At 46.7% G+C, this 230,686-nt stretch carries 178 protein-coding genes, 4 tRNA genes, 3 rRNA genes, 3 pseudogenes and 1 riboswitch (2 of these 189 cut by a window edge); of the genes and pseudogenes, 105 read left to right on the forward strand and 83 right to left on the reverse strand.

The window, feature by feature from the left end; translation table 11 throughout:
* A protein-coding gene (locus TY03_RS07550; protein ID WP_042368687.1) for a DUF4435 domain-containing protein crosses the window boundary here: on the reverse strand, window positions 1-512 show its 5' portion. 490 nt of this gene lie to the left of the window's left edge; the window shows 512 of its 1,002 coding nt (coding positions 1-512); it begins with the start codon at window positions 510-512; its stop codon lies off the left edge, out of view.
* Window positions 513-527: 15 nt separating this feature from the next.
* Window positions 528-1,364 carry an AAA family ATPase gene (locus tag TY03_RS07555; protein ID WP_042368688.1) on the reverse strand — a complete coding sequence of 279 codons (837 nt, stop codon included), beginning with the start codon at window positions 1,362-1,364 and terminating at the stop codon, window positions 528-530.
* A gap of 90 nt (window positions 1,365-1,454) precedes the next feature.
* Here TY03_RS07555 and TY03_RS07560 point away from each other — a divergent pair, with 90 nt between their 5' ends.
* Entirely contained in the window at window positions 1,455-2,366 is a 912-nt protein-coding gene (locus tag TY03_RS07560; protein WP_042368690.1) for a DMT family transporter, read from the forward strand.
* Between the two features lie 43 nt (window positions 2,367-2,409).
* Here TY03_RS07560 and meaB read toward each other — a convergent pair whose 3' ends face one another.
* Window positions 2,410-3,501: a methylmalonyl Co-A mutase-associated GTPase MeaB gene (gene meaB, locus TY03_RS07565; protein WP_042368692.1), complete on the reverse strand. Its 1,092-nt coding sequence runs from the start codon at window positions 3,499-3,501 to the stop codon at window positions 2,410-2,412.
* Window positions 3,502-3,553: 52 nt separating this feature from the next.
* Window positions 3,554-4,627 carry a DUF1573 domain-containing protein gene (locus TY03_RS07570; protein ID WP_042368694.1) on the reverse strand — a complete coding sequence of 358 codons (1,074 nt, stop codon included), beginning with the start codon at window positions 4,625-4,627 and terminating at the stop codon, window positions 3,554-3,556.
* A gap of 359 nt (window positions 4,628-4,986) precedes the next feature.
* Between TY03_RS07570 and TY03_RS07575 the strand changes: the two genes are divergently transcribed.
* On the forward strand, window positions 4,987-6,222 hold the full coding sequence (locus TY03_RS07575) for a site-specific integrase (RefSeq protein WP_004291422.1): 1,236 nt from the start codon (window positions 4,987-4,989) through the stop codon (window positions 6,220-6,222).
* Window positions 6,223-6,233: 11 nt separating this feature from the next.
* A complete protein-coding gene (locus TY03_RS07580; protein ID WP_004291423.1) occupies window positions 6,234-6,596 on the forward strand; it encodes a hypothetical protein in 363 nt (120 codons plus the stop codon).
* 77 nt (window positions 6,597-6,673) lie between these two features.
* Here TY03_RS07580 and TY03_RS07585 read toward each other — a convergent pair whose 3' ends face one another.
* Together TY03_RS07585 and TY03_RS07590 are read right to left on the reverse strand one after the other, a co-directional pair.
* Window positions 6,674-6,979 (reverse strand): helix-turn-helix domain-containing protein, encoded by a 306-nt coding sequence (locus TY03_RS07585; RefSeq protein ID WP_004291424.1) that lies wholly within the window; start codon window positions 6,977-6,979, stop codon window positions 6,674-6,676.
* Between the two features lie 31 nt (window positions 6,980-7,010).
* Window positions 7,011-7,310 carry a helix-turn-helix domain-containing protein gene (locus TY03_RS07590; protein ID WP_004291426.1) on the reverse strand — a complete coding sequence of 100 codons (300 nt, stop codon included), beginning with the start codon at window positions 7,308-7,310 and terminating at the stop codon, window positions 7,011-7,013.
* Between the two features lie 138 nt (window positions 7,311-7,448).
* Here TY03_RS07590 and TY03_RS07595 point away from each other — a divergent pair, with 138 nt between their 5' ends.
* From TY03_RS07595 to TY03_RS07655, 13 genes are all read left to right on the forward strand, one after another.
* Window positions 7,449-7,874 (forward strand): helix-turn-helix domain-containing protein, encoded by a 426-nt coding sequence (locus TY03_RS07595; protein ID WP_004291432.1) that lies wholly within the window; start codon window positions 7,449-7,451, stop codon window positions 7,872-7,874.
* 3 nt (window positions 7,875-7,877) lie between these two features.
* On the forward strand, window positions 7,878-8,228 hold the full coding sequence (locus TY03_RS07600) for a helix-turn-helix domain-containing protein (RefSeq protein WP_004291454.1): 351 nt from the start codon (window positions 7,878-7,880) through the stop codon (window positions 8,226-8,228).
* Window positions 8,229-8,248: 20 nt separating this feature from the next.
* Window positions 8,249-9,820 carry a DUF3945 domain-containing protein gene (locus tag TY03_RS07605; protein ID WP_004291455.1) on the forward strand — a complete coding sequence of 524 codons (1,572 nt, stop codon included), beginning with the start codon at window positions 8,249-8,251 and terminating at the stop codon, window positions 9,818-9,820.
* A 60-nt stretch (window positions 9,821-9,880) separates the two neighbouring features.
* On the forward strand, window positions 9,881-11,968 hold the full coding sequence (gene topB, locus TY03_RS07610; RefSeq protein ID WP_004291456.1) for a type IA DNA topoisomerase: 2,088 nt from the start codon (window positions 9,881-9,883) through the stop codon (window positions 11,966-11,968).
* A gap of 162 nt (window positions 11,969-12,130) precedes the next feature.
* Complete coding sequence (locus tag TY03_RS07615) at window positions 12,131-12,583, forward strand: DUF1896 domain-containing protein (protein WP_004304266.1); 453 nt, start codon at window positions 12,131-12,133, stop codon at window positions 12,581-12,583.
* Entirely contained in the window at window positions 12,573-18,389 is a 5,817-nt protein-coding gene (locus TY03_RS07620) for an N-6 DNA methylase (RefSeq protein WP_004291462.1), read from the forward strand. Before TY03_RS07615 ends, TY03_RS07620 begins: the two co-directional genes overlap by 11 nt.
* Window positions 18,390-19,046: 657 nt before the next feature.
* Entirely contained in the window at window positions 19,047-20,972 is a 1,926-nt protein-coding gene (gene tet(Q), locus TY03_RS07625) for a tetracycline resistance ribosomal protection protein Tet(Q) (RefSeq protein ID WP_004291466.1), read from the forward strand.
* The gene (locus TY03_RS07630; RefSeq protein WP_004291467.1) at window positions 20,972-23,290 is read left to right on the forward strand and encodes a hybrid sensor histidine kinase/response regulator; all 2,319 of its coding nucleotides are present in this window, start codon (window positions 20,972-20,974) and stop codon (window positions 23,288-23,290) included. Before tet(Q) ends, TY03_RS07630 begins: the two co-directional genes overlap by 1 nt.
* Window positions 23,283-24,605, forward strand: a complete 1,323-nt coding sequence (locus tag TY03_RS07635) for a sigma-54-dependent transcriptional regulator (protein WP_004291471.1) — start codon at window positions 23,283-23,285, stop codon at window positions 24,603-24,605. Before TY03_RS07630 ends, TY03_RS07635 begins: the two co-directional genes overlap by 8 nt.
* 279 nt (window positions 24,606-24,884) lie before the next feature.
* On the forward strand, window positions 24,885-25,307 hold the full coding sequence (locus TY03_RS07640) for a dihydrofolate reductase family protein (RefSeq protein WP_004291474.1): 423 nt from the start codon (window positions 24,885-24,887) through the stop codon (window positions 25,305-25,307).
* Between the two features lie 238 nt (window positions 25,308-25,545).
* The gene (locus TY03_RS07645; RefSeq protein WP_004304269.1) at window positions 25,546-26,151 is read left to right on the forward strand and encodes an RteC domain-containing protein; all 606 of its coding nucleotides are present in this window, start codon (window positions 25,546-25,548) and stop codon (window positions 26,149-26,151) included.
* A gap of 301 nt (window positions 26,152-26,452) precedes the next feature.
* Window positions 26,453-27,583 (forward strand): ATP-binding protein, encoded by a 1,131-nt coding sequence (locus TY03_RS07650; RefSeq protein ID WP_004291480.1) that lies wholly within the window; start codon window positions 26,453-26,455, stop codon window positions 27,581-27,583.
* A gap of 16 nt (window positions 27,584-27,599) precedes the next feature.
* Window positions 27,600-30,854 (forward strand): P-loop NTPase fold protein, encoded by a 3,255-nt coding sequence (locus tag TY03_RS07655; RefSeq protein WP_004291481.1) that lies wholly within the window; start codon window positions 27,600-27,602, stop codon window positions 30,852-30,854.
* A 131-nt stretch (window positions 30,855-30,985) separates the two neighbouring features.
* On the opposite strand, the gene mobC is transcribed toward TY03_RS07655, so the two are convergent.
* The 4 genes from mobC to TY03_RS22850 form a co-directional block, all read right to left on the reverse strand.
* On the reverse strand, window positions 30,986-33,004 hold the full coding sequence (gene mobC / locus TY03_RS07660) for a conjugal transfer protein MobC (RefSeq protein ID WP_004291482.1): 2,019 nt from the start codon (window positions 33,002-33,004) through the stop codon (window positions 30,986-30,988).
* 30 nt (window positions 33,005-33,034) lie between these two features.
* On the reverse strand, window positions 33,035-34,282 hold the full coding sequence (mobB, locus tag TY03_RS07665) for a conjugal transfer protein MobB (RefSeq protein ID WP_004291483.1): 1,248 nt from the start codon (window positions 34,280-34,282) through the stop codon (window positions 33,035-33,037).
* Window positions 34,261-34,689 (reverse strand): conjugal transfer protein MobA, encoded by a 429-nt coding sequence (gene mobA, locus TY03_RS07670; RefSeq protein ID WP_004291488.1) that lies wholly within the window; start codon window positions 34,687-34,689, stop codon window positions 34,261-34,263. The genes mobB and mobA overlap by 22 nt, the downstream gene beginning before the upstream one ends.
* A gap of 381 nt (window positions 34,690-35,070) precedes the next feature.
* A complete protein-coding gene (locus TY03_RS22850) occupies window positions 35,071-35,235 on the reverse strand; it encodes a hypothetical protein (protein WP_196029218.1) in 165 nt (54 codons plus the stop codon).
* Here TY03_RS22850 and TY03_RS07675 point away from each other — a divergent pair.
* The 19 genes from TY03_RS07675 (at window position 35,234) to TY03_RS23105 (ending at window position 49,439) form a co-directional block, all read left to right on the forward strand.
* On the forward strand, window positions 35,234-36,160 hold the full coding sequence (locus TY03_RS07675) for a ParA family protein (protein ID WP_005783105.1): 927 nt from the start codon (window positions 35,234-35,236) through the stop codon (window positions 36,158-36,160). The two genes, TY03_RS22850 and TY03_RS07675, sit on opposite strands and share 2 nt — an antisense overlap.
* A gap of 2 nt (window positions 36,161-36,162) precedes the next feature.
* Entirely contained in the window at window positions 36,163-36,603 is a 441-nt protein-coding gene (locus TY03_RS07680) for a DUF3408 domain-containing protein (protein WP_004291503.1), read from the forward strand.
* A gap of 2 nt (window positions 36,604-36,605) precedes the next feature.
* The gene (locus TY03_RS07685) at window positions 36,606-36,959 is read left to right on the forward strand and encodes a DUF3408 domain-containing protein (protein ID WP_004291505.1); all 354 of its coding nucleotides are present in this window, start codon (window positions 36,606-36,608) and stop codon (window positions 36,957-36,959) included.
* A 16-nt stretch (window positions 36,960-36,975) separates the two neighbouring features.
* Window positions 36,976-37,704, forward strand: a complete 729-nt coding sequence (locus tag TY03_RS07690) for a hypothetical protein (RefSeq protein ID WP_004304280.1) — start codon at window positions 36,976-36,978, stop codon at window positions 37,702-37,704.
* Window positions 37,705-37,905: 201 nt separating this feature from the next.
* Window positions 37,906-38,223 carry a DUF4134 domain-containing protein gene (locus TY03_RS07695; RefSeq protein ID WP_002560983.1) on the forward strand — a complete coding sequence of 106 codons (318 nt, stop codon included), beginning with the start codon at window positions 37,906-37,908 and terminating at the stop codon, window positions 38,221-38,223.
* Window positions 38,224-38,233: 10 nt separating this feature from the next.
* Window positions 38,234-38,566: a DUF4133 domain-containing protein gene (locus tag TY03_RS07700; RefSeq protein ID WP_004291514.1), complete on the forward strand. Its 333-nt coding sequence runs from the start codon at window positions 38,234-38,236 to the stop codon at window positions 38,564-38,566.
* Entirely contained in the window at window positions 38,563-41,067 is a 2,505-nt protein-coding gene (locus TY03_RS07705) for a TraG family conjugative transposon ATPase (RefSeq protein ID WP_004291515.1), read from the forward strand. Before TY03_RS07700 ends, TY03_RS07705 begins: the two co-directional genes overlap by 4 nt.
* Window positions 41,068-41,107: 40 nt before the next feature.
* On the forward strand, window positions 41,108-41,488 hold the full coding sequence (locus TY03_RS07710; RefSeq protein WP_004291516.1) for a DUF3876 domain-containing protein: 381 nt from the start codon (window positions 41,108-41,110) through the stop codon (window positions 41,486-41,488).
* Between the two features lie 23 nt (window positions 41,489-41,511).
* A complete protein-coding gene (locus TY03_RS07715) occupies window positions 41,512-42,141 on the forward strand; it encodes a DUF4141 domain-containing protein (RefSeq protein WP_004304283.1) in 630 nt (209 codons plus the stop codon).
* 3 nt (window positions 42,142-42,144) lie between these two features.
* Window positions 42,145-43,149 (forward strand): conjugative transposon protein TraJ, encoded by a 1,005-nt coding sequence (traJ, locus tag TY03_RS07720; RefSeq protein WP_004291518.1) that lies wholly within the window; start codon window positions 42,145-42,147, stop codon window positions 43,147-43,149.
* A gap of 31 nt (window positions 43,150-43,180) precedes the next feature.
* Window positions 43,181-43,804, forward strand: a complete 624-nt coding sequence (traK, locus tag TY03_RS07725; RefSeq protein ID WP_004291519.1) for a conjugative transposon protein TraK — start codon at window positions 43,181-43,183, stop codon at window positions 43,802-43,804.
* Window positions 43,805-43,831: 27 nt separating this feature from the next.
* A complete protein-coding gene (locus TY03_RS07730; protein WP_018697145.1) occupies window positions 43,832-44,119 on the forward strand; it encodes a TraL conjugative transposon family protein in 288 nt (95 codons plus the stop codon).
* Entirely contained in the window at window positions 44,100-45,452 is a 1,353-nt protein-coding gene (gene traM / locus TY03_RS07735) for a conjugative transposon protein TraM (RefSeq protein WP_004291521.1), read from the forward strand. Before TY03_RS07730 ends, traM begins: the two co-directional genes overlap by 20 nt.
* 34 nt (window positions 45,453-45,486) lie before the next feature.
* The gene (gene traN, locus TY03_RS07740) at window positions 45,487-46,473 is read left to right on the forward strand and encodes a conjugative transposon protein TraN (RefSeq protein WP_004291522.1); all 987 of its coding nucleotides are present in this window, start codon (window positions 45,487-45,489) and stop codon (window positions 46,471-46,473) included.
* Window positions 46,474-46,475: 2 nt separating this feature from the next.
* Window positions 46,476-47,051: a conjugal transfer protein TraO gene (locus TY03_RS07745; protein ID WP_004291523.1), complete on the forward strand. Its 576-nt coding sequence runs from the start codon at window positions 46,476-46,478 to the stop codon at window positions 47,049-47,051.
* Window positions 47,052-47,058: 7 nt separating this feature from the next.
* Window positions 47,059-47,961, forward strand: coding sequence for a toprim domain-containing protein (locus TY03_RS07750; RefSeq protein WP_004291524.1), 903 nt, complete (start codon window positions 47,059-47,061; stop codon window positions 47,959-47,961).
* Window positions 47,958-48,461 carry a DUF3872 domain-containing protein gene (locus tag TY03_RS07755; RefSeq protein WP_004291525.1) on the forward strand — a complete coding sequence of 168 codons (504 nt, stop codon included), beginning with the start codon at window positions 47,958-47,960 and terminating at the stop codon, window positions 48,459-48,461. The genes TY03_RS07750 and TY03_RS07755 overlap by 4 nt, the downstream gene beginning before the upstream one ends.
* A complete protein-coding gene (locus tag TY03_RS07760; protein ID WP_004291526.1) occupies window positions 48,458-48,985 on the forward strand; it encodes a glycoside hydrolase family protein in 528 nt (175 codons plus the stop codon). The genes TY03_RS07755 and TY03_RS07760 overlap by 4 nt, the downstream gene beginning before the upstream one ends.
* 64 nt (window positions 48,986-49,049) lie before the next feature.
* Window positions 49,050-49,439, forward strand: a complete 390-nt coding sequence (locus TY03_RS23105) for a hypothetical protein (RefSeq protein WP_004291527.1) — start codon at window positions 49,050-49,052, stop codon at window positions 49,437-49,439.
* A 33-nt stretch (window positions 49,440-49,472) separates the two neighbouring features.
* Here TY03_RS23105 and TY03_RS07770 read toward each other — a convergent pair whose 3' ends face one another.
* From TY03_RS07770 to TY03_RS07845, 17 genes are all read right to left on the reverse strand, one after another.
* The gene (locus tag TY03_RS07770) at window positions 49,473-49,781 is read right to left on the reverse strand and encodes a hypothetical protein (protein WP_004304290.1); all 309 of its coding nucleotides are present in this window, start codon (window positions 49,779-49,781) and stop codon (window positions 49,473-49,475) included.
* A 53-nt stretch (window positions 49,782-49,834) separates the two neighbouring features.
* Complete coding sequence (locus tag TY03_RS07775; protein ID WP_004291529.1) at window positions 49,835-50,080, reverse strand: DUF6956 domain-containing protein; 246 nt, start codon at window positions 50,078-50,080, stop codon at window positions 49,835-49,837.
* Window positions 50,077-50,310 (reverse strand): DUF3873 domain-containing protein, encoded by a 234-nt coding sequence (locus tag TY03_RS21800; protein ID WP_004304291.1) that lies wholly within the window; start codon window positions 50,308-50,310, stop codon window positions 50,077-50,079. The genes TY03_RS07775 and TY03_RS21800 overlap by 4 nt, the downstream gene beginning before the upstream one ends.
* 19 nt (window positions 50,311-50,329) lie before the next feature.
* Window positions 50,330-50,587 carry a hypothetical protein gene (locus TY03_RS07780; RefSeq protein WP_004291531.1) on the reverse strand — a complete coding sequence of 86 codons (258 nt, stop codon included), beginning with the start codon at window positions 50,585-50,587 and terminating at the stop codon, window positions 50,330-50,332.
* A 24-nt stretch (window positions 50,588-50,611) separates the two neighbouring features.
* On the reverse strand, window positions 50,612-51,943 hold the full coding sequence (locus tag TY03_RS07785; protein ID WP_004291532.1) for a PcfJ domain-containing protein: 1,332 nt from the start codon (window positions 51,941-51,943) through the stop codon (window positions 50,612-50,614).
* The gene (locus tag TY03_RS07790; RefSeq protein WP_004291533.1) at window positions 51,940-52,356 is read right to left on the reverse strand and encodes a PcfK-like family protein; all 417 of its coding nucleotides are present in this window, start codon (window positions 52,354-52,356) and stop codon (window positions 51,940-51,942) included. The genes TY03_RS07785 and TY03_RS07790 overlap by 4 nt, the downstream gene beginning before the upstream one ends.
* Window positions 52,357-52,369: 13 nt before the next feature.
* Window positions 52,370-52,591 (reverse strand): hypothetical protein, encoded by a 222-nt coding sequence (locus TY03_RS07795; protein ID WP_004291534.1) that lies wholly within the window; start codon window positions 52,589-52,591, stop codon window positions 52,370-52,372.
* An 11-nt stretch (window positions 52,592-52,602) separates the two neighbouring features.
* Window positions 52,603-52,818, reverse strand: coding sequence for a hypothetical protein (locus TY03_RS07800; protein ID WP_004291535.1), 216 nt, complete (start codon window positions 52,816-52,818; stop codon window positions 52,603-52,605).
* Between the two features lie 161 nt (window positions 52,819-52,979).
* Window positions 52,980-53,366: a hypothetical protein gene (locus TY03_RS22345; RefSeq protein WP_009126113.1), complete on the reverse strand. Its 387-nt coding sequence runs from the start codon at window positions 53,364-53,366 to the stop codon at window positions 52,980-52,982.
* Between the two features lie 526 nt (window positions 53,367-53,892).
* Window positions 53,893-59,646, reverse strand: a complete 5,754-nt coding sequence (locus TY03_RS07810; protein ID WP_042368714.1) for an alpha-2-macroglobulin family protein — start codon at window positions 59,644-59,646, stop codon at window positions 53,893-53,895.
* A gap of 114 nt (window positions 59,647-59,760) precedes the next feature.
* Window positions 59,761-60,339, reverse strand: coding sequence for a hypothetical protein (locus TY03_RS07815; protein ID WP_042368716.1), 579 nt, complete (start codon window positions 60,337-60,339; stop codon window positions 59,761-59,763).
* A gap of 269 nt (window positions 60,340-60,608) precedes the next feature.
* A complete protein-coding gene (locus TY03_RS07820; RefSeq protein ID WP_042368718.1) occupies window positions 60,609-61,022 on the reverse strand; it encodes a DUF2141 domain-containing protein in 414 nt (137 codons plus the stop codon).
* A gap of 26 nt (window positions 61,023-61,048) precedes the next feature.
* Window positions 61,049-62,938, reverse strand: coding sequence for a TonB-dependent receptor plug domain-containing protein (locus tag TY03_RS07825; RefSeq protein WP_042368719.1), 1,890 nt, complete (start codon window positions 62,936-62,938; stop codon window positions 61,049-61,051).
* Between the two features lie 137 nt (window positions 62,939-63,075).
* The gene (locus TY03_RS07830) at window positions 63,076-63,960 is read right to left on the reverse strand and encodes a LytR/AlgR family response regulator transcription factor (RefSeq protein ID WP_042368720.1); all 885 of its coding nucleotides are present in this window, start codon (window positions 63,958-63,960) and stop codon (window positions 63,076-63,078) included.
* A gap of 7 nt (window positions 63,961-63,967) precedes the next feature.
* Window positions 63,968-65,425, reverse strand: a complete 1,458-nt coding sequence (locus TY03_RS07835; RefSeq protein ID WP_042368721.1) for an aminoacyl-histidine dipeptidase — start codon at window positions 65,423-65,425, stop codon at window positions 63,968-63,970.
* Between the two features lie 378 nt (window positions 65,426-65,803).
* Window positions 65,804-68,047, reverse strand: a complete 2,244-nt coding sequence (locus TY03_RS07840) for a glycosyl hydrolase family 95 catalytic domain-containing protein (RefSeq protein ID WP_052332425.1) — start codon at window positions 68,045-68,047, stop codon at window positions 65,804-65,806.
* Window positions 68,048-68,148: 101 nt separating this feature from the next.
* Entirely contained in the window at window positions 68,149-72,198 is a 4,050-nt protein-coding gene (locus TY03_RS07845; RefSeq protein ID WP_042368723.1) for a hybrid sensor histidine kinase/response regulator transcription factor, read from the reverse strand.
* A 272-nt stretch (window positions 72,199-72,470) separates the two neighbouring features.
* Between TY03_RS07845 and TY03_RS07850 the strand changes: the two genes are divergently transcribed.
* From TY03_RS07850 to TY03_RS07860, 3 genes and pseudogenes are all read left to right on the forward strand, one after another.
* Window positions 72,471-74,945 (forward strand): polysaccharide lyase family 8 super-sandwich domain-containing protein, encoded by a 2,475-nt coding sequence (locus TY03_RS07850; RefSeq protein ID WP_042368725.1) that lies wholly within the window; start codon window positions 72,471-72,473, stop codon window positions 74,943-74,945.
* A gap of 209 nt (window positions 74,946-75,154) precedes the next feature.
* Window positions 75,155-76,828: a DUF4955 domain-containing protein gene (locus TY03_RS07855; RefSeq protein ID WP_081713070.1), complete on the forward strand. Its 1,674-nt coding sequence runs from the start codon at window positions 75,155-75,157 to the stop codon at window positions 76,826-76,828.
* 364 nt (window positions 76,829-77,192) lie between these two features.
* Window positions 77,193-77,909: pseudogene (locus TY03_RS07860) on the forward strand (transposase).
* 820 nt (window positions 77,910-78,729) lie between these two features.
* On the opposite strand, the gene TY03_RS07865 reads toward TY03_RS07860, so the two are convergent.
* The gene (locus TY03_RS07865; RefSeq protein WP_042369306.1) at window positions 78,730-79,725 is read right to left on the reverse strand and encodes a lysylphosphatidylglycerol synthase transmembrane domain-containing protein; all 996 of its coding nucleotides are present in this window, start codon (window positions 79,723-79,725) and stop codon (window positions 78,730-78,732) included.
* 69 nt (window positions 79,726-79,794) lie between these two features.
* On the opposite strand from TY03_RS07865, the gene rsmA reads away from it, so the two are divergent.
* The 3 genes from rsmA to TY03_RS07880 all read left to right on the forward strand — a co-directional run bounded on the left by rsmA (window position 79,795) and on the right by TY03_RS07880 (window position 83,928).
* Window positions 79,795-80,610 carry a 16S rRNA (adenine(1518)-N(6)/adenine(1519)-N(6))-dimethyltransferase RsmA gene (gene rsmA, locus TY03_RS07870; RefSeq protein ID WP_042368728.1) on the forward strand — a complete coding sequence of 272 codons (816 nt, stop codon included), beginning with the start codon at window positions 79,795-79,797 and terminating at the stop codon, window positions 80,608-80,610.
* A 40-nt stretch (window positions 80,611-80,650) separates the two neighbouring features.
* Window positions 80,651-81,991, forward strand: a complete 1,341-nt coding sequence (gene mgtE / locus TY03_RS07875) for a magnesium transporter (RefSeq protein ID WP_042368729.1) — start codon at window positions 80,651-80,653, stop codon at window positions 81,989-81,991.
* Between the two features lie 86 nt (window positions 81,992-82,077).
* Window positions 82,078-83,928: a DUF349 domain-containing protein gene (locus TY03_RS07880; RefSeq protein ID WP_042368730.1), complete on the forward strand. Its 1,851-nt coding sequence runs from the start codon at window positions 82,078-82,080 to the stop codon at window positions 83,926-83,928.
* Between the two features lie 80 nt (window positions 83,929-84,008).
* Here TY03_RS07880 and TY03_RS07885 read toward each other — a convergent pair whose 3' ends face one another.
* Together TY03_RS07885 and TY03_RS07890 are read right to left on the reverse strand one after the other, a co-directional pair.
* Complete coding sequence (locus tag TY03_RS07885) at window positions 84,009-85,157, reverse strand: Gfo/Idh/MocA family protein (protein WP_042368731.1); 1,149 nt, start codon at window positions 85,155-85,157, stop codon at window positions 84,009-84,011.
* A 122-nt stretch (window positions 85,158-85,279) separates the two neighbouring features.
* Window positions 85,280-85,350 (reverse strand) — tRNA-Gln (locus TY03_RS07890).
* A 277-nt stretch (window positions 85,351-85,627) separates the two neighbouring features.
* Between TY03_RS07890 and rsfS the strand changes: the two genes are divergently transcribed.
* Genes rsfS through TY03_RS07905 form a run of 3 tightly spaced genes read left to right on the forward strand, consistent with a single transcriptional unit; the run spans window position 85,628 to window position 88,898 of the window.
* The gene (gene rsfS, locus TY03_RS07895; RefSeq protein ID WP_042368732.1) at window positions 85,628-85,987 is read left to right on the forward strand and encodes a ribosome silencing factor; all 360 of its coding nucleotides are present in this window, start codon (window positions 85,628-85,630) and stop codon (window positions 85,985-85,987) included.
* A 9-nt stretch (window positions 85,988-85,996) separates the two neighbouring features.
* Window positions 85,997-88,033, forward strand: coding sequence for an ATP-dependent zinc metalloprotease FtsH (gene ftsH, locus TY03_RS07900; RefSeq protein WP_042368733.1), 2,037 nt, complete (start codon window positions 85,997-85,999; stop codon window positions 88,031-88,033).
* Between the two features lie 25 nt (window positions 88,034-88,058).
* Window positions 88,059-88,898, forward strand: coding sequence for a phosphatidate cytidylyltransferase (locus TY03_RS07905; RefSeq protein ID WP_042368735.1), 840 nt, complete (start codon window positions 88,059-88,061; stop codon window positions 88,896-88,898).
* A 94-nt stretch (window positions 88,899-88,992) separates the two neighbouring features.
* Here the strand turns inward: TY03_RS07905 and TY03_RS07910 are convergent, their stop codons facing one another.
* The 3 genes from TY03_RS07910 to surE all read right to left on the reverse strand — a co-directional run bounded on the left by TY03_RS07910 (window position 88,993) and on the right by surE (window position 92,002).
* Complete coding sequence (locus TY03_RS07910) at window positions 88,993-89,736, reverse strand: NigD1/NigD2 family lipoprotein (protein ID WP_042368737.1); 744 nt, start codon at window positions 89,734-89,736, stop codon at window positions 88,993-88,995.
* A gap of 345 nt (window positions 89,737-90,081) precedes the next feature.
* Window positions 90,082-91,218, reverse strand: coding sequence for a lipid-A-disaccharide synthase (lpxB, locus tag TY03_RS07915; RefSeq protein WP_042368739.1), 1,137 nt, complete (start codon window positions 91,216-91,218; stop codon window positions 90,082-90,084).
* A gap of 16 nt (window positions 91,219-91,234) precedes the next feature.
* A complete protein-coding gene (gene surE, locus TY03_RS07920; RefSeq protein ID WP_042368741.1) occupies window positions 91,235-92,002 on the reverse strand; it encodes a 5'/3'-nucleotidase SurE in 768 nt (255 codons plus the stop codon).
* Window positions 92,003-92,343: 341 nt separating this feature from the next.
* On the opposite strand from surE, the gene TY03_RS07925 reads away from it, so the two are divergent.
* The 5 genes from TY03_RS07925 to TY03_RS07945 all read left to right on the forward strand — a co-directional run bounded on the left by TY03_RS07925 (window position 92,344) and on the right by TY03_RS07945 (window position 98,547).
* Window positions 92,344-93,111 (forward strand): ParA family protein, encoded by a 768-nt coding sequence (locus tag TY03_RS07925; RefSeq protein WP_042368743.1) that lies wholly within the window; start codon window positions 92,344-92,346, stop codon window positions 93,109-93,111.
* A gap of 8 nt (window positions 93,112-93,119) precedes the next feature.
* Window positions 93,120-94,010 (forward strand): ParB/RepB/Spo0J family partition protein, encoded by an 891-nt coding sequence (locus TY03_RS07930; RefSeq protein ID WP_042368744.1) that lies wholly within the window; start codon window positions 93,120-93,122, stop codon window positions 94,008-94,010.
* Between the two features lie 8 nt (window positions 94,011-94,018).
* Window positions 94,019-94,903 carry a DUF5683 domain-containing protein gene (locus tag TY03_RS07935; RefSeq protein ID WP_042368745.1) on the forward strand — a complete coding sequence of 295 codons (885 nt, stop codon included), beginning with the start codon at window positions 94,019-94,021 and terminating at the stop codon, window positions 94,901-94,903.
* Between the two features lie 21 nt (window positions 94,904-94,924).
* Entirely contained in the window at window positions 94,925-96,232 is a 1,308-nt protein-coding gene (locus TY03_RS07940; RefSeq protein ID WP_042368746.1) for a lytic transglycosylase domain-containing protein, read from the forward strand.
* Window positions 96,233-96,303: 71 nt separating this feature from the next.
* Window positions 96,304-98,547, forward strand: coding sequence for a RelA/SpoT family protein (locus TY03_RS07945; protein WP_042368747.1), 2,244 nt, complete (start codon window positions 96,304-96,306; stop codon window positions 98,545-98,547).
* 31 nt (window positions 98,548-98,578) lie between these two features.
* On the opposite strand, the gene TY03_RS07950 is transcribed toward TY03_RS07945, so the two are convergent.
* Both TY03_RS07950 and TY03_RS07955 read right to left on the reverse strand, forming a co-directional pair.
* Entirely contained in the window at window positions 98,579-98,908 is a 330-nt protein-coding gene (locus tag TY03_RS07950; protein WP_042368748.1) for a MerR family transcriptional regulator, read from the reverse strand.
* A gap of 20 nt (window positions 98,909-98,928) precedes the next feature.
* Complete coding sequence (locus TY03_RS07955) at window positions 98,929-99,897, reverse strand: M23 family metallopeptidase (protein ID WP_042368749.1); 969 nt, start codon at window positions 99,895-99,897, stop codon at window positions 98,929-98,931.
* A 108-nt stretch (window positions 99,898-100,005) separates the two neighbouring features.
* Between TY03_RS07955 and alaS the strand changes: the two genes are divergently transcribed.
* The 12 genes from alaS to TY03_RS08015 all read left to right on the forward strand — a co-directional run bounded on the left by alaS (window position 100,006) and on the right by TY03_RS08015 (window position 122,913).
* Window positions 100,006-102,624, forward strand: a complete 2,619-nt coding sequence (gene alaS, locus TY03_RS07960) for an alanine--tRNA ligase (protein WP_042368751.1) — start codon at window positions 100,006-100,008, stop codon at window positions 102,622-102,624.
* Between the two features lie 338 nt (window positions 102,625-102,962).
* Complete coding sequence (locus TY03_RS07965) at window positions 102,963-105,182, forward strand: GH92 family glycosyl hydrolase (protein ID WP_042368753.1); 2,220 nt, start codon at window positions 102,963-102,965, stop codon at window positions 105,180-105,182.
* 23 nt (window positions 105,183-105,205) lie between these two features.
* The gene (locus TY03_RS07970; protein ID WP_042368754.1) at window positions 105,206-105,760 is read left to right on the forward strand and encodes an RNA polymerase sigma-70 factor; all 555 of its coding nucleotides are present in this window, start codon (window positions 105,206-105,208) and stop codon (window positions 105,758-105,760) included.
* Window positions 105,761-105,810: 50 nt separating this feature from the next.
* Window positions 105,811-106,803 carry a FecR family protein gene (locus TY03_RS07975; protein WP_042368756.1) on the forward strand — a complete coding sequence of 331 codons (993 nt, stop codon included), beginning with the start codon at window positions 105,811-105,813 and terminating at the stop codon, window positions 106,801-106,803.
* Between the two features lie 37 nt (window positions 106,804-106,840).
* Window positions 106,841-109,093 carry a GH92 family glycosyl hydrolase gene (locus tag TY03_RS07980; protein ID WP_042368758.1) on the forward strand — a complete coding sequence of 751 codons (2,253 nt, stop codon included), beginning with the start codon at window positions 106,841-106,843 and terminating at the stop codon, window positions 109,091-109,093.
* A gap of 15 nt (window positions 109,094-109,108) precedes the next feature.
* The gene (locus tag TY03_RS07985) at window positions 109,109-111,385 is read left to right on the forward strand and encodes a GH92 family glycosyl hydrolase (RefSeq protein ID WP_042368760.1); all 2,277 of its coding nucleotides are present in this window, start codon (window positions 109,109-109,111) and stop codon (window positions 111,383-111,385) included.
* A 229-nt stretch (window positions 111,386-111,614) separates the two neighbouring features.
* Window positions 111,615-114,971 (forward strand): TonB-dependent receptor, encoded by a 3,357-nt coding sequence (locus tag TY03_RS07990; RefSeq protein WP_042369309.1) that lies wholly within the window; start codon window positions 111,615-111,617, stop codon window positions 114,969-114,971.
* Window positions 114,972-114,982: 11 nt separating this feature from the next.
* Entirely contained in the window at window positions 114,983-116,572 is a 1,590-nt protein-coding gene (locus TY03_RS07995; protein ID WP_042368762.1) for a RagB/SusD family nutrient uptake outer membrane protein, read from the forward strand.
* Between the two features lie 18 nt (window positions 116,573-116,590).
* A complete protein-coding gene (locus tag TY03_RS08000; RefSeq protein WP_042368764.1) occupies window positions 116,591-117,637 on the forward strand; it encodes a glycoside hydrolase family 18 in 1,047 nt (348 codons plus the stop codon).
* 7 nt (window positions 117,638-117,644) lie between these two features.
* Window positions 117,645-118,808: a DUF1735 and LamG domain-containing protein gene (locus TY03_RS08005; RefSeq protein WP_042368766.1), complete on the forward strand. Its 1,164-nt coding sequence runs from the start codon at window positions 117,645-117,647 to the stop codon at window positions 118,806-118,808.
* Window positions 118,809-118,840: 32 nt separating this feature from the next.
* Entirely contained in the window at window positions 118,841-120,790 is a 1,950-nt protein-coding gene (locus tag TY03_RS08010; protein ID WP_052332427.1) for a BT_3987 domain-containing protein, read from the forward strand.
* Window positions 120,791-120,900: 110 nt separating this feature from the next.
* Window positions 120,901-122,913, forward strand: coding sequence for a glycoside hydrolase family 97 protein (locus TY03_RS08015; protein ID WP_042369313.1), 2,013 nt, complete (start codon window positions 120,901-120,903; stop codon window positions 122,911-122,913).
* Window positions 122,914-123,004: 91 nt separating this feature from the next.
* On the opposite strand, the gene TY03_RS08020 is transcribed toward TY03_RS08015, so the two are convergent.
* Window positions 123,005-123,826, reverse strand: a complete 822-nt coding sequence (locus tag TY03_RS08020) for a hypothetical protein (RefSeq protein WP_042368767.1) — start codon at window positions 123,824-123,826, stop codon at window positions 123,005-123,007.
* A gap of 473 nt (window positions 123,827-124,299) precedes the next feature.
* A complete protein-coding gene (locus TY03_RS08025; RefSeq protein ID WP_042368770.1) occupies window positions 124,300-125,718 on the reverse strand; it encodes an ATP-dependent DNA helicase in 1,419 nt (472 codons plus the stop codon).
* A gap of 95 nt (window positions 125,719-125,813) precedes the next feature.
* Here TY03_RS08025 and TY03_RS08030 point away from each other — a divergent pair, with 95 nt between their 5' ends.
* Genes TY03_RS08030 through TY03_RS08040 form a run of 3 tightly spaced genes read left to right on the forward strand, consistent with a single transcriptional unit; the run spans window position 125,814 to window position 127,833 of the window.
* On the forward strand, window positions 125,814-126,500 hold the full coding sequence (locus tag TY03_RS08030) for a hypothetical protein (RefSeq protein WP_042368772.1): 687 nt from the start codon (window positions 125,814-125,816) through the stop codon (window positions 126,498-126,500).
* Window positions 126,501-126,514: 14 nt separating this feature from the next.
* On the forward strand, window positions 126,515-127,309 hold the full coding sequence (locus tag TY03_RS08035) for a DUF3822 family protein (RefSeq protein WP_148335626.1): 795 nt from the start codon (window positions 126,515-126,517) through the stop codon (window positions 127,307-127,309).
* Window positions 127,300-127,833 (forward strand): RsmD family RNA methyltransferase, encoded by a 534-nt coding sequence (locus tag TY03_RS08040; protein WP_042368774.1) that lies wholly within the window; start codon window positions 127,300-127,302, stop codon window positions 127,831-127,833. Before TY03_RS08035 ends, TY03_RS08040 begins: the two co-directional genes overlap by 10 nt.
* 31 nt (window positions 127,834-127,864) lie before the next feature.
* Here TY03_RS08040 and cls read toward each other — a convergent pair whose 3' ends face one another.
* The 7 genes from cls to TY03_RS08075 form a co-directional block, all read right to left on the reverse strand.
* Window positions 127,865-129,304, reverse strand: coding sequence for a cardiolipin synthase (cls, locus tag TY03_RS08045; RefSeq protein ID WP_042368777.1), 1,440 nt, complete (start codon window positions 129,302-129,304; stop codon window positions 127,865-127,867).
* A gap of 124 nt (window positions 129,305-129,428) precedes the next feature.
* A complete protein-coding gene (locus TY03_RS08050; protein WP_042369318.1) occupies window positions 129,429-132,341 on the reverse strand; it encodes a TonB-dependent receptor in 2,913 nt (970 codons plus the stop codon).
* 74 nt (window positions 132,342-132,415) lie between these two features.
* Window positions 132,416-132,820, reverse strand: a complete 405-nt coding sequence (locus TY03_RS08055) for a hypothetical protein (RefSeq protein ID WP_042368779.1) — start codon at window positions 132,818-132,820, stop codon at window positions 132,416-132,418.
* 104 nt (window positions 132,821-132,924) lie between these two features.
* Window positions 132,925-133,212, reverse strand: a complete 288-nt coding sequence (locus TY03_RS08060; protein WP_042368781.1) for a hypothetical protein — start codon at window positions 133,210-133,212, stop codon at window positions 132,925-132,927.
* Between the two features lie 371 nt (window positions 133,213-133,583).
* A complete protein-coding gene (locus tag TY03_RS08065; RefSeq protein WP_042368783.1) occupies window positions 133,584-134,678 on the reverse strand; it encodes an OmpA family protein in 1,095 nt (364 codons plus the stop codon).
* 24 nt (window positions 134,679-134,702) lie between these two features.
* On the reverse strand, window positions 134,703-135,173 hold the full coding sequence (locus TY03_RS08070) for a hypothetical protein (RefSeq protein WP_042368785.1): 471 nt from the start codon (window positions 135,171-135,173) through the stop codon (window positions 134,703-134,705).
* A 94-nt stretch (window positions 135,174-135,267) separates the two neighbouring features.
* Window positions 135,268-138,438, reverse strand: a complete 3,171-nt coding sequence (locus TY03_RS08075; RefSeq protein ID WP_042368788.1) for a hypothetical protein — start codon at window positions 138,436-138,438, stop codon at window positions 135,268-135,270.
* A gap of 522 nt (window positions 138,439-138,960) precedes the next feature.
* Here TY03_RS08075 and TY03_RS08080 point away from each other — a divergent pair.
* The 10 genes from TY03_RS08080 (at window position 138,961) to TY03_RS08125 (ending at window position 146,095) form a co-directional block, all read left to right on the forward strand.
* Window positions 138,961-139,329, forward strand: a complete 369-nt coding sequence (locus TY03_RS08080) for a helix-turn-helix domain-containing protein (RefSeq protein ID WP_042368790.1) — start codon at window positions 138,961-138,963, stop codon at window positions 139,327-139,329.
* Between the two features lie 134 nt (window positions 139,330-139,463).
* Window positions 139,464-140,525, forward strand: coding sequence for a 3-dehydroquinate synthase (gene aroB / locus TY03_RS08085; RefSeq protein ID WP_042368792.1), 1,062 nt, complete (start codon window positions 139,464-139,466; stop codon window positions 140,523-140,525).
* A 98-nt stretch (window positions 140,526-140,623) separates the two neighbouring features.
* Window positions 140,624-140,697, forward strand: a tRNA-Pro gene (locus TY03_RS08090).
* 243 nt (window positions 140,698-140,940) lie between these two features.
* Window positions 140,941-141,711 (forward strand): ion transporter, encoded by a 771-nt coding sequence (locus TY03_RS08095; RefSeq protein ID WP_230201924.1) that lies wholly within the window; start codon window positions 140,941-140,943, stop codon window positions 141,709-141,711.
* A 39-nt stretch (window positions 141,712-141,750) separates the two neighbouring features.
* A complete protein-coding gene (locus TY03_RS08100; RefSeq protein ID WP_042368794.1) occupies window positions 141,751-142,989 on the forward strand; it encodes a 3-phosphoshikimate 1-carboxyvinyltransferase in 1,239 nt (412 codons plus the stop codon).
* A 104-nt stretch (window positions 142,990-143,093) separates the two neighbouring features.
* Window positions 143,094-143,906, forward strand: a complete 813-nt coding sequence (locus TY03_RS08105) for a hypothetical protein (RefSeq protein ID WP_042368795.1) — start codon at window positions 143,094-143,096, stop codon at window positions 143,904-143,906.
* A 277-nt stretch (window positions 143,907-144,183) separates the two neighbouring features.
* On the forward strand, window positions 144,184-144,606 hold the full coding sequence (locus tag TY03_RS08110; RefSeq protein WP_042368797.1) for a hypothetical protein: 423 nt from the start codon (window positions 144,184-144,186) through the stop codon (window positions 144,604-144,606).
* Between the two features lie 21 nt (window positions 144,607-144,627).
* A complete protein-coding gene (locus TY03_RS08115; RefSeq protein ID WP_042368799.1) occupies window positions 144,628-145,419 on the forward strand; it encodes a metal ABC transporter permease in 792 nt (263 codons plus the stop codon).
* 44 nt (window positions 145,420-145,463) lie between these two features.
* Entirely contained in the window at window positions 145,464-145,877 is a 414-nt protein-coding gene (tsaE, locus tag TY03_RS08120) for a tRNA (adenosine(37)-N6)-threonylcarbamoyltransferase complex ATPase subunit type 1 TsaE (protein ID WP_042368801.1), read from the forward strand.
* Window positions 145,874-146,095, forward strand: coding sequence for an immunity 17 family protein (locus tag TY03_RS08125; RefSeq protein WP_042368803.1), 222 nt, complete (start codon window positions 145,874-145,876; stop codon window positions 146,093-146,095). Before tsaE ends, TY03_RS08125 begins: the two co-directional genes overlap by 4 nt.
* A 246-nt stretch (window positions 146,096-146,341) precedes the next feature.
* Here the strand turns inward: TY03_RS08125 and TY03_RS08130 are convergent, their stop codons facing one another.
* Window positions 146,342-146,911: a cob(I)yrinic acid a,c-diamide adenosyltransferase gene (locus tag TY03_RS08130; protein ID WP_042368805.1), complete on the reverse strand. Its 570-nt coding sequence runs from the start codon at window positions 146,909-146,911 to the stop codon at window positions 146,342-146,344.
* Between the two features lie 25 nt (window positions 146,912-146,936).
* A pseudogene (locus TY03_RS08135) lies at window positions 146,937-148,255 on the reverse strand (cobyrinate a,c-diamide synthase).
* Between the two features lie 66 nt (window positions 148,256-148,321).
* A riboswitch (cobalamin riboswitch) is annotated at window positions 148,322-148,560 on the forward strand.
* Between the two features lie 58 nt (window positions 148,561-148,618).
* Between TY03_RS08135 and TY03_RS08140 the strand changes: the two are divergent.
* The 8 genes from TY03_RS08140 (at window position 148,619) to cbiD (ending at window position 161,875) form a co-directional block, all read left to right on the forward strand.
* On the forward strand, window positions 148,619-150,673 hold the full coding sequence (locus TY03_RS08140; protein ID WP_042368807.1) for a TonB-dependent receptor plug domain-containing protein: 2,055 nt from the start codon (window positions 148,619-148,621) through the stop codon (window positions 150,671-150,673).
* A 5-nt stretch (window positions 150,674-150,678) separates the two neighbouring features.
* Complete coding sequence (locus tag TY03_RS08145) at window positions 150,679-151,593, forward strand: sirohydrochlorin cobaltochelatase (RefSeq protein WP_042368808.1); 915 nt, start codon at window positions 150,679-150,681, stop codon at window positions 151,591-151,593.
* A gap of 19 nt (window positions 151,594-151,612) precedes the next feature.
* Window positions 151,613-153,994 (forward strand): TonB-dependent receptor, encoded by a 2,382-nt coding sequence (locus TY03_RS08150; protein WP_042368810.1) that lies wholly within the window; start codon window positions 151,613-151,615, stop codon window positions 153,992-153,994.
* 4 nt (window positions 153,995-153,998) lie between these two features.
* Window positions 153,999-155,468 carry a PepSY-associated TM helix domain-containing protein gene (locus tag TY03_RS08155; protein WP_042369322.1) on the forward strand — a complete coding sequence of 490 codons (1,470 nt, stop codon included), beginning with the start codon at window positions 153,999-154,001 and terminating at the stop codon, window positions 155,466-155,468.
* A gap of 79 nt (window positions 155,469-155,547) precedes the next feature.
* The gene (gene cobJ, locus TY03_RS08160) at window positions 155,548-156,957 is read left to right on the forward strand and encodes a precorrin-3B C(17)-methyltransferase (protein ID WP_042368813.1); all 1,410 of its coding nucleotides are present in this window, start codon (window positions 155,548-155,550) and stop codon (window positions 156,955-156,957) included.
* On the forward strand, window positions 156,950-158,161 hold the full coding sequence (locus TY03_RS08165; protein WP_042368815.1) for a bifunctional cobalt-precorrin-7 (C(5))-methyltransferase/cobalt-precorrin-6B (C(15))-methyltransferase: 1,212 nt from the start codon (window positions 156,950-156,952) through the stop codon (window positions 158,159-158,161). The genes cobJ and TY03_RS08165 overlap by 8 nt, the downstream gene beginning before the upstream one ends.
* A 3-nt stretch (window positions 158,162-158,164) precedes the next feature.
* Window positions 158,165-159,967, forward strand: a complete 1,803-nt coding sequence (gene cobM / locus TY03_RS08170; protein WP_042368817.1) for a precorrin-4 C(11)-methyltransferase — start codon at window positions 158,165-158,167, stop codon at window positions 159,965-159,967.
* Window positions 159,968-159,982: 15 nt separating this feature from the next.
* Complete coding sequence (cbiD, locus tag TY03_RS08175; protein ID WP_042368819.1) at window positions 159,983-161,875, forward strand: cobalt-precorrin-5B (C(1))-methyltransferase CbiD; 1,893 nt, start codon at window positions 159,983-159,985, stop codon at window positions 161,873-161,875.
* 14 nt (window positions 161,876-161,889) lie between these two features.
* On the opposite strand, the gene TY03_RS08180 is transcribed toward cbiD, so the two are convergent.
* The 3 genes from TY03_RS08180 to TY03_RS08190 are packed head-to-tail and all read right to left on the reverse strand — an operon-like array spanning window position 161,890 to window position 165,094.
* Window positions 161,890-162,903, reverse strand: a complete 1,014-nt coding sequence (locus TY03_RS08180) for an ABC transporter ATP-binding protein (protein WP_042369323.1) — start codon at window positions 162,901-162,903, stop codon at window positions 161,890-161,892.
* Between the two features lie 3 nt (window positions 162,904-162,906).
* Complete coding sequence (locus tag TY03_RS08185) at window positions 162,907-163,944, reverse strand: iron ABC transporter permease (RefSeq protein ID WP_042368821.1); 1,038 nt, start codon at window positions 163,942-163,944, stop codon at window positions 162,907-162,909.
* Window position 163,945: 1 nt separating this feature from the next.
* Complete coding sequence (locus tag TY03_RS08190; RefSeq protein ID WP_042368823.1) at window positions 163,946-165,094, reverse strand: ABC transporter substrate-binding protein; 1,149 nt, start codon at window positions 165,092-165,094, stop codon at window positions 163,946-163,948.
* A gap of 102 nt (window positions 165,095-165,196) precedes the next feature.
* Here TY03_RS08190 and TY03_RS08195 point away from each other — a divergent pair, with 102 nt between their 5' ends.
* The 8 genes from TY03_RS08195 (at window position 165,197) to TY03_RS08230 (ending at window position 174,421) form a co-directional block, all read left to right on the forward strand.
* Window positions 165,197-165,895, forward strand: a complete 699-nt coding sequence (locus TY03_RS08195; protein ID WP_042368824.1) for a precorrin-2 C(20)-methyltransferase — start codon at window positions 165,197-165,199, stop codon at window positions 165,893-165,895.
* Between the two features lie 328 nt (window positions 165,896-166,223).
* Entirely contained in the window at window positions 166,224-167,651 is a 1,428-nt protein-coding gene (locus tag TY03_RS08200) for a leucine-rich repeat domain-containing protein (protein WP_042369325.1), read from the forward strand.
* Between the two features lie 108 nt (window positions 167,652-167,759).
* Entirely contained in the window at window positions 167,760-168,257 is a 498-nt protein-coding gene (locus tag TY03_RS08205) for a calycin-like domain-containing protein (RefSeq protein WP_042368825.1), read from the forward strand.
* Between the two features lie 8 nt (window positions 168,258-168,265).
* Window positions 168,266-168,904 carry a DUF4903 family protein gene (locus tag TY03_RS08210; protein WP_042368826.1) on the forward strand — a complete coding sequence of 213 codons (639 nt, stop codon included), beginning with the start codon at window positions 168,266-168,268 and terminating at the stop codon, window positions 168,902-168,904.
* A gap of 54 nt (window positions 168,905-168,958) precedes the next feature.
* Window positions 168,959-171,325, forward strand: coding sequence for a TonB-dependent receptor (locus TY03_RS08215; protein ID WP_042368827.1), 2,367 nt, complete (start codon window positions 168,959-168,961; stop codon window positions 171,323-171,325).
* A 2-nt stretch (window positions 171,326-171,327) separates the two neighbouring features.
* Complete coding sequence (locus TY03_RS08220) at window positions 171,328-172,041, forward strand: HmuY family protein (protein WP_042369327.1); 714 nt, start codon at window positions 171,328-171,330, stop codon at window positions 172,039-172,041.
* Between the two features lie 25 nt (window positions 172,042-172,066).
* Window positions 172,067-172,927 (forward strand): hypothetical protein, encoded by an 861-nt coding sequence (locus TY03_RS08225; RefSeq protein ID WP_052332445.1) that lies wholly within the window; start codon window positions 172,067-172,069, stop codon window positions 172,925-172,927.
* 3 nt (window positions 172,928-172,930) lie between these two features.
* Complete coding sequence (locus tag TY03_RS08230; protein ID WP_042368831.1) at window positions 172,931-174,421, forward strand: PepSY domain-containing protein; 1,491 nt, start codon at window positions 172,931-172,933, stop codon at window positions 174,419-174,421.
* Here the strand turns inward: TY03_RS08230 and TY03_RS08235 are convergent.
* The 6 genes from TY03_RS08235 to TY03_RS08260 are packed head-to-tail and all read right to left on the reverse strand — an operon-like array spanning window position 174,418 to window position 180,500.
* Window positions 174,418-175,716, reverse strand: coding sequence for a DUF58 domain-containing protein (locus TY03_RS08235; protein WP_042368832.1), 1,299 nt, complete (start codon window positions 175,714-175,716; stop codon window positions 174,418-174,420). The genes TY03_RS08230 and TY03_RS08235 overlap by 4 nt on opposite strands.
* 26 nt (window positions 175,717-175,742) lie before the next feature.
* Window positions 175,743-176,705 carry an AAA family ATPase gene (locus TY03_RS08240; RefSeq protein WP_042368833.1) on the reverse strand — a complete coding sequence of 321 codons (963 nt, stop codon included), beginning with the start codon at window positions 176,703-176,705 and terminating at the stop codon, window positions 175,743-175,745.
* Window positions 176,706-176,717: 12 nt separating this feature from the next.
* Window positions 176,718-177,962, reverse strand: a complete 1,245-nt coding sequence (locus TY03_RS08245; RefSeq protein ID WP_042368834.1) for a DUF4350 domain-containing protein — start codon at window positions 177,960-177,962, stop codon at window positions 176,718-176,720.
* Window positions 177,959-178,609, reverse strand: a complete 651-nt coding sequence (locus TY03_RS08250) for a DUF4129 domain-containing protein (protein ID WP_042368835.1) — start codon at window positions 178,607-178,609, stop codon at window positions 177,959-177,961. Before TY03_RS08250 ends, TY03_RS08245 begins: the two co-directional genes overlap by 4 nt.
* A gap of 12 nt (window positions 178,610-178,621) precedes the next feature.
* The gene (locus tag TY03_RS08255) at window positions 178,622-179,557 is read right to left on the reverse strand and encodes a hypothetical protein (protein WP_042368836.1); all 936 of its coding nucleotides are present in this window, start codon (window positions 179,555-179,557) and stop codon (window positions 178,622-178,624) included.
* The gene (locus tag TY03_RS08260; RefSeq protein WP_042368837.1) at window positions 179,532-180,500 is read right to left on the reverse strand and encodes a stage II sporulation protein M; all 969 of its coding nucleotides are present in this window, start codon (window positions 180,498-180,500) and stop codon (window positions 179,532-179,534) included. Before TY03_RS08260 ends, TY03_RS08255 begins: the two co-directional genes overlap by 26 nt.
* 99 nt (window positions 180,501-180,599) lie before the next feature.
* Here TY03_RS08260 and TY03_RS08265 point away from each other — a divergent pair, with 99 nt between their 5' ends.
* From TY03_RS08265 to TY03_RS22355, 4 genes are all read left to right on the forward strand, one after another.
* A complete protein-coding gene (locus TY03_RS08265; protein WP_042368839.1) occupies window positions 180,600-181,343 on the forward strand; it encodes an RDD family protein in 744 nt (247 codons plus the stop codon).
* Window positions 181,344-181,935: 592 nt separating this feature from the next.
* Window positions 181,936-182,148, forward strand: coding sequence for a hypothetical protein (locus TY03_RS22350; protein ID WP_148335601.1), 213 nt, complete (start codon window positions 181,936-181,938; stop codon window positions 182,146-182,148).
* A 342-nt stretch (window positions 182,149-182,490) separates the two neighbouring features.
* On the forward strand, window positions 182,491-183,246 hold the full coding sequence (locus TY03_RS08275) for a DNA-binding domain-containing protein (RefSeq protein WP_042368842.1): 756 nt from the start codon (window positions 182,491-182,493) through the stop codon (window positions 183,244-183,246).
* Window positions 183,239-183,565: a hypothetical protein gene (locus TY03_RS22355; protein ID WP_148335602.1), complete on the forward strand. Its 327-nt coding sequence runs from the start codon at window positions 183,239-183,241 to the stop codon at window positions 183,563-183,565. The genes TY03_RS08275 and TY03_RS22355 overlap by 8 nt, the downstream gene beginning before the upstream one ends.
* Here the strand turns inward: TY03_RS22355 and TY03_RS08280 are convergent.
* Genes TY03_RS08280 through dnaE form a run of 3 tightly spaced genes read right to left on the reverse strand, consistent with a single transcriptional unit; the run spans window position 183,520 to window position 188,046 of the window.
* Complete coding sequence (locus TY03_RS08280) at window positions 183,520-183,855, reverse strand: hypothetical protein (RefSeq protein WP_042368844.1); 336 nt, start codon at window positions 183,853-183,855, stop codon at window positions 183,520-183,522. The genes TY03_RS22355 and TY03_RS08280 overlap by 46 nt on opposite strands.
* A gap of 39 nt (window positions 183,856-183,894) precedes the next feature.
* The gene (gene trxA / locus TY03_RS08285; RefSeq protein ID WP_042368846.1) at window positions 183,895-184,209 is read right to left on the reverse strand and encodes a thioredoxin; all 315 of its coding nucleotides are present in this window, start codon (window positions 184,207-184,209) and stop codon (window positions 183,895-183,897) included.
* 42 nt (window positions 184,210-184,251) lie between these two features.
* Entirely contained in the window at window positions 184,252-188,046 is a 3,795-nt protein-coding gene (gene dnaE / locus TY03_RS08290; protein ID WP_042368848.1) for a DNA polymerase III subunit alpha, read from the reverse strand.
* 161 nt (window positions 188,047-188,207) lie between these two features.
* On the opposite strand from dnaE, the gene TY03_RS08295 reads away from it, so the two are divergent.
* The 3 genes from TY03_RS08295 to TY03_RS08305 all read left to right on the forward strand — a co-directional run bounded on the left by TY03_RS08295 (window position 188,208) and on the right by TY03_RS08305 (window position 189,964).
* Window positions 188,208-188,894 carry a phosphatidylserine decarboxylase family protein gene (locus TY03_RS08295; protein WP_042368850.1) on the forward strand — a complete coding sequence of 229 codons (687 nt, stop codon included), beginning with the start codon at window positions 188,208-188,210 and terminating at the stop codon, window positions 188,892-188,894.
* 15 nt (window positions 188,895-188,909) lie between these two features.
* Entirely contained in the window at window positions 188,910-189,614 is a 705-nt protein-coding gene (gene pssA / locus TY03_RS08300; RefSeq protein WP_042368851.1) for a CDP-diacylglycerol--serine O-phosphatidyltransferase, read from the forward strand.
* Between the two features lie 62 nt (window positions 189,615-189,676).
* Window positions 189,677-189,964, forward strand: a complete 288-nt coding sequence (locus TY03_RS08305; RefSeq protein WP_042368853.1) for a DUF4834 family protein — start codon at window positions 189,677-189,679, stop codon at window positions 189,962-189,964.
* Between the two features lie 6 nt (window positions 189,965-189,970).
* Here TY03_RS08305 and TY03_RS08310 read toward each other — a convergent pair whose 3' ends face one another.
* Both TY03_RS08310 and TY03_RS08315 read right to left on the reverse strand, forming a co-directional pair.
* Window positions 189,971-190,408, reverse strand: a complete 438-nt coding sequence (locus TY03_RS08310) for a nucleoside deaminase (protein ID WP_042368856.1) — start codon at window positions 190,406-190,408, stop codon at window positions 189,971-189,973.
* A gap of 22 nt (window positions 190,409-190,430) precedes the next feature.
* Entirely contained in the window at window positions 190,431-190,664 is a 234-nt protein-coding gene (locus tag TY03_RS08315; RefSeq protein ID WP_042368857.1) for a hypothetical protein, read from the reverse strand.
* A 70-nt stretch (window positions 190,665-190,734) separates the two neighbouring features.
* Here TY03_RS08315 and TY03_RS08320 point away from each other — a divergent pair, with 70 nt between their 5' ends.
* The 3 genes from TY03_RS08320 to TY03_RS08330 are packed head-to-tail and all read left to right on the forward strand — an operon-like array spanning window position 190,735 to window position 192,211.
* Window positions 190,735-191,100 carry a YraN family protein gene (locus TY03_RS08320; protein WP_042368860.1) on the forward strand — a complete coding sequence of 122 codons (366 nt, stop codon included), beginning with the start codon at window positions 190,735-190,737 and terminating at the stop codon, window positions 191,098-191,100.
* A 12-nt stretch (window positions 191,101-191,112) separates the two neighbouring features.
* Window positions 191,113-191,469 carry an MmcQ/YjbR family DNA-binding protein gene (locus TY03_RS08325; protein ID WP_042368861.1) on the forward strand — a complete coding sequence of 119 codons (357 nt, stop codon included), beginning with the start codon at window positions 191,113-191,115 and terminating at the stop codon, window positions 191,467-191,469.
* The gene (locus tag TY03_RS08330; protein WP_042368863.1) at window positions 191,453-192,211 is read left to right on the forward strand and encodes a biotin--[acetyl-CoA-carboxylase] ligase; all 759 of its coding nucleotides are present in this window, start codon (window positions 191,453-191,455) and stop codon (window positions 192,209-192,211) included. The genes TY03_RS08325 and TY03_RS08330 overlap by 17 nt, the downstream gene beginning before the upstream one ends.
* Window positions 192,212-192,762: 551 nt before the next feature.
* On the opposite strand, the gene rrf is transcribed toward TY03_RS08330, so the two are convergent.
* The 11 genes and pseudogenes from rrf to TY03_RS08385 all read right to left on the reverse strand — a co-directional run bounded on the left by rrf (window position 192,763) and on the right by TY03_RS08385 (window position 204,396).
* Window positions 192,763-192,873: ribosomal RNA gene (rrf, locus tag TY03_RS08335) — 5S ribosomal RNA — on the reverse strand.
* A gap of 533 nt (window positions 192,874-193,406) precedes the next feature.
* Window positions 193,407-196,275, reverse strand: a 23S ribosomal RNA gene (locus TY03_RS08340).
* Window positions 196,276-196,461: 186 nt separating this feature from the next.
* Window positions 196,462-196,535: transfer RNA gene (locus TY03_RS08345), tRNA-Ala, on the reverse strand.
* 14 nt (window positions 196,536-196,549) lie between these two features.
* Window positions 196,550-196,623: transfer RNA gene (locus TY03_RS08350), tRNA-Ile, on the reverse strand.
* A gap of 148 nt (window positions 196,624-196,771) precedes the next feature.
* Window positions 196,772-198,290, reverse strand: a 16S ribosomal RNA gene (locus tag TY03_RS08355).
* Together the 16S, 23S and 5S rRNA genes with 2 tRNA genes alongside form the textbook arrangement of a ribosomal RNA operon.
* Window positions 198,291-199,041: 751 nt before the next feature.
* A pseudogene (locus TY03_RS08360) lies at window positions 199,042-199,678 on the reverse strand (malate dehydrogenase); the annotation flags it as partial.
* Entirely contained in the window at window positions 199,660-201,021 is a 1,362-nt protein-coding gene (locus TY03_RS08365; protein WP_042368864.1) for a hypothetical protein, read from the reverse strand. The gene TY03_RS08365 and the pseudogene TY03_RS08360, both read right to left, overlap by 19 nt.
* Window positions 201,018-201,659, reverse strand: coding sequence for a hypothetical protein (locus TY03_RS08370; RefSeq protein WP_042368865.1), 642 nt, complete (start codon window positions 201,657-201,659; stop codon window positions 201,018-201,020). Before TY03_RS08370 ends, TY03_RS08365 begins: the two co-directional genes overlap by 4 nt.
* Before the next feature lie 2 nt (window positions 201,660-201,661).
* Complete coding sequence (locus TY03_RS08375; protein ID WP_042368866.1) at window positions 201,662-202,132, reverse strand: hypothetical protein; 471 nt, start codon at window positions 202,130-202,132, stop codon at window positions 201,662-201,664.
* Window positions 202,133-202,203: 71 nt separating this feature from the next.
* Window positions 202,204-203,577 (reverse strand): SU10 major capsid protein, encoded by a 1,374-nt coding sequence (locus TY03_RS08380; RefSeq protein WP_042368867.1) that lies wholly within the window; start codon window positions 203,575-203,577, stop codon window positions 202,204-202,206.
* A 27-nt stretch (window positions 203,578-203,604) separates the two neighbouring features.
* Window positions 203,605-204,396, reverse strand: a complete 792-nt coding sequence (locus tag TY03_RS08385; RefSeq protein ID WP_042368868.1) for a hypothetical protein — start codon at window positions 204,394-204,396, stop codon at window positions 203,605-203,607.
* A gap of 144 nt (window positions 204,397-204,540) precedes the next feature.
* On the opposite strand from TY03_RS08385, the gene TY03_RS08390 reads away from it, so the two are divergent.
* Genes TY03_RS08390 through TY03_RS08405 form a run of 4 tightly spaced genes read left to right on the forward strand, consistent with a single transcriptional unit; the run spans window position 204,541 to window position 207,932 of the window.
* The gene (locus TY03_RS08390) at window positions 204,541-204,987 is read left to right on the forward strand and encodes a hypothetical protein (RefSeq protein WP_042368869.1); all 447 of its coding nucleotides are present in this window, start codon (window positions 204,541-204,543) and stop codon (window positions 204,985-204,987) included.
* Complete coding sequence (locus TY03_RS23215) at window positions 204,945-205,439, forward strand: rhomboid family intramembrane serine protease (protein ID WP_074434146.1); 495 nt, start codon at window positions 204,945-204,947, stop codon at window positions 205,437-205,439. Before TY03_RS08390 ends, TY03_RS23215 begins: the two co-directional genes overlap by 43 nt.
* Window positions 205,417-207,483 carry a terminase gene (locus TY03_RS08400; protein WP_042368873.1) on the forward strand — a complete coding sequence of 689 codons (2,067 nt, stop codon included), beginning with the start codon at window positions 205,417-205,419 and terminating at the stop codon, window positions 207,481-207,483. Before TY03_RS23215 ends, TY03_RS08400 begins: the two co-directional genes overlap by 23 nt.
* Window positions 207,484-207,494: 11 nt before the next feature.
* Window positions 207,495-207,932: a hypothetical protein gene (locus TY03_RS08405; RefSeq protein ID WP_052332428.1), complete on the forward strand. Its 438-nt coding sequence runs from the start codon at window positions 207,495-207,497 to the stop codon at window positions 207,930-207,932.
* A 46-nt stretch (window positions 207,933-207,978) separates the two neighbouring features.
* Here TY03_RS08405 and TY03_RS08410 read toward each other — a convergent pair whose 3' ends face one another.
* The 4 genes from TY03_RS08410 to TY03_RS08425 all read right to left on the reverse strand — a co-directional run bounded on the left by TY03_RS08410 (window position 207,979) and on the right by TY03_RS08425 (window position 222,495).
* The gene (locus TY03_RS08410; RefSeq protein ID WP_042368874.1) at window positions 207,979-209,925 is read right to left on the reverse strand and encodes a portal protein; all 1,947 of its coding nucleotides are present in this window, start codon (window positions 209,923-209,925) and stop codon (window positions 207,979-207,981) included.
* A gap of 112 nt (window positions 209,926-210,037) precedes the next feature.
* Entirely contained in the window at window positions 210,038-220,696 is a 10,659-nt protein-coding gene (locus TY03_RS08415; RefSeq protein WP_042368877.1) for an LPD38 domain-containing protein, read from the reverse strand.
* Between the two features lie 18 nt (window positions 220,697-220,714).
* Window positions 220,715-221,974: a hypothetical protein gene (locus TY03_RS08420; RefSeq protein ID WP_042368878.1), complete on the reverse strand. Its 1,260-nt coding sequence runs from the start codon at window positions 221,972-221,974 to the stop codon at window positions 220,715-220,717.
* Entirely contained in the window at window positions 221,971-222,495 is a 525-nt protein-coding gene (locus tag TY03_RS08425; protein ID WP_042368880.1) for a hypothetical protein, read from the reverse strand. Before TY03_RS08425 ends, TY03_RS08420 begins: the two co-directional genes overlap by 4 nt.
* Before the next feature lie 124 nt (window positions 222,496-222,619).
* On the opposite strand from TY03_RS08425, the gene TY03_RS08430 reads away from it, so the two are divergent.
* Complete coding sequence (locus TY03_RS08430) at window positions 222,620-222,907, forward strand: hypothetical protein (protein ID WP_148335603.1); 288 nt, start codon at window positions 222,620-222,622, stop codon at window positions 222,905-222,907.
* A gap of 121 nt (window positions 222,908-223,028) precedes the next feature.
* Here TY03_RS08430 and TY03_RS08435 read toward each other — a convergent pair whose 3' ends face one another.
* The 8 genes from TY03_RS08435 to pheT form a co-directional block, all read right to left on the reverse strand.
* Window positions 223,029-224,336: a tyrosine-type recombinase/integrase gene (locus TY03_RS08435; protein WP_042369332.1), complete on the reverse strand. Its 1,308-nt coding sequence runs from the start codon at window positions 224,334-224,336 to the stop codon at window positions 223,029-223,031.
* Between the two features lie 331 nt (window positions 224,337-224,667).
* Window positions 224,668-225,126 (reverse strand): C-GCAxxG-C-C family protein, encoded by a 459-nt coding sequence (locus tag TY03_RS08440; protein WP_042368884.1) that lies wholly within the window; start codon window positions 225,124-225,126, stop codon window positions 224,668-224,670.
* Window positions 225,127-225,138: 12 nt separating this feature from the next.
* Window positions 225,139-225,912, reverse strand: a complete 774-nt coding sequence (locus TY03_RS08445; RefSeq protein ID WP_042368886.1) for an exodeoxyribonuclease III — start codon at window positions 225,910-225,912, stop codon at window positions 225,139-225,141.
* Window positions 225,909-226,505, reverse strand: a complete 597-nt coding sequence (locus tag TY03_RS08450) for a methylated-DNA--[protein]-cysteine S-methyltransferase (protein ID WP_230201925.1) — start codon at window positions 226,503-226,505, stop codon at window positions 225,909-225,911. The genes TY03_RS08445 and TY03_RS08450 overlap by 4 nt, the downstream gene beginning before the upstream one ends.
* A 12-nt stretch (window positions 226,506-226,517) precedes the next feature.
* Window positions 226,518-227,771, reverse strand: coding sequence for an Nramp family divalent metal transporter (locus TY03_RS08455; RefSeq protein ID WP_042368887.1), 1,254 nt, complete (start codon window positions 227,769-227,771; stop codon window positions 226,518-226,520).
* A 226-nt stretch (window positions 227,772-227,997) separates the two neighbouring features.
* Entirely contained in the window at window positions 227,998-228,243 is a 246-nt protein-coding gene (locus TY03_RS08460; protein WP_042368889.1) for a TIGR03905 family TSCPD domain-containing protein, read from the reverse strand.
* On the reverse strand, window positions 228,243-228,974 hold the full coding sequence (locus tag TY03_RS08465; protein WP_042368891.1) for a YebC/PmpR family DNA-binding transcriptional regulator: 732 nt from the start codon (window positions 228,972-228,974) through the stop codon (window positions 228,243-228,245). The genes TY03_RS08460 and TY03_RS08465 overlap by 1 nt, the downstream gene beginning before the upstream one ends.
* 37 nt (window positions 228,975-229,011) lie before the next feature.
* A protein-coding gene (gene pheT, locus TY03_RS08470; protein WP_042368893.1) for a phenylalanine--tRNA ligase subunit beta crosses the window boundary here: on the reverse strand, window positions 229,012-230,686 show its 3' portion. 788 nt of this gene lie beyond the right edge of the window; the window shows 1,675 of its 2,463 coding nt (coding positions 789-2,463); the start codon falls outside the window, past its right edge; its stop codon occupies window positions 229,012-229,014.

Here is a 230,686-nt window from a genome sequence, read left to right on the forward strand (position 1 = left end):
AACCAGATGTTCCACAAAAAAAGTGGGTAGGCTATCTGCGAATAGCGGGTCATGAAGGCTCTGAAGTCAATCAGTTGCCGATCATTCAACGTCGATTGAACACAAACCTCATGCAAACTATCGGCATAGCAATGATGATTTTCAATGGCATAAGCATACGTTTGAAAGATGTAACGGTTTGCATTGATTTTATGTGAAAGAGCGGTAACTCCCTGTAATAAAAAGTCGTAATCACTATCTACACAAGCAATCAGGCTCTTCCCCAGTTCGGCTACGTTGAGCGTATTCATAAGCACCATCTTCTTTCCTTTGGACAACGTAGTAGACGAGGGCAGCATCACCTGAAAATAACATTCATCATTTTCGAACTCTTCGAGCAGCGAACGCCAAAAGGCAATATCGTCGTAACTCTCCACATAAGCCACAATTCGTCGGCGAGCCTTCTTGGGGTAAAGCCTTTGAGCCGCATGAAAATAAGAAGAGGTAATATTGTCGCGAAGTTGAACTGCCATAGTATACGTAATTACTTAATGATTACCCGCAATCGGGGTGGCGATATCGCTTACTTCGGTCACTGCATCCAGCCAACCTTCCATGATAACGGCAGGTGAATGGGTGGATAGGATAATCTGAACATTCGGATTCAACTCGCGGATCATGGCTATTAGTTTCTGTTGCCATTCGATGTGAAGCGATGCCTCGGGTTCGTCCATAAAGAGCACGCAGTGGGCATTGTCTTGCACCAGCGCAGTGAGTAGAATGATCAACATCTGCTTCTCACCCGAAGAGAGTTTGTAAGGAAACAGCAGCTCATCATCCTGATAAAAGGCTATATCGTTTCGCTTGCGGTCGATCCGTTTACGGGTATAGCTGAATAGCTCATCGATCAAATCCTGAAATATACGTTTGGGTTTAGACAATGAGGCAGCCTGCTCTTGATCGGCTGCATTGCCACTGCCCAGGAGCTCAATCATCCGGTTACCGATATTGACTTGATAGTCGAGATACCGGCGTTGCAACAGATAGAGTTGCCAATCGAGTTCCGACTTCACATTCTTATCGGCCATACGGGCTGTAAAGTCGCCCATTATCAGGGGGCGATCGTAACTACGAATCACATCGTAGCAAATAGAAGTTGCATGCGGGTTGTTGAAGAAGAGATGCACGCCATTCTTTACATTGCTCGTTATCTCGCCCGATATTTCATCCAGGTAGTTTACAGACCGATTTAAAATCGTTGTTTTACCTACTCCGTTGATACCCGAAAGAATGTTCACATCGGGACGTAGATCCCAAGCGATATTGTATCGCTCCCACAATCCTTTGATTTCAATGCGCTTGATGTAATTGGCTTGTTGCTTCATAAGACTAATGCTTTAGATTAAGGCAAATATATGCATTTCCAACGACAAATTGGTTACCTTTGCCGGAGTTTTCAATCAAGGAATAGAAAGATGGGTAATGATAAGAATGTAAAGGGACATTTGCTCGCCCTTACAGCCAATGTTATGTGGGGATTGATGGCTCCAATCGGTAAATCAGCGCTTCAGGAGTTTTCGGCCATGTCGCTTACTACCTTCCGCATGGTGGGGGCAGCCATTGCTTTTTGGTTGTTGTCGCTTTTTTGCAAACACGAACAGGTAAGCAGACGGGATATGTTGCGCATTGCTTGTGCATCGCTCTTTGCACTGGTTTTCAATCAGGGCGTTTTTATCTTCGGTCTTTCGCTCACCTCTCCGATCGATGCATCGATTGTAACCACCACCTTGCCTATCATCACTATGATTGTAGCGGCACTCTACCTAAAAGAGCCTATTACGAATAAAAAGATATTGGGGATTGTAGTCGGAGCAATCGGTGCGCTGACACTGATTCTGAGCAGCCAAACATCGGGTGCCGGAAGCGATGGGCTTTGGGGCGACTTGCTTTGCTTGGCAGCACAACTCAGCTTCTCTATCTACCTAACCGTATTCAAAGGACTTACGCAGCAATACTCGGCAGTCACCATCAATAAGTGGATGTTTGTATTTGCGTCCATGTGTTACCTGCCGTTTACCTATCACGACATAGCGGTGATTGATTGGAGTACCATCTCCACACCGGCTATCTGGCAAGTATTGTATGTGGTACTGGGGGGTAGCTTCGTTGCTTATATCTGTATCATGACGGCTCAACGGTTGCTTCGACCAACGGTGGTGAGTATGTATAACTATATGCAGCCCATCATCTCGTCGATAGCGGCAGTGATTATGGGAGTAGGCACATTCGGTTGGCAGAAAGGCATTGCCATTGCACTTGTATTTATGGGTGTATGGATTGTGACACAAAGCAAGGCGAAAGCCGATATGGAAAAGGCAAAAAAATAGAACGCAGTATCTTTCGCCTGCGTTCTACTTAGTAATTGATTCTTTATTTTTTCAATGCTTCAAAGTAAGCATCCAGTAGCTTTTTGGCGGCTACAAAAGAGGTTAGGTTGCGGTCAAGCACCTGTTGTTCTCTTTCGCCCAGCATCTTTTCAATCATCGGATTGTGATAGAAGCTATCGCGAAGATGTTCGTTGATGGTTTCGTACATCCAGTATTTGCTTTGTTCGTTGCGACGGAAATCGAAATAGCCGTTTGCCTTAACAAAGTCGATGTATTGATAAACCATGTCCCAAATCTCTTTAACTCCCGTATTGTAGAACCCCGAATAAGTGAGCACCTGCGGAGTCCATCCCGACTCGGGTGCGGGAAACAGGTGCAACGCATTGCGAAATTGCGAAGCAGCCAGTTTGGCTTTATCGATGTTATTGCCGTCGGCTTTATTGATCACAATACCATCGGCCATCTCCATGATGCCTCGTTTGATGCCTTGCAGCTCATCGCCCGTTCCGGCCAGTTGAATGAGGAGAAAGAAATCGACCATCGAATGTACGGCAGTTTCACTTTGCCCCACTCCTACAGTTTCAACAAATATCTTATCAAAACCGGCAGCTTCGCAAAGCACAATCGTTTCGCGTGTTTTACGAGCTACACCGCCCAATGAACCTGCCGACGGACTGGGACGAATAAAGGAGTCGGGATGTACCGAGAGTTTCTCCATGCGAGTTTTATCGCCCAGAATACTACCTTTGCTCCGCTCACTGCTGGGGTCAATGGCCAATACAGCCAACTTTCCACCTTGCTGGAGCACATGCAATCCGAATACATCGATCGATGTACTCTTACCCGCACCGGGGACGCCGCTGATACCGATACGCACGGAGTTGCCTGCATAGGGCAAACATTTTTCAATGACCTCCTGTGCGATAACCTGATGTTCGGTTCTCACACTCTCTACCAGCGTCACAGCTCTACTCAGTGTGGTTACATCGCCCTTAATAATTCCTTCCACGTAATCGCCTACAGACAGATGACGTTTCTTAGTACGCTTCAGGTAAGGATTAACGGACGAGGGCTGCTCGATACCTTTATTCACTATCAGCCCTTTATACTCTTCGCTATTTTCGGGATGTACCATGATTAATTAAGAATTTAAAATGAAGACTTAAGAATGAACAGATCACACCCGCTTATCTCTTGAGGTTGATCTCTACCTTCGGATGCATCGGGTCGTTTGTAATCATCAGAATACGTAAATGACGTTTCTTCTTAGCCACCTCGTGCTTATGAATCGTTACACGTAGCTTCGTGCTTTCGCCGGGCTGCAACACTGTCTTCTTCAAACTGACTCCCACAGCCGGATTAAACACTTGAAGCTTGCTGATCTGCAAAGGAGAGCGACCGGTATTACTGATCACAATATCTTGCGATGCCTTACTTCTCTTTGCCAGACGCGAACTGAAGTTAATGTTCGTTTCGGACAAACGGATGGCAGGTGCATTCATTTTATCCTGCTCGCTCATCTTTGAGAAGTCGGGAAGCAATACGGCCGAAACCGGAATCTCGTTCTCATCGCTCACCTTATCACCGGCAAAACGTGCCAGGTAAACAGAGGCTTGTGTGAGTCCCAAATCGGTCAGTCCGTTAGAGTCGAGAGTTAGCTTGACCGTTCCTTTTTTACCTTTGAGCAGTACTTCGGGGGTCTTCTCCATTTTCAGATAAGGGGGCAAGTGCATCAATACCGGTTCGTAAGGGCGATCTGAGAGATTGACCACACTGAACGTAATCGAAGGCTGCTCGCCGCGATGAACTTCGGGGAAAGCAATTTCGGTTAAGTCGGTACGAATGTTACCGATCACATGCGGATGGGTTTTGGTGAAGTCTTTGACCTCTTGCACTACCTCGCCGGCAAATTTAAGATACACCAACTCGGGTTGTGCATTGCTGTAGATACCGATTGTTTTCTCGAAACGCCCCAATGCTTTGGCATCAAACGAGGCAGTTATCGCTCCCTTTGCACCGGGTGCAATGGGTGTTTTCGTCCAAGAAGCTACCGAACAGGCACACGAGGTGGTTACGTTGGTTAGCACCAACGGTTTATCACCTGTATTCGTAATGGTATACTCTACCGTAACCGGACGTTTCCATTCTATCTGCCCAAAATTGTGAGTTTCTTTGTTTGACGAGATACGAGGCTGTGCCAAAGCCATTACTGCACCCACAAAGGTAAAAGCAAACAGAGCGAGAATACGATTATATTTCATGTAGTTAGTTTCGTTTTATTGTTTAGAGAGGCAAAGTTACTACAAAAAAGTGAAATGCGGAAAGATATAGTGATAGAATTGAGTTACAAGGGTTTTGGTTGAAGTGGCGATAATCCGTGAAGCCATTACAATCCCTGCCGAAGCCAAATCCTGACGCCGCTACGTTACTTGTTCGTAACCATGCCCGAAAATGCGACAAACGGGTACGAATAGCGAAACAAGGCTCTAAGGAATAGTGAGTTATCCATAACTCATGCGAAAAATCAGGTTACGGAAAAAGATTGCGCCGTTCCTCCCCGTTTTGCGTACCAACACCGGACTCTTCACCAACTAATTTTGAAACCCAAAAATTAAGGACAATGAAGAGTACATTTTCAGTAATCTACTACCTCAAGCGTCAGGTAGTGAAAAAGGACGGGACAGTTCCCGTCATGGGACGCATCACGGTGGACGGCAGCCAGACACAGTTCAGCTGCAAACTGACTGTCGATCCGAAACTGTGGGACACCAAAGGTGGACGTGTCACGGGCAGAAGCACGGCGGCACTCGAAACGAACCGTATGCTTGACAAGATGCGGGTACGCATCAACAGGCATTATCAGGAAATCATGGAGCGTGACAACTTCGTCACGGCGGAGAAGGTGAAGAACGCCTTTCTCGGACTGGAACACCGCTACCACACGCTGATGCAGGTGTTCCGCCAGCACAACGAGGACTACGAGAAGCAGGTGGAGGCAGGCATGAAAGCCAAAGGCACGCTGCTGAAGTACCGCACCGTTTACAAGCACATGCAAGAGTTCCTCGACATCCGCTACCATGTGAAGGACATCGCCCTAAAAGAGCTTACCCCGGCTTTCATCTCCGACTTCGAGATGTTCCTGCGCACGGACAAGCACTGCTGCACCAATACCGTGTGGCTGTACGTCTGCCCGTTACGGACGATGGTATTCATCGCCATCAACAACGAGTGGCTGACGCGCGACCCGTTCCGCGAGTATGAAATCAAGAAGGAGGAAACAACACGCAGTTTCCTGACCAAAGATGAGATCCGCCTGCTGATGGAGGGGAAACTGAAAAACGCCAAACAGGAATTGTACCGCGACCTCTACCTGTTCTGCGCCTTCACGGGGCTGTCGTTCGCGGATATGCGCAACCTTACGGAAGAGAATATCCGCACCTACTTCGACGAACACGAGTGGATAAACATCAACCGCCAGAAAACGGGCGTGGTGTCCAACATCCGCCTGCTCGACATCGCCAACCGCATAATCGGCAAATACCGGGGACTGTGCGGGGACGGCAGGATATTTCCCGTTCCGCATTATAACACGTGCCTTGCCGGTATCCGTGCCGTCGCCAAGCGTTGCGGCATCACCAAGCATATCACGTGGCATCAGAGCCGCCACACGGCAGCCACGACGATATTCCTCTCCAACGGTGTTCCCATCGAAACGGTCAGCTCCATGCTCGGACACAAGAGCATAAAGACGACGCAGATTTACGCAAAGATAACCAAAGAGAAGCTCAATCAGGACATGGAGAACCTTGCCGCAAGATTGAACGGCGTCGAGGAATTTGCAGGTTGCACCATCTAAAAAGAAAAGCCATGAAACGTGACACAATCATCATCGAGGACAAGGCAGTCAGCGTAACCGGTAACGACGTGTGGATGACCGCCACCGAAATAGCCGGATTGTTCCATACGACCGTCCCGGCAGTGAACGCCGCCATCAGAGCCGTCCGCAAGTCGGACGTGCTGAACGACTACGAGGTGTGCCGCTACATGCAGCTTGAAAACGGGCTGCACGCGGACGTGTACGCCCTTGAAATCATCATCCCGGTCGCTTTCAGGGTGAATACCTACAACACCCACCTGTTCCGCACATGGCTGGTGGGAAAGGCACTCTCACAAGAGAAACGGCAGACATACGTGATGTTCATACAGAACGGAAAAGCCGGGTATTGCTGATTGCACATACCCCATAAGACAAGTAAACGGGTAGCACCACAAAAGGTGTCACCCGTTTACTTTTTCATGAAACCGCCTCACTCCAGCGGCTTGCGGTAGTTCGCTTCCAGTACCCCGCGCAGCCCCGTTTCCGGGTAAAGCACCTTCCCTCCCAAAAGTATGAAGGGCAACACGCGGTTGTTGCGGTATTCCTGCAAGGTGCGCCGGCTCACACGGAGCAGTTCCGACACCTCGCCGTCCGTCAGGTAACGTTCCCCGTCCAGCGGAGGACGGTAGCTTTCCAGAAATGCGGACAGCCATTTCGAGCCTTTGCGCATATCCTGCACCACAGAGGCTATCGGCTCGTCTTCCATCGTAAAAACATCGTTGTTCTCGTTCATCATAACTTCGGATTCAGTGGGTGAATAAATCAAATCATCTGCCGTGCGGATAGAGCGTGCCGACAAGCGGTATCAGCCGCTTCACCTCCTCTGGCTTGTAATAGAACCTGCGGTTTATCTGCGAGTAGCCGATAAGCCGCCTGTCACGCAGCGTCTGCAACGTGCGCGGGCTTATTCTCAACTGCCCGCAGACCTCCTCGCCCGTGAGCCATCTTTCCATGCGCCCCGTGTCGCTTTTGCGCCTCAGGGCGGCGACCTTCTCCGAGAGTGCGCCGAATGCCGCCACCATCATCTCGAAAGTCTTTTTCTCGATAGATACTATTTCCATATTCATGTCATTTAGAGTTTGCCGCAAAGGTAACGAAACGGCATACAAGACGTATCGTTTTCCGCTGAAAGGCTGCCTGTTGCGCCGTTTGACCGGGTTACGGAGCCATCTTCCGCAAAAATCTTACGTGAGTCACGTAGTGAGTTGTTAAAGCCCCTTTTGTTTATTGCCGAATTTTGTCGCAGAAACAAAAAGAAAGGACTGAACATGAAAGTGATAACAATGGAAAGTTCCGCCTACAAGGAGATGATGGCGCAGATTGCGAACATCGCAGGGTACATCCGCGAGGCAAGGGACGAGAAGAAACGGAAGCGGGAAACCGAAGACAAGCTGCTTGACACGGCACAGGCGGCGAAGATGCTCAACGTGAGCAAGCGCACCATGCAGCGTATGCGCACCGACCACCGTATCGAGTATGTGGTGGTACGCGGAAGCTGCCGCTACCGCCTTTCCGAGATACTGCGGCTATTGGAGGACAACACAGTAAGGAACGAGGAAGGGACAATAGACACCCTGTTCCACAACCACACGCTGCGCACGGGCGGCAAACCAAAAGGAAGGAGGACATAGGTCATGGAACTGCTCACACGAAACAACTTCGAGGGCTGGATGCAGAAGCTGATGGAACGGCTCGACCGTCAGGACGAACTGCTGCTGGCGATGAAGGCTGAGGGGAAACAGCCCACTATCACGGAAAGCATCCGCCTTTTCGACAATCAGGATTTGTGCATGTTGCTCCAGATAAGCAAACGCACCCTCCAACGCTACCGCAGCGTAGGCGCATTGCCCTACAAGACGCTGGGCAAGAAGACCTATTACAGCGAGGAGGACGTGCTGACATTCCTTTCCAACCATATCAAGGACTTCAAAAAGGAAGATATAGCCTTCTACAAGGCTCGTATCCATAATTTCTTTCATAAATAACCCATTAAAACATTTTTCAGATGGCAAAGAAAAAAGACGAAAAGGACGTGCTGGTAGTCCGTGACGAGAAGACAGGCGAGATCAGCGTGGTAGCCGGGCTGAACGCGGACGGCACACCCAAGCGCACCCCCGCAAAAGCGGAGAACGCGCAGAGTTTCCTGCAATTCGACCGACATGGCGACGTGCTGGACAACTTCTTCAAGAACTTCTTCCGGCAGTGCAAGGAACCCAGCCGCTTCGGTTTCTACCGCATTGCGGCAGACCAAGCTGAAAATCTCTTAGAGGTGATGAAGCAACTGCTGAAAGACCCCGAAGCGAACAAGGAGCTGCTCGCCCCTCACAAGGTGGACACCTCCGACTATGAGAAGAAGGTGCAGGAAGAGATGGCAGCACAACAGACAGAGAAACAAGAACCTCAAAAACAGGAGAACATGGAACAACGGAAAGAACAGCAACAGGACAAATCCGAACAGATGCAGGGCAAACGTGGCTACCAGCCCATCGACGAGAGTAAAATCAACTGGCAGGAGCTGGAGGACAGATGGGGCGTAAAGCGGGACAACCTTGAAAAGTCCGGCGACCTTACGAAGATGCTCAACTATGGCAAGTCCGACTTGGTAAAGGTCAAACCGACCTTCGGCGGCGAATCATTCGAGCTGGACGCCCGCCTCTCCTTCAAGAAGGACGGTGAGGGAAACATCAGCCTCGTGCCGCACTTCATCCGCAAGGAGCAGAAGCTGGATGAGTACAAGGAACACAAATTCTCCGACAATGACCGGAAGAACCTCCGCGAAACGGGCAATCTCGGTAGGGTCGTGGACATTGTGGACAGGGAAACGGGCGAGATCATCCCCTCCTACATCAGCATCGACCGCAAGACGAATGAAATCACGGACATTCCGGCAAGCAGGGTGCGCATCCCGGAGCGCATCGGCAAGACGGAAATCACCACGCAGGAGCGGGACATGCTCCGCGCCGGACTGCCCGTACGCGACAAGCTCATCGAGCGCAACGACGGCAGAAAGTTCGTCACCACCCTGCAAGTGAACGTGGAGCAGCGCGGCGTGGAGTTCGTGCCGGGAACCGGCAAGTCGCCCCGTACCGCACAGACACAGGAAACCAAAGGCGACACATCGAAAAGTCAGGCGCAGGGCGGGGAAAATGCCGCACAGACCAAGAAGGAGCAACGCCGCAACACGTGGACGAACGAGGACGGCAGCATCCGCCCCATCAGCAAATGGAGCGGCGTGAGCTTCACCGACCAGCAGAAAGCCGACTATGTGGCGGGTAAAGCCGTGAAGCTGGAGAACGTGACCGACAAGCAGGGCTTCCATGCCACGATGTATATCAAGTTCAACCCGGAGAAGGGACGCCCGTACCGCTACGACACGAACCCTGACAATGCACAGCAGGTTGCTCCGTCCAACGAGAGCCGCACGCAGGTGGCGGTGAACAACGATGGCAAGACCAACGAGGCTACAAAGAATCTGAGAGAGCCGTTGCAGAAAGGTCAGACCAACCCGAAGGACGCCCGCCAGCAACAGCAGCAGGAGAAGCCGCAGAAGAAAACGGGCAAGGGCATGAAAATGTAATCCCGTGTCCGCCACTGAATCCAAAATAAAATCCAAAGTATCAACAAAAAAGAAGAAGACATGAAGACAATCATTGCAGAAAAGCCCTCCGTGGCACGTGAAATCGCCCGCATCGTGGGCGCGACAAAGAGAGAGGAAGGATATTTCGAGGGAGGCGGTTATGCCGTGACATGGGCATTCGGACACCTCGTTCAGCTTGCCATGCCCGACGGCTACGGCGTGCGCGGATTTGTCCGTGACAACCTCCCGATTATTCCCGACACATTCACGCTCGTCCCCCGTCAGGTCAGGACGGAGAAAGGTTACAAGCCCGACAGCGGCGTGGTGTCGCAGATAAAAGTCATCAAAAGACTGTTCGACACAAGCGAACATATCATCGTGGCGACCGATGCCGGACGCGAGGGAGAGCTTATCTTCCGCTACCTCTACCACTATACGGGTTGCACCACTCCTTTCGTGCGCCTGTGGATCAGCTCTCTCACCGACAAAGCTATCCGCGAGGGACTGCGGAAACTCGAAGACGGCAGCAAATACGACAACCTCTACCTCGCCGCCAAAGCGCGGAGCGAATCCGACTGGCTCGTGGGCATCAACGGCACACAGGCGTTATCCATCGCCGCCGGACACGGCACGTATTCCGTGGGGCGGGTGCAGACACCAACGTTGGCTATGGTATGTGAACGCTACTGGGAGAACCGCCGCTTTACGTCCGAAGCATTCTGGCAGCTCCATATCGCAACGGACGGTTGCGACGGCGAAGTCGTGAAATTCTCATCCTCCGAGAAATGGAAAGAGAAAGAACCGGCGATGGAACTATATAATAAGGTAAAGGCGGCAGGTTGCGCCACTGTCACGAAAGCCGAGCGCAAGGAGAAGACGGAGGAAACTCCCTTGCTCTACGACCTGACCACGCTCCAGAAAGAAGCCAACGCCAAGCACGGCTTCACGGCGGAACAGACGCTTGAAATCGCGCAGAAACTCTACGAAAAGAAGTTGATAACCTATCCGAGAACGGGAAGCCGCTACATCCCCGAAGACGTGTTTGCCGAAATTCCCAAACTGCTCGCTTTCATCGGCACACAGCCCGAATGGAAAGACAAGGTGCGGGCAAAAGCCGCCCCGACACGCCGCAGCGTGGACGACGGCAAGGTGACAGACCACCATGCCCTGCTCGTCACGGGTGAGAAACCGCTCTTCCTCTCCAAAGAGGACAATACCATCTATCAGATGATTGCCGGGCGCATGGTCGAGGCATTCTCTGAGAAATGCGTCAAGGATGTGACCACTGTCACGGCGGAATGTGCCGGAGTGGAGTTTACCGTAAAAGGCAGCGTCGTGAAGCAAACCGGATGGCGTGCCGTCTATGGCGAGGAAAAAGAGGAAATTACCATCCCCGGCTGGCAGGAAGGCGACACGCTGACACCGAAAGGCTCGTCCATTACCGAAGGAAAGACCAAACCCAAGCCGCTGCATACCGAAGCCACCCTGCTCTCGGCAATGGAAACGGCGGGCAAGGAAATTGAGGACGACGCACTGCGGCAGGCGATGAAGGACTGTGGCATCGGTACTCCCGCCACACGCGCCTCCATCATCGAAACGCTTTTCAAGCGCGGTTACATGGAACGCTGCAAGAAGTCGCTTGTTCCCACCGAAAAAGGACTTGCCCTCAATTCCGTCGTCAAGACGATGCGCATCGCCGATGTTGCCATGACGGGCGAATGGGAAAAGGAGCTGGCGCGTATCGAGCGCGGGGAACTGTCCGACGACACCTTCCGCAAGGAGATAGAGGCGTACACACGTGAGATAACCTCCGAACTGATCTCGTGCGACAAGCTCTTCGGCAGCCGTGACTCCGGCTGCGCGTGTCCCAAGTGTGGCACGGGCAGGATGCGGTTCTACGGCAAGGTGGTACGCTGCGACAACACGGAGTGCGGACTGCCCGTGTTCCGGCTGAAAGCGGGACGCACCCTGTCCGACGATGAAATCAAAGACCTGCTCACCGAAGGGCATACCAAGCTGCTCAAAGGGTTCAAGAGCAAACAGGGCAAGAGTTTCGATGCTGTTGTCGCCTTTGACGGGGAATATAACACGACTTTTGTGTTCCCGGAGGCTAAAAAGGACAAGAAATTTTCAGGACGGAAGAAATAGTATTAACTTTGCCACTTGTTCAGAGTAATGAATTGTTCTTCGATACCGGATTACACTCATACTTTGGATTTAGTGGTGGCACTCGGAGGGATACCGAGTGCCTTTTTCTTCCTTTTTCCAACCGATTATCCCGTTAATTATCAATCCGCTAAATCCAAAGTAATGAACAACAAGAAGAAAAACGAGGGTCAGACCGACTTTTCCTATTACGGTCTGTACCTGCTGGACTATCTCCGCACGAACAAGTTTGAACAGGCTGACGACACCGCTTTCATACGGGAACGGGCCGACCGTGCCGCCGAAACGTATGAGAGGGCACGGCTTGAAGGCTATCCCGCCGATGGTGCGCAGGAACTGGCGATGGACACGCTGCTGCGCGGGCTGCATTATTCCCGTTACGCCATCCTCCGCGAAGTCGTGGAAAACGAGTTTGCCGATGAAGTGCCGGAAGAGAAGCGTGAAGCCTTTGTCCTGAAACTGCTGCCGCTTGTCGGCAACGTGTTCTCCGTCTATGACCTCTCGGATGACAATTTCGCCCTGTCTTCCGATTACGACCTGCTCTACACGGAGCTGACGGGAGCAACCGTCCTTTACTTAGACGAATATGGCGTTTAACCGCAAACAGAAACTGCGGGACAACATCGAGGCGATACGGACGGCATTCATCCTTGACAGGGAAAATAGGACAGCGACAACCGAAGAGCGTGCCATACTTCAAAGGTACTGCGGTTTCGGCGGTCTGAAATGTATCCTCAACCCTGCAAAGGAACTGACGGATGCCGTCCGGTGGGCGAAATCCGACCTCGAACTGTTCGCCCCGACGGTGGAGCTGCACAGGCTTATCCGTGAGAACAGCAAGGACGAAACAGAGTACAAGCGGTTTGTGGATTCGCTGAAAGCGTCCGTGCTGACCGCTTTCTACACCCCCAAAGAGATAACCGACACCATCGCGGACGTGCTGGCAGATTACAGCGTCCGCCCCGCCCGTATGCTCGAACCGTCGGCAGGTGTCGGCGTGTTCGTGGATTCCATGCTGCGGCACAGCCCCAATGCGGATGTGATGGCTTTCGAGAAGGATCTGCTCACGGGTACAATCTTGAGGCATCTCTATCCCGACCAGAAAATGCGCACCTGCGGTTTTGAGAAAATCGAAAGACCGTTCAACAATTATTTCGACTTGGCGGTGTCCAACATTCCGTTCGGTGACATTGCCGTGTTCGACGCGGAGTTTCAGCGGAGCGACTCTTTCGGCAGACGCTCCGCCCAGAAAACCATCCACAACTATTTCTTTCTCAAAGGACTGGATGCCGTGCGTGACGGCGGTATCGTGGCGTTCATCACCTCGCAAGGGGTATTGAATAGCACCAAGACCTCCGTGCGTAACGAGCTGTTCAGTCAGGCCAATCTGGTATCCGCGATACGCCTGCCCAACAACCTGTTCACGGACAACGCGGGCACGGAGGTGGGCAGTGACCTGATTGTCCTGCAAAAGAACCTCAGCAAGAAGGAAATGTCGCAGGACGAGCGGCTGATGACCGTGATACAGACGGACACGAAAACCGCCCTGACCGACAACGCCTATTTCATCCACCACCCGGAACGCATCGTGCATACGATGGCGAAACTTGACACAGACCCCTACGGGAAGCCCGCTATGGTTTATCTGCACGAGGGCAAGGCAGCAGGCATCGCCGGGGATTTGCGCCGTATGCTCGACGAGGATTTCCATTACAGGCTTGCCATGCGCTTGTATTCGGGTTCAATCCGGCAGGCAGGAACGGAAGAAAAAGTTGCCGTTCAAAATAAAGTAGAGCGTCCTGCCATAAAATTGGAAACAGTATCCTCGGCGCAGACGGTGGAAACTCCGACAGAAAAGCCGCAACCCGCAGATGAAAAGCCGGAGATAGAACCGCGCCCGCAATATTCCGCAGGCGTGCAGCTCACCCTGCTTGACCTCTGGGGGATGACGGAAGAGGTCAGCCAACCGAAAACCTCCAAAAAGAAAAAGACGGTGAAAAAGGCAGTTACGGCAAAGTCCACTCCGCCCAAACCGAAAGTCACGGTTACACCGACAGCTCCAACTGCAAAACCCGCAATGGAGAATAAGGAGGTGAAAGCGGAGAACACCGCCAAGCCTGCCGACCCGGACGACATCTATGCCACACTGGACTGGGATACCAATCCTCCCATCAACGGTTTCTATGAAATGATGATGGGTTTGACGCCGGAGCGTAGGAAAGAACTTCGGGAACTGGCAAGGCAGCATAACGAGAAACAAGTGGCGGAAAAGACGGAAGTGAAAGCCGTGCCGGAAACTTCCCGTGAGCAGCCACGACAGGAGGAAACACAGCCGGAGGCAGTCGCCGCACCTGCCGTTACAGATACCCCATCGGAAGCGGTGGGGACTTTCCTTTTCCCCGACATCGAAGCGGAAAAGCCGAAGGAGGAAGTCGTGGACCTTTCTCCGCGTGCCTACCACCGCACGCCGGAGATGCACCTGCGCGAAGGGTCGCTGGTGGCTGACCGGGGGCGTCATAACATCGGCTACCTGAAAGACATCACGCCATACGGGGCGACATTCCAGCCGCTCGACCTGAAAGGATACCAGAAGGAAAAGGCGTTGTTGTATGTGTCGCTGCGTGACGCCTACGAGCGTCTGTACCGTTATGAATCGCTCCGGCGCGAGGCAAATGTTCCGTGGCGAGAGCATCTGAATACCTGTTACGATGAGTTTGTCATGCGCTACGGCAACCTCAACGCCAAGCAGAACGTGAAGTTAGTGATGATGGATGCGGGCGGGCGCGACATCCTTTCGCTGGAACGGATGGAAAACGGAAAGTTCGTCAAGGCGGACATCTTCGAGCATCCTGTTTCCTTCGCGGTGGAGAGCCATGCCAACGTAGGCTCTCCCGAAGAAGCCCTGTCTGCGTCGCTCAACAAATATGGTACGGTCAATCTCGACTATATGCGGGAGATAACCGACAGCACGGCGGAGGATTTGCTCACTGCCCTGCAAGGGCGCATCTACTACAATCCGCTCGTGACCGGTTACGAAATCAAAGACCGTTTCATCGCCGGAAATGTCATAGAGAAAGCGGAACGCATAGAGGCATGGATGGGTGACAATCCCGAAAATGAGCGTATGCCGGAGGTGAAGCAGGCGTTGGAGGCTCTGAAAGATGCCGAGCCGCAGCGCATCGCCTTCGAGGATCTGGACTTCAATTTCGGGGAACGCTGGATTCCGACGGGTGTCTATGCCGCCTACATGAGCCGGCTGTTCGACACGGAGGTGAAAATCGCCTATTCCGCAAGCATGGACGAGTTTTCGGTGGTGTGCGGCTACCGCACCATGAAAATCACGGACGAGTTTCTGGTGAAGGGGTATTACCGGAACTATGACGGTATGCACCTCCTAAAACACGCCCTGCACAACACCTGCCCTGACATGATGAAGTCCATCGGCAAGGACGAGCATGGCAACGACATCAAGATGCGCGACAGCGAGGGAATACAACTCGCCAACGCCAAGATTGACGAGATACGAAACGGCTTCTCCGAATGGCTCGAAGAGCAGTCGCCGCAGTTCAAGGAGCGGCTTGTGACGATGTATAACCGCAAGTTCAACTGTTTCGTGCGCCCGCGCTACGACGGCTCCCATCAGACCTTTCCCGACCTCAACCTGAAAGGGCTGGCAAGCCGGGGTATCAAGAGCGTCTATCCCTCACAGATGGATTGCGTCTGGATGTTGAAACAGAACGGCGGCGGAATTTGCGACCACGAGGTGGGAACCGGTAAGACGCTGATAATGTGCATCGCCGCGCATGAGATGAAGCGTCTGAATTTGGCACACAAGCCGATGATTATCGGGCTGAAAGCCAACGTTGCGGAGATTGCAGCCACCTATCAGGCGGCATATCCCAACGCACGTATTCTGTACGCTTCGGAGAAGGACTTTTCGACCGCCAACCGTGTGCGCTTCTTCAATAATATAAAGAACAACGACTACGATTGCGTCATCATGTCGCACGACCAGTTCGGCAAGATACCGCAGTCGCCGGAATTGCAGCAGCGCATCCTGCAAGCAGAGCTTGACACGGTGGAGGAAAACCTCGAAGTGCTACGGCAGCAGGGAAAGAACGTGTCGCGGGCGATGCTGAAAGGATTGGAGAAGCGCAAGCACAACCTTGAAGCGAAGCTGGAGAAGGTGGAACACGCCATAAAGTCACGCACGGACGACGTGGTGGATTTCAAGCAGATGGGCATCGACCACATCTTCATAGATGAGAGCCACCAGTTCAAGAATCTGACTTTCAACACGCGCCACGACCGTGTGGCGGGATTGGGAAACAGCGAGGGAAGCCAGAAGGCACTTAACATGCTCTTTGCCATACGCACCATACAGGAGCGCACAGGAAAAGACTTGGGTGCGACCTTCCTCTCCGGCACGACTATCAGCAACTCACTGACTGAATTGTACCTGCTGTTCAAGTACCTGCGCCCGAAGGAGCTGGAACGGCAGGACATAAGGTGTTTCGACGCTTGGGCGGCGATATTTGCCAAGAAGACGACGGATTTTGAATTTAACGTGACGAACAATGTGGTCCAGAAGGAGCGTTTCCGCTACTTCATCAAAGTGCCGGAGCTTGCCGCCTTCTATAATGAAATCACGGACTACCGCACGGCGGAGGATGTGGGCGTTGACCGTCCTGCCAAGAACGAGATACTGCACCATATACCGCCCACGCCGGAACAGGAGGACTTCATACAGAAACTGATGCAGTTCGCCAAGACGGGCGATGCCACCTTGTTGGGCAGGCTGCCGCTTTCGGAAACGGAAGAAAAGGCGAAGATGCTCATCGCCACGGACTATGCCCGGAAAATGGCACTCGACATGCGCATGATAGACCCGAATTACGAAGATCATCCCGACAACAAAGCGAGTCACTGTGCCAAGATGATCGCGGAGTATTATCAAAAATACGACGCCCAGAAAGGCACGCAGTTCGTTTTCTCTGATTTGGGGACATACCAGCCGGGCGACGGGTGGAACGTCTATTCGGAAATCAAGCGCAAACTGACGGAGGACTACGGTATACCGCCAAGCGAGGTGCGCTTCATTCAGGAGTGCAAGACCGACAAGGCGCGGAAGGCGGTGATAGACGCCATGAACGCCGGGACGGTGCGTGTGCTGTTCGGCTCTACCTCTATGCTCGGAACGGGTGTGAACGCCCAGAAACGGTGTGTGGCTATCCATCATCTCGATACGCCGTGGCGACCGTCCGACTTGCAACAGCGTGACGGACGCGGAGTTAGGGCAGGTAATGAGATTGCCAAACATTTCGCCGGGAACAACGTGGATGTAATCATCTACGCGGTGGAGAAGTCACTGGACAGCTACAAGTTCAACCTCCTGCACTGCAAGCAGACTTTCATAAGCCAGCTCAAAAGCGGTGCGATGGGTGCGCGTACCATCGACGAGGGGGCAATGGACGAAAAATCGGGCATGAATTTCTCGGAATACATGGCGTTGCTCTCCGGCAATACCGACCTGTTGGACAAGGCGAAACTGGAAAAGCGGATCGCATCGCTCGAAGGGGAACGCAAGTCGTTCAACAAGGGCAAGCGTGATTCGGAGTTCAAGCTGGAGTCAAAGACCGGCGAGTTGCGCAACAACACGGCTTTCATAGATGCCATGACGGAGGACTGGAACCGCTTCCTGTCGGTGGTGCAGACCGACAAGGAGGGCAACCGCCTTAATATAATAAAGGTGGACGGAGTGGATTCCGCCGATGAGAAGGTCATCGGAAAGCGTTTGCAGGAGATAGCCAAGAATGCCACGACCGGAGGGTTGTACACGCAGGTCGGTGAACTTTACGGTTTTCCGATAAAGGTGGTGAGCGAAAGGATACTCAAAGAGGGATTGGAGTTCACCGACAACCGCTTCGTGGTCGAGGGGAACTACAAGTACACCTACAACAACGGGCATCTGGCGATGGCTGACCCGTTGGCCGCCGCCCGCAACTTCCTCAACGCGATGGAGAGGATACCCTCCATCATCGACCAGTACAAGGCGAAGAACGAGGTGCTGGAGATGGAGATACCGCAGTTACAGGAGATAGCGGGTAAGGTGTGGAAGAAGGAGGACGAGCTGAAGCAGTTGAAGTCCGAACTTGCCGCCCTTGACCGAAAAATTCAGCTGGAGCTTGCGCCACCCACGCCCGAAGTCGCAGAAAAGGAGAATGAAGGGCAACAGCTCAAGCCGGAAGCGGAAGATGTGAGGAACAGGCAGGCGCAATATCCCGAAAATGCACCGCCGCAGATACGCAGTCCGGCGGATAGTATCGTTGCCAACCATGTCATAATCGGGCGTCCGGGACTGTATGCCAAGGAGGAAACCCGGTCCAAAGGATTGAAAATATAACCTAAGGAATTTTATCTGAAGTATTAATAAGGGCTATCCCAAAAGGTCTAAAAGTAAATTTTATCCTTTCTGCAAGTATCTATAGGATGGCAACTGCATTTTTTTCTTTTTGGGCAGCCCTTATTAAAATTTATTCTTATTTTAGGTTATATACATTCATGTCCATTTATGTAAAAAATTCCTGCTGACCTTGTTTATGTCTTGTCAGTCACCATTTGCAAAACCATATTTGACCCTCAAAGAGGCTGAATTTGATAAGTAACTTGCTACATACTCATAATAAGGAGCTAAATAGAACACGAATGGGAAATACACAAATGCTAAACTAAAGAAGATATTGGCCAAAATAAACGCTATACCGAGAGAGAAACTTGATTTTTCAACTTCCTAAAACGGTGTTGTTCAAACATTTCTACTTATTTGTACTTGCCAGTTGAACCTACGCTTCCCTAATAAAATGTCTATGGTAAAAAGTTAAAAAATCCTCCCACTTTTGTTAGATATATTTTTTTGTGTAATTTTGTAATCGTTATGCGGCAGTAATAATATACATATTAATACGAGTTAGTAATCCTGTAGTTCTCATATGCTACGAGGAGGTATTAAAAGGTGCGTTTCGACAATGCATCTACTGTAGTATATTATTGCTTAATCCAAATGAATATTATAAATTTAGGAATTCTTGCTCACATTGATGCAGGAAAAACTTCCGTAACCGAGAATCTGCTGTTTGCCAGTGGAGCAACGGAAAAGTGCGGCCGTGTGGATAATGGTGACACCATAACGGACTCTATGGATATAGAGAAACGTAGAGGAATTACTGTCCGGGCTTCTACGACATCTATTATCTGGAATGGAGTGAAATGCAATATCATTGACACTCCGGGACACATGGATTTTATTGCGGAAGTGGAGCGGACATTCAAAATGCTTGATGGAGCAGTCCTCATCTTATCCGCAAAGGAAGGCATACAAGCGCAGACAAAGTTGCTGTTCAGTACTTTACAAAAGCTGCAAATCCCGACAATTATATTTATCAATAAGATTGACCGTGCCGGTGTGAATTTGGAGCGTTTGTATATGGATATAAAAACAAATCTGTCGCAAGATGTCCTGTTTATGCAAACTGTTGTCGATGGATCGGTTTATCCGGTTTGCTCCCAAACATATATAAAGGAAGAATACAAAGAATTTGTATGCAACCATGACGACGATATATTAGAACGATATTTGGCGGATAGCGAAATTTCACCGGCTGATTATTGGAATACGATAATCGCTCTTGTGGCAAAAGCCAAAGTCTATCCGGTGCTACATGGATCAGCAATGTTCAATATCGGTATCAATGAGTTGTTGGACGCCATTTCTTCTTTTATACTTCCTCCGGCATCAGTCTCAAACAGACTTTCAGCTTATCTCTATAAGATAGAGCATGACCCCAAAGGGCATAAAAGAAGTTTTCTTAAAATAATTGACGGAAGTCTGAGACTTCGAGACGTTGTAAGAATCAACGATTCGGAAAAATTCATCAAGATTAAAAATCTAAAGACTATTTATCAGGGCAGAGAGATAAATGTTGATGAAGTGGGTGCCAATGATATCGCGATTGTAGAAGATATAGAAGATTTTCGAATCGGAGATTATTTAGGTGCTAAACCTTGTTTGATTCAAGGATTATCTCATCAGCATCCCGCTCTCAAATCCTCCGTCCGGCCAAATAAGCCCGAAGAGAGAAGCAAGGTGATATCCGCTCTGAATACATTGTGGATTGAAGACCCGTCTTTGTCCTTTTCCATAAACTCATATAGTGATGAATTGGAAATCTCGTTATATGGTTTGACCCAAAAGGAAATCATACAGACATTGCTGGAAGAACGATTTTCCGTAAAGGTCCATTTTGATGAGATCAAGACTATCTACAAAGAACGACCTATAAAAAAGGTCAATAAGATTATTCAGATCGAAGTACCACCCAACCCTTACTGGGCCACAATAGGGCTGACTCTTGAACCCTTACCGTTAGGGGCAGGGTTGCAAATCGAAAGTGACATCTCCTATGGTTATCTGAACCATTCTTTTCAAAATGCCGTTTTTGAAGGGATTCGTATGTCTTGCCAATCTGGTTTACATGGATGGGAAGTGACAGATCTGAAAGTAACTTTTACTCAAGCCGAGTATTATAGCCCGGTAAGTACACCTGCTGATTTCAGACAGCTGACCCCTTATGTCTTCAGGCTGGCTTTGCAACAGTCAGGTGTGGACATTCTCGAACCGATGCTCTGTTTTGAGTTGCAGATACCCCAAGTAGCGAGTTCCAAAGCTATTACAGATTTGCAAAAACTGATGTCTGAGATTGAAGACATCAGTTGTAATAATGAGTGGTGTCATATTAAAGGGAAAGTTCCATTAAATACAAGTAAAGACTATGCCTCAGAAGTAAGTTCGTACACTAAGGGCTTAGGCATTTTTATGGTTAAGCCATGTGGGTATCAAATAACAAAAGACGGTTATTCTGATAATATCCGCATGAACGAAAAAGATAAACTTTTATTCATGTTCCAAAAATCAATGTCATTAAAATAATGGAGCGGTCAGGAAATTTCTATAAGGCAATACGGTTGGGATATATACTTATCTCCATTCTTATCGGATGTATGGCATATAATAGCCTCTATGAATGGCAGGAGATAGAAGCATTAGAACTTGGCAATAAAAAAATAGACGAGCTCCGAAAAGAAATAAACAATATCAATATTCAAATGATAAAATTTTCTCTATTGGGTGAAACAATACTGGAATGGAACGATAAAGATATCGAGCATTACCATGCACGGCGTATGGCAATGGACAGTATGCTCTGCCGTTTCAAGGCCACCTATCCAGCAGAGCGCATCGATAGTGTGCGCAGTCTTTTAGAGGATAAGGAACGACAGATGTTCCAGATAGTCCGGTTAATGGATGAACAACAATCTATTAACAAGAAGATAGCCAATCAAATTCCGGTTATTGTACAGAAAAGTGTGCAGGAACAGTCCAAAAAGCCAAAACGAAAAGGTTTCTTAGGCATATTCGGCAAAAAAAAGGAAGTAACTCCAGCAGTATCAACCACTATCCTTCATTCGGTCAATAGAAACGTAATCAGCGAACAGAAAGTGCAGGATCGCCAATTGTCGGAACAAGCCGACAGCCTTGCAGCTCGTAATGCAGAACTTAACAGACAACTGCAAGAATTGATTTGCCAAATAGAAGAAAAGGTACAAACCGAACTGCAAAGCCGGGAAAACGAAATAGTTGCCATGCGTGAAAAGTCATTTATGCAAGTAGGCGGTTTAATGGGATTCGTTCTTCTATTGTTGTTAATTTCCTACATCATCATACATCGTGATGCAAAAAGCATTAAACAATACAAGCACAAGACAACTGATTTGATAAGGCAACTGGAACAATCCGTACAACGGAACGAGGCACTGATAACGTCAAGGAAGAAGGCGGTACATACTATCACCCATGAACTGCGCACACCGCTGACAGCAATAACAGGCTATGCCGGACTGATACGGAAAGAACAGTGTGAGGATAAGTCCGGGCAGTATATCCAAAACATACTGCAATCCTCCGACCGTATGCGGGATATGCTTAACACTTTGCTTGACTTCTTCCGCCTGGACAACGGCAAGGAACAGCCCCGTCTGTCACCCTGCCGGATTTCAGCAATCACGCACACACTTGAAACGGAGTTCATGCCTGTTGCCGTGAACAAAGGGCTGTCCTTGTCCGTGAAGACTGGACACGATGCCATTGTATTGACCGACAAAGAGCGAATAATACAAATCGGGAATAACCTGCTGTCAAACGCTGTCAAGTTCACAGAAGAAGGCGGTGTTTCTTTGATTACTGAATATGATAATGGAGTTCTGACACTGGTCGTTGAAGATACAGGTACAGGCATGACAGAAGAGGAACAGAAACAAGCGTTCGGTGCGTTTGAACGTCTATCAAATGCCGCCGCAAAGGAGGGTTTCGGGCTTGGGCTTGCCATAATGCGTAATATTGTGTCGATGCTTGGCGGAACAATCCGTTTAGACAGCAAGAAAGGGAAAGGCAGTCGTTTCACAGTTGAAATTTCTATGCAGGAAGCTGAAGAACAGCTTGGATATACAAGCAATACACCTGTTTATCATAACAATAAATTCCATGATGTTGTCGCCATTGACAATGATGAGGTATTACTTCTGATGCTGAAAGAGATGTATTCCCAAGAAGGAATACACTGCGACACTTGCACCGATGCTGCGGCACTGATGGAAATGATACGCCAGAAAGAATACAGCCTGTTGCTGACAGACTTGAATATGCCCGATATAAACGGTTTCGAATTGCTGGAACTGTTGCGTTCGTCCAACGTGGGCAATTCACCAACAATCCCGGTGGTTGTGGCAACCGCTTCGGGCAGTTGTAACAAAGGGGAACTATTGGCAAAAGGCTTTGCCGGATGCCTGTTCAAACCGTTCTCCATATCGGAACTGATGGAGGTTTCCGACAGGTGTGCCATAAAAGCGACACCGGACGGGAAACCGGACTTTTCCGCCTTATTGTCCTATGGCAATGAAGCCGTCATGCTGGAAAAGTTGATAACTGAAACAGAAAAGGAAATGCAGGCGGTACGGGATGCAGCAAAAGAAAAAGACCTGCAAAAGCTGGATTCCCTGATCCACCACCTGCGCAGTTCGTGGGAGGTGCTCCGTGCCGACCAACCGCTGAATGTACTTTACGGATTGCTTCGTGGCGATGCTCTCCCGGATGGTGAAGCGTTAAGCCATGCCGTGACTGCCGTGCTGGATAAGGGAGTGGAAATAATACGGTTGGCAGAAGAGGAAAGGAGAAAATACGAAGATGAATAAGACAAAAATAATTGTGGTGGAAGACAACATCGTGTATTGCGAATATGTCTGCAATATGCTGTCACGGGAGGGCTACCGCAATATGAAGGCTTACCACCTCTCAACCGCGAAGAAACATCTGCAACAGGCAACAGATAATGATATCGTGGTTGCCGACCTGCGTCTGCCTGACGGCAGTGGCATAGACCTTTTGTGCTGGATGCGAAAGGAGGGAAAGATGCAGCCCTTCATCATTATGACCGACTACGCCGAAGTTAATACCGCCGTGGAAAGCATGAAACTCGGCTCGATAGACTATATTCCCAAACAGCTTGTGGAGGATAAACTTGTCCCCCTGATCCGTTCCATACTGAAAGAACGTCAGGCAGGACAACGCCGTATGCCTATATTCGCCCGTGAAGGTTCCGCCTTTCAGAAAATCATGCACCGCATAAGGCTGGTAGCCGCCACCGATATGAGCGTGATGATATTTGGTGAGAACGGCACGGGCAAGGAGCATATTGCCCACCTGTTGCATGACAAGAGCAAACGTGCAGGCAAGCCATTTGTGGCGGTGGACTGCGGTTCACTCTCCAAAGAGCTTGCACCGTCGGCTTTCTTCGGACACGTCAAAGGTGCATTTACAGGTGCGGACAATGCCAAGAAAGGATATTTCCATGAGGCGGAAGGCGGCACGTTGTTTCTGGACGAGGTAGGAAACCTCGCGTTGGAAACCCAACAGATGTTGCTCCGTGCCATACAGGAGAGGCGGTATCGCCCGGTCGGAGACAAGGCAGACCGGAATTTCAATGTCCGCATCATCGCTGCTACCAATGAAGATTTGGAGGTATCGGTGAATGAAAAGCGTTTTCGGCAGGATCTTCTGTACCGCCTGCACGACTTCGGGATAACCGTTCCTCCGTTGCGTGACTGTCAAGAAGACATTATGCCGCTGGCAGAGTTCTTCCGTGATATGGCAAACAGAGAGCTGGAGTGTAGCGTGAGCGGGTTCAGTTCCGAAGCACGTAAAGCGTTGCTGACACACGCATGGCCGGGCAACGTGCGGGAACTTCGGCAGAAAGTTATGGGTGCTGTATTGCAGGCGCAGGAAGGTGTTGTCATGAAAGAGCATCTGGAACTTGCCGTGACGAAACCGACCTCTACTGTCAGCTTCGCCTTGCGCAATGACGCGGAGGATAAGGAGCGGATATTGCGTGCGTTGAAACAGGCAAACGGCAACCGGAGTGTCGCCGCAGAACTGCTCGGCATAGGCAGGACAACACTATACAGCAAACTTGAAGAGTATGGACTTAAATATAAATTCAAGCAATCATAGCCCGTAATTCACTGAATTTGGCTATCTTTGCATAACATTTGAGAAAAACGGCGATTGGCAGGAGCTTTTCGCCGCCAACATATAGGATAAGACCGCAAGGCGTTTCAAGCGAAAATCTGGTAAATTGGAACTACGGAGACGATTGCGTGATGCTTATGCTATGCTTACGCATAGCGTGCATTCACGTACTCTCCGTAAAGGCTTTACCAGAGCCATCGCTTGAAGGTAGTGTGAATTGCACGCTACTTTTTTACCCTTGCCTAACGAAAGGAAACGATTATGGGTAAAGTTCAGATTCTCGCCGTACTGACGATGGACGGATGTCTTTCTTCAGAGTTATATGATAAAGCACATCAGGATTTGTGCCTTGACCGTTGCGGTCTTGATGAAATCAGGAAGAAAGCCTTTTACCGTGTGACACCGGACTATTCCATTTCAATGCTGCACGAATGGAGAAAAGACTGCACAAACATCCGTTACCTCGCGGAAGCCACACCGGACACGGCAGACTATATAAACGGACTGCTGCGGATGCACGCTGTGGATGAAATCATACTATACACCGTTCCTTTCATATCCGGAAGCGGACGACATTTTTTTAAGTCGGCTCTGCCAGAGCAACACTGGACGCTTTCCTCTTTGAAAAGCTATCCCAACGGTGTATGTCGCATTATCTATATCCTTGATAAAAAAGCAAGATAGCCAAAATGTGCGGCAAGCATACATTTCTATTTTCAGGAATAGAATAAATGTTCCGATTACAAACAATTTAAGTCGGAGATAATTTGTCCTTGTGAAAAAATACTGAATTTTATACCTCTGAAATCCAGCACTTTGTAAAATTGAGTGTTGGATTTTTTATTTTCTGCCGCGTTTTTTGCCAATTATATTCATGTGCGCACGCAGAAAACAAAGTGTAATTTTCAAAATTGACAGAACCATGAATTATTTCTTGCTGGCGGAAACCGACTTTTTCCGCCTGATAAACGAAGCCGGCGACTGCAATATGGAAACGGCATACACGGCTTTCGCCACCCAAGTGATCGAACTGTGCAACGGCGGCATGGACATGAACCTTACCGTCATCGCGCTTGCCTACATCGAAATCGAGTTGCAGCACCATCCCGTACGTAATCTGTCAGAAGAAAAAAGAGAGATTGCCGCCTACGTCAGCAAGGCTCTGTCTTTCGTAAGAAAGATGCAGAAATTCCTTGCCACGCCCCAAGTGCCACCACTAATATCCGCCAACAACGCAACAGAAACCACCGCCAGCCTTCTTCAATGGACGGGCAATGCCATCGACCTCGTGGAACTTATCTACGGCATAGACGTGATGGGCTGCATCAACAACGGCAATATGCCGCTCAAACAGCTCGCCCCACTTCTCTATAAGATATTCGGGGTTGATTCTAAAGACTGCTACCGCTTCTACACTGATATCAAACGCCGGAAGAACGAAAGCCGCACCTATTTCATTGACAGGATGCAGGAAAAACTGAACGAGAGAATGTTGCGTGATGAGGAGTTGGAGCGGATGAGAAAATAAAAAAATATCCATTACATATGAGAAGACAGGAATACTCGTATCCTGTCTTTTTATTTTCATTTAATTATATATTAATTAGCACAATATATGTGAGTTTTTCATTCCTATAAGGACAAATTTCAGAAACGTATGTCTGGTAAATTATTGAGTCATCATAGTATGAACATATATCATTACTAAAAACAATGAAACAACTTCCATAAGATTGTGGTTGTAAAAATCGCCATTTAATAGCCCGTTTTTTTTGTAAAATTCGCCAATTAAAAAAATATGATTATCTTTGCATTATATTTTATAAGGTATGGAAACAGTAAATAGAATACTTCAAGAGAAGATTACAGCACGAATCGCGCCCAATAAAGCAGTACTGATTTTTGGTGCTCGCCGTGTTGGTAAAACGGTAATGATGCGTAAAATTGTGGACAACTATTCAGGTAGGACGATGATGCTCAACGGCGAAGACTACGACACATTAGCACTATTGGAGAATCGCTCAATAGCCAATTATCGGCATTTATTGGATGGTATTGATTTGCTGGCTATTGATGAGGCACAGAACATACCACAAATCGGTAGTATTCTGAAGTTGATAGTTGATGAAATACCGGGAATAAGTGTCTTGGCAAGTGGTTCTTCGTCATTCGATTTGCTGAATAAGACTGGTGAACCGTTGGTCGGCCGCAGTACGCAATTTCTCCTTACACCATTCTCGCAACGGGAAATCGCACAGACGGAAACGGCACTTGAAACCCGCCAGAACCTCGAAGCGCGCTTGATTTACGGTTCCTATCCCGAAGTAGTAATGATGGAGAACTATGAACGTAAAACAGACTACCTACGTGATATTGTCGGTGCATACCTGCTTAAAGATATCTTAGCAATTGACGGCTTAAAAAATTCGAGCAAGATGCGCGATCTACTGCGATTGATAGCTTTTCAGTTGGGCAGCGAAGTTTCTTACGAAGAGTTAGGTAAACAACTCGGCATGAGCAAGACGACCGTTGAAAAATACCTCGACCTATTGGAAAAGGTCTTCGTTATCTATCGTCTGGGGGCTTATTCGCGTAACCTACGCAAGGAGGTTACAAAAGCTGGCAAGTGGTACTTCTACGACAACGGCATTCGCAATGCCATTATCGGGGCTTTCTCACCGCTGGCCATTCGGCAGGATGTCGGTGCGCTGTGGGAGAACTACATCATCGGAGAGCGGCGCAAAGCGAACTTCAATGAGGGACTGCACAGGGAGTTCTATTTCTGGCGCACCTACGACAAACAGGAAATCGACCTGATTGAGGAGAGTGCCGACAGTCTTACCGCCTTGGAGTTCAAGTGGGGAAATAAAATGCCGGCCGCACCGAAAGCCTTCCAAGAAGCCTATCCCTATGCCGAGTTTCATGTGGTAAATCGGGAGAATTATTTGGAGTTCGTATAATCAATAAATTACGTATATGGAAACAAAACTACAATCCAAACAGCAATATCCGCGGTTTATCCAAAATAAACCGTGTGGTATTGACAAATTCGATGGAGGTTCGCAAGAAAGGTTGGCAAAAACTATTGCTCGCCATTTTTGTCAGAATGATTCATTGGATGAGGAATGTACTTTACCTCGAATTATCGGCATCGAAGGTATTTGGGGATCTGGAAAATCCAACGTGGTTAAAATGTTGGAACGTGAATTATCAGACGACTATTACTTTTTTGAGTATGACGCATGGGGACATCAAGAGGACTTGCAACGCCGCTCTATATTGGAATTGCTTACAAGCAAACTTATTGATGATGGTATCCTATCTGGAAATGCAACAATAAAAGTCAAAGGTGGAGGTACGAAAACCGTATCATGGTCTGAAAAGCTGAAATATTTATTAGCCCGTAAAACGGAGACCGTAACCGAAAAATATCCCCTTATCAGTAATGGTATGGTTGCGGCATTTTTGGTTGCAGTTTTAACTCCGATATTTACATTTATTGCGTATGCAGTAAAACCTACACCCACAACATGGTGGTTTTCTTTATTGTCTATTATCATAGCTGCACTGCCAGTTCTTATTGCATTGTGCGTTTGGAAATGGGCATATAGCAAAGATCATAAATATGGATGGAGTTATATGTTAGCTATTTATCAAGATAAAGTCGAAAAGGACGTTTGCTATGAGACTTTGAGCGAAGACGAACCAACGGTTTACGAGTTCAAAACATGGATGCAAGACATTTCTGATTTTATCAAGGAAAAAGGACAACGTAAATTAGTCCTTGTTTTTGACAACATGGATCGTCTCCCCGCTGAAAAAGTAAAAGAATTATGGTCTTCTATCCATACGTTCTTCGCCGATAGCGGTTTTGAAAATGTTTGGGCTGTTATTCCTTTCGATGAAACACATTTAGCTTGTGCATTCGGAGATGAGACCGACGAACAAACGAAACAACTGACCAAGTATTTTATCAATAAAACTTTCCCTATTGTTTATCGTGTTGCTCCTCCTGTTATTACCGACTATCGAAGTATATTCAACAAACTGTTTGTTGAAGCATTTGGAGAAACAGAAAATGAAGCGAAAGAAACTATAAATCGGATATTCAGATTGGTAAATCCTAATGCCAATGTTAGGGAAATTATATCATATATCAATGAGATGGTCGCTCTTAAACAAGAGTGGTGTAACGAAATTTTGATGATAAACATAGCATTGTTCTGTTTGAAGAAGACGGATATTCTGGCAAATCCAGTAGAACAAATATTGTCCGGCGACTATCTGAATGGCATTCAAACAATAATTAACAATGATCTGCAAACACAACGCGAAATTGCAGCTTTGGTATATGGTGTCGATGTTGAAGATGCTCGACAAATTCCATTGAAAAAATATATTGAAGGCTGCATCAACGGAGAAGAAGACCACGACATAAATCAATATGCAGAGACTAATAAACAATTTGACACTGTATTAGAAGAAGTTATACAATGTATGGACAATGCGCTTATCGATAAGATTATACATTGTTTGCATAAATTAACTCGAAAGAGCGATGTTATTCTGCGTGTATGGCAAAGAATAGCACAATTGAAATTAAAAGAATCCATAGAGAAGCAGGTGTTCCCTGTCGAATACCAAGAACTGCTGTTGCATTTAGACACGGAAAGCCAAAACCATGTGATTGCTCAATTATATAAGAAGATAGTTCGGTTCAATGACTTCAATGGCGGCGACTATTTCAAAACGTTAGATGCAATAGACAGGTTTATTGCGCAAAATAAGTTGGCGTGCGATTTTACGTCATTGATTGAAGCAAAAACAGTCAAGCCAAATACATTTATCGATTATATTCAAGCTGCAAATGCAACAGATGCTGCCTATCGGGATAACGCGACAACTAAAGCATATAAATATTATCAAGTAGCAACAAATTCGGAGGCGCTCGATAATTATTTGGCAAACTTACTACCCGATAATTTCGACCATGCAGATATTGTAAAAACGTTAAAAGATAATTCTACCTATACGTTTCCAACGCTTTTGCAAGCGATCACGAATTGCATTGATGAACAGAATGTAAATAAAGATAATATAGGGGCTATATTTACAACCTATCGTTTATTGGCATCTGACGAAGAAAGACCTTTACCTGTAACGTTAGATTCAACCTACATAAATCAGTTGCATTCTGAATTAGAAACTGATGGCCGAAACATTAAAGAGTCTGGATATTACGATTTAGTCGCCATGCAATTGGCACATGGTCATTCCGTTTCCTTAATAGAGGGTGGAGATATAAAATATGTTGCAGAACTCATGGACTATTATGTGGATCATGGAGACTTATTAGTAAATAGTGTGGGATGGAATATACCGCTATTAAATGAAACACTACAATACATGGTAAATCATAAACTTGGCTATAAATTATTGCTCTCAGACATATTGCCCCAATTTGAAGATATTAAGAACAGAATAGGTGTAACGGATGAGGTATTTATCGAGCATTTAGCAGAGTGGAATACCGATTTGGATAAGTATATCACTAAGAACAATATTAAAGATGTAATTCCTGACGCATCTTTTTACGATTTGACCACTAAAATAAGCAATGTCCTGACCGATCATATCAATAAAATAGCGTTCGAAGCGTTGTCTGAAATAAGTGTTGATACATTATACGCCCAAAGAACAGCACATACATCATATTATTGGTTTGTCGCAATAAAACATTTACTGGCTAAAATCAAATCCTTGCCAGATAACTTGACTGAATTTGGCAAAAAGATTCTGATGGATATTGCTTCTGGAACTCAAAGTTTGAATCCTTTCCCTAATTGTTTCAAGAATATAGTTGAAAGATTGGATAAACGAAAAATTAAATCGACAGTTACCGATATAAGAAATGATTTCTGCATCGGTAAAAAGACTATCAATGCAATAAAGTTTCAATTTTTCGAAACATGGCTTAGATCGCATGGTAATTTGAAAAGTCAAGCTGGAGACGTTATTGATAAAATAGTGAAACCTGTAATTTCCGATGGGGCATGCCGTTCATTGATTCTGCAAAACAAAGATTTTTATATGGATTTAATAAATACAGCAGGGGATGATGCTTATGAATTGAAAAAGAGTCTCCGAAACCTCATACAAAAAGATTCAGATCCGCAATTGGTTAAATTTGTCAATTCGATAGATTCAGTACCTGAGGTTGAAACCGCGTAAGTATTTGTCTAACAAGTCCGAATTTTACGATTTTACCCGTCAGAACTGAAGTGCCCCCCAAAAAAATTGTATCCAACTTTTGGGGGTCACTTCAAACTTCGATAGGGATAATTTTCAATTTTGGGGACTTGTTAGACAGTCTCATTATCTGGTAGCAGTTTACACAGCACCGGATCGTTTTTGATACGCTCCAGTTCCTCCTGCACAATCTGCTTCACCTCTTCCTTGATGCGCCGGTAGTTCGCCTGCACCGTTTCCTTCATGCGGTCGTTGCCGTCCTCGTCCGTGAAGTTTGTAATGACGGGAATTTTCTTGTAGGCACTTTCTTCCCGTTTCACCTTTTCGGCATCCACCACAATCTCGCAATGAAAAATCTTCTGCTCGATACGCTCGTTGAAGTTGTCGGATACAGAACCGACAAACATTCCCTGCGTAAGCCCGGAAATCTTACTCGGTGGAATGAGCGCGTCCATCTGCGTGTTGATGGAGGTGGAAACATCCTGCCGGTTGATGGAGATGGACTGCCGTTTCTGCAACACCTTACCGAACCGCTCGGAGAGCGTCTTGGCTGTTTCCCCCACCACCTGACCGGAGAAAATATTGCCGACAGTGTTCATCACCACTTTCGCCTCTTTGTCCCCGTAGTCACGCACTAACTGGCTGAAATCCTGAAAGCCCAGACACACGGCAACCTTGTTGCTTCGGGCGGTAGCTATAAGATTGTCCAACCCTTTGAAGTATATTGTGGGCAACTCGTCGATGATGACCGATGACTTCAGCATCCCCTTCTTGTTGATGAGCTTCACGATACGGGAATTATACAGACCGAGTGCCGCACCGTAGATATTCTGACGGTCGGGATTGTTACCCACGCAGAGGATTTTCGGCTCTTCGGGATTGTTGATGTCCAGCGTAAACTCGCTGTCTGACATCACCCAGTAGAGCTGCGGTGAAATCATCCTCGAAAGCGGGATTTTTGCCGACGCTATCTGACCCATGAGCTGCTCCGCAGCCCCTCCAAGCCACGCATCCATGAACGGCGAAAGGTAGTTCTCCAGCTCCGGATAAGAGGTCAGTATCGGAAATATATCCTCGTAACGGCGGTTCAGAAACTCGATAGCATGGGGAAACGTGCAAAACTTCCCGTTCTGATAGATTTTGAGATACCAGATAATACTGGCAAACAGAATGATAGGTGACTCCACGAAGAAGTCGCCCTGCTTTTGCACCCACGTTTTATTGAGGTTGAGCATTATTGTGTAGGCACTCTCATAGGCATCCGTAATATCTTCCATAAAATCCGGGTGAATGGGATTGCACCGATGAGAGCGTCGCGGGTCGTCGAAGTTGATCACATAGAACTTCGGCTTTACCTTGTAGCCGTCCGGGTGGTTCAGCAAATGGTTGTAGGCAATAGTAGATAGGTCGGGATACTTGAAATCGTAGATGTATTGACTAAAGCCCTTTTCAATCTGTTGCTTGATAAAATTGTTTACCACGGCATAGGACTTGCCGCTGCCCGGCGTACCCAACACGATGGACGCACGGAAGGGATTAACTACATTGATCCAACCGTTGTTCCAGCGTTTCCTGTAATAGAAACGTGTCGGCAGATTGACCGAATACTCGCTTTCGATAAGCCTCGTTTCCTGCATGAAACTCTCGTTCTCGTTGTTGAAAACATCCTCCATCAAATTGTGTTTCAACAGGCGGCTCATCCACAGACCACCCATCAACAGGCAGACATAGCCCGTTCCAATGGTAAGGACATACAGTCCCGTCACCGCTTCAAGCGGCAGCGGCAGGGGCAGCAACCACCAGTTCAGGAAAAACAGCACGAACCCGACGGCAAATGCTGTCCAGATTCTCCCCCAAGTGATTTTCTCACCCTTGACACCCTTCGTACCCAGACAGGACAAGGCAAGCAAAAGGACGGAAAACAGCTTCGTGTAGAGAATGGAATGGAACAGCCCCGCCGTGCGGTCGAAGTTCAGAAGGATTTTGTCCACCACGCCGATGTTCACGCCCCACAGCCGGATGGCTTCGTAGCAGAACCAGTACACGTTCATGACCACTAAAATGATACTCACGGCACGCAGAAAATCCATGATTTTCGCCAATGCCCTCAAATCGTCTTCTTGTTGTGACATACATTGATTTTTTAATTGTTGATACTCTGATTACATACCCAAGCCCTTGCGTTTTTTCTTCTTTTTGCGCTTCATCGCCCGGATGAAAGCCTCTTCCTCGGCATCTACCGCCGGACCTTCGGGAGTGAGCAAGCCCATACCGCCCGATATATCTTCACTGTCGTAGGCGGTCTGCCCGTGTGCCTTGTCCGCAGCATCCACAGGGATGGATAGCGGTATCGGCGGTTGTCCGGCGTATGGCAGGGTGAAGTGTTCCTGCAAGGCATTCGCCGAAAGCTCCTTACCCATGCGCGAACCGTTCAGCACGCATCCCGTGCGGTGGTCGATGAAGGTAGCCCCATAGATGCGCCCTTCCTCTGTGTAGCGCAGTACGGTGTCGATGCCCTTCTCTTTGAGTTGGGATACAAATTTGTCCTTGTCATAAGTGCCTTGCAGCACGGAAAGGACGGTGCGTTTCGTCATGTCTGCCAGTTTCCTATCCTTGATTTCCGATTTGGAACGGACAAACTTCTTCTGTACGGCTTCATAGCCTGCGGACTTCCCGAAAAGCGAGGATTTGAACGGGTTGCCCACCTTGTTACCCTTGTCGTCCGTGACGGAATAGACCAGCCCGTGATACTCCCGTCCGCGCACGTTGCCCCTCGCTTCCTCCACCGTCATATTATATAAGGAAAGGAGCGCACGGTATTCGCCCATCGTCTGGAAACGGTACTGCCCATTCAGAGCCTTCACGGTGTTGCCTACCTGCTTCTTCACATCACCTGCCGATGCGGCCACCTTGCGCAACGGATTATCCAATCTCTGATTTTTACGTTCTGCCGGATGCAATCCGTACTTCTGTTCCAGTTCCCTGCGGATACGGTCGCTGCGGCGGTAGAGAAAATCCCGGTTGAGCCTTTTCCCGTTCTCGTCCACGTTGACCGTCACGATGTGCAGGTGGTGGCGGTCGATGTCCTCGTGCTTGAATACAAGATAAGGCTGGTTTCCGAAACCGAGTTTTTCCAGATACTCGCGGGCGATATTCTGCAACTCAATATCGGTCAGCACATCCTCCGGGTGCGGGTTGAGAGAGATATGCACCACCGGCTTCTCGATCTTCATCTGCGGTGGCAGGAAGGTGAGAAAACCCTCCATCGCCTTGCCTATGTCCACCGTTCCCGAACCGTCATTGTAGATGCGGTTGGTGGTGAGAAGCCGCCCCTGCGCCTCGTTAATCTTCTCCCCGTTGTAGGCAATCGCGCCGTACAACGAACTTCCTACACTGATTTTTGCGACCATTTTGCCTCCATTTCCCTTGAAAGTTCCACAATCCGGCGGCTCAGTTTCACGAGTTCGACGGTGTGTTGCTCTAATTTGTAGAGCAACGCCATCGCCTTTTTCTCTGAAAAATGCAGCCTCAGTTCCTTCACGACTTGGTTGTAATTCGTACCCACGGCACGGAATTGTGCATGAAAATCCGACAGTTTGGTGTAATAGTCCACCAACGTCTTGTCCACCTTCAGCACCTTGAACGGTTGCCCGAAGAAGTGCGCTTTGAGGAAAACAGACCGTGCATAGACACCCGATTTTCCGAACATGGCGAGGAAACGGTTGTGTTCCTCCTCGTTGAAACGGACGGTGTACCGGTACACCGCCGGATCAAGTTTGGGATTTCTCCCTGATTTGCTTTTCCTTTTCTCTTTCATATTACTTTGGATTTAGCGGATTGACGGCATAAGCCGCCGCTTCGGATTACAGCACCGCAGTTCTGAAAGGCTTCCCGACTTCGGAGGGAAAGCCCGCCCCCTGCAAGGGCAAGTGCTTTTCGTGGCTGCTCAAAATATTTTGAGCGGCTGAAAAGACATCTTGCTATGTTCAGGTGAACATAAAAATCCGTCAGGGGACGGATTGGGAAAATACCTTTCAGGACTCCGGGCCGCGCGTCATCGGCGAACCCTGCTGTCCGGGTGCAAAGTTACGCCCTTAAAGCGGTATCGGACAGATGCTTGACCCGGTCAATGACTGCCAACCGGCGCAACGTGCCGCCACTTGCCGGAGAAGTGATACAGGTTCCAAAATATACTTGTTTATTTGCAGCATGATTCAAGAAACGAACGATTTGAAGATATGATAAACGGAACATTCAAATACCCGGAAATCCGCTTCTTCGGATACTTGCCGAAACGGATACCCGAACCGTCGGAAACCCGGTTCTCCGACAATTCGGTGACGTATGGATTCAATGACTTCATGACGCAATGTCGTCAATCACCATTTGTCCGACGCACCGCTTCACCACAGAACCGGATACGCGACGACCCGCCTGCGTGTGTAGTCACGGAAGCGGATGGTGCGACAGCCAAATCCGTATGGAAACAGAAAAACAAATCATCAACAATTAAAATAAATGGAACTATGAGTAAGGAAATCTTCGTTGCATTCGCAACACAGAAAGGTGGCATCGGCAAATCCACTGTCACGGCACTTGCCGCCAGCTACCTGCACAACGTGAAAGGCTACAATGTCGCCGTCGTGGACTGCGACGACCCGCAGCACAGCATCCACGGGCTGCGCGAACACGAAATGGGGCTTATCGACAGCAGCACCTACTTCAAGGCTCTCGCTTGCGACCATTTCCGCCGGATCAAAAAGAACGCCTACACCATCGTCAAAAGCAATGCGGTGAACGCCCTCGACGATGCCGAGAGGATGATTGCCACTGAGGACGTGAAACCCGACGTGGTGTTCTTCGACATGCCCGGCACACTCCGAAGCAACGGCGTGATAAAGACGCTCTCGCAGATGGACTACATTTTCACTCCGCTGAGTGCCGACCGCTTTGTCGTGGAGAGTACCCTGAAATTCGTCACGATGTTCCGCGACAGGCTGATGACTACCGGACAGGCGAAAACAAAGGGGCTGCATCTGTTCTGGACGATGGTGGACGGCAGGGAGAGGAACGACTTGTACGGCATCTACGAGGAAGTGATAGCCGAAATGGGCTTTCCGGTACTTTCCACCCGCTTGCCCGACAGCAAGAAGTTCCGCCGTGACCTTTCGGAAGAGCGCAAGAGCGTTTTCCGCTCCACCATCTTCCCGATGGACACGGCACTGCTGAAAGGGAGTGGCATCCGGGAGTTTTCCGAAGAGATAAGCGACATCATCAGACCGCAGTGAGCATGGGCAGCAGGAAAGTGAACACGGAAGGCATCGACGAGGAACTGCTGTTAGCCTCCATCGGGCGGCGCACACAGGACGGGACACTGCGCCCCGCACAGGAAGTACCCGCAGCTGCACCGACCGAAGAGGACACCGCCGCACCGGAACCATCTCCTGTGCAACCCGTAACACGGGAAAAAGCGCAGAGGGAAAGTGGACGCCGGAAAAGGCAGGACGAGGACTACAACGAGCTATTCCTGCGCCGCAACGAGATAAAGACCCGCCAATGTGTCTATATCAGCCGTGACGTCCACGGCAAGATCCTCAGAATCGTGAACGACATCGCCGGAGGGGAAATCTCAGTAGGCGGATATGTGGATACCGTGCTGCGCCAGCATCTGGAACAGCACAAGGAGAGAATCAACGAACTGTACAAGAAACAACGTGAAGATCTGATTTGAAAATGGAAAAAGAAATGACACCGAATGAAAAAAGACCACAGCAAGACTGCGGAGGTATGTTTACCCAAGTGCAGGCGAGTGTGGAAATACTGTCGCCTGTCCCGGTAAGCGGCAAATGCAGTGAGAAGGACTATGAACGCCTGTTCATCCGCGACCCGGAAGTAAAGGCACGTGAGGGGAAGATGGCGTATGTGCGCCCGGAGTACCACGAGCGTATCATGCGTATCACCCGTGTAATCGGGCATGACCGGCTTACGCTGTCCGCTTACATCGACCATGTGCTGACGCACCACTTCAACCAGTGCGAAGATGCGATAAAGAGCCTTTATGCCCGAAATTACAATTCAGTATTCTAACCAAAAACGGAAGGATATGAATTACACAATCAGCATGACAGACATTCTGCTGGCGGTATCGGTCGGCTGCAACCTCTGGTTCCTGTTCCTGCTCCTTTACGAGCGCATCATGGACACGCGGATTGTCCGCTTCTTCAAGGGCATTGTCGGATTATGGCGGTCACTGGACGGGAATGAGGCTAAACGCATAGCGGCACACGAGGAAGTCCCTGCGGAAAAGGCGGACATCATCGGCAAGAGCCGTTTCAGGATGGCATCCACCCGGACAACCGCTGCCATACCGACGCAAGAAGCCGCCACTATTGAAAAAGGCATTGAGCTGTCGGAGGAAGAGGCTACTTTTGACGACGGAAAAACGGGAAACGCATCCCGCCCGGCACAAGTCCCGGAGGAAAAACTCGATGAGACCTTCACGAGCATACCGCCGGAGGAACTGGGATACGGGGACGACGAACCGGAAGAGGACGCCTCGGACACGCCACGGGCTTCGGGCAGCAGCTTTGACGAGATTGACGACGCCTGCAAGACCGCCAAAAACCCGGACGCGACACAGGCGGAACGTGAAAAGGCGGCTAAGGTGTTCACCGACATGGAGGGCACGGAGTTGTACGAGAAAATGATGGAAGGCTCTTCGGAGATAGGCATCCGCATCAAGGGGCTTATCGAGATTCGGCTGAAGAAATCTGAAAAGGAGTTCGTCGTGCCGGACAACATCGAGGAGTTCGACATTCGCAACTATGTATGACAACAATAAAAGAAATGAACATGAAAGAATGACATCAACCCACGCGGCGAGGAAACGCAAGGCGCATCCCCATCCGCAACGGACACGCCCACGTCCGTGGAAACAAACGGGCATCCACTAAAACCAAAGTAAAGAAACAAAGTATCAACCGCCCGACAAAGGACCATCCACCCTTTTGACGGCAAAAAACAAGAACAGTTTATGAACAAGAACATCTTGAAAAACAGAAAAGCAATCCTCTCCGCGGCACTTGTCATCGCCGCAACCGCCTCCGCTTTCGCGCAGGGAAACGGCATCGCGGGCATCAACGAAGCCACCTCTATGGTGAGTTCTTATTTCGACCCCGGAACTAAACTGATATACGCCATCGGTGCAGTCGTCGGGCTTATCGGGGGCGTAAAAGTGTACGGCAAGTTTTCATCGGGCGACCCCGACACCAGCAAGACAGCCGCCTCGTGGTTCGGCGCGTGCATCTTCCTGATTGTTGCCGCCACCATCCTGCGCTCATTCTTCCTTTAATAAATAATGTATGGCTGAATACCCAATCAACAAGGGTATCGGCCGTCCGGTAGAGTTCAAGGGCTTGAAGGCACAGTACCTCTTCATCTTCTGCGGAGGTCTGCTGGCTCTCTTCGTCCTGTTCGTCATCCTCTACATGGTCGGTATCGACCAGTGGATATGTATCGGCTTCGGCGCGGCATCGTCCTCCCTCCTTGTATGGCAGACCTTCGCGCTGAACGCCCGGTACGGTGAACACGGGCTGATGAAATTAGGAGCGGCACGGAGCCATCCCCGATACCTTATCAACCGGCGGCGGATAACCCGTCTGTTCAAACGACAACGAAAGGAAGAAAGACAATGAGGAATACATCGAAAATGACAACACTGGAAAACAGGTTCCCACTTTTAGCGGTGGAGCATGGCTGCATCATCTCAAAGGACGCCGACATCACGGTGGCTTTCGAGGTGGAACTACCGGAACTTTACACCGTGACGGGTGCGGAGTACGAGGCGATACACAGTTGCTGGTGCAAGGCTATCAAGGTGCTGCCGGACTACTCCGTCGTCCACAAACAGGACTGGTTCATCAAGGAACGCTACAAACCGGAGCTTCAGAAGGACGACATGAGCTTTTTAAGCCGCTCTTTCGAGCGTCACTTCAACGAGCGTCCGTACCTGAAACACACCTGCTACCTCTACCTGACCAAGACAACAAAGGAGCGTAACCGGATGCAGAGCAATTTCAGCACGCTGTGCCGGGGACATATCATCCCGAAGGAGCTGGACAGGGAAACCACGACCAAGTTCTTGGAAGCCTGCGAACAGTTCGAGCGCATCATGAACGACAGCGGGCTTGTCAGGCTGCGCCGCCTCTCCACCGATGAGATTGTGGGTACTGAGGGAAAGACGGGACTTATTGAACGCTACTTCTCGCTCATGCCGGAAGGTGACACCACCTTGCAGGACATCGAGCTTTCGGCAAGGGAGATGCGCATCGGCGACAACCGCCTGTGTCTGCACACCCTCTCCGACGCGGAAGACCTGCCGGGCAAGGTGGCTACCGACACCCGTTACGAGAAGCTCTCCACCGACCGGAGTGACTGCCGACTGTCATTCGCCTCCCCGGTGGGGCTTCTGCTCTCCTGCAACCATATCTACAACCAGTATGTGCTGATAGACAACAGTGAGGAAACCTTGCAGAAGTTCGAGAAGTCCGCCCGTAACATGCAGTCGCTATCTCGCTATTCAAGGAGCAACAGCATCAACCGCGAGTGGATAGACCAATACCTGAACGAAGCCCATTCCTACGGACTGACCTCGGTACGGGCACACTTCAACGTCATGGCGTGGAGCGACGATGCGGAGGAACTGAAGCATATCAAGAACGACGTGGGCAGCCAGTTGGCAAGCATGGAATGCGTGCCGCGCCACAACACCATCGACTGCCCGACACTCTACTGGGCGGCGATACCCGGCAATGCGGCGGACTTCCCGGCGGAAGAGAGTTTCCACACCTTCATCGAACAGGCGGTGTGCCTGTTCACAGAGGAAACCAACTACCGCAGCTCGCTCTCGCCCTTCGGCATCAAGATGGTGGACAGGCTCACGGGAAAACCGCTGCACCTTGACATCTCCGACCTGCCCATGAAGCGAGGTATCACGACCAACCGCAACAAGTTCGTGCTGGGTCCTTCGGGCAGCGGCAAGTCTTTCTTCATGAACCACCTCGTGCGCCAATATTATGAGCAAGGCGCACATGTGGTATTGGTGGACACGGGAAACTCCTATCAGGGCTTGTGCGGCATGATCCGACGCAAGACAGGCGGAGCGGACGGTGTGTATTTCACCTACACGGAAGATAAGCCCATCAGCTTCAACCCGTTCTACACCGACGATTACATCTTCGACGTGGAGAAGAAGGACAGCATCAAGACCCTGTTGCTGACGCTCTGGAAGTCGGAGGACGACAAGGTGACAAAGACGGAGAGCGGCGAGCTGGGCAGTGCCGTGAGTGCCTATATTGAGCGCATCCAATCCGACCGTAGCATCGTGCCGTCGTTCAACACCTTCTACGAGTATATGCGTGACGACTACCGCAAGGAACTGGCACAGCGTGACATCAAGGTGGAGAAGTCCGACTTCAACATCGACAACATGCTCACCACCATGCGGCAGTATTACCGGGGCGGGCGTTACGATTTCCTGCTCAACTCCACGGAGAACATCGACCTGCTCGGCAAGCGGTTCATCGTCTTCGAGATAGATTCGATTAAAGAAAACCGCGAACTGTTCCCCGTCGTGACCATCATCATCATGGAAGCCTTCATCAACAAGATGCGGCGGCTGAAAGGCGTGCGGAAACAGCTTATCGTGGAAGAGGCTTGGAAGGCCCTCTCATCGGCGAACATGGCTGAATATCTGCGCTATATGTATAAGACGGTCAGAAAATATTACGGCGAGGCAATCGTGGTGACGCAGGAGGTGGACGACATTATCAGTTCTCCGGTGGTCAAAGAGAGCATTATCAACAACTCGGATTGTAAAATCCTGCTTGACCAAAGGAAATATATGAACAAGTTCGACCAGATACAGGCGTTGCTCGGACTGACGGAAAAGGAGAAGTCGCAGATACTCTCCATCAACATGGCGAACAACCCTTCACGGCTCTACAAGGAGGTGTGGATAGGCTTGGGCGGCACGCAGTCGGCGGTCTATGCCACGGAGGTCAGCGCGGAAGAGTATCTGGCGTACACCACCGAGGAAACGGAAAAAGTGGAGGTTTACCGTCTGGCGGAGAAGCTGGGCGACGACATCGAAGCCGCCATCCGGCAGCTTGCCGAAAGGCGGAGAAACAAGGAATAACTAAAAAACAGAATGTATCAACCAAAAAAGAAAAACGCGTATGAATTTACCAAAAGTGAAAATGCTGCAAGTCAGCAAGTGCCTTATCGGATTGGCGGTCATGATGCTGCAATCCTGCGACGTGGCCGACAACCGCCGCGACATGCTGTGCGGGAACTGGGAGAGCGTGGAGGGAAAACCTGACGTGCTTATCTACAAGGAGGGCGAAGCCTACAAAGTGACGGTGTTCCGTCGTAGCGGTCTGCGCCGCAAGCTCAAGCCGGAAACCTATCTCTTGCAGGAGGAGAACGGCAACCTGTTCATGAACACCGGCTTCCGCATCGACGTGTCCTACAACGAGGCCACGGATGTGCTGACTTTCTCGCCAAACGGGGACTATGTGCGGGTGAAGCCGCAGCCGGGACATCCGACCGAAGAATAACAACCACTAAAATCCAAAGTAACATGAGAACAAGAATAACAATGATTATCTGCCTGTGCCTGCTTTTCGCGGGCAGGGCAAGCGCACAGTGGGTCGTAAGCGATCCGGGCAATCTAGCGCAGGGCATCATCAATGCCTCCAAAAACATCATCCATACCTCCAAGACCGCCACGAACATGGTGAGCAACTTTCAGGAGACGGTGAAAATCTATCAGCAGGGCAAGAAGTATTACGATGCCCTCAAATCGGTGAACAATCTGGTCAAGGACGCCCGCAAGGTGCAGCAGACCATCCTGATGGTGGGCGACATCACAGACATCTATGTGAACAGTTTCCAACGGATGCTCCGTGACGGGAATTTCAGACCCGAAGAGCTTTCCGCAATCGCTTTCGGCTACACGAAACTGCTGGAGGAAAGCAACGAAGTGTTGACGGAACTCAGGAACGTGGTGAACATCACCACGCTCTCCATGACCGACAAGGAGCGCATGGACGTGGTGGAACGCTGCCACTCGAAGATGAAGCGTTACCGCAACCTCGTGAGCTACTACACGAACAAGAACATCTCCGTGAGTTACCTGCGTGCGAAAAAGAAGAACGACCTCGACCGCATCATGGGGCTGTACGGGAACATGAACGAAAGATACTGGTAGCCTATGAAGTTCGACAACCTTCATCAGATTTTACGTTCACTTTATGAGCAGATGATGCCGCTGTGTGGGGACATGGCTGGTGTGGCGAAAGGCATCGCCGGGCTGGGTGCGCTGTTCTACGTCGCCTACCGGGTATGGCAGTCGCTGGCGAGAGCTGAACCGATAGACGTATTCCCGATGCTCCGTCCTTTTGCCATCGGTCTGTGCATCATGTTCTTCCCGACTGTGGTGCTGGGCACGATAAACAGCATCCTCTCACCCGTCGTACAGGGCACGGCAAAGATGCTGGAGGCGGAAACGCTGGACATGAACCGATACCGGGAGCAGAAGGACAAACTGGAATACGAGGCGATGGTACGCAACCCCGAAACCGCCTACCTCGTGTCCAACGAGGAATTTGACAAGCAACTGGAGGAACTCGGCTGGTCGCCCTCCGACATGGTGACGATGGCGGGAATGTATATCGACCGGGGAATGTACAACATGAAGAAGAGCATCCGCGACTTCTTCCGCGAGATACTCGAACTGCTGTTCCAAGCCGCCGCCCTCGTGATAGACACCGTCCGCACCTTCTTTCTCGTGGTGCTGGCGATTCTCGGTCCGATAGCCTTCGCCCTGTCGGTATGGGACGGTTTCCAAAACACGCTCACGCAGTGGATATGCCGCTATATACAGGTCTATCTGTGGCTACCGGTATCGGACATGTTCAGCACCATACTGGCGAAGATACAGGTTCTGATGCTGCAAAACGACATCGAGCGGATGCAGGCAGACCCGAACTTCTCGCTGGATTCGAGCGACGGGGTGTATATCGTATTCCTCTGCATCGGCATCATCGGCTACTTTACCATTCCCACCGTTGCGGGCTGGATTATCCAAGCCGGAGGCATGGGCGGTTACGGTCGCAACGTGAACCAGATGGCGGGACGAGCCGGAAGCATGGCGGGCAGCGTGGCGGGTGCAGCCGCAGGAAACGCAGTCGGACGTGTCGGCAAATTGCTGAAATAATCAATGTGCAATCATAAATTGGAAAATATAAATGGAATTCAAATCACTTAGAAACATCGAATCGTCGTTCAGGCAGATACGCCTGTTCGGTATCGTCTTCCTCTCGCTGTGCGCCGTGGTGACGGTGTGGAGCGTGTGGAACTCCTACCGTTTCGCAGAGAAGCAACGGGAGAAAATCTATGTGCTGGACAACGGCAAGAGCCTGATGCTCGCCTTGTCTCAGGATTTGTCGCAGAACCGCCCGGCGGAGGCACGGGAACATGTGCGCCGTTTCCACGAGATGTTCTTCACGCTATCACCTGAAAAAAGCGCGATTGAACACAACGTGAAACGTGCCTTGCTGCTGGCGGACAAGAGCGTGTACCACTATTATTCGGACTTCGCGGAGAAGGGGTACTACAACCGCATCATCGCCGGGAACATCAACCAAGTGCTGAAGGTGGACAGCGTGGTGTGCGACTTCAACGCCTATCCCTACCGTGCCGTGACCTACGCCACACAGAAAATCATCCGGCAGAGCAACGTCACCGAGCGCAGCCTCGTGACCACCTGCCGCCTGCTGAACGCATCGCGGTCGGATGACAACCCGAACGGTTTTACCATCGAGGGTTTCACCATCATTGAGAACAAGGATTTACAGACTATCAAACGGTAACAGGACATGAAAAGTATCAGAAAATCAATGTGGGGCATGTATTGGAAACTCCACGACAAACGGAAACGCTTGGCGGCAAGTCTCAAAGGGTATCTGGACGGCTTGCCGCCGGAAACACGCCGCCGCATCGTGCTGGGGATGTTCGCCGCCTTCGCGGTGCTTGCCCTTTACACCTTCGGCAGAGCCGTCTATGACATCGGCAGGAACGACGGCTCACATATGGAAACGGGACACGCCGGACGGGTGGAACTGCCGACCCCGGCGGAAACAGGCAATCACTTAACACCTTATTTATATGGAACAGACAAAGAATGAACCGACGAAAGAGAACAAAGCTGCTCCCGAAACGGGGAAACCGAAAAAGGAGCGCGAACCGCTGACAGAGGCGCAACGGCTGAAACGGCAGAAGATGATCGTGCTGCCCGCTATGGTGTTGGTGTTCATCGGGGCGATGTGGCTGATATTCGCCCCGTCCTCCGGCAAGGAGCAACCGCCGGGAACGGACGGATACAACACCGAGATGCCCGACGCTGACAAGGCGAACCGGCAGATTATCGGCGACAAGCTGAAAGCCTACGAGCATGGGGAGATGGAAGAGCGTCAGGAGAGCCGCAACCGTGCCATCGGGCAGCTGGGCGACATGTTCGACCGCGAGATAGCGGGAACGGAGAACGGAGTGGACTTCGACCTCGCCAATCCGGGCGGCAAGGAAGAAAGGGCAAAGCCAGCCACGCCGCAGACCATCCAGTCCTCCGCAGCCGCCTACCGTGACCTGAACGCCACGCTCGGAAACTTCTACGACCAGCCGAAAAACGACAATGCGGAGATGGACGAATTGTTGGAGCGCATCGCATCGCTGGAGTCGGAACTGGAAAGCGAGAGGGGCAAGGCTTCCTCTATGGACGAGCAGGTGGCTCTTATGGAGAAGTCCTACGAGCTGGCGGCAAAGTACATGGGCGGTCAGAACGGAGGACAGCCATCGGCGGAACAGAGGGCAGAGCCAACTACCGTGCAGAAAGGGAAGAAGAACAAGGCAATGCCTATCAGACAGGTGGAGCATCAAGTAGTTTCTTCACTCTCACAGCCTATGAGTAACGCGGAGTTTGTCGCCGCCTTATCGCAGGAACGCAACCGGGGTTTCAACACGGCTGTCGGCACGGCGGAGGTATTGGACAGGAACACCATACCGGCGTGCGTGCATGGGGCGCAGAGCGTGACGGACGGGCAGACGGTAAGGCTGCGCCTGCTGGAGCCTATGGCGGTGGCAGGCAGGACAATACCCCGGGGTGCGGTGGTGGTCGGCACGGGCAAGATACAGGGTGAGCGGCTCGACATCGAGATTACCTCGCTGGAATACGACGGCACGATTATCCCCGTGGAGCTTGCGGTCTATGACACGGACGGACAGCCCGGCATCTTCATCCCGAACTCGATGGAGATGAACGCCGTCCGGGAGGTCGCCGCCAACATGGGCGGCTCGCTGGGAAGCAGCATCAACATCTCCACCAATGCCGGGGCGCAGCTCGCCTCCGACTTGGGCAAGGGGCTGATACAAGGCACGAGCCAGTACATCGCCAAAAAGATGCGAACCGTCAAGGTGCATCTGAAAGCCGGGTACAGGGTCATGCTTTACCAAGAAAAATATTGAAAACAATAAAAATTACCACTAAAATCCAAAAGTAATGAGAAAAGTAATCATCATGTTTGCCCTCGCTATGGGCATCATAACTGCCAACGCGCAGGAGAATGTAACCGTTGAAACGACCAACGGAAGTGAACAACCGACCTTGACGAAGGAGGTCTATCCGCAGAAGGAGGCGGACGGCGACCTATATCACGGGCTGTCACGCAAGCTGACCTTCGACCGCATGATACCGCCGCACGGTCTGGAAGTGACCTACGACAAGACCGTCCACGTCATTTTTCCGGCGGAGGTGCGCTATGTCGATTTAGGCTCGCCCGACCTGATTGCCGGGAAAGCCGACGGAGCGGAGAACATCATCCGTGTGAAGGCTACCGTAAGGAATTTTCCCAACGAAACGAATATGTCCGTCATCACGGAGGACGGCAGTTTCTACACCTTCAACGTGAAGTACGCCGCCGAACCGCTGTTGCTCAACGTGGAGATGTGCGACTTCATCCATGACGGCAGCACGGTGAACCGCCCGAACAACGCGCAGGAAATCTATCTGAAAGAGCTGGGCAGCGAAAGCCCGATGCTGGTGCGCCTTATCATGAAGTCCATCCACAAACAGAACAAGCGCGAGGTGAAGCATATCGGCTGCAAGCGTTTCGGCATCCAATACCTGTTGAAAGGCATCTACACGCACAACGGCTTGCTTTATTTCCACACGGAGATAAAGAACCAGAGCAACGTGCCTTTCGATGTGGACTACATCACTTGGAAAATCGTGGACAAGAAGGTTGCGAAGCGTACTGCCGTGCAGGAGCAGATTATTCTGCCGCTCCGCGCGCAGAACTACGCCACCCTCGTGCCGGGCAAAAAGAGCGAGCGCACGGTCTTCACGATGGCGAAGTTCACCATCCCCGATGACAAGTGCCTCGTGGTGGAATTGAACGAGAAGAACGGCGGCCGTCACCAGTCCTTCGTGATTGAGAACGAGGATTTGGTACGCGCGGGTACCATCAACGAACTTCAAGTACGCTGACCATGAGAAAGTACATCGCAATAATCATCGCGTCGCTTGCCCTTTTTACAGGGCAGGCGCACGCCCAGCGGTGTCTGCCGAAGATGCAGGGCATCGAGGTGAGGGCGGACATGGCGGACGGCTTCAATCTCGGCGGCAAGGACGGCGGGTACAGCTTCGGGGCGGCTCTCTCCACCTACACGAAGAAGGGGAACAAGTGGGTGTTCGGTGGCGAATACCTGTTGAAGAACAATCCCTACAAGGACACCAAGATACCCGTGGCGCAGTTCACGGCGGAGGGCGGCTATTACTTCAAGATACTGTCGGACGCCCGAAAGATTGTTTTCGTCTATGCCGGGGCTTCGGCTCTCGCCGGATATGAGGCGGTAAATTGGGGGAAGAAGGTGCTGCATGACGGCTCCACGCTGCACGACCGGGACGCCTTCATCTACGGCGGTGCGCTGACGCTCGATGTGGAGTGTTACGTGGCAGACCGTATCGCCCTGCTTGCCAACCTGCGGGAGCGTTGCCTTTGGGGTGGCGACACACGGAAGTTCCACACGCAGTTCGGGGTCGGTATCAAGTTCATCATCAACTGACACGGGCATGGAAAGGACGGAAATAGATGCTGTCAGAAGGATGCCGCTTGCGGATTTTCTCGCACGGCTGGGGCATGAGCCTGTCAGAAGGAGCGGTAACGAGCTGTGGTATCTTGCCCCGTACAGGGGCGAGCGCACATCCTCTTTCCGTGTGAACGTGGCGAAACAGCTCTGGTACGACTTCGGTTTGGGCAAGGGCGGCGACATCTTCACGCTTGCCGGGGAGTTTCTGCAAAGCGATGACTTCATGAAGCAAGCGAAGTTCATAGCGGAAGCCGCCAATATGACGGTTGCCGGATGGGAAAAGCCCGTCTATCTCTCGAAGCCGACCGAATCCGTTTTTGAGGATGTGGAGGTCGCTCCGCTGCTCCGCTCACTGCTGACGGAGTATTTAGAGGAACGGGGCATCCCTTACGCCATCGCATCCCGTCACTGCTGCCGCTTGAACTACGGTGTGCGTGGGAAACGGTATTTTGCCGTTGGCTTTCCGAACATGGCAGGTGGCTATGAAGTCAGAAGCCGATATTTCAAGGGTTGCATACCTCCGAAGTCTGTATCACTGGTAAAGGCGAATGACATCCCGGCTGACGAGTGCCTCGTGTTCGAGGGCTTCATGGACTTTCTCTCTGCCGTGACGCTTGGTGTAACCGGTAACGCTGACTGTCTTGTGCTGAACTCAGTCGCCAACGTGGAGAAGGCGGCGGGATTGCTGGACGGATACGGGCGCATCGGCTGCTTCCTCGACCGTGACGAAGCCGGACGGCGGACGCTTGCCGCACTTACCATGCGATACGGGGAACGTGTCACCGACCGTTCCTCCCTCTATGACGGTTGCAAGGACTTGAACGAGTACCTGCAACTGACAACGAAAAAACAGAAAAACAACCATCTAAAAATCGAAGAACAATGAACATACTGAACAACAGAAACAAGAGAACATCAATATTCAAGGCAGTGGCGTTATGCCTGATAGCCGCCATGTCATTCACCCTCGTGTCATGTGACGATGACATGGACATCCAGCAGTCCTATCCCTTCACGGTGGAGGTCATGCCCGTGCCGAACAAGGTAGTAAAGGGGCAGACAGTGGAAATCCGCTGTGAACTGAAAAAGGAGGGCGACTTTTCGGGTACGCTCTATACCATCCGCTATTTCCAGTTCGAGGGGGAAGGCTCGCTCAAAATGGATAACGGCATCACCTTCCTGCCTAACGACCGCTACCTGCTGGAGAACGAAAAATTCCGCCTGTACTACACGGCGGCGGGTGATGAGGCGCATAATTTCATCGTGGTGGTGGAGGATAACTTTAGCAACTCCTACGAACTGGAATTTGACTTCAACAACAGGAATGTAAAGGACGACGATCTTACCATCGTTCCCATCGGCAACTTCAGCCCCTTGTTGAAATGATGCGTGTATTCATGACAATGCTCTGTTCACTTCTGACGGTCTGTTCTGTGTCCGCGCAGATCAGCCGCCAAGAGGGAACGGACGGGCAGGCGGCAATCTACCGACTGCCGCTTATGGAACGTGCTTTTTTATGCTGCCGCTACTTTGAAGGCTGGCACTCAGAAAAACACTACCCATACGTCGGTTGGGGTCACAAACTTTTGCCAAACGAGAAGTATTCGGCACGAACCATGACAAAACGGGATGCGGATGAACTTTTGCGGAAAGACCTGCGCAAATTTGTCGCCATGTTCCGTAAATTCGGGGTTGATTCGATTTTGCTTGGCACGTTAGCTTACAATGTGGGACCGGCGAAGCTGTTAGGCAGCAAAACAATCCCCAAAAGCACCTTAATCAAGAAGCTGGAAGCTGGTGACAGGAACATCTACCGTGAGTATATAGCCTTCTGCAACTACAAAGGAAAACGCCACGCCATGCTGCTCAAACGGAGAAAGGCGGAGTTTGCGCTGTTGTATATCCCATAAAAGGACTGACAAAACTGGCAAAAGACGTGCCATATTTAACTTGGCACGTCTTTTGCTCTATCACTTGATAGATTATCGTAGGATTTTCTCGTTAATTGACATCGTTGAGCCATTTTTGCCTATCGGTTTCCAAATAACACTTCAAGTTGTAAGTGTTGTGAGAGCAATACAAAACATAGTTATTAACCATAAAAAGTATAGCGAAATTATGAAGAAAGTATTTAGGAAAATTCAGAAAGGAACAACAAAAATGATTGAACGTATCAAATCGTTGGGGGAAATGGAGACGAAGCAGAAATGTGTAGTTCAACGGTTCGAGATTATCATTCCCCTCCACCAAAAAATAACGACCCAATATATAGCCTCCGCAAGTTTTACTTGCGGATTTTTTAGTTATCGCAGATTGGACAAAGGTTTCTTTGCTACTTTCTTTGTCCGCCATCATGCTCACTGAAAGAAAGTAGGGCGGCTCTCGCCGCCCCGCCACTCAAAAGCGTGTGTAAAGTCCCGTCACCATCGTGAACATTTCCTCCAGCATATCAAAATAGATACCCTCGTGTACGGCAATGTCCTTTGTCTTGCACTCAAAGGTCTTTTTGCTGAACGTCCTGCGGTAGAAGCGCATATTGTAGAGGTCTGCCCCTTCGTCATAGATGATGTCAAGGCGGTTGGCACTTGTTTTGTTCCTTGCAAGGCTCATCCGTAAGCCGTTGCCCATATCTATGAAATCACGGCTACCTGTCATGGCGGTGAAGCGTTTTCCGCCTATCTGCTGTAATATCGTCTTGGCTATCATATCTTTTGTTTTTAGGGTTTTAAGTATTGGCGGTGCGGACACCGCCATCCCGTTCAAAATTCTCGCATTTCGGAAATGGGGGTCTGCCGTTGTAGCCACTCTTTCACACATTCCATATTGTACTCGCTCGTGATGACTGCCGTATGGCTGTCGGTGGCGGTGAAACGTGTGCTTTCGTAATCATCTATCCACCCCTTGAGGGTGTCCGTTCCCCACGCTCCGGTATCGTCAAAGATACCGTCCAATGCCGTGATAGGTTCGCTGAACTTGACTATCAGCGTTTGATAGGTCGTGTTCATAGTCTGTCCTCCTTTCCCTTCTTTGCGTTCAGCCACTTGTCCCGTGCGGCTCGGCACTCGTCCAACGTGGGTTTGACACAAGAGAACAATTCTCTGTCTATGGGGTGGCGGTAGTCGTACTGCACAAGTGTCCGCCTGCGTCTTCCGATACCCGATTGGAAACGCTCGTATTTCTCCGTACCTGCTTCCGCGCAGGTGCTTACTCCGTTGATGGTCATTCGTGTTGTCATAATGTTGCTTTTTAGATGGTTAAAAATGTACTGACAGAACTCTGTTCTTCATCACCATTTCGGGGTTGCTTGTGTAGCGTTGGTGCAGGTAGAAATGGTGTGAGCCGAAGCCGTAAAGGAAAAACTTGTCAAGTTCGTGCTTCTCGGCAAACTCCTTTACGCTCTTTCTCAATTCCCCCTCACTCGTTGTGAGAGTGAGGAGGTTCACAAATTCAAGGAACATCGTGGGGATTGCATCATCCCACACACAAATCATACTTTCAATTCTTACTTCCATATCAATGTTGTTTTAGGGGTTATGCTATGCCGCTTTCATCCGCTCACGGATAAGGTTGGCGTTCTTGTTCACAAGGTCTATGATGCGCTCGTGATATTCGGTGTCCTGGTTGTGCTTGCCGTGGCACTGCACCACTTCGAGGGTTCGCAAGTCCACCTCTACGGTTTCAATAATCTCATCGCCAATCCTTGCCGATAGTATGAGGGTGTCGGCTTTCTTGTAGTATCCACTGCCAAACACGCAGATGCCCTGCGTCTTGCCCTCGTTGTAATACTCGTCTATGCTTTCAAGCACCTTGACGATTATTTCCTCGTCCGTGATTACCAAGCCGAAGAATTTGGATTTGTTGGCGATGAAATCCTCCGCATCTTTCTTTCGTTGGAGTTGTCGCTGTTGCTCACGCTCACGCCTTTCAATCTCCCAACGGCGTTGCTCTGCGGCTCTTTCCTTCTCGTGTATGGCTTCAATTTTTCGGGTTGCGTTGTCGTGTGCCGCCATGAAATCTTCGGGACAGATGTTCTTCGGGTTACGGAGGTCTTGACCGAGTTTTTTGAGCATACGCAGATAGTCGCACCACATTGAGAGGTTGTCTATCTGATACTTGTGACGCTTGGCAATCAGATATGATGCCCAACATTCATCGGCAGTACGGGTATTGAAAAGAAAGTGTTTCATGACCTCAATCTCACCGCCTTTCATAAGGGTTTCAATTCTTGGGTCTGAAAGCAAGGCTTTGAAAAGACGCACGGGGGAGATGCCGTGGAAATCGCCCTTGAAGCCGTTACGTCTGAGTTGGGGCAATATCCTCATCTTTGGATATGCACAGCTTCTTGCCACCACATCATCGTATAGGCTGTTGTGCGGTCTTACCTCCATATCGCTGCCTAATGCCCACACATCGCAATAGCAGAAAAGGAAGCCACGGAGCAACGCCATGTCCGTAACCTTGCCGTCGGGTGAAATCCAACGCTGCACGACCTCGTGGCAGTAGAAACGCATCGGTTCGCCTTTCCTGCTCTCGCATCTGACCTGCGCCACGCGGATTACCTGATACCCTTTGCAGGTGGTTATCACGCTGAAATTCTGCGTTTCCTTGTAGATGCGTCTGCGTGTGTCCTGCACTTTGAGTTCGGCATGGCATTTGGGGCAGGTGCAGCCTTCAAGGGTGTCGCATAGTCCGCTGTCGCTGTGCCACTCGTGACCGCAGTCGGAACAGGTGATGTTCCCTTTCTTGGTGCGGTAGCCGATATGCTCAACGCAGTGGCGGTATGCCCAATCTATTTGTGTCGCTGATATGGGGCGAAGGTTGGCGGAAAGTCTTGCCACCTCTTTCTGTATCTTGGTCTTCGGTTTCATAAGCCTAAATCAAATAATGAGGGTTGGGGTTGGTTTTCTTTTCTCGCTGACGGTCTGTGGCGGTTCTGCAACTTGCGGAGTTCCTCCTCTTGGTATTTGCGGACAGCGTTCTGACGTGCCTCCGCCTTTTCCTCTGCCGTGAGTTTCACAACGTGGTTCACAACCACTTGGCAGTCCATCGGTTTGCCCACCTCTATCTCGTTTTCCTCATAGTAGTGGATGGCTTGCCCGAATATCTCTCCGTCCGTGAAACCGTTGCAACCGCTTTTCTGCACATAGTTCAGAATGTGGGTCACGCACTCGTCCATGTTCTTGGCAGGGTTGCGGTACTTCTTTGCAAATAGCGCATCTTCCTCCGCACGCTGTTCCAAGTACATATATATCGTTCTCTTGAAATGGTCTGTTCCTTTCATATCGCTGTCATTTTTAGATTATCTGTTTCAGTATCTCTCTCCAATAGGTCGGCTCTACCTCGCTGAGAAGGAAGTCCATGAAATCCCTCCGTGCGTCCTTGTTCAGTTCGTGGTACAATCTTCGGAAAGTTTCAAAATTGCCGTTGATGTACGTTTCCACCATATACACGAAGATGTTGTCCACCTCGTAATATCTGCACTGCTGCGCTGCCGTCTTGCTGTTTCTTTTTGCCATGTCGGTAAGGGTTAAAGGGTGAATAACCAAAGGATGAAGCCAAAGAAGGCAATGGTGGAAAGGATAGCCACGATTACACCTATCGCCACTCGGAACACTCCGTTTACAATCTCTCTGATGATGCCCCAAAGGATGCCGAACACCCCGAAGGCGGTGCGCATCATCAAGCCGCATATCGCCAACCCGATGTGTTGCGCCATTTGTCTGAAATTTGCCGTTGCCGTCATATCTTCGCTGTTTTTGATTTTTTTGTTTTTAATGCGGATTCAAGAGCTGAGGGAGTTGAGTTTCAAACTATCTTATCTGCCTCTCGTTTATCCGACATTTTTTTTATGCGTCTTTCTGTCGCATCGGTCGTTTTCGTTTCGGGTGCTTGAAAAGGTAGGGATTAGGGAATGCAAGGTTTTTCGGTCAAAATACTACCCGCAGGGCTGGAGATTTTTACCGAAAACAGGAGGCTTGACCTTGCTTTCCCGTCCAATCCCGGAATTACCTTTGCGCCCAGAACGAAAATGACTGACTGATGCGGCTTACTGAAAGGCGCAAAATGGAGGTAAACGAAAACAGAGGCAGATTGTGTAGAAAAAAACTTCAGGGGAAAATCCGTAAAAAAAAGAATCACCAAAAGGAAAAAGACATCACCGGAAGCGTGAAAAGGGCAAACCACAACAAAGGAAGTATGATTGTTTCCGATCCGACGGAACTTGTTCAGCCGGGTGGCAACAATCATTCTTCCCGGTTTGTCCGGCTGTGTGTGGGCGCCTGTTTCATTCATGGGGCAGGCTGACACACTCTGCATTCACTTTCCGCTTCCGGCAAAAGAGACAGCGAAAAAAGAAAAATCATTTGAAAACCCGTAAAAGCACCTCTTGGCATAGGCGCAAAAGAAAGGGGCATTGCTTCATCTGTCTAAACATCGTTTAGGCGTGAGGCAATGCCCTTTTCTCCAGCTATGCGGTAGTCGGCACACGTTTGTTCCAAACTCGTTTTGGGCAATGGTGTGCCGACGGACAATACCGCTTTTACGGAAAATTCTTATGAATGAGGGGATAAAAAACGGGAGTTTATATCAAAATCTCGAATTAAATAGCTACTTTTGCATACGAAGAGTTCTTTGAAGGTTACGCAACGCGCAGAAGGATAATGCAGTAGATAACTAACTAAATCGTAACCTATTACTATCAAGAGCAATTAACCTACGCTCATTTCCAATAAATTACACTCTTTTCGTAACTTCTCCAAGCAAAGATACGAATTTACGCTAAGTTTTGGGCACGTATCGGATGGATAGTGCCCAAAAATTACTTCACGATTATTTGCATCCCCCGCGAATGAGCCACAAACTCAGGGGCATAAGCACTCTGAATCGTAGCCAGACCGGTTTCGTACGTGCCAGCCCTACTAACACGATAGCCCGATTCGAGCACATATACTCCTTTATTCAATTCGTCAAAAAAGAAGTTGGTCGAAGCGTCTTTGCTATCCATATAATATCCCAACCCGTTGGACCATTGGTAGCCCGACAGACTAAGAACAGGTTCCATACAGGCAGCGAACTGATCTTTCAACTGAACAAACTGCATTGTGCGATCCAAACGGATGGTAAGGCGGGATACCACCTTATCGCCAATAGCCAAAGGCATACCCGGAGTAAGAGGCTCCAGTTGACGAACCTTATTCGTCACTCTCTCTACATAAAGTTTCTTCTCTACGGCCAACTCTCCACCTTGTTCACCGACCCGATCGATCGCTTCCAAATACTGTCCGTATACCGCGCCCCAAGCGATGCCGCTGCTGTTCTTCTCCACAGTAATGCGTCGGGCATCGACTACCTTGGAATCGGTAAATGTCTTTTTAATATAATCCAGTCCCGGAATGGCTCCTTGCGAAGCATTCGTTTCCATGACCTGACCGCCAATCGTTATACGTACATTGCCCTGATCGGCAAGCAGATTCACTCCGGTACTGAGCAGACCATACACCGCATCGACCGTAGCTACCGGCGAGCTCCACTGTTGTGTCTGCTTCTGTCTGAGCAACCATATTTTCATTCCTTCGACTACGGCCGGGTCTTTGCTTACCTGTTCGAAAGCCTCCATAACTGCCACATGGGCGGGAATCTGAAGATCGTTCCAACGGGTAGGCACACCCGAACGGGCAAATGAAAGTCCCTGATCGGGCATAGGCACCAAGTGTTCTTTGAGAGAAGCCATAAAGGCATTAGCCTGCTTCGATTGCCCGGATTGCTTCAAGATAACCGCTGCCATCGCTTTATCGCGCATGTTAATGGTAGATAACATAGCAGGCAGTTGCCCCAAGAAATAGCGGTAAGCCTCTCTGTTATCCTCGGGAACCGACTCGTTAGACAGGGCTATGAGATAGAGATACTTCAACGTAGTCGCAGACAATCCTGTCTGTTTTCCTCCTTGCTCCTCAGCCTTGCGAATCGCTTTATACTCCTCCAATGCTTGGCGATGCAGGTAGCCGAAAGCCGATTGCTGCATCGCTTGTGCCTGCGCATCGAGGGGTTGCCCCGTAAGCATAGCTAAACGCACATTCGTTTCGACCACAAAATCGGTTATGAAGATGCTTCCTCTCATGCCTTTGTACCAAGACCAAGAGCCATCGGCCAACTGCAATTCTTTGAGTTTGGCCAGTGCGGTAAAGTTGTTGTTGCGAATATTATTGAGATCGAACAAGGTACCGATACGCTCTTGTTGTTGCTGTTCGGTCTGTGCCTGCATCACCCACGGTGATTCGGCCAACAGAATATTCTTCACCTCCTGATTCTTTTGGAGGTTGCTCAGGAAAGTCTCTTTCGTACCTCCGCTACGCTTCCAGTTCTCGAACAGTGTACGAATGCGGGGCTGACTGTTCATGATATAAGAAGCCAGTGTATTGGCGTAGTGCATCGATGCCCAGTCAATGGCGTTATCGCTTTGCGGTTGAGCAAGCGATGGAAGTGCCTGTACGGCATACCAAGCAGGATTGCCTGTGAACTCGACAGTCAGTCGGCGGTTCGTAGCCGAAGAGCTGTGACGGTTAAACAGGCTGTCAAGACCGAAGGTTCGCTTCTCTTTTCCATTCATTACCATCGGCACGGTTTCAGTTAGATTCACCTTATTGCTCAATACGGGTATCAACTGCTGTTCGCCATCGCTAAACGTACCTCCATCGGCTACCATACGGCAACCCAGCAAATCGTATGCATTGCTAACGGTAAAACCGAAGGTTACCGAAGTCGTCTTTCCGGCTTCAACGGCAAAGGGTTGTTTGAGTGTACGAATCACCTTATCCGTCATCGGATCGAAAAGAATAAAGGTGGTTACACCATTCATATTCTTTCCGGTGAGGTTTGCAATGGAGGCTGCCACCGTTGTTTGGTCGCCTACACGAACAAAGCGAGGCAGATTGGGCGTAATCATAAACTCTTTGCTGGTAGTAGCCTCAGCATTGAGCATGCCCGTAAGCATTCCTTTTGTATGGGCATAACCGCGGAAGTTCCAGCGGGTCAAGCTCTGAGGCATGGTGAAGGAGAAAGCAATCTCTCCTTGCTCATTGGTGCGCAACTGCGGATAGAAGAAGGCCGTTTCGGCAAAGTTCGTGCGCAGCTCGTTATCGGCCTCAGGTAGTGTTTGATCGACTGTACCGGCCGGGCTTTCTTCGATTACATCGGCATAAGCCTCTCGTTCAGACATCACGCCGGAGAGCTTACCGGCAAGTGGCAGATCGGCATTTCCTTTCATCAGCGAGGCTCCACGTACTACAACCTGATTATCCATGCTCGAACAAGCAAAAATCACAGACTCATCCAATCTTTGTTCAGGCAGAGCGAAACGGTCATAAATCAGTTCGGGCACAGTAAAGGTTTTCATCGGAAAGTCATAATAGAATTGATTATCGCGTGCATATCCTTCCATCCACCGAACCGAAGGCAATGGCAGATAATAATAGAGTTGCAGTGACTGCCGCTGGCTCCATATCTTATCGAGCGAAGCATCATACATGGTAGCCAGCATCTCGGCTGCTGCCGGCAATGCCTGTGGAGTACGAATGGTCAGTTTCCACTCCTCCTGTCCACCGGGGCGGAGTTTATCGCGGAATACATCCCATTTCAAGGTTAGATTTTTATCCGCCAAACGTCGACGCAATTCTACTTGCCGACGGTATACCTCTTGATCTTTTACAAAACAGAAACTGATGGTCAAGCCGTCTCCGTAAGATTCGAGATAAGGATAATCAAAACGGACAATCGAGTCAGACAACTGTAAAACCCTGCTTTCCAACTGCTTATTTCCGCAAAACACATCGGCCATTACATAGACATTCTTCATCGAAGTACCAAAGTAGAACAGTGCCGGATGTGCATCATCAAACGAAGTATTGGGGGCATAGAACCACTCTGCCGTATCTACCGCCGGTCGTGTATCGTGTGCCGAGAAGAGTACGATGCGGGTCTTGAAAGTCACCTCCCGTCCTTGCTCATCGTTTGCAGTGAGCACCAATTGATAGGCTCCCGAAGGCAATTGTTTCCAGTCGGGAAGCAAGCATTCCTTGTTCGATGTAAAGGTTCCCGTATAGACAGCCTGTTGAGCTACCTGAGCATCGTCCAGGTTCGACTCTTTGTCTAACTGACGGGACAAGTAAGGATAGAGTTTCACCGTACCTTGCGCGGCTATCGGTTGTTCGTTGAGGTTTATTGCCCGAAACGTAGCCGCAATGGTATCGTCTTTGCATACATTGCCTTGCAAGGTTGTGCTGAGAATCAGCGACCGATTGCCAACAGGCAGGTTGTACGAAGCTGTTTGTGTTTCACCGGCCAGGTTCGTCACTGTGGCATCGATACGGAACAGGTAATAGCCGTTCTCCATCTCCTTCGACCCCTCCAACGATACAGGAATACTGAAAGTACCCTCCTCGTTGAGCGATACAGTGCCCGAAGCCATCAGATCGCCTCCCGAATACGGCATTCGCCAACCAAAGCGCAGGTTACGCGTTACGGTATACTGTACCGGAAGATTTTGTAGGGAAACTCCACTAAAGGTCTTCGCCTGTCCCTTTACCTCTACCCGATCGCCCAAACGATACGATTGAGCAGTCTGATCGAACGTAATATCAAAGGTAGGGCGTTTGTAATCTTCGACCCGAACGGTAGTCTCTCCCACCGATGTGCGTAAGGTAAACAACCCGTTAAGACAAGCCGCAGGAAGAGTAAAATTGGCCGTAAACGAACCAAAGTCATTGGTGCGCAACTCTTGTTTGGCTACCTCTTGTGCATTGGCATCGAGCAGTGTCAATGTATAGTTTGCTCCGGCCACTACCTGAGCCGTATCTAAAGACTGATCGTACGCAATGCCTTTTACATAGATCGTCTGTCCGGGACGATACAAGGAACGGTCGGTCAATAACTTTAACTGGCTGACCGATCTACGATCCGTCCGATAAAAATATCCTCCGCGGTAAATAGACTGCAAGGCCATCGCCGTATCTTGTCCTTTGCGAGCTTTCAACTGACGGTATTCATTGTTCCATGGCAATACGGCCTTTCCCCGCTCGTCGGTAGTAATCAGATTGAGCTGTTGTCCGTCCTCCGAATAAAGGGTGATGATGGCATCGGCAATCGGATATCCCGTTTGCATATCGAGTGCTACCATCTCGTATTGGCTATTGGGTAAGCTGCGGGTGAGCACGTTGAAACGCGTCACATGCAGAAACTTCTCTTCGGCTTTCACCGTTTTGGCATCGGGGATAATCTGAAGCAGATAGAGCCCTTCGGCAGGTGTAGGTAAGGTGAAGAGTGTATCGGCCATTTGGTAGTTATCGGGACGAAGCAGTTCGATAGCCTGTTCCGATACTTTCTGACAATGTTTGCGATAGAAGTTAGCATCGATTCCACGAGCCAGTTTAGGCATCTCGGGCAAGTTCACCCGAAAGAGGTTCACCCGGAAGCCGGAAAGGTTTTTGTGACTTACGTTCAGCTTCATGGTACTGCCGGGATAAACGGTTTGTTCGACACGTACACTCAGAGCCGGGTTCAGTATTTCCTGCCGCAGATTCTTAACGGCACCGATACGTGTATAACCGGGATAGAGCCGGATGGTTTCATCGCAGATTTGCAATGCTGTCGTAGCCAGATTTTCGCTGTAAGCATAGCGAGCACGTGCCAGAAATACTTCGGCACAAATATCCTTCGACTTGAATTCACTGATCAACTTATTTAGTTCGGCCAGATAAGGGTCTTGGGTCAGCCCCATCATCCCTTTCGGAGCTTGATAAGAGCGAAAGGAGGGATCGGTTTCCCGACGCCAGTCGAGATAATCAAGCATCGTCAGTACATACCCGTCCATGTGGTTGGCTGTGCTATCGGCTTTGAGCATGGAGCGATAGATATCGTCGATCCGAGCCTTTATCAATGAGTCTTGAGCAATCGAAGCAACTCTTCGCAGCGATTCGATAGCCCGGCTTGCCAACAGTTGATACATATTATGGTGGTAGTACTCGCCACTCGCCTTGCCGAGTTCGACAAATGGAACATAGTCGGCTGTCGAACATTCGAGCAAAAGAGCCGAGGGCTGCAACGAGGCAGCACTGTATTTCAGAATCCGGTCAATAAACTGATTGGCACTCCATTGGGCAATATCGGTCGAAGGCTCCTCGCCAACCACATCGGTACGTTGACGGAGCTGCCAACTATGAGAAGCACCATACTGGGCATAGATACCTGCGATAAGAGAGTTCAGTACTGCCTGCTCAGTTGGTTTATCAGACGTTGCTGCCCATCGCTGCAAGCCCTTCAAGCCTACATAAAAACTATCCGGAACCAATATTTCACGGTAATTCATTCGCCAGGTATAGGCCTTAAGCATTTGTGGAGAGTTCTTTTCCGCTTCGGCTTTCCGATAAATTTCATCGGTCAACCGAATAATAGTTGCCGGTAGGCTGTTCTTCTCCTCTTGTGCCACCTGCTTCCATAACTTGTCATACGACTGCGCTCCTGCTGTCGATACCATGCCCAAAAGCAACATAGCTATAAACCAAATCTGCTTCACTTTCATATTTCCTAAGTTTAAGTCGTTCGTATAGAATAACAAAGAAAGGAAATAAAGTTTAAAGTAGAATGTTTTTTCAGTATAAAAAAACCTATTTTACGTAGAGAAGCCAAAGTCGCATCAAAAAATAAGCCCTAGACCCAACGAGATCGAACTTCTTGTATTATCATTTCGGGATGGAAGCATCGCATCTTCTATCATAACATACGAAGGAACATTTTGAAACTGCTTCCAATTATATCCAACCTGAAAGTTAAGCCCGAAATGCCGACGAAACATTTTCTTATAACCAACACCTAAATCCCACATGGCTCCCTTATAGGTCTCTTGTTTGCCCACTATGGCATATCCCACATTCGTATAAGTATAAAAATTGGTATGCTTCTTTAAAGGTGAATAATGTGCACTGGCAAATAAAGGAAATGTATTGTAGCCGGGATTTTCATATCTATCCGCCCCCATCCCTATACCGGCAGAAATCTGTTTTGTAATATTATACAATACTGACAGGTGAATGGAGTTACCATACATTTTACTCTCTTTCCTTGAAATGTTATAGGGCTTATGGATTTCATATAAACCCAGTCTGTAGTGATAATCTAAAAAAATATTTACTTTAGATTGTGCTTGAGAATGGAGTGCAGATGAAAATACAATGATAAAAGAAGTAAGAGTCATTTTTAACCAAAATCGTTTCATAGATAAATTGTTTTAATTTTATAAATAAAAAGTAATTCCTGCCATATCTGGCAGGAACTCATTGAAGTAGTGTTCTTGTGCCTATTATAGCATAAAGAAATCTTCAGTTCTAAGGGCTGATGCAAAAGTAAACAAGACGATGTATAAAACGAGTATTATACAGTGTACAAAACAAACATACAACCACCTGTAAAACAATTGAATATAAAAATAATCCATGTACAAATCTATATTATATTAATTTAGAATGTTTTTTCAGTATAAAAAACCTATTTCAAGTGAATAATCATCGTTACATCCTCCTTTAGGGCAAAAGAACACTTGTCATAAGCAGGTGCACCCATCACTCCTTCGGCATCATTACTAAATCCGAACTTCTCCAACGGTCGGCCAAAAGCACCGGTATCGAGTTTTCCATTTCCGTTTTCATCATGAAAAAGAGAAATGGCATAAACGCCCGGCTGCAACCCCTTGCAAGGAATAACCATCGCTGTATCCTTCGCCGCTACCCGAAAAGCAGCAACAGGCTGTTTCATAAACAGCTCCTGCTTGTTGTAAACAGCCACATAAATATACCCTTTGGCCGACTCAATATCTTTGACTTCCAATGTCAGGTTTTGAGAGAAGGCATACACAGAGGAAAACATACACACGAGGAAAATCATTTTGCTTTCATAATTCATTGTTTTTAGTTATCAAAAAATGGTTTTTAGAAATTGGATACATCATAAGCAACCTTTTTGCCCAAGGTTATAAAGAGCCCCAGATAGAAGGAGTGGTCTTTGGGGGGCCTTACAGACCGCCCGTCGATACGACCGAATTCATTCTTACGCCCCAAGATGTTTGAAGCCGAGGCATGCAGTATCACCTTTTTGCTGAACAGATAAGTAATGCCCAGGTCAAGACTGTTGTACGGTTTTGCTTCATCATTCATCAACCCTGCACGATCGGGGTTATGAAACGGACGTCCGCTGGCAAAACAGTTGGTAAGTCCGATAATCGTATGCAACCGCGGAATAGCGTACTTCAACACCAGCGACGCATTGTGTCGAGTAGCATAGGACGGGGTAGTCAGTTCGGTATATTCCCGGTATTTCCGCAGTGAACGGTTGAAGGAATAAGCCAACTGATACTCCAAGTTTCGCCACAAGGTAACATCGCGAAAAAAGAGATCAATGCCTTTACTGCTTCCATAACCATCGGAGGTAAGCAGAGGAACAGACAGCGCCAGCCGATCGTACCGTTTATCATATAGTTCTACTTTATAGAAGCGTCCACTGTGTTCGTATTGTACCCCTATATTGTATTGCCAACAGGTTTCGGATAGCAAGCCGGATTGTTTCAACAGATACCTGTTTTCGGGCAGTTGCGTATAGCGACCTACCGTAGCCGAGAAAAGCAACTCGCTCCATTGATAACTGATGGCCAGGCGGGGCGAAACGTTCATCTGCCTGTTCAAGCCCGTATATTCCGCCCGAACAGACACTTCTGTCTTCAACGCCTCTACCGGATAGAGGGTTGCGCTCAGAAAAGCAGCTGTAACCGACGGATGCATCACCTGGGTATCATCAACCGTCTGGTATTGATATCTGCTTTCGTAACCACGAAGAAAGGATTCGATACCCATATCTACCCGTATGAAAGGGTTAAAGCGGCGAAAGAGCTTTGTTTTAAGGTGCCACTCCTGCTGCTGCTCGCTCCATTGATCAGCATCGGTAACCGCACCACCTATCTGTTGATGATAAAAAGAGTAGGCTGCTCCGGCAAACCAATTCCATCCCGAAAGGGTACGACGCCGAAAGGTGCTATTCAGATAGATATTATTCTCGCCCAGCTCAAAGAGGCGAGGAGACACCTCTCCGGTACGATGCGAGAAGCCCGTGCGATCATAACCGATATAGTATTTGAAAACAGTCCGTTCATCGGGTGTATAACGGAACTGTGCAGCAGTAGAGAAGCGTTCGTAAGGTTTTACAAAGTCTACCCGCCCGGGAAACAAACGGTTGTAAGGGCTTAGGTTCTGATAGTCGAGATGTAGGGAGAGAGAACCCGTATCAAAGGATCGCGTTCCTCCTCCTCCCAAACCAACGGTCGAAAGGTTCATACCGATCTTATTGAACGGGCTTGTATCTTTCGTCTCTAACGGTAGCACTGCTGATAGAGCCTGCCCATACTCCTGCGACGCACCACCGGTAGCCAGATTCACTCCGCTAAACATAAACGTAGAGTAACGCCCCCGGGCAGGTACATCGGTACCGGTAGTAGTATAAGGGTTGAGCACATGCATCCCGTCGATATAGGTCTGCGTTTCGGAACTGCTCCCACCGCGCACTAGCAACCGCCCACTTTCTCCCTCAACCTGTGTGCCGGGCAAGGTTTGCAATGCTTGATAGAGATTACCGTTCGCTCCACCGATCGTAACCAGATCGAGCGGTTGCATATCGCTCCACCGGCTGTTGGCACGAGGTGTTTTAGCTGCTTTCACCACAATCTCTTTCAATGCTACACTATCGGTATAGAGTTTCAGAAATACGGTATCGTTTTGCGCCGGTGCAATAACCGGAAGAAGAAGAAAAAAATAAAGAAGAAAACCTTTCATATCGGCATGGGATTGATGTTTATGCCGACAAACATAATGGAAAGGTTTCGGACAGAAAAATATCCGTGACAGACTGCCCGGATATGTGACAAACCGCCCGAAGGGTGTGACGAACGGCACTGTTTTGTGACGAACAGCTATCTTTCGTGCATACTTTCGATACGCCCTTTAATCTCTTTGGCGTAGGCTCTCGACACAGGTATCTCTGTTGTGCAGCCCTGTAAGCTAAGGCGATATCCCTGCGAGTTTCCGCTGACTTTGGTCACTGCATGGATATTGACCAAAAACGCACGATGACATTTTACCACAAACGAACAGGCTTCAACCGCTTCTTCGGCCTGTTTCATGGTGGCACGCAGCAAACGCTGCTCCATTTTATCCTGCTTGCGGTAAATCACTTTGATGTAGTTGCCCTCTGCTTCAATGCAGACCAGTTGGCAAGCCTGAAGTTCGAGCACCTCTTTCGTACTTCCTTGCAGTAGTATCTGTTCTGTTTCTTGACACGACTCGGGTTGGACAACAGCACTTCGGCTATCTTGCAAATGGCGGTTCATCTCCACAGCCTCTGCCAGATGCGAGGCCAACAAACGGTTGCGGTTGATTAGCATGAAGAGAGTAACAGGAAAAAGTCCCACAATCGTAGTGACCAATAAAAAGATAAGTAAGAGCTCCCACTGCCAATGGAACCCGAAAATAAGGTTTGAATACAGCCAATTGCCTATTCCGATACATAGGAAGAGAAACAAATTATTCGCCAGATGCCTACCTACCGTCCACTTGTCTTCGTTATAGAACCGAGGAAACAGAACGGGAAACAGGTAAACGGGAATGCACTGAAACAGTGCTGTTACGCCCATATAGCCCAGCAATATCCAAAGTTTGTGATGCTCAATTTGATGGATACCAAACGGTTGCAGCAGCAACAAGATCAGGAACACAAGTACAGACGAAGCCCATACCCCCTCTCTTCTGTGGTAGAAGAGGGGATATGGACTGCGTAAGTAGGTACCTATTTTATTCATTCTTGCCTTACTTGAGCGGCGTCTGCTCCAGTGTAGCTACCAAGAAGTCATAGAACTTCTGCACGGTAGGAATCAACGCACGCTCGTCGGGTGAATGGGGTGAACGCAAGGTAGGACCGAAAGAGATCATATCCAACCCGGGGATGATCGCACCGATGATGCCACACTCCAATCCGGCATGAATCACTTTCACAGCCGGCTCTACCCCGAATTGCTTCTGGTAAGAGGCTTTCATAGCGTGGAGGATGGGCGAGTTTACATTGGGTTGCCAACCGGAATAACCGCCGGTCATAGCCACCTTCATGCCTGCCATAGAGAAGCAGCATTCGAGGCTGGTGGTGAGGTACTCCTTCATGCTGTCTGAAGAACTACGCGCCAATATCTTGACTTCGGCTTTGCCGCCACCGATGGTTATAATGGCCAGGTTGGACGATGTTTCTACCGTATCGGGTACGGTCGGAATCATACGGGTTACCCCATTCTGACAGGCAAAGATGGCATCGATCAAATTGTCTTGTATCTCCTCGGGCACTTGTCCGGCAGGTATCTCCACCCGTTCGGCCAGTACGCTGATGGGTGTTTCGATAGCCGAATACTCCTCATTGAAGAGTTCGTTGCAGTAGCTTATCAGTCCCATCAACTCTTCTTCGTTCTCGGCAGGAATAGTTACCACAGCCGATGCTTCGCGGGGAATCGCATTGCGCATGTTGCCACCTGCCCAGCACGACAAACGAGCTTCGTAAGTAGCCACTGCTTCGCGAACAATGCGAACCAACAGTTTATTAGCATTGGCACGACCTTCATTGATCTCCAAACCGGAGTGTCCGCCACGCAACCCTTTCACGGTTACTTTGATGGCGATATCACCCTCTTCGGGTGCTACCTCTTTGTATTCGAGCGAAGCCGTTACATCCATACCACCGGCACAACCGATGTAGAGTTCGCCTTCGTCTTCCGAGTCGAGGTTCAACAGAATCTCTCCCTTTACTGTTCCGGGCTTCAACCCGAAAGCACCGAACATACCGGTCTCTTCATCTTTCGTGATCAGTGCTTCGAGCGGTCCGTGCTTTAAATCGTTGGCCTCGAGCACAGCCATGATAGCGGCTACACCCAGTCCGTTGTCGGCTCCCAAGGTGGTTCCTTTGGCTTTGAGCCATTCGCCGTCAACGTATGTTTCTATCGGATCATTAACAAAATCGTGTACAGTATCGTTGTTCTTCTGTGGCACCATGTCCATGTGTGCTTGCAGAATAACTCCTTTGCGGTTCTCCATGCCTGGAGTGGCAGGTTTGCGGATGATGACATTGCCTGCTTCGTCGACCAATGTTTCCAGACCAAGACCTTTGCCAAAGTTAACCAGAAAGTTTGTAATCTTTTCCATGTGTCCCGACGGACGTGGAATCTGAGTGAGTGAATAAAAATGTTTCCACACATTCTGTGGAGCTAAAGAGAGGATTGTGCTCATAACAGATAATTTTAATGATTTATAGGGTTCAATATTATATTTATGAGTGTCAAAGCTACTAAAAAAGAATGGGATAGAAAGAATAAATGAAGAAGAAAAAAAAGATACGACGCACTTTAGCTACAAATCAACATAAAAAAGATTTGTGCGATATCACCCTCTTTGTGAAAGCACTGCTTTCAATTTATTTCCCCTTTGACATTCTCCATTGATAACTTAAAAAACGATACAACTTGTTATTTTTCAGTAGTTAATATTGTATCTTTCGCCTTGAATCAATCAATATCATTCTGAAAAGATTGGGAGAATACTCCTCAAAACACACTATCCTGATGGGATGTGATACTCTACAAAGTAAAACTGACAAGCTGAATTTGTTTATAATAACTGAATTGTTTCTTCCTTATTCATCTTTTTTTCTATGATTTCTCCGGTAATGGGGTGAATTACCTTCAGCATGCCACCTTGCTCGGAGCGAATTTTAATACTTTTCACTTTTCCGTCTTTATAAACAGCGCTTACCAAAAAGGCTCCCATAGCTCTCATCTTATTAAAAGATACGTTTTTCCAACTTTCGGGAATAGCCGGAAAAACGCGAATGACACCTGTATGACTTTGTAGCAACATCTCTTGTATAGCGGAAGCGTAAGCAAAATTACCCTCTAAAGTAAATGGTCGATAAGTAAAAGAAGAATAATTTTTCTTCAGTTGATCTCCGTTGAGATGAAAACTATTGGGTGAACAGAAAGCTTTCGTAAAGATATGAAGCGCACGAGCGGCAGCATCACCATCAAAGACTCTAGCTTTCATATTAGCAAGCCATGTATATGAATATCCTGTCCAAAACTCCGAACCTAGTTCTTCGATATGATGAATAGAACGTTTAATAAGTCGTTCGATATCTTTACCCTGCGATACGTCCAATAGTCCTAGAGGATGAAAGCCTAGCATATGAGAGAAGTGACGATGCGAAATGGATAACGGATAATTGGGCGCAATGGTTAGTCCGTTACTACCGATTGCAAGATCGGGCCATTCGGTCAATTGCTTTTGCCAACGTGCCGCATCTTCCGCATAACCTAGTGTTGCAGCCATTTCTGCAGCTATAGTATAGGTGAATCTAATGGAGGCAAGATCATAGTTGGTGGTTTCCTGAAACCATGATTCCAGACTATTATCATTGATTTCGGGTGAGGTAGACAAAGGCAATTTGCGCTTTCCGTCTGGTCTTCGTACTGAAATATTTTCGAAGTATCGGGCTACTTCTTTCACCCATGGATACGCTTTGTCTCTGAGGAAGATGGAGTCGGCAGAGTATTTCCATTGAAGATAAAAATGTTGGGTAAGCCATCCGCTAGTAGAGGGTTGATGTGAGTAGGGACTCCACCCGCCGATTGCTTTTCCTTCCAATGTGGCAACACATGGAATATTTAGCCCTTCTACTCCAAAGAATCGGCGAGTGAACTGCTCCCCATTTTCCTTGATTTTACAAAGCCAGTCGGTGAATACAGATGATTCTTCAAGATGATTTGACGAATAACCCGGCCAATAACTGAGTTGCGTATTCAAATCACTATGAAAGTCACCACGCCATGGAGGAGTTTGTCCGTTGTCTGCTGTCCAGACTGCTTGCAGACAGATGGGTGGTGCATTCTTTCTAGAAGATGCTCCGAACTTATACATTTCCAAATACCATTGGTTTTCGAGAATTGAATCAGGGAGCTGTATTTCACATTGAGACCAGTATTGACTCCACCAGCTAGAATGCTCTTTCAGCGCCGTCCGAAAGTCTTTATTATAAGTCTTCATTAGTTCTGCTGCCGGTTTGGATTCGCTATACCAAGTACCCACTGTAGTCAAGCAGTAAACACCTTCCAGCGTTTGCGAATCAGGATATTGCCATTGTAGGGTGACCTCATACGACACTTCCCCGTAGGCTTTCTGACGGTAAATGAGATTATTTTTCTTTCGAATGATTTCTCCATTTTTATAGCCAAGGCGTGTTAGCATATTCGTGCGGTTTTTATCTAGATGCTCAATGATCCTACCATCTTCTTCAAAGCGAGGCGTTTGTAGTGATATAGACAAGGTATCAGGTAAATTTTCAAAGCGGAAATGTCCGACCTTATCAGTAGCTCCGGTGAAAAAGTGTCCAATAGTCCCCCCTTCCCATGCAATAGTACAAACCGCCGTATGTACGTCCAACTTCACACTTTTCACTTTACCTAGCCGGGTAGTGATGAATTCCAATGCTCCCGCCGGAATCTTAGTAGGAGCTATGTCTTTTCGAGTACGTGCATCAATGAGAGCATGTACTTTAGACACGTCTTTCCGGTCTATTACCTCATCGCAAATAAATGAATATGAATAAGAAGGAGAATTGAACTCTTCTACCGGGCGCAGATCCCAAAGATCGGCACGATCAAAAGCGAGTCGGAGTTTTCCTTCTTTCTCCCAAATAAGGGTTCCCATGATGCCATTTCCTAGAGGAATTCCTTCATCCCATACTTGAGGCAGATTTTTGAATTGAAGTCCATGAAAACGTGTTGGTTGAGCATATATCCGCATGGTACACAAAACAAGCAGCACCATATACAAAGATAAACATAGTCTTTTTCTCATAATACTATTATATTTAATTTCAATTATTGGGAACAAAGAAAAATAATCTTAACCAGAATACAGTGCATATAAAGTACAAAATCGTGTCTTTTGCGTACATGCTATTCTTTTGGTTTTTCCTCCTCATTTGCATAATCGCATGGAGATCCTCGTCTATATGCTTGTGGCACCAAATGATATTTTTCTTTGAAACATTTGCTGAATTGGCGCGGAGAAGAAAATCCAGACCGATCTGAGATTTCGGACACATTTAGTTCGGGAGCCTCTTTTAACATGATAGCTGCCCGTTTTAATCGAACGGTCAATATAAAATCGTATGGAGTCTGTCCGGAAATTGCTTTCAATTTTACGAATAGCTTGGTACGTGCCACACCCATTTCCTTTGCCAGAATATCGACGTTGAAATACACATCCCCCATGTGTTTTTCAATTACTCTCATCGCTTCGTCAATAAACTTTTTGTCAAGTCCATTGGTCGCTAGAATTTGGTGGGTTGACATCGGTTGCTTACTAAACTTTTCTTGCAGCATAATGCGATTGTTGACTAAATTGTTACAACGAGAAGTTAGAATATTTACATTAAACGGTTTAGTAATATAATCGTCCGCACCCAACCTTAATCCTTCCAAATTATATTCGATAGCGGTTCTTGCCGTAAGCAGTACCACAGGAATATGGCAAGTATCCATATTCTCCTTAATCAGTTTACAAAGTTCTGTTCCCGACATTTCCGGCATCACAACATCACTTAGCACGATATCGGGTTGTTCAAATTGTGCTTTTTCCCATGCCTCATTACCATCCGAAGCAGTGATAATCTGATAAAACACATCAAATATGTCAACAAGCATCTCTCGCAAATCCTCATTATCTTCCACAATCAGCATTTTTGCAGTCTTGTTATTTTCCATTTTTTCGCTATTTATTATTTCTTGTTCCATTATCAATTGTAGTTGAGTTTCAGAAACAGCACGATGTTCTTCTATCATTAATTGAGATTCGTTTGTCTGTTCATTGATTTGTTCCGAAGTAAAATGCTCTTTACCCAGTTTCAGGTGAATGCTGAATACAGTCGTTTCTCTCGGGTCGCTATATACTTCGATGCTCCCATGATGCAGTTCTATAATACCCTTGGTTAATGCCAATCCGATACCGCTTCCCACATACGAGAAAGAGCCAAGCTGTTCCGTTTGATAAAAACGAGTAAAGATATAATCAATATCTTTGGAGGGTATGCCTATTCCATTGTCTGTTACTTCAATAATCACTTCCCGATTACTTTTTCGTACGAACACAGTGATCGTACCGCCTTCCTGAGTATATTTGAAAGCATTGGAGAGCAAATTATTCATCACTTTCTGCATCTGCTTGGTGTCGTACCAAACGTTCACGACATCGCTACTTTTTTGAAAGTTGAATGTGATTTGTCGTTGTGCAGCGTACTCCTGAAACAATAGACAGTTTTCTGAGATAAAATCAATTATATTGTGTTCACTGACTTTGATCGTCATAAACCCCTGTTCCTGCTTGCGAAAATCGAGCAATTCTGTTATTAACTCCCGAAGTTGCAAACTGTGCTTATACACTCCTAACACTCTATTATAGATTAATGGCGCGAATGAACGAACCTGAAGCAGCATTTCCACCTGTCCAATAATGAGCGTCAATGGAGTACGGAACTCATGGGAGATATTTGTAAAGAAGCGTAATTTGGCTTGATTCATTCTCTCAATATCTTCAGCCTGTTTTTTCTCATATTTGAGAGATTCTTGTAGCTTGATACGACTCTTATAGGTGCGTATCAGACAGTAGAGTAGCCCTCCTGCGATGCTTAAATATAAAAAATAAGCCCAATTAGTGCGATATGCTGGAGGTAACACTTCGATTTCCAGTCGACTTTCAGGAACGAACAGGTTGTTTGTGGCACGTACAATAAGCGTATATATCCCCGGATTCAAATTAGTATAAGTGATGGTATTTTGTCCACGCATACTGGTCCACCTATCCGAGAAACCTTTTAGGCAATATTCTATATCATCCTTATATGAGGGCATATAGTTTAACACAGCATACTCAATGCTCAACATAGACTGACCCGAAGAAAGGACAAGTTTCGGAGTATCTGCCAGCGTTTGAGTCAGTATATTGCTTTTATCATTCTCAAATATTTCTTCACCGTTAACTATCAATCGGAAGGGATATATAGAATATTTTTGAGGAATACCGTTAATCTCTTCTTCTCGGAAAGAGATCATACCATCGATTCCTCCGACAAATATTTCTCCACTCTTAGCTCTATACAAAGATCGTTCATTAGGAGTAGACAGTGGCACGCCGTTTTTCTTATTATAGTTCGTAAATATTCGCGTCGGATAATCGAGTATGGAGAAACCTACATCCGTGGTGAACAGCAGTTTATCAGGCGACAGTTCACACATATCATATATACAATTACTTTCAAGTCCATTTCGTTGTTCATCAAAATTCTCGAAATCATCCGTTTCATATCGATATAGATCAACTCCGCTTTCATTGGTACAGAACCACAAGCGCTTCTGACTATCTTCGTATATACGACTAATGCTATTACTACTAACACTTTGCCCTAAAGCATGGTTGTGCTTATATTTTTTCAATTTTCGAGTATCAAAATCATATGCATAGATTCCTTGTCCATTTCCGCTAAGCCAAAGCACTCCGCGATGATCCAAGCAAAGGGTGGACATAAAATTCATGTTATCCATTTCATTCTGAAACATCAGTTGACTTTTACCATTGTTGGGATTGAACTGACAGACCCCACCATGTGTAGCAAGAAGCAAGTGATCTTTATACGGAATAATATCTCGAATCGTATTAGAAGGGAGCGATTCTTCTTCCCCTTCCTTCATTCGATAATGAGTAATTTTTTCGGTAAAAACATCCAATTTATTCAGTCCCCCTGTGTGTGTACCAATCCATAGACACTTTCTCTGTTTGTCGTAATAGATCGACTTCACATTGTCATGCGAAAGACTATTTGAACTATCGGAATGTTTATACCATTTGAAGGTTCCGTTTGTCATGTTCCATCTATTCACTCCTCCCCCTTCTGTACATATCCACAATTGATTTTGATCATCCTCCGTGATACATCCGACAATGGAAGAACTGAGCCCACTGCTTTCCACCCTCGATGTCTGAAAATGCTGGTATATCTGTCTTTTCGGGTTGAAATAATTAATGCCTCCAAAATAGGTCCCTACCCAAATAGTCCCTTGTCTATCACATAGCAGGCTCCAAATAGATGAATGAGTTAAGCCTTTTTCTTTTTCTAACATCCGATACCTCGTGAAACGTTGCGTTGACGGATTGAAACAATTCAATCCGTTGAACGTACCAACCCATATATTCCCTTCCATATCTTCGCAAAAGCAACGTCCGAAATCAGAACTTATACTAAAAGAATCGTTGACCGAATGCCTAAAGTTTGTTATTTCATTTCCATCTATCCGATAGATGCCGGTATCCCATGTACCCACCCAGAACTTACCGGTCGAATCTTTAAATATATTTGTAATATTTTCATTTTTAATGAGATGTGAGAGTCTTTTTGACTTATCCAATTTGAATAGACCCTGTTTTTCTGTTCCAAATAGCGTAAAATCATCGCAGGCATAGATGGCAGATATGTTGGACTGAATATCCGGAGAAGAATAAAATAAATCAAATAGTTTTCCGTTATGGCGATAAAGGTTATGATCCAATCCGACATACAATTGTTGATGGTAAAACATGGATCGCGTATTCCCTCGAATAAGTGTTGCAAATTGTTTCCTTGAGAAGTCGAAAGTAGAAATTCCTTTGGGGGTCATGATGTAGAGTTCATCTTTCTCATTGCCTATTATTTCTTTGGCGCTATTGTAGATGATACTATTCGAATCATTTTTCCGATATTTAAAGACGGTAAAGCTATTTCCGTTGTATAGATTGACACCGTTACGCGTGGCAATCCAGATAAAGCCCTTACTGTCTTGATAGAGCCCCATCACTGAGTTATTCGACAATCCCTCCTCCGATGTCAGATGATTGAATATAATTTCTTGTGCGCTTCCTGTAACCAAACTAAGCAGAAGAAAACAAATATAAGATAGAATATAATTGATTTTCATAAATGTCTTAAGGTAGATATGGTTCAATATGACAAATATACATATTTTTCAGTACATCCTGCCTATCGACAAGTGCTTATTAAGTACATAATAAGTGTCATTATCGTACATTTAATCTTAATTTAGTTGTTTGGACAAATCTTACACATCTTTTGAATTAACAGAGTACCCGCTATTTTTATTCGTGGCTATCTTTGTCGTGTGATTTCTCAAAAAGAATATTCTTGAATTTAATAGTTACGATATAATAGATAAGTAAACGATATACGATTATGAAGAAAATATATATAAGCTTGATTGCCTTACTACTGGTAGCCTTGTGTCAATCTGGTAGTGCCCAGGAGAAAGAGATACAATATGCTCTAGACAACTATCAGCGCTACTACACCGACGGACAGAAGGTAAAAGGAGCAGATAAAGAAAAGGCTTTACGCGAGTTGCGTGAGTATTACGCGACTAATGCCTATCGTCTCCACCAACTAAACGCCTATTCGGTGGAGTGGCAAGAGTGTTTAGAACTATTACAAGAGAACGGGCAATTCAAAGATTTGGCAGTCACCGAAGAAGAGTATCGCTCGAAGAACTGGCTACAAGCGCCCTATAGTGAGCCACAAGGAGCAGTTGGGATTTTTCTTACCGATGCGTTCAACCGAATCTGGAAAATAGCCGAAGCTTCTAGAAAAGGAGACATTTCGACAAAAAAGGCATTATCGGACGCTTACTTGAAATCGATCTTGCATTATGGGAAATTGGAGTTGGGGCGTCCTAACAACGGTCCACGCTTTCATGCTTCCTGTTTTGCAATCCCCACTGCTGCGATGAATGTTTACTTCTGCTTCATGAAGCAGATGGAAAGTGTGGAGAAAGAGAAAAACAAAGAATCATCGATGCAGGAAGTATGCGATGTATTGAAAGCTGTGGCATTGCAATCGTGGACACAACCTTTCCGCAATGACGAAACGGATAAAAATGTGGTGCAGATTGAGCGTTTCAGAAAACACGTATGGTGGGTGGGCGGAAATGCACTGGCTTATCGTCCGTTGCTTCCCGTTGCAGTGATGTACCAGTCCATCCCAATGATTGACTTATTGGCGGACGTTTCTCAGAAAGCCATCAGCATGACTTCGCAGCAAACCTTTGATGACGCATTCTGGATTGAAGGATTCACAGCCGACGGTGCCGGTTGGGGACATGGACAACAATGTCTTATCTGGGGATACCCAATCGATGGTACTTCCAGTGCATTAGGCTTGCTGAGTTCTTTGAGGGGAACTCCCTGGGCAAAAAAACTAAGCAGAGAGAATACAAATGCCATTATGAACTTCCTGCGCGGAGGAAGCTGGTATTACTACAAAGGCTTTACTCCTCCTTGCCTGGACCGTTCTTCTGCTATGTATAATGTGACGCCACAGAAGATTCGTTATCAAGGAATGGTGAAATCATTTATAAAAGACTGGATTACTTCCTTTACTCCCGATGAACAAGTGGAATTGAAGAGGCTAAAAGACGAAGCGGATATAAATATGATTAATATGGCAAACTATACACCGGGTATGTATAGCGGAACACGTTGGTTTTTCAATAATGACGACTTGGTAAAGAAAAACAAAAACTACTATATCATAGTCAACATGGCCTCCAAGCGATGTGACGGACTTGAAAGTGCCAGCGGCTTTGCCGATGAATATAACTTCTATACAACCGATGGATTAACTCTGTTTCAAAAGAGTGGTGACGAATACCGAAAGATCATAGGCGCCTGGGATGTGACGGCTTACCCGGGGGTAACAGCACGTGAGGGAATGGACAAACTCGTCCCTGTGACCAATTGGAGAGGATATTGCAGTAAATATAATTTTGCGGCAGGTGCTACCAATGGTGGTGAGAATGCGGTTGCTGGGTATATTTTCGAGAAGATGAATGCTTCTGATAAAAATGGAGTAAACGATCGGGGTAACAATGCCAAGAAGAACGAAGTGATATACGGAGTACAGGCATATAAGTCTTATTTCATGTTCGGAGATTATATGGTAGCGTTAGGTGCCGGAGTAACCAATTTACAACCCAAACAAGAAGGCACGATTCGTACAACCATTGACCAGACAGCACACGAAGACGTGATTATGGCTGTGCAAGGTGGTAAGCAAATCCCTGTGGGCAAAGGCAAATGGTCATTCTATGTAAATAAAAAGCCGATATGGGTCATGCAAAAAGGCAAATTTGCTTATACAGTGCTTCCTCAATATACCAAAAACGCTTCTTTCATGTACGAAACAAAAAAGACGGATTGGATAAAAAGAAATCTTTCTAATAAAGGGAAAAAAGACTTACCCGAGGTGACTGATATTTTCCATTTATGGATTGACCACGGAAGAACTCCGCTTAATGAAACATACGGCTATGTAGTATATGCCGGAGACGGACCACCTCCCGACGAGTTACCTTTCGAAGTATTACAAAATGACACTTTGGTGCAAGCGATGAGAACGAAAAACAAGCAGGTGACGGAAGTTGTATTCTACAATCCGCAGCAAGTATTAAAAGCAGAGGGTTTGGAATTGTCCGTATCGACTCCTTGCGTTGTGTTGATAGAGAACACAAGCAAAGGATCTACGTTGACGGTGACGGACGCAGAAATGAATAAGGACTGTAACGAAATAATAGTGACTTACAATGGTAAGCGCATTCCGGTGAAGATGCCTCAAGGTATGTTGTGCGGAAAGCCGGTCACTTTGAATTTGAAGTAAGAAATAACCATAAAGAAGATTCAGATGGCCATAGCCGATTTGGAGGTGAAAACATGGAGTTCAGTAGTTGATATCATGAAAGAAAGTTTAGGAACATGGTGTTATTATAATAATTCTCCAATCACAATTCCAGAAATCGACTGTAATCGTACTAGTTTAGTATAGCTCTATTATATATAAAACTGTTTTCATAACGAACATACAATCATATGAACATTAGAAAAACAATCTACTTCCTTCTCCTTAGCATAGGAACAGTTGCCTGTCAATCGGGAAACTCTGACCCCGAACCTCCAGAGGAAGGAGGAGGAGGAACAGAAGAAAACGCGACCACATGTAAGGCATGGAATGACTTCGTGGCCAAGAACGAACAGAACGTTCTTCTAGATTTTTCGTACGCGGGATATGACCATGGCAAATCTGCTCCTGCCGATGTGTGGACATTGGGATATAAGAAATATGATATCACCGACTACGGAGCTATCCCTAATGACGGTAAATCCGATCGGGACGCTTTCTTGAAAGTACTCAAAGCGATAGGAGCAATAAGCACTACCGGAGCGAGCGTACACACCCCCAATGCGAGAGCTCTTATTTATTTTCCAGAAGGTGAATTTACTCTTTACGACTCATCGGATGAAGTAGATCCTGCCAAATTTTCTCTTTTAATGCGAACTGGCAATATCGTATTGAAAGGCGCTGGAAGGGATAAAACAAAGATCGTAATGCCCGATCCAAGCCCGATAAATCCTGCGGTAGGATATGCGCATGTGCTACTTGAATTTCGACATTGGACAGGATTTGGTTCGCTCACCACAGTCACTTCCGATGCGAAAAAAGGAAGTTTCTCAGTACAGGTGGCCTCTACAGCCGGACTTAGTGTGGGCCAATGGGTTTGCCTTTATTTAAGAAACAATGATGCAAACCTGATAGCTAATGAATTACAACCATATAAAGCAAAATCTACGATGACAAATCTTATATCCGTAGGTGTGCAGGTAGAGGATATTCATCAGATTAAATCCATTAAAGACAATATCGTCACCTTTGCAGAGCCTATTATGCACGAAGTGGATAAACAATGGAAGTGGGAAGTGCGCACCTATGGCTATTATGAAAATATAGGTATTGAAGACCTTTCTTTCAAAGGCAATGTGGGTAAATACACTCACCTTGGCTGGCCTTCCGATTCGGGTTACGTACCTATATCAATAATGCGTACTGTTAATTCGTGGATGCGTCGGGTAGACTTTGAAAGTGTGAGCGAAGCGTTCACGATTACTTTGTCCGCCAATGTTTCGGTATATGATATAAATATCACCGGAAATAGAGGGCATTCCGCTGTTCGTTCCTTTGGCTCATCACGTGTGTTCATCGGTAACGTCTTTGATAAAGCCAACTATATAAACGGCAACACTATAGAAAATGCAGGGCAACATCATGCCACCGGGGTGTCAAGACCCTCGATGGGAACTGTTATCTGGAACTGCGAATGGGGTACAGAGACTAATTTCGAATCGCACGGAACGCAACCCCGCGCTAGTTTGTTCGACGCTTGCAAAGGAGGTTTTCTACGCTCACATCAGGGGGGTGATTACAGCGCTCTCCCGAATCACATGCAGGACTTAACACTCTGGAACTTCAATGCAACAAACTCGCCTTCGGGAGGTAATTTCAAGTGGTGGGACGATGGCGGGTTCTTGTTCATGCCCCCCATCATAGTTGGTTTCCATGGAGTGCCTATTTCTTTTGAGCAAGCACAGGTACAATTGGATGCCGATCATGGTAAGTCGGTAGAACCGTCGTCGCTTTACACGGCCCAATTGAATCACCGACTGGGCTATGTCCCCGCATGGCTTTTGGCATTGAAATCGCAACGATAGCAAGCTAGGTTATAAGGTAATCGGAACTGCCCTCGCTATCTTTTGTGCCACTCTACCAAAGAGTCATATCCAGCTTTCTTTAAAGCGATCAATGTTCCGTGATGTCCATGATTAATCCTTCGGGATAATGGGCATCACTACTTACTTGCAGCCGAGTACCCAATTCGTGGAGCGCTTTCGCATTGAATTCAAGAATATTTCCAATATATTACGCCCTATTTTTTTACTATTTAGGGATATTCTTTCAATACTAAAACATAAGGCAACTAATTCATTGCGAATTAGTTGCCTTTTTGTATCTTTAGGCACTCCCCAAAAAATACGGTTTGACGGCCAAAACGGGGGTAGTCCTAACTAAAAACACATGGTAAAGAGACAAAAAATCTCTGCAATTGAGCCTACTTTAGGGTTTACAGTATTCGATATTCTTCAAAAATATCGCCAAAGCTTCGAACGGAGTGAACTGAGACATCTCTATACCATGATTCCTTTTTCCGAATAGAACCGTTCTATGCATTTGCGAGATGCCCCCTTGGGGCGTAAAAGTTTCTTCTCTCCTGAGGGTCAACTTGCTTTGATGTTTCTTAAGACATACGCCAACTTCTCTGATTTCGAACTCCTTGAGCACTTAAACGGTAACATTTATTATCAGTTGTTTTGCGGCATCTCCTTCATCGAGCGTCTTTCTTTCCAGGCTTTCAATGAAGGGATACGTCTGAAAGACTGTATTCGGCTACAACAGAGACTCACAAAGACCCATGTAAGGGCTGTTGCGACTGACTCTATCTATGCTAACAATGAAAATCACCAGTTTTGTACCCAATATGGCATTGCCACTTCGTTTGTACGAAAAGGAAGAGCGGCTAAAGATGAGAAGCTTCGTAAAATACTCGGAAGCGAACTGAGCCATGAAAGGGCCACGCGATTGGAAGGAAGCTTCGGAACACAGAAACAACATTATTCTCTTGCAAAAGTCAAGGCCGGAAACAAAGCAACGGAAACCCTTTGGATATTTTTCGGAATACATACGGCCAATGCAATATGCATCATTGAAAAGAGGTATAAAGAAAGAGCGGCTTAAGTTGATTACGGAAGAAAATGGGAGAAGAAGAGAGAGCTTCTTCAAAACCGGCATGTCTGTATGTCTGCTTTTTTGTCAAAAAGAAGAGAAAACAAAAAGGATAGAGCGTAAAGTTTAGACTAAAGTCAACTTTACGCTCTAGAATACGTTAAAAATAAAACATTTACTGAATATCCCTAATTAAGCTGCCGGAAGGTTGAATATAAGATTCGTATTCTTTTAACAATGTTAATAAAATTATCCTCCGTATTTTCTTGATTGTTAAGAGTACGTTCTCTTGGTATCAACAATTACGTACTCTTTGGATATAAAACTACGTAATTAACAATGCGTTAAGATACTACTCTTTCAAAGAAAGAAAAACGGGAAATCAGAAGACTATAAAAGAGATACATATATCATTATCATACAGGTGATTGAATAGGTTTATCCTTTCAATTCCCATCATACGCATTTTCTTATTTGCTGCTTTTCTTTCGCGAGGCAATCCATTGCTTCTTGTATGGATACTTGTCCATTTAGTAACTTCATTATTTTTCACGACCCGGTATTTTCGTTTACTCACGGGCTCTTGCTTAGATACAGCATACTTGAACAGAATTGTAAAAAACGTGTCATACGACTCCAGCCCCTCTCCGCAATCATTTACCTACAACAACGCCTTAATCTATGTATTGCGGAAATTTCGGCAATAGAGTGTATCGGATCAGCAGCAAAAAATTGGAGGCAATGTATCAAATCGACTTACCCAAACCGATGCATTTCTCTCAAATAGAGAACAAGGCCCAGAGCGAGAATCCCATCATCGCCTTCTATGAAATCATCCGTTGATGCTCCGGCTTCTCCGTGTATAAGCCAAGGCAATGGAGCCATATATACCCAACAGAACCACTAAAAAGGTTTGTATGCCGTGTACGATCAAGGCAAATATCCCTGCATCGGTTGCATTGACTCCGTAGAGCATCATCATCGAAATAATAGCAAAGTGCCAAGGCCCTGCCCCATTGGGAGTAGGAACGATCACGGCAAATGTGCCCCCTACAAACATCACCAACGCAGCCAGCACACTGAGGTGTTCGGTAAACGAAAAGCAGAAGAAAGTAAGGTAGAAGTGAATGAAGTAACTCAGCCAAATGAGTACGGTATAGGTAATAAAGAGGGGGATATTCTTCACATTGCGCAACGACATGATACCCTCCCAAACATGAAGCACAACGCCTTTTACCTTCTCAAAGAAAGAGAGGGCACGCATGAGATAGTAAAGCAGCACAAGCACACCGATGCCACATAGCAGAATGATGTAAAACCAAACGGAAGTAAACAGGTAAAGGAGCGAAGGAATCTTCGTACCGGTCTGTTCGAGAAAAAGCGTGAAGACAGGAAACTGCAACAAAACAGTGACTCCGGTTATCAACCCGATACAAAGCATATCCACCAAACGCTCGGTAACTACGGTACCCAATGATTTAGCAAACGATACATCATCGTAACGAGACAGGATGCCACAACGAGACACCTCTCCCATTCGGGGAATGACGAGACTGGCCGCATAAGACACAAAGATGGCATTGATACAATCGCCCGTTTTAGGGAAAGCTCCCAGGGGTTCGAGCGTTTGCTTCCACCGCCAACCACGAACAACCTGTGCCAACACACCAAAAACTAATGATAGAAGCATCCATCCCCATTTTGTGCCATGTGTCAATACATCGAGAGCCTTGGCGAAATCGAAATCGCGATAGACCCAATACAAGATAAAACCGCCTAAAACAATCGGTAAGATGAGCTTCAGCGTCTTTTTTATTAGTTTATTCATTCCTAATTCTTTATTCTTCATGAAAAGAATTACCTTTGTCGGCTGCAAAAGTAGTCAATTAGTTTATAAATGAAATTAGTAAAGCCGAAAAAGTTCTTAGGTCAACACTTTCTGAAAGATTTGAAAGTGGCACAAGACATTGCCGATACAGTTGATACGTTTCCCTCACTGCCAGTCTTGGAAGTGGGACCGGGAATGGGTGTGCTCACACAATTCCTCGTTCGAAAAGAACGACCGGTCAAAGTCGTCGAGGTCGATTACGAGTCGGTAGCCTATCTGCGCGAGGAATACCCATCGCTTGAGGATCATATCATCGAGGATGATTTCCTGAAAATGAACCTGCACCGCTTGTTCGATGGCGAACCCTTTGTGCTAACCGGGAACTATCCTTATAATATATCCAGCCAGATATTTTTTAAAATGCTCGATAATAAAGATTTGATACCCTGCTGCACCGGCATGATTCAAAAAGAAGTGGCCGAACGCATTGCTGCCGGTCCCGGAAGCAAGACCTATGGCATATTGAGCGTACTCATACAGGCTTGGTACAACGTAGAATATCTATTCACGGTAGACCCAAGCGTATTTAATCCCCCTCCCAAAGTAAAAAGTGCCGTTATCAGAATGACGCGCAACGACACAACAGAGCTGGGATGCGACGAGAAGTTATTCAAACTGGTAGTGAAAACAACCTTTAATCAACGCCGCAAGATGTTGCGCAACTCCATCAAACCGATACTGGGAACCGATAGCCCGCTTACGGAAGACGCGCTTTTCAATAAACGCCCCGAACAACTCTCGGTACAGCAGTTTATCGATCTGACCAATGCGGTGGAAAAAGCACTGGCAACTGCGCCACAACCTTTGCCGGCAGAGAACGAGTAATATTGAACAGAACATTGAATAAAAGAAGGAGGTTATCATTATGAACGAAAATTATATTGATAATGTAAAGCAACTGATCGGGCTGAAAGATGCCGATCAAGTACGATCCCTGATTATTGACCTCCACCCGGCCGATATAGCCGAATTGTGTAATGAACTGAACCCCGAAGAGGCACGTTTCGTATACAGGTTGCTCGACAACGAAACGGCCGCCGACGTGCTTATCGAGGTAGACGAGGACGTTCGTCGAGAGTTTCTCGATGTATTGCCATCCGAAACCATCGCCAAACGTTTTGTCGACTACATGGATACGGATGATGCCGTAGACCTGATGCGCGAACTCGATGAAGAGAAACAGGAAGAGGTACTCTCGCACATTGAGGATATTGAACAGGCAGGCGATATTGTCGATCTGCTGAAATACGATGAAGACACTGCGGGTGGATTGATGGGTACCGAAATGGTGATCGTTAACGAGAACTGGAGTATGCCCGAATGTCTCAAAGAGATGCGCCAACAGGCCGAGGAACTGGACGAGATTTACTACGTCTACGTCATCGACGATGATGAGCGACTGCGCGGCATCTTTCCACTCAAAAAAATGATTACCTCTCCTTCGGTATCGAAAGTGAAACATGTGATGCAAAAAGAGCCGATCTCGGTGCATGTAGACACACCACTGGAAGATGTGGCGCAAACGATCGAGAAATATGACTTGGTAGCCATTCCTGTAATAGACTCCATTGGCCGCTTGGTAGGACAAATTACCGTCGATGACGTCATGGACGAAATCCGCGAACAATCCGAACGCGACTACCAATTGGCATCAGGTCTTTCGCAAGACGTAGAAACAGACGATAATGTACTGCGCCAAACAACCGCCCGCCTTCCATGGCTCATCATCGGTATGCTGGGTGGAATCGGTAACTCTATGATATTGGGAAATTTCGATGCCACCTTTGCCGCTCACCCCGAAATGGCTCTTTATATTCCGTTGATTGGTGGTACGGGTGGAAACGTAGGAACACAGTCGTCTGCATTGATTGTGCAAGGATTGGCCAATAACTCGCTCGACACCAAAGACACATACAAACAAGTAGCCAAAGAGGCTGTCGTGGCATTGATCAACGCAACGATTATCTCTTTATTAGTATATACCTATAACTTTATTCGTTTCGGAGCCAGTGCAACGGTTACCTATTCCGTATCCATTAGCCTATTTGCAGTAGTTATGTTTGCCTCCATCTTCGGAACGTTGGTACCCATGACGCTCGAGAAGTTCAAGGTAGATCCGGCTATTGCCACAGGACCCTTTATTGCCATTACAAATGACATCATAGGTATGATGCTTTATATGGGAATCACCGTTTTATTGTCTTAAATGAAGGCAAATAAAAAAAAATAGATTAAAAAAGTATGAAGTAAACGTTTTATTTCATTAATTTGTGACTCAAAACTAAGTATACGATGATGGACTCTCATGACACTAATCAACCTCTAAATCAAGGAGAATTAGAAGAAGGAAAAAAAATGGCTGAGGTTTCTGAAGAAATTGCAGAAACTCCGGTTGAAGAATCGGGTGTTGAAAAACATCCTGAAGCAGCATTACGTCTGATTACAAAAGAAGATGTATTGAATCGATTGAAAGAAGTTGCTTTGGATGCAGATAATGCCAGCAAGCACGAACTCGACAGTTTAAAACAAACGTTCTACAAGCTGCACAACGCCTCTTTGGAAGCTGCTAAGAAACTTTTCGTTGAAAACGGTGGCACGGAAGAGGACTATACTCCTGAATCCGATGCTTCGGAAGAAGAGTTCAAAAGTACGATGGCAGTAATCAAAGAAAAGCGCAACGCACAAGCAAGCGAAATGGAGCGTCAGAAGGAAGAGAATCTGCAAATCAAGCTATCGATTATCGAAGAGCTGAAAGAGCTGGTCGAATCGCCCGAAGACACCAATAAATCGTATACCGAATTTAAAAAGCTACAACAGCAATGGAACGAAACCAAGCTAATACCGCAAGCTAAGGTAAACGAGCTTTGGAAGAACTATCAGCTCTATGTAGAAAAATTCTACGATATACTCAAACTCAACAATGAGTTCCGTGAATATGACTTCAAGAAAAACCTCGAGATAAAGACACATCTTTGTGAAGCTGCCGAGAAGCTGGCAGAAGAAGATGACGTGGTATCGGCTTTCCATCAACTACAGAAATTACATCAGGAGTTCCGCGATACGGGTCCTGTAGCCAAAGACTTACGCGACGAAGTATGGAATCGTTTCAAAGCTGCATCGACTCAGGTAAATCGTCGCCATCAGCAACATTTCGAATCGCTGAAAGAAACAGAACAAACCAATCTGGATCAGAAAACCGTTATCTGCGAAATAGTAGAGGCTATTGAATTTAATGAGCTGAAAACATTCAATGCATGGGAAAACAAAACGCAGGAAGTGATCGCTCTGCAAAGCAAGTGGAAGACCATCGGGTTTGCTCCGCAAAAGATGAACGTGAAGATATTCGAGCGTTTCCGTAAGGCCTGTGACGAGTTCTTCAAAAAGAAAGGTGATTTCTTCAAATCGCTGAAAGAGGGCATGAACGAAAACCTCGAAAAGAAGAAAGTATTGTGTGAACAAGCAGAGGCATTGAAAGACAGCACAGACTGGAAGGCAACGGCCGATGCATTGTCTAAACTGCAAAAGGAATGGAAGACCATAGGGCCAGTATCGAAAAAATACTCGGATGGCATCTGGAAACGTTTTATTACTGCTTGCGATTATTTCTTTGAGCAAAAAAACAAAGCAACCTCTTCACAGCGTTCGGTCGAAGTAGAGAACATGGATAAGAAAAAGGCAATCATTGCCCAACTAACTGCTATCGACGAATCAACTGATGCCGAAGAGGCCGGAAAGCTGGTTCGCGAACTGATGAAGGAGTGGAATACGATCGGACATGTACCGTTCAAAGAAAAAGATAAATTGTACAAACAATACCACGGGCTTATCGACCAATTATTTGATCGCCTCAATTTAAGTGCATCAAATAAGAAGTTGAGCAACTTCAAATCGACAGTAAGCAACATTCAGAATAGCGGATCGCAATCACTGTACAGAGAGCGCGAAAAGCTGGTTCGTTCTTACGAAAACATGAAGAATGAGCTTCAAACCTACGAGAACAATATCGGCTTCCTCTCATCAGCTTCCAAGAAAGGCAATAGCCTGCTGACCGAAATTAACCGCAAGGTTGAGAAACTGAAAGCAGACCTTGAATTGATTCTGCAAAAGATTAAAGTAATCGACGATTCAATGAGAGAAGAGTAAGAGAAGTCAATACGTACGCCATAAAGTAAGCACGCCAACTTTGCAGAGATACTCTAGCGAGGTTGGCGTGCTTTCGTATGTTAGGATGTGGGCAAAAGCGAAAGGGTTCGCCCCTCGCGGATGGACTGTTTAGAATAGGGCGACACCGAGGTCCACAAGGCGAGATCTTCAATGGTAACAGGATACATCATTGCATGCCGGAGGTCTGCCTCAAGCGCCTTCAACATGATATAATCCATGCCTTGATGATGTACATCGATCTGCAAAGCCTCCCTCCCCCACTGTTTCCAATAAGTATGCTCGTACTGAGATATATAAGATTCATCCGATTCCCATTGCTCGTGCGGGCTCAGGTGCTCGATATAAATAGAGCGTCGCTCTCCGTTCCAAATACCTTTCGTTCCCTGTACCTCAAAGTTCAAACTACGGGGTCGGGGCAAAGTGGTATCGTGTATTAGGGAAATGAGCACTCCCGATTCGGTTTGTAGCTGGGTAGAGATAATATCGCCCATGCTGATAGCAACCTGCTCATCACCAGAGAGTTCCCGGATACGCTGTTTGATACCTGCCGATTTGGAAGAGAAAGAGGTAAGACTCACAATCTTATCTCCGCGGTTAATTCCGGCTATAAGACAGAGAGGAGCCAGTCCGTGAGTCGGGTACAAATCGCCATTCTCCGTTTGGTAGAAGCGGCTGCGCCATGCCCCTTCGGGACAGTCGGTATTGCCCAATCGTCCGGAAGCATCGAGAAGTAAATTCCGCAGGTCGTGCCGATAGCCACCGGTCATATATACAATGTCGCCCAAAGCTCCTGCCTGCACTAAATTGCAAACAGCCAGGTTTTCGCGCATAAAGAGTGTATTCTCCAAGGGATAAATACGGCGGTCAACCTTTTTTGATAATTCGATCACCGCTTGGTACTCGCCCAAAGCCAGTCCGCCCTTTATCTCTAAGCCTACATGGCAGCCCACTTCGAGGCAATGAAGAGTCTGCTTTACATGACAATGCCACGGCGAAGCTACAATCACCAGATCGGGATGCTGCTCGTTAAGCATGCGCAGATAATCATCTTCCCCCTCCGCATAGCAAGCACGCCCCTCCGTATCGAGCGAGGAAATGCCGGGATCTGCCATAGCGATAACATCGTAAGAAGGTATATGCTGCAAGAGTCGAAACAGTAGTCTTCCGCGGTATCCGAAACCAATAAAAGCCGTTCTGATTATTTCCATACAATAGAGGGTTTTACTACTTATTTTGATAAGACGATAAGATGAAAAAAGCTTAGAAACAAAAACTCCCGTTAAAAAAGTTTTTTTAACGGGGGAATTTGAAGTAAACTAATACTTTTTCGTTGGACTACCTGGACTCGAACCAGGAATGTCAGGACCAGAATCTGAAGTGTTACCATTACACCATAGTCCAATAACCTGTTTGCGGGTGCAAAGATACAAATTATTTCAAAAAGCAAAATGATTTCCGTGGTTTTTTTCGAATAATTCACCTAATTTGCCCCCTAACAAAGAGATACATCCCTAAAAAAAACCAAAAATGCAACAGATTTATGGCATTACTTTCTTTGATACGAGAAAACGGACTATCTTTGTAAAAAGTTCACGTTCATGACAAGAAACAAAGTATCAATATTTCTTGTTATAACTATATAACTAACAAACGAATTATTTAATTTCAAAAGACATCAATGAACGATACAAAAATTCTAATTGAGAAAATAACAGAAGGTATTCAAGACAAAAAAGGTAAAAACATTGTTATAGCCGATTTGACCAACATAGATGACACCATTTGCAACTACTTTATTATCTGTCAGGGTAATTCGCCCAGTCAGGTAGGTGCTATTGTTGACTCTATCAAAGAAAAAGCCCGTAAAGAAGCCAATAGCAGACCCTCTGTGGTTGACGGACAACGCAATGCCGAATGGGTAGCCATGGATTATGCAGACGTGTTGGTACATGTTTTTCTACCCGAAGCCAGACAGTATTACAATCTGGAACATCTGTGGGCAGATGCCAGATTAACAACAATCCCCGACATTGACTAATTTATCAATATGGACAATAATAAAAAACCAAGTAAGGTCAATATGCCCAAGTTCAATCTGAACTGGATGTATATGATTATAGCCTTAATGCTTTTGGGACTTTGGTGGACCAACCAAGGCGGATCTACAAGCAAAAATATCTCTTACGACGAATTCCAGCAATATGTTCGCAACGGATACGTAAGCAAAGTGATTGGTTATGACGATAATTCGGTAGAATTTTACGTAAAACCAAACTTTGTCGGACAGGTATTCAAGCAAGATTCGAGTCGTGTAGGTAAGAACCCGATGGTTTTGACCGAAGCACCCTCACGAGAGAATCTGGATAACTTCTTGCAGAAAGAAAAAGAAGAAGCGCATTTTGATGGCTCGTTGACTTATGACAAGAAGACGAACTATTTCGGTTCGTTCCTCATCAATGTGCTTCCGATTGTCTTTTTGGTAGGATTGTGGATCTTCTTCATGCGCCGAATGAGTGGCGGTGGAGGCGGTGGTGCCGGTGGTGTATTCAACGTAGGAAAGTCCAAAGCTCAACTCTTTGAGAAAGGAAGTTCGATTAAGATCACCTTCAAAGACGTAGCCGGTTTGGCAGAAGCCAAACAGGAGGTCGAAGAGATTGTAGAGTTTCTACGGGAACCACAAAAATACACCGATCTGGGTGGTAAGATTCCCAAGGGAGCATTGCTCGTAGGCCCTCCGGGAACAGGTAAAACACTGCTGGCAAAAGCTGTGGCAGGAGAAGCCGATGTTCCGTTCTTCTCACTGGCAGGTTCGGACTTCGTAGAAATGTTTGTCGGTGTAGGAGCTTCACGCGTACGTGACCTCTTCAAGCAAGCCAAAGAGAAAGCACCTTGTATCGTGTTTATCGATGAGATCGATGCCGTAGGTCGTGCTCGTGGCAAAAACCCTGCTATGGGTGGCAATGACGAACGGGAAAATACATTGAACCAATTACTCACCGAAATGGATGGTTTTGGTTCAAATAGTGGTGTCATCATTCTGGCAGCAACCAACCGTGTAGACGTATTGGATAAAGCCTTGCTTCGTGCCGGACGTTTCGACCGTCAGATTCATGTAGATCTGCCCGACCTGAACGAACGTAAAGAGGTATTTGGTGTGCACTTGCGCCCCATCAAAATAGATGATAGTCTGGACGTAGATCTACTTGCCCGCCAAACTCCGGGATTCTCGGGAGCCGATATTGCCAACGTTTGTAACGAAGCCGCACTTATCGCAGCCCGTCATGGAAAGAAGTTCGTAGGCAAGCAAGACTTCCTCGATGCAGTAGACCGTATCATTGGTGGTTTGGAAAAGAAAACCCGTATCACAACAGAGGCCGAACGCCGTTCGATTGCCGCACACGAAGCAGGACACGCCAGCATATCGTGGTTGTTGGAGTATGCCAATCCATTGATTAAAGTAACCATCGTACAACGTGGTCGTGCATTGGGAGCTGCCTGGTATCTGCCCGAAGAGAGACAGATCACCACCAAAGAGCAGATGCTTGATGAAATGTGTGCTACCTTAGGCGGACGCGCAGCCGAAGATTTATTCCTCGGACGTATCTCTACAGGAGCGTTGAACGACTTGGAACGTGTAACCAAACAGGCTTACGGCATGATTGCTTATCTGGGCATGAGCGAACAGCTGCCCAATCTTTGCTACTACAGCAACGATGAGTACTCCTTCAACCGTCCTTACAGTGAGAAAACAGCCGAGCTGATTGACCAAGAGGTTAAGAAGATGGTAAGCGAACAATACGAACGCGCCAAACGAATTCTGAATGAACACCGGAAAGGTCACGAAGAGCTCACTCAGTTGCTCATTGATAAAGAGGTAATTTTTGCAGAAGATGTAGAACATATATTCGGCAAACGCCCCTGGACTTCCCGATCGGAAGAGATCATTGCTGCCAAAGAGAGCCACGATGCTGCCGAGGCAGAGAAAGCCTTAGCCAAAGAGGTTGAGAATCAGGAAAATGAAGAGAAGGAAGAAAAAGCAAACAAAGAAGCTGAGCAATCGGCTACTAATCAAACAGTAGAATAATACAATCGACTAAAGACCAGGTATCTTGAAAAATAATTTTATACAACGAACTATTACAGGAGCACTCTTTGTGGCCATCCTGGTGGGTTGTATCTTATACGATCCATTATCCTTCGGGGCACTTTTTGTGCTGATCAGTGCACTGACAGTACGCGAATTCGGACACCTGCTCAATGAAACCCAAGGGGTCGGTATCAACAAAACAATTACCATGCTGGGAGGAGCTTATCTATTCCTCTCTTTCATGGGATTCTGCATTGATGCAGCCGATTCGAAGATATTCATCCCCTATCTGGTACTGCTGCTTTATCTGATGATTAGCGAACTTTACCTGAAAAAAGAACATCCGATACTGAACTGGGCATACTCCATGATGAGTCAGCTATACATCGCATTGCCGTTTGCACTGCTCAATGTACTGGCTTTTCAGAACGACCCCAACACCCATAGCGTAAGTTATAACCCCATTCTGCCACTTTCGATTTTTATCTTTATCTGGCTGAACGATTCGGGTGCTTACTGCGTTGGTTCACTTTTTGGCAAGCATCGTTTATTCGAGCGCATTTCGCCCAAGAAATCGTGGGAAGGTTCGATAGGAGGAGGAGTTCTGGCCATTGCGGCTTCGTTTGGCATGGCTCATTTCTTCCCCTTTATGTCGATGGCCGAATGGGCCGGACTGGCATTGGTCGTTGTCGTATTCGGCACTTGGGGCGACTTAACCGAATCATTACTGAAACGACAGTTGAAGATTAAAGATTCGGGCAATATACTACCGGGACACGGTGGTTTGCTTGATCGTTTCGATAGCGCACTGATGGCTATTCCTGCCGCAGTGATCTACCTATATGTATTGACAATGGTTTAAAACCGATTCAAATACTCATTTATGCAATAGCCCCGGATCTACAAAACGGCAGATCCGGGGCTATTACTTTTTACAGTCGTATGTACCTCTGTTTTTACTTCAAATAATCTGATACATTATCAGATAAAGTCATATTTTTCACCGATTCGGGTGTTTCGTTGAGTTTCAGGTCAAAGGTAACTTCTACCTCACCATTCTTATGCGAGTTAAGTTTCACCTTGATTCCTTTGGTGTTTTCGTCAACTTTCAACGAATTCAAGTTGAACGAAACAGCACCTTCGCGCCAATGTCCCGACAAATCGCCATACGTATTGTAGCGGTATTCCAGATGAATGTATCCATCGTTGGGATCTTCGACGGTTGTATTGCGCACCAGCGATACCCGATGTTTATCCTTATTCGGTGTATTGAACTGAAAAACAACGTTCAAATAGCCACCATCAACCCACATATCGTTTTGCCAGATAACAACCGGATCATTACCAAACGACTCGGCATTCTCGGCATTAAGCTCTTCAACATTCTTGGTGAGCACATTATACAATCGCTCTACTTTAATATCATGATCGAACTCGCCTGCTCTATCGCTCAACGGATTGAAGTAAGCAATCACACGCTGTCCGTCTATGGGTTTATACCCCCAATATGCAGTAGCTGCCGGCCATAACTTTCCCCAATTATCACCTACCAGGTAATAAGTATCGCCACTTAACACACGAACGGTTGCCCAATCGCGACCGATATCGCCAATAGAATACCCATCATTGTCGTCGCACGACTGCAATGATGGCAAAATAGCCAATAAGACGGCCAATAAAAGCCAATTTACTTTCTTCATAGTCTGTCTCTATTTTTTTAGTTTATACTTAAGAAATAAAGAAGCCGGGCATATACTGCACCGGCTTTACATTTATTAAAAAAATGATAGTTATTTTTTTTGAATTGCCCTGATTTTAACATTGTTAATTGAATTTTCCAGCGTCCTATTTCTTTCCGTACAAGAGTATATACTTTTGGTATCAAAGACTACGTATTCATTGACACCAAGAGTACGTAGTTAACACAGCGTTAAAATAGTTCTTCTGCCAACAACAAATATCGCCGTGACAATGCTCGGAATCGTAAGCATCTCCACAGCGATATATAAGAACTGCATCATTAAATTTATGCAGCGATGAGAAATCTATTTTTTCAGCATCCGTACCATTTCGGTAGCCGCATGACGAGGTGCTCCGACCGCTCCCAGCCGATGGGATACATCCTCATAACCATTCAGCATCAGCTGACGATATTCGGGATCGAACAGTAATTTACCTAATTCGATTTGCATATTCTCGACCGTCATTGATTCGAATACCAATTCCTTGACCACTTCCCGGTCGGCAATCAGATTAACAAGCGAGATGAAGGGCACTTTAATGAGATGTTTGCGCAAGAAAGAGAACATCTTGCCCATGGCACTATAATAACAGACCACCTGAGGCACCTGGAAGAGAGCCGTTTCGAGCGTAGCAGTGCCCGAGGTAACCAATGCGGCCTCTGCCTGTTGCAGCAACCGGTAGGTTTGGCCAAAGAGAATCTTCACGTTTGCGCCATCCGTATACCGGCGATAATACTCCATAGAGATGGCAGGAGCGGCTGCCAGCACTAGTTGGTAGTCGGGAAAACGGGAAGCAGCTTGCAGCATACGCGGCAAATTATCTTTGATCTCTTGCTTACGGCTACCTGCCAATAAAGCTATAATGGGCTTGTCGGAGAGTCCGTTTTCGTTTGCAAACGAGACAAACGACTCGGAGTTATCCGCCTGAAAATCAGCCACTTCATCGACAGTTGGGTTGCCTACATAGTGAATGGGGTACCGATGTTTATTTTCAAAAAACTCAACCTCGAAGGGAAGAATCGAAAACAGTGCCGTAATATCTCGTTTGATGTTCTTAATCCGATATTCCTTCCACGCCCATATCTTAGGGGCAATGTAATAGAAAGCCGGAATCTGCGTACGGGCACGCAAGAACTTAGCGATATTGAGGTTAAAACCCGGATAATCGACCATAATCACCACATCGGGATGCCAGGCCACAATGTCGTTCTTACACCATTTCATGTTGGCGAAAATCGTACGCAGGTGAAGCAATACAGGAAAGAATCCCATATAAGCCAACTCTTTATAATGCTTTACCAACGTTCCTCCAACGGCTGCCATCAAGTCGCCACCAAAGAAACGAAACTCAGCTTGCGGGTCTTGTTCCTTCAAGGCTGCCATCAGATGCGAAGCATGCAGATCGCCGGAGGCTTCGCCAACGATGAGATAGTATTTCATAAGTCAATATTCGTTTTTAGTTGAACCAATTGCCTAGCTCTTCCATGAAGTGATAGGCAGTTACATCGACAGTTGTGGGGGTGATGGCTGCGTAGCCATGTGCCAATGCCCAACGGTCGCTGGTTTCATTATCAGGATCATGGTCGGTGAATTCGCCGGTCAGCCAATAATAATTGGTATCCGTTTTGCGCGGACACGACTCCCACTCTTTCGACCACTGCCCTTTGGCTTGCTGACATACCCGGATGCCTTTTATCTCTTTGGTGTTCGGGAAATTCACATTCAAACAAGTCAACGGTGGCAATCCCTTTTCTAAAACGGTTGCTGCAATCTGTCGCACATAAGGCCCCATGGCATCAAAATCGGCATCCATGGCATGGTCGCTGAGCGAAAAGCCAATTGAGGGAATACCATTGAGGCAACCCTCGATAACCACTGCCATCGTTCCCGAATAGTGAACGTTGGTTGCCGAATTATCACCGTGATTAATACCACCCACGACCAAGGAGGGTTCGCGGTCGAGCACAGTGTTGCGAGCCAGTTTAATACAATCGGTGGGTGTTCCTGAACATTTGTACACAGTCAGTCCTACATCACGGCGCACCTGCTGGAAATGTACGGGTTCGGTTACGGTCAATGCACATCCGCTTCCCGAGCGGGGCGAATCGGGTGCCATGACAACAATTTCGCCCAATGGACGGAGAAATTTAATTAATTCACTAATACCTTTAGCTGTTATACCATCGTCGTTTGAGACGAGTATCAACGGGCGTTGATTTTCCATGTGTCTATCCTTTTTTTAATTTTAATCTGCACAAAAGTAGCAAAAAGAACGTTGCTGCCCAAAGGAATAGAAAGGATAAAATAAAAACGACCGCCCAGTGCTATTTTATAAAGGACTGTGGCGTTTAGAAATCTTAATCTTCTGCAAGCGAGCAAAAAGGAGTTCATAGATTCAATATTAATGTGTATATTTGCAAGGTTTAATGAAGAGGAGATGATAACTACCCGCCCGTCAGTTATTAACAAAACAGGTGACTTATCAACAGAAAACGCAAAGTTTCTCTTGTTTCGTAGGTGCTCTAAGTTATTATCGCTTATTTCGCTGCCATAAATAAAGATTATATGGGAAAAATAATTGCTTTGGCCAATCAAAAGGGAGGTGTAGGAAAAACTACGACCACGATTAATCTCGCGGCCTCACTTGCTACACTTGAGAAGAAAGTACTGGTGGTAGATGCCGATCCGCAAGCGAATGCTTCATCCGGATTGGGAGTAGACATCAAGCAATCCGAATGCACTATTTATGAATGTATTATCGATCGGGCCAACGTACAGGATGCGATTCATGATACCGAAATAGAGACGCTCAAGGTGATCTCTTCGCACATTAATCTGGTAGGAGCCGAAATTGAGATGCTTAATCTGCCCAACCGGGAAAAGATTCTCAAGGAGGTGCTTACTCCGCTCAAAGAAGAGTATGATTATATCCTGATCGACTGTTCTCCTTCACTGGGCTTGATAACCATCAACGCTTTGACTGCTGCCGATTCAATTATCATCCCGGTACAAGCAGAGTATTTCGCCTTGGAGGGAATCAGTAAATTATTGAATACCATTAAAATAATAAAGTCAAAGCTAAATCCGTCGCTCGAAATTGAAGGGTTCTTATTGACTATGTACGACTCGCGCTTGCGACAAGCCAATCAGATTTACGACGAAGTGAAACGCCATTTTCAAGAACTGGTATTCAAAACAGTGATTCAACGCAATGTAAAGTTGAGTGAAGCACCCAGTTATGGCATTCCAACCATTCTTTACGATGCCGAATCGACCGGAGCAAAGAACCACATCGCATTGGCACAAGAATTAATCAACAGAAATAAAAAATAAACGAAGATATGGCAATACAGAAAAGAAATGCATTAGGTCGCGGACTCGACGCGTTGCTTTCTATGGATGAAGTGAAAACCGAAGGGTCTTCTTCGATTAACGAAATCGAACTATCGAAAATATCTGTTAACCCCAATCAACCTCGCCGTGAGTTTGATGAAACGGCACTGCAAGAGCTTGCAGACTCTATTGCAGAGATTGGCATCATTCAACCCATCACCTTACGAAAACTTACAGATACCGAATATCAGATCATTGCCGGAGAACGTCGCTACCGGGCTTCGTTGAAAGCCGGACTATCGACTATTCCTGCCTATATCCGTACGGCCGATGATGAGAATGTGATGGAAATGGCACTGATCGAGAACATTCAGCGCGAAGACCTCAACTCTGTAGAGATAGCCCTTGCCTATCAGCACCTGATTGAGCAATACAATTTAACACAGGAGCGGCTAAGCGAACGTATCGGCAAGAAACGAACCACTATTGCCAACTACCTCCGTCTGTTGAAGCTTCCGGCACCCATCCAGATGGCTCTGCAAAACAAGCAGATCGACATGGGGCACGCCCGTGCACTGATCTCTCTGCCCGATCCTAAAATACAGGTTAAACTCTTCGAAGAGATTAAAGAACATGATTATTCGGTACGCAAAGTGGAAGAGATAGTCAAAACATTGAGCGAAGGTGAAACAGTTAAAAGCGGAACCCGCAAAATTACCCCCAAGAGAGGAAAACTGCCCGAAGAATTCAACCTGCTGAAACAACACCTCTCGGGATTCTTTCAGACCAAAGTGCAGCTAACCTGCTCTGAGAAGGGAAAAGGCAAAATCAGTATCCCCTTCGGTAACGAAGAAGAACTGGAACGTATCATGGAAATCTTCGATAGCTTAAAGAAGTAACTGATTAAATGATTAGAAAAGATATAAAGTATAAACTGTATTTCTCTGCCCTGCTGTTTTGCCTGTTGCAAATAGCAGGGATTGATGTGTATGCACAGACGCCGATACAAACCAATCCGCAGGATTCTGTTTCGACACTGCGACAAGCCCCACAGGCTCGTGCCCGCCGTCATCGTGCGGCAGCACAGGCAACCGATACACTTCAACAAAAGAGCATCCCTCTCTCCAAAGACAGCATTCCATCATTAGCTTTATCAAAAGAGGACATCATAAAGGCCGATTCGTTAATCGCCGATAGTCTGGCTAGCCTAAATAAGGAAAATCTGGAAAAGATACAAACAAAAATACCTCCTGTACCCCCTGTTTTGCCCAAAGACAGCTTGAGTACGGAAGTACCCAAAAAGCTTTGGGTGCCCAATTCGACAAAGGCCACGTGGCTGGCGGTTATTTTCCCCGGTGGAGGACAAATTTACAACCGCAAGTATTGGAAGCTACCCATCATCTATGGCGGATTTGCAGGATGTGCCTACGCACTGACCTGGAACACCAAAATGTACAAAGACTACTCACAGGCTTATCAAGATATCATGGACTCTAATCCTAACACGAACAGTTTCCAAGATCTGCTGCCTCCGAATTACAATATCAGTAACGACCAATTAAAGGATTTATTACGCAAACGGAAAGACACATTCCGTCGCTATCGCGACCTAAGTATATTTGCTTTTATCGGTGTTTACCTTATATCGGTAATCGATGCGTATGTAGATGCAGAGTTATCAGACTTTGATATTACTCCCGATCTAAGTATGCGGGTAGAGCCGACTCTTATGAATGACCAGTTCCGTAATGGAAACAAATCGGTAGGCGTGCAATGCAGCTTCCGGTTTTAAAAACACAAAGAAGATTGAAGAATGAAAAGACTAGTAAATTATTGCCCCCTTATTCTCCTTTGCCTACTTTTCAGTAGCCAGATTAAAGCGCAAAGTGTAGAGATTGTAATTGATAATAACGGAACCAAGCGTCAAGAGAGTATTGACCTTCCCAAAAGTATGACTTATCCACTCGACAGTTTACTGATCGACTGGAAGGCAAAAAACTACATCGACTTAGCCAAAGACTGCAGCACAGCCGATATTAATCCGCTTTTTAGTGATTCGGTATATATCGATCGCTTATCGCGCATTCCATCGGTGATGGAGTTGCCTTACAATGAGATTGTGCGCAAATTCATCGATATGTACAACAGCCGCTTGCGCAACCAAGTATCTTTCATGCTGAGTGCCTGCAACTTTTATATGCCTCTCTTCGAAGAAGCACTCGACGCTTATGGCCTACCGATGGAACTGAAGTACCTTCCTATCATAGAGTCTTCGCTAAACCCATCGGCCGTATCGCGTGCAGGAGCTGCCGGACTTTGGCAGTTTATGCTACCTACAGGAAAAATGTACGGACTCGAAACCAACAGCTTAGTAGACGAACGCCGCGACCCCATCAAAGCAACATGGGCTGCAGCACGCTACCTGAAAGAGTTGTATGCTATTTATCAGGATTGGAACCTCGTTATTGCTTCCTATAACTGCGGTCCCGGTACCATCAATAAGGCCATTCGCAGGGCAGGCGGCGAAACCGATTATTGGAAAATATACCATTATCTCCCCAAAGAAACCCGCGGCTATGTGCCTGCTTTTATTGCAGCCAACTATGTTATGACCTACTATTGCGATCATAACATCTGCCCGATGGAAACAAATATTCCTGCCAATACAGATACCATACAGGTAAACAAAGACCTACACTTTGAACAGATAGCAGACCTTTGCGACGTTAGCATGGATCAGTTAAAGAGCTTGAACCCGCAATACAAGAGAAATATTATTCCGGGAGAAAACAAACCTTATACACTTCGTTTGCCACTCAACAGTGTTAGCCTCTTTATTGACAAACAAGATACGATTTACAATCACCGTGCCAACGAATTATTCAAAAATCGGAAAACGGTAGATATCAGAGACAACTCTCCGCAGGTTGCTTCGCGAAGTAACAAACACAGCAGGTCAAGCAGTTCTTCTGACAATATCACCTATCATAAGATAAGAAGCGGCGAGACTTTATCAACGATTGCAGAAAAGTATAAAGTACGCATAAAAGATTTGCAAAATTGGAATGGGCTGCGAAATACAAACATAGCCGCGGGAAAACGACTGAAAATATACAAATAAGTATCTCTTTGCTTGCTTGATATTGAAAATTGCTTATTTTTGCATCAACTAGCAATGAAAGGACAACATATATGGAGAACGTAAGCCAGAAAGAGATAGCTGATGAGGAGATGATTGAACAGGAATTCCAAGAATTGCTAAACGATTATCTGTCGACCAAGCACCGGAAACGTGTTGAAATTATTACCAAAGCCTTCAATTTTGCCAATCAGGCACATAAAGGTATTAAGCGACGCTCGGGGGAGCCGTATATAATGCACCCTCTGGCGGTAGCTAAAATAGTATGCAATGAGATAGGATTGGGGTCTACCTCTATCTGTGCAGCCCTACTGCACGACGTAGTAGAAGACACAGACTACACCGTCGAGGATATTGAAAACATCTTTGGTCCAAAGATTGCACAAATCGTTGACGGATTAACCAAAATATCAGGAGGTATTTTTGGCGACAGAGCCTCTGCACAGGCCGAGAACTTCAAGAAGTTGCTGCTTACCATGTCAAACGACGTACGGGTTATTCTCATTAAGATAGCCGACCGTTTGCACAACATGCGTACCCTCGGCTCGATGCTACCCAACAAGCAATACAAAATTGCCGGCGAAACGCTCTACATCTATGCACCTTTGGCCAATCGCTTAGGACTCTATAAGATAAAGACCGAACTGGAAAACCTAAGCTTCAAATACGAACACCCCGAGGAGTACCATGAGATAGAGGAAAAACTAAATGCCACTGCCGCTATGCGCGACAAGGTGTTTCAGGAGTTTACCGCCCCGATCGTCACCCAGTTAAATAAAATGGGGTTGAAATATCACATTCTGGCACGTGTCAAATCCATCTATTCGATCTGGAATAAGATGCAAACCAAGCATGTACCTTTTGAAGAGATTTACGATCTGCTGGCGGTACGTATCATCTTCGAACCGCGCAATCCGGATGAGGAGCTGAACGATTGCTTCGATATTTACGTAACCATTTCCAAAATATACAAACCGCATCCCGACCGCCTGCGCGACTGGGTAAGCCATCCCAAAGCCAACGGCTATCAGGCACTACACGTAACTCTGATGGGCACGAACGGACAGTGGATTGAAGTACAAATCCGCAGCGAGCGGATGAACGATGTGGCCGAACAAGGTTTTGCTGCCCACTGGAAATACAAAGATGGCGGTGGCGGCGAAGACGAAGGCGAACTGGAGAAGTGGCTGCGCACCATTAAAGAAATCCTGGACGATCCGCAACCCGATGCCATTGATTTTCTGGATACCATCAAATTAAATCTTTTTGCTTCCGAGATATTCGTATTCACCCCGAAGGGAGAGCTTAAAACCATGCCGCAAAACTCTACGGCACTCGACTTCGCTTTCTCCCTGCACACAGATATCGGCAGCCATTGCATTGGTGCACAGGTTAACCACAAACTGGTACCGTTGAGCCACAAACTACAGAGTGGCGACCAGGTAGAGATTATCACCTCCAAGTCGCAGCGCGTGCAACCTCAATGGGAAGCTTTTGCTACCACGGCTCGTGCCCGCTCCAAAATAGCCGCTATCTTACGCAAAGACAGAAAGACCAATCAGAAAGAGGGCGAAGAGATGCTGAATGAATTTCTGAAGGTCGAAGAAATACGTCCCGACGCTATCGCGATTAAGAAGTTATACAAACTTCATAACATGAAGAACGAAGAAGAATTCTATGTCGCTATCGGTAATAGAAGCATCGTATTGGGCGAGGCGGACAAGAATGAACTGAAAGAGAAACCCAGCACAAACTGGAAGAAATACCTGACTTTCTCTTTTGGTGGCAATAACAAAGAAGCTGCCGCAGAGAAAGAGCCGCAGGAAAAAGAGCCAATCAACCCGAAGCAGATTCTTAAACTAACCGAAGAGAGTATTCAAAAGAACTACCTCATGGCCGAATGTTGCCACCCCATACCGGGTGACGATGTGCTGGGGTATATTGATGAAAACAACCGCGTTATTATCCACAAGCGACAATGTCCCGTAGCGGCAAAACTAAAAAGCAGCTACGGCAACCGTATCATTGCGACTGAATGGGATACGCATAAATCGCTCTCTTTCTTGGTTTACATTTACATTAAGGGGATTGACAGCATGGGATTGCTCAACGAGGTAACACAGGTTATCTCAAGACAACTGGGAGTCAACATCCGCAAGCTAAACCTCGAAACAAACGATGGTATCTTTGAAGGTAAAATTCAATTGTATGTACACGATGTGGATGATGTGAAAGCGATCTGCAACAATCTGCTGAAGGTACCTAACATTAAATCGGTTACCAGAGTCGAAGAGTAACAATCAACAAAAAAAAAATAGTAGCGGGCTTTTAGCCGTCAAGTTCTTTCTTGATGGCTAAAAGCTCTTCTTTGATATCCTTGAGGCGGGTTACTATTTCGAAATTGCGCACGGTGGCCTCTCTGTTGTCTTTGAGTTTTTGCCGGGCACCGGGCAAGGTCATTCCTTTTTCTTTGACCAGATGATAAATGAGTCCTACCATCTCCACATCTTCTTTGCGGTATTGACGTATGCCACGACCGATGGTTTTGGGAGCTATCTGCGGGAATTCCTTCTCCCAGAAACGCAATAACGAAGGGTTCACTCCAAACATTTCGGCTACTTCACTAATGGAGTAGAACAATTTCAAATCTTTATCCATGCTCATCACCTGTTGATTTATTAATCGAATACTTTACCGTGATTGGCGGCAAGCTGAATCATCTTATCATAATCTTCGGCACTCAAATCCATGAAGTAATAGTTGACCGGATTCACTATTTTGCCCTTTACATGCACCTCATAGTGCAGATGAGGGCCTGTACTTTTGCCGGTACTTCCTACACCGCCTATTACCTCGCCACGTACCACCTTCTTCCCCACTTTGGTGCGGAAGTCGCGTAAATGGGCATACCATGTGCGGTAACCAAATCCGTGATCAATGATAACCGTATTGCCATAGCCTGTTTCCCAGCCGGCTTTAACGACCGTGCCATTGCCCGTAGCATATACATCAGTACCGGGATGCGCCGAAAAGTCCATACCGCTATGAAACTTTGTCGTACCGTATATAGGGTCAATGCGTGTTCCATATCCCGATGCCGTTTGGCGCAGGTCTTTATTAGAAATGGGCTGAATGGCAGGCATGCACTTCAACATCTCATCTTGATTCTTACACATAGCCATTACATCATCGAAAGATTTCGACTGAATATAAAGCTGTTTGGTCAACACATCCAACTTCTGCGTGGTATTAACCACCAGCTCGGCATTGGCCATATCCATCAGTTGTTCGTAACGGTTGGTGCCACCATACCCCGCCTTTCGGATAGCCGGCGCAACCGGATCGGCTTGCAGAATAACACGATACAGGTTATCATCGCGTTGCTGTACATCTTGCAACACCCCCATCGCATCGTCGAGCCGACGCGAAAGCACGTTATATTGAGCCAGCAACTGGCTGTTTTCTTTCCTTAATTCTTTCTCGGACGGCGAACCGAAAACAAGGAGCAGCACGATGAAGCTCCCGGCTCCCAAGCCCATGCCGATAAAAAGACGTCGAAGGATGCTCAACGCTCGTTGTCGGACAGTGGGATAAATCCGGTCATACGTCTGTGTTTGCGGATTGTAGATATAGTAAACTTTGCGCATCTTATTAATTATTTCGCGAGTTAATGCCACAAAAATAATAAAAACAAGCTATCTTTGCATTGCTTTTTTCAGAATATTAACCTCAACGATAGATATATAATAAGAAGTATGTTGACTGCAAAAGAAACCAGAGATTCGTTTAAGAATTTCTTTGAATCAAAAGGACACCAGATAGTTCCCTCGGCTCCCATGGTCGTTAAAGATGACCCTACGCTGATGTTTACCAACGCGGGAATGAACCAGTTTAAAGATATTATCTTGGGTAATCACCCTGCCAAATACCACCGGGTAGCCGATTCGCAGAAGTGCTTGCGCGTGAGCGGAAAGCACAACGACCTCGAAGAGGTAGGACACGATACGTATCACCACACCATGTTCGAGATGTTGGGCAACTGGTCGTTTGGCGATTACTTCAAGAAAGAGGCCATCGACTGGGCATGGGAATACTTGGTGAAGGTATTGAAGCTGAGCCCCGAACTCCTCTATGCGAGCGTATTCGAAGGCAATCCCGAAGAAGGATTGGAACGCGATAACGAAGCAGCCGGATACTGGGAACAATACTTGCCCAAAGACCACATCATCAACGGCAATAAGAAAGATAACTTCTGGGAGATGGGCGATACCGGTCCCTGCGGACCTTGCTCGGAGATTCATATCGACCTCCGTCCTGCCGAAGAGCGTGCCAAGATTTCGGGACGCAACCTGGTGAACAACGACCATCCTCAAGTGATTGAAATATGGAACCTCGTGTTCATGCAATACAATCGCAAGGCCGACGGCAGCCTCGAATCACTACCCGCCAAGGTAATCGATACCGGTATGGGTTTTGAACGCCTGTGCATGGCTTTGCAGGGCAAAACATCGAATTACGACACCGACGTATTCCAGCCAATATTGAAAGTTATCGCTACGCTGGCCGGAACGGAATATGGCAAAAACGAACAAAACGATATCGCCATGCGCGTAATCGCCGACCACATACGTACCATTGCTTTCTCCATCACCGACGGGCAGTTGCCATCGAATGCCAAGGCCGGCTACGTGATTCGTCGCATCCTGCGTCGTGCCGTACGCTATGGCTATACATTCCTCGGACAGAAACAAGCGTTTATGTACAAGCTCCTCCCGGTACTGATCGAGAGCATGGGCGAGGCTTATCCCGAATTGGTCAGCCAAAAGGGATTGATCGAGAAAGTAATCAAAGAAGAAGAGGAGTCATTCCTTCGCACACTCGAAACCGGTATCCGTCTGCTCGACAAAACGATGGCCGACACCAAAGCTGCCGGAAAGAACGAAATCAGCGGCAAGGATGCCTTCACCTTATACGATACGTTCGGATTCCCGCTCGACCTCACCGAACTGATTCTGCGCGAGAACGGCATGACCGTTTGCACCGAAGAGTTCACCGCCGAGATGGAACAACAAAAGGCTCGTGCCCGCAACGCTGCCGCTGTTGAAACCGGCGACTGGATTACCCTGAAAGAGGGAACCACCGAGTTCGTTGGTTATGATTATACCGAAAGCGAAACGGCTATCTTGCGCTATCGTCAGGTAAAACAGAAAAACCAGACACTCTATCAGCTGGTACTCGACTCTACTCCTTTCTATGCCGAAAGTGGTGGTCAGGTAGGCGATACGGGCGTGTTGGTAAGCGAGTTCGAAACCATCGAAGTGATCGATACGAAGAAGGAAAACAACCTGCCCGTACACATCACCAAGAAACTGCCTACCCACCTCGAAGCACCCATGATGGCTTGCGTAGATACCGATAAGCGTGCTGCCTGTGCAGCCAACCACTCGGCTACTCACTTGCTCGACGAGGCTTTGCGCGAGGTATTGGGCGACCACATCGAGCAGAAGGGTTCGTTGGTAACGCCCGACTCGTTGCGTTTCGACTTCTCTCACTTCCAAAAGGTGACCGACGAGGAGATTCGCCGCATCGAGCATTTGGCAAACGCCAAGATCCGTGCCAACATTCCACTGACCGAATACCGCAACATGCCTATTGCCGAAGCAAAGGAGTTGGGTGCCATCGCCCTTTTTGGCGAAAAGTATGGCGACGAGGTTCGCGTTATCAAGTTCGGTTCGTCGGTTGAGTTCTGCGGTGGTACGCATGTACCTGCTACCGGCAACATCGGTATGGTCAAAATTATCTCTGAAAGCTCGGTAGCTGCCGGCGTGCGTCGTATCGAAGCCTATACGGGAGCCAAGGTAGAAGAGATGCTCGATACCGTACAAGATACGCTGAACGACTTGAAGTCACTCTTCAACAACACCCCTGACCTTGCCATTGCCATCCGTAAGTACATCGATGAGAATGCCGGTTTGAAGAAACAGGTGGAAGAGTTCATGAAGGAGAAAGAAGCCGAACTGAAAAGCAGACTGCTCAAAAACATACAAGAGGTAAACGGAGTGAAGATTATCAAGTTCTGCGCTCCACTTCCTGCCGAAGCGGTGAAGAATATCGCCTTCCAACTGCGTGGCGAAATTACCGAGAACCTCTTCTTCGTAGCCGGAAGCAGCGATGCAGGCAAACCCATGCTAACCGTTATGCTGAGCGATAACCTGGTAGCCGGCGGATTGAAAGCGGGCAATCTGGTTAAAGAAGCAGCCAAACTGATTCAAGGAGGGGGCGGTGGTCAGCCTCACTTTGCAACAGCCGGAGGTAAAAACGCCGACGGATTGAATGCAGCCGTAGAAAAAGTACTCGAATTGGCAGGTATCTAAGCCTTTTATATTTTCAAGGAGTCGGGAACCGCGTTTCTCGACTCCTTTTATTTTTTGAGGAGCTAGAAACCGCATTTCTTGGCTCCTTTTATTTTTTGGGGAGCTAGAAACCGCGTTTCTTGACTCCTTTTATTTTTTGAGGAGCTAGAAACCATATTTCTCGGCTCTTTTTATTTTTTTGGAGCTAGAAACCGCATTTCTTGACTCCTTTTATTTTTTTTGAAGTCAGAAACCACGTTTCTCATTCGTTTTTTATTCGTTTTTTATCCGAGATTCTATACATTTGCATTTTAAATAACAATCAATAATACTCAGAACCAATCCGACCAACCAAAACCATGAAAAAAATCACTACTCTGTTATCGCTCATCTTTGTGCTTTTAGCAGCCTGTTCATCCCCTCAACAAGAAACAGCAAACGACTACGCTGCATACGTCAATCCATTCATCGGAACCGACTTTACCGGCAACACCTATCCGGGGGCACAACTCCCCTTTGGCATGGTACAACTAAGCCCTGACAACGGTCTGCCGGGTTGGGATCGCATTTCGGGCTACTTCTATCCCGACAGCACCATTGCCGGATTCAGCCATACACACCTCTCCGGAACCGGAGCAGGCGACCTGTACGATGTCTCCTTCATGCCCGTCACCCTTCCTTACAAAGAAGCCGAAGCACCGTTGGGCATCTATTCTAAATTCTCGCACAAAGAAGAATCGGCCACTGCCGGATACTATCAAGTACGGCTCAAGGACTACGGCATCAACGTAGAACTAACCGCGACCGAACGCTGCGGCATACAACGCTATACGTTCCCCAAAGCCGAATCGGCTGTTTTTCTCGACCTAAAGAAAGCCATGAACTGGGATGCCACGTCCGATTCGCGCATTGAAGTGATCGACTCGGTTACCATTCAGGGATATCGCTTCTCCGAGGGATGGGCACGGGGACAACGCATTTACTTCCGCACGCGCTTCTCCAAACCCTTTGCAGCCGTACATATCGATACCACCGCCATCCTCAAAGAGAAGCAACGCATAGGAACGGCCTACGTAGCCCGATTTGACTTCCCAACCACCGAAGGCGAGCAGTTGTTGGTCAACACCGCCATCTCGGGCGTAAGCATGGAGGGTGCTGCCAAGAACCTGCAAGCCGAAGTGCCCGATAATGATTTTGATAAATACCGCACAGCCGCCCGCGAACGGTGGAACAAGGAGCTGGGCAAAATAGAGGTTCAAGGCGGCAATACGGAAGATAAAGTAAACTTCTATACGGCTCTTTATCACTCCATGCTTGCACCGACCATATACGGCGATGTAGACGGCGCGTATTACGGCCCCGACAAGCAAACGCACCAAGCAAACGGGTGGACCAATTACAGCACCTTCTCGTTGTGGGATACCTACCGTGCGGCACATCCGCTCTTCACCTATACGCAACCCGAACGGGTCAATGACATGGTCGAATCGTTCCTGGCGTTTTACGACCAAAACGGCCGACTGCCCGTATGGAACTTCCAAGCCAGCGAAACGGACATGATGATCGGCTATCATGCCGTTCCCGTCATTGCAGATGCTTACCTCAAAGGCATTGGCCATTTTGATGCCAAAAGAGCATTGGCCGCCTGTGTTGCTACCGCCAACATCGACAGCTACCGTGGCATCGGCGAGTATAAGAAACTGGGCTACATCCCCTACAACCGCGAAGACAGTTACAACTCCGAACCCTGGTCGTTGTCAAAAACCCTCGAATACGCCTTCGACGATTACTGCATCGCCCTGATGGCAGATCGCATGGGCGAGAAAGAGACAGCCGCCACCTTCTACCAACGAGCCTCGAACTACAAAAACGTATACAACCCCGCCACCTCGTTCATGCAACCCCGCGACGATAAGGGCACGTTCATCACTCCCTTCAAAGCCGACGACTACACGCCACATATCTGCGAAAGCAACGGCTGGCAGTATTTCTGGTCGGTACAGCAAGACATCGACGGACTGATCGGTTTGGTAGGCGGCAAAGATCGGTTTGCCCAGAAACTCGATAGCATGTTCACCTATCACCCAACCGAGAAGGACGAATTGCCCATCTTCAGCACCGGTATGATTGGGCAGTATGCACATGGCAACGAGCCCGGCCATCACGTTATCTATCTCTACAATACCGTTGACCAACCCTGGAAAACACAGAAGTACGCGGCTCAGGTGATGCACGAACTTTACCGCAACACCCCCGACGGTCTTTGCGGCAATGAAGACTGCGGACAGATGTCGGCGTGGTACGTATTCAGTGCCATGGGCTTCTATCCGGTCAATCCCGTTGGCGGCGAATATCAAATAGGTACTCCGCTCTTTCCCGAAATGCACATGAAGCTTGCCAATGGCAAAACATTTACGGTGCTTGCTCCGAAAGTGAGTCGGGAGAACATCTACATCCAGTCCGTCAAAATGAATGGAGAACCTTACCGCAAGAGTTACATCACCCACGATCAAATCATGAGTGGAGCCACCTTCGAATTCGAAATGGGCAACCAACCGGGTCCCGTATGGTATAATTAATACGACTTAAATGTCTGGAATGAATGAACGACGATTTTGATATAATCTACAAAGCCACCTTTCGTAAGTACTACGCAAATCTGCTTTTCTACGCCACCCGCATTGTGGGCGACGAAGAAGCAGAGGATGTAGTGCAGGATGTTTTCGTAGAGCTATGGAAACGAAGAGAGTCGATGGACATTGGCGAGCAAATACAAGCTTTCCTCTACCGGGCAGTCTATACGCGCTCGCTCAATGTGCTCAAGCACAGAGGGGTCGAACAGAAGTATAGTTCGTCCGTAGAAGAGATTACGCTGGAACGTGCCGACTTTTATCACCCCGACAACAACGATGTGATCAAGCGAATTGAAGGACGCGAACTGCGAAATGAAATCTATGGAGCGATTAACGAACTTCCCGACAAGTGTAAAGAAGTATTCAAACTAAGTTATCTGCACGATATGAAAAACAAAGAGATAGCAGACGTATTGGGCGTATCGCAACGTACCGTCGAAGCCCACATGTACAAGGCTTTAAAGTTTCTACGCACACGTTTGAGTCACCTATGGCTATTTTTCCTATTATTTTTCATCAGATAGTAAGTGTTTTTATAGTTTGAACTGTATCATATATAACGAAGGAAGAACAGATGAACGAGCTGAACGACGACATAATAAAGAAATACCTGCAAGGTGAATGTTCCGAAGAGGACTTTATCCGCATCAACACGTGGATCAAAGAATCGAAAGACAATGCCCGTAAATTATTCCTGATGGAGGAAACCTATCAGGCGGGTAAGCGCAACCCTTTTATAGAGAAGAGACAAACGGAACAAGCCGAGGCTCGTCTTTTTAAAAGATTGGAAATAGAGAAGACCGCACAACAGAAAACAAAAAGAATACGCAACCTCATGAAGTATGCTGCTATGATTGCCGTAGTACTATTGGGGGGAAGCGGAGTCGGTTATTGGATTTATCAGCTCAATCCGTCGCAGGATATGCTCATGGCTCGTGCCGACAATGCCGTGCAAATGGTCACTCTGCCCGATGGAACGAAAGTGTGGCTGAATCAATCGACTACACTGACCTATCCGCGCCAATTCTCAAACAAAGAACGCAACGTACACCTGGAGGGCGAAGCCTACTTTGAGGTAACCAAGAACCGCCAGAAGCCCTTCATTGTCGAAAGCCAATCGATGCGCGTCAGGGTACTGGGCACTATCTTTAACTTCAAAAGCAGCAAAGATTGCCGCATCACCGAAGCAAGCCTCATCGAAGGCGAAATTGAAGTGAAGGGGCAGAAAGACGAAGGCATGGTGATTCTGCTTCCGGGACAGAAAGCCGAACTGAACAAAACCACCGGACGCCTCATGGTGAAACAAGTAAATGCGCGAATGGATGCCGCCTGGCACGACGGACTGATTCCTTTTGAGCAAGCCGATATTTTCGAAATAGCTCAAACACTCGAACGCTTTTACGATGTAAAAATCATTCTATCGCCCGATATCAAAGCCGATAAAACCTATTCGGGAGTATTGAAAAAGAAAGATACAATTGATGCAGTACTGAAATCGTTGACCAACTCCATTCCTATCAATTATAAGATAGTAGGAGACAATATATTTATATCCTCACTTAATTAAGCAGACGATTCAAACCATTAATAACGAACACATAACGATGAATATCAGAACATTCTTGCTGGGATGTTTAGGAGGTCTATTATCTTTAACCTCCTGCACCAACAACCCGGCACAAACAGACTACAGTGCCTTTGTCAATCCTTTCATTGGCACCGGTGGTCATGGACATACCTTTCCGGGGGCTACCCTCCCGCACGGTATGATACAACCCGGTCCCGATACACGTATCGACGGTTGGGATGCCTGTTCGGGCTACTACTACGCCGACTCTACCTTAAACGGATTCTCGCACACACACCTCAGCGGTACCGGCTGTTGCGACTATGGCGATGTATTGCTCATGCCTACCGTAGGCAAACAGAAAATAGGCAATCAAGGTCAGCAAATGGCTTATGCATCGGCCTTCTCACACCAAAACGAAACGGCCGAACCGGGTTATTATTCGGTATTTCTCGATACCTATGGAGTAAAAGCCGAACTTTCTGCTACCAAGCGTGCAGCGATTCACCGCTATACATTCCCCGAAAGCAAAGAGGCGGGATTTATACTCGATCTGGATTACAGCCTGCAACGACAGAAAAATGAAGAGATGGAAATAACGGTATTGAGTGATACCGAAATCTGCGGACGAAAAAAGACGGTATATTGGGCTTTCGACCAATATACAAACTTCTATGCCAAGTTCTCCAAACCGTTTACCTATACCCTGCTAACCGACTCTATGCCCACCTCTGCCACCGATGCAACCAAGCAACCGGTCTGTAAGGCATTGCTCCGGTTCAACACCACACAAGGCGAACAGGTGTACGTCAAAGTAGGACTTTCGGCTGTCGATATAGCCGGTGCCCGCCAAAATGTGGAGACCGAGATACCCGAATGGGATTTTAACCAAGTACGCACCAACGCGCGTAAGGAATGGAATAAATATCTCTCTAAAATCGACATCCAAACCAACAATGCGGAAGATAAGACCATCTTCTATACCGCATTGTATCATACAGGCATCAGCCCCAATTTATTCACCGATGTCGATGGCCGCTACCGCGGAATGGATTTGCAAATACAACAGGGCGACACCATTCATCCCATGTATAGCATCTTTTCTTTATGGGACACGTTCCGGGCACTTCATCCGCTGATGACCATCATCGATCCGAAGCTAAACAACGACTTCGTGCGTTCGCTGATCAAAAAGCACCAGGAAGGCGGCATCTTTCCGATGTGGGACATGGCTTCCAACTATACCGGAACCATGATCGGCTATCATGCCGTACCTGTGATCGTCGATGCTTATATGAAAGGATACCGTGATTTCGATGTGGAAGAGGCCTACAAAGCCTGCCTGCGAGCGGCCGAATACGACACGACAGGCATTCTGTGTCCGTCGTTGGTCCTGCCTCATCTCATGCCGCAGGCCAAATATTATAAAAATGCCATCGGATACATCCCCTGCGACCGGGAGAATGAATCGGTAGCCAAAGCACTTGAGTATGCGTATGACGATTGGTGCATTTCCGTATTCGCCGATGCGATGAACGATGTCGAGAATCAGAAAAAGTATGCACGCTTTGCCAAAGCATACGAATTCTACTTTGATCAGTCGACCGGCTTTATGCGCGGACTCGATTCGAAAGGCGAATGGCGCACGCCATTCAACCCACGTGCATCGACACATCGCAATGACGATTACTGCGAAGGTACTGCCTGGCAGTGGACTTGGTTTGTGCCCCACGACATTGATGGATTGGCCGAATTGATGGGAGGCGAAGAGGCATTTGCTCATAAACTCGACTCGCTGTTTACTGCCAGTTCCGAACTGGAGGGAGAAACAACCTCATCGGACATCTCGGGACTCATCGGCCAGTATGCACACGGCAATGAACCCAGCCACCACATCACTCATCTGTATAACTATGTAAACAGACCGTGGCGCACACAAGAGTTGGTCGACAGCATCTTTAAGAGTCAATACAGCAATGCCCCCGACGGACTATCGGGCAATGAAGATTGCGGGCAGATGTCTGCCTGGTATGTATTGAACAGCATGGGCTTTTATCAGGTATGTCCCGGCCGTCCCATCTATTCGATTGGCCGCCCACTGTTCGATAAAACGGTGATCAACCTCGACAATGGTCGTACATTTACCATCATTGCACATAATAATTCGAAAACAAATAAGTATATTCAATCGGCCAAACTCAATGGGAAGCCACTGAGCAAACTCTTCTTCTCGCACAATGACATCGTCGAAGGAAGTGTCTTGGAACTGACCATGAGTAACACCCGATAATCAAATTTGAGAACCATGAAAAAGCTATTCTTACTAACTTGTGCCATCGGTTGCACCCTTTTCGTGCAAGCCAAGGATCTGACACAGTATGTCAATCCGCTGATGGGTACGCAATCTTCGTTCGAATTATCGAGCGGTAATACTTATCCGGCCATTGCCCGCCCTTGGGGAATGAACTTCTGGACTCCGCAAACCGGCAAAATGGGCGACGGTTGGCAATACACATATACGGCCAACAAGATTCGTGGGTTCAAACAAACGCATCAACCCAGCCCGTGGATCAATGATTACGGACAGTTCTCACTCATGCCCGTGGTTGGAAGCCCCGAGTTTAACGAAGAGAAACGCGCCAGTTGGTTCTCGCACAAAGCAGAAGAGGCACGTCCTAACTATTATAAAGTATACCTGGCCGATCATGATGTAGTAGCCGAGGTTACCCCGACGGATCGTGCAGCGATGTTTCGCTTCACCTTCCCCGAGAACGATCATTCGTATATCGTAGTCGATGCCTTCGATAAAGGCTCGCACGTGCAGGTGTTGCCTGCCGAAAACAGAATCATCGGATACAGTACCCGCAACAGCGGTGGTGTACCGGCCAACTTCAAGAACTATTTCGTAATCGAGTTCGACAAACCCTTCACCTATCGCGCTACCTTTGCCGATAGTACATTGACGGAAAATGTGTTGCAACAAACAGCCAACCATGCAGGAGCTGTTATTGGTTTCCGCACCCATAGAGGCGAAGTGGTACATGCTCGTGTAGCCTCTTCCTTTATCAGCCCCGAACAGGCTGTGCGCAACCTTGACGAACTGGGCAATGACAACTTCGATACCTTGAAAGAAAAAGGGAAAAAGGCATGGAACGACGTTCTGGGACGTATCGAAGTGGATGGAGGAAACCTCGACCAATACCGTACTTTCTATTCCTGCCTATACCGTTCATTGCTGTTTCCCCGTAAGTTTTACGAGATCGATGCCCAAGGCCAGCCGATACATTACAGCCCTTATAACGGCGAAGTTTTGCCGGGTTATATGTTTACCGACACAGGTTTTTGGGATACGTTCCGTTGTCTCTTCCCTTTCCTCAACCTGATGTACCCGAGCATCAACCGCGAGATACAAGAAGGACTGGTCAACACGTATAAAGAAAGCGGATTCTTCCCCGAATGGGCCAGCCCCGGTCATCGTGGATGCATGATTGGCAACAACTCGGCATCCGTATTGGTCGATGCTTACCTCAAAGGAGTGAAGGTAGCCGATGTAGAAACGCTGTACAACGGCTTGATCCACGGCACCAACCATGTACACCCCGAAGTATATTCGACCGGACGCCAAGGCAACGAATACTATAACAAACTGGGTTATGTGCCTTATGATGTGAAAATCAATGAGAACGTAGCGCGTACGCTGGAATATGCTTACAACGACTGGTGCATCTATCAATTAGGTAAAAAGCTAAACCGCCCGAAGAAGGAACTCGCACTCTTTGCCAAACGCGCCATGAACTACCGCAACGTATTCGATAAGGAGAGTAACCTGATGCGTGGACGCAACCTCGACGGCACATTTATGACGCCTTTCTCTCCGCTGAAGTGGGGTGACGCATTTACCGAAGGCAATAGTTGGCACTACTCTTGGTCTGTATTTCACGACCCACAAGGATTGATTGATCTGATGGGTGGCGAACAGAAATTCACGCATATGCTCGATTCGGTATTCTCGGTTCCTCCTGTTTTCGATGAGAGTTATTACGGACAAGTTATTCACGAAATCCGTGAGATGCAAATCATGAACATGGGCAACTATGCACATGGCAATCAACCCATTCAGCACATGATTTATCTGTATAACTATGCCGGACAACCCTGGAAAGCGCAATACTGGCTTCGTCAGGTGATGAACCGGATGTACACACCTGCCCCCGATGGTTATTGTGGCGACGAGGACAATGGACAAACCTCGGCCTGGTATGTTTTCTCGGCACTCGGCTTCTATCCCGTATGCCCCGGAACGGACGAATATGTATTGGGAGCTCCCTTATTCAAAAAAGCCACCTTACATTTTGAGAATGGCAATGACCTGGTCATTGAGGCACCTCAAAACAACGATGAAAATATCTATATCGAATCAATGACGCTCAACGGAAAAGAGTATTCGAAGAACTACCTCAAGCACGAAGACCTGCTAAAAGGTGGAGTCATTCACTTTGATATGAACGCTAAACCTAACCTAAGCCGCGGAACGGAAACGAAGGATTATCCCTATTCGTTTTCGAACGAAAAGAAAAACTAATTCGTTTTTCTTCATTCCGGAAAACGCATCTTTGTCATTCAGATAAAGGTGCGTTTTTATTTTTATTGTATTTTTGCCGTATTGTTACCATTTGATTCACTATTTATAAAAAAAACAAAGAAATGAGCTAAGTGTTATTGTCTTTAGGGTTGTTTCATTATCAAAAGGGAAAGTATGACTCATTCCCTCTTTGAGAATTTAACACATGTATAACCATTAAATGATGTTTATGGAAAGCAATCATTTTTTTCGAGCTTCGAATGTACTTCGGGCTCTTTTGATTCTTTTGTTCATGACAATCCCGGTACAATGGGTTTCGGCTCAGTTAGCGCTGAGTACGCCCCGCACGACTTTGGGTACCGTCATTAAACAAATTCAATCTCAATCAAAGTATCAGTTCTTCTACGACGATAAGCTTTCGGCTGTCTCTGTAGAGCCCTTGAAAGTAAAAGACGCCTCTTTACAAGAGGTATTGAGCCTTGTATTAAAAGGAAAGAACATCACTTTTAAAGTAGAAGACAACATCGTCTATCTATCCGAAAAAAATGGTTTGCCTATCGAAAACAACCAGCAGCAAACAGGCAAGGAACGCAAAGTAACGGGCCAGGTTGTAGACGAGCAAGGCGAACCGTTGATTGGTGTGAACGTATTGATCAAAGGCTCATCCACGGGTGTTATTACCGATTTGGATGGTAACTATACGTTGAACACCAATGAGAAGTCTCCCATCCTACAGTTTTCGTACATCGGATATAAATCGCAAGATATACCGCTGAAGAACCAGACTGTAATCAACCTGACTATGCAAAGCGATACGCAGATAATCGATGAGGTCGTAGTGACTGCATTGGGTATCAAACGTGCATCAAAAGCATTGAGCTACAATGTTCAACAAGTATCTGAAGATGAGTTACTCAAGAACAAAGACGCTAACTTCATCAATGCCTTGAGTGGTAAAGTAGCCGGTGTAACGATCAACAGCAGTTCGTCGGGTGTAGGTGGTGCCAGCAAAGTAGTAATGCGTGGTACAAAAGGTATCGACCAGTCGAGCAATGCACTTTATGTAATTGACGGTGTACCCATGTTCAACCTTTCGGGAACAGGAGGTAAAGAACACGACTCTGCCGGTTCCACAGAAGCAATTGCCGATATCAATCCCGAAGACATTGAATCAATGTCCGTATTGACCGGTGCTGCCGCAGCTGCACTTTATGGTAGCCATGCAGCCAATGGTGCTATCGTTATCACAACGAAGAAGGGAAAAGCCGGACACACCAGCCTGACTGTTTCGCAAAGTACTGAGTTCTTGAATCCGTTGGTAATGCCGCGTTTCCAGAACCGTTACGGAACAGGTACCAATTCTCAAAACGATCCGATGAGCGATAAGAGTTGGGGTAGATTGCTTAATGGCTCTAACTATATGGGATACTCTCCACAAGACGATTACTTAAAAACAGGTGTTGTAGCTACAGAAACCGTCTCTTTCTCGACCGGAACAGAGCGTAACCAAACCTATATCTCGGCCAGTGCGGTCAATTCATTAGGTATGGTTCCCAACAATAATTACGATCGTTACAACTTCACCTTCCGCAACACAACCTCTTTCCTGAAAGAGAAAATGCTGCTCGACGTAGGTGCCAGCTACATTAACCAAAGCGATAGAAACATGACCAACCAAGGTACCTATTCGAATCCATTGGTAACAGCCTACCTTTTCCCTCGCGGCGACGATTTTAACGATATCAAAATGTACGAACGTTACGATTCGCAACGTAGAATCAGCACACAGTACTGGCCACAAGGCATCAACGAGTTTACCGGTCAGAATCCATACTGGATTAACTACCGTAACTTACGCGAAAACAAGAAAGATCGCTATATGCTGAATGCCAACCTGAGCTATCAAGTGTTAGATTGGATGAGCGTATCGGGACGTATTCGTGTCGATAATTCGATCAACGATTTCACAGAAAAGCTATACGCTACCTCCAACACGACCCTGACCGAGGGTTCGAAAAATGGTTTGTATGGCATAGCCACCACGAAAGACAAACAAACGTATGGCGACGTATTGCTGAACATCAACAAAATGTTCAACGACATCTTGTCTTTGCAGGCCAACGTAGGTGCTTCGTTCTCCGACATGCGTCAAGACATGCTTAAGAACCGTGGTCCTATTCAGGAGAAGGGTATTCCGAACCTGTTCAACGTATTTCAATTGGACAACACCAAAACCAAACGCGAACAAAGTGGCTGGCACGAACAGACTCAATCGTTATTTGCAAGCGTTGAACTGGGTTATAAGAGCTCTTATTACCTGACGCTAACCGGTCGTAACGACTGGCCTTCGCAACTTGCCGGTCCAAAGTCTGTGAACTCATCATTCTTCTATCCTTCGGTAGGTACTTCGTTTGTACTCTCGGAGATATTTAAGATGCCCGAACAGATTTCTTATTTGAAACTAAGAGCCTCGTTTGCCTCGGTAGGTCTTCCGTTTGCCCGCTTCCTGGCCAACCCAACTTATTCATGGAACAACGCCAACCAACAGTGGGAGACAAAAACCAACTATCCTATGTACGACCTGAAACCGGAAAAAACCGATTCATGGGAGGTAGGTCTAACCATGCGTTTCTTGAAGAACTTCAACCTAGACTTCAGTTTCTATAACACAAAGACCTATAACCAGACATTTGACCCACAGGTTTCTGTATCGTCAGGTTATTCAAGTCTGTATCTGCAAACAGGTAGCGTGCGCAACCGTGGTGTAGAACTTTCATTGGGCTATCAGAACACGTGGAACAACAACTTCAAATGGAGTTCGAACTACACCTTCAGTGCCAATAAAAATGAGATTCTGGAATTGGTTGATAACTATGTACATCCCGAAACAGGTGAGTTGATTACCAAGGAGCGTTTGGATGTAGGCGGTTTCTCGCAAGCACGTTTCATCTTGAAGAAGGGTGGCAGCTTGGGCGACCTCTATTCACTGTCGGATCTTCAACGCGATGCGAATGGCAACGTGTATGTAGATAATCAGGGCAACATCACACTGAACAATAGTGTAGGTGATATTAAACTGGGTTCGGTATTCCCCAAATGCAACATGGCATGGAGAAACGACTTCTCTTGGAAAGGCTTTAACCTCGGCTTCATGTTGTCGGCTCGTATCGGTGGCGTTGTTTATTCGGCCACACAAGCAGCTCTCGACCTCTATGGAGTATCGGAAGCCTCGGCTCTGGCACGTGACAATGGCGGTATACAGATCAACGGCGGTGATGTGATTAACCCCGAAACCTGGTATACAACCGTAGGTGGAAAGAACGGTATTCCACAATACTATACGTATAGTGCTACCAACGTACGTTTGCAGGAAGCAAGCATCGGTTATACAATTCCCAAAAACAAACTTTGGGGAGTAGGAGACATCACCTTGTCTTTGGTAGGCCGTAATCTTTGGATGATCTATTGCAAAGCACCGTTCGATCCCGAATCGACTGCCAGCACCGGAAACTATTATCAAGGTATAGACAACTTCATGATGCCAAGTACACGTAACTTAGGTTTCAATGTCAGACTTAAATTCTAAGAGCAAAAAGTATGAAAAAGAATAAATCAATCATACGTTTCGTATGTCTCGGTCTGCTGGCAAGTGCCACAGCCTGTACTTCCAATTTTGAAAAGTATAATACGAATCCATACGATGCCAACGATCAGGAGATGGGCTATGATGGATATAAAATGCGTTCTGCATTAACCAGCATGCAAGGATGGGTGATTCCGTTGGATGTCAACACCACTCAGTTCACCGAATGTCTGTTGGGCGGTTCGTATGGTGGCTATCTGGCCGATTCGAACAACGGATTCAACGGCAAGAACTTTGCCACCTATACGCCCGAAGAGACTTGGTTGAGGGTACTGTTTAATGATATCATCCCCAAGATATATCCCAGCCTCAAAGACCTGAAAGCAGCCACAACCGATCCGGTTCCTTTGGCCGTAGGCAATGTAATCAAGGTAATCGCTATGCAGCGCATCACCGATGTATATGGTCCCATCCCCTACTCTAAGATTGGTGAAGACGGCAAATTGGTTGCTCCTTACGACTCTCAGGAGCAGGTGTACAAAACCATGTTTACCGAACTCGACGAAGCCATCGCTACGCTGACCACTCATCGTACCGAAGACTTCACACCGAATGCCGATATGGTATACGGCGGTAAGGCAGAAAACTGGATCAAACTGGCCAACTCCATTAAATTGCGCATGGCCATCCGTATTGCCAATGTATCGCCTGCACTGGCTCAGCAAAAAGCCGAAGAGGTAGCTAAGCACGAAGTGGGTACCCTTGCTACCAACGATGACAATGCACTGATGAAAGTGGCCGTAACCAATCCTTTCCGTGTCGTTATGTACGAATACAACGGAGGAGATTCACGCGTATCGGCCGACATTACATCGTACATGAATGGTTATGAAGACCCTCGTCGTGAGAAGTATTTTATCAAATCGGCCTTCACCGCCGATGAACTGGCAGGAAGAAAGATAACCGAAAACGGATACTACGGTTTGCGTTCGGGTATTCAGATTCCGGGCAACGTAGTGAAGAACTATGCCAATATGAACGTACAGAACGGTTCTAAGCTACTTTGGATGAACGCAGCCGAATGTGCCTTCCTCAAAGCCGAAGGTGCACTAAGAGGTTGGAATATGGGCGGCACTGCCGAATCGTTCTACAATGCCGGTATCCGTCTGTCGTTTGCTCAATGGGGAGCCGATGGTGCCGATAATTACCTGACGAACAGCACGCTCAAACCCAAGATGTATGAAGATCCCATGGGTATGTTCAGCTACGACAAAGCAATCAGCAACATTACCATTAAGTGGAAAGCTGTTGCCGGATTTGACGAAGAGAACCTCGAACGTATCATCACACAGAAATGGATTGCCAACTTCCCGTTGGGTATTGAAGCTTGGTCTGAGTTCCGTCGTACCGGATACCCCAGACTCATGCAAGCCATGGTCAATAGCAGTGCAGGTATTGTTCAGAACGAAAGAATGGCTCGTCGCCTGCCTTATCCTCAAACCGAACGTACCGAGAATACAGTCAACTTAAATGAGGCCATTAGCAAATACTTGAATGGACCCGATAATATGGGAACCGATGTATGGTGGGCTAAAAAGAACTAAAAACAGAAGGAGTTAATCATGAAAAATAAAATGAAAGATAGTCTCAAATTAGCTGTTCTTTGCCTTATGGCAGGCATTACATTTGCCGCCTGTAGTGACTGGACAGAGGTAGAAGGGGTAAACGTGGAGCAGCAAAGTCCTGCCGATAAATATCCCGAATTGTATGCTCAGTACCTGCAAAAGCTAAGAAACTACAAGCAGGCCGAACATAAAGTAGTGTATGCTTGGTTCGACAATAGCCAGAAAGCACCGTTCAGCCGGGGGCAACACATAACTGCCGTACCCGATAGCGTGGATGTAATTGCCTTGATGTTTCCGGACAAGCTGGCCGATTTCGAATTGAAAGAGATGGAAAGCGTTCGCAGCGAAAAAGGCACTAAGGTGGTTTATACGATCAGCTACGAAGCCATCAAGCGAGCTTATGACGAATTGGTGAAAGCCGAAACCGCCAAAGACGCAGCTTACGTAGCCCCCAACTTTGAAGCATACTTGAAAGAGGCTACTGTCAATGCACTGAAGCTCCAAAGCACCTACAACTACGACGGTATCATTGTAGGATATAAAGGAAAAAGCATGTTGCACATGACGGCTGCCGAGAAAGAACAGTACACCAAGGAGCAAACCGTTTTCATGAACGAGATAAGCGCATGGTATACAGCCAATAAGAATAAGATGATCGCCTTCGAAGGATATCCGCAATACGTAGTGAATAGAGAGATACTGAAATCGTGCAGAAACATTATTCTCAATACGGCAGATATCACAACATCGTCTATGCTTACCGTAGAGGCCTTGCAAGCGATAGTGCCCGATGTGCCTACCGAACAGTTTGTGGTAACAGCCCGCACTACTTCGCTCGACTCGACGGATAAAAAAACCGGATATTATGATGGTTCCCTGCGTGCTATCACCGAGGCAGCTTATTGGGTAACCAATAACGAGGTAAGCTTTACCAAAGCCGGACTGGGTATTTATAACGTACAAAACGATTATTACAACCCGAACAATGTGTACCAATACGTGAGACAGGCCATCAACATTATGAACCCTGCTCCTAAAAACTAATTGAATGATGAAACGAATTAATTTATACCTGATTTCAATGGCATTGCTCAGCGCAATGATCACCAGCTGTAAAAATGAAGAATCATTTGATAATAATGTATTCGTCAATGCAGCTGTGAAGACCAACAACATCTTGTTGAAATCGACGATAGAGACTAGCCAACGTAGTTTCCAGATAGCACTTGCCCAACGCGAGAATCAAGAGGTTATCGTGCACTTTGAGGTAAACCCCGACCAGGTAGCTACTTACAATGAGGCTTATTACAGCAATGCCGAGCTACTGCCCGAAGGATTTTATGAACTGTCCAATAAAGAGGTTCAGATTACAGCCGGTAGTGTTCGCTCGACCGACATCACCGTTCGTTTTCTTAACCTGAACACACTGAACCGTGAGAAGATCTATGTATTGCCCGTAAGTATAGCCAGTGCCAATGTTGGAATCTTGCAGAGTGGCCGTACTATCTATTATGTACTCAAAGGAGCTGCATTGATCAATACGGTAGCCGATATTGAGAAGAACAACTTATACGTAGATTGGAAAAAGCCCGAAGTAGTGACCAATATGAGAAAACTAACGGCAGAGGCTTTAATCCGTGCCCGCAACTTTGATCGCGGCTTAAATACGATTATGGGTATTGAAGGTAAATTCTTGATTCGCGCAGGCGACTCGGGCATACCAAGCAACCAACTGCAAGTAGCCACCAGTGCCGGAAACTTCACCTCTTCCGAATTACAGTTACCGACCAACGAATGGGTACACATTGCCGTTACGTATGATGCCGATGCAAAACAAGTTGCAGTGTATATCAACGGTAAAAATGCAGCTTCGGGCACACTCGATGCAGGAGCGGTTAACTGGGGTATTCCTCACTCGGACGAATCGGACGGCAAGCCCCGTTGCTTCTGGATCGGTTACTCATACAACAACGACCGCTATCTGGCAGGCGACATCTCTGAGGTGCGCATCTGGAATAAGGTATTGACTACCGAAGAGATCAATGCGAAGAACCATTTCTATGAGGTAGAACCCAAAGCCGAAGGATTGGTTACTTACTGGAAGTTTGACGAAGGTGCCGGTATGATCATCAAAGATTATACGGTCAATGAGAATCACGCTACCGCATCCAACCCATTAAAGTGGACAGCAGTAGAGTTGCCTTCATCTAAATAACCCATTTATTTCTATACTAAAAATAAAAAACAATGATGAATTACCGTAACTATATAAAACTAGGTTTACTGGCAGCAGCTTTTACGCTGACCGGTACTACCTTCACTTCGTGTCAGGACGATATCTTTGTCGGCTCGGAAAATGCCGGTATATTTGATAACGTCAACGGCACATACGGATATGTAAGAAACATGGGCGGAGCACGCGAGCTGGCAACCATCGAACTCTTTGGTTCAGGCACCGGCACCGGTCAGCTGTTCTTTGAACTCTCAGAGGCAAGTGCCACCGCAGTCGATGTAAAGTTGAAGGTAGATGCTGCCGCATTAGAGGCATACAATAAGGCCAACAACACATCGTATGAGATGTATCCGGCTGCACAGGTATCACTCAGCAACGGAGGCATTGCCTCGGTTGCTGCCAATGCAACTCAATCGGGTGTGATCGATGTTACCGTTCAATCGGGCGGAACTCCGGGAACGCTCTACGCACTTCCTATTGCTGCCGAGGTAAGCAGCAACGGCGTGAAGATGTCGCAAAACAATCAAAGTTACATCTTCCTGGTGAAACCGATGGGTGCTATTCCCAGCTCGGACAAGGGAACAGGAATCAAAGCGATTTGCTACATCGAGGTGAACGATGAAAACATCCTCAATGCCGGTGAATACACCATGAAGTCGAGCGGAAAACCTTTCTTCGATGTGGTCAATATCTTTGCAGCCAACATCAATTACAACAAAGAAAAAGGAAGCGTATATGTGAATTGCAATGACAATGTTTCGTATATCCTAAAGAATGCAGACAAATTCATCCGCCCCTTGCAAGCCAAGGGTATTAAGGTGTGTCTGACCATTCTGGGCAACCACGACGAAGCCGGTATTGCCAACCTAACCACCGAAACCGCTGCTGCCTTAGCGAAAGAGTTGAAAAACTATGTAGATATCTACGGACTCGACGGTATCGACTTCGACGATGAGTATTCGAACTACAAGAATCCTCCCAGCCCCGGCTTCGATGTACCTTCCAACGCAGGTTCGGCTCGCTTGGTCTATGAGTGTCGCAAGGTGATGCCCGATAAGATTCTTTCGTTCTACGACTGGAACCTATATCCAAACGGCACCATCGATGGTCAGCCCATCGGCAATGCACTCGACTATATGTATTATGGCGGATATGGCTCTTACCGCGCCAACGGCAATGACAAAATTACCGGCTTAACGAAAGAGAAATACTGTCCTTACTCCATCAGTTTGAACTATGCAGCCAGCGATGGAGGCTTTGATGTAGCCAACGTAGAGCGTTTGCGTAAAGAGGGTTATGGCATTCAGATGTTCTACAACCTCAAAGCAAGAGACTACGATTACAGCGCTGCCTTTAATCAATTCGGCAATATTCTGTTCAACGACGATGTAGAATGGAGCGGACGTGTTTTTGAAAAAACAGCTCCACAGGGCGAAATCAACATCCCTAGCTACCAGTCGTATATCGGCACATGGACATTGACCGCTGCACAATCACTCTACTGGTACACACCGGGACCTTGGTGGGACTGGAAGAGCGAACCGGTAACCTATACGCTTAGAATTGAAGAGAATGTACCCAACGAAAGCTACCTTGTATATGGCTGGGGCAACCAAAACGACCTTCCGTTTGTAATGAACTACAACAAATATGGTCGCGTAGAGATCAACCTGCCTCAAACATTGACCGAGAAGACTTCGACGGGCAACGTAGACTGGCAGATGGTATCACGCTTCTCGTACAGCTTCAGAGCCAATCAGTTTACAACCAAAGCAGTAACTCCCGCCTTCTCCGGTTTGATTAAGAAAGATGGCTCTTTCAGCATCAAAGGATTGAAATCGGTAAGAACACCGATCAAGACGATGGCTCCGATCCACGTCTCATCGACAGGTACTATCGGCGATATCAAGGGAGGCTTGTATCAGGATGTTGCTTATGAACCGTATACATTGAAAAAGAAGTAAACGACGAACCGTACTTCTCAAAGAATAACTTTTAGCAATCATCCCCTTACTTGCTCCTGTTTTCGTTGCGAAAACAAGGACCGGGTAAGGGGATTTTTATTCAAAATCAAATGAAAACATCTCTCGCTTTTGTAGCTGCATTGCTACTTTTCTTCAGCGCTTGTACCGCTGATAGGCCGACCGAAGTCAGCTCGCCCAATGGAGCGATCAGGCTTTCGTTCTGTTTGGCCGACAGTGGTCGTATGACCTATCAGGTGGCCGTCAATGACTCAGCCTTTATCCTCCCCTCTGCATTGGGTTTTGAGGCGCGCAACGGAGTGAATCTGTCCGACGGATTCAAAGTGACCGCAACCGACTTCTCCTCGAAAGACACCACTTGGACACAACCCTGGGGAGAAAATAAATCAATACGCGAGCATTACAACGAAATGACGGTGCACCTGAAGAATGCAGCCCAAACCCACCTAACCATGCGCTTTCGCCTTTTCGACGACGGACTGGGCTTCCGTTACGAATACCGGGTGCCGGGTGTCGACAGCCTGTTTGTGATGAACGAGCTGACTTCCTTCAACCTGGCCAACGACGGAACCTCATGGTCTATTCCGGCCAACTTCGACACCTACGAATTGCTTTACCGCACCCTGCCCATCAGCCGGGTAGAGAATGCCAATACACCGATTACCTTTAAAACAACGCAAGGGGTATATGCCAGCATTCACGAAGCGGCGTTGACCAACTTTCCCGAAATGACCTTGAAACATACCGATCGCAACGGATTCAAGTCCGAACTGGCTTCGTGGCCCGACGGCGTGAAAGCCCGTTTTGCCGGAGGAAACTTCAACACGCCTTGGCGCACCATACAGATAGCCCCCAAAGCAGTGGGGCTGATCAATTCGGGACTCATTCTAAACCTGAACGAACCTTGCGCACTGACCACTACCGACTGGATACGCCCGATGAAATACGTCGGCATCTGGTGGGGAATGCATTTAGGAGTCGAAAGCTGGATCATGGACGAACGCCACGGTGCCACCACGGCCAATGCCAAACGATACATTGACTTTGCAGCAGCCAACAACATCGAAGCCGTACTATACGAGGGATGGAACCAAGGTTGGGAGAGCTGGGGAAGCATGCAAACATTCGACTATACCAAGCCTTATGCCGATTTCGATATCGACGAAATCACCCGTTATGCCAAAGAGAAAGGGATACAGATTATCGGTCATCACGAAACCGGAGGCAATATACCGAACTACGAACAACAGCTCGACAAGGCTTACCAATGGTATGCCGACCGGGGCATTCATGTGGTAAAAACGGGATATGCCGGTGGTTTCCCCAACGGACATTCGCACCACGGACAATACGGCGTGCAGCATTACCGCAAGGTGGTCGAAACAGCCGCTCGCTACCATACTACGCTCGATGCGCACGAGCCTATCAAGGATACCGGCATACGCCGTACCTATCCGCACATGATGACGCGCGAAGGAGCCCGCGGCATGGAGTGGAACGCATGGAGCGAAGGAAACCCTCCCGAGCATCATGAAGTGCTTCCTTTTACCCGCTTGCTGGGCGGACCGATGGATTATACACCCGGAACGTTTGATATCCTGTTCGATAAGACGCGCCATTCACCCCGTCGCAAAAAGTGGAACGACCAAGACAAAGGCAATAGCCGGGTGAACACAACATTGGCTAAACAACTGGCCAACTGGGTGATTCTTTACTCGCCCTTGCAAATGGCTTCGGACATGATTGAGAATTATGAAGGACATCCCGCTTTCCAATTCTTCCGCGATTTTGATCCCGACAGTGATTGGTCGCAGGCATTGGCAGGCGAACCGGGCGAATTTGTAGTAGTGGCACGCCGAGCCAAACAAAACTACTTTCTGGGAGCATCGACCAACGAAGAGGCACGCACAGTGATTATCAAACTCGACTTTCTCGAAAAAGGAAAACGATATAAAGCCGTTATTTATGCCGACGGAAAAGATGCGGATTGGAAAACCAATCCTACTTCCTATCAAATAAAGGAGCGAATGGTAACGGCCAATGACAGCCTGAGTATCGTGATGGCCAAAGGCGGAGGACAAGCTGTTTCGTTCATGCCGATATAAACTGCTTGGGTTCATACAAGCGGTCTATATGAAAAAAGGATCTTCTTGCCGGCCTTACCGCCAAGAAGATCCTTTTTTATATTCGGATAGTTTAATCAAATTTAATCTCCTGCACCCGATAAACCGAGACTCCCTCGGGAAGTGCTACCGGACAGATAGCAGTCACATCTTCGACCAGATCAAGAGAAACAGGCCTGAAATCACGAGTTAGTAAAGGTAGTCCACTAGGTCTAAAATACAGGTACTCCTTATTATTGTATGCGAAAAAGTAACCCGTTACCTCTTTACCTTCCATATTAACGGTCTTCTTCTGTTCATACATCCCGATAATAGGTGCAATAGCCGCATCATTAGAATATATCAACAAGCGACCTTTCTCTAAAGGATCGCTCCATGTTACGGGATAAAGCTCGTAGCGACCTCCTATCCCTACAGGATACGTATTTTTAAATGCTTCTTCGGTCTCTGCTTTCTGCGAAACGCTTACCGCACCCTTAATCACGATACCTACTTTAGAGACTCTCCAAGTGTCTTTATATTCACCCACCCATACTTTGAGCATGGCACGCCTCCCACTACCGTCTTTTACAGTAATAACAGACTCTCCAATCTTTTTTTGGGTCAGGCGGAGGCGGGCATATCCGTTAGACTTCTCCTCCACCCCGGCATAAACCACGTCTTCGTTGCTGTTGTGAGTTACAGTATAATCACCGTCTCCACCATCAATACCTTTGAAAATTGTTTTAGGGCCTATCGTATAAAGCACTGCACTAGAGCTAATATTAGTATAGATTCCCGGCTCGGTAGTAGGCTCTTCACCAGTAAAGAATACAATATCCCGGTAATTCTTTTCACAAGAAGTCGATAGCAATAAACACCACACACATGCGATAAAAAGATAAAAATGCTTCATAGTCAATCAGTTTTTTAATCCGGTTATTATTATTTTTAAGGTATATGCTGCAACAAAGATATAAATTCCTACAAATAAAAGCACCATTTACTCATTTATTTTACTGATAAACAAACAATTACCATCTTTTGTTCTTAAAGGGGCAATAGTAACGGTTTCGATCTGAAAAAACACCGTATTCATTCAAGGCAAAAGAGCTGTAAGCTTTGTATAGAATAACCGATATATAACTGCTTCGCCCTGATTAGTTATCTGTATTCTCTCTATCATTTTCATTGTCGTCTTGCAATGCGACCATCGTCGGGTTGCAAGACGACAATGGTCGCGTTGCAAAGCGATGATCGTCGGCATGCAAGCCGACCACCCAAACTATTAACAAAAGATAGTTAAAGAATACCACCCATGCAGATAGCTATCAGAAGAGATACGTGTAACTTATCCGAGTTTTGCATCGCTGAGAATCGATCATCTGTTTAGAGAATCTGGCTTGGGGGGTAGTTAACCAGATACAGGGTGTTCGTGGCACGTGTAAAGGCGGTGTAGAGCCAGCGAAAGTAATCGGGTGTAAGGAACTCATCGGTCATATAGCCTTGATCGAGAAAGACGTTTTGCCATTGTCCGCCTTGCGCTTTGTGGCAAGTAATGGCATAGGCATACTTTACCTGTAGGGCATTGTAGTGCGGATCGGCCTTCATCTTCTTCATCCGGTCGCGCTTATTGCCGATGTCGGCGTAATCCTCAAGTACGGCATAGAACAGGCGATCGTTATCGGCCTTGGGCAAGGCTGGCGCATCGGTACTGAGCGCATCGAGCAAGAGGTCGGCCTCTAATTCAAAGTCGTTCTGATCGGGAAAGGAGAGCTGCACGGTAGCAAAGCGGAATCCGTACATCTCGCGCGTGCGCCGCACCCTGCGCACTACGGCAACTTCGCCGTTGGCGATAAAATCCATCTCCTTATACGACTCCGTCCAGTAATAATTATTCTTAGCTACCATGAGCATGTCGCCCGTATTGAGCTCGTCTTCGCGGTAAAGAATTTGCGCTCGGATACCTTTATTATAAATATTGGCTCGTTTGTTGGAACGGCACACCACAATGGTTTCATCCATACCGTCTTTTTCGTAGCAAGTGGTCAGGGTTTCAATCAGCTCATCGCCCGGAACAACCCGTATGTCGGCAAACCCGCTTATCTTGAAGCGAGGCAATGCCGAACATTCGTCGGCCGCAATGAGTTTGCGCAATTCGGTTGCATTCCACAAGATACCCGAGTCTTGTACCTGCCGCACCACTTGCGTAAGGTCGACCTCCTTTACCTCCAATCCATAGCCCTTAAGAGCCTCTGTGTATAGTGCGGGACTCTGCTCCTCGCCTACGGGAGGAAGCTGAGCCGTATCGCCCATGAGTAGCAGTCGGCACCCCACACCCGAATAAACAAACTGTATCAAATCGTCGAGCAAACGACCGGTACCGAAGAGTGAGCCCGAAAGCCCCTCGTTCGAAATCATCGAGGCCTCATCGACTATAAATAAGGTATGTGCCGAAAGGTTGTCATTGACCGAGAAGTTTGTTACCTCGTTCGAAAAAGACTGCTGTCTGTATATCTTCTTGTGAATGGTAAATGCCGGATGCCCCGCGTAAGTAGAAAATACCTTGGCAGCACGTCCCGTAGGTGCAAGCAGCACAGCTTTTTGTTGCAGTTTATCCATTGTCTTGACCAAGGCTCCTACCAGTGATGTTTTGCCCGTTCCGGCATAGCCACGCAGCACAAAAACAGCCTCATTGCCCGTCGACAGGAGGAACTCCGAAAGAGATTTCACAGCTATTTCTTGCTCAAAAGTTGGTTGGTAAGGAAAATTTTCCTTAATTTGCCTTTCTAAATAGTTATTTATCATTTTTGTACGAGAAAAAAGCTCTCGGAACTATTGAACTTAAATTTATTTATTTTATTTTTGCGCTACGAATATAAACTAAAAAAAACATATTTATCATGAAAACAGCATTTAATATCGTATTAGGCCTATGCGCTGTTGCCTTAGTGTACATTTGCTATGCCAGCATCATGGGTCCGATCGATTTCGAAAACGCCAAAAAACACAGAGAAAGAGCGGTTATCGGTCGATTAATTGACATCCGTAAAGCACAAATGGAGTACCGCACGCTTCACAAAGGACAGTACACAGCTAGTTTCGACTCATTAATCGAGTTTGTAAAAACTCAGAAACTACCTTTCGTATCTAAAGAGGGCGTTTTAAGTGATAAGCAGCTGGAAGATGGTATGACTGAAAGAAAGGCCATGGCCTTGATCAATAAGGCAAAGAAAACCGGCAACTGGAAAGAGGTTGAAGCAGCAGGTTTGATGAACTTCAAACGTGATACTTTGTGGGTAGCTGTTATGGATACTATTTTCCCCAGCGGTTTCAACGCCGACTCTATGCGTTATGTTCCGTTCGGTGGCGGTGCACAATTCGAAATGGCTATCAAAAACGATACAGCTAAATCGGGTGCTCCTATCTTCTTGTTCGAAGCAAAAACTCCTTACGACACTTACTTGAATGGTCTGAACAAGCAAGAAATTGCTAACTTGAAAGACGTTCAAACAAAATTAGGAAAATACTGCGGTTTGATGGTAGGTTCTATCGAAGTACCAAACAACGGTGCAGGTAACTGGGAATAATTTCATACAGAATGATGCCCGAAAGAGCAATGATCGAAACGATTGACTATAGTAAATCGGAACAATACACACTATCCATCCGTCTGAGTACGGATGGATTTTCTTTTTCTATCTATAATCCGATACACGATAGTACGCTCTCTTTCTTCGAGAAGGAGATAGACGCTTCATTGTCGCTTACAGCCAACCTAAAGCAAGCTTTCCGCGAACTGGAATTTCTGAACCATCCGTACAAACGGGTCAACATTCTGGTCACAGGCAAGCGTTTTACACTGGTTCCTCTGGAGCTTTTCGAAGACGATCAGGCAGAGATACTCTTTCATTACAACCATCCGTATCGGGAGAACGAAACGATACAATACAACATCCTGAAAACACACAACTTGGTGGTTATCTTCGGTATGGATCGAAGTGCTTATGCTTTCTTGAACGAACAGTATCCCCATGCCCGCTTCTATTCGCAAGTCAGTCCGCTGACCGAATATTTTGCCGTGAAAAGCCGGTTGGGAAACAGTAAAAAGCTATACGCCTCTCTGCGCAACGGTGCCATCGACCTGTATTGCTACGAGAAAGGACATCTCTTGCTTGCCAACTCTTTCGAATGCAAGCAAACCGAAGACCGTGTTTACTACCTACTCTATGTATGGAAGCAGTTGGAGTTCGACCAGGAGCGCGACGAGCTACACCTCACCGGACTACTGAGTGACAAAGAAGCACTGGTGAAAGAATTACGTAAATTCATCCTTCAGGTATTTATCATGAATCCTGAAACTAATATTGATATGCAAGCCCTATTAACATGCGAGTAATCAGCGGAATATATAAAAGAAGAAGGTTCGATGTACCTAGAACATTTAAGGCACGCCCTACAACGGACTTCGCCAAAGAAAATCTGTTCAACGTATTATCCAACTACATTGATTTTGAAGAGGTAGAGACGGCCCTCGATCTTTTTGCCGGTACCGGAAGTATCAGCATCGAGTTGGTTTCTCGTGGTTGCGGCCGGGTAATCAGTGTTGAAAAAGAAGGTGCACACCACGCCTTTATCTGCAAAGTGATGCAGGAGGTAAAAACGGATAAGTGCCTGCCCATTCGCGGTGATGTATTTAAGTTCATCAATGGCAACCGCCAGCAATTCGACTTCATCTTTGCCGATCCTCCGTACGACCTCAAAGGTCTGGAAACGATTCCCGAACTGATCTTCAAGAATAACTTGTTAAAAGAGGATGGCTTGTTTGTATTGGAGCATGGCAAGCAGGACAACTTTGAGGATAATCCTCACTTTGTGGAAAGAAGAATTTATGGAAGTGTGAATTTCTCTATATTCAGATAAAGCAACAGGCTTCGTTCTTTGTTCGTGAACATCATAGCAACGGAGCCAACAACCGAACGACAGACTCCTTGGCCTTGCGATGCCAAGGTCTCTTTTCCCAGTTTTTAAGAAACACCTGCGTACATTCGCGTTGATCTTCCATAAAAATCTCCTTCATTTGCAAGGCTGTTTCTGTGCCATAAATAAAGGCATTGACTTCAAAGTTATGCTCAAAGCTGCGAAAATCGACATTCGTGGAACCAATTGTCGAGAGCATATCATCCGAAATCATGAGTTTAGAGTGAAGGAAACCTTTTTTATAGAAGTAAACCTTGACCCCTGCCCGAAGCACATCGGCCAGGTAAGAGTGCGAACCTAAGTGCGTAATTCTATTATCGGCACGTTCGGGCAGCATAAGCCTCACATCGACTCCGGCCAATGCAGCAACCTGCATGGCACTCAAAATCTGTTCGGTAGGCAGGAAATAAGGTGTTTGTATGTAGAAGTACTTGCGTGCCGAGGAGATAGCCAAGGTAAGCCCCTGCATAATTTCTTTCCATGGACCGATGGGTTCGCTCGTAACCACTTGAACCAGAGAGTCGCCATGCGAGTCGATTTTAGGGAAGTAGCTGGAGGCAGTTAACAGCGTGCGGTCTACAAAATACCAGTCGAGCAAAAAGGCTGTTTGCAACCCATGCACGGCTTTGCCTTCGAGCAGTATGTGTGTATCGCGCCATACGCCCCAAGATACGCCCCGCATATATCGCTCGGCGAGATTCATTCCTCCGACAAAGCCTACAACACCATCAATCACCACGATTTTGCGGTGGTTACGGTAATTCACCTTACTCGTGAAAAGTGGAAACAGTACCTTTAAGAAGCTACGTACTTCGATACCTTCATTGCGCATCTCCTCAAAGAACAGATGGGGCACATGCCAACACCCCACGTCATCATAGATAACTCGTACCTCTACCCCTTCGCGCGCTTTTGCAATCAATACGTCGCGTACCAAACGCCCCACGGCATCATCCTCAAAAATATAAAATTCGAGATGAATGTGTTGACGGGCTTTCTGCAACTCGTGCAACAAAGCCTGAAGCATGCTATAACCACCCGTAAAGGCTTCCATACGGTTACATTCGAACGGAAAAGCTTGATTGGTTTGCTGAAACAGGTGTATGAGGCGATGGTATTGATCGGGAAGAATCGAAGAGTCCTGTGCCAGGTATTCGGCCATTGGCTTCTTAAGCAAGCGCCCATAGCTTTTCTTTCCGATGATACGCTCCCGCCGTTGACTTCGGCCAAAGAAGAAATAGAAGATAAGCCCTACAACAGGCAAAAACATTAGTATAAGCACCCACGCCATTGTCTTCACCGGGTTTCGATTATCGAGAACAACGATAATGATGGTACCGATGATGGCTCCGAAGTAGAGGATATCGAAAGCTACCGTTGCTATCTGACTAGCCAATAAGTTCCAATCAATCATAATTATAGACGCTAATATAGGTGAGCAAAGGTATAAAAAAATATGGTTAATGATAAATGCTTCCTGATTAATCTATCACAAGGGTGTTAATCAGGAAGCATTTATCATGAACCATTTAGGGTGATTAGTGAGGTCTGATGCCCCTCATACCTCCTCTATTATAGCCGCTACCGGGGCCACCAAAGCCACGCGAATCACGCGGCCCCATGCCATCGCGTGCGGCTTTGTTGCCAAATATATTCAGGCGGTAGATGAAATGAACCATGCAGTAACTGTTCACACCGTTATATTCGGAAACAGAACGCATACTAGCTGTCAGCGAACGGCTTACATTGGTTTGTTGTCTGAGGATATCATACATCTCGAAGCTCACCGTAGCTGCCCCTTTGAGAAAGTTCTGCGCCAACTGTGCATTCCAGATCAGCTCATCACGATTCATGCTGGGGTCGCTATATCCTCTACGACTATTGTTAGCCATATTGGTAGACACAGTCATGTTCCAAGGCAGAGTAATATTAGTGCTCGCACCATACGAATAGTTATAGGGCTGCTGGTTGCTTTCGGGGCGTAGTTTATTGCGTTCGAATACATAACCGATCGACCCGTTGAGTGTAAATTCAAACCAATCATTTCGGTAGGAACCATTTAGGTTTTCGCTCAAGGTCAGTGCCGTACTGGTATTTTTATCGTTGACCTTAGTATCTCTGTTAAATAAGAAGTCGACATCGTTCTGATAGTTAACACGAGAGAATGTGTTGATGGTGAATTTCTTGTTTTTCAACGCCGTATTATAACCAAACATACCAAAAGCACTCCAATTGCCATCAATATTTTCGGGGCGGTTAATCGTTCCTCCCGTTTGCTCAATATATTCGGTACTATTGCTGATGGCATTTTGTGTCATCGAAAAACTAGCATGCGTCATGATACCTTGTTGCTTTTCGGCATTGTAGGTATTATAAAACAGACGCATACTATGTGTAAATGAAGGCTTCAGCCCGGGATTTCCCATCGTAATATTCAACGGATTGGAATTGTCTGTGATGGGCAAGAGATTCTCCATACTAGGCTGGCCGGCACGTCCGTTGTAAGTAAAACGCAGTTGGCTTACTTTGGAGAATCGATAGCGGAAATCAATATTGGGTGTAAAGTTAATGACGTTTCTCACCGTATCTATCATATAATCGCCTTTTTTATAAGACAGCTTTGAGGATTGTGGTTGAACGGAAACTCCCAAACTCAACTGATATTTCTCACGAATAAAACGCAGGCTGGTCGTAATATCATGATTATAATATCGATACTCGGCTTTCTTTCCTAAACTATCTACCAAATGCTCCTCGTAGCCGGAAGGAAGCGATACACCCGGTTCCCACTCAGAGTAATGAAGCAGATCGTAGGTACGCTTATCACTGTTGCTGAGCTTATACTGAAAGTTATAACTGAACTGCAGGAAAGTGGCTTTAGCAATGGGTTCACTATAGGTTACCTGCGCACTATAATTAAAATTCTCCGTAGGCGTAGTAATATACTGGTTGCGCAAAAGGGTATCCTTACGCGATGTGTTTTGCTGTTGATAATAGCGTGTCTCAGATTGTAGGTATTGGTTGTTCTCACGATCGCCATAGCCAAATGTTCCTCTAAAAGTAATGTTTCGCCCTTTATCGTTTAACTTGCGATTGTACTGCAAGGTAGCGTTGGCCGATAAGCTATTGCCTTTTGAAATAGAATTGTTGTTGGCTGTATTGACCCGTATATCGCGCAAGGGATCGTCTGTAACCAAATTCGAAAAATCTAAGTAATCATTGGGGTTGGCTACCAGGCTATAAGGGTCTTGATTAAATGTACCCGAATAACTTTCGGAAAAATTATTTGTTTTACCATACGACAGATTGGGACGAAAAAGAACATTGGTCATCGTGTCCGGCTTCCACTCCAAACGATAATCGGCGTTGAAATCGAGTGCTTTACTTATATTTCGATTATTGGAGTTCGAGTAAGAGTTGCCCGTAGTTAAAAAGCGTTCCGATGAGTTTATACTGGCAATATCGGCATCCCGATAATTATAGCGGGCACTACCCCCGGTTTCAAGTTTAGGGGTTTCGGTGGCAAAGTTTATACCCAACGTCTTGGTGGCATTCAGTCCGTTGTTCCGCCTCCATCGAGGACCGCCGCCACCTCCCGAGAATCCTTGGTCATTTACATTGTTTCCCGATCCGATGAACGAGAATTGGGTTTTATCGACAAAGCGGTTCAACATCAGGTTGCCCGAATAGCGTTTTTCGGTACCTGCAGCCAAATCTGCATTACCAAACCAGCCTTGGTTCATCCCTTTTTTTACCTTTAAGTCAAGAACCGTCTCTTCGTCACCATCATCAATACCGGTTATACGAGCCAGATCCGACTTTTTATCATAGGTTTTCAGCTTATCGATCATGTTGACGGGCAGGTTCTTCAATCCGGTTTTTACATCACCGCCAAAGAACTCTTTGCCATCTACCATAATTTTCTTGATTTCCTTGCCGTTGATCTTGACATTTCCACTCTCATCTACTTCTGCTCCTGGAATCTTCTTTACTAACTCTTCCAACATTGCTCCCTCGGGCGTACGGTAAGCCGACGAGTTATAAACAAGTGTATCCTCTACTATCGATACCTGCGGTGCTTCGGCTGTAATAACTGCTTCGCTCAGCATCACGGCATCGGTCTTCAACGCTATGGTACCTACGTTTTTGACCGGTACATTGTTAGCAAGCTGAAGAGGAAGCATTTTGGTGTAAAAGCCAATAAATGAAATTTTAAGGAGGTATTTTCCTGCTTTAACTTTGGGAAGTACAAATCCCCCTTGCTTATTCGTCACTACTCCAACGACCTGAGTGCTGTCGGGCAATGAAAGCAACTGAACAGCAGCCATCTCGACCGGTTCTTTCGTATCTTCTTCAATCACTTTACCCGATACGGTAATAACTTTGTTTTGCGCAAGAGCGGAGATTGAGCATAATAGCATCAACATCACCCAGATAGTAGATTTCTTCATTAACCAATACATTTGTTCTAATAACTAATGGTATTAGGACAATAATTCAGATTAAAGGTTTAATCTGCTATCAATTATTTTTTAAATAAATGGTCGACCATCGACTTCTTCATTCCAAACTCCAAACAGAGAACATTGACAATGAGAAACGTAAGAAAGGAAGAGGTGTCTACAGTTAGTAAATCACCTTTGGCCACACGGTAAAGCATTCCACCAAAAAGAAACAGCACGGTGAGAAAGATAGCCTGCCGGGTGGCATTGTTGCGTATCTGCTCTGTTTCGCGATTTTCGTTCTTTACCAGTGCAAACAAAATCATCAATGCACCAACCATCATCAACAGCTTGGTACATTCTTTATAAAAAAGTAAGTTCGCATCGGTCACCATACCCTGCATGACTAGAAAAAAGGGTATGAACAGAGAGAAAAGTAAAATAACATATCCTAGCGGACGACAATAAATGGGTAATAAAGCTTTCATCGGTTTCTGATTTTAATGAGACAAAAGTAAGGAAAATATATATATAAAATATCTTTCTCATTAAAATAACGTTTGTTGATGATGAGAATCGCTCGCTGTATGCGTCAGTTTTTCTTTCTGTCAATCAACGGCACATCGCTTTCTCTCGTAATGATTAACTGGTAAAGACTATCATTCGATTGAAGCCCGAGTTGCTCTATTAGCTCCATTCTTGCTTTGTAATCTCCCTCTTCGGCTCCTATTCGATAAGCAAAGGAAACAAAACAGAAAAGGAATAAGCTAACAAGCAAAGTAAAGAGCGAAAGAAGTAAAATCAACTTCGCCCTGCGATTCAAGTTACAGAGTTCTTCATCCGCCCAGCTATGCGAACGGTTAACAGATTGTTGCATCATAGAGTATATTTTAAGGCATGAATAAAATTCTTTTGGCTATGGGAGTACTTAGCCTGTTTAAAAATAGCTAAAATCTTTTTCTATTGAAATTTCCGTATCAACCCGATAGTCATTTTCTTTGAAGTGACCAAACTAAAACGAAATGTATCAGTCTGATTTAATAAAAACAGATTCGCAATATATAACAAAAGGGTTAAACACGCAAGTTAAGAAAACGTAAAAGACAAATCACAGAGCTACGGAGAACGATAAATGCAAGGTATGCCTTATTACCAAAGGCACACCTTCCATTTCCAAAAAAATTACAAAACATATAAACCTACTATTCTGGGATCAATGTTAAAACGAATCGTTCAGCATAGTTCTAAAAATCATTCAGCAATACAAATGCAGGCCCGATCCTCCTCCGGAGAGGCGAAAGGCTGTACGGTATCTCCTTTGGCACCAATAGTGATTCGATCGGTAGAAATACCTTTCGAAACCAATGCTTCGGCAACATTATTGGCACGAGCTTGCGAAAGCTTCATGTTAATTTTTGCAGTGCCGGTACCTTTATCAGCATATCCGGTTATATCTACCTTCGCATTTGGATATTGCTTTAGGTAATCGACCAAGCTGTTAATCTTGGCTAACTGATCGTCTTGGATACGTGCCGAATTCAGTGCAAAGAAAACATTTTGCTTCATGGGCTCTACCACAGCTACTACCTCTTTGGGTGTTGGCTGTTCCACTACCGATTGAGGCTGTACGGGCTGAGGAGCCACCGGTTCTGCTTCATAATAGACAGGAGCTGTTTGGGTATAGCTTTTGCCTAGCTTAATACTCAATCCGACTAAAGCATTGAACTGCCAGTCGCAGTTTCCGGCTTTCTTTGAATTGAATTTATCGGATAATGCATTGGCGTTTCCTTCGATGTTGATAGCCAAGCGGTCGTTTAATCGCAGATCGCATCCCAATCCGAAGCGTCCGGCAATAGAGTTTTTACTGTCTTTCCACAGATACTCCATTTGGTACATATTGGTATCCAGCGAATTGGCTTTATCGTTACTGAATGCATGATTGAACCCTACACCACCGAAAAGATAAGCATTGAATATTCTGTTAGGATTGAACTTGCAGAACAATGTACTTAGATCGACCATTAAATCGGCATTCCCTTGCAGGTAGTTGAAAGCATAGGTCTGTTGAGGTGTCACCCATCCCCCTTTGGCTTGCCAACCACTTGCTCCGATGCGTACACCAAAGATGGGTGCAAACTTATACCCTACATTGATTGCTGCTGCCGGAGATATAAGGTCGGAGAAATCAGCTTCGCCAAGGGTGTGAGCCGCACCGGCTTGTACCTGCATAAACCAATGAGGTTTGAAAATCACTTTACTTTCAATCTTTACTCGTTGTTCTTGAGCAAACGATGCTACGCTTCCTGCGATAAGCAGCGCTAACAATAGTTGTTTTTTCATATTCATAAAATTAAGAAATTCAAGTTTCCTTTATCTATTTAGTACGCCCAGGTACCAGGTACCATTTATCTTTTGTGGATTTAAGCGAAAGCTCATGGTATTGGGAAAATCTTCCTGTCCCGCTTGCTTTTTGAAGAACTCAACACTGTATGCCACCTCCGTATTGCGTTCGTCATTGAGCGTAATTCCTTCTATTTTATAGGAGAGCACAGGAAAGGTGTGGTACTGTTGCTTTAAATCTTCTTGTTCTTGTTCCGAGAGCGCTTTCACACTATCATTTTGCATATGATTCAACATCTGCAAAGCCAGATCGAACTCCTTCTTCTGTAAATGATCCAGGTACTCGGTAGTGAGCCTTACCACTTCCGCCGTATCTTCTTCACTAAAGATTGGAGTTATTTCTACTTGTTGTGCTTCTTGCTTTTTCCCGGCGTTGTTGCACGAGGTAATGGCTACACACAGCAGAAACAGAAACCCTACATATTTCATTTTTTGTTTCATCTTATCGGTAAGTTAGTTACAAGAAAGGTGTTCTCATCTTTTGTGGAGAACACCTTTCTATTATATACCTAAGTTTTAATTAAACAAAGATTAATTATCTTCTGTTAGTAGTTCCTGGATTTACAGTCAATATTACATATTGGTTGTCTGCATCGATCAACTTAGGAGCCCATTTCGTAGTTGCATATACAGGAACGGCGATCTTAATAGGTTGTTGCAGCGCAGCACCACTATTGTTCTCGAACTTCAATGTGGTAGCGTTAACCATATCGGGAGAAGCAGTCAATATATAATCACCGCTAAACTCACTCCAGTTGCTAGCCAACGGATCGTTAGTAATGATGATGTTATTGCCATCCTTCTTCAAGTTAGTTTTAGCCTCATCCAAATTCCAAGTAACATTCTTAACGTCATACCATTGACCTAATGTTGCATTAGCTACGGCACCATTTTCCCAAACTGTACGTTTCAAACCGAATGTTTCTTTGATTGTAGCAATGTTGCTGATGCTGATTATAGATCCGTCAGTGATCAAGTCTTTGAACGAATCAGTTACATCTGCCAAAGCAATTTCCAACGGATTGATGAATTTAACCATGAAGTGGTCAAGTTCTGCAGTCAATGAACCATCAGCACCGTTGCAATAAGTTGCAACCAATTTCACAGGAACAGACTTGCCAAGCAATTCTTTAGCGGCAGAAGTCGGAGTACCGTGAGTGCTCAATGTTGGAAGAGGATTCTCTTGCAGACGGATAAATCCGGTTCCCAGTTCAATGTAAGCAGCTGGCACACCATTTTTAGACAGATGACATCCATTAAAATCTACTGACCAACCTGTACCCAATACGCTTAAGCGATTAGTATCAAATACAAACTTCGCATTTTGAGCATTTGAAACCAAATCTTTCGGCTCGTCGATTGTTACGTTGTTGATGTTGTAAGCTTTCAACATACTTGCAATAATCTGACAATCGAAGAACTGAGCAATACCATAAGTAAGGTCTGAAGTCAAAGCAGGATTTACCAAGAAAGTCTTATCCTTATTGGTATTAGACAATACATCGCCTTCTTTCCAGTAAGATTGTTGATAACCGGCGATAAATGCCATTTGAGCAATAGTCAGCTCTAATTTCAACTCGAATGTACAAGTCAACTCACTGCTAACTTTGTTGATATAACGTCCGTAAACAGTTCTGATAGCTTTTCCGGCAGCATATTCGTCAGGAGTAATCACACAGTCTGCAATCGGCAATGTCCAATTCAAGTTATAAGTCATAGTTGAACCGGGAGCTGTAATTTCAGCAATTGAACCAAGATTAGTCGAAGCAGGAGTACCTGCAACAGCATCAGCAGCCGTAGCATATACCACATCGTCTAACTCATAAAGCTGGTGGAATACATCTTTTGCAATGTTCAATTTAGTATATACACTATTCATACCTACTTCACCAACGGTGTTTACGTATGCAGTATTACACTTAGTAGCATCGAATACACCTGTAAAGTTTCCTAAGTTACCTAAGTCAGTATTCTCTTTTTTAGCTGTCCATTGAATCTTGAAGTAGCGAACGTCTACCACTTGGTTATTGCCTTTGTCTCTCAACACAACCTGTACCAATGGCTCACGACCTATAGCATCGCGGTTGTTTACAGCACCATTACGAGCTTGTGATGTCATAACACCCTTGTCGTCAATGCGTGCAAACAATTTTTGATCTTGCTTTTCTTCGCCGTTAGCTTTCAAGTTATAGCTTACCAAAGCAAATTCAAATGCTAAATTGTAGTCACTAATAGAATAACGGTGATTAGCTTTATCACATACATCTACCAAAGTATTCAAGTCAAGGCTTTCAGTATATGGAATGCTCTTGATGATATATTGTCCGGCTGTAGTACAAACGTCATTATTATCATGAATGGTAGTATATGCATAGAAATGAGCATCATCGGCAATTGATCTCGTTGGTACTGACGGATCAGTTGCAACAGTCTTATTATGAATATAAGGAGTTGCAGCAGTTTCGGCCAAACGAGCCCAATCTGAAGTGACAACCGGTTTCATACCGTTCTTAATTTCATCAGCTGTCAATTCAATTTCAGCCTTTAAAGCAACCAAAATAAACTTTTCTACTGTATTACCTGCTGGATTTGTTGTTGTTGTTCCGGCAAATGAATCAGTAGTATTCTTCTTCAAGTTTACCACCATCTTACCATTCACGATTTCCTCATTAAGCGCAACGCTGATCAGGTCTTCGCCAGCAGCTCTGGTTGTATTAGTAGCATCTTGAGCCAAGATAGACAATGTCTTGATGTCTGCTTTCTTCACGCTGCTTGGGCTGGCGTAGTAAGTAGCAGTTGTTTTTCCATCGTTAATAGACGTTGTTGTTGATCCATCCGACTCATCAGCTAACAGGTTGGTCCAAGCTGTATACTGCAATGTAGTGAAGTTAATAACTTCGATACCGTTGATGAATTCTGTCGGAGCAAAAGTCAAATCGGTTAAACGGTGAGACAACAGTGAAATCAATGTATTCAAGCTATTTCCAATAGTTGTTACATTTTCTTCAATAGTATCTATTCTATTAGAAAGCGCTAACAAATCGGCTTTCAACGTAGTGATATCTGTTGCATTCTGAGATACTTGATCAGACAGTGCTTGCAGATCTGCAACAAGCGTAGTTACCTGTGCTTGCAATGCAGGGAAAGCAGTTGTCAGATTTAGTGCATCAATGCTTGCCTTAAATGCCTCTAATGCGGCAATTTGCTGTTTAATAGCGATATCAGCAGCTTCTAAACTATCCAAACGACCATCGATAACAGCTAAGTGAGCATCGATTACTTTCATTTTGGCATCATAAACAGACTGATCTACTTTTGTATCAACGATAGCTTTCAAGTCATTTACTAGCTTTGTTGCTTCTGCAATAGCATCTACCTTTGCTTGAGCAGCAGCAGCTTTAGCAGCAGCGGCAGCTTGATCGGCAGCAGCAGCTGCTTTGGCAGCAGCATCACCGGTAGCTTGGGCTTTATCTGCAGCAGCTTGAGCAGCGGCAGCGGCAGCCTTAGCGGCAGTTACATCTGCACTAGCTTTATCCATAGCAGTTTGCAAAGCGGTAAGTTTTTCATCCAATGTTTTTTTATTGGCATCAACTTGTTCTTGCAGACCGTTGATGTCGTCATCGTAGTCTTTACAAGAAGTGAAAGTGCCTGTAGAAGCCAGCATGAGTGCTCCGAACAGGGCTACACTTAGAAATCTTTTGTTCATAATAAAAAAATTAATTTATAAATTAAAAAAACTAAAATATTATCTTCTATTTTCAATAGGGTCAATTTTAACCTTCCCCAATAATACTCAAACAAAAGCTTGTAAATGACTATACACAGCCCATCCCAACCTCATTCGCAACCTTCACTTATAGCTTTATCAAATTATCTGTTATTATTTTCCTATATTGTCAAGGCTTATTTTCTACGCAACGGCAGAAACACACTTCCTCTCAACGAATATAAAAAAAGGTCTCATCAGCTCCTCAATTTGTTAAATCAATACATAATGATCCGTCACAATTATCTAAGAATATATTATTCATAAAAAGACTTGTTTGACTACTATATACAACTTATACACTATTTAATCAACTAGTATACAATTCATTAAAAAATGTATTATCTAGAATGAATCATTCTTTTTTAGTAATTTAGCAATAATATAGCCGAAACACGGTACAAATATCAATCATTTATTTGATATCACAAAGTATTTAATTGATTATTTTATAAATTAACAATGGATATTATTGATAGACTACAGGAAATAATTACGTACGAAGGAATGAATGTATCGTCATTTGCAAAAAAAATAGGGGTTGTCGATCAAACTATTAGAGGGATAGTAGTGCAGAGAAGAAATAAGCCCGGATTTGACATACTGGATAAAATACTTCAAACATTTAATTGGGTTAGTGCAGAATGGCTGATAACAGGCAAAGGAGAGATGGTAAAAAGAGAATATACGACTCAAACAGAACAAAATCCATCTATACATGAATTGATTCAATACTTAAAAGAAAAAGATTTGAGAATAGAAGCGCTCATTGAGGAGAAAATGGAATGGAAAATAAAATTTGAAATGAGAGAAAAAGGATTGTATAAATAAACGAAATCGAACAAAACATTTAATTGACGGTGTGTGCAACAAAATTCTTGCCTTGATTACTCTTCGAAGAATCGATTTATTAATCCAACTTTTTTATCTACATTTGCCACCTCGTAATACGAATAAAAAGAAGCATGAATAAACAAGTAGTCATTCTCTGCGAAAAACTGGAAACAAGTCTGGCACTGGCTGTTGAAAAGTGCCCTCACGACAAGCTATTCATCCTTACCGATGAGCACACCCATCGCTTGTGCATGCCTGCCATGCGCAAAGTAAGCTACCTCAACAACGCCATCGAAATAGCCATCGGTGCAGGCGATGTACACAAAACACTCGAAAGTCTTGCTGCCGTATGGCAGGTATTAAGTACACAGGGAGCCACACGCCACTCATTACTCATCAACCTGGGAGGCGGCATGATCACTGACCTAGGAGGTTTTGCAGCAGCTACATTCAAGAGAGGCATTGCTTATATCAACATACCTACCACCTTACTTTCAATGGTCGACGCTTCGGTGGGTGGTAAAACCGGAATCAACTTCAATGGTCTTAAAAACGAGGTAGGAGTCTTTGCCCCTGCTGCCAGTGTGTTGATTGAAACCGAATTCCTACGTAGCTTAAACGATGAAAACTTTTTTTCGGGCTACGCAGAGATGCTAAAGCATGGACTCATCAGTAATACGGCACACTGGGCCGAACTATTGCGTTTCGACACCCTCCATATTGATTATGAAGAACTGAAACAACTAGTGGGGCATTCAGTACAGATTAAAGAGGAGATTGTAGCACAAGACCCCTTCGAACATGGTATCCGCAAAGCGCTCAACCTGGGACATACAGCGGGTCACGCCATCGAAAGCCTGGCACTTGCCGAAGATCGCCCCTTATTACACGGATATGCAGTAGCTTGGGGGATTGTTTGTGAACTCTATCTATCACACATCAAAACCGGATTTCCCAAAGAGAAGATGCGCCAAACCATTCAGTTCATCAAGGAGAACTATGGAACCTTTGCCTTTGACTGCAAGCAATACGACCGCCTTTACGAATTCATGCAACACGACAAGAAGAATTCGGCAGGAGTCATCAACTTCACTTTGCTTAAAGATATAGGAGATATCCGAATTAACCAAACAGCCGATAAGGAGACGATCTTTGAGATGTTCGACTTCTATCGGGAATGTATGGGAAGCTAATTTTACCTCGCCAATTACATTTTAGCCTAAATAATTGCAAAAAAAACATCGAACTATTTGTTAATTCAAAATAAAACGGTACTTTTGCATCCGCAATTCGGGGTATAGCTCAGCCCGGTAGAGTACGCGTCTGGGGGGCGTGTGGTCGCAAGTTCGAATCTTGTTGCCCCGACGAATTGGAAAAGGTTAGTAATCATTAGATTACTAACCTTTTTTAGTTAAGATAACCTATCTTACCTATAGTCATAATTATAGAAGTTCTTCAAACTCTTACGCTGATCAAAAACAATCATTGCACCTCTCACAACACCTGCAAATGCGTTGAAATACGAAACAAATGCAGAAAAAAAACGTTGAATAATGTATCTTTGCAACCCGAATGCCTACAAATAGGTCATAATATCAACCAAAAACTATGCAGAAATTAAAAGAAGAGACCCAAAAGATGGTGCGTCACATCAAGTCCTATCAAATTATTCGCCGCTCATTGATGAGTAGTGCCTTTCAGTATACTGTCATTTTCTTTATTTTGGGAGCTATCTGCTCGGTCATCTTATCGTCATTCAGTTTTGCCAAACCATACGCAATATGGTTATTTGCCTTTACCCATCTGGCTTCGATCATCTTTACTATAGAATACCTATTACGTATCCTTGCTGCACCGGCGAATTATCCTAATCAAAAGGCTTACAAAGCAAGATTCCGCTACTTATTCTCTTTTTATGGACTGGTCGATTTTGTCGCCATTCTCCCCTTTCTGATGATCTACCTACTGTGGGACACCGAAGTGGTGCATCTCATCATCCTGCCCTACATATTCATTGTTTTCAAACTAATTCGCTACTCCAAGTCATTCCGCCTCATCGGTCATGTGCTGCACGAGGTGCGCGATGAACTGATAACAGCCTATACCGCCTGTGGTATTCTGGTCTGTTTCTCTGCCATTCTAATGTACTACATCGAACGCAGTGCACAGCCGGAGGCATTCTCGAACATTGGCGACGGGTTGTGGTGGTCGATTGTATCGTTTACTACCGTAGGTTATGGCGACATTTATCCCATCACCCCGCTGGGTAGAATATTAAGTAGCTTCATCAGCTTGGTGGGCATCGCCATGATTGCCCTGCCTACGGGTATCATCAGTTCGGCCTTTATGACGGCAATGCAGCGAAAAAACAAAAAATAATTCTTATTTTTGCAGCACAAAACAACTAATCAGACATTTATGCGCTACAAACTCTCAGCACCCTCGCAGGTGAAGGCCGTCATTGAGCTACCAGCATCGAAAAGCATCAGCAACCGCGCGCTTATTCTGCACGCATTGGCTCAGGGCGAAGGCAAACTGACCAATCTATCCGATTGTGACGACACACAAGTGATGATTCGGGCACTTGATGGACAGCCGCACGAAGTGATCGACATACTTGCAGCGGGAACGGCCATGCGCTTTCTCACCGCCTATCTGAGTGTTACTCCGGGTATCCGCCTCCTAACCGGAACGCAACGCATGCAGCAACGCCCCATCCGCCTACTGGTTGATGCCCTGCGTCAGCTGGGTGCACACATCGAATACGCTTCCAACGAAGGATATCCACCACTACGCATCAACGGGACAACACTCAGCGGAAACCACATCACGCTCCAAGGCAGTGTCAGCTCGCAATACATCTCGGCACTGTTAATGATAGGACCGATGCTGGAACACGGCCTGAAACTGGATTTAAGCGGAGATATTATCTCACAGCCTTATATCAACCTGACATTGCAGCTGATGCAGGAGTTCGGCGCATCGGCACGGTGGACGAGCGAACACAGCATCTGCGTCGAGCCACACCCCTATCGTAACATTTCCTTTACCGTCGAAAGCGATTGGAGCGGTGCGTCTTATTGGTATCAGATAGCAGCCTTGGCATCCGATGCCGAAATCAGGCTGCAGGGATTGTTCGAAAAGAGCTATCAAGGCGACAGTCGCGGTGCCGAGATATTTGCCCTGCTGGGCGTAGCAACCGAGTTCACGCCCGAGGGTGTACTCTTACGAAAAACTGCCGCACGTCCCGAAAGGCTTGATGAGGATTTTGTCGACATCCCCGATCTGGCACAAACCTTCGTTGTGACTTGCGTACTGCTCAACATCCCCTTCCGATTCACCGGTTTGCAAAGCCTTAAGATCAAAGAGACAGACCGTATCTGCGCCCTGATAACCGAGCTACGCAAGCTGGGCTACGTGCTTGCCGACGAGAATGACAGCGTACTTAGCTGGGATGGCGAACGCTGCCCGGCCGAAGCCACACCGGTGATACAAACCTACGAAGACCACCGCATGGCCATGGCCTTTGCCCCTGCCGCCCTCTGCATCCCAGACATGCGCATTGCAGAGCCGCAGGTGGTGAGCAAGTCGTACCCCCGCTATTGGAGCGACTTAGCGAAAGCCGGATTCGACATAGAGACGGAGGCAGAGGACTGAGAAAGAAACCTTTATTCGATCAAAAACGACTATGTCTACCAAATAAACCTTATATTTGCACCCGCCTGACCATACGAAGGTATAATCTATAAAAACACAACAGGATGAAGAAAACATTACTTTTCTTTGCGGCTGCCCTGTTGGCAGTCCCATACTCTTTCGCACAGTATCAACCCAAGAAAGGTTCGATTGGAACCGAAGTTCAGTTCAATCCGTTCGATCAAGACGGAAAGACCTTTAAGCTCGACGGAGCTAAGGTTCGCTACTTCCTCACAGACCGTGACGCCGTTCGTATCAAGATAGGATTCGGCCTGAACAACAAGGACTTCTCGTCCTCCGAAGACGACAGAAACGACGACTTCCCGAGCAACTCCTATTACAGCCTAGACAGCAAGTACGAATCGACTTCGGGCAATTTCGAATTAAATCTCGGCTACGAACGCCACTTCAGCATCGCCAAGAGATTGAGCGCCTACGTGGGTGCGAGTGCAGGTTTCAACAGACATTTTGCCTCCATCACAAGGAGCATAACCGGAGCGCGTCACGATCAAGAGGGGGACAAGTGGATAACGAGCATCACGATGAGGAGACAGGAAGAAATCAGCAACGGATCCTTTATTCAACTGCGTCCCGAAGCAGGGTTCAGCTCGAATCCGCTCGATAATGTAGACGACCGGGCATATTGGCAGGTCAAAGCAGCCCTATTCACCGGGCTGGACTTCTACGTATACAAGGGGCTTTACCTCGGCACAGAGTTGGGACTGGGACTCAGCAACCAGAAACTCAGCAAGATGAAATGCAGAGTAACCTTCATAGACGAGAACGATGTCAACGACTTCGAGACGAACGACGATGTGCATAACCTAAATCTAGGATTCTACATCGAACCCGTTCTGCGCTTGGGCTGGACGTTCTAAAAGCGCACCCATCTCCACGGCCGCCTTTCAAAACAACATTGGCGGCCGAGGAAATAACATCGGCAACCGAGGAAACAGCACCACCAACCTATCGAAGCAAGACCACCAGCCTATCGAAACGAAACCACCAACCGTTCAAAAAAACACCTGCAGTCGCTCGAAACAGCACCGCCACCCCACCTCACTCCCCTTTCTTTTCGGCAAAATACGCCGCTTCTTTTCGGCAAAATTCAAATTAATCGCTACCTTTGTGCAATAGATTAACAAAGAGCAGCGTATGTGGGTACTGATCGTCAGCCTCCTCTGTCTGGCCATGATAGCGATGACAGCCGGTATCATCCGCAACCGGAGACTGAAACAAAAGATAGAGAGCGGAGAGCTACAAGATTTTCCGGAAGTAACAACGGTCGATGAAGCCTGTTGCGGACAGCACGAGGTCTGCGAGAAAGACAGTTTGCTCGCCGCCGTGAGCAAGCGCATTGAGTATTACGACGACGAGGAGCTCGACCGTTTCATCGGCCGCGCACCCGAGGCGTATACCGGACCCGAGGTCGAACTCTTCCGCGAGATCCTCTATACGATGCAAGACACCGATGTGGCGGGATGGGTACGCAGCCTTCAGCTTCGCGGCATCGCGCTGCCCGATGCGGTCAAAGACGAGGTATTTCTCATCATCACCGAGCGCCGCATACACCCCTAACCCTTTAACCCAATCGCCCTTATGGACTTACTCCAATATACCTTCTTTCAGCATGCACTTCTGGGCAGCCTTTTGGCAAGTGTAGCCTGTGGCATCATCGGCACCTATATAGTGACGCGACGGCTGGTCTTTATCAGCGGAGGCATTACGCACGCCTCGTTCGGCGGCATCGGTCTGGGGGTTTTTGCCGGCGTGTCGCCCATACTCGGGGCGGCGGTGTTTGCCGTGCTATCCGCCTTCGGGGTGGAGTGGCTCAGCAAGCGCAAGGATATGCGCGAGGACTCTGCCATCGCCGTGTTCTGGACGCTGGGCATGGCACTGGGCATTATGTTCAGCTTCATGTCGCCCGGCTTCGCGCCCGACCTCTCGTCGTACCTCTTCGGCAACATACTCACCATCACCCGCACCGACCTGCTGATGCTCGGCATACTGGCCGCGGGGCTGATCGTGTTTTTCAGCCTCTTCCTCCACCCCATCACTTATGTGGCGTTCGACCGCGAGTTTGCCCGCTCGCAAGGTATGCCCGTGGCGGTGTTCGAATACGTACTGATGCTCTTCATCGCCCTCACCATCGTGGCGTGCCTGCGCATGGTGGGCATCGTGCTGGCTATTTCGCTGCTGACGATTCCGCAAATGACCGCCAATCTTTTCACCTATAACTTCAAGCGGATCATCTGGCTCTCAATTCTCATTGGGTTTATCGGATGTCTGGGCGGGCTCTTTATCTCGTATCACTGGAAAGTGCCCTCGGGCGCATCGATCATCTTCTTTTCGATTTTGATCTATGCCGTGTGCAAGATCATCAGGCGATGAGCGGAGGGCGACAACGTATGTAATCATTATTTAGATAGATAGAAATGGAAATTAAGATTGAATCGCTGAACGACATTCAGCAGGCCGCCCGACAATTTGTTGAGGCGATGGGCGATAATACAGTCTTTGCGCTCTACGGCAAGATGGGCGCGGGTAAAACAACCTTCGTCAAGGCATTGTGCGAGGAACTAGGGGTGACGGACGTGATCACGTCGCCCACGTTTGCCATCGTCAATGAGTACCGCAGCGACGAGAGTGGCGAGCTGATTTATCACTTTGACTTCTACCGCATTAAGAAGTTGAGCGAGGTGTACGACATGGGCTACGAGGATTATTTCTTCTCGGGCGCACTTTGCTTCATCGAGTGGCCGGAGTTGGTCGAAGAGTTGCTGCCGGGCGATGTAGTCAAGGTAAGCATCGAGGAGTGCGAGGATGGCAGTCGCTTGATCAAGTTATGACGCCGCACTACATCGTACAGGCGATTTTCGCCCTCGGTGGAGCGATGGCGCTGCTGGCGGCTCTGTTTAACTGGGAGTGGTTCTTCGGTGCGCGCAACGCACAGTCGGTGGTGCGCAGCGTAGGTCGCCCGCGAGCGCGCTGGTTTTATGGCGTGGTGGGTGCGCTGTGTATCGGGATGGCGGTGTACTTCTTCCTCGAAACGCTTGCACAGTCGTAAGTTTAACTGCTCAAAGCTATAAATCCAACTACTCGCAAGGGTGATTTTAACTGAGAGCAAACGTAAATTCAACTACTCACAAGAGCAGTTTTAGCCGCTCACAAGCGTAGTTTTAACTACATACGTACGTAAGTTATTTTATGCACGTATATAATTTTGGCTACATACGTATGTAATGGTGTGTTACATACGTATGTAGACAAACGTACATACGTGCGTAATTTATTTTAGGTACGTATGTAATTTCTACCGCTTCCGTTTGTAGGCAAATGCCTGCCAGCGCTCCTCGCTGTGGGCATGCTGCTGCATCTCCCAACGGGCCATGACGAAAAGCAGATCGGACAGTCGGTTGATGAAGCTAAGCACGGCCTCCTCGACCGCGTCTTGCCGATGCAGCGTCCACAACCTACGCTCGGCGCGACGGGCGACGGTGCGGGCAAATTGCAGTTGTGCCGATACGGGCGTGCCGCCGGGTAGAATGAAATAACCGTTGTCTGCCAGCTCCGCCGTGAGCGCGTCCATCTGCTGTTCGCACCAGGCGGTGGCTTCGGGCATGAGGGCATTGGGGTTCTGGTGGCGCAGTTCGCACGGGGTGGCTACGCGGCTCATGACCACCATCAGCTCCATCTGTATGGTGCGGAGCGTGGGGTCGAAGAGGTGTTCGGGCGCAAGCAGGGAGCGGACGATGCCGAGGAGTGAGTTCAGTTCGTCGATCACGCCATTGGCTTCGATGCGGATATCGTCTTTTTCGACGCGGCTGCCTCCGTGGATGCCGGTGGTTCCGCGGTCGCCGGTACGGGTGTATATTCGTTTCATACGTTGGGGTTAAGAGGGTTCGAATTTAAGTAAAGAGCGCGAGCACATCCGTCTCGCCCCAATAAAGATGGGTATAGCTTGCAAGGACGTTTTGCTGCCGGAACACAGGCGTGTCGACCCGTCCGCCACGGGCATCATACAGCGTGGCGGCAGAGGAGGGAACGCTTGCATCGGGAACGATCTGCGTATAGTGAAACTCGTGTCCGCGCAACGTCCGTCCGCCCCACTCGAAGCTACGGTAACCGAGCGACAGGCGGCGGTGGGGTTTCTCGCTGCCGATCGTCACAGGCAGTACGTCGCACAGGGGGGCAAGCCGTGCTCGTGCGCCACGCCATGCGAGAGGTAGATCATGCCGCCACACTCTGCCAGCACCCGTCCGCCCGAGCGGGCGTAGGCGCGTACGGAGGCAAGCATCGACACATTGCCCGCAAGCGCATCGAGGTGCTTCTCCGGGTATCCGCCGGGCAGATAGAGCAGTTCGGTGCCGGGCGGCAAAGCCTCATCGCGCTCGGGGTCGAAGAACGATACACTGCCCATGCGCCGGAGTATCTCCAGATGCTCTTCGTAGAGGAAGCAGAAGGACTCTTCGTTGCGTGCTACGCTGATGGCAAGGGGCGCGTGGGGAGGTTCCGTCGCGGACGCGTCGGCCGACGGGGGCAGTGGGCGCATCGTCTGCTCGAGCAGCAGGTCGAGGTCGATATGCGCGTCGATAAGTTCGGCCAGACGCGCAAGCAGCGACTCCTGCGGCAGGCTGAAATCGAGCCCGAGGTAACGGGATTCTTGCGCCAGCTCATCCGCCTTGGGCAGGCATCCGAGGCAACGGATATCGAGGTCGGTACATACCTGCAAGAGCATCTGTCGGTGGCGGGGCGAGCCGACGCGGTTAAAGATCACCCCCACCACCTCCACCTCCGGGCGGAAACGGGTGAAGCCGTAGAGCAGCGCCGCCATCGAGTAGGCCGTAGAGCGGGCGTCGACCACCAGCACCGTAGGCAGGGAGAGCAGCCCGGCGATCTCGGCCGAGGAGCCACGGTCGCGGTCGTAGCCGTCGAAAAGCCCCATCATTCCCTCCACCACACAAGCGTCGGCTCCCTCCGTATGCCGGGCGTAGAGCGCACGTACGTGGCCGGGCGTGGCCATGAACGTATCGAGATTTATCGACGGACGGCCGCAAACGGCGGTATGGAATTTCGTATCGATATAATCGGGACCGCATTTGTACGGCTGCACCCTATATCCCTTTCGGCTCAAGGCCGCCATCAGCCCGCGGCAGAGGGTGGTTTTGCCACTTCCCGACGAGGGGGCGGCCAGGAGAAACTGTGGTATCTGCAACTCTGTCTTCATCTGCATGCGTTGTTATTTCTGCGAACAAAGATAGGCAATCAAATTTAATTATATCAAAAGAATCCTTATCTTTGCAACCGCTTTGGTGATACTTTCCTCTTTCTGAGGAGGGTATAAAAGGGAATCCGGTGATGAATCCGGAACAGTGCCCGCTACTGTAAAGCTCCTCTCCACTTTATTATATAGGAGAGCTAAACGAGAGATCCATTCTACTACATGCCACTGTCTGCGCGGATGCGGAAAGACGGGAAGGCTGTTCTCTCGCCGAGCCAAGTCAGGAAACCTGCCAGGCAGATTAGAGATAACCATACCTTCCCGGGGTCAGGACGGTCGTTTATTAACACATTTACCCAAAAAACATCTATGAAGAAAAGATGCTTATTCGTCGTCCTGTTGGCAGGATGTACAGTAACGGCTGCGTTCGCGCAAGAACCGGCCAAACCGAGCAACCAAGAGTTGAGCGTAGAGCTCAATCCGGTAGTAGTTACAGGCACAGGCACACACAACCGTCTGAAAAACACACCCGCACCGGTAGACGTGGTGACGGCTGCCGACATCAAGAAGGCGGGAATCACAGACTTTCAGCAGGCGATGACGATGCTCGTACCCTCGCTCTCTTTCTCCACCACCGCCATGGGCTCGTACTTGATAATGAACGGACTTTCGAACAAGTACGTGCTCGTTCTCATCAATGGAAAAAAACTGATAGGCGATGCGCTCAATAACATCGACCTGTCGCGCATCGACATGAACAACGTGAAGCGCATCGAGGTGCTCAAGGGAGCCGGATCGGCACTCTACGGGAGCGATGCCATCGGAGGAGTGATAAACATTATTACCGACACGCCCATCAACCTGCTCACCGTAACGAGCAACACGCGGGTAGAGGAGTACGGACAATTCACCCAAGGGGCAACGGTCGATGTGTCGACCAGCAAGTTCGGCTCACATACCTCCTACACCCGTCGGCAAGCGGATGGGTGGCAACTCAGCGGCGTGGAGGAGAATGGCGAGGCTACCACGAAGAATGCCTCGAACGCTTTCTACTCGAACATCCTCAACCAGCAATTTACCTTTACACCCAACGATAAGATATCGGGCTACGTGGAGGGCGGATTCTTCGACCGGAAGGTAAAACGCCCTACACCCGTATATAATTACGATTTGGGTTATGATTCGTACAATCTGGGAGCGGGTGCAAAGTACCGTTTCAACGAGAAAGCTTACATTCAGCTTGATCTGAAGAATGATAACTACGACACCAAATATCATTATACCGTAGATGGGAAGAATAATAAGGTGGGCGACAGCGAGCGCGTGAAACGCCAGCGGTACTATCAGGCGAACCTGAAGGGTTTTATCCGCACCGGCGAAAATGCGCGTACGGTGCTCGGCTTGGAGTACGTCAATGAGTCGCTCGAACGCGCCTCGTTCGGCGTCGACAAGGCGGTTTCGACCTACGCCGCTTATGCACAGGAGGAGATGACGCTACTCAAAGAGCTTCGGGTGGTAGCCGGTTTGCGCTATACGTATCACGAGAATGCGGGTAGCAACGTAACGCCCAAAATTGCGCTTATGTACCGACTCGGACACTTCAACCTGCGTGCGCAGTATGCGGCAGGGTTTCGCGCGCCGGCACTCGACGAGCTCTACAAACTCTCGCTCTCGACCCGCGGAACGGCTGCACTCGGTATCGGCAACACAAACCTACACGCCGAGAAGAGCCACTACGGTTCGGTAAATGTAGAATACACCAATGCATGGCTGTCGGTGGGCGTGACGGGCTACATCAACAGCATTCGCGATATGATCAACGCCCGTACCGTGAAGCTGGCAGACATGAGCCCGGCGGAGCAGGAAGAGATCAAAAAGCTGGCTCTCATGGCCGAAGGTGCCACGCCGGAGGGTGTAGCCAAACTGAAGAACGTGACCCGTTTCGTCAACGACGAAGACGCGCTGGTCAAGGGCTTCGAGGTAAACCTCAACAGTAACCTCGGCGCGGGATTTTCGCTCGGTGGAAGCTACGTTTACACCTATGCGCGCAATAAAGACATCGAGACCGGCTGGCGTCCGATTCAGTTGAGCGTGCGCCATTCGGGCAGTGTCAACGCCAATTACGTACGTTCGTGGGGAGACTACCGCTTGAATGTAAATCTCAACAGCCGCATACAAAGCAAACGCACGCACCTCACGCTGACCAAGGGCGAATGGGAGGACGAGTCGGCACCCGGTTTCGCCCTGTGGAACCTCAATACGCGCCACAGCTTCGACGGGTTCGAACATTTCACCATAGAGCCCGGCATCGGGGTGGACAACCTTCTCAATAAAGTAGACCGCCGTCCGTACGGAGTCAACTACTCGTCGCTGAATCCCGGTCGCACCGTGTATGTCAGTCTGTTGCTACGCTTCAAAAAATAAAACCGATGAAACAAATGATTCTCTCTTTACTTTTCTCCGTTTCCCTCTTCTGCCAAGCGCAAGAAGAGGGAAACTTCACCGCCTCGGATATGCTCGCTAGTATGCAACCCGGCGACAAGGCGGCACTGCTGATGGTTCACTTCGGAACTACCTACGATGAAACACGCACGCGCACCATCGACGCCATCAACGCCAAGGCACGACAAGCGTTTCCCGAACTGGAACTGCGCGAGGCGTACACTTCGCGCATCATCATGCGCCGCCTGCGCGCACGCGGCATCGACAAGCCCAACCCTGCCGAAGCCTTGAAGCAACTCCATGCCGATGGCTATACGCACGTGGTGATACAGAGTACCAACATTATCGAAGGCGTAGAAATGGAGTCGTTGCGCCGCGATGCGGCTTCGCTCGCGGGGCTGTTCAAGGAGGTGCGCGTGGGCACTCCGCTGCTCTATTCGGTAGCCGATGCCGAAGCGGTGGTAGGCATTCTTGCCGCCACGAAACCTGCCACGGGAAGCGTGGTGCTGGTCGGTCACGGCACGTATACGCCCAGTACGGCTTCGTACGCGCTCATCGACTATATGTTCAAGGCACACGGATGGAACGATTTCCACGTAGGCACGATCGAGGGCTACCCCACGTTCGAAACGATGCTTGCCCAGCTCAAAGCCGGGCAGGCGAAGGAGGTGACGCTCGTTCCGTTCATGTTCGTAGCGGGCGATCATGCGAGCAACGATATCGCCGTAGACTGGCGCGAGGCACTCGAGAAGGAGGGCTTCGCCGTCAACGTACGGATGCAGGGATTGGGCGAACTGCCCGAAATTCAGGAGCTGTTCATCGACCACGCCCGCTTCATCCTTAAACATCGCATGGTCGATATCATGGAAAAGAAAGCCAAATACGCAACCGATAAAGATTAACCACAAAAGAAAAAAAGAAATGAAAAGACTATATAGCTGCCTATTACTGGGCTGCCTGATAGTGAATGCCGTACAGGCACAGCATAAGAGCGGTTCGCAAAACCGTTCGAGCAAAGAGAAATACACGAACCTGCAAGACACCGTTTTCGCCATCAACGAGGTCGTCATCGAAAGCAGACAGAAGAACCGGACGGAGGCACTGAAGCTGGATGTGCCCGCCAAGTTCGTACCCATGTCGACCAACTCCATCAGTGCGGGCATGCTCGAGAAGCGCGACATCCGCAACATACAGGAGGCTGCCCGCTTCCTGCCGGGGGTGCGTTTTCGTACGTCGTACGGAGCGTTTACTCAGTTCTCCATCCGTGGTTTCGACAACTCGGTGATAATGGTCGACGGTGTGCGCGACGAACGCTCGGCCATCGACAATTCCTATCCGTTCATGGACCTCTCTACGGTCGAAAGTATCGAGCTGCTTAAGGGTCCTGCCTCGGCTCTCTACGGACAGTCGGCAGTGGGCGGTGTGCTCAACATCGTCCGCAAGGCACCACAGAGCCGGCAGAGTGTGTACGCCCGGGTAGCCTACGGTAGCTTTTACCACAAGCAGGCTACCTTCGCTACAGGCGGCAAGCTGATCGGTCCGCTCAACTACCGCGCCAGTGTGAACTGGCAGGGGCAAGAGGGCTGGAGAAGCAACGCGACCGAACGCCTGTCGGGCTACCTCACCGTAGGCGGACAACTGACCGAGAAGGATGCCATCGATATCCGCATCGGAACCAACCGCGACTTCTATGCGACCGAAATCGGGTTGCCTGCCACGATGTCCAACGATATCTTCGCCACGGCCGATAACAGCAAGTACCTCAGTAAGGGCGACCTACTGCCGGGGCTCGACCGCACGGCGCGCTACAACAGCGAGTCGGACTTCATGTACAACCGCGGCTTCAACGCTTCGGCGCAGTACAAACATACGTTCGGCTCCGCCGCTAAGCTGATGAACAAGCTCTCGTACACGTACGATGACATCGACTACTTCGGAACCGAATCGCTCGACTATCTTACCAGCGACAAGCCTATCTACAAACACTACTACATGACCAAGGACAAAGCAGGAAACGACCAGAAAAAATACATCGCACTCGATTCGATCTATTACAGTTATCCGCTGCGTTTCTCGCACATTGCCCAAACAGTGAACAACCAGTTGGAAGTGAGCGGCCACTTCTACACCGGTGGGCTGAAGCACAACTACCTGGGCGGCTACACCCTTGTTGCCCTGATGCGCACCTCGTACATGGCTTACGGCAAAGGAAGCACAGGTGCCACCGGCCCGGGAACTACCGGACACGGATCGGTGTATAACCCGCACAGCATCGGTTGGATGGAAGCACCCTTCCGGTTTGCAACCGTACAGCGCCGCTTCATGCATGGCTTCTACCTGCAAGACCTCATCGAATTCAGCGATCAGCTCAAGATGCAGCTATCGGGACGCTACGATCTTTTCCGGTACAAAACCGCCAATACCAACGCACTCAACGGCCAGCGGGAATATGAGGAACCGAACGACGATGCGTTCAACCGCATCACCAATGGCGCATTCACTTTCCGCACGGGACTGGTGTATCTGCCCACGGAGCATTTCTCGGTGTACGGCTCGTACGGAACGTACTTCAAACCCATCACTACGCTCTACGACGCCAACACCATCTATGTAGACAAGAACGGGAACACGTTCACCCCCGTCAACGGCAAAGAGGTATTTAAGCCCGAGAAAGGTTTTCAGTTGGAAATAGGTGCGCGCTACGAAATCAGTACCACCTTGCAGGCCAATATGAGCCTGTTCTATATCAATAAGAATAACATCAAGCAGAAGCTCGCGAGCAAGGGCGACGTCGTGAACGGTGTTCCCCTGCCCATGCAGGTGCAGGGACAGGTGGGACGGATGGACTCCAGAGGTTTCGATATGGACATCACGTGGAGGCCACTATCCAACCTCTCGCTTACTACCGGATACGGGTATACCGATGCACAAGTGCGCGAAATGGCGAGCAACATCTACATGAGTTCCGACCAGAACAAGGGGAAACAGTATCCGCAGATTCCGAAACATACCTTCTATGCCTACGGTGCCTATACCGTATCGAAAGGTGCGCTTAAAGGCTTCGGGGTGAACATGGATACCAGCTATCAGGATAAGGTATACCGCAATACAGGAAACAGCAGCCAGTTCGATGCCTATTGGCTCACCGATATCGGTTGCTCGTACACCCTGCCGAACAATATCCGCTTGGGTCTGAACATCAACAACCTCTTTGGTAAGGAGTACTACAACCAGGCATTGGGCAACCAGTTGGTACCGAGCATGCCTCGTAACTTCATGTTATCCGCCTCTTATACATTATAGAATGATGAAAACGATCACAAGATTCATGTATACCCTTCACAGGATACTGGGCACACTGCTCAGTGTCCTGTTTCTGGTCTGGTTCCTGTCGGCCTTCGTGATGATGTATCACGGATTTCCGCGCGCAGGAGAAGCCGAGAAACAGGCCAAGCAGGAGCTGTTGTCTCTCTCCGACTCGCTTCCGCCGATAGACGAAGTGATGGCACGCATACCTTCGGGACAAAAGGTGAACGCAGTCACCATCGACCGCTTTCTGGGACAGACAGTTTTTCGCGTGCGCACGCCGGAGCAGACATACGAACTGCCCGCCCATGCAACCGATACCCTGCCTGCTGCGAGTGGAAAACGCATCGCACAAATAGCAGCCCTGTGGTGCAAAGCCCCGGTGGCACGCATCGACACCTTGACGCAACTCGACCAATGGATTCCGTTCGGTAAGCTGCGCGAAGAGTTCCCCATCTACAAATTCCACTTCGACGATGCCAAGAAGCACGAGCTCTATATCGGTTCGCAAAGCGGCGAGGTACTGCAATTCACCAATCGCGAAGAGCGTTTCTGGGCTTGGCTGGGTGCTATTCCGCACTGGGTATACTTCACATGGCTGCGACAGGATGCCTCTTTGTGGAGCCTGACAGTGAGTTGGCTTTCGGGTATTGGTTGCCTGATGGTGATAGCAGGTATGTGGATCGGCATACACAACTGGCGCATCGCTCGCAAAGGACGCGGACGATTCTCACCCTACCGCAAACGATGGTACCACTGGCACTACACTACAGGGATTATCTTCGGCCTTTTTGTACTGACGTTTACGTTCAGTGGTATGATGTCGCTGGTCGAGGTGCCGGGCTGGATCAGCCAAGCAACACTCAAGGTCAAGCCCCTCCGGGAAATCAGAAAAGGAGGAGCAAGTCCGACCGATTATCCGTTGGACTACCGCCGCGTCATAGCTGCCTACCCCAACGCATTGCAATTGGAGTGGAATAACTTTCGCTCTGTTCCTTATTATACTGTAAAAGAGAAAAAAAATGAGTTTTTTATAGATGCTTCCGACACACTGCCCCGTGCGTTAAGGCTCAGCAAAGAGCAGATCGTAGCGGGCGTAAAAGCCATACACGGCGATAGCACTACGCTACAAGTCAGCTTGCTGAACCGGTTCGAAACCGATTATCGCGACATGAGCCGGATGTATAGCAACCGCAGTCTGCTGCCCGTGTGGAAAATCACCGTAGCAGATGCCGACGGGAGCTGCTATTACATTCACCCCGAAACGGGCATTGTCAAGTATGTAAACACCCCCGCCCGCTGGAAGTACTGGATGTACACCGCCCTGCACCGCATGCGCATCGGAGTGTTAAATTCGGATGCCACCTTGCGCAAAAGTGTGTTGTGGGTTTTGCTGCTTGGAGGCACAGTCTGCTCACTAAGCGGGGTCATACTCGGCATCAGATACCTAAGACGAAAAGCTCGTTTCTGATATTCTTTTAGCAGAGACACACCCCGATAATCAATATTTTTATGTACGTTTGCACAGCAAGCCATTATATCATTAGCATATGAAACACCCCAAAATTATTGTAGCCGGCATTGGACCGGGCAGTGAGCAAGACATTACCCCGGCTGTACTCGCCGCTGTACAGGAAGCAGATGTAGTCATTGGCTATAAATATTACTTCCAGTTTATCACCTCCTTCCTCAGACCCGGAACCCAATGCATCGACACCGGTATGAAGCGTGAGCGCGCCCGTGCCGAACAAGCTTTCGAGTGGGCGGAACAAGGGCATACCGTGTGTGTCATCAGTTCCGGAGATGCCGGTATCTATGGCATGACGCCACTCATCTATGAAATGAAACGAGAACGTAACAGTTCGGTAGAGATCATCGCCCTGCCCGGTATCAGTGCTTTCCAGAAAGCAGCATCGCTGTTGGGCGCACCCATCGGACACGACTTCTGCGTTATCTCCCTCTCCGACCTGATGACTCCGTGGGAACGCATTGAGAAACGAATCATAGCCGCTGCCCAAGCCGACTTTGTGACCGCCGTCTACAACCCCAAGAGCGAAGGACGATACTGGCAACTCTATCGCCTCAAAGAGCTTTTCCTTCGGGAAGGACGCTCCAAGGAGACGCCTGTAGGCTACGTTCGCCAAGCAGGACGCCCCGAACAGGAGGTACACCTTACGACTCTTGCCGAATTCAATCCCGAAGAGATTGATATGTTTACCGTCATTATCATCGGCAATTCGCAATCGACCACCTTCAACCACACGTTCATCACGCCCCGCGGCTATTACCGCGAGACTACGGAGAGCGGAACAAGCATCGGGCAGGACATTATGATACGCAGCTTCCGCACCATCGAAGCCGAGCTGACGAACAAAAACATTCCACTCGATCACAAATGGGCGTTGCTGCACGCTATCCATACCACCGCCGATTTCGATATGGAGCGCTTGCTGTACACCGACCCCGGTGCGGTGGCGTCGCTCTACGAGCAGTTCCGCTCGCAGGCAATAAAAACCATTATTACCGACGTAACCATGGCGGCATCGGGCATCCGCAAAGGAGCGTTGCAACGGCTCGGTGTCGAGGTGAAATGCTACCTGCACGATGAGCGCGTAGCCGCACTCGCTGCCCAAAAAGGGATTACCCGCACACAAGCAGGCATCCGCCTGGCCGTAGAGGAGCATCCCGGCGCACTCTACGTATTCGGCAACGCACCCACCGCCTTGATGGAGCTATGCGAGTTAACCCGCAAAGGGAAAGCAACCCCTGCCGGAATCATTGCCGCACCCGTGGGTTTTGTGCACGTAGAAGAGTCGAAGCACATGACCAAACCCTTTATCAACCTCCCCAAACTGATTGTAGAAGGGCGCAAAGGGGGCAGTAATCTGGCTGCTACGCTGGTCAACGCTATCTTATGCTACAACGATGCCGAACAACTAAAACCAGGAAGAGATGTCTGAGCAATCCTTTATCCTGATCGGCCTGGACGATAACCGTCAGCAGTACTTCCCCCCGCAGGTGGAAGAGTTGATACGGAACGGACACCTCTTCTCGGGAGGTGTGCGCCACCGGGAGATTGTAAAGGAGCACCTGCCCGAAGGAGCTGTCTGGATACCCATTACGGTGCCGCTCGACCCGGTGTTCCGCGCCTACGCAACCCATCGCGAACCGATTATCGTTTTTGCTTCGGGTGATCCGCTTTTCTTCGGATTCGCGGTGACGATACAGAAGCGCCTACCCGATGCTTCCATCTGCCTGTATCCGGCGTTCAACTCGCTGCAAACACTGGCTCACCGATTGGTGATGAGGTATGACGATATGCGTACCGTCTCACTGACCGGGCGCCATTGGCACGAGTTCGACCGGGCACTGATAGAGCGCAGCCCCAAGATAGGTGTGCTGACCGACCGCGAACACACTCCCGCTACGATTGCCGCACGTATGCTTGCCTACGGATATGGCCGGTACAGCCTCTATCTAGGCGAACACTTGGGCAACCGGGAAAAAGAGCGCATTCGCCACCTCACGCTGCAAGAAGCTACACAGGCAACATTCGAACACCCCAACAACCTGCTGTTAGTAGCCAATAGTCCCTTGCCACCGCGACCGTTCGGCATCCCCGACGAGGCGTTTGCCCACCTCGACGGCCGTTCACGCATGATAACCAAAGCACCCATCCGGCTGGTTACACTCAGCCAACTGAACCTCGGCGCTTGTAACTCGTTTTGGGATGTAGGCTTCTGCACCGGCTCGGTATCCATCGAAGCTAAGCTACAGTTTCCACATCTCTCGGTCACTGCGTTCGAGATCCGTCCCGAGGGTGAAAAGCTAATGAACGATAATAGCCGCCGCTTCGGCACACCCGGCATTGAGACGTACATCGGCGACTTTCTGGCAGCCGACCTCAGTCGCTACCCCCGCCCCGATGCGGTCTTTATCGGCGGACACGGAGGCAAGCTCAACGAGATCATTCTCCGCCTCAGCAAAGTATTGCTGCCCGGAGGAGTGATCGTTCTCAACGCAGTACAGCCCGAAAGCAAAGCACTTTTTGAGGCAGGCGTGTCGGCAGCCGGATTCCGACAACTTCCCGGTATGCAACTTGCTATCGATACCTATAACCCCATTGAGATACTCAAAGCAGTATCTCCGATCATAGAACCATAATTTATGAAAATAGCCATTATTCTTATCTCAGAAGCCGGACGATCACAAGCACTCACCCTGCAACGGGAGTTCCTCGATTCGACCATCTATACGACGACCGATGCCGAAGGGTGTTGCACCATCCCCTCTATTCCAGCCTTTTTGGAAGAGTCATTCAACCGCTTCGATGCCCACCTCTTTATTGGAGCCATGGGTATTTGTGTGCGCTCCATCGCTCCGCACATTCGCGATAAGCACACCGATCCTGCCGTGGTTTGCATCGACAGCACCGGACGGTATGCCATTTCGGTTCTCTCGGGACACATCGGAGGAGCCAACGAACTAACCACTCACGTAGCCCACATTCTGGGAGCCGAGGCGGTCGTCACCACACAGAGCGACCGCACCGGGCTGTGGGCGCTCGATACCTTGGGAGAAACTTTTGGCTGGCAAACCGTAGCGAGCGAGAACCATACGGTGAACGAAGCCATCAGCCTTTTTGTGAACCAAGCACCCACCGCCCTGCTGCTCGATATTCGCGACGAAGGAACGGCTTATCTGGAACGCACCTGCCCGTCACACGTGAATATCTTCTACCGCTCCGAAGAGATCCGTCCGGAAGAGTACTCATTGATCTTGCAGGTAACGCCCTTTCTCCACGATCACTTCGTACGCACCGTATCGCTTCTTTTCATTCCGAAAGTACTGCACTTGGGAGTTGGGTTGGCGCATCAGGCAGGACCGCACGACGAGGTTATGCAAAACCTCATAAGCAGCCTGTTCGAGGCAAAGATCATCCCCATTGCCATCAAAGATATCGCCACGATTGAAGAGAAGCGTGACGAACCGGTACTGAAAACCTTGGGAGAGTCCTACCCCATCCATCTCTATACGTCCGACCAACTGAAGGTGATCGATGTGCCCACCCCCAGCGAGGTAGTCAGCAAACACATGGGAACAGCCAGCGTATGCGAAGCGGCTGCTATTCTGGCTTCGGGACACGGCCCGTTGCTCGTTCAGAAAAAGAAAGGAAGTAATTATACCCTCGCTGTGGCATTGAATGCTACCGCCGCCCGGCAAGGACATATCGAAATAGTAGGAGCCGGCCCGGGCGATCCGGATCTGATTTCGGTCAAAGGGCGGCAAATGCTCGAAGCGGCCGATCTGATCCTCTATGCCGGCAGCCTCGTTCCGCGGGAGCTGACAGCCTGCGCCAAGCCGGGTGCCATTGTGCGGAGCTCTGCCTCCATGACCCTCGAAGAGCAGTTCGAGCTGATGAAACAATCTTACGACCGTGGCGAGTTCATCGTGCGCCTGCATACGGGTGACCCGTGCATCTACGGAGCCATTCAGGAACAGATGAACTTCTTCGACCGCTACGGCATGCGCTATCATATCACGCCCGGTATCTCATCGTTTCAGGCTGCCGCCGCTGCCTTGCAATCGCAGTTCACTATCCCCGAACGGGTGCAGAGCATCATCCTGACCCGCGGCGAAGGACGCACCAAAATGCCCGAACGTGAGCAACTGCACTTGCTCGCCCGTTCGCAAAGCACCATGTGCATCTTCCTGAGTGCCGGTATTGTAGACGAAGTACAGCAGGAGTTACTCCTCGAATATCCTCCTACGACTCCCGTAGCTGCCTGCTACCACCTGACGTGGAAAGACGAACGCATCTATCGGGGCGAGCTGAAAGATCTGGCAAGCTTGGTCAAAGATAATAACCTGACGCTCACGACCATGATTGTCATCGGCGAAGCCATCGGCAACCGAGCGGGTTTATCCAGACTCTATTCGCATGAATTCAAACATTTATTCCGCACATAATACCTATTAGCATATATGATTCTTATATTGGGAGGAACAACCGAGGGGCGCATCGCAGCCAGCATCGTAGATGAAGGCGAAAAGACGTTTTACTATTCGACCAAAGGCAACGAACAGGAGATAGCATTGAAGCACGGTGTCCGTCTGGCGGGTGCTCTCGACAAAAAGGAGCTGATCCGTTTCTGCCGGGAGAAAGAGATTCGGCTCATCATTGATGCCGCCCACCCGTTTGCCAAAGAGCTACACGATACGGTATACTATGCAGCAGATGAGCTGAACACACCCGTTATCCGTTACGAGCGTATTTATCCGAAGTTAGACACAGATGTGGATGGAATCTTTCAGCACCTGGATTATGACGGGGTAATGAGTAGCCTGAGAGAAGATAAAGTTCGTCGGTTGCTCACCCTTACCGGTGTGAAAAGCATTGCCAAGCTGAAACCCTATTGGAAGGAAAAAGGAGTTCAATGCTACTGCCGTATTCTGGATCGGGACTCTTCGCGTGAGTTGGCTCTTAAAGAGGAATTTCCGGAAGAGAATCTTGTTTATGACACTCCCGACGAGAGCCTGGACGAGCTCTTGAAAAGACTTCGCCCCGAAGCAGTCTTAATCAAAGAGAGCGGCATCTCGGGTGGTTTCCTTGAAAAGACCGCTATTATCCGGCAGAACAAGATACCGATATACCTCGTCAATCGCCCGCAGCTAAAGCCAAGCGCCCGAACAGTCGATGGGGAGTATGGATTGCGCGCAACCATCGATGAGTTTTTGCCTCAGTTCTTCCCGCTGCATACGGGTATCTCTACCGGAACTTGTGCCACGGCTGCGGCACGGTTTGCTTACGCAAAGATTCTTAGTCCCTCGCCCTACGTCTTTATCGACAAAGAGAGAATACCTGTTATACTACCCGGCGGAGAAACCATTCCGGTACAGATACACTCGTTCAGCGGGTCTTTCTCACTTCGACGCATCGAAGCGACCGTCTCTGTACGTAAAAATGGTGGTAGCGACCCCGATGTTACTCACGGTATGCTCATTAGCGCTACCGTTTCCATCGAATGGGACCATACGAAGGAGATGCGTCTTCTAAAAGAAGGCGAGTTGCCCGAAATCATTTTTCATGCCGGAGAAGGGGTTGGTACGGTGACCCTGCCGGGTCTTGGACTCGAAGTGGGCGGACCTGCCATTAATGCGACTCCCCGGAAGATGATTAGGGAGAATTTTGAAGCAGTTATCGAGCGTGCTTGTGTTCCTATCTACTCCACTCCCATCCACGTAACAATCTCGGTTGAAGGAGGAAAAGAGATAGCAGCACGTACGTTCAATCCGCGACTAGGCATTGAAGGAGGCATTTCGATTATCGGAACTTCGGGTATTGTACGCCCTTTTTCGTCGGAAGCTTTCGTAAATGCCATCCGTAAAGAGATGGAGGTGGCACAGGCAACGGGTGCACCGCGCATCGTTATTAATTCGGGAGCGAAAAGCGAACGGATGGTGCGCAACCAATATCCCGACCTACCTCCGCAGGCATTTGTACACTATGGAAACTTCATTGGCGAAACCATACAAATCGCTTCCGAACTGGGTATCGAACGGGTGACACTCGGCGTTATGATCGGCAAAGCAGTCAAATTGGCCGAGGGACATTTGGATACACACAGCAAACAGGTAACGATGAACCGCGAGTTTTTGGCAACACTGGCGCACGAAGCAGGCTGTTCGGACGAAACCGTTTCGGCTATCACCCAACTGACATTGGCACGCGAGCTATGGACCCTCTTAACGCCAAGCGAGTTGACTGCATTTACCTCACTCCTCATCAGCCGCTGTGCCCAACACTGCCAACCGTTGCTGCCCAACGGCGAACTAACCGTACTTCTCATTAGCGAAGAAGGTGTGATATACGGCTAACTCCTTCGAGCCAGTCAGCCGACTGCCATCACATAATGAAGCAAGGCTTCAATCGTCTGTACCGTCACAGGATCTCCCTGTGCGGGATGGATGATGAAGCTGCCGTCTCCTTTCAAATCTCCTGTTTCGATGTAGCAATCAGATACCACATTACGATGAGCCAGTATACCGTTGCGTTGGAGTGCTTTGCGCACCATGGCATATTTTTGTCCGTGACCCACCAGTCGGATTTCGGTCGTATAGGCGTTATCGACGCGGAAGAGCCCTGTTTCCAGATCGAACGTGATGCCTTTGCGGGCAAAGAAGTGGCTCAGGCTACCGTTGAGAGATAAGTCTTCGGGAGTACCGATGGTGACGCCGTTGGCTTTATCCATCAGCCATATCTTATCGGCAATCTGCAAGGCGAGTTCCAGATCGTGCGTAGAGAGAAAGATCGTTTTGTCGGTCTGCCGGCTAAGTTGATGAAGGAGCTGCATCATCTCTACCTTGCTTGGAAAATCGAGAAAAGCGGTAGGCTCGTCCAGAAAGATAACCGGAGTTTCCTGTGCCAGTGCTTTGGCAATCATCACCTTCTGCCTCTCACCATCGCTGAGCGTATGCACCATGCGGTGCGCCAGATTCTCAATCTTCACCAACTCGATGGAGCGGTCGACGATCTGTTTATCTTCGCCGCGAAGCGTTCCCCAAAAGCCCGTGTACGGACTGCGCCCCAGACCGATCAGTTCGCGCGCGGTCATGTTTCGCACCTCGCACTTCTCGGTAAGTACCACACTGATAACGGTAGACAGCTCTTTGTCGCTGTATTGCCCGAGCTCGCGCCCTTGTATCCGTATCGCTCCGGCCAGCTTGGGTTGAAAGGCCGAAAGTGTACGCAACAGGGTCGACTTGCCAATGCCGTTGGCACCCAGCAAACAGGTCAGTTCGCCACTGCTGATACCGGCATTGATCTCTTCGGCTACCACCTTAACGTTGCTCTTGCCGGCATAACCGATGGAGAGATGCTCTATTTGAATGGTTTTCTGTTTCATCATCTATTCGCTAAATTCACTTTTACGTTTGCGGAACAGTACGGAAGCCACTACGGGTGCCCCGATAAGTGCCGTAACCGAGTTGACCGGAAGTGCCCCCTCAAAACCGGGCATGCGGGCTACCAAGTTGCAAACCAATGCCAACGAGGCACCGGCCAATAGTGTGGCAGGCATCAATATCCGATGATCGGAGGTATGAAAAATAGCCCGGCACAGATGCGGCACGGCTAGCCCGATGAACATAATCGGTCCGCAATAAGCCGTTACGATAGCGACCAATACCCCCGAACTGGTGATAACCAACAGACGCGAGCGTTTGATATTGAGTCCGAGATTACGTGCGTAGCCATCGCCCAACAACATCAGGTTCATGGTTTTGATTAATAAAAAAGAGAGCGGTATCAACGCAGCCATGATGCTGACGAACAGAATCATCTGATTGCCCGATACGCGGGCAAAGCTGCCCAATCCCCAAATAACATAGGCACGAATGTCCTCTTCCACACTAAAATATTTTAATACACCGATGATGGCACTTGCCACGTATCCGATCATGACACCGATGATAAGCAGCGTTACGTTGCCTTTGACTTTTTGCGATACATACACAATCAGTGCCATCACCGAAAGAGCACCGACAATAGCCGCCAATGACAGGGCTACCTCGCCCATATACCCCATTTTACTCAAAGCCACCCCTCCCATTGCTCCCGACAACAGCACAACGAAAGCTACTCCCAGACTGGCTCCGGAGCTAATACCCAGCACCGAAGGGCCTGCCAACGGATTGCGGAAGACGGTCTGCATCTGCAACCCGCTGATGGATAGTCCGGCACCTGCCACCAACGCGGTAAGTGCCTGCGGTACGCGCGATTTCCAGATAATATTCTGCCAGATGATCGACTCCTCGGTCGATCCCCAAAGGATGTTCCATACCGAGCGAAGCGGAATGGGAACAGAACCCAACAACAGATTGAGTAAGAAAAAAACGAAAATCGAAAGGGTGATAAGTAGCAATAAAGGCAGTACGGGTCGTTTCATCTTACTTCAATAATTGATAATAGCTCGGTGTATAATCGGGTACCAGTTCGGGGTGGAAGGCTTTAATCAAATCTTCCAGCACTACCTCGGGTTGCGTAGGCATACTTTCGTAGAATGGTTTTTCGCGCATATTGCAATAGAGTACCCCTTGCTCGCGGAAAGCGCGAAAGTCGGCATACCGGGGATCTTGTTGCTTCAGCACTTCATAGGAAAAGACGCCGTCGTAACTATTCACAATGCGCCAGTAGTCGGCACTTTCGGCCTGACTGTAAACCGTTTCGAAATCGAGTGTAACCCCTCCCGAACGCGGATCATCTTTCAAAAAGTAATCGGCTCCGGCATCACGAAACAGTTGCGCCAGAAAACTTTTTCCTCCTACGGCATACCAGTTGCCGCCTCTTATCTCGCCGCTAAATACAACCGGACGCTTTGCCACTCCGGCAACGCGTTGTTTCAATTCGTTGTAACGGTTCTCAATACCGGCAAACTTTTGGTTCGCCTCAGCCTCTTTTCCGATAAAGAGTCCGATGAATTTTATCCATTCGGCTTGCCCCAGCGGTGTCATCTCTTTATATCCGAGGTGCGGAACGAGCGGAATACCGATTTCGCGCAAGGCATCATAGCCTCCACGCTTAAAGGGAGAGATAAAAATCACATCGGGATTCATACTCATTATTACCTCATTATCAAAATTTCCTTCGATACCGATCTTGACCGTTTTCCCCTCTTTGAGCTGTTGTTTCATCTGTTTGTTGAACAGATGGCGGGTGCTGGTGATGCCACTGACTACATCGAGAGCATCGAGCTTAGCGAAGTTGGAGAGTTGCAACGAGGTCATACAAATGGTGCTGCGCACGGGTGTTTCGATCACCTCGTATCCGGCGGGAATTCCTTCGGGTTTCGTGCCCCGCTCTACCAGTGCAAAGTGATAAGACTCGCTTTCTTCTTTCTGCGGGTCATGAACATCGACCAATCGATAGCCCGGAGCATACGTTACCTGAAAGCCCTGAGCGTAAACGGGAGTAATATGCGTCGTGCTGCAACTGTCGGTTTCGACGGACGAGGTGGTGGAAGAAGCGGTTGATTTCGGTCGGCAGCCTGTGCAAAGTAGGCAAGCAAGTAAAATGTATCCGATTAAGTTTTTTTTCATGATTCGTGTGTTACTGTGATTTGCAGGCAAAGATACCCATTTATTCTTGTTTCTTTGAGATATTATCTCCACTTTTGCAGCAAATTAAGCAAAGACAAAACGATGAACCATCCCATAGAATTTGTGTCACTGGGTCCGGGCGAACCGGAGTTGATTACGCTAAAAGGACTCAAGGCATTGCAACAAGCCGATTGTATCTTCTGCCCTGCCACAACTACCCGCGAAGGCAAACAAGTATCACGTGCAACCGATATCATGCAGGCGCTCGACATTCCGCTGAGCGTCATCAAACCTTTCCATCTTCCGATGAGTAAAGAGCGTGGTGCGGCTTTAGCTGCCTACGATCAAGTATACGAGGAGGCTAAAACACGCTACGGGCAACAGCAACGCGTCGTGATTGTGGCCGAAGGAGATGCCGGTTTCTACTCGTCGATACAATACATTTTCGAAAAGTTACAGACCGCCGGCATACCGGCACAGCGCATTGCCGGCATACCGGCCTTTATTGCTGCCGGTGCGGTAGCCAATCTGCACATTGCCAGCCAGGAAGAGCGTATGATTGTAGCGCCGGGCACACTCACCGCTGACGAGATAGAGCAGTATCACCGGGAAGGAACGGTGGTCGTTATCATGAAACTGTCGCAATGCGCCCACGAGGTGCAACAATGCATCCAACTACACCCCGACTACCAGTATCATTACTTTGAAAACGTAGGAACGGAAAAGGAATTTTATACCCACCAACTCGAAGAGCTGAAAGAAAGACGCTTTCCCTATTTCTCACTGATGATTATCAAGTAAGGAGGGAGGAAAGCCCCAAAAGGGTCGGACAATAACGGACAAAGGTTCCGACCATCCAATGGTGATGGTCGGAACCTTTATACATTAAAATACGATCAAAAATCCCCCAAGAGACAAGAGCTATATCCGATATCCGGATAGCGACTTTGTTATTCACCTTAAATTCAATTTCGGACTGATGTAATAAATATTCAATCAGCGTATACCTACCTCTCGCCATCTAAATACTTATTATACTCATTTTTAGGTATTTCAGCATAGTCTAACAAGTCTTAACTTTGCAATAATTAAAATGAAATATAATTCGGGAATTAAAAAATCACATGAAATGAATAAAACATCTTTGCTTATCTATTGCTTGGCCTTAGTGCCCATGCTATTTACCTCATGTAGTAACGAGGACGAAAAAGTCGACTGGAATGGAGTCGAAGTGAAAAATATTAAACTAAAAGAAATTCTTCATCAAAAGGGCTTTACTTTCAACGAGAAAGGACGGTTGGTGTTAAACGAAAAAGCAACAAACACCACTATGCTTGATCTGTCCGGAACCAAGATAACTGATCTCTCAGGACTGGATATACTACCTAATCTCATGGAGGTCAATCTGTCGAACAATGACTATGGTCCCATTTTTGATTTCTCTACATTACCCAAAAAAATTAGTTCCGTAGACTTAACCGGAAACAAAGTGTACGACTTTGAAGGATTGGTAAGTACTGAATTCATCAATGATGAAATGAAAACAACCGTTTTACATCCACTTACCAAACTGTATCTCCCGGCAACAGCCAAATTCAACGTAGAAGACCTTGTTCCTTTTCACAAGACAAGTACATCGACCGATATACAAATGCAAGACGCCATGGGGAAATTGCAAACCTACAACACACTGCGAGAGATTCCCGACGAAGCTTTGCGAATCTACTTAAAAAGTAAATTTATCAGTCTTTTTCCAGATAATGGAGATTTATTCGATATTGCTAAAAGGATGGCATTGAAAGAAGAGGGAGAAAGTATTTCACTACCTTGGAGAAGTGAAAATGGAGCTATAAAATCAATTGAAGGGATAGAATATTTCATTAACAATCCTTTTTATAAACCTTTTTTTGTTGCTATTGATTGCAGTGCTTTAAACAATGTCTCTTATCTTGCTCCCCGAAACAATATAAAAGCATTAAGCCTTCGAAACATCAATATGCCCGATGGTATTGATCTATCCAAAGCAAGCAAACTATGTAATCTGGCACTCGATAATAATGACCATTTAACTACTTTGGATTTATCGAACACACTGATTGCCAATCAGAAATTCGAAGATATAGACAATACTACGATAGGAAATAGCCTTGACATAACACGGTGTAAAAATCTGGAGGAGATCAAATTCCCATTTCCCAATGAAGGAATTGTTAGCGGACTCACAATTGGCGGTGTGCCCAAACTAAAAAAAATAGATCTCAGCTTCATTAAAGCGACCCAAGAGCTTGCACTGTTACAGATGAGTAACTGCGCCATTACCTACCCCGATTTAAAGTATAGATATGATGTAGCAACAGGTACTCTTACCAAGTTAGAGGAAGTTCCTGACGGCTCAGGAATTGGTTTTGCCATTTCAAAAGACGTATTCGACATGCCCGCTACCAAAGAGTTCTTCACAAAATTCAGATCGAAATTAAGCGATCGCTATAGAGGGTATGATAAAGATACGGATTATTCCTATAATTTAGGAGGCTACCGTTGGAGTAAATACCTCTAAAAAAATCGATGTTTTCAAATAATGCATCTCATACCTGCATAAGCATTCTCTTGAAATAGAGAAAAATAGAGATTTATCAAATGTAATAAAACAGCAATATAAAGAACCATGATTAAAAAGAAAGTCATTCTGTCTATAACGCTACTCGGTATAGCAGTTCTCCTCAGCAACGTATCGGCCAATACAGCAATGAGTCTATTTACAATGACATCAATCAATGAAAATATTGAGGGTATTTACAATGGCTCATTGACTCGTGTATATATGAACGGAGAAAAGAAGCCTGTTCCCAATATCGGAACAGAAGTTACGGCAAATGCGGATGGAACCATCAACCTTTACATAGCTCCATTTAAAATAGGAAAGATGCCGGGTAAAATCAGCATTGATGCCAAAAACATCAGTGTCGATAGCAATGGAAGCTTCAACATGACTGTTTCGGAGACTGTCATCCTAACACTTCCTATTTTCACCCCAGCACTGTTTAACGCTCAGATAAGCGGTACTATCTCTGGCAACAGATTAACCTATTCGGTTGCAACGATAGATGCATCCTACTTACTTGTTCCGTTTACTGCTATTGTTGAATTCACCGGAAAAAAATAATCGCCAGCATGAAAAAAATAAAAATAATTATCCTATTAAGCTACTGCTTATTAGGATTATGCACTTCATGCTCTTCAGACGAGCAGATAACCAAGGAAAACGTTCCTGAAGAATCACTGACAAAGGTCAGAGAATTCTTAGCCGGAGAAATCGTATTAAGTACCAAAGCCACCCTGAATGGTGTAGACAAAACACTATTGAAAAGCGGATGCCCAACAAAATTCCGTTTTAACTGGGACGAAACGGATAAGCGAGTCTGCGAAATCGCTTTGCTGGGCTTCACCGTTGGCAAGATGGGCATGGTCATCAATTTTAAATGCAATGTTCAGGTTATGCAGCTCAATTCGTGGGAAAAAGACGAATACAAAGGAGACGGGTGGATCAAGTTTGAAGGCAAAGACGGATCGACCTTTGCCACAGAATCAACAGAAGGAATAACTGCTACTGCAAAAGGAAGTAGTATAAAAGGTTATTACAATGCCAACACACATCAAATCAACTTTATAGTAGACTATAACATGATGAACGTACGTTCGGAGTGCTTCATGCAAATAATAGACAAAACACGTATTAGCCGCTATGAAGAAGAGCTCAAACAGTTCGAAAAAGAGCTGGAAGAATACAAAAAGGAACATGGTCTTTCTTAAATTCTATCAAAAAAAGGCAAGACCAAAGTTTAAACGGTGAAAAGAAAGAAAAGAATGATACAACCTAAAATAATAATTTTCTGCCTTTTAGCAATAGTATGTACAGGTGTTCGGGCACAGACAAATTTAATAAAGATTATCCTTTTAGAAAAAGGAACGGAACAGCCCCTGATAGGAGCTACTATAAGCTATGCAAGCAATGAAAAGCTAGAAAAAGCGCTACATACCACCACAGATACCAACGGGAAAGCCACCCTCCAGCCTCCATCTATGGGTGAAAGTTGGATTTGGTATAGCATCAGTTCATTAGGTTTTGCTCCACTGAGGGGTAAAATGTCCTCCCAGACAAACAAACAACTGATCACTCTGTACATGGAGGAGGATGTAATGCGAATGAATGAAGTGGTTGTAACAGGCTCTCGCATGTCTCGCCCCATTAAATTATCTCCCGTCACCACACAAGTGTTGGGAGGAAGGGCATTGGTAGATGCCGGATATGCCAATCTGCAACAAGCCTTGCAACAAGAAACACCGGGGTTAAATATACAAAAAGTGGGATTTGGCAATGAAATTAGTATGCAGGGACTGGATGCGCGTCACGTACTTTTCCTCATGGATGGAGAACGTATGACGGGAGACATGGCGGGCAACCTTGACTACGAACGCTTCAACCTACATGCTATAGACCGCATAGAGATTGTGAAAGGAGCCAGTAGCACCCTTTACGGTTCGCGTGCCGCCGGTGCCGTAATCAATCTCATCACCAAGAAGACAGCCAAACCACTAAGCATTGATGCCGGGGTTCGCTACGGACAGATGAATGAACGCAACTATCGAAATCCGTCCAAAAGCGACTTCCTCTACATGTTCGAAAAAAATGCCGACCGTCCTAATTTGCAAAGTTGGATTTCAGCAGGCTTCAAAACAGGAGCATTCACCTCTCAAACAGACGTATGGTACAGTGAAAACGATGCTTTCTACCTATATCAGGCAGAAAACGATCAAAAGTTATATACAAAGGAAGCAAACCCTTTTCTTCCTCACGATATTATAGTGACCAGCACAGCAGCCCGTCCGCCAATGGGTATCGAGGGGACCGAACACCTCTCTACTTCACAAAAACTTTATTATGATCCTAATCAGAATCTCTCAGTATTGCTTTACGGAAGTGTATTCTTCATGAATACTTACGATTTGATACAAGACATGACATTCAGTCAGGCGCGCGATCTCACAAGTGGAGCCAAAGTTACCTATCACGTAAAGAACTGGTTTTCATTTACAGCAAGTATTCATCATGACTTCTACGACCGTTTTAAAAGACACGAGCGCCGCGATGAACGACAGAAGGTGTATAAAAGTAGTATTCTGCAACCACGCTTAAGTATCACCAGTAATTACTTCAACAATCATAGTCTTATATTCGGGATAGAGCACATCAGTGATGATCTGACAAGTGACCGTTTCGTGAACCGAGTAATGAGTACCCGCTCATTAAAAGAGACTGAATACTTTGTGCAGGATGAATGGACCCTTTCAAAAAGTTGGATGCTATCTGCCGGACTGCGTACCAACTTCTCTCGTGCATTCGGGTTCATGGGCATGCCAAAGGTAGCTGTCAAATTCTCACCTGATGATCGCTGGAGTTTTCGTGCGAACTACTCGATGGGATATCGCTCACCCTCTATCAAAGAACTATTCTTCAACTGGGATCATCTTGGAATGTTTCAGATAAAAGGCAATGAATACATGCAACCGGAAAAGAATAATTACATATCAGCGGGAATAGAGTATAGCAATGACAAACTATTCTTGTCAGGAACAGCGTATGGTAATTTTTTCAAAGACAAGATAGAAGGTATATGGAGAGTTTACGATATGCAGTATAACTTCGAATACACCAACTTAAGCAACCAGCGACTATTGGGTGTAGAAGCAATGGCACGCTGGCGTATGACAGACTTTCTCACATTAAATGCGACCTATAGTTTTGTGAATGTAAGCAAACTGGCAGGAGTACAAATTAACACAACATCTCCTCATGCCGCTACAGGCAGCCTGGATTACAAATATACTCGGAGAAACTATCGTCTGAACGCTATCTTCAGTACCTCTTTCATGGGTAATAAAAAGTTCGATGTACAAGACCGTGTATGGGTGAAAGAAGAAAACACCAGTTACGATGCCTATTTCCGTTGCGATCTGCCAGCCTACGTATTATGTAACCTGTCGGTATCTCAAACATTTCACAACAAGGTAAAACTGTCGGTAGGTGTAGACAATCTGCTTAATTATAAACCAAAGACATTGGGATCTGGTATCACCATGTTCAATGTCCCAGCTACACCTGGTGCACGCTTTCATGTGCAAATGGAATTTATGATAGATGATGTTATTAATGCATTAAAGAAAAAGAAATGAAAATGAAAAAACAATGGAGAATACTTTTTCAAATACTTCTTTATAATCTGGTACTCGCCGCTTGTGTAGAATATGATGCAAAGCCATTCACGGGTAAAACATTGCCACGAACTACCGGATATAGTACCGGAGTGACTCAAGACTGGCTTTACTTTAACCTTCGCACCGGCGAACAGTTCAACACGCAAGCTCCCAATTATGATATTCCCGAAGGAGAGCAAAAAGAACGGGAAGATTGGGATTTGGCTTTCTGCGGATACCGTTTACGCACCAATAGTGGAACTTCAGGAATTGGTATGGGGGGAGCAGCCGATCTTGGATATGGCAATTATAACCACTGGACACACGTATACCAACTACCCCAAAACTTAGAATGGTCGATAGACAATGATAGCGAAGTATACGTCACCATGTCTCAGAACGATTGGAACAAACACTTAATTGATAACAACTTGGACTTCAAAAAAAATCCATGGTTCGATCCCAATAAAGGGCCAGCTAATACACTGGCAAGTGCCAATCCGGTATTAGCTAATGCCATGTATTTTGCCGGGCCTCCTCCTGTATACAGTCCTTCCCTTCATACTTATGTAGTACGCACGGCTGATGGGAAGAGGTATTTCAAATTACAGCTCATCAGTTGGTATAATGCCGATATAGAGATCGGCGACGGAGGTGGCCGGATCAGCTATTACTGCGATGAATTATCACAATAATCAAGCTAGGAAAGGAATAACAAATATGAAAACTAAAAACACATGGAAAACAATCGCGTCTTTCCTGATGGTGTTATTTACCATGCCACTCGGACACGCACTTATGATTTTAATGGAACACTTATTGTCCCCGACAATGCTTCATTATACAGCTTTTGGAATGGGTGCTTTGGGTATATTAATGGTCATTATCGGTGTATTTGCCAATGGTGACACCAAACAAACCCTATGGGGATTATTCGGAGGGTTGCTTTTTTGGACAGGATGGGTCGAATTTATATTCATGTATTATGCCCATCGCCATGGCGTACTACCCGAAATAGTCAATGGCGAGGTAGTTACCAAACCCGAATATCTCATTCTATCAGCCACGTTCGGTTTCTGGACAATGTTTATGATGCTCTATCTCTTTAGTGTAAGAACCGGTTGCAACTTCCTGAATTGGTGTCAAAAGGTTTTCTTTGGTAACAGAAGAGAAACTATAGTGGCACGACCCATGACACGCCATACATCTATCGTCACATTTATGGAATTGAATATGATACTATGGACCTCCTATCTGCTACTGATGTTCTGTTACGACAACCACTTTTTGGGCGACCATCACCCGGTAACATTTCTCATTGGTATCGGTTGTCTCATTGGATCGGTATTCATGTTTATTCGCCAACTCAAACTGAGCTCATGGGGTGCAAACATTCGGATGTCGATCGCTACCGTTATCGTATTCTGGACACCGGTTGAGATTTTGGGGCGTATCAATTTCTTTAGCGAAATATGGACTGATCCATTGAACCATATCACTGAGATGGTTACCGTCCTGACTGCTTTCATAGCACTTGCAGCCTACCTGTGGTATGTAGCATTCAAAAGAAAAAGAGCATAACGCATGAAACAATTAACATGGAGGAAACACCATAAATGGTTCGGGCTGCTATGTAGTTTTTTTATAGTGATGTTTTGTTTGTCTGGTATTATTCTCAATCACCGCACAACTGTATCGGGTATGAATGTCAGTCGTAAATGGCTACCTCGAAGTTACCGCTTTCAAAACTGGAATCACGGATTGGTACGGGGCAGTTTGCAAACCAGCATCGACGACAAACCCTCTATACTGCTCTATGGCGATGCGGGAATATGGCTCACCGACAGTCATGGCTCGCCGCCAGAGGATTTTAACAAAGGGCTGCCGCAGGGAGCCGATTTCAGAAACATACGAAACATTGTACAAACGAACAAGGGTGAACTATTTTCTGCAGGCTTATTCGGGCTATACCATTACAATCGCATTAAGAGCCACTGGGAATTGGTGAGACTACCAATGAAAGAAGAACGACTGACCGATTTAGTTGTAAGAAACGACACCTTGATCGCTGTCGGGCGTTCTTATCTGTACGTCTGCCCAGCTCCCCATAGGAGTTTCCGCATAGTGCAGATAAAAGCAGCGAAAGAGTACGACGGGAAAGTATCTCTATTCCGCACCATATGGTTGTTGCACAGCGGAGAGCTATTCGGTTCGTTCGGCAAGCTACTCATGGACATAATCGCTCTTATATTAATTGTACTTTGCCTGACCGGAGTATTCTATTGGTATTTGCCCAAGCATATAAAAAAGAGACAAAAACGAGGAAAAACGAACCGTATCAGTAAGGATTTATTAAATAAGTCACTTCTTTGGCACGACAAGTTAGGACGTTGGACGCTTTTCCTCACGCTCCTTATAGGCACCACCGGATGGTGCCTACGTCCACCGATTATGATTGCACTCCTCTTTACAAAGACCTCACCCATTCCCGGTACAGTACTCGACAGTTCAAACGCATGGGACGACCGTTTGCGCATATTGCGCTTTGACACCCGGCAGAATGAATGGTTATTATCAACCTCGGAAGGTTTCTATACACTATCTTCTTTAGAAGCCATTCCTGTAAAGTTGTCAAATACGCCTCCGGTAAGTATAATGGGGATCAATGTTTTAGTTCCAGACACCTGTGGTAATTGGCTGGTAGGTTCGTTCACTGGACTTTACGTATGGAACAGAAGAGATAATCAGATAAGAGACTACTATACAGGAGATGCTCCTCCGGCAGAAAAAGGCTCACCTTTCGGTGAGCACGCAATTGCAGGATACAGCAATGATTTCCCGAAACAACATTATATCTTCGATTATCAAACCGGTGCCAATTTCATACCGATGCCGCACAACTTTGCTGTATTACCTATTTCGCTCTGGAAGCTGTGCGTTGAGATTCATACAGGACGTATATACACCTTTCTGGAACCTGCGACACTTGTTTTTATTTTCGTTGCCGGTCTACTCACAGTATGGATACTCATCACGGGATATAAAATAAGGAAACGAAAAAAAGTATTTCGTTAGGCTTTTAACTCCAGATACTTGTTGATAACCCCCACCGATAACTGATCGGGAGCAATCAAGAGCGAATAGATGCCTTGTTGTTTGAGGGTCGAAACGATGAGTCGCTTCTCGTACGCCGTTTTTTGAGCGATAACCCTGCGGTAATAACTTTCCGTATCGGTAGCAGGCTGCTCTGCATAGGCTTTCAGTTCCACATCTTCGAAGAATACAACGAGCAAACGGTGCCGACGGGCAAGTTGCTGCAAGTAAGGAAGCTGCCGGTTCATACTGCCCACGCTATCGAAGTTGGTATAGAGGATAAGTAAGCTCCGCTTGCTTAAGTGTTTTCCCAAATGAACACACAAAGCCGAGAAATCGGTTTCGCCAAACGTCGTTTCCTGCTTATACAGGTTCTCGAGCAGCGTCTGCATCTGTCCGGTCTGCCGGGAAGCGGGAACAAAGGTATCGAACGCATCACTGAAAGTAACCAGTCCGGCTTTATCTTCTTTGCGCATAGCCACGTAAGACAATACCAAAGAGGCGTTGATGGCATAATCGAGCAGCGTCATCCCACGAAAGGCATGCTGCATCACGCGACCTTTGTCAATAAGGCTATAAATGGGTTGTGATCGTTCGTCCTGAAACACATTCACCATCAACTCATGCTTGCGCGCACTGGCTTTCCAGTTGATGGTGCGGTAATCATCTCCTTTCACGTATTCTTTAATCTGCTCAAATTCGGTTTGATGGCCGATGCGCCGTATCTTTTTGATACCCATTTCGGTTAGGTTATTGCTCATGGCGAGTAGCTCATAATGATGAAGCATGAGGTACGAGGGGTACACCTTGATGGTCTGTGGTTCGGCACACGAGAACCGACGTTGCAACAAGCACAGCCGCGTAGAAGCAAAGATACGTATGCGCCCGAAATCGAAAAGCCCCCGTTGCGTCGGTAGCAATGTGTAACTGATGTCTTTGCCCTCGCCTTGCTTGAGCGTACAGGTAAACCGGATGTCGCGTCGCTGAAAGATGGCAGGTATCTCGTCGATCACCGTAAGAGAAACGAGAAACGGATAGCGGCTGTCCACACGCAGGTGTACCGAATTGTCGTCGCCATTGGAGAAACGCTCGGCACAGCGTCGGGTGGCAGCGATACCGTGCGTGCGATACAAGAGCAGCGCATCTGCCAGTATCAATACAACGAGTACAGCCACAGCCACCTGCCCGATAATGAACAGGGAGCCGTACACATATCCTCCGCAGAGCAGCAGAATAACAGACAGCAAGATACGAAAAAGACGAGGAGTCAAGAACATAGGCTACGGGCAATAGTATCGGTTATTTATTTGGGAACTTCGACCTTATCCATCAACCGCCGGGTGACCTTAACAGCCGAGTAGCCTTCCATCTCGGCCTCAGCCGTAAGTATCAGGCGATGCTGCAATACGTAGGGGGCGACGAATTTAATATCCTCGGGCGTTACGAAGTCACGGCCTTGCAACAAGGCATAAGCCTTGGAAGCTTGCAACAACGCTACCGAAGCACGGGGAGATGCACCCAGATAAACCGACTTGCTGGTACGTGTTTGCTGCACAATCAGTGCAATGTACTGCAACAGCGTGCGGTCAACAAAAACCTCTTGCATCAAGGCACGCAGAGAGAGCAGTTCACTGCGCGAAAGAATAGGTTTCACATCGGCAAGCCGCACCAGTTCTGTCCGCGTATGGTGCCGTTCGAGAATGGCAACCTCCTCTTCGAGCGAGGGGTATTCCATCGTAATCTTCATCAGAAAGCGGTCGAGCTGCGCTTCGGGAAGTTTATAAGTTCCCTCCTGCTCTACCGGGTTTTGTGTGGCAAGGATGGTATAAAGCTCGCCCATGCGGTAGGTGGAACCGTCGATACTGATCTGCCGCTCTTCCATCACCTCAAAGAGAGCAGCCTGGGTTTTGGCAGGAGCACGATTGATTTCATCGACAAGCACCAGGTCGGCAAAGATAGGCCCCCGGTGGAAATCGAACTCGCTACGCTGCATATTAAATACGGTGGTGCCCAATACGTCGCTCGGCATCAGGTCGGGGGTAAATTGAATACGGCTAAAGTCGGCGTCAATCAAACGGGCGGTTAACTTAGCCAACAAGGTTTTGGCTACGCCCGGCACCCCTTCGATAAGCGCATGGCCATTGGCCAGAATCGTAGTAAGCACGAGATCGACCGTTTGTTTCTGTCCAACGATGATAGCAGCAATCTCTGCTTTGAGTTGAGCTATCCGCTCGCTAAAGTGAGTTAAATCGATACGTTGTTCCATTTATTTCAGTTATTATATGGTTTGTAAGATACTGAGCATTTGGTCTATCAACCGCTTCATTTGCTCGTTGTTCACCCGCTTCTCTCCACGCACCAACGGACGCAGTTCGTAAAGCAATCCGCGGATATCCGCCTCCTCTTTGCCTGTCTTTTCGGCCAAGTGCTTGCCGAGTGCCTTATCATCACTCCCATCATCGACATCGATGTGTAGCTCGCGACGCAATGTCTCGGCAAAATAGAGATATTGCTTCAGCACCAGATCGGTCGGGTTCTTCTGTTGAAAATAGAGTGTACCGATCAGTTTGGTGAACTCGAGCGTATTGTTCTCGGGTTGGCGAATAACCGGTATGGCGCGTTGCTGCCTGTGGGCACTGTTCACCATAAAGAGCACAATCGATATCAGGGTGAGGTAAAGCCCCCAGCGCAGTGCAGGTTGCGAAAGGAAATAGCGAAAGGGAGACTCCTGCTCTTGTGCAAAGACTCCGTAAGCCTCGGTGCGAAGCAACGGAAGCGGTTGCAGTTGAGAGAGCAAACGCCAGACATAGGTTGCATTACTGCCATCGAGCAGGGCATAGTTGGTCAAAAGCAGCGGCGTGGATACGAGAATGATCTCGCCACGCCCCACCGGGCAACTGATTGCTACCGGCGGCGGAAGGGTTTTCGTACTATCCAACGGTACAATGGCCGAAAGGTTGCATGCCAATACCTCAGTGAGCGAATCGTAGCGAACGAAGTGGCTCGGGCAAAGCTGCGGATAGAAACGGAAGTTGCGAGGAGCATACCGAAGCGTATCGCCTACCCACTGCAACGTATCGCGACTATGCAGCGAAGCAGCTACACTTTTCATTGCCTTAAAGCTAAAGTACGAGTAAGAACATTCGAACCCGAGCGTATCGCTCAATGCATTGCCGAAAGAGAGAGAGGCCAAGAGTATTTTATTGCCGCGGTGCGCCAATTCGATCAGTGCATCGACATCGGGCTTCGTTAAGTCGAGGTTCTGAGCCACCACCATGATGGCACGTGGCTGCACCGTATCGGTATCGGCAGCCAGTTGGTAAAAAGTGGAATGTGACAAAGTGTACCCCTGAGGCCAGGCATCGGTGAGCGACTCATCGAACAGAGCACAACCGAAAGGTTGCTTATCGTTGTGCCCGTACGTAGGGTTCCACACAAACCTCTTGGGCAAGCTGCACTCTATGGCAAACATAATCCCCAGAAAGAGAATGATAAACAGTGCAAAGCCGTACGAACCTTTCATGACACTCCTCCTTTCATTGCCAAAGCCGCAGGCAAACGCTGCAACAAAGCGTGTTGATCGCTCCGCATCCGATCGAATAACGGAAGCGTGGCATCAAAGTTACCATAGCGCACCCGCAGAAAGTTGTTGGTGATGCTCCGGAAGAAGCTGCGCAACGCCTCATCTTTCACCTCATACAGATACTCGGTGGGTGTTTTGTGGGGTTGCCAATTCAGCTGCCCGCCATCGCTCAACTGCTTCAACGTTTGCAGATAAAGCAAGCGGATGGCTTCGCGATAATCGCCACGCTGGCAGGATGCCTCGATACATTCGTCGAACGAAATGCCATAAATGGTATCTTCGTGCATATGATAGGCTGCCGAATGCTTCGGAGCACGCAAGAAGAGTTCGGGTCGTTTGCGGTAAAGGAACCAAAGCAGGCATAAAAGAATAAGCAATAGCAGCACGATGAGTACGATACCCGTATACTCTTCGGCAAAACGGTTTCCAAAAAGGAATTGCAGCACCTTGCCCAACCATATCTGAACGAGTCCCATCAAATTGACTTCGGGAGATAAGAGTTCGCGGTTGTACTGATAAGCCGAATCGGCTTGCCAGGCAGCGATTTTTGTGGTGTCGCACACTAAGGTATCGGCAAGGAGCGTCATTCCATCTATCTCTTAGAGTTTATCGAAATTCTCAATATCGCTCTCTATCGAAATGCTGTCGACCACCTCGGAAGCATGTCCGTATTGATAGGCTACGCCGACCAACGTGAAAGTCATGCCCAGATAGCTTCCATAACACTGCAAGATGGCAAAGAGGTAAATAACAAAGTTATAACCCACCGAAACGGTAACGGCATCGCCGGAATCGCTCATGCTGAACAACTGTTTCACCATCACTGCCACCGTCCACGGCGTGCCGATCACTCCTTGCAGAATACCGCCAATAATGCCCATCAGCAGCGTAATCAGGAAAACACCACCCCACGTGGCAAAACCCAACCGGAAGGTTTTACTTAAGGCATCCATGAGATGAATGTCCTCGAACAGGTAGATGGGTGCGTACAATGACAGGGGCACGATCAATGCAAAAAGCAGCGGCAAGGTTACAATAAGCGTGAAAGGAGTGAGCACTGCCAAGCCTATGACAAGAGCAATAGCAAGCAACAGCAACAAGAAGGTAAAAAGAGAGAGTCTGAACATCGCCCGGAGGTTGTGCATCAACAGCGGCTTCAACTCGGTCAATGTCATACCCGCCAAACGTTCGGGACGCTGACTGTAGGCTTTCATCAGTCCGTAAACCAATGAGGCAATGAGCATAGTGCCTACCCAATAACACAAGATGGTAAGCCCATAGGTTGTACCCAATTGCGGCAACGCAGACAAAATGGTATCGCTATTGCCCCCCTCAATTTCGCTCACGAGACCCATGTACTGGCTCATAAACCCGTTCAGACTCAATGCCTGCAACAGCGATAAGGGCAGCATCAGATAGGTAATAAACTTAAGCAGAGGCTTCCAATTCTCTTTAATGAAGTCGAACGAAGCATTCATTTTATCGCCAAACGAGCGTTTGGCGTACAACTTAATCGGGGCTTTCTGTGATTCCATACGTTTTTTTATTAGGTAAGTAAATATAATAATACAGTATAAATGCGAGTGAGAGAACGATGATGCTCAATCGAACGAAGTCGGGAAGGCCGGTATGCCGGGTCACAAACCCTTCGATAAACCCGGCCAATACAAAGATTGGCACAGTACCGATCACGATTTTAACCCCGCGACGGGCAGCACGGCGAAAGGAAGCCGCCCGGGAATAAGTGCCCGGAAACAACCATCCGTTGCCCAATGTCAGTCCGGCGGCTCCGGAGACGATGATTGCCCAGATCTCGAGCGTGCCGTGCAGCCAGATAGCCAGCATCGATTCGCCCAACAGCCCTTGCTGATAGAAAAAGGTTTGAAAAGAGCCCAACATCACCCCGTTATTGAACAGAATATAGCCGGTGCCGAAGCTGGTAAGCAGTCCCATGGCGAAACAGTTGAAAGATACCATTACGTTATTGAGCGTAATGCCGAGAAACATCGGAACCTCCTCGGCACCGTTATACACAGCCATCGGCTCGCCATTGGCTATATTGGCCAAGGTCATATCGACATATCCGTTGCCGAGTATGAGACGTACGAAGTTATCATCGTTCCACGTAGAAACCATACCGATAACGACACTCAGGGCGAAGATAAGAGCAGACAGCCGAAGCGCACCACGGGCATCGTGCATCGTTCGGGGAATTTCGCGCGTCCAGAAGGTAATGATGCGCGTCCAATGTTCGCGTTTGTTGCGATAGATGGCGTTGTGCAGTGCCGAAGCCAGGTTGTTGAGGTAAATCGTAATGCGCGAATGAGGATAATGCGTCTGAGCGAAAGCCAGATCGGCCGTCAGGTCCGTATAGGCATCAGCCACTCGGTCGGGATTGAGGTGCTCAATCTCTTCCAGCACCTTTTCGGTCTGCTTCCACTTATCGATGTTCCGACGAATAAACGTTACTTCCTTCATCCCAACAGGCTAATTCGGAGAAGTTTTGCCCGAATTAGTAAGCAAAAGTAACAGATTTATGATATATTTGCAACCGATACCTTAAAATATTTAAATAAAATGTCACAGTCGACTATCCTTACGGGACAATATGTACGTATCAGCCAAACCCCGGCAAGCGTCGGAGAGCGGCTTATAGCACTTTTCATCGACTATGTATTGGTGATACTTTACGTGATAGGAATGTCGGTTTTATTGGAGCGACTTAACATTCATGCCTTCTCCAGTCTGTCTTTCTTTTTCCTTTTCGGTTTCGTCTTTCTTCCTGCGTTGTGCTATCCGCTTTTGTGCGAGGTGTTTAACCGGGGGCAAAGCGTGGGCAAGCGGTTGCTCAACCTCCGGGTGGTGAAGGTAGATGGCTCTACCCCTAGCCTGAGTTCGTACCTGCTGCGGTGGCTCCTCTTTATTGTCGACGTACCACTGACGGGAGGATTGGGCCTCGTAGTCGTATTGCTGACCAAGAATAACCAACGGCTGGGCGATCTGGCTGCCGGAACGATGGTCATCAAGGAGAAAAACTACCGCAAAATACACGTCAGCCTCGACGAGTTCGACCACCTGACAAGCGGTTACCGCCCCCGCTATCCACAGGCGGCAGACCTTTCGATCGAACAGGTCAATACCATCAATAAAGTTCTCATCGCCTCCGTATCATCTACTAAAGGAGGTAAGCAACTAGCTGCTTTGGCCTATAAGATACGAACAACGCTGGCACTACCGGAAAGTGCCACCAACACAGATGACACAACATTACTGCACACGCTGCTACGCGATTATCAGTATTATGCATTGGAAGAGGTATAAAGAGCCCAACATACGATAGCGAGCCCAATAGACAGAATAAACAACTGTCAATCAAGATGTTAATTGTATCTAAAAGTTACAGAACTTAAATCGAAAGGTTTTTCTAAATTGATAAGAAAGGCTATATTGCGCAAAACTCATTCTTTATTAACTAAAATCTAGAAAGAACATGAAAGAATTCGTCAACCTACTAAAGAGATTCGCAAAAGGAATATTCTGTATTTATTTTCCAAGAGTGATAAATAAGAAAAGAGGCCTAACATGCTTATAAACATAACTTTTGAAAAGATAAATTGTCTTATCAATTACGCTATAGTCATAGCTATGATTGTTTGTTTTGCCCGCCAAACTCTATTTTTAGTGCGTGCCATTAAAAATAAAGACAGTAGAAGTATAAAAGTTGCTTTATTATTTCTTACTCTTATGGCTGTGGCCGCTTTCTTGATCGTATACTTCTAATAAAAATCGATGAAAGCAATTTAGTTGGAAAGCAACTGCTCTGTTGGTTGCAGTGCTGTGGTTCGGTTTATCCTCTTGCATCACATAGGGCGATAAAAAAGAAGAGACGGGTTCGACCATCGAAGGCATCTGGGTGGCGGCAGACCTTTCGCTCGAACAGGTCAATACGATTTGGAAGGTGCTCTCTACACGCTCAACAGCCATAAGGCAGGCACAGGTCTCTGCGCTGGCACAGAGGGTGCGAACTACATTGTCGCTCCCCGAAAGCCGTGCCGAGATAGACCCGGCCACACTGCTGCATACACTCGTACGAGATCACCAATACTACGCACTCGAAGAACTCTAAAGCCACCGCTCCGAGGCGCGCAGGGCACTCGTAGGGCGAGAAATCAGGCATTATCGGGCAATGCGTAATAAGTTAAAAGACAATAAATTAGGTGAGATAATCTTGTGTAAAACAAAATAAAACCTACCTTACGCGCATCCTTTTAGTAAGAAGTAAAATCTGAATCATCATGAAAAACGATCTCCACTATTCCCCCCAAAGTACCCCAAAGAGTAAAAATAGAGCGAGTGCTTCCGTAAAAGAAACGCTATTCGCTCTGCTCATCGTTTCAGTGATTGTTTGATTAGTTCTATGAATATTCATTATTTGTTATATTTCACCTAACTAAAACAATTCAACTTTATGGAAAACATTCTGAAAGCTTGGCTGGTAGACAACGCTGTTACCGTCGACAACAAAGAGGACAAAATCTTGCTGCCCGAAACGGCAGGAAACGCCACCCTGCCCGACATCTATCGGCTGATGAAGGCAGAAGACACGGGGCTGCGCGAGGAGACGATTCGCCACGTCACCGACCTGTTTCAACGCGTCGTTACGCGGCTCGTACTGAGTGGCTATCAGGTCAACACCGGTCTCTTTTATGCCACCCCGCAACTCAGGGGAGTGGTCGAACAGGGCAAATGGAATCCGGAGAAGAACTCCATCTACGTATCCATCACCCAAGGCAAGCAGCTACGCGAGGCCATCGCCAAGACACGCGTGCAGATTCTGGGCGAGAAGACCCACGGTATGTACATTGCCGGCAGCGAAGATGCCGCCACCCGCGCCGGCGACGGTAGTTGCACGCCGGGACGCAACTACGTACTCAACGGGCGGATGCTCAAGGTAATGGGTACCGACCCCGAGGTAGGTATCACCCTTACGCCCGAATCGGGAACGCCCATCAAGCTGTCGGCCGACATGATTGCCGTCAATAACCCCTCTCAACTCATCATCCTGCTACCGGCCGATCTGGCCAAGGGAACCTACGAACTGAAGGTGACCACACAGTTTGCAGGAGGGGGAAAAGCACTCAAAACACCCCGTTCGGTGAGCAAGCTCATCACCGTGAATGATGGCGATGGTACGGCCGACGAACCCGAAAATCCCTTTGGATAATGCACAGGGTGTGCAGCCTTGCGGTACACCTCTGTACCGCAAGGCTGCACACCCTGTGCCGACTGTCGGCACACCAACGTACCGACGCACTGCCTGCCGTGCCCAAGTAAAAGGCAGACGAAGCCGGAAACGAAACAGAGGTTGCAAGCATCCCCCGCCACAGCACGTGGGAGGATGGTTGCAACCTCTTTCTCACTCCGACTACCACCACACACACAACAGAAAAAAGAGAGGGGGGCGGAGGCAGTGCAAAGGATCGTTTCTCCTGTCTCGTTATTCCACCTGTCCCAGAGAGTTTCCGTATTCCATTTCTCCCTGAACCACGAAAAGAACCTCCTCGGGATCATACGTTCCCATGTCATCTTTCTTGGCTTCTTTCACGATGTAATCTACCACCTGTTCCAAGTCGATGTTGACGTACCCATCGGCATCGGGTTGAGCATCGAGTATGCCGCTTTCGGCGTAGTACTCGTCAATCAGATCCAGAAAGTAATACAACTCGTCCTGCGAAAACTTTTCTTTCAGCTCTTGTGGCAGGTAGTTTTGGATGAACTCGATGGTCTTTTCATCATCGGCATCAGCAAGTAAAAAATCGTCTTCCAGTCCCATAATCAGTTAAATTAAAAAGGTGAAACGTATAGCGAAATACTATAATAAGTTCTTTATCTTCTCGATGAATGCAGACTTGGCCACAGCACCCACTTGCTTATCGACCATAGCACCGTCTTTGAAGAAGAGCACGGTGGGGATGTTGCGAATACCGTATTCGGCGGGGAGTTCGGTGTTCTCATCCACGTCGCACTTGCCGATGATTACTTGTCCCTCGTACTCGGTTGCCAATTCTTCGATGATAGGACCTACCATCTTGCACGGGCCGCACCAGGGAGCCCAAAAGTCTACAACCACGGGCTTTCCTTCTGCAAGGAGCTCTTTAAAGTTGTCGTCTGTAATTACTAAAGCCATGTTCGTTTTAATTTTAAATATGTTATTACTCCGGCAAATATACTAATTTATCCGGAATTCAAGTTCGGGGTGTTGATTTAAAAAAGAGATTAATTCTTTCCCTACCGAGAGTTTTATGGGTCGGGCGATGAAATCGACATACATCTTTTCGTCCGGGTCGTTTATTTTAAAATAGAGCTCGGTGTTGCCCGTACGCTCCTTGACCAAGGTCGAGAGTTCGTTGACCAGCGTTGAGTCGATGGCCGAGAGGGGGATCATGATGGTCATCTTTTCGACCAGCTTCTCCTTCACATCGGGCAGGAGCTCCATTGAGGTGATCTTGATCTCCAGCTCATCCTGCCGCCACTGCTTGGCCTGACAGCGAGCCTTCATGTAGAGGAAGGTTCCTTCGCCCAAATAGCCTTGGTAGGTCACCCAGTCGTTGCCGAAGAAGGGGAGTTCGGTGAATCCCGAGTAGTCTTCGATCTTGACAATTCCGTAAGGATTGCCGTTCTTGCTGATGCCCCGGCGCACGGCGGTAACGATGCCTCCCATGGTGATTTCGCGCCCGGCCAGCGAGGCTTTATCTTCGAGTTCGGACAGGTGGGTGTTGCAGACATGATCGAGCACGATGGCGTATTCATCGAGCGGGTGTGCCGAGAGATAGATGCCGACAAGCTCGCGCTCCTTGTTCAACCGTTCCAGATCGCCCCAACGCTCGGCGGGAAGAATCTCGGGCGTTGCGATATCGACCACGTTATCGCCTCCGAAGAGGGAATTGACGGCAGCGGCCTTATCGGTCTGATAGCGGTTTCCGTAGCGCATCAGTGTTTCGATGAACACCTCATTGCGCGAATTGACGGCAAAGAACTGTTCGCGCTTGAGCTCGGGAAAGCTGTCGAACCCTCCGGCCAAAGCGAGGCACTCCATATTCTTTTTGTTGCAGGCATTGAGGTTGACGCGCTGCACAAAATCGAAAATACCGGTGAAGGGGCCATTCGCCCGCCGCTCCTCGATGATGCTTTGCACAGCGGCTTCGCCGACACCCTTTACGGCGCCGAGCCCAAAGCGGATGTTGCCCTCTTTGTTGACCGTAAATTTGAGATTACTCTCATTCACATCGGGGCCTAAAACCGACATGCCCATCGCCTTGCACTCGTCCATCAGCTTGGTAATATCGGTGATATTCGATAAACTTCGGCTCATAACGGCCGCCATATACTCCGAAGGATAATTGGCTTTGAGGTATGCGGTTTGATAGGCCACCCACGAGTAGCAGGTAGCGTGCGACTTATTGAAGGCGTAGGAGGCAAACTTCTCCCAGTCGCCCCAGATCTTCTCGAGTATCTTGGGGTCGTGTCCGTTCTTACGACCGCCCTCGATAAACTGAGGCTTCATGTGATCGAGCTTGTCGCGCAACTTCTTACCCATCGCCTTACGCAGGGCATCGGACTCACCGCGGGTGAAATCGGCCAGCAGACGCGACAGCAACATGACCTGTTCTTGATAAACCGTAATTCCGTACGTATCTTTCAGGTATTTCTCCATGACGGGGATGTCATATTCGATGGGCTTACGGCCGTGTTTACGGTCGATAAAGTCGGGTATATAATCCATAGGCCCCGGTCGGTAGAGGGCGTTCATGGCAATAAGGTCTTCGAACGTGGTGGGTTGCAACTCGCGCAGGTACTTTTGCATACCGGCCGACTCGAACTGGAAGGTACCCACCGTGCGCCCGTCGCTATAAAGCTTATAGGTGACCGGATCGGCTATATCGATGGTATCGATGTCGATATGGATGCCGCGGCTTAACCGGACATTCTCAACGGCTTCTTTGATGATGGAGAGGGTTTTGAGGCCGAGGAAGTCCATCTTGATCAGCCCGGTATCTTCGATAACCGAACCTTCGTACTGGGTCACCAGCATCTTCTCGCCCGTTTCTTTATCGTCGGCCGTGCTTACAGGCACCCAGTCGGTGATGTCGTCGCGACAAATAATGGTTCCGCAGGCGTGTACACCCGTTCCGCGCACGTTGCCTTCGAGCATTTTAGCGTACTTAATCGTATCGCGTACCTGAGGGTCGGGCGAGGCTTCTGCCGCTTGCAACTCTGCCACGTAATCGATGGCGTTGCGCAGGTTTAGTTTCTTGTCGGGAATCTTATCGGGCACGAGCTTCGTCAAGCGATCCGATTCGGACAAGGGCAGTTTCTGCACACGAGCCACATCCTTGATCGCCGACTTCGTGGCCATGGTGCCGTAGGTAATGATATGAGCTACCTTTTCGGACCCGTACTTTTCGGTTACCCAACGAAGCACTTGTCCGCGACCGTCATCATCAAAGTCGATATCGATATCGGGAAGGGAGATACGGTCGGGATTGAGGAAACGCTCGAACAGCAGGTCGTACTGAATAGGGTCTATTTTCGTAATCTGCAAACAGTAGGCAACGGCCGATCCGGCAGCCGAACCACGTCCGGGACCCACCGAGACTCCCATACTGCGGCCGGCGGCAATAAAGTCCTGCACAATGAGGAAGTAGCCGGGGAAACCCATCGTCTTCATGATGTACAACTCGAAAACCAAACGTTCCTTGACCTCGGGTGCCAACGGGTCGCCATAAAACTTCTTGGCTCCTTCGAACGTCAGCTTAGCCAGGTAGTCGGCTTCGAGTTTGATACGATAGAGTTTATCGTATCCACCCAGCGTTTTTATTTTGTTGTTGGCATCTTCCTCGCTGAGCACCACATTGCCATTCTCGTCGCGGGTGAACTCATTGAAAAGATCCTCTTCCGTATATTTCTGACGATAGCCCTCTTCTGTACCAAACTCTTCGGGGATATCGAAAGTAGGCATAATAGGGGCATGGTCGATGGAGTAATATTCTACTTTATCGAGAATCTCGAGCGTGTTGCTCAAGGCTTCGGGCACATCTTCGAAAAGCCGGTTCATCTCCTCCCGGGTCTTCATCCACTCCTGCTTGGTGTAGAGCATCCGCTTGGGGTCGTCAAGATCCTTGCCGGTACTCAAACAAATGAGTCGGTCGTGCGCCTCTGCATGTTCTTCGTTTACAAAGTGAACATCGTTGGAGCAGATCAGCTTAACACCATATTTACGAGACAGCTTGATCAGGTGCTCGTTAACGTTGGCCTGCAAGGGATACGCCTCATAATTGGCACGCGGCACGGTGGCTTTGTGGCGTTGAAGTTCGAGGTAATAATCGTCACCAAACAGTTTTTTATACCAGCGCACAGTCTCTTCGGCTTCATCAAGCAATCCTTGTGTGATTTTGCGAGGCACCTCGCCACCCAGACAAGCCGAGCAAATGATTAATCCCTCGTGGTATTTTTCAAGATCGTTTCGGTCGGTACGCGGACGCATATAGTACCCTTCGGTCCATGCGCGCGACACCAGTTTGATCAGGTTGTGATAGCCTTTTTCGTTTTTAGCCAATACGATAAGGTGGTAACCGCTCTGATCGGGTCTTCCCTCTTTTTTATCCATGGTGCGGCGAGCCACATACATCTCGCAACCAATAATCGGCTTAAAAAGTTTCGCTTCGGCTTCGGCTATTTGTCGCTTGCAGGTGGCTATTTCATCCTCCTTATTTTCACATTCGACTTTCCCCTGCTCAATGGCTGTAATGCGCTTCTTGAGTTGTTTGATTTCGCCCCTGGGTCCGCTGTTTTTCTTATTGACGTAGTTGGTGAATTCTTTAATTCCAAACATGTTACCATGATCGGTAACGGCAATCCCTTTCATTCCGTCCTTCATGGCTTTGTCGACCAACGCACTGACGCTGGCCTGACCATCTAAAAGAGAATACTGAGTATGAACATGTAAATGAACGAAATCCTGCATAGTGATAGTTGATGATTTGAAGGCATAAAAGTACTACCTCTGGCGTTACGAACAAAAATAATAGGCTAAAAGTTATCAACATCGGTATTTCTCTGCCCATTTACTTGCTCGGTTTTCAAAATTAGTATATTTTTGCAGACTATTATCATTAAACTCCACACATGGGCCGACTTAAAAAATTAAAGAAAATCCGTATCCATCATGAAGGAACACATATTTTATGGGGTAGCTTCGTATTGTTGCTTGCCATTAATGCCGCTCTTTATTTTGGAATCGACTGTAAGATACCGTTTTATCTGATAGCCTTAACCAGTACCGTTGTCTATTTGCTGATGGTCAATTTCTTCCGCTGTCCGATACGTCTTTTCGGTCAGGACACTGAAAAAATTGTCGTAGCTCCGGCCGATGGCAAAATCGTAGTTATCGAAGAGGTGGACGAACACGAATATTTTCACGATCGCCGCATCATGGTATCTATCTTTATGAGTGTACTCAACGTACATGCCAACTGGTATCCGGTAGACGGTGTAGTGAAGAAAGTAGGTCATGAAAACGGAAAATTCATGAAAGCATGGCTGCCCAAAGCCAGCACAGAAAACGAACGTTCGATGGTAGTTATTGAAACTCCCGAAGGAGTGGAAGTAATGGCACGACAAATTGCAGGAGCGATGGCACGCCGTATTGTTACTTACGCCGAAGTAGGCGAAGAGTGCTACATTGACGAGCACATGGGATTCATCAAATTCGGTTCACGCGTGGATGTGTACCTTCCCTTAGGCACTGAGATTTGTGTCAGCATGGGACAATTAACGACCGGTAACCAAACAGTTATCGCCAAACTCAATTAATCAAAACCTGTCACGATGGCAAACGCTCTTACTCGTCATATACCGAATACGGTTACCTGCTTCAACTTGTTCTCGGGCTGTATTGCCTGTGTCATGGCTTTCGAAGGTAACTATCAAGCTGCTCTCGGCTTTATCATCTTAAGTGCCGTTTTCGATTTCTTCGATGGCATGCTGGCTAGGCTATTAAAAGCACCATCGGCTATTGGTAAAGAATTAGACTCCCTAGCCGATGATATCAGTTTTGGTGTAGCACCATCATTGATTATCTTCTCTTTTCTAAAAGAAGTATCTTATCCCGATTTTCTGTTGGGAGTAAAAGAATATATTCCTTATTTAGCCTTCCTCATCGCCGTCTTTTCGGGGTTGCGATTGGCCAAGTTTAACGTGGACGAGCGGCAAACAAGTTCCTTTATCGGACTGCCAACTCCTGCGAATGCACTATTTTGGGGTGCTCTCATTGTAGGAGGATATGATTTCTTATTGGCGCATTTCAACGTTATCTACCTATTGATAGCAGTCTGCCTTTTTTCATGGTTACTCATTGCAGAGATTCCCATGTTCTCACTGAAATTCAAGAACTTATCATGGAAGGACAATAAGATCAGTTTCATTTTTCTTATCGTTTGCGCACCGTTATTGATCTTTCTGGGCATCAGCGGATTTGCAGCGATCATCGCTTGGTATATCATACTTTCACTTTTTACAAGAAAAAATAAATAAACAATCCTTTTGGCACGTTTGTTGTACTACCAGTTTCAAACAACGTATAAAACGAATAGTCTATGTTTCATTTATTAGGATTCTTATTCATTATCTTCCTTGTTGTACTCGTCATCGGCTTATCGATTGTAGGCAGCATATTGCGAGCGGTTTTCGGCTTTGGTCGTCGTCGTTCTACACCGAAGGGTACGCACCGCACCTATCGCAACGTAAATCCAACAGAAGGAGATCCTATCTATAAAAATAACGAAAGCGAAGAGGTCATCAACGAGCCATCCGGCACTAAGCATAAGAAGATTTTCACGAAAGAAGAAGGTGAGTATGTCGATTTTGAAGAGATAAAAGACTGATACTGACTATTTTCGTTTATCGGCAAAGAAGGCTTTCATCAACCCGGCACACTCTTCGGCAAGTACACCTTTCACAACCACAGTTTTAGGATGCAAGGCATGAGCTGCGTACTTCTGAAAGCCACGTTTCTCATCTTCCGCACCAAAAACCAGCTTTCCGGTTTGCGCCCAGGCAATAGCACCTGCGCACATCACGCAAGGTTCTACAGTAACATAAAGAGTACATTCGTTCAAGTATTTACCCCCAAGCACATTGGCAGCAGCCGTAATGGCTTGCATTTCGGCATGAGCAGTGACATCGTTCAATGCCTCTGTCAGGTTATGGGCACGGGCTATAATGCGCTCACAGCATACCACAACAGCTCCAACCGGAACCTCGCCACGCTCGCTCGCCTTGGCGGCTTCGAGTAGTGCTTGTTTCATAAAATAAGTATCGTCCAACATAATTCAGGAAGAGGATTGGTCATTAGCGTCTCATATCATGTTCACCGAAAAGAGTGGGATAATCGGCCTCCATGTTTTTGTGTATAAACGTCAGAATCGTTTCACGTAGCCAGCGCGATTTGTTCGTTATCTTGTATTTCTCCAGATAACGATCCACAATGAGCTGCTCGTCCTCACTCATCAGACAAGTTATGCGTTGTTGACGTTTTGGTTCGTCAACTGACGCTTTTGCACATTTTTTATCTCGCTTTCTCATATTCTTTGCAAATTTACTTTTATTCTGTCAATAGAAAGAATAAAAAGCGTATTTTTGCAAAAAAAGTGTTATGGCAAAGCATAATGAACTGGGAAAAGCAGGTGAAAGTGCAGCAGTAGCCTACCTCGAAGGTCAAGGTTATGTGATACGCCATCGAAACTGGCGCCGCGGCCATCTCGAGCTTGATATTGTTGCCATCAAGAACAACGAGTTAGTGGTAATCGAAGTAAAAACCAGACATGACACCCACTTCGGACAGCCCGAAGAAGCGGTAGATCAACAAAAGATCAGACGAACCGTACGTGCTACGGATGCATACGTTAAGTTTTTTCAGCTAGATGAAACCATTAGATTCGATATCATCACGGTGGTAGGTGAGCCTGGAACGTTTCAAATCGAGCACTTAGAAGATGCCTTTTACCCACCACTCTTTTAAACAAATACAGGTATGGATATAGAAACACTCAGAGAGTATTGTCTCAGTAAAAAAGCAGTGACAGAATGTCTGCCATTCGATGAATACTCACTTGTTATGAAAGTAATGGGCAAGATGTTTGCCCTTATCGATCTCGAAGGAGGCAATAGTATCTCTCTCAAATGCGACCTTGTTTACGCCATTGAACTACGCGAACAATACGCATCTATCGAAGGTGCCTATCACTTCAACAAAAAATATTGGAATCAAGTATCACTAACCGGCGATGCAGGCGATACCTTGATTAAGCAACTGATAGACCACTCTTACGAAGAGGTTTTAAAGAAGTTTACTAAAAAGCTACGTACCGAATATGATGCACTCCCCTGAAATGTTTCCTGTACCTTTACTACATCTCGAACAGACAGATTCGACCAATCATTATCTGAAAACAATCTGCGACGAGTCCTCGGTAACGGAGTTAACAACCGTCGTTGCCGATTATCAAACCTCCGGCAGAGGTCAACGAGGCAATAGCTGGGAGTCGGAAGCAGGTAAGAATTTAATGTTCAGCTTCGTGCTTTATCCTACCTTTCTGGAAGCCCGCCGGCAATTCCTTCTCTCTCAACTCATCTCGCTTGCCATCAAAGAAGAGTTGGATCGGTATGCCGAAGGATTTTCGATTAAATGGCCGAATGATATTTACTGGCATGAGCAAAAGATAGCAGGCATACTGATTGAACACGATTTAACCGGATGTTGTCTGGGGCGCAGTATTGCGGGTATCGGACTGAATGTTAATCAGACTGTTTTTCACAGTACAGCTCCTAACCCCGTATCATTGTATCAGATAACCCGGCAAGAACACAATTGCCTTGCTCTTCTATCTACAATCATGAAACGAATACAAACAGAGTACCTGTCTGTTCAAAACGGTGAGGAAGCAAACATTGCTGACCGCTACCGTGCCTCTCTCTTCAGAGGGAAAGGAATGCATCGATACGAAGATCTACACGGAGAGTTTATGGCAGAAATTATCCACATCGAACCCGAAGGCATACTTGTATTGCAAGATGATAAAGGGCAAAGAAGAAAATATGCATTTAAAGAGGTGAAATATCACTTGCTGTGACTTCTTTCCTATGCGCATAATGTACATCGAGAACAGACGATACTAGTAAATATCAGTCGCTTGCATCATCCTAATCGCAAATCATTAAATACTACCTTTCTTAGGTAAAATCACCAGCTTTGCAGTACAATATTTATAGCATGTAATGATTATTGTATTTCATAGACATTATCAATTCAGACACTGGCTTGATTAGAAATAGACATTTCTGAAATGTTAAAAGCAACTCGAAAATAGATCTCTACACCCACTAAAACCCTTTTTCACCACAGAGGATACAGAGAATATAGAGGAAAATACAAAGAGAAACGCAGAGGAGATTCTACGGAAACTTCTCTGTATTGCCTCTGTACTTCCTCGTGCCTTTTCTTTCTCTTCTTCTTCTTCTTCTCTTTTCTCTCTCTTTCTCTTTTTCCACTCCGTGTTCTCTGTGTCCTCTGTGGTGAAAGAGAATGCACTATGGTGAGTTTCGCTGAGCTAAGCTGAGCTATGAGGTGTATCTATAACGTAAAACGTCCCGTCAGTCTGATCGACTAACGGGACGTTTCTAAAAATGGCGGCTACCTACTCTCCCACTGTTACGCAGTACCATCGGCGTGATCAGGCTTAACTTCTCTGTTCGGAATGGGAAGAGGTGGAACCCTGATGCTATAGCCACCTAAATAAGGTTGACATGACAAAAACCAAAAAAGAATCATTCTAGCAAAGCTAAAGGGATATACCAACCATACACCTATAAGAAGAAAGTGTACGGGCAATTAGTAAGGCTCGGCTTTGATGTTACCATCTTTACACCTGCCTCCTATCAACGTTGTCGTCTTCAACGACCCTGAGAAATCTAATCTTGTGGCTGGCTTCGTACTTAGATGCTTTCAGCACTTATCCAATCCCGACTTAGCTACCCAGCGATGCACCTGGCGGCACAACTGGTAAACCAGCGGTCAGTCCAACACGGTCCTCTCGTACTAGTGTCAGAGCCACGCAAATTTCATACGCCCACGATAGATAGAGACCGAACTGTCTCACGACGTTCTGAACCCAGCTCGCGTGCCACTTTAATGGGCGAACAGCCCAACCCTTGGGACCTTCTCCAGCCCCAGGATGTGACGAGCCGACATCGAGGTGCCAAACCCCTCCGTCGATATGAGCTCTTGGGAGGGATCAGCCTGTTATCCCCGGAGTACCTTTTATCCTTTGAGCGATGTCCTTTGTAAGGCTCGGCTTTGATGTTACCATCTTTACACCTGCCTCCTATCAACGTTGTCGTCTTCAACGACCCTGAGAAATCTAATCTTGTGGCTGGCTTCGTACTTAGATGCTTTCAGCACTTATCCAATCCCGACTTAGCTACCCAGCGATGCACCTGGCGGCACAACTGGTAAACCAGCGGTCAGTCCAACACGGTCCTCTCGTACTAGTGTCAGAGCCACGCAAATTTCATACGCCCACGATAGATAGAGACCGAACTGTCTCACGACGTTCTGAACCCAGCTCGCGTGCCACTTTAATGGGCGAACAGCCCAACCCTTGGGACCTTCTCCAGCCCCAGGATGTGACGAGCCGACATCGAGGTGCCAAACCCCTCCGTCGATATGAGCTCTTGGGAGGGATCAGCCTGTTATCCCCGGAGTACCTTTTATCCTTTGAGCGATGTCCTTTCCATACAGAAACACCGGATCACTATGCTCTAGTTTCCTACCTGATCGACTTGTTTGTCTCCCAGTCAAGCACCCTTATGCCATTACACTCTACGGACGGTTACCAATCGTCCTGAGGGTACCTTTAGAAGCCTCCGTTACACTTTTGGAGGCGACCACCCCAGTCAAACTACCCACCAAACAATGTCCTCGTATCAACGAGTTAGAACTCAAATAAGTAAAGGGTCGTATTTCAACAGCGACTCCACAAATACTGGCGTACCTGCTTCAAAGTCTCCGACCTATCCTACACATCAATTACCCAAATTCAATGTTAAGCTATAGTAAAGGTTCACGGGGTCTTTTCGTCCCATCGCGGGTAATCGGCATCTTCACCGATACTACAATTTCACTGAGCTCACGGTTGAGACAGTGTCCAGATCATTACACCATTCGTGCAGGTCGGAACTTACCCGACAAGGAATTTCGCTACCTTAGGACCGTTATAGTTACGGCCGCCGTTTACTGGGGCTTCAATTCAATGCTTCTCTTGCGATGACATCTCCTCTTAACCTTCCAGCACCGGGCAGGTGTCAGGCTGTATACGTGATCTTTCAATTTTGCACAGCCCTGTGTTTTTGTTAAACAGTTGCCTGGACCTATTCTCTGCGCCCTACCTTGCAGTAGGGACCCTTTCTCCCGAAGTTACAGGGTCAATTTGCCTAGTTCCTTAACCGTGATTCACTCAAGCGCCTTAGTATATTCTACCCGACTACGTGTGTCCGTTTACGGTACGGGTACCTTCAGGATTAAGTTTAGCGGATTTTCTTGGAAGTATGTTTACACGCACTATTGGATTGTCATAAAGACGCTCCATACTATCAGGTTCGACTCTCGCGGCGGATTTGCCTACCACGATCAACATCTACACCCTTCAACGGACTATTCCGTCAGTCCGCGGCGCTATCACTGCTCCGTCTCCACATCACTCCTAAAGGTAGTACAGGAATATTAACCTGTTCTGCCATCGACTTCGCCGTTCGGCTGAGCCTTAGGACCCGACTAACCCTGATCCGATTAGCGTTGATCAGGAAACCTTAGTCTTTCGGCGAGGGGGTTTCTCACCCCCTTTATCGTTACTTATACCTACATTTGCTTTTCCACACGCTCCAACAGAGCTTACGCTCCATCTTCAACGCAGAGTGGAATGCTCCCCTACCAACCATTACTGGTTCCATAGCTTCGGTAAAACACTTATGCCCGATTATTATCCACGCCAAACTCCTCGACTAGTGAGCTGTTACGCACTCTTTAAATGAATGGCTGCTTCCAAGCCAACATCCTAGCTGTCTTAGCAATCTGACTTCGTTAGTTCAACTTAGTGTTTATTTGGGGACCTTAGCTGATGGTCTGGATTCTTCTCCTCTCGGACATGGACCTTAGCACCCATGCCCTCACTCCTGATATAGAACTAATGCGCATTCGGAGTTTATCAAGACTTGATAGGCGGTGAAGCCCTCGCATCTTATCAGTCGCTCTACCTCACATTAGTATAAATCAAGGCTGCACCTAAATGCATTTCGGGGAGTACGAGCTATCTCCAAGTTTGATTAGCCTTTCACCCCCACCCTCAGGTCATCCGGAAGCTTTTCAACGCTTATCGGTTCGGTCCTCCAGTTAGTGTTACCTAACCTTCAACCTGCCCAAGGGTAGATCACTTGGTTTCGCGTCTACTCCTACTGACTAAAGCGCCCTATTAAGACTCGCTTTCGCTTCGGCTGCAGATCTCAAGATCCTTAACCTTGCCAGTAAAAGTAACTCGTAGGTTCATTATGCAAAAGGCACGCCGTCACAGTTTACACTGCTCCGACCGCTTGTAAGCGCATGGTTTCAGGGACTATTTCACTCTTCTATTCGAAGTTCTTTTCACCTTTCCTTCACAGTACTGGTTCACTATCGGTCTCTCGGGAGTATTTAGCCTTACCGGATGGTCCCGGCAGATTCATGCAGAATTCCTCGTGCTCCGCACTACTCAGGATACCACTAGGGTTCAGTTGACTTCGTATACCGGGCTATCACCGTCTATGGCGCAACTTTCCAGATGCTTCTACTCACCAACTTTCGTCCCACAACGTGGTCCTACAACCCCAACTATGCCGTAACATAATTGGTTTGGGCTACTGCGCGTTCGCTCGCCACTACTTACGCAATCATTATTTATTTTCTTTTCCTACAGGTACTAAGATGTTTCAGTTCCCTGTGTTAGCCTCCTGCTAAGCAGGATAATATCTCTTCAAGATATTGGGTTGTCCCATTCGGAAATCTTCGGATCAAAGGTCATTTGCACCTACCCGAAGCTTATCGCAGCTTATCACGTCCTTCATCGCCTCCGAGAGCCAAGGCATCCGCCATGCGCCCTTGCTTACTTTCTTCTTACCGGTCACAGATCAATTATTTACACAATTGAACGTATGGTTCGATATATACTTTTAGCTTAATTACTATTTTAACTTTTTTGGTTTTGTATCATCATGTCAAAGATCGTTGTGAGAATACTTCGACAGTGTCGAAGTTGTAGGATTGACTTGCAGTCTATCCTAACATTCTCAAGAGTGGAGAATAACGGATTCGAACCGTTGACCCCCTGCGTGCAAGGCAGGTGCTCTAGCCAGCTGAGCTAATCCCCCGTTATTGAGATTCGTAGTCCCAGGCAGAGTTGAACTGCCGACCTCTACATTATCAGTGTAGCGCTCTAACCAACTGAGCTATAGGACTATGTTCAAACCCTTGCCTTTCGGCTCGGCTTCTTTTTTCTCTTTCAATCTATATTTTAAATAAACAACTACACGTAGTACGAAGAGGTTCTTATGGTGGTTCCTCTTTAAAACCTTGTTATAAACGTCGTTCACAACATACACTCCAGAAAGGAGGTGTTCCAGCCGCACCTTCCGGTACGGCTACCTTGTTACGACTTAGCCCCAGTCACCAGTTTTACCCTAGGACGCTCCTTGCGGTTACGTACTTCAGGTACCCCCGGCTCCCATGGCTTGACGGGCGGTGTGTACAAGGCCCGGGAACGTATTCACCGCGCCGTGGCTGATGCGCGATTACTAGCGAATCCAGCTTCACGAAGTCGGGTTGCAGACTTCGATCCGAACTGAGAGAGGCTTTTGGGATTAGCATCACATCGCTGTGTAGCTGCCTTCTGTACCCCCCATTGTAACACGTGTGTAGCCCCAGACGTAAGGGCCGTGCTGATTTGACGTCATCCCCACCTTCCTCGCATCTTACGACGGCAGTCTCTTTAGAGTCCTCAGCATGACCTGTTAGTAACTAAAGATAAGGGTTGCGCTCGTTATGGCACTTAAGCCGACACCTCACGGCACGAGCTGACGACAACCATGCAGCACCTTCACAAATGCCCGAAGGCTATGAACTTTCATCCATATTCATTTGCAATTTAAGCCTGGGTAAGGTTCCTCGCGTATCATCGAATTAAACCACATGTTCCTCCGCTTGTGCGGGCCCCCGTCAATTCCTTTGAGTTTCACCGTTGCCGGCGTACTCCCCAGGTGGAATACTTAATGCTTTCGCTTGGCCGCTTACTGTATATCGCAAACAGCGAGTATTCATCGTTTACTGTGTGGACTACCAGGGTATCTAATCCTGTTTGATACCCACACTTTCGAGCCTCAGTGTCAGTTGTACTCTAGTGAGCTGCCTTCGCAATCGGAGTTCTTCGTGATATCTAAGCATTTCACCGCTACACCACGAATTCCGCCCACCTCTTGTACACTCAAGACATACAGTATCAACTGCAATTTTACGGTTGAGCCGCAAACTTTCACAACTGACTTATACGTCCACCTACGCTCCCTTTAAACCCAATAAATCCGGATAACGCTCGGATCCTCCGTATTACCGCGGCTGCTGGCACGGAGTTAGCCGATCCTTATTCGTAGGGTACATACAAAGCGGAACACGTTCCGCACTTTATTCCCCTATAAAAGAAGTTTACGACCCATAGGGCCTTCATCCTTCACGCTACTTGGCTGGTTCAGACTCTCGTCCATTGACCAATATTCCTCACTGCTGCCTCCCGTAGGAGTTTGGACCGTGTCTCAGTTCCAATGTGGGGGACCTTCCTCTCAGAACCCCTATCCATCGAAGACTTGGTGAGCCGTTACCTCACCAACAATCTAATGGAACGCATCCCCATCAAACACCGAAATTCTTTAATAGCAATAAGATGCCTTATCGCTATACTATCGGGTATTAATCTTTCTTTCGAAAGGCTATCCCCGTGTGAATGGTAGGTTGGATACGTGTTACTCACCCGTGCGCCGGTCGTCAGCGGTATTGCTACCCTGCTACCCCTCGACTTGCATGTGTTAAGCCTGTAGCTAGCGTTCATCCTGAGCCAGGATCAAACTCTTCATTGTAAAAGTATTTTGATTGATTACCAAATTTACACTCAGTAATCGAATTCTTGCTCTGTTAGGATGTTGTAAATTTATTGACGTTTATTCAAATCCCTGTTTCATTTGTAATGAATCAAATCATTGACGGTTTTAAAATTTTACCCGAGATTCCTATCTAAAAAGACAAGTCTCTCGCTCTTGTACTACTTGTATTGTTTATGTAAATCTTTCAAAGAACGCTTCTTTAAGTATGCTTCGTTTTAAAAGCGGATGCAAAGGTAAGACTTTATTTTTAAAACACCAAAACTTTTGAGAAGTTTTTTTGTTTTTCTTTTTCGTCTCGTGCGCTTCTCTTGTCGTCTCTCTTGCGAAAGGAAGAAAAGCCTCTGCGAGCTTTTAAACAGAATGTCAATCTTTCAAGGCTTAGCTTCTCTTGCTAAGCGGATGCAAAAGTAGGCTTTTTACCCATACAAGCCAAACTTAAACACCTTTTATTTCGAATAAAAAGGAAATTAAGTTGTAATAGGCTGAATGAGAGATGTGTTATAAAACATAAGTCAGGAAGGGAGAAAAGGAAAGCAAAGAGAGAACACATTATAATATATACGCGCGCGTATTTTCAAACAATATCGTCAAGAACAATTAGAAACACACCACGTGGCAATCACCCCAATACCTTTGTCCATAGAAAAAGCTTCTAATCAATATAAGCAAGAAAGGTCGTTTCACCTAGATGAAACGACCTCTTTTATTTAATAATAGAAGCAGTAAATTAAAGAGCTCCTACTGTTTTCAAGTCAGCGTTTGTTTTACGAACAGCCTCAGCACTCGCCTTAAACTTAGCCATCTCTTCTTCGTTCAAAGGAAGTTCTACGATTTTCTCGATACCATTCTTACCCAGAATTACAGGTACACCACAGCAAAGATCATGTTCACCATATTCACCTTCAAGTGCCACTGAACAAGGAATCATCTTCATTTGATTGTGAAGAATTGACTCAACAACAAATGCTCCTGCCGCACCTGGTGCATACCATGCAGAAGTTCCCAACAAGCCTGTCAATGTAGCTCCACCAACCATAGTTGATTTTACCACTTCATCTATCTTTTCAGCAGAAAGAAAGTTGCAGATAGGCAATCCTTTATAAGTAGCAAAACGAGCCAAAGGAATCATAGTAGTATCGCCGTGTCCACCGATAACCATACCTTCTACTTCGTTAGCATTGCAACCTAAGGCTTGAGACAAGAAGTATTTGAAACGAGAGCTATCCAAAGCCCCCCCCCATACCAATGATACGGTTTTTAGGCAAACCGAGTGACTTCAACGCCAAATAAGTCATGGTATCCATTGGATTAGAAACCAATACAATGTTAGAACTGCGCGTGTATTTCAAGACATTTGACCATACTCCTTAACGGCAAGACCGGTTAAGAAGTGACGTGCAGCTCCGGCCGTTATAGCTTTTTGCGTAGGATGGCTGTAAGGAGCTTCTACGCTGATTACTCCCTGAGCATTGACGTTGATATTGCTACCGATCATTACACCGCCTAATACGGCTGCTTTGGCCACGGGAAGAATATACTTGTTGGCACCGTCGGCAATGCTGTTGAGCTTGTCTCGCAAGGCGGTTGTAAAGCTGTGCTCCGATAGCCCCATACCTGTAACCTTATCGACCTTGTTACCTAGCGATGCGATCAGACCGGCTGTTACACTTTCGTGCGAATTAATATAGTCCTCTATCTCCTTCAGTGTGTCGAAGGCAGACGATGCACCGCCTATCAACTCGTTGAGCCTGGTAGTGGTGACATAGCCTTTATCATTTACCCAAGACTCGGTGGCATATCCTGTTAAAGATGGGATATCGGAAGTACGTGCGTAACCGGCAAGAGCTTCGGTGAGGTGAGACTTGTTGATCTGCTCTGCACCTGATCCGGATAAGGAGGTCCACATCTGCGTTGCGTCGAAGTCGGACCCTACACCACCCAATACGGTAAGTGCCCCGGATGAATCGCGGCCGATGGTGGTTCCATCGATGGGTATACCATCGTAAATAGAAGGTAAATCTACATTTCCTAAGTTTGCGTAATTAACTAAACCGCCAGACAGTGCTAAATTAGCATCCAAGCTAATCAACCCATTCTCATCCCGCAGAACAGACAGTATCTTATCCTTTGTCAATTCATAAACATTATCTGCAGAAATTACCCCATCTTTGTTAATACTAATATTCTTCCCTATCTTTACTCCGCCTAAGATAGAAGATGACGCAATAGGTAAAGAAGGAGCACTGCTGGAAATCTTACTTTCTACCCAATCCTCGGTAGCATATCCGTTCAAATCTAAATTCGTTAAATACCCCTTTCTCTCCACCCATTTTTGCGTGGCGTAACCATCAACAGATGGAATGTCTCCTTTCTTTGCATACACATCATCATGATCATGGATCATCTCCGCATATGGCGGATTCTCTACTTCGAGACTCTCAACCTTCAACATCGTAAACGAAGCACTCTTACCTTTCGTGCTTCCACCAATTGTCAAATTCCCATCAACAATCAAGCCGCCTTCTACATGCTGATCTTCCGTGGTAGAAACATGGTCTCCACTATCTCCCCACACCCTTCGATCATCATTCCAATAAATAACAACCCCGGCTATAGTTATATAATCTCCCGGACACCCTCCATACGGATACAAATCCCAAACCCTCTCTAACGTTTCAAACGTCCCTAAGTCATGTGCATCCTTCATTTCAAATAATCATTAGCGATTGCAAATAATACATCCCCGTGTTCCTTGTCTTTATAGGTATTAGAAACTAGTCCAGCGATATAGTAGATAACGGGAGTGTACAAATTCCTGCAAACATCAATACTTCCATTCTTAATAGTAGGGAATGGAAGATATTTTGCCACTTTTACAGTAACATCCGCACCACCAACACACGAATAAAACTCCATTACCTTCCCTGTAGGGTAAGTTGTTATTGCACAAATCGGTTTGTCAATGCCTCCTCTTATCCCCGAAAATTTAGATTTTTGAAGAAAATAGAGTGGATCAGTATCTTCAATTGGCGTAACAACCGGCCTTCTCCAGTCATTCATCTGAAAAATAACAAGTCTCATAAAATCATCTGGAAGTAATGCATACCCCATCCCTTTACCTACCGTGCCACTTTCCCAATTCAGCGTAGTAGCAAAAGCAACCCCGCCATCCAACAAACGGGACGGAGCTGCCTCGGTCACACTTCTTACAGCATCAGGTATTTTCTGTTCTATGATAGCATTCAACGATAGAGTATAAACATCCTCAATAAATGACGCATGAACCTCGTTCTCGTCCAATGCTTTACGAACCTCTCTTACTATATCTTGAATGCTATAATTCATGCTTACTTCAAATTAGGAAATTCAATACCAAGCTCTTTTGCATAAGCGATAATATGATCTCTACTTCTTATTGTCTTTTCGCATCCTTTTGTTATCAGGTACTCTTTTGCTTCAGCGAAAGAAGTAATCTCACTCTGAATATCTTTCTCATCACCACCAACTATGCCGACATTTCCATTTTCAAGACCATTCCCTGTCTCTCCACCATTATTGTCAACACCACCGCCACTTTCTCCTCCTGACTCACTATCTAATACAACAGCTTCATCATCTCCTTCCTCTTTGATAATTTCCTCAATAGAAATGATGCGACCAAACTGCTCTAATTTTTCAATACCCTCCTGCACCTCATTTTCGTTGGTTCTGTACTGACTCTTTCCACCACAAACCGGGTCAAAATTGATCCTTCTCTTATTCCCACCAATTTTCAGATTAAAAGAAATTTCAGAAACACATCTATATACTTTAATCATCGTACTTTGAGTTTTTAAAAAGAGGGATCAGGATCACCCCGTCCCTCTTCTAGTTACACACTTCTTGTTTATTAAGCCTTCTTTGCCAATTTCAGACGAGCATGAGCCTTAGCATAACGCAAATAGACACAGCTAATCTCCTGCAATACCACTGCATCCGTATTACGAATACCAGCACTCTTCAAGTCTAAAATATTTCTGCTCCAACTTACAAAAGTTCGTTTAGTTAGAAACTGAGGATCAAGCACCAAGCCACAATCGCTCATACCGTTCTGATCGAATAACTCATGATGAATCACCAGCACTTCTCCGAAATCCGTATCAAAGCTCTTAAATTTGAGGCTCCAATTTTCCACGCTTTCCTTCAGTCTAAACTTATCCGATTTAATTTTAGAGAAAGCCGCAAGCATATCACTACCAGCAAACAGAATTTTACGCTTATTTCCAACGCCAACACCGGTAAACAGATCTTTCGTAATATCAACCAGCTCATTATCGGTAATCTCAGCCGAAGAAGTTGTATCATTCCATTCCCCTACGATGATATCCTTACCTGCCATCCACCAGATTCCACCGGTAAACCACACATTTTGCTTTTTAACAGGATGATTAGCTTTCCCTTTTACACCAAACAAAAATGTATTTTCCATACCCATACGCATATCGAAAATAGAATCCTCTTCTAAATCACTGAAATTCCAGTCTACTTCCTTGCTGCTTAATTTATCAAGGGTAGACTGTTCTACCTGCGTCATAAAATTCTGGCAATACTGCACCTCGGGCGTTGGAATGTTGTTAAATGAACCAGTCTGTGCATCAAGCTCAGCACAAGCCTTTCCCATACGGACAAGAATTGTGTTATTGGCAATGGTCGGAATCCAAATATTGTTTCCTTTACCATCCTTTTTGCCATTGACAGCATATACTAATGGATTACCAGATGCAGCTGCTCCAGACACGCAAAGAACCAACTCCTTTGTATCCAATGTCGATCCATCGTCCTTATATCCCATCACACCTACTACACGGATAGTATCAGCTTCACCAAACATATCTGGATCATTCACCGTAAGCTCCGCAGTATTACCCGTAGTTTGCGCAGTGAATTCGGCAGTCAACTTTCCTTTAATAGGACGCGTACCAACAGTATAATACTTTACCTCCATGCTTTTCGTGCTCATTGCTTTGGCATGACGGGTTATTTGATCTATGGGTGTTGCCATCGGTCGGATTTTGGTAATACGTTTGTCGATCTCCTGCGTATACAACTCATCAACGGCTACCTCACCTTTAGTTACGGTTGCGGCACCATCTATTGTCTTACCGCCATCTGGCAAGTCAACCGCTCCCTCAGCAAACAATACACTACCCGATGCACCTGTCACAAATGCTACAATCATCAGAAGCAAAGCCCCTGCAATTTTCCAAAAAATACTTTTTCTCATAATCTTGTTTTGATATTAATAAATAAATTATTTTGCTTTACCTCTCTCCCATATATCGTCAGATCCGCCTTCTCCATATTTAGCTAACGCACCTTCAATAACAGGTTTATTCTTTGAATTATCATTCAAAGCACCTTGTCCACCCAACTGCGGTGGCATATTTTCCGGCGTCGTTGTTTTCTTCTTCTCTCGATCTATTTTCGAATTCCGACCTCTTATTTCAGCCTCATGCGCAGCATTTTCCATATCCGCATCATGAGTGACTCCCTTTAGAATGATAGCCCATGTTTCTTTTGTAATCTTGTCAACAATAGCATCTTCCTGTATCTGTGCAAATAGCTCAAATGCCTTATCGGCATCCTCGTCACTACAATTTAATTCATCCTTTGCCGACTCCAATGCATCAAGGGAAGCAATAATGTTCTTCTTTGCCTCCTCTTCCATCTTGCTATTTTTAAGTTGTCTTTCAAGATAGGCATTGTGCTTCTCTACAATTTTATCTTTCATCTCCGGATCATCAAGTGCAGCGCGAATGTCATCTTGCCCGAAATTATCAATCAGATACAACAGTGGATTTTCTTCTTTAGTGATAGCCAAGAAGAGGCTTGCAATTCTGGGATCCTTATTAAAGGCATTCAAAAGCTTTCCCTCATTCTCTTTATATCCATTAAGTTCGCCGTCGTAAGCGTCGTAATCGTCGTTAATAGACCCGTAAACAGACTCCTCGTCTTCAACATTTAATTCAGGTCTCTTAGCCATCAGTCTCTCTAGAAACAATTGCTTCTTTGTCTTAACTTCTTGTTTTTCAGAATCTACCATACATTTAAACTTTATATTAGTTCTCCTTTTCGGCAAATGTACTCTTCACTTGTCTATATCTTTTTCTACATATTAACGAGCATTGATCATTTCTTACTAATTTTGTATCTGTCAGACGGATAGCTATTTGATTTTTTTATTATTATGGGAAGAAGAGGAAAGAAAGGTCGTTTTTTCGAGTATCGCGATGAGCGAAACGCAGATCTTCTGCGCGTATTCAAAGAGTGTATTTTATCCGCGCTACCCACAGATGGGATGTGTCAAATCTATCGAAAAATGGTATCGCAAAAGTCTAAAAGATTCTGGGTGTCAGAGGAACAGGCCAGGAAAGTAGTATCATATATGATGAAGGGAGGTGACATCAGCTATATGAGCGATAACAAACAAAAAATGTTTGCTGAGATATACCATCGAGTTTCTAAACTTCAAGACCAATATCCTGAAGCTCTCCTCTATCTATTAGTAGAAGAAGTTGTCTCCTCCGAAGCCCCCTGTTTCTATATGACCCCTGAATCAGCCAAAGTTATAATCAGTCAAATCAAAAAGAGATGTTACGAACAAAGATTACGATTATTGCCATTCTTACGGTAATACACCTATCCGGATTTTCTAGTTCAGTCTATGGCGTATCATCGTATTCTCCCTGGTGGACACATTTCTCTTATCCATTTTTTCATGGGAGTATCATGCATCTTATTTGCAATCTGTATGCCATATGGTTTTGCCTCAATGAACGAACTTATCCTAAACAAATACTAATACCAATATTATATACAATTACCGTAGTTTCTTCTTTTATGTATACATCTGGAAAACCAACAATTGGTATATCCGGAGCTATATTTGCTATGATCGGAATAAACATCATACAGATACCTACTCGAACTAATGTGATATACATAGTAAGCATCTTGGCAGCAGGATTCATTATGCCACAAATTGCAGGTGTCAATCATTTAATATCCTTTCTACTTGGAGGTATGATAGCGTTATTCACACGTAACATAAAACAATTCAATCATGACTACCGCCGAACTCATTAAAGAAGACGTAAAGCGGAAGCACACCATAGACAGTACGTTCAATCCGCTCACAGGAGAAGGAGCGCCGCTCGAACGAGTAAAACTCTCATTGCCAGACTATGCGATCCCCGTACAGTTTATTCCCCTATCTATGCGCAAAAAGAAATTGGTTATTCAATTAATCAAGTACGGATCCATACATGCATTTCTCAAGTCACTCAATATCCCCGATGACGAACTCGATCAAGAGCGCGAAAACCTAATTCGACAACTCGTATTCCTTCGTATAAAGCACGACTTCTGCTTCTGGGCATATTCCTATGTCAAAATTAAAAACAAGTTTGGAGGCAAGAACATACCATTCAAGCTCAATAGGCCACAACGCAAACTTCTGCTTGTTCTAGAAAAAATGCGATTGGAGAACCTTCCTATCAGGGTTATCCTACTAAAGGCGCGCCAATGGGGTGGCTCTACACTTGTACAAATATACATGGCATGGATTCAACTCGTACACAAGGAAGGGTTCTATTCCGCTATCGTAGCTCAAGATGCTGGTACCTCTCGAAAAATACGCGCCATGTACTCGAAGATGCTGAAAGAATACCCACCCGAGCTGTTAGGACTTTCATCTGGACGGAAGCTCGAACTTACACCCTATGAGGGATCACACAATGACACTATTATCAGTCAAAAAGGAGAGATAGCGCGCGATTCTGTTATTTGTATTGGAACAGCCGAACGTCCGGACTCCATTCGTGGAGGTGATATATCACTGGCTCACATGTCAGAAGTAGGGTTATGGAAAGCGACCGATGGGAAAACTCCCGAAGATATCATTCGTTCCGTTTCTTCATCTATTCTTTTAGAGCCGTTAACGATGGACGTTATCGAGTCAACTGCCAACGGAACCGGCAACTTTTTTCATACCGAATGGCTGGCCGCCAAAGATGGAGAATCTGACCGTACTCCTGTTTTCGTTTCTTGGTTTGAAATAGACATGTACGCGAAACCATTCAAATCAGAACAAGAAAGAGAGGAATTCGCTAACTGGATTATTGACAATAGAAATAATACAGAGGAAACATCACGCTCCGAATGCGGCCGATACATCTGGAAGCTTTGGAAAATGGGCGCCACCCTCGAAGCCATCAATTGGTACGTCAGCAAACGGAGATCCTACAACTCGCATTCCGATATGGCAGCTGAGTTTCCATCCGACGACGTCGAAGCATTCAAGCATTCCGGAAAAAAAGTATTCGACCAGTATGCGGTCGAGGAACTACGGAAATACTGCCGCGACCCTCGCCACATCGGAGAAATAAGAGGAGAAGCCACCGAAGGGAAAAAAGCCCTCTCCGGCACGCATTTCGTATCAAGCAAACAAGGAGCATTCCGGGTATGGGAGATGCCCGACAAAGAAATACACGTCAGCAACCGTTACCTGGTAGTTGTCGATGTAGGTGGCCGCTCAGACAAAGCCGACTTCTCAATTATCGCTGTATTAGATCGGTTTTGGCTCGCCTATGGCGACAAGCCGGTCATTGTAGCAGAATGGAGCGGACACATCCGCCACGATCTTTTAGCATGGAAAATGGCACAGATAGCCGAGTTCTATAACAGGGCACTTCTTGTTGTAGAGAGCAACACCTACGAAAAAGATCAAGATACCGATGGAGATCACACCGAATACATCCTCAATCAAATCGGCGAGATCTACCCCAATATGTACAAGCGCGAAGCCTCCGAGCAATCTATCAAAGAAGGTCGACCAACCATGTGGGGATTCCAAACCAACCGATTAACAAAACCACTTATTATTGATAATCTAGTCCGATATATCGAAGAGCAACTTTACATCGAGAGAGATAACGCTACAATTGACGAATACCTCTGCTATGAGAAGAAAAAGAACGGGGCATTTGGTGCTATCGACGGCAAGCATGATGACAAATTAATGACTCGCGCTATTGCCCTACATATTTCCAACAATATGCCCATACCTAAAATAATTGAAGATAAACCAAAGGTAGCCAAGAGGAAAACAATCTCTGCAGCAACCTTATAAAACCCAAAGTTATGAAACTGATTACATTACTATCAAATTACATCCACTACAACGTAGACGAACTAAAGTTAAAATTAGCCATCCGTTTAGCGGATAAAACGCATGCAAGAACCGGCAAACGATACTTCGTCATGCCAGACGACAAAGACAAACTCATCATCATGCATCGGCCATCATTCCGAAGCCTGAAACATACCGGCAGAATGTCATACTCCGCAAAAATAGTTGATCTCAAGCGTGAAAGTTTCTACTTCACTCCATACACATTTCAGTGCAAGGAAAAAGAAGCCATAACTCCGATTACTAGGGAGGCCAAACGCGTTATGTTCCATAAATATATGAAAGAATCGCGCATCACTCGAAAAAAGGAATTCCGTCTTCCTCTTTTAACACGTCTTAGAATAAGATTAAAATTACTGGTTATTCAATATAAGATGGCGGTTAGATAGAAATCAAATAGGGCGTTAATCTTTTAACGCCCTATTTGATTTCCTCCTATTTCATGGCCGTTTGAAGTTGCTGTACCGCTTGAGGATTAGCGGACTGTGCAATTTTTTGTTGCAAATCAGGAGAAATACCTTGGGGAATATTACCGTTTTCAACCTCTTCACGTTGACTCTTAATACTCTGCAGTAATTGATCCGCAAATGGGAAGTTTCCATTTTCAAGCAACTGCTCTATACTTATTTGCCCGGCCTTCCATATTTCCATCAAGAAATCATTGGCTATCATTCTATAAGCCGGTGTATTGGCACTTTCAACAATCGAAAGGTCAAACTCTACATCATTGATTTTCTCTGGATCATATTCCGAAACACCATTTGCATTCTTCCCAACAATATTAAGCACTCGTTTGCTATCATAAAACTGCTGTATATTCTTCACTTTTTTAATACTAGATTCTATGATAAAACTAGAGAATGATTCTAGCAAATCAAGCAAAGAAGAGGATGCATTTTGCTGCTGCTGCTGATAAAGTGAAGCACTCATGCCGGAATACCCTTGCTTCCCTTGCAGGGCTCCGGTCACTCCTGTTACATCCTCCATCAAATTCATCTGCAGCTGCAACATTTCAGATATGCCAATATTTGTACTTTTATTAGCGACTTGAGTAGGCACTTTATCCGTCTTTCCAGAAGTGTATACGATCACACCATTAAATCTCGCCCATTCATCAGAGAAGTCTTCAGGCGTCATATGCTCAGGTATACACTCCTCCGGAACCAGAAGAGCACCCTTAGCACTCGCACGAATAATAAAGTCATTCAACGTTATCAACCTATTCACGTATCGCTGTTGATCGATTACGTCACTCACGAAACTATGTACCTCCCCATCTATAAAAGGATACAACTTAATAGTATAAGGGTGGCTCCTATGTTTATAAGGTGTTTCTCCCTCCATCAAGCATTGCCCAAAAGGAGTTAGAAAACGATAATACCAATAGTCATCCATGAACCATTCGTATTCAATCAGAGGAATATCATCTACCGCCATACCTGCGGAAAGCCCCTCCTCTATCCTCGAATTATTTTCTGCCTCTATATTTCGAAGGTTACTTACCTCGTCCTTATAATAATCACCGTTCAAATAGTCATGGCATCTATATCTAGGCTTTTGTTCTTTTCTCCATACTTCTATCACCCGGCATAAGTTAGTGTCGTATGATGATAGAAAATCAATATTTTTCAGATCGCTATTTGCCAAACGGTCTGCGTACTCTGATAAATACCTCCTATCAGCAGCAAGATTGTATATTTCCCTAAACTTTCTGTAGTCATCAGGAGACTTCGCGAATGACACACATAGTTGTTCAAAAGTCAAGTCGTGTATCTCCCCGATAAGAGAAAGATCCCAATGTCTCACATCCCTCATTACACTATCAAAAAAGATATGATTAGAACTCACCATATCACTCCAACAGTCCATTTTATCGTTTCTCCACCCATATGTCTCCTTTTCAAACGCCCCTCCACCAATAAGAAACTCTTCGAAAATACGACCATTTACTTCTTGCATTCGATTAGCTTTCCAGTTGCATTGCAATGCGATACTCATAGTTTCGCCAAGCTTCTGTTCGTCCCTATCGTTAGCCGTACATGTAGGCTCCTTACTCTGACCTCTATAGGTTCCCATCACCGTGCGAACTAGTCGCCTGATTAAGTTATTTTTTAATGGGACACTACCCTGCTCCATGATATATCTTTCTTCGGTAATTGTCTTTCCATCATACTCTATCATATCACTCCATTGGTCTCCATAGGTATATCGTTTGTTTCTAGCACGTTCCTCGCGATATGCCCGCAAGCTATCCCAGCAATGCTGAGCCTGCAGCAGAATATCGAAGTTACTACCTAGTTCACGCGTTCTATCTCGCTTCAAACTATCCAATTCATCGTTTTCTGTTATTCTTGATTTTGGAATCAACTTTCTCTTTGCCATGATTATACATTTTTGACAAAGGAAATCAGAACAGATCACTTAGCTATTCTATCCATTAACCAATAAGGGGCACTGCAAGACACAGCACCCCTCATTAAACACACTTTGTACTTTACTCAATTTTACCAAGCTCTTCAATCATCTCCATCTTCAAAAGGTTGATCTCCATTTCGATTCCCTTCTTCTCTTCTGGATCTGACTCTTTAATGGCGTTTCTCATTGCGTCAATACCTGCCTTATATTCTTTCATTATCAAATATCGTTCATGCTGCTTAGAACCATTCAGAAAATCATACTTCTCTGCATATTTTTCAATATCCATCTCAGCCTCATTTTCATATCCCTTCAACCGCTGTTCCGTCTCTTTGTACTCATTTAAATACTGATAATAGGCATCATTCACCTTTCGGAAAGATATTTTATTATCGCTTCCGGTAAAGAATCGATTTGCAACCGGAACATTTCGCCACATACGTTCATCTTCATCCCAAATCATCGACAGCGTTTTGAATAACTGATTAGCCGTCTTACCCATACCGCCAAAATAACCCTCAAACACATGTTCAACTACTGCTGGATTCAAATCAACACCGCCCGTCATATATTTGTCGCCACCCGATACCTCATTAAGAAACTCAGCACTATTCACCATCCATTTAGCTGTTCCACTGAATGCCTTCGTCCATGCTGGCATCAACTCATTGTAATCATTCTTCTTGTAGATAGGCTTCCCGAAAAAATCTCTATTCGTAAATATTTGATAGAATGGTTTTCCTGCATCTGGAACAAGCACACTAATAGCATCCCCATTCCCACCAAGCGGATTTATAGGCAACAATTCCGTAAGTTGATTAACCATTTCAATCGAAGCCTTCTTTGTATCCAGCTTTCCATCAACCCCATTCATGTTCCCTCTACCCATCTGATACCACATCTCTCCAAGCCCATAAAAGGCTCTCAGTTCAATCGGCAATGGTATTGTAATAAAATGCTCTCCACCAACCCATAAACAGAAGTTGTTCTTCCTAACCCACTCTGGGAGATTATCATAAGAATCTCTTTTCTTCTTCCATTCCGCACGCTCTTCGTCAGTCATATCATCATCGCCATCACCGATAAGAGATTCAATGATAAAGTTATTAATCATTGGCAATAGAATTCCGGCAGCCGAAAATCCCCCAAGAGTAGTATAAAACTTCCCTCTACTCCTATCATGCAGTCCTTTTAAATTATTGAGTGACTGAACGGCTGCGTTAAAGAACAAGAACAAGCTCTTAATTGTACCAGCTCCAATCCCGCCGGCACCCTTCTTATTGAAGTTTACTGTAACCTCCTTGGCATCTCTAATAGAGTCGACTATTCCGCGTCCCATCTCCCGACTCGTCTGGTAAGTAGTGAATCGACTCACATTTTCCGCGCAACGGTTCATAAAACTAACGGCATCAACAATGGCATGTACGCCGGAACTCAAGCTTCCCATCGTACCATTCGACTTCTTAACGTGTCTATCCATCATTTTTTTATATTCCTCTACATTGTGAATTGCTGTATACCCAGTTTCTCCACCATTTTCTAGAAATTCGAGGAAATATCGATCTCTGGCGTTCCGCATGTCCAACCGACCCGATTTATACCGAGCCATAAGCCCAACAACTGCTCCAATATTCTTAGCAATGTTCTTATCAAATCGTTTAGCGTATTTCCAATTCTCCTTTATCCAAATTGCAGAAGTAGAAAATATTACGTCTCTACTCATATTGCTCAATACAAACGCAGGATTACGAGTAGTAAAGTTGGAGGCCAGCTGTCTATTAACCTTTCCAATCATCTGCATAAACTTGTGATCCGTTGCATCCGGGTTTGTCAGCCCATTTATCGCTTGCGCTGCCCTCGGATTACCATTTACAAATACTACATACTCCTTTCCACCACTCTTCACAACAACAGAGTGTTCGCTTTTCTCTCGCTTTGACGCTCGATAATCAAGACTTATCCCATTGGTAGACTTAGTCGCCATTCCACTCTTACTGAGTTCAACCATACGTGCTTCATGATTATCAATCGCCTGTGCTATCTCGTCTGCTGTCGCCTCAGCCTCTATAGTTGGGAGAGACTGTTCCCATACGGGATCATCAACTGTTCCGACATTCTCATACCACATTGTTTTCACTGTTGCTAACGATGTGGGGTGATTCAAAACCATGTTTAAGAACTTCTGCTTCATCAAGTTTCTATTTCCTTGCAAAATCCCGCTTTCGGCCATATTTCCAATTACCGCAAATGGATCATCAGCCATAGATTTACGCCCAAAGGCAGCTTTCACCGGAGCATTAAAAACAGATCGTTCAGACAATACGTATTCATATACATCACTTGCAACATCATCGTTCCATCCACGCAATGGAACGTAAAAATCAAACATGCCTTTTATTTTGTCATAAATACGCTTTGTCATCAATCCGCTTTGGTAAGATTTTTTCAAAGTCTGTTTTGTTGCTGCATTTATCTTTTCCCAAAGAACATCGCACAAATCAGAATGCATGGATTCAAACCCATCTACCATCTCTTTAGCAACTATTTCGAAATTAACTTCCTCGCCGGTGAGTTGAACTAATCCTGAATAATCACTAGCCCTGTTAGCAATATAAGATGGCGCCAATGAAGAACGGGTATTAAAAACTTCATGATCATATGTGGCCAAATCAATCTTTCCGGAACGAAGTTTACTCTTCAAATCGGAAACAATCGCGTCATGCTCCAGCTGAATACCATTGGCGAAATCCTTTCCTTCATCATTCTCTACTGATCGAAGCGCATCTCTCCATGCAAACTCTCTATTACGTTCCAGACCATGTTTGGCCATTACATACATCTTTACTTCATCCTGCTTCGCCCCATTCTTTATCAAAGACTTTACAGAATCCATCATAGGGATAAGAAACTTATCCTTGTAAATCTCCGTCTCATGAGCACTCTTGCTGCTCATCTGATTCTCTGCCATATAAGCATCTTCAAAGTACTTCAGTTTATCGCCGGACTCCTTTTCGATAGCCTCCTGCATTTTCTTTAAACCGAGCATACTATCTTGATAAGCCTCTTGCCATCGATACATCCTATTCTTTGTCTTATCCAAAGAATCTTCGTACTCTTGCTTGGCTATACCCTCAGTGTCCGAATTATCAGTATCCTGTATAATACTAAAGCTATGAGTTGAACTATTCAAGAATATCTGGTCTTTACGATACACATCCTCGGTCTCTCTGGAAAGACTATTTCTACGTTCTTCAAATGTCATATCCATTCGCGACTGAGCATTACGCGCCTCTACTTCACCTGCGATGCGGTGATATCCCTCTTTTTTAAAAGGCGCATTTCCGCGATCAACATATTCTTTATATTTCTCATTGAACTTTTTTTTATTAAACCTTTTACGCATAAATATTAATGCATTCAATGCTCGTTTCCCATCTTCCGTCCTTTCGAAATCAGAGCGAAAAAGATCATAGCTTCGATCATTAAGAAATTTGCCTACAGCAGCGTATGGATTATCCGGATTTCTTAACGATCTATCTAACCTTGAAATCTCAACTGACATAGATGAAGGATCTTCGAATATAGAGGGATTTCCACCTACAGCAAATCCTTCGATTTCTTGTATAGCATGTTGCACCTCATGAATCAGTACGCTTATCAATGGCATACGTATTACTCTGTCGTTATTATAATCAATAATAAAATCAGGATGAAGCTCTCCGTTAGTAATATACCCTATATCCAACCTAATAGTAAGTCCATCAAAAGAACCTAAGGCGTTTTCTATATCCATATCGGTAAACTCGACTCCAATACCACCCAATTGCGGGTATGCATCAAACAAAGAATCATCATTGTAAAGTTCTCCAAGCATACAAGTATATGTATCGCCAAATGAGTTAGACAAATGAACATCTTTATTGACTTGTCCATCTTCAGTTTCATATCTCCATTTTCCATCAGCACCTCGCTCCCAACCTGTAGCCATTTTGATAGAACTGGCACCTTTATCCGAATTTTCCATTTCACGGGCTACATTCAAATTATCAAGCCTGACAGTTGCTTCACCTGCTCGATCAAGGCCATATGCACCCTTCTCGCCAACGAAGCGGAAACGGACTACATTTTCGACAGAATTATCTTTGTGGGGTATAACATCGGCATCTTTAGCAGATTCACGCATTACAACATCCTTTGCCTTAGAAAAGATATCGTTGTTTCCAATTTGATTCTCATAACTCCTCCAAAGAATATATCTCAAATCGGCATCATTTATCGGAGCGCGCATTTCAATGCCAACTTTCGATAGCATTTCCATGAAGAAATCCTTAATCTTTCGCCAGGCACTCTTTTCACTTACATCATCAAACCCGCGCTCGGCAAGTACTGCCAAATACTCTTCCGTAGCTACCCGAGTATCAAATCCATGCTTACGAGAAAGAGCGGTTATCTTTTCTCGGATCACCCCATCTACATCTCGATACACTTTGTCTAAGAATGAATCAAACTCACCACCAAACATATCCCGCAGCCCCTTATGGGCTACAACCTCATGAAGTATTGTAGATTGCACATCTTCCACACTTGAAGCGTTCGGGAGTACAATCACTATCTCTCCAGTAGATGAGTCAAACCAGCCTTTAGAATCCCTCTTCCGCTGTTGCAATTTAGGATTATCATCTACAATTTCCCACACATTGTCCACTACACGAATATGAGTATTCAGCTTGTCAGTTAAAGACTGGATTTCATTACGAATACGACCAACAGAGACTACCCTTTCTTTTCGACTGGTTTCACTTTCGACTCCTCCATTGGCTCCGATACTTTCTCTATCTGTTCCTCTTGAAATATCGAATTCTTCTCCCAATAATCCAAGAACTCCTTTTTTAGAATGTGAGGTTTTTGTATTTCCTGTTCTTGCTTCTCTTTCTGAGTCCGCATATCCTCCAGTTCCTCGTCGCTCCAAAACAGTTTGTTCGATATCTCCTCGTTTATATGGATCCACCGAGGTTTTGCTTTCGTTTCTTCTTCGCTCATAATTTGATAATATTTTATTAATTAAAGGCAATATCTTTGAAATAGAGTCATCTTTCAAATTTTTGATCATCCATTCAGAAACATAATTAGAGGATATTTCGCCAGTAAAGAGTCTTGCAAGTAAATCTTTTTTTTGAAGTTCACTTCCAATATAAGCAATCAATTCGTTTACCTTTTGATATACATCTCCACTTTCATACCCAGGAAGAAACTCATTAAGCTGTTCTTCTCCAATCTCATTTCCAACCTCCTCAACTTCATCCACAGAAAGTTCAGTCCGTACAAAAGTATGAAAAACTTCATGAGCAACATACTTTTTCATAACATTTTCATCATTAACAACAGAGCTATCAATCAATATTGTGCCATTACTCATGTTTATGGCAGGCCCCTCTACTTCTTCAATTCCATTTTCTTTCAGCTTATCAACAAATGCGTCGTGATCCAAGACTGAGATAATGTCATCTACCATAAACTGTGACGCAAACTCATTTGCAGATGTTTGTAGATTATCTATTTCTTTTGAGCGAAACCGAATGTCATCATTCTCTTTTGAATACTCACCATTATTTTCTGTTGCAGATTTTATTTGATTAGGATAAAATGCTACATATGTTGGTATTTCCTCATTCAAACTTATTTTATCTGCAATAACCCCATCTCCGATATCCATCATTTTCTTTGATATAACAGGGGCATAGTTTCTATGCAGTGGTTTTTTTATGTTCAAGAATGCATCTACTACATACGTCCCACCATTAAACCTTTTTACCGCATCTTTATCTTTGGCAAAGTAAAAGCCATTACGCTGAACCTTATCGTGATTGAATGAGAAAAACTCACTATCTGTCCCATGATACACAACCATTGGCTCACCATTCTCATCTACAACCCTTGATGCACCTTCTGGGTTATTTTGCCAATCTCCAAACCAATCTTGAAATAACTTAGTTCGAACCTGTACCCATTGTGTAGGAGAAAGATTTGTGTCTACTCCATTGGGAGCCTTAAGGTAAGAGCCCTCGGCTTTCGCCCGTTCAATTATGCCTTGTTCCTCAGCTGAAGGCATAAACTCAACATCATTTTCATCCACTACACGGAAACGAATATTATCATCAGTGGTGGCATATCCACGAGCAGCCTTATATTCAGCAAACGGTTTCTGCTTCTTCGTCCCGTTTTTCAGCCATTCATCAAATACTTCACGCGGAACACCGGTAATATTTCCAAACCCTTTCCACCCCTCTTCATAGTTTGACATATAAGCTGCTCTAGCATCTTCTTCCGTGTCAAACCCATACATCGCCTTATGTTCATCAAAGGTTCCATCTTCATTTACTTGGTCTACCACGTACACGCTCTTTGGTTCGAGGTTATCCCCAAGGAACGTGTCAATATGATCTCCATCCTTACCCTTTGTCCCACGAAAATAGCCATACGTGTTGTTCATTGAGATTTCCCACTCCTTACCATCCTTATCAACGCCTCGGCGAACGGATCCTTTAGGATTCTCAATAGTAACATCATGCCCACCAATCTTCACATGCCCCATTCGATAATTCCCCGCTTCTTTTTGGGCTTCAGTCGGGTTTACATCTACTTTTCGCTGTTCGTCGTGCAATTTTTTCGCACCAACTACACGCATCGCGTAGTCAAATGGGTTCTCTCCATCTTTTGCTGATGGAATAGCAATTTGTGTCGATGCTAATTCTCCTAATCCGTCGATTGATTCCGATTCCACCACATCAACACCAGGGACATCAACCTCATCTGCGCCTCCTTGTCTCCCGATCTCGCTCTCATCAATAACTCCGGATCCTTCGGGCTGCTCAACGCTCCCGCCTCCCGAGCTTTGGTTAGGTTCTCCTTGAATATCCGCTGTATTTCCTCCGGAGATAGATTCATCAACCGATTCTTTTGTTCCTCTGTCATTTTCTTCTTTTATTAATTCGTCTGCAATATCGCCATTTATTTCATCAAAATTAAACGATTCAAAATATTCTTTCAATCTTTTATCCGTTGTCTCCATGTCCGCCTCGTAATCCGCAATACTCATGCGAGCAGCATTATTCACCCACATTTCATAAGCGTCATACTCAGCCTGTCGTTCCTGTTCGGCCATTCGCTCCCGACTTCCTTTTATGTATCCGAATAGATCTCCACGGGTACGAGAAGATGAAAGAATATCTATGATCGTATTACGTCCGGCATTTGCATCAGATTGATCGAAGAAGTTTGTACCATTTGAAGCATCCATCTCCATCAGTCTCTCTCCGGCTTCCTCGATACTCATGCCTCCATTTGATTTTGAAGAGAACAATCCAAACATTCCCTTCGCATCTTGATTGCTAAACCCTGTCTCGCGTTTATAATCGCCAAACAACAATGGGAGTTTGCCAGAGCCAAGCATTGCCGCGGTAAACTCTTCTGCATTCATAGGATCACCCATGGAAGCTATAGCCTCAGCCGTGACGTCACCCGGTTGCACGCGAGTAGCTTGTATTTGTGCATCTATCTCATTCCAATAATCTACTTGCGATTTAACATCCAAAACACTATTCTCCCACGCTTTCTTCTCGGATTGGTACTTAGAAAGATTCGTACCTACTTTAGGCTTTCCCTTCTGAAGCTTTTCTAAGCGCTTTGTAGCTTCCGCCTTTTGTGCCGCAACAAACTCATCCATTTCAGATTCATCAAGCCCGTAGGAGCGAACATTCTCAAGTGTTGTTTCTACGGGAACCTTATGGTATAGCTCACTCCCTTTATCATCAACCGGAATGCCTATTGTGCTTGGTGCTTGTTCGATTGAAACAGGATCGATCAGAGTATTGGCATCACTACTTTCGCTGGATGGCGTTTCAATAGGTTGTTCTATAATAGAGGTTACACCATTTTCACTTGGCAATATTTCAGAAGAAATGTTCTCTTTTTCTTCTTCATTTTTTATATCACCCGCGATTTCTTCGCCTTCTATGATATTTTCTGTTCCATTTTTCAGTTCTTCCGCATCAATTGGAGCACTCTCTCTAGGTATGATAAATGACAAAACTTCATCAGCTGAGAAAACATCGACATTTTTCTCCTTTCCATCATGACCTACTATTTTCTCATCAAAACGAATTTCAATATTCCCGTCGCTGTAAATACTCTGCACAACAGCAGAATGAACAACACCATTGATGTTTAAGTCAACCTCGCTACCAGCCTGCAACGATTCAACCTCTTGCACTTTCTCTTCTTCGTTGGGTGTCTCAATCTCTTCTGCATGCCGAGCAGATTCTTGCTCTCGAATAGATTGAGCTGTTATTTCCTTCATTACCTCACTATTTTCGAAGGACTCGACCTTATACAGATCTTCAACCGGACGCATCTCAATATTTCCGTTCTCATCGCGAGTAATAAATCTCTTATCAGACTGCTTGCGATCAATAATACCATTCTCCCCAATCACGATTGATCCACTGATAGGATATACATGTTTCTTATCATCAGTAGTCAGTGTTACATCATATACATTCCCATCGGAATGTGTTGCCCTCTGGATATATTGATTGGATGATGCCACCTTTTCATCTATCGCATCTCGAATCCCGTGAATCATTCCATCAAAACGAGATTGGGCGTTGATAAACGAAAGCTCATTCGCTACATCTTCTCCGGCCTCCGACCTCTGCCTCATCAATTCATATCGAGTATTCTCATCAGCAGAGATAAACTCATCATCCAATTTACTTTCAATGGCTTCAAGCTCTTTCGCGGCCAGCCGCTTTTCTCTTCTGTCAGCCTCCGCTAGTTTATATCCTGCATCAAAATTGACCTGCGCTTGAACTATCTCATTGGGAGTATCACCCTCAGTCTTTCTCTTTAAATCTGCGAGATTAGCACCATGGTATGCTTTTAGTCTTCCGGCATATAGCAATACAGACTGCTTTTGTTCATCACTTATTTCCCGATCAGACATTGTTTCCGAAAGAATGGAGTGCAACTCTGCATCATCCGCTTCATCAATACGATCCTTCAATGGCTCCCAACCATCACCAATTGCATTCGATGCCTCCATGCCGGCCTCATTTAATTTCTTTTTCTCTTTATATTTCTGCTTTGCATATCCAGCTGTTTTGATACCTGAGAAGAATCCACCAAAAGCAGAAACGCCAAGGAACGTATCAATCTGAGTATCCACATCAACAAGATCCGACAATTTATTATCGCCAACCGTTAATGCGTTCATCGCCATTCCCGCTTGTTCTTCCAAATACTCACCGATAGTACCATTCCATTGCGTTCTCTTCTGGAAGTCATTCACTATTTTAGCGGCATCACTCGATTTTACACGTCCTATTATATCGTTCACCTTCCCAAGTCCGATCTTATTCATCGACCTTCGGCCAACATTCTCAATAGCATTACCAATAGGAACAAAATGCTGCCCTAATAATTCTGATACATATTCTATCGTACTTGCGCCATAGGCCTTTGCGAATGCTTTAACTCCATCGTCACCATCCTCCATGCGATCAAAGCGATAATATCCATCAGAGTCAATCGTACTCTTAACTTCTCCCAACATTCGATCAACAGCATCGGAAGAAGTACGAACGACACCCGTAGTTCCTGCCATTGCAGCAGCGCCGGCCACATCACCTGCAGCACGGGCAGATACACGGGCAATCTTTCCAATAGTACTCTTTGCTGCTTCTTTACCGAATTTCGAAATAAGTTGCTTTGTAGCAGCCTTACCAACGGCGGCACCGGTACCAGTAGCTGGATTAATCATAAACTCAGCCATAAAAGGAAGTGATTCGGCTGAAGTAGAACCTGCCTTATACCCTCTTCCCAAGTCTCCAGAGAATTCACCTTGAGCGGCGGCTTCTAAAGCAACGGCATCAAGAAGAGCATCTTCTTCAGCCGACAACGCTAAACCTTTCGACTGCTTATCAACAGCAGCTGCGAAAGCAACGTTAGACTGCAAGTCTCTTGCTCCAAAATCCCATGTACTAGCCTTTGATACTTTCTCCCAAAAACCGCGACCAAAACCGGACACAAAAGACGTATCGCCCTTTTTCTTTGCCTCCTCGATCATATTAATCGTATCATCAGCCTTTTCCCCACTAATACGAGCTAAATCCTTATTCTTTTCAGCTTTCACTTGTGCATCGGTAACCGTTCTTATACCACTACCCATCACAGGATTAAGAGCGGAAGCCATAGCAGTAAACGGATTACTCAAAGCGTCATAATCAGCTTTCACCTTATCCGCACTTGCATTAAGGTGCATTGCGTCAGAAGCCTTCTTTGCCTTCCTGGCCTGTTCCTCTATTCGCTTTCTCTCTTCCTCCCTCTTCTGCGTATCGGTAGGCTCATTCATCTCCTTAACAATATCGAAAGGCTTATTTACAGGGATTGGAGTCGTCGGTTTATAATCCTCTACACTATCCATTACCTGAGTAGTTGACGAATCACCAATAACCGGTGCAGCAACAGATGAATTCTCATCGACTCTACCAGATGACCGCCCATCAAACAACCTTGCATCTTTGTACGACGAAAGAAAATCACCCCTCCTATTTACCGGAATATTATAATTCTTCCCGTTCGCTTCATACCGCTGCGTTGCATCCGGATAAGTCTTTTCAAAAGCATCGACTTCACTATCCGGGATATTATACGTTTTACTGTTTCTTTTATATATAGGCATAGTACTTTTTGTTTTTAGTTATTCTGCATATTGAGCGAATGGGTCATTATCTACCGAATATTTAGCATAAGGATCATCCTCAGTTTGGGCAGTTGAATTATTTCCAGCCATCTCATACCGTTTCCTGTAATCTTTCTCCACTTCAAGAGCAAGTTGCTGTGCACGCGGAGAGCGCATGATGTATTTATCCACAAGAGCAGCAGTTTGCTTCGCATCCGCACTCTTTTTCCCATATCCTCCATTGACCGACTTATAAAACTCTTTTGCTAGCTTTGCGTCCTGAGAAAGCAAATCCTTGTATATCTCACCGGCAATCTGCCCGGAATTCTGCTCCCAGGTGTTTCGACCAACATAGATACTTCTCTTTTCACCAATCCTCTTTGGTTCGGGAGCTCCGTTTGCTTTCTCAAACTGATACTTGCTATATTCTTTCTGTTTTCTATCTTGAGCTTCGATACGCTTATTCTGGGCTGATACGGAAGCCCACCCACGAGCAGAAGCATCTTTCTGTGCTTTTTCCTGATTCTCTAGTGACTTCTTATTTAATTCATAGTTCTTATCTCTATACTCCTTGTTATCGGCATCAGCTTTTTCCTGTCTTGCTTTATTGTAATCAAAGCGGGAATTCTCGGTTTTTACTTGGTCATCATGCCATTCGCCAGAGCGCTTCCAATTCGCATCATCACGTCCTTTTTGATAATCGAACACTCTATCTCTATCATATGCAGCCAACCTAGATCTACCCCATTCGTCTTGTACTTTCATTCGCTTATCAAGTATCGCTTGATACCTCTTGGCATTAGCAGCACTCATTGAAGTCTGCTCTACATTTTGGGCACCCTTACCGGTAAAGTATAGGTTAGAAAAGGCAGATACACCGTCTGCAATAGCAGATATCACCGCTCTAGACTTCTCTCTCTTCTTTTCTTTGATTAGCTCTTCTTCGGATGGTAACTGTTTTTTATAAAATTCATCTACGATATCACCCGCGCTTCTGAACTTAGGCTGATCTGAGGATGTAGATTCAGAGGGTAATGCGGTTGCCTGCACATCTGGCTTATCTACTTGTGCTTTACCTTGTATTGCGTCATTAACAGCATTCACCCGAGCAGCCGCTTGAGCATATCCATTACTCGAAACGGGAAGTGTAGGATCTGGATTAGACAGAATCTGCTCCGATGGTTTCGACTCTTCCTTCTGCACTACAGGTGCAGTTGACAACTTAGCCTTATCACCTCCATTATCATTGCCAAGTATCATTGATTTTATATCTCTCATACTGTAGGGTTTTTAGCATTCTTCAAAGTATCAAATGCTTCCCCTACTCCCGCACCTGCACCAGATACCCCACTGATCGCACCAGCGATACTGGCCGCTTTCTGCTTCTCTGCGTCAAGTTGCATTTGCCCTAACTGAGCATCGCGCGATTGATACTGTGCTTCAATGGCGTCCTTTCTAGCTTCTCCGTTTACTACGATACCGCTTGTTGTTTCGGCCAAAGCTTTATTTTGAGCTTCTTTCTCAGCTGCTATGCTTTCCTCTGTTCCACCCATTACAGCGGAAGCACCTGCAGAAGCCGCACTACGCTCTTTCATCATCTCCCTCATGTTAGTGAGTGCAGCCTGCGCATCAGCTCGCTGTGTACTATCTTCATTGTACCGTCTATCAAACCACGCTTGATTCTTACTCTTTTCGTCAGCAATCATCCTTGCCTGTTTTCGTGCAGACTTGGCGCCCATGATTCCACCGGCAACTGCGCCACCAATCTTCATAGCTCCTCCAATAATCGAACCTATCATAACTTCTTCATTTGATTAATACTTAGAATAATTGCGCTAATATATCCGCTTTACTTTGTATCTAAATTCTAAGTATTAACCAACCTACATGATTGTATATGATTGTAGTTTACATTTAAAAGATATGCCACAGCCAAAAGGAAAGACAGGAAACCCCAATGGTCGCCCCAAGGGATCAATAAATAAGTCTACACAGAAGATACGCTTAGCCTATGCCAAGCTACTTGAAGATAATCTAACCCAAATGCAAAAAGACCTCAAAGCAATTGAAAAGCCGGAAACTAGACTGAAGCTATTGATTGACATGAGTAAATTTGTCGTCCCGGCATTATCAAGCGTTAATGTAGATGCTTCTGAGGAAGCAAAGAGTGTATTTGAAGATACGTTCAAGAAATTAGCTGAAGAGGAGTAAGATGTATAAGTGGGGCGTCATATAAAGCGTGTAATGGTCAATTATTTTTTCAAGCTATTCAGTCGTCCCGACGGAGCAATAGAGCGCCCCGTCCGATAACCGACAAAATGAGAAGAATAGTTTAAATGATAGACCCACTCCCATTATCTTTTTCTATACGCTCCCAATCAAAAAAGTCTATTACTTTTTTATTGGCGTCCCACAACAATGTATAATCCCTCTCGATGTATACCCTTGCCAGTTTTATCGTAGAATCTGAATGATTCAACATCTCATCAACTCTATACACGTCTATCCCAGCTTTGTTAGCCGCAATAGTCGCGAAGCTATGCCTTGCATAATAAAACTGTAAATCATCGATTCCAATGTCTTCTCCTATCTGTTTTAACCCCATATTAATCATCTTATTGAAGGTATCACTAAATTTATAGCGATCATGGAATTCAAAAACAAACGAACCACATTTATCCTTATACTTATCAAATAAGCAACGAATCTCCGGCTCAACCCTCACTTTCAATTCAGCCTTATCTTGCCTACGTGTCTTAGTTTTCTGTCGTTGATATGTAATCACCCAATCATCTATCTTATTCGCTCCATATAAATCTGCACTGTTCATTCCCATTAATGCAAACGACAACAGGAACACATCCTTCGCCATATTGTATATCCCATATCGATTCCCTTGCCTATTCTTTTTGTATGGCAAATCTATGATTGCCTGTATTTGCTCAATGGTCAACGTCCTATGCTTGCTGATTGGTATCTCTTGCACTTTGTATTTTGAGAAAGGCGACAATGGTATTCTTATTATTCCCAAATCTTCATCGTTATATTCATTCTTAGCTAAATTATGAAGAGATCTAACACGTGCAGGATAAAGAGAAATAGCTCTTCCTCCTTTCTTTACTGATCCATCTCCTTTTCCACGAAAAGAAGGTTCGGTAGCGATGAAAGATTCGTAGCTAAGCATAAATTTAGATGTAATTTCACTTATATCAAGACACTCTCTCTTTAGAAATCGAGTCAAAGAATTCATCACAATCCGATATTGCTTTGCGGTGCCGAACTTGCCTTTAGCATCGAGTCTATCTGCAATTAATCTTCCGTATGCTATAAAATCAAGCTGAAACTTATTTGAATCCTCTGTAACGTACCGAACAACATCAGATACATCCCACCCTTCTGAGTTTGGACCAGCATTAATCAACTTCTTCTTATACGACAATATCAACTCATCGGTTAAATCAACTATAGATTGATTTTTAATCTTAATTTTGCTTCCTTTCTTTAGGATATCATTAGCTCCAACATAGTGTTGGGTTTTAATGTACTTAGACTTTCCAAGATGTGTCACCCTTACCTTTACATTGTAAGTTCCATCGTCCTTCTTTTGATGTGCCAGCACGAGCGCTTTAAATGTAGCCATAGATCTTAGTATATTTCGTAAAACCATTGTAAAAAATGCCTCCACAAATATACTGTTTTTATTCGGATAATACGGTTGTTTTGCAAAAAAGCGCATGATACAAACAGTTGTATTATTCACATAAAAAATCAATAAACATCTGGTTATTAGCTAAATATAAATAAAAGTCGGTGTAGTAAAAAAGTTAAACGGATTATAACTGCAGAAATTGCGGATATTCTTCATTTTAATTCCAGTTATCTTAATTTAATTTGGTGCGCAAAGATACACAAATGCTGATTAAAAAAAAACGCGTTGAACACATATCCCTATGTATAAACGCATTTTTTCTTTATTTTTTATGCTTTTCAAGGTATTCAACCCAGATGCGGGCAGCCTCTTCTACCATTTTAGAGCAAGGGCGCTTAGCATAGTATTGTGCGGTTCGTTCTTCGGGCGAAGCAGAAACCGGAGTTTCCTTCTTCAAACCAAGTAGTTCACCGCAATTGAGCGAGCCGTTTCGTAACTTAAATTCGGCAGCAAGCTCTTGTACTACAGCGTAGTTATGAGCCTTTCCTTTGCGGTCGGCACCATCGGTAGCTCCTGTTTCGAGACCTGCCAACAGGAACAAGCCACAAGCCGCACCGCACGTTTCACGCATCCGGCCGATACCTCCTCCGAAGGAAGCCGACATCCGGAACGCTTGTTCGTCTGTAAATCCATACAAATCGGCAAAGGCGGCAACAACCGATTGTGCACAATTGTATCCTTCTTTAAATAATGCGAGGGCTTTTTGTACTCTTTCTTCCATTTTCTATTGTTCTTATTTTTCTAGTTCCTCTATTTCCAGTTCCATCGGACAATGATCCGAATGTACTGCATCATTTAATATACGGGCGTTTCTCAGCATCGGCACAACAGACTCGGTTACCATGCAGTAATCAATTCGCCACCCTTTGTTCTTCGCACGCGAGTTGAAGCGGTAGCTCCACCACGTATACTCTTGCTTATCGGGATAGAGGGTTCTGAAAGAATCGGTAAAGCCTGCCGACAGAAAGCGAGTCATCCACTCCCGCTCTTCAGGAAGGAAACCGCTATTGGTAGCATTGCGAACGGGGTCATGAATATCAATCGGCTGATGGCATATATTATAATCGCCGCAAAGAACCAAATTTGGGCGTGTCTTGCGCAGCTCGGTTACATAGTGCTGAAACTCCTCCAGCCACACCATTTTAAAGGCTTGCCTTTCGTCGCCACTCGAACCCGACGGGTGATAAACACTCACTACCGACAAGTCGCCATAATCGGCACGAATAAAACGACCTTCGTAGTCGTAGACCTCCAACCCCATCCCATACTCTACATGGTCGGGTTCGCGACGGGTTAAAATTGCCACTCCACTATACCCCTTCTTTTGTGCCGAATAAAGGTAAGCTTTGTATCCCAGTGCTTCGAAGGCCTCGGCAGGATATTGCTCGGGCTGTAACTTAGTTTCTTGCAGACAAAGCACATCGGGATTTTCTTGCGCCAACCACTCGGGCAATCCTTTCGATGCAGCTGCACGCAGCCCATTTACATTGTACGTTATTATTTTCATATTTCTTGCGTGTGTGAATGATGTTTATACTTCTCTTCCCAAGCGAGCAAGGCTATCTTTCGATCCAGCCCCCAATGATATCCACCTAGAGCACCCGATGCCCGCAACACCCGATGGCAAGGGATTAGGATAGAAATCGGATTATTACCTACGGCCGTTCCCACTGCCCGGCAAGCCTTGGGGCGGTTCAATCTTTCGGCAAGTATGCCATACGAGGTTGTTGCGCCGATAGGTATATTCAACAGTTCGGACCATACGCTGAGTTGAAAGTCAGTTCCGGTCAGATGCAATGGCAATGCTTCGGTCATCGTACTCTCTTGTCCGAGTGCCATAGCCAATGCTTGTTGTTGATAAGCATCGTATTCGGGAAGGTACAGCGCATTCGGGAAGCGTTGTTTTAACTCCTCCAATACCTCCTCTCTACCGGTAGTAATAAAAGCCAGGTAGCAGAGTCCGTGCGCAGTAGCCGCCAGCATCAACTCTCCCCAAGGGGAGGGTTGATAGGAATAACGAATCGCTAGTGTCTTTCCCCCATCATGCACCTCTTCGAGATGCATTTTACTAATACGAATCAATGGTTCTTTTTGCATCATGCTCTTATGGTATTACGAAAACAACAACATAATATTTAATATAGATACGATTCCGGCAATGCTATATAGCACAAAGGTACTCCAACGGCTATTTACATAATCGCCCATCACCTTCCGCGAAGAAGTGAGCCCTACTTGCAGAAACACGGTAAAAGGCAACTGAATACTCAGAATCATTTGCGAAATGAGTAATCCTTTAAACGGATTACCGATAAAGAAAATAAGCAAAAGCGCCACTCCCATAGAGATTACCACACCAACCTGAGAGTGACTGTCTTTTACGTTGTATGCCTCACCAAAGATGCCTGCAAAGATAGAGCCTGCTGCCATACCACTGGTGATGGTCGACGAGATGCCCGCCATAAGCAGTGCCAATGCAAAGACAATGGCTGCATTGCTACCGAGCAAAGGCTCCAGAAGCGATTTGGCTTGTTGCAACTCCTCTACCTGTATGCCGCTTTTAAAGAAAGTGGCAGCAGCCAGCAGAATCATTGCACTATTGATAGCCCACCCTACAATCATGGAGAAAAGTGTATCGTATAATTCGTACTTCAACACCTTTTTAATAGAAGCATCGTCTTGTTTGTTGTACTCATGACTCTGTATCACCTCCGAGTGAAGAAACAGGTTGTGAGGCATGACTACCGCCCCGAGCACACTCATGATAATCAGCATACTTCCCTTGGGGATGGAGGGAGTTACCCACCCCTGCACAGCCATCGTCCAGTGAATATCGACCAGAAACAATTCGTAGATAAACGATAGTCCGATCACCGACACAAAGGCAATGATGGAGCGTTCAATCTTTTTGTAAGAGTTGGTAAAAAGCATCACCAGCACAAAGGCGGTGGTAAGCACAGATCCCCAGATGATGGGGATATCGAGCAGCATCTCCAAGGCAATGGCTCCTCCAAGAATCTCGGCGAGCGAGGTAGATATAGAAGCAAGAACGGCTGTTCCCAGAATAGGACGCGACACCCATTTGGGCGTGTATTGCGTGGCTGCCTCCGAAAGGCAAAGCCCTGTTACGATGCCCAAGTGAGCTACATTGTGCTGCAAGATGATTAACATAAGGGTAGACAAAGTAACTACCCAAAGCAAAGAATAGCCAAACTCCGAACCGGCCGCAAAGTTAGAGGCCCAGTTTCCGGGATCGATAAACCCTACCGTAACCAACAGACCGGGACCGATGTATTTAAAAACATCCAATCCCCCCAAATAGCGTTTATGATCTTTCCGCTTTAAATCTTTCCATATATTCCACATATTGATCGTTCGTTTTTTACTTAATGTTTGTGACAAAGATAAGCAATTAAAACAAACGAACAGCCTGTTTGGTTCGATAGTGATGGTGGCGAACTGTAATTTTAAGTCACAAACAAGGCACGGATTACACAGCAGTTACGGTTGGTTTATCCCATCCGTATCAACGATGCAATCCGTGCCTCTATATTCTATTTACGCCAAAACGCTCCTGAAGGGTATTTTTGTCTTAATATCCCATTTCGTGCAATGCTTTGCACAACTGATCGGGACAAGAAGTAGACCGATTACCACAACGAACGCCTTCGAGTTTTTCAATAACATCTGCTACCTTCATTCCTCTGACCAAGCGGGCAATACCCTGCAAGTTACCACTACAGCCACCCCAAAAGAACACCTCTTTGACTACATTGTCTTCTATGTCGAGTTCGATGGTGGTGCTGCAAGTGCCTTGGGTTTTATAAGTCGCCTTCATTACTCTTCGTCAATGACCGGCTTCATGTTGGTGTACACATTCTGCACATCTTCATCGTCCTCCAAACGCTCAACCATCTTATCGATAGTAGCCCGTTGCTCGTCGTTCAATTCTTTCTCATCGTTCGGGATACGGGTAAACTCGGCTGCTTTCACCTCAAAACCATTCTCCTCGAGATATTTCTGAATTTGAGCGAATGATTTAGGGTCGCCATACATAGTTATGCCCTCTTCATCCTCATCATACTCTTCTTCTACTCCGTAGTCGATCAGCTCCAGAATCAAGTCGTCCATATCCACATCTTCTTTCTTGGCAATGGTAAACATTGATTTCCAGCTAAAGATGAAGTCAAGACTGCCTGAAGTACCCAAAGAGCCACCGAACTTATTGAACACGCTGCGCACATTGGCTACGGTACGTGTTGTATTGTCGGTAGCCGTTTCTACAAAGACAGCGATACCAAAAGGACCGTATCCTTCGTAATTCATCTCTTTATAGTCCTTCGTATCTTTACCCATTGCGTTTTTGATAGCGCGCTCCACGTTATCCTTGGGCATATTCTCACGCTTTGCTGTAGCGATAACAGCACGTAAGTGCGGGTTATTCTCAGGATCCGGGCCACCGGCCTTCACTGCAATAGCAATCTGTTTTCCTACTCTTGTAAAGACGCGAGCCATGTTGCCCCATCTTTTCAACTTAGACGCTTTTCTATATTCAAACGCTCTTCCCATTGGTCTATATTTTAATTTTTATTCGTTAGTTAACTTCTTATCTCAATTTAGCATTCAGCTTCTCTTCGAGGTTCTTGACCAGTTTCGACATGATTTTGTCAATCACCTTATCAGTCAGCGTCTGCGTTTCGTCTTGCAGCAAGAAACTCACTGCATACGATTTCTTACCTGCTTCCAAGTTCTTTCCTTCGTACACGTCGAAAAGTTCAACCTCTTTGAGGAGTTTCTTCTCGGTATCATAGGCAATCTTCTCAATCTCGGCAAACTGAACATTGGTGTCGATCAGCAACGCCAAATCGCGTTTCACAGCGGGGAACTTAGATATCTCCGAATAACTGATTTTCACCGAGCGGATAGCCTTCATCAATTCTTTCCAGTTGAGGTCGGCATAGTACACCTCATTGTCGATATCGAAAGCCTTCAGCAGCTTCTTGGTCACTACACCAAACTCGGCCAAACGCTTTCCGCCTTTGGTATTCACCGTCAGTGCAACTGCAAAAATATCATTGCTCAGGTTGCCTACCACAAGGTTGTTGAGGTTAAGTCCCAGACGCTTCAATATGTTTTCCACATACGCTTTCAGTTCGTAAACCGTTGAGTTCTCATCGGCATGTGCCCAAGAGTTAGATACCTTCTTACCTGTCAGCCACAATCCCAAGTGATACTCTTCCGAGTAAGCGGCCAATACCTTCTCCGGATTTTTCTTCTCTCCGTCAAAGCGATAGCAATTACCATATTCGAAGAATTTCAAATCGGCATTCTTGCGATTGGCGTTGTGAGCAATGCTTTCCAAACCACCAAACAAGAGTGTCTGGCGCATACCATTCAAGTCGGCACTCAACGGGTTCATCAGCATGACCGTATGTTTCGACGGATAGCTTTCTAACCCTTCGTAGTAAGCGGCACGGGTCAGTGAATTATTTAATATTTCATTGAAACCACAACCCACCAACTGTTCGGCTACCAGATTTTGTAGCTTATGCGATTTATCAACATCGCCCTTGGTGGTGAGGCTGGACTTCAACGTCGAGGGAATCTCTACATTGTTATAGCCATAGATACGAAGAATGTCTTCGATCACGTCGCAATCGCGCTGTACATCTACACGGTAAGGAGGCACAGCAAGAGTCAATCCTTCGGCTGTTTCGCTCTGGATTTTCATCTCCAGACTGGTTACGATGCTTTTGATGGTTTCTACCGGAATTACCTTACCGATCATGGAGTTCACTTTCGCATACGCCAGGTCGACAATGAAATCTTGTGCAGGAGCTGCACAAATATCTTTAATTTCGCTCGACACCGTACCACCTGCCAATTCTTTGATCAATAACGCAGCCAGTTTCAGGCAGTAGATCGTATTATTAGGATCGATTCCTCTTTCGAAACGGAAAGAAGCATCGGTATTCAGTCCATGGCGGCGAGCGGTTTTGCGCACCCACGTAGGATGGAAGTAAGCACTTTCGATAAATACATCGGTAGTAGTCTCGGTCGATCCCGAATCGAGTCCGCCAAACACACCGGCAATACACATGGCTTCTTCCTTATTGCAGATCATCAGATCGCGTTCGTTCAGCTTACGTTCTACTCCGTCGAGTGTGACAAACGGAGTGCCTTCGGGCATGGTTTTCACAATTACCTCGCCTCCTTTAATCTTCGCTGCATCGAAGCAGTGAAGCGGCTGACCGAAAGCGTGTACGATATAGTTCGTAATA

Origin of the sequence: Bacteroides neonati (genome assembly GCF_000499785.1) — a bacterium.
In the GTDB taxonomy this organism is placed as follows: Bacteria; Bacteroidota; Bacteroidia; order Bacteroidales; family Bacteroidaceae; genus Bacteroides; species Bacteroides neonati.

Coding starts and splice junctions, on each gene's coding strand:
- TY03_RS07555 (WP_042368688.1), bottom strand. CDS start 1,364: ATGAAGCAACAAGCCAATTACATCAAGCGCATTGAAATCAAAGGATTG.
- TY03_RS07560 (WP_042368690.1), top strand. CDS start 1,455: ATGGGTAATGATAAGAATGTAAAGGGACATTTGCTCGCCCTTACAGCC.
- meaB (WP_042368692.1), bottom strand. CDS start 3,501: ATGGTACATCCCGAAAATAGCGAAGAGTATAAAGGGCTGATAGTGAAT.
- TY03_RS07570 (WP_042368694.1), bottom strand. CDS start 4,627: ATGAAATATAATCGTATTCTCGCTCTGTTTGCTTTTACCTTTGTGGGT.
- TY03_RS07575 (WP_004291422.1), top strand. CDS start 4,987: ATGAAGAGTACATTTTCAGTAATCTACTACCTCAAGCGTCAGGTAGTG.
- TY03_RS07580 (WP_004291423.1), top strand. CDS start 6,234: ATGAAACGTGACACAATCATCATCGAGGACAAGGCAGTCAGCGTAACC.
- TY03_RS07585 (WP_004291424.1), bottom strand. CDS start 6,979: ATGATGAACGAGAACAACGATGTTTTTACGATGGAAGACGAGCCGATA.
- TY03_RS07590 (WP_004291426.1), bottom strand. CDS start 7,310: ATGAATATGGAAATAGTATCTATCGAGAAAAAGACTTTCGAGATGATG.
- TY03_RS07600 (WP_004291454.1), top strand. CDS start 7,878: ATGGAACTGCTCACACGAAACAACTTCGAGGGCTGGATGCAGAAGCTG.
- TY03_RS07605 (WP_004291455.1), top strand. CDS start 8,249: ATGGCAAAGAAAAAAGACGAAAAGGACGTGCTGGTAGTCCGTGACGAG.
- topB (WP_004291456.1), top strand. CDS start 9,881: ATGAAGACAATCATTGCAGAAAAGCCCTCCGTGGCACGTGAAATCGCC.
- TY03_RS07615 (WP_004304266.1), top strand. CDS start 12,131: ATGAACAACAAGAAGAAAAACGAGGGTCAGACCGACTTTTCCTATTAC.
- TY03_RS07620 (WP_004291462.1), top strand. CDS start 12,573: ATGGCGTTTAACCGCAAACAGAAACTGCGGGACAACATCGAGGCGATA.
- TY03_RS07630 (WP_004291467.1), top strand. CDS start 20,972: ATGGAGCGGTCAGGAAATTTCTATAAGGCAATACGGTTGGGATATATA.
- TY03_RS07635 (WP_004291471.1), top strand. CDS start 23,283: ATGAATAAGACAAAAATAATTGTGGTGGAAGACAACATCGTGTATTGC.
- TY03_RS07640 (WP_004291474.1), top strand. CDS start 24,885: ATGGGTAAAGTTCAGATTCTCGCCGTACTGACGATGGACGGATGTCTT.
- TY03_RS07645 (WP_004304269.1), top strand. CDS start 25,546: ATGAATTATTTCTTGCTGGCGGAAACCGACTTTTTCCGCCTGATAAAC.
- TY03_RS07650 (WP_004291480.1), top strand. CDS start 26,453: ATGGAAACAGTAAATAGAATACTTCAAGAGAAGATTACAGCACGAATC.
- TY03_RS07655 (WP_004291481.1), top strand. CDS start 27,600: ATGGAAACAAAACTACAATCCAAACAGCAATATCCGCGGTTTATCCAA.
- mobC (WP_004291482.1), bottom strand. CDS start 33,004: ATGTCACAACAAGAAGACGATTTGAGGGCATTGGCGAAAATCATGGAT.
- mobB (WP_004291483.1), bottom strand. CDS start 34,282: ATGGTCGCAAAAATCAGTGTAGGAAGTTCGTTGTACGGCGCGATTGCC.
- mobA (WP_004291488.1), bottom strand. CDS start 34,689: ATGAAAGAGAAAAGGAAAAGCAAATCAGGGAGAAATCCCAAACTTGAT.
- TY03_RS07675 (WP_005783105.1), top strand. CDS start 35,234: ATGACGCAATGTCGTCAATCACCATTTGTCCGACGCACCGCTTCACCA.
- TY03_RS22850 (WP_196029218.1), bottom strand. CDS start 35,235: ATGAAGTCATTGAATCCATACGTCACCGAATTGTCGGAGAACCGGGTT.
- TY03_RS07680 (WP_004291503.1), top strand. CDS start 36,163: ATGGGCAGCAGGAAAGTGAACACGGAAGGCATCGACGAGGAACTGCTG.
- TY03_RS07685 (WP_004291505.1), top strand. CDS start 36,606: ATGGAAAAAGAAATGACACCGAATGAAAAAAGACCACAGCAAGACTGC.
- TY03_RS07690 (WP_004304280.1), top strand. CDS start 36,976: ATGAATTACACAATCAGCATGACAGACATTCTGCTGGCGGTATCGGTC.
- TY03_RS07695 (WP_002560983.1), top strand. CDS start 37,906: ATGAACAAGAACATCTTGAAAAACAGAAAAGCAATCCTCTCCGCGGCA.
- TY03_RS07700 (WP_004291514.1), top strand. CDS start 38,234: ATGGCTGAATACCCAATCAACAAGGGTATCGGCCGTCCGGTAGAGTTC.
- TY03_RS07705 (WP_004291515.1), top strand. CDS start 38,563: ATGAGGAATACATCGAAAATGACAACACTGGAAAACAGGTTCCCACTT.
- TY03_RS07710 (WP_004291516.1), top strand. CDS start 41,108: ATGAATTTACCAAAAGTGAAAATGCTGCAAGTCAGCAAGTGCCTTATC.
- TY03_RS07715 (WP_004304283.1), top strand. CDS start 41,512: ATGAGAACAAGAATAACAATGATTATCTGCCTGTGCCTGCTTTTCGCG.
- traJ (WP_004291518.1), top strand. CDS start 42,145: ATGAAGTTCGACAACCTTCATCAGATTTTACGTTCACTTTATGAGCAG.
- traK (WP_004291519.1), top strand. CDS start 43,181: ATGGAATTCAAATCACTTAGAAACATCGAATCGTCGTTCAGGCAGATA.
- TY03_RS07730 (WP_018697145.1), top strand. CDS start 43,832: ATGTGGGGCATGTATTGGAAACTCCACGACAAACGGAAACGCTTGGCG.
- traM (WP_004291521.1), top strand. CDS start 44,100: ATGGAACAGACAAAGAATGAACCGACGAAAGAGAACAAAGCTGCTCCC.
- traN (WP_004291522.1), top strand. CDS start 45,487: ATGAGAAAAGTAATCATCATGTTTGCCCTCGCTATGGGCATCATAACT.
- TY03_RS07745 (WP_004291523.1), top strand. CDS start 46,476: ATGAGAAAGTACATCGCAATAATCATCGCGTCGCTTGCCCTTTTTACA.
- TY03_RS07750 (WP_004291524.1), top strand. CDS start 47,059: ATGGAAAGGACGGAAATAGATGCTGTCAGAAGGATGCCGCTTGCGGAT.
- TY03_RS07755 (WP_004291525.1), top strand. CDS start 47,958: ATGAACATACTGAACAACAGAAACAAGAGAACATCAATATTCAAGGCA.
- TY03_RS07760 (WP_004291526.1), top strand. CDS start 48,458: ATGATGCGTGTATTCATGACAATGCTCTGTTCACTTCTGACGGTCTGT.
- TY03_RS07770 (WP_004304290.1), bottom strand. CDS start 49,781: ATGATAGCCAAGACGATATTACAGCAGATAGGCGGAAAACGCTTCACC.
- TY03_RS07775 (WP_004291529.1), bottom strand. CDS start 50,080: ATGAACACGACCTATCAAACGCTGATAGTCAAGTTCAGCGAACCTATC.
- TY03_RS21800 (WP_004304291.1), bottom strand. CDS start 50,310: ATGACAACACGAATGACCATCAACGGAGTAAGCACCTGCGCGGAAGCA.
- TY03_RS07780 (WP_004291531.1), bottom strand. CDS start 50,587: ATGGAAGTAAGAATTGAAAGTATGATTTGTGTGTGGGATGATGCAATC.
- TY03_RS07785 (WP_004291532.1), bottom strand. CDS start 51,943: ATGAAACCGAAGACCAAGATACAGAAAGAGGTGGCAAGACTTTCCGCC.
- TY03_RS07790 (WP_004291533.1), bottom strand. CDS start 52,356: ATGAAAGGAACAGACCATTTCAAGAGAACGATATATATGTACTTGGAA.
- TY03_RS07795 (WP_004291534.1), bottom strand. CDS start 52,591: ATGGCAAAAAGAAACAGCAAGACGGCAGCGCAGCAGTGCAGATATTAC.
- TY03_RS07800 (WP_004291535.1), bottom strand. CDS start 52,818: ATGACGGCAACGGCAAATTTCAGACAAATGGCGCAACACATCGGGTTG.
- TY03_RS22345 (WP_009126113.1), bottom strand. CDS start 53,366: ATGAATGAAACAGGCGCCCACACACAGCCGGACAAACCGGGAAGAATG.
- TY03_RS07810 (WP_042368714.1), bottom strand. CDS start 59,646: ATGAAAGTGAAGCAGATTTGGTTTATAGCTATGTTGCTTTTGGGCATG.
- TY03_RS07815 (WP_042368716.1), bottom strand. CDS start 60,339: ATGAAACGATTTTGGTTAAAAATGACTCTTACTTCTTTTATCATTGTA.
- TY03_RS07820 (WP_042368718.1), bottom strand. CDS start 61,022: ATGAATTATGAAAGCAAAATGATTTTCCTCGTGTGTATGTTTTCCTCT.
- TY03_RS07825 (WP_042368719.1), bottom strand. CDS start 62,938: ATGAAAGGTTTTCTTCTTTATTTTTTTCTTCTTCTTCCGGTTATTGCA.
- TY03_RS07830 (WP_042368720.1), bottom strand. CDS start 63,960: ATGAATAAAATAGGTACCTACTTACGCAGTCCATATCCCCTCTTCTAC.
- TY03_RS07835 (WP_042368721.1), bottom strand. CDS start 65,425: ATGAGCACAATCCTCTCTTTAGCTCCACAGAATGTGTGGAAACATTTT.
- TY03_RS07840 (WP_052332425.1), bottom strand. CDS start 68,047: ATGAGAAAAAGACTATGTTTATCTTTGTATATGGTGCTGCTTGTTTTG.
- TY03_RS07845 (WP_042368723.1), bottom strand. CDS start 72,198: ATGAAAATCAATTATATTCTATCTTATATTTGTTTTCTTCTGCTTAGT.
- TY03_RS07850 (WP_042368725.1), top strand. CDS start 72,471: ATGAAGAAAATATATATAAGCTTGATTGCCTTACTACTGGTAGCCTTG.
- TY03_RS07855 (WP_081713070.1), top strand. CDS start 75,155: ATGAACATTAGAAAAACAATCTACTTCCTTCTCCTTAGCATAGGAACA.
- TY03_RS07865 (WP_042369306.1), bottom strand. CDS start 79,725: ATGAATAAACTAATAAAAAAGACGCTGAAGCTCATCTTACCGATTGTT.
- rsmA (WP_042368728.1), top strand. CDS start 79,795: ATGAAATTAGTAAAGCCGAAAAAGTTCTTAGGTCAACACTTTCTGAAA.
- mgtE (WP_042368729.1), top strand. CDS start 80,651: ATGAACGAAAATTATATTGATAATGTAAAGCAACTGATCGGGCTGAAA.
- TY03_RS07880 (WP_042368730.1), top strand. CDS start 82,078: ATGATGGACTCTCATGACACTAATCAACCTCTAAATCAAGGAGAATTA.
- TY03_RS07885 (WP_042368731.1), bottom strand. CDS start 85,157: ATGGAAATAATCAGAACGGCTTTTATTGGTTTCGGATACCGCGGAAGA.
- rsfS (WP_042368732.1), top strand. CDS start 85,628: ATGAACGATACAAAAATTCTAATTGAGAAAATAACAGAAGGTATTCAA.
- ftsH (WP_042368733.1), top strand. CDS start 85,997: ATGGACAATAATAAAAAACCAAGTAAGGTCAATATGCCCAAGTTCAAT.
- TY03_RS07910 (WP_042368737.1), bottom strand. CDS start 89,736: ATGAAGAAAGTAAATTGGCTTTTATTGGCCGTCTTATTGGCTATTTTG.
- lpxB (WP_042368739.1), bottom strand. CDS start 91,218: ATGAAATACTATCTCATCGTTGGCGAAGCCTCCGGCGATCTGCATGCT.
- surE (WP_042368741.1), bottom strand. CDS start 92,002: ATGGAAAATCAACGCCCGTTGATACTCGTCTCAAACGACGATGGTATA.
- TY03_RS07925 (WP_042368743.1), top strand. CDS start 92,344: ATGGGAAAAATAATTGCTTTGGCCAATCAAAAGGGAGGTGTAGGAAAA.
- TY03_RS07930 (WP_042368744.1), top strand. CDS start 93,120: ATGGCAATACAGAAAAGAAATGCATTAGGTCGCGGACTCGACGCGTTG.
- TY03_RS07935 (WP_042368745.1), top strand. CDS start 94,019: ATGATTAGAAAAGATATAAAGTATAAACTGTATTTCTCTGCCCTGCTG.
- TY03_RS07940 (WP_042368746.1), top strand. CDS start 94,925: ATGAAAAGACTAGTAAATTATTGCCCCCTTATTCTCCTTTGCCTACTT.
- TY03_RS07945 (WP_042368747.1), top strand. CDS start 96,304: ATGGAGAACGTAAGCCAGAAAGAGATAGCTGATGAGGAGATGATTGAA.
- TY03_RS07950 (WP_042368748.1), bottom strand. CDS start 98,908: ATGGATAAAGATTTGAAATTGTTCTACTCCATTAGTGAAGTAGCCGAA.
- TY03_RS07955 (WP_042368749.1), bottom strand. CDS start 99,897: ATGCGCAAAGTTTACTATATCTACAATCCGCAAACACAGACGTATGAC.
- alaS (WP_042368751.1), top strand. CDS start 100,006: ATGTTGACTGCAAAAGAAACCAGAGATTCGTTTAAGAATTTCTTTGAA.
- TY03_RS07965 (WP_042368753.1), top strand. CDS start 102,963: ATGAAAAAAATCACTACTCTGTTATCGCTCATCTTTGTGCTTTTAGCA.
- TY03_RS07970 (WP_042368754.1), top strand. CDS start 105,206: ATGAACGACGATTTTGATATAATCTACAAAGCCACCTTTCGTAAGTAC.
- TY03_RS07975 (WP_042368756.1), top strand. CDS start 105,811: ATGAACGAGCTGAACGACGACATAATAAAGAAATACCTGCAAGGTGAA.
- TY03_RS07980 (WP_042368758.1), top strand. CDS start 106,841: ATGAATATCAGAACATTCTTGCTGGGATGTTTAGGAGGTCTATTATCT.
- TY03_RS07985 (WP_042368760.1), top strand. CDS start 109,109: ATGAAAAAGCTATTCTTACTAACTTGTGCCATCGGTTGCACCCTTTTC.
- TY03_RS07990 (WP_042369309.1), top strand. CDS start 111,615: ATGGAAAGCAATCATTTTTTTCGAGCTTCGAATGTACTTCGGGCTCTT.
- TY03_RS07995 (WP_042368762.1), top strand. CDS start 114,983: ATGAAAAAGAATAAATCAATCATACGTTTCGTATGTCTCGGTCTGCTG.
- TY03_RS08000 (WP_042368764.1), top strand. CDS start 116,591: ATGAAAAATAAAATGAAAGATAGTCTCAAATTAGCTGTTCTTTGCCTT.
- TY03_RS08005 (WP_042368766.1), top strand. CDS start 117,645: ATGAAACGAATTAATTTATACCTGATTTCAATGGCATTGCTCAGCGCA.
- TY03_RS08010 (WP_052332427.1), top strand. CDS start 118,841: ATGATGAATTACCGTAACTATATAAAACTAGGTTTACTGGCAGCAGCT.
- TY03_RS08015 (WP_042369313.1), top strand. CDS start 120,901: ATGAAAACATCTCTCGCTTTTGTAGCTGCATTGCTACTTTTCTTCAGC.
- TY03_RS08020 (WP_042368767.1), bottom strand. CDS start 123,826: ATGAAGCATTTTTATCTTTTTATCGCATGTGTGTGGTGTTTATTGCTA.
- TY03_RS08025 (WP_042368770.1), bottom strand. CDS start 125,718: ATGATAAATAACTATTTAGAAAGGCAAATTAAGGAAAATTTTCCTTAC.
- TY03_RS08030 (WP_042368772.1), top strand. CDS start 125,814: ATGAAAACAGCATTTAATATCGTATTAGGCCTATGCGCTGTTGCCTTA.
- TY03_RS08035 (WP_148335626.1), top strand. CDS start 126,515: ATGCCCGAAAGAGCAATGATCGAAACGATTGACTATAGTAAATCGGAA.
- TY03_RS08040 (WP_042368774.1), top strand. CDS start 127,300: ATGCGAGTAATCAGCGGAATATATAAAAGAAGAAGGTTCGATGTACCT.
- cls (WP_042368777.1), bottom strand. CDS start 129,304: ATGATTGATTGGAACTTATTGGCTAGTCAGATAGCAACGGTAGCTTTC.
- TY03_RS08050 (WP_042369318.1), bottom strand. CDS start 132,341: ATGAAGAAATCTACTATCTGGGTGATGTTGATGCTATTATGCTCAATC.
- TY03_RS08055 (WP_042368779.1), bottom strand. CDS start 132,820: ATGAAAGCTTTATTACCCATTTATTGTCGTCCGCTAGGATATGTTATT.
- TY03_RS08060 (WP_042368781.1), bottom strand. CDS start 133,212: ATGATGCAACAATCTGTTAACCGTTCGCATAGCTGGGCGGATGAAGAA.
- TY03_RS08065 (WP_042368783.1), bottom strand. CDS start 134,678: ATGAATATGAAAAAACAACTATTGTTAGCGCTGCTTATCGCAGGAAGC.
- TY03_RS08070 (WP_042368785.1), bottom strand. CDS start 135,173: ATGAAACAAAAAATGAAATATGTAGGGTTTCTGTTTCTGCTGTGTGTA.
- TY03_RS08075 (WP_042368788.1), bottom strand. CDS start 138,438: ATGAACAAAAGATTTCTAAGTGTAGCCCTGTTCGGAGCACTCATGCTG.
- TY03_RS08080 (WP_042368790.1), top strand. CDS start 138,961: ATGGATATTATTGATAGACTACAGGAAATAATTACGTACGAAGGAATG.
- aroB (WP_042368792.1), top strand. CDS start 139,464: ATGAATAAACAAGTAGTCATTCTCTGCGAAAAACTGGAAACAAGTCTG.
- TY03_RS08095 (WP_230201924.1), top strand. CDS start 140,941: ATGCAGAAATTAAAAGAAGAGACCCAAAAGATGGTGCGTCACATCAAG.
- TY03_RS08100 (WP_042368794.1), top strand. CDS start 141,751: ATGCGCTACAAACTCTCAGCACCCTCGCAGGTGAAGGCCGTCATTGAG.
- TY03_RS08105 (WP_042368795.1), top strand. CDS start 143,094: ATGAAGAAAACATTACTTTTCTTTGCGGCTGCCCTGTTGGCAGTCCCA.
- TY03_RS08110 (WP_042368797.1), top strand. CDS start 144,184: ATGTGGGTACTGATCGTCAGCCTCCTCTGTCTGGCCATGATAGCGATG.
- TY03_RS08115 (WP_042368799.1), top strand. CDS start 144,628: ATGGACTTACTCCAATATACCTTCTTTCAGCATGCACTTCTGGGCAGC.
- tsaE (WP_042368801.1), top strand. CDS start 145,464: ATGGAAATTAAGATTGAATCGCTGAACGACATTCAGCAGGCCGCCCGA.
- TY03_RS08125 (WP_042368803.1), top strand. CDS start 145,874: ATGACGCCGCACTACATCGTACAGGCGATTTTCGCCCTCGGTGGAGCG.
- TY03_RS08130 (WP_042368805.1), bottom strand. CDS start 146,911: ATGAAACGAATATACACCCGTACCGGCGACCGCGGAACCACCGGCATC.
- TY03_RS08140 (WP_042368807.1), top strand. CDS start 148,619: ATGAAGAAAAGATGCTTATTCGTCGTCCTGTTGGCAGGATGTACAGTA.
- TY03_RS08145 (WP_042368808.1), top strand. CDS start 150,679: ATGAAACAAATGATTCTCTCTTTACTTTTCTCCGTTTCCCTCTTCTGC.
- TY03_RS08150 (WP_042368810.1), top strand. CDS start 151,613: ATGAAAAGACTATATAGCTGCCTATTACTGGGCTGCCTGATAGTGAAT.
- TY03_RS08155 (WP_042369322.1), top strand. CDS start 153,999: ATGAAAACGATCACAAGATTCATGTATACCCTTCACAGGATACTGGGC.
- cobJ (WP_042368813.1), top strand. CDS start 155,548: ATGAAACACCCCAAAATTATTGTAGCCGGCATTGGACCGGGCAGTGAG.
- TY03_RS08165 (WP_042368815.1), top strand. CDS start 156,950: ATGTCTGAGCAATCCTTTATCCTGATCGGCCTGGACGATAACCGTCAG.
- cobM (WP_042368817.1), top strand. CDS start 158,165: ATGAAAATAGCCATTATTCTTATCTCAGAAGCCGGACGATCACAAGCA.
- cbiD (WP_042368819.1), top strand. CDS start 159,983: ATGATTCTTATATTGGGAGGAACAACCGAGGGGCGCATCGCAGCCAGC.
- TY03_RS08180 (WP_042369323.1), bottom strand. CDS start 162,903: ATGAAACAGAAAACCATTCAAATAGAGCATCTCTCCATCGGTTATGCC.
- TY03_RS08185 (WP_042368821.1), bottom strand. CDS start 163,944: ATGAAACGACCCGTACTGCCTTTATTGCTACTTATCACCCTTTCGATT.
- TY03_RS08190 (WP_042368823.1), bottom strand. CDS start 165,094: ATGAAAAAAAACTTAATCGGATACATTTTACTTGCTTGCCTACTTTGC.
- TY03_RS08195 (WP_042368824.1), top strand. CDS start 165,197: ATGAACCATCCCATAGAATTTGTGTCACTGGGTCCGGGCGAACCGGAG.
- TY03_RS08200 (WP_042369325.1), top strand. CDS start 166,224: ATGAATAAAACATCTTTGCTTATCTATTGCTTGGCCTTAGTGCCCATG.
- TY03_RS08205 (WP_042368825.1), top strand. CDS start 167,760: ATGATTAAAAAGAAAGTCATTCTGTCTATAACGCTACTCGGTATAGCA.
- TY03_RS08210 (WP_042368826.1), top strand. CDS start 168,266: ATGAAAAAAATAAAAATAATTATCCTATTAAGCTACTGCTTATTAGGA.
- TY03_RS08215 (WP_042368827.1), top strand. CDS start 168,959: ATGATACAACCTAAAATAATAATTTTCTGCCTTTTAGCAATAGTATGT.
- TY03_RS08220 (WP_042369327.1), top strand. CDS start 171,328: ATGAAAAAACAATGGAGAATACTTTTTCAAATACTTCTTTATAATCTG.
- TY03_RS08225 (WP_052332445.1), top strand. CDS start 172,067: ATGAAAACTAAAAACACATGGAAAACAATCGCGTCTTTCCTGATGGTG.
- TY03_RS08230 (WP_042368831.1), top strand. CDS start 172,931: ATGAAACAATTAACATGGAGGAAACACCATAAATGGTTCGGGCTGCTA.
- TY03_RS08235 (WP_042368832.1), bottom strand. CDS start 175,716: ATGTTCTTGACTCCTCGTCTTTTTCGTATCTTGCTGTCTGTTATTCTG.
- TY03_RS08240 (WP_042368833.1), bottom strand. CDS start 176,705: ATGGAACAACGTATCGATTTAACTCACTTTAGCGAGCGGATAGCTCAA.
- TY03_RS08245 (WP_042368834.1), bottom strand. CDS start 177,962: ATGAAAGGTTCGTACGGCTTTGCACTGTTTATCATTCTCTTTCTGGGG.
- TY03_RS08250 (WP_042368835.1), bottom strand. CDS start 178,609: ATGACGCTCCTTGCCGATACCTTAGTGTGCGACACCACAAAAATCGCT.
- TY03_RS08255 (WP_042368836.1), bottom strand. CDS start 179,557: ATGGAATCACAGAAAGCCCCGATTAAGTTGTACGCCAAACGCTCGTTT.
- TY03_RS08260 (WP_042368837.1), bottom strand. CDS start 180,500: ATGAAGGAAGTAACGTTTATTCGTCGGAACATCGATAAGTGGAAGCAG.
- TY03_RS08265 (WP_042368839.1), top strand. CDS start 180,600: ATGTCACAGTCGACTATCCTTACGGGACAATATGTACGTATCAGCCAA.
- TY03_RS08275 (WP_042368842.1), top strand. CDS start 182,491: ATGGAAAACATTCTGAAAGCTTGGCTGGTAGACAACGCTGTTACCGTC.
- TY03_RS08280 (WP_042368844.1), bottom strand. CDS start 183,855: ATGGGACTGGAAGACGATTTTTTACTTGCTGATGCCGATGATGAAAAG.
- trxA (WP_042368846.1), bottom strand. CDS start 184,209: ATGGCTTTAGTAATTACAGACGACAACTTTAAAGAGCTCCTTGCAGAA.
- dnaE (WP_042368848.1), bottom strand. CDS start 188,046: ATGCAGGATTTCGTTCATTTACATGTTCATACTCAGTATTCTCTTTTA.
- TY03_RS08295 (WP_042368850.1), top strand. CDS start 188,208: ATGGGCCGACTTAAAAAATTAAAGAAAATCCGTATCCATCATGAAGGA.
- pssA (WP_042368851.1), top strand. CDS start 188,910: ATGGCAAACGCTCTTACTCGTCATATACCGAATACGGTTACCTGCTTC.
- TY03_RS08305 (WP_042368853.1), top strand. CDS start 189,677: ATGTTTCATTTATTAGGATTCTTATTCATTATCTTCCTTGTTGTACTC.
- TY03_RS08310 (WP_042368856.1), bottom strand. CDS start 190,408: ATGTTGGACGATACTTATTTTATGAAACAAGCACTACTCGAAGCCGCC.
- TY03_RS08315 (WP_042368857.1), bottom strand. CDS start 190,664: ATGAGAAAGCGAGATAAAAAATGTGCAAAAGCGTCAGTTGACGAACCA.
- TY03_RS08320 (WP_042368860.1), top strand. CDS start 190,735: ATGGCAAAGCATAATGAACTGGGAAAAGCAGGTGAAAGTGCAGCAGTA.
- TY03_RS08325 (WP_042368861.1), top strand. CDS start 191,113: ATGGATATAGAAACACTCAGAGAGTATTGTCTCAGTAAAAAAGCAGTG.
- TY03_RS08330 (WP_042368863.1), top strand. CDS start 191,453: ATGATGCACTCCCCTGAAATGTTTCCTGTACCTTTACTACATCTCGAA.
- TY03_RS08365 (WP_042368864.1), bottom strand. CDS start 201,021: ATGAAGGATGCACATGACTTAGGGACGTTTGAAACGTTAGAGAGGGTT.
- TY03_RS08370 (WP_042368865.1), bottom strand. CDS start 201,659: ATGAATTATAGCATTCAAGATATAGTAAGAGAGGTTCGTAAAGCATTG.
- TY03_RS08375 (WP_042368866.1), bottom strand. CDS start 202,132: ATGATTAAAGTATATAGATGTGTTTCTGAAATTTCTTTTAATCTGAAA.
- TY03_RS08380 (WP_042368867.1), bottom strand. CDS start 203,577: ATGAGAAAAAGTATTTTTTGGAAAATTGCAGGGGCTTTGCTTCTGATG.
- TY03_RS08385 (WP_042368868.1), bottom strand. CDS start 204,396: ATGGTAGATTCTGAAAAACAAGAAGTTAAGACAAAGAAGCAATTGTTT.
- TY03_RS08390 (WP_042368869.1), top strand. CDS start 204,541: ATGGGAAGAAGAGGAAAGAAAGGTCGTTTTTTCGAGTATCGCGATGAG.
- TY03_RS23215 (WP_074434146.1), top strand. CDS start 204,945: ATGTTACGAACAAAGATTACGATTATTGCCATTCTTACGGTAATACAC.
- TY03_RS08400 (WP_042368873.1), top strand. CDS start 205,417: ATGACTACCGCCGAACTCATTAAAGAAGACGTAAAGCGGAAGCACACC.
- TY03_RS08405 (WP_052332428.1), top strand. CDS start 207,495: ATGAAACTGATTACATTACTATCAAATTACATCCACTACAACGTAGAC.
- TY03_RS08410 (WP_042368874.1), bottom strand. CDS start 209,925: ATGGCAAAGAGAAAGTTGATTCCAAAATCAAGAATAACAGAAAACGAT.
- TY03_RS08415 (WP_042368877.1), bottom strand. CDS start 220,696: ATGCCTATATATAAAAGAAACAGTAAAACGTATAATATCCCGGATAGT.
- TY03_RS08420 (WP_042368878.1), bottom strand. CDS start 221,974: ATGAGAGATATAAAATCAATGATACTTGGCAATGATAATGGAGGTGAT.
- TY03_RS08425 (WP_042368880.1), bottom strand. CDS start 222,495: ATGATAGGTTCGATTATTGGAGGAGCTATGAAGATTGGTGGCGCAGTT.
- TY03_RS08430 (WP_148335603.1), top strand. CDS start 222,620: ATGCCACAGCCAAAAGGAAAGACAGGAAACCCCAATGGTCGCCCCAAG.
- TY03_RS08435 (WP_042369332.1), bottom strand. CDS start 224,336: ATGGCTACATTTAAAGCGCTCGTGCTGGCACATCAAAAGAAGGACGAT.
- TY03_RS08440 (WP_042368884.1), bottom strand. CDS start 225,126: ATGGAAGAAAGAGTACAAAAAGCCCTCGCATTATTTAAAGAAGGATAC.
- TY03_RS08445 (WP_042368886.1), bottom strand. CDS start 225,912: ATGAAAATAATAACGTACAATGTAAATGGGCTGCGTGCAGCTGCATCG.
- TY03_RS08450 (WP_230201925.1), bottom strand. CDS start 226,505: ATGATGCAAAAAGAACCATTGATTCGTATTAGTAAAATGCATCTCGAA.
- TY03_RS08455 (WP_042368887.1), bottom strand. CDS start 227,771: ATGTGGAATATATGGAAAGATTTAAAGCGGAAAGATCATAAACGCTAT.
- TY03_RS08460 (WP_042368889.1), bottom strand. CDS start 228,243: ATGAAGGCGACTTATAAAACCCAAGGCACTTGCAGCACCACCATCGAA.
- TY03_RS08465 (WP_042368891.1), bottom strand. CDS start 228,974: ATGGGAAGAGCGTTTGAATATAGAAAAGCGTCTAAGTTGAAAAGATGG.